Origin of the sequence: Streptomyces sp. NPDC021019, from assembly GCF_044333295.1 — a bacterium.
Taxonomy (GTDB): domain Bacteria; phylum Actinomycetota; class Actinomycetes; order Streptomycetales; family Streptomycetaceae; genus Streptomyces.
The window spans coordinates 1,750,236-1,964,611 of record NZ_JBIRQR010000001.1; the positions used below are offsets into that span (position 1 = coordinate 1,750,236).

General features: G+C 71.8%; 193 protein-coding genes, 3 tRNA genes, 1 pseudogene and 1 riboswitch (1 of these 198 only partly in view). Of the genes and pseudogenes, 108 read left to right on the top strand and 89 right to left on the bottom strand.

The window, feature by feature from the left end:
- Together ACH4RG_RS08145 and ACH4RG_RS08150 are read right to left on the bottom strand one after the other, a co-directional pair.
- Nucleotides 1-720, bottom strand: partial view of an ABC1 kinase family protein gene (locus tag ACH4RG_RS08145; protein ID WP_397921546.1) — the 5' end (the start) only. Its footprint begins 786 nt before the window's first position; the window shows 720 of its 1,506 coding nt (coding positions 1-720); it begins with the start codon at nt 718-720; its stop codon lies off the left edge, out of view.
- 64 nt (nt 721-784) lie between these two features.
- Nucleotides 785-1,945 (bottom strand): ThiF family adenylyltransferase, encoded by a 1,161-nt coding sequence (locus ACH4RG_RS08150; RefSeq protein WP_397921544.1) that lies wholly within the window; start codon nt 1,943-1,945, stop codon nt 785-787.
- Nucleotides 1,946-2,207: 262 nt separating this feature from the next.
- On the opposite strand from ACH4RG_RS08150, the gene ACH4RG_RS08155 reads away from it, so the two are divergent.
- The 4 genes from ACH4RG_RS08155 (at nt 2,208) to ACH4RG_RS08170 (ending at nt 6,071) form a co-directional block, all read left to right on the top strand.
- A complete protein-coding gene (locus ACH4RG_RS08155) occupies nt 2,208-2,831 on the top strand; it encodes a M48 family metallopeptidase (RefSeq protein WP_397921541.1) in 624 nt (207 codons plus the stop codon).
- A gap of 120 nt (nt 2,832-2,951) precedes the next feature.
- Nucleotides 2,952-4,604, top strand: coding sequence for a TerD family protein (locus ACH4RG_RS08160; protein WP_397929179.1), 1,653 nt, complete (start codon nt 2,952-2,954; stop codon nt 4,602-4,604).
- 11 nt (nt 4,605-4,615) lie between these two features.
- Complete coding sequence (locus ACH4RG_RS08165) at nt 4,616-5,296, top strand: AIM24 family protein (RefSeq protein WP_397921537.1); 681 nt, start codon at nt 4,616-4,618, stop codon at nt 5,294-5,296.
- A gap of 19 nt (nt 5,297-5,315) precedes the next feature.
- A complete protein-coding gene (locus tag ACH4RG_RS08170) occupies nt 5,316-6,071 on the top strand; it encodes an AIM24 family protein (RefSeq protein WP_397929182.1) in 756 nt (251 codons plus the stop codon).
- Between the two features lie 72 nt (nt 6,072-6,143).
- Here the strand turns inward: ACH4RG_RS08170 and ACH4RG_RS08175 are convergent, their stop codons facing one another.
- Nucleotides 6,144-6,683, bottom strand: a complete 540-nt coding sequence (locus ACH4RG_RS08175) for an NUDIX hydrolase (RefSeq protein ID WP_398539268.1) — start codon at nt 6,681-6,683, stop codon at nt 6,144-6,146.
- Nucleotides 6,680-8,152, bottom strand: a complete 1,473-nt coding sequence (locus ACH4RG_RS08180; RefSeq protein ID WP_397921531.1) for a zinc-dependent metalloprotease — start codon at nt 8,150-8,152, stop codon at nt 6,680-6,682. The genes ACH4RG_RS08175 and ACH4RG_RS08180 overlap by 4 nt, the downstream gene beginning before the upstream one ends.
- 190 nt (nt 8,153-8,342) lie before the next feature.
- Between ACH4RG_RS08180 and ACH4RG_RS08185 the strand changes: the two genes are divergently transcribed.
- The 3 genes from ACH4RG_RS08185 (at nt 8,343) to ACH4RG_RS08195 (ending at nt 11,577) form a co-directional block, all read left to right on the top strand.
- Nucleotides 8,343-9,494 carry an SDR family oxidoreductase gene (locus tag ACH4RG_RS08185; protein WP_398539269.1) on the top strand — a complete coding sequence of 384 codons (1,152 nt, stop codon included), beginning with the start codon at nt 8,343-8,345 and terminating at the stop codon, nt 9,492-9,494.
- A 105-nt stretch (nt 9,495-9,599) separates the two neighbouring features.
- A complete protein-coding gene (locus ACH4RG_RS08190) occupies nt 9,600-10,061 on the top strand; it encodes a molybdenum cofactor biosynthesis protein MoaE (RefSeq protein WP_215104556.1) in 462 nt (153 codons plus the stop codon).
- Between the two features lie 400 nt (nt 10,062-10,461).
- Complete coding sequence (locus ACH4RG_RS08195) at nt 10,462-11,577, top strand: PDZ domain-containing protein (RefSeq protein ID WP_397929190.1); 1,116 nt, start codon at nt 10,462-10,464, stop codon at nt 11,575-11,577.
- Nucleotides 11,578-11,625: 48 nt separating this feature from the next.
- On the opposite strand, the gene ACH4RG_RS08200 is transcribed toward ACH4RG_RS08195, so the two are convergent.
- Nucleotides 11,626-12,186 (bottom strand): PPA1309 family protein, encoded by a 561-nt coding sequence (locus tag ACH4RG_RS08200; protein ID WP_398539270.1) that lies wholly within the window; start codon nt 12,184-12,186, stop codon nt 11,626-11,628.
- 135 nt (nt 12,187-12,321) lie between these two features.
- Here ACH4RG_RS08200 and ACH4RG_RS08205 point away from each other — a divergent pair, with 135 nt between their 5' ends.
- The 4 genes from ACH4RG_RS08205 to ACH4RG_RS08220 all read left to right on the top strand — a co-directional run bounded on the left by ACH4RG_RS08205 (nt 12,322) and on the right by ACH4RG_RS08220 (nt 17,925).
- Nucleotides 12,322-15,357 (top strand): UPF0182 family protein, encoded by a 3,036-nt coding sequence (locus ACH4RG_RS08205; protein ID WP_397921789.1) that lies wholly within the window; start codon nt 12,322-12,324, stop codon nt 15,355-15,357.
- A gap of 42 nt (nt 15,358-15,399) precedes the next feature.
- Nucleotides 15,400-15,473 (top strand) — tRNA-Met (locus ACH4RG_RS08210).
- 226 nt (nt 15,474-15,699) lie between these two features.
- Nucleotides 15,700-17,772, top strand: coding sequence for a tetratricopeptide repeat protein (locus tag ACH4RG_RS08215; RefSeq protein ID WP_397921525.1), 2,073 nt, complete (start codon nt 15,700-15,702; stop codon nt 17,770-17,772).
- 79 nt (nt 17,773-17,851) lie between these two features.
- Nucleotides 17,852-17,925: transfer RNA gene (locus tag ACH4RG_RS08220), tRNA-Met, on the top strand.
- A gap of 104 nt (nt 17,926-18,029) precedes the next feature.
- Here the strand turns inward: ACH4RG_RS08220 and ACH4RG_RS08225 are convergent.
- Nucleotides 18,030-18,449, bottom strand: a complete 420-nt coding sequence (locus ACH4RG_RS08225; protein ID WP_361325496.1) for a Fur family transcriptional regulator — start codon at nt 18,447-18,449, stop codon at nt 18,030-18,032.
- A gap of 170 nt (nt 18,450-18,619) precedes the next feature.
- Between ACH4RG_RS08225 and ACH4RG_RS08230 the strand changes: the two genes are divergently transcribed.
- Nucleotides 18,620-20,089, top strand: a complete 1,470-nt coding sequence (locus ACH4RG_RS08230; RefSeq protein ID WP_397929192.1) for a catalase — start codon at nt 18,620-18,622, stop codon at nt 20,087-20,089.
- Nucleotides 20,090-20,179: 90 nt separating this feature from the next.
- Here ACH4RG_RS08230 and ACH4RG_RS08235 read toward each other — a convergent pair whose 3' ends face one another.
- Both ACH4RG_RS08235 and hisN read right to left on the bottom strand, forming a co-directional pair.
- Entirely contained in the window at nt 20,180-20,578 is a 399-nt protein-coding gene (locus tag ACH4RG_RS08235) for a CBS domain-containing protein (RefSeq protein ID WP_018959157.1), read from the bottom strand.
- Nucleotides 20,579-20,782: 204 nt separating this feature from the next.
- Nucleotides 20,783-21,583 carry a histidinol-phosphatase gene (gene hisN / locus ACH4RG_RS08240; RefSeq protein WP_018959156.1) on the bottom strand — a complete coding sequence of 267 codons (801 nt, stop codon included), beginning with the start codon at nt 21,581-21,583 and terminating at the stop codon, nt 20,783-20,785.
- A 123-nt stretch (nt 21,584-21,706) separates the two neighbouring features.
- On the opposite strand from hisN, the gene ACH4RG_RS08245 reads away from it, so the two are divergent.
- The gene (locus ACH4RG_RS08245) at nt 21,707-22,327 is read left to right on the top strand and encodes a TetR/AcrR family transcriptional regulator (protein ID WP_398539271.1); all 621 of its coding nucleotides are present in this window, start codon (nt 21,707-21,709) and stop codon (nt 22,325-22,327) included.
- Here the strand turns inward: ACH4RG_RS08245 and ACH4RG_RS08250 are convergent.
- The 4 genes from ACH4RG_RS08250 to ACH4RG_RS08265 form a co-directional block, all read right to left on the bottom strand.
- Nucleotides 22,284-22,607: a multidrug efflux SMR transporter gene (locus ACH4RG_RS08250; protein ID WP_010061553.1), complete on the bottom strand. Its 324-nt coding sequence runs from the start codon at nt 22,605-22,607 to the stop codon at nt 22,284-22,286. The two genes, ACH4RG_RS08245 and ACH4RG_RS08250, sit on opposite strands and share 44 nt — an antisense overlap.
- Nucleotides 22,608-22,765: 158 nt before the next feature.
- Entirely contained in the window at nt 22,766-23,782 is a 1,017-nt protein-coding gene (gene rsgA, locus ACH4RG_RS08255; RefSeq protein WP_398161212.1) for a ribosome small subunit-dependent GTPase A, read from the bottom strand.
- Nucleotides 23,783-23,785: 3 nt separating this feature from the next.
- Nucleotides 23,786-25,138 (bottom strand): 3-phosphoshikimate 1-carboxyvinyltransferase, encoded by a 1,353-nt coding sequence (aroA, locus tag ACH4RG_RS08260; protein ID WP_397921516.1) that lies wholly within the window; start codon nt 25,136-25,138, stop codon nt 23,786-23,788.
- 104 nt (nt 25,139-25,242) lie between these two features.
- On the bottom strand, nt 25,243-25,956 hold the full coding sequence (locus ACH4RG_RS08265; RefSeq protein ID WP_361879088.1) for a M50 family metallopeptidase: 714 nt from the start codon (nt 25,954-25,956) through the stop codon (nt 25,243-25,245).
- 53 nt (nt 25,957-26,009) lie between these two features.
- Between ACH4RG_RS08265 and ACH4RG_RS08270 the strand changes: the two genes are divergently transcribed.
- From ACH4RG_RS08270 to ACH4RG_RS08300, 7 genes are all read left to right on the top strand, one after another.
- A complete protein-coding gene (locus tag ACH4RG_RS08270; RefSeq protein ID WP_397921514.1) occupies nt 26,010-26,825 on the top strand; it encodes an SOS response-associated peptidase in 816 nt (271 codons plus the stop codon).
- A gap of 66 nt (nt 26,826-26,891) precedes the next feature.
- Nucleotides 26,892-27,533 (top strand): alpha/beta family hydrolase, encoded by a 642-nt coding sequence (locus ACH4RG_RS08275; protein WP_397921513.1) that lies wholly within the window; start codon nt 26,892-26,894, stop codon nt 27,531-27,533.
- 313 nt (nt 27,534-27,846) lie between these two features.
- Complete coding sequence (locus tag ACH4RG_RS08280) at nt 27,847-28,503, top strand: sigma-70 family RNA polymerase sigma factor (protein WP_007458152.1); 657 nt, start codon at nt 27,847-27,849, stop codon at nt 28,501-28,503.
- On the top strand, nt 28,500-28,820 hold the full coding sequence (gene rsrA / locus ACH4RG_RS08285; RefSeq protein WP_018959150.1) for a mycothiol system anti-sigma-R factor: 321 nt from the start codon (nt 28,500-28,502) through the stop codon (nt 28,818-28,820). The genes ACH4RG_RS08280 and rsrA overlap by 4 nt, the downstream gene beginning before the upstream one ends.
- Nucleotides 28,821-29,118: 298 nt before the next feature.
- On the top strand, nt 29,119-30,114 hold the full coding sequence (locus tag ACH4RG_RS08290; RefSeq protein WP_397929206.1) for a tetratricopeptide repeat protein: 996 nt from the start codon (nt 29,119-29,121) through the stop codon (nt 30,112-30,114).
- A 115-nt stretch (nt 30,115-30,229) separates the two neighbouring features.
- Nucleotides 30,230-30,868, top strand: coding sequence for a peptide deformylase (gene def / locus ACH4RG_RS08295; RefSeq protein WP_018959148.1), 639 nt, complete (start codon nt 30,230-30,232; stop codon nt 30,866-30,868).
- Between the two features lie 168 nt (nt 30,869-31,036).
- A complete protein-coding gene (locus ACH4RG_RS08300) occupies nt 31,037-31,774 on the top strand; it encodes a D-Ala-D-Ala carboxypeptidase family metallohydrolase (protein ID WP_397929208.1) in 738 nt (245 codons plus the stop codon).
- A gap of 44 nt (nt 31,775-31,818) precedes the next feature.
- Here ACH4RG_RS08300 and ACH4RG_RS08305 read toward each other — a convergent pair whose 3' ends face one another.
- Nucleotides 31,819-32,799, bottom strand: coding sequence for a GlxA family transcriptional regulator (locus ACH4RG_RS08305; protein ID WP_397921511.1), 981 nt, complete (start codon nt 32,797-32,799; stop codon nt 31,819-31,821).
- A gap of 81 nt (nt 32,800-32,880) precedes the next feature.
- Here ACH4RG_RS08305 and ACH4RG_RS08310 point away from each other — a divergent pair, with 81 nt between their 5' ends.
- Nucleotides 32,881-33,096, top strand: a complete 216-nt coding sequence (locus ACH4RG_RS08310) for a hypothetical protein (RefSeq protein ID WP_397921510.1) — start codon at nt 32,881-32,883, stop codon at nt 33,094-33,096.
- Between the two features lie 60 nt (nt 33,097-33,156).
- Here the strand turns inward: ACH4RG_RS08310 and ACH4RG_RS08315 are convergent, their stop codons facing one another.
- From ACH4RG_RS08315 to ACH4RG_RS08350, 8 genes are all read right to left on the bottom strand, one after another.
- The gene (locus tag ACH4RG_RS08315) at nt 33,157-33,810 is read right to left on the bottom strand and encodes a hypothetical protein (protein ID WP_397921508.1); all 654 of its coding nucleotides are present in this window, start codon (nt 33,808-33,810) and stop codon (nt 33,157-33,159) included.
- Between the two features lie 158 nt (nt 33,811-33,968).
- Nucleotides 33,969-34,985 (bottom strand): ribonucleotide-diphosphate reductase subunit beta, encoded by a 1,017-nt coding sequence (locus tag ACH4RG_RS08320; protein WP_397921507.1) that lies wholly within the window; start codon nt 34,983-34,985, stop codon nt 33,969-33,971.
- Nucleotides 34,985-37,399 (bottom strand): ribonucleoside-diphosphate reductase subunit alpha, encoded by a 2,415-nt coding sequence (locus ACH4RG_RS08325; RefSeq protein ID WP_398539272.1) that lies wholly within the window; start codon nt 37,397-37,399, stop codon nt 34,985-34,987. The genes ACH4RG_RS08320 and ACH4RG_RS08325 overlap by 1 nt, the downstream gene beginning before the upstream one ends.
- 135 nt (nt 37,400-37,534) lie before the next feature.
- Nucleotides 37,535-37,671, bottom strand: a riboswitch (cobalamin riboswitch).
- A 52-nt stretch (nt 37,672-37,723) separates the two neighbouring features.
- Complete coding sequence (locus tag ACH4RG_RS08330; protein WP_397921505.1) at nt 37,724-38,236, bottom strand: GNAT family N-acetyltransferase; 513 nt, start codon at nt 38,234-38,236, stop codon at nt 37,724-37,726.
- A gap of 87 nt (nt 38,237-38,323) precedes the next feature.
- Complete coding sequence (locus ACH4RG_RS08335) at nt 38,324-39,010, bottom strand: hypothetical protein (protein ID WP_397929215.1); 687 nt, start codon at nt 39,008-39,010, stop codon at nt 38,324-38,326.
- A gap of 131 nt (nt 39,011-39,141) precedes the next feature.
- Nucleotides 39,142-39,345 (bottom strand): YbdD/YjiX family protein, encoded by a 204-nt coding sequence (locus ACH4RG_RS08340; protein WP_361879017.1) that lies wholly within the window; start codon nt 39,343-39,345, stop codon nt 39,142-39,144.
- The gene (locus ACH4RG_RS08345; protein WP_397921503.1) at nt 39,342-41,567 is read right to left on the bottom strand and encodes a carbon starvation CstA family protein; all 2,226 of its coding nucleotides are present in this window, start codon (nt 41,565-41,567) and stop codon (nt 39,342-39,344) included. The genes ACH4RG_RS08340 and ACH4RG_RS08345 overlap by 4 nt, the downstream gene beginning before the upstream one ends.
- 175 nt (nt 41,568-41,742) lie before the next feature.
- Nucleotides 41,743-42,735 (bottom strand): LuxR C-terminal-related transcriptional regulator, encoded by a 993-nt coding sequence (locus ACH4RG_RS08350; RefSeq protein WP_397921502.1) that lies wholly within the window; start codon nt 42,733-42,735, stop codon nt 41,743-41,745.
- A gap of 507 nt (nt 42,736-43,242) precedes the next feature.
- Here ACH4RG_RS08350 and ACH4RG_RS08355 point away from each other — a divergent pair.
- Genes ACH4RG_RS08355 through ACH4RG_RS08405 form a run of 11 tightly spaced genes read left to right on the top strand, consistent with a single transcriptional unit; the run spans nt 43,243 to nt 54,804 of the window.
- The gene (locus ACH4RG_RS08355) at nt 43,243-43,626 is read left to right on the top strand and encodes a hypothetical protein (RefSeq protein WP_397921500.1); all 384 of its coding nucleotides are present in this window, start codon (nt 43,243-43,245) and stop codon (nt 43,624-43,626) included.
- Nucleotides 43,623-44,624 carry a glycosyltransferase gene (locus ACH4RG_RS08360; protein ID WP_398539404.1) on the top strand — a complete coding sequence of 334 codons (1,002 nt, stop codon included), beginning with the start codon at nt 43,623-43,625 and terminating at the stop codon, nt 44,622-44,624. The genes ACH4RG_RS08355 and ACH4RG_RS08360 overlap by 4 nt, the downstream gene beginning before the upstream one ends.
- Nucleotides 44,621-45,733 carry a lysylphosphatidylglycerol synthase domain-containing protein gene (locus ACH4RG_RS08365; RefSeq protein ID WP_397921498.1) on the top strand — a complete coding sequence of 371 codons (1,113 nt, stop codon included), beginning with the start codon at nt 44,621-44,623 and terminating at the stop codon, nt 45,731-45,733. The genes ACH4RG_RS08360 and ACH4RG_RS08365 overlap by 4 nt, the downstream gene beginning before the upstream one ends.
- Nucleotides 45,730-47,178 carry an aspartate aminotransferase family protein gene (locus ACH4RG_RS08370; protein WP_397921496.1) on the top strand — a complete coding sequence of 483 codons (1,449 nt, stop codon included), beginning with the start codon at nt 45,730-45,732 and terminating at the stop codon, nt 47,176-47,178. Before ACH4RG_RS08365 ends, ACH4RG_RS08370 begins: the two co-directional genes overlap by 4 nt.
- On the top strand, nt 47,166-48,212 hold the full coding sequence (locus ACH4RG_RS08375; protein WP_397921494.1) for an NAD-dependent epimerase/dehydratase family protein: 1,047 nt from the start codon (nt 47,166-47,168) through the stop codon (nt 48,210-48,212). Before ACH4RG_RS08370 ends, ACH4RG_RS08375 begins: the two co-directional genes overlap by 13 nt.
- A gap of 17 nt (nt 48,213-48,229) precedes the next feature.
- On the top strand, nt 48,230-49,330 hold the full coding sequence (locus ACH4RG_RS08380) for a UbiA prenyltransferase family protein (protein ID WP_397921493.1): 1,101 nt from the start codon (nt 48,230-48,232) through the stop codon (nt 49,328-49,330).
- A 28-nt stretch (nt 49,331-49,358) separates the two neighbouring features.
- On the top strand, nt 49,359-50,390 hold the full coding sequence (locus tag ACH4RG_RS08385) for a glycosyltransferase family 2 protein (protein ID WP_398539273.1): 1,032 nt from the start codon (nt 49,359-49,361) through the stop codon (nt 50,388-50,390).
- On the top strand, nt 50,387-51,535 hold the full coding sequence (locus ACH4RG_RS08390) for an endonuclease/exonuclease/phosphatase family protein (protein ID WP_398161204.1): 1,149 nt from the start codon (nt 50,387-50,389) through the stop codon (nt 51,533-51,535). Before ACH4RG_RS08385 ends, ACH4RG_RS08390 begins: the two co-directional genes overlap by 4 nt.
- Nucleotides 51,532-52,689 (top strand): glycosyltransferase family 4 protein, encoded by a 1,158-nt coding sequence (locus tag ACH4RG_RS08395; RefSeq protein ID WP_397929227.1) that lies wholly within the window; start codon nt 51,532-51,534, stop codon nt 52,687-52,689. The genes ACH4RG_RS08390 and ACH4RG_RS08395 overlap by 4 nt, the downstream gene beginning before the upstream one ends.
- Nucleotides 52,686-53,837 (top strand): endonuclease/exonuclease/phosphatase family protein, encoded by a 1,152-nt coding sequence (locus ACH4RG_RS08400; protein ID WP_397929229.1) that lies wholly within the window; start codon nt 52,686-52,688, stop codon nt 53,835-53,837. Before ACH4RG_RS08395 ends, ACH4RG_RS08400 begins: the two co-directional genes overlap by 4 nt.
- Nucleotides 53,794-54,804 (top strand): aldo/keto reductase, encoded by a 1,011-nt coding sequence (locus ACH4RG_RS08405; protein ID WP_398539274.1) that lies wholly within the window; start codon nt 53,794-53,796, stop codon nt 54,802-54,804. Before ACH4RG_RS08400 ends, ACH4RG_RS08405 begins: the two co-directional genes overlap by 44 nt.
- 89 nt (nt 54,805-54,893) lie before the next feature.
- Here ACH4RG_RS08405 and ACH4RG_RS08410 read toward each other — a convergent pair whose 3' ends face one another.
- Nucleotides 54,894-55,658 carry a GntR family transcriptional regulator gene (locus tag ACH4RG_RS08410; protein WP_018959126.1) on the bottom strand — a complete coding sequence of 255 codons (765 nt, stop codon included), beginning with the start codon at nt 55,656-55,658 and terminating at the stop codon, nt 54,894-54,896.
- A gap of 279 nt (nt 55,659-55,937) precedes the next feature.
- On the opposite strand from ACH4RG_RS08410, the gene ACH4RG_RS08415 reads away from it, so the two are divergent.
- From ACH4RG_RS08415 to ACH4RG_RS08430, 4 genes are all read left to right on the top strand, one after another.
- On the top strand, nt 55,938-57,236 hold the full coding sequence (locus ACH4RG_RS08415; RefSeq protein WP_397921485.1) for an extracellular solute-binding protein: 1,299 nt from the start codon (nt 55,938-55,940) through the stop codon (nt 57,234-57,236).
- A 116-nt stretch (nt 57,237-57,352) separates the two neighbouring features.
- Nucleotides 57,353-58,360: a carbohydrate ABC transporter permease gene (locus ACH4RG_RS08420; protein WP_397921482.1), complete on the top strand. Its 1,008-nt coding sequence runs from the start codon at nt 57,353-57,355 to the stop codon at nt 58,358-58,360.
- Nucleotides 58,357-59,220 (top strand): carbohydrate ABC transporter permease, encoded by an 864-nt coding sequence (locus ACH4RG_RS08425; RefSeq protein WP_361878969.1) that lies wholly within the window; start codon nt 58,357-58,359, stop codon nt 59,218-59,220. Before ACH4RG_RS08420 ends, ACH4RG_RS08425 begins: the two co-directional genes overlap by 4 nt.
- Before the next feature lie 9 nt (nt 59,221-59,229).
- The gene (locus tag ACH4RG_RS08430; RefSeq protein ID WP_397921480.1) at nt 59,230-60,759 is read left to right on the top strand and encodes a glycoside hydrolase family 3 protein; all 1,530 of its coding nucleotides are present in this window, start codon (nt 59,230-59,232) and stop codon (nt 60,757-60,759) included.
- A 260-nt stretch (nt 60,760-61,019) separates the two neighbouring features.
- Here the strand turns inward: ACH4RG_RS08430 and nagB are convergent, their stop codons facing one another.
- Complete coding sequence (gene nagB, locus ACH4RG_RS08435) at nt 61,020-61,805, bottom strand: glucosamine-6-phosphate deaminase (RefSeq protein ID WP_397921478.1); 786 nt, start codon at nt 61,803-61,805, stop codon at nt 61,020-61,022.
- 247 nt (nt 61,806-62,052) lie between these two features.
- Here nagB and ACH4RG_RS08440 point away from each other — a divergent pair, with 247 nt between their 5' ends.
- Both ACH4RG_RS08440 and ACH4RG_RS08445 read left to right on the top strand, forming a co-directional pair.
- Nucleotides 62,053-63,135, top strand: a complete 1,083-nt coding sequence (locus ACH4RG_RS08440; protein ID WP_398539275.1) for an SIS domain-containing protein — start codon at nt 62,053-62,055, stop codon at nt 63,133-63,135.
- Nucleotides 63,136-63,495: 360 nt separating this feature from the next.
- Nucleotides 63,496-64,962 carry a sensor histidine kinase gene (locus ACH4RG_RS08445; RefSeq protein ID WP_397921784.1) on the top strand — a complete coding sequence of 489 codons (1,467 nt, stop codon included), beginning with the start codon at nt 63,496-63,498 and terminating at the stop codon, nt 64,960-64,962.
- Nucleotides 64,963-65,180: 218 nt separating this feature from the next.
- Here the strand turns inward: ACH4RG_RS08445 and ACH4RG_RS08450 are convergent, their stop codons facing one another.
- Nucleotides 65,181-65,438, bottom strand: coding sequence for a WhiB family transcriptional regulator (locus ACH4RG_RS08450; RefSeq protein ID WP_003953983.1), 258 nt, complete (start codon nt 65,436-65,438; stop codon nt 65,181-65,183).
- A 320-nt stretch (nt 65,439-65,758) separates the two neighbouring features.
- Nucleotides 65,759-66,727: a diacylglycerol kinase family protein gene (locus ACH4RG_RS08455; RefSeq protein ID WP_215105188.1), complete on the bottom strand. Its 969-nt coding sequence runs from the start codon at nt 66,725-66,727 to the stop codon at nt 65,759-65,761.
- Nucleotides 66,728-67,071: 344 nt separating this feature from the next.
- On the opposite strand from ACH4RG_RS08455, the gene ACH4RG_RS08460 reads away from it, so the two are divergent.
- Entirely contained in the window at nt 67,072-67,521 is a 450-nt protein-coding gene (locus ACH4RG_RS08460; protein ID WP_397929233.1) for a hypothetical protein, read from the top strand.
- Between the two features lie 22 nt (nt 67,522-67,543).
- Here ACH4RG_RS08460 and ACH4RG_RS08465 read toward each other — a convergent pair whose 3' ends face one another.
- From ACH4RG_RS08465 to ACH4RG_RS08490, 6 genes and pseudogenes are all read right to left on the bottom strand, one after another.
- A complete protein-coding gene (locus ACH4RG_RS08465) occupies nt 67,544-68,500 on the bottom strand; it encodes an RNA polymerase sigma factor SigF (RefSeq protein ID WP_373429550.1) in 957 nt (318 codons plus the stop codon).
- Nucleotides 68,497-68,910, bottom strand: a complete 414-nt coding sequence (locus ACH4RG_RS08470) for an anti-sigma regulatory factor (RefSeq protein WP_003966375.1) — start codon at nt 68,908-68,910, stop codon at nt 68,497-68,499. Before ACH4RG_RS08470 ends, ACH4RG_RS08465 begins: the two co-directional genes overlap by 4 nt.
- Nucleotides 68,911-69,142: 232 nt before the next feature.
- Nucleotides 69,143-69,358 (bottom strand): annotated as a pseudogene (locus ACH4RG_RS08475) (hypothetical protein).
- Between the two features lie 76 nt (nt 69,359-69,434).
- Nucleotides 69,435-70,364, bottom strand: a complete 930-nt coding sequence (locus tag ACH4RG_RS08480; RefSeq protein WP_397929235.1) for a 1-aminocyclopropane-1-carboxylate deaminase/D-cysteine desulfhydrase — start codon at nt 70,362-70,364, stop codon at nt 69,435-69,437.
- 526 nt (nt 70,365-70,890) lie between these two features.
- Nucleotides 70,891-72,087 carry a globin domain-containing protein gene (locus tag ACH4RG_RS08485; RefSeq protein ID WP_397929237.1) on the bottom strand — a complete coding sequence of 399 codons (1,197 nt, stop codon included), beginning with the start codon at nt 72,085-72,087 and terminating at the stop codon, nt 70,891-70,893.
- Nucleotides 72,088-72,172: 85 nt separating this feature from the next.
- Nucleotides 72,173-72,634 (bottom strand): RrF2 family transcriptional regulator, encoded by a 462-nt coding sequence (locus tag ACH4RG_RS08490; protein ID WP_397921466.1) that lies wholly within the window; start codon nt 72,632-72,634, stop codon nt 72,173-72,175.
- A gap of 176 nt (nt 72,635-72,810) precedes the next feature.
- Between ACH4RG_RS08490 and ACH4RG_RS08495 the strand changes: the two genes are divergently transcribed.
- The 6 genes from ACH4RG_RS08495 (at nt 72,811) to ACH4RG_RS08520 (ending at nt 78,328) form a co-directional block, all read left to right on the top strand.
- Nucleotides 72,811-74,217: a family 2B encapsulin nanocompartment shell protein gene (locus ACH4RG_RS08495; protein ID WP_397921464.1), complete on the top strand. Its 1,407-nt coding sequence runs from the start codon at nt 72,811-72,813 to the stop codon at nt 74,215-74,217.
- A 92-nt stretch (nt 74,218-74,309) separates the two neighbouring features.
- Nucleotides 74,310-75,353, top strand: a complete 1,044-nt coding sequence (locus tag ACH4RG_RS08500) for a family 2 encapsulin nanocompartment cargo protein polyprenyl transferase (protein WP_398539276.1) — start codon at nt 74,310-74,312, stop codon at nt 75,351-75,353.
- A gap of 88 nt (nt 75,354-75,441) precedes the next feature.
- A complete protein-coding gene (locus ACH4RG_RS08505; RefSeq protein ID WP_397921460.1) occupies nt 75,442-76,038 on the top strand; it encodes a GNAT family N-acetyltransferase in 597 nt (198 codons plus the stop codon).
- Nucleotides 76,039-76,093: 55 nt separating this feature from the next.
- Complete coding sequence (locus ACH4RG_RS08510) at nt 76,094-76,762, top strand: DUF6304 family protein (RefSeq protein ID WP_397921458.1); 669 nt, start codon at nt 76,094-76,096, stop codon at nt 76,760-76,762.
- Nucleotides 76,763-76,997: 235 nt separating this feature from the next.
- Nucleotides 76,998-77,969, top strand: coding sequence for a DUF1648 domain-containing protein (locus ACH4RG_RS08515; protein WP_397921456.1), 972 nt, complete (start codon nt 76,998-77,000; stop codon nt 77,967-77,969).
- A gap of 2 nt (nt 77,970-77,971) precedes the next feature.
- Nucleotides 77,972-78,328: a GntR family transcriptional regulator gene (locus tag ACH4RG_RS08520; RefSeq protein ID WP_397921454.1), complete on the top strand. Its 357-nt coding sequence runs from the start codon at nt 77,972-77,974 to the stop codon at nt 78,326-78,328.
- A gap of 166 nt (nt 78,329-78,494) precedes the next feature.
- On the opposite strand, the gene snpA is transcribed toward ACH4RG_RS08520, so the two are convergent.
- Entirely contained in the window at nt 78,495-79,148 is a 654-nt protein-coding gene (gene snpA / locus ACH4RG_RS08525) for a snapalysin (protein WP_397921452.1), read from the bottom strand.
- 314 nt (nt 79,149-79,462) lie between these two features.
- Between snpA and ACH4RG_RS08530 the strand changes: the two genes are divergently transcribed.
- From ACH4RG_RS08530 to ACH4RG_RS08550, 5 genes are all read left to right on the top strand, one after another.
- On the top strand, nt 79,463-80,416 hold the full coding sequence (locus ACH4RG_RS08530) for a LysR substrate-binding domain-containing protein (RefSeq protein WP_397921451.1): 954 nt from the start codon (nt 79,463-79,465) through the stop codon (nt 80,414-80,416).
- Between the two features lie 139 nt (nt 80,417-80,555).
- Nucleotides 80,556-81,554 carry an NAD-dependent epimerase/dehydratase family protein gene (locus ACH4RG_RS08535; RefSeq protein WP_398539277.1) on the top strand — a complete coding sequence of 333 codons (999 nt, stop codon included), beginning with the start codon at nt 80,556-80,558 and terminating at the stop codon, nt 81,552-81,554.
- A gap of 116 nt (nt 81,555-81,670) precedes the next feature.
- On the top strand, nt 81,671-83,368 hold the full coding sequence (locus ACH4RG_RS08540; RefSeq protein ID WP_397921447.1) for a choice-of-anchor A family protein: 1,698 nt from the start codon (nt 81,671-81,673) through the stop codon (nt 83,366-83,368).
- 33 nt (nt 83,369-83,401) lie between these two features.
- Nucleotides 83,402-83,752 carry a DUF952 domain-containing protein gene (locus ACH4RG_RS08545; protein WP_397921445.1) on the top strand — a complete coding sequence of 117 codons (351 nt, stop codon included), beginning with the start codon at nt 83,402-83,404 and terminating at the stop codon, nt 83,750-83,752.
- Nucleotides 83,749-84,630: an SDR family oxidoreductase gene (locus tag ACH4RG_RS08550; protein ID WP_397921444.1), complete on the top strand. Its 882-nt coding sequence runs from the start codon at nt 83,749-83,751 to the stop codon at nt 84,628-84,630. Before ACH4RG_RS08545 ends, ACH4RG_RS08550 begins: the two co-directional genes overlap by 4 nt.
- A 15-nt stretch (nt 84,631-84,645) precedes the next feature.
- On the opposite strand, the gene ACH4RG_RS08555 is transcribed toward ACH4RG_RS08550, so the two are convergent.
- The 12 genes from ACH4RG_RS08555 to sodN form a co-directional block, all read right to left on the bottom strand.
- Nucleotides 84,646-85,827, bottom strand: coding sequence for a DUF1266 domain-containing protein (locus tag ACH4RG_RS08555; protein ID WP_397921443.1), 1,182 nt, complete (start codon nt 85,825-85,827; stop codon nt 84,646-84,648).
- Nucleotides 85,824-87,002, bottom strand: a complete 1,179-nt coding sequence (locus tag ACH4RG_RS08560; RefSeq protein ID WP_397921442.1) for a DUF1266 domain-containing protein — start codon at nt 87,000-87,002, stop codon at nt 85,824-85,826. Before ACH4RG_RS08560 ends, ACH4RG_RS08555 begins: the two co-directional genes overlap by 4 nt.
- Before the next feature lie 43 nt (nt 87,003-87,045).
- Nucleotides 87,046-87,720 (bottom strand): response regulator, encoded by a 675-nt coding sequence (locus ACH4RG_RS08565; RefSeq protein WP_397921441.1) that lies wholly within the window; start codon nt 87,718-87,720, stop codon nt 87,046-87,048.
- The gene (locus tag ACH4RG_RS08570; RefSeq protein WP_398539405.1) at nt 87,717-89,051 is read right to left on the bottom strand and encodes a sensor histidine kinase; all 1,335 of its coding nucleotides are present in this window, start codon (nt 89,049-89,051) and stop codon (nt 87,717-87,719) included. Before ACH4RG_RS08570 ends, ACH4RG_RS08565 begins: the two co-directional genes overlap by 4 nt.
- Before the next feature lie 28 nt (nt 89,052-89,079).
- Complete coding sequence (locus ACH4RG_RS08575; RefSeq protein WP_398539278.1) at nt 89,080-90,264, bottom strand: acyltransferase; 1,185 nt, start codon at nt 90,262-90,264, stop codon at nt 89,080-89,082.
- Nucleotides 90,261-91,226: an alpha/beta hydrolase gene (locus ACH4RG_RS08580; RefSeq protein WP_398161186.1), complete on the bottom strand. Its 966-nt coding sequence runs from the start codon at nt 91,224-91,226 to the stop codon at nt 90,261-90,263. The genes ACH4RG_RS08575 and ACH4RG_RS08580 overlap by 4 nt, the downstream gene beginning before the upstream one ends.
- Before the next feature lie 253 nt (nt 91,227-91,479).
- Nucleotides 91,480-92,352, bottom strand: coding sequence for an alpha/beta fold hydrolase (locus tag ACH4RG_RS08585; protein WP_398539279.1), 873 nt, complete (start codon nt 92,350-92,352; stop codon nt 91,480-91,482).
- A 203-nt stretch (nt 92,353-92,555) separates the two neighbouring features.
- Nucleotides 92,556-92,759 carry a DUF397 domain-containing protein gene (locus ACH4RG_RS08590; protein WP_398161182.1) on the bottom strand — a complete coding sequence of 68 codons (204 nt, stop codon included), beginning with the start codon at nt 92,757-92,759 and terminating at the stop codon, nt 92,556-92,558.
- Between the two features lie 23 nt (nt 92,760-92,782).
- On the bottom strand, nt 92,783-95,395 hold the full coding sequence (locus ACH4RG_RS08595) for an ATP-binding protein (RefSeq protein WP_398539280.1): 2,613 nt from the start codon (nt 95,393-95,395) through the stop codon (nt 92,783-92,785).
- Nucleotides 95,392-95,808, bottom strand: a complete 417-nt coding sequence (locus ACH4RG_RS08600; protein WP_398161178.1) for a hypothetical protein — start codon at nt 95,806-95,808, stop codon at nt 95,392-95,394. The genes ACH4RG_RS08595 and ACH4RG_RS08600 overlap by 4 nt, the downstream gene beginning before the upstream one ends.
- 212 nt (nt 95,809-96,020) lie before the next feature.
- Entirely contained in the window at nt 96,021-96,218 is a 198-nt protein-coding gene (locus tag ACH4RG_RS08605; RefSeq protein ID WP_398161176.1) for a hypothetical protein, read from the bottom strand.
- A gap of 653 nt (nt 96,219-96,871) precedes the next feature.
- Nucleotides 96,872-97,267: a superoxide dismutase, Ni gene (sodN, locus tag ACH4RG_RS08610; protein WP_030715437.1), complete on the bottom strand. Its 396-nt coding sequence runs from the start codon at nt 97,265-97,267 to the stop codon at nt 96,872-96,874.
- A gap of 188 nt (nt 97,268-97,455) precedes the next feature.
- On the opposite strand from sodN, the gene sodX reads away from it, so the two are divergent.
- Entirely contained in the window at nt 97,456-97,884 is a 429-nt protein-coding gene (gene sodX, locus ACH4RG_RS08615) for a nickel-type superoxide dismutase maturation protease (RefSeq protein ID WP_397929264.1), read from the top strand.
- Here sodX and ACH4RG_RS08620 read toward each other — a convergent pair.
- Nucleotides 97,797-98,417 (bottom strand): ABATE domain-containing protein, encoded by a 621-nt coding sequence (locus ACH4RG_RS08620; RefSeq protein WP_018959073.1) that lies wholly within the window; start codon nt 98,415-98,417, stop codon nt 97,797-97,799. The genes sodX and ACH4RG_RS08620 overlap by 88 nt on opposite strands.
- An 88-nt stretch (nt 98,418-98,505) precedes the next feature.
- On the opposite strand from ACH4RG_RS08620, the gene ACH4RG_RS08625 reads away from it, so the two are divergent.
- The 3 genes from ACH4RG_RS08625 (at nt 98,506) to ACH4RG_RS08635 (ending at nt 100,768) form a co-directional block, all read left to right on the top strand.
- On the top strand, nt 98,506-99,267 hold the full coding sequence (locus ACH4RG_RS08625) for a class I SAM-dependent methyltransferase (protein ID WP_397921417.1): 762 nt from the start codon (nt 98,506-98,508) through the stop codon (nt 99,265-99,267).
- Between the two features lie 215 nt (nt 99,268-99,482).
- Complete coding sequence (locus ACH4RG_RS08630; protein WP_397921415.1) at nt 99,483-99,971, top strand: SigE family RNA polymerase sigma factor; 489 nt, start codon at nt 99,483-99,485, stop codon at nt 99,969-99,971.
- Complete coding sequence (locus ACH4RG_RS08635) at nt 99,968-100,768, top strand: hypothetical protein (RefSeq protein WP_397921413.1); 801 nt, start codon at nt 99,968-99,970, stop codon at nt 100,766-100,768. The genes ACH4RG_RS08630 and ACH4RG_RS08635 overlap by 4 nt, the downstream gene beginning before the upstream one ends.
- A gap of 99 nt (nt 100,769-100,867) precedes the next feature.
- Here ACH4RG_RS08635 and ACH4RG_RS08640 read toward each other — a convergent pair whose 3' ends face one another.
- The 3 genes from ACH4RG_RS08640 to ACH4RG_RS08650 are packed head-to-tail and all read right to left on the bottom strand — an operon-like array spanning nt 100,868 to nt 103,588.
- A complete protein-coding gene (locus tag ACH4RG_RS08640) occupies nt 100,868-101,632 on the bottom strand; it encodes an amino acid ABC transporter ATP-binding protein (RefSeq protein ID WP_397921411.1) in 765 nt (254 codons plus the stop codon).
- Nucleotides 101,629-102,597 carry an amino acid ABC transporter permease gene (locus ACH4RG_RS08645; RefSeq protein ID WP_397929269.1) on the bottom strand — a complete coding sequence of 323 codons (969 nt, stop codon included), beginning with the start codon at nt 102,595-102,597 and terminating at the stop codon, nt 101,629-101,631. Before ACH4RG_RS08645 ends, ACH4RG_RS08640 begins: the two co-directional genes overlap by 4 nt.
- Nucleotides 102,598-102,625: 28 nt before the next feature.
- Nucleotides 102,626-103,588, bottom strand: coding sequence for an ABC transporter substrate-binding protein (locus tag ACH4RG_RS08650; protein WP_397921407.1), 963 nt, complete (start codon nt 103,586-103,588; stop codon nt 102,626-102,628).
- Between the two features lie 527 nt (nt 103,589-104,115).
- Between ACH4RG_RS08650 and ACH4RG_RS08655 the strand changes: the two genes are divergently transcribed.
- The 6 genes from ACH4RG_RS08655 (at nt 104,116) to ACH4RG_RS08680 (ending at nt 109,381) form a co-directional block, all read left to right on the top strand.
- The gene (locus tag ACH4RG_RS08655; protein ID WP_397921405.1) at nt 104,116-105,369 is read left to right on the top strand and encodes an NADP-dependent malic enzyme; all 1,254 of its coding nucleotides are present in this window, start codon (nt 104,116-104,118) and stop codon (nt 105,367-105,369) included.
- A gap of 179 nt (nt 105,370-105,548) precedes the next feature.
- Complete coding sequence (locus ACH4RG_RS08660; protein WP_398539281.1) at nt 105,549-106,517, top strand: zinc-binding dehydrogenase; 969 nt, start codon at nt 105,549-105,551, stop codon at nt 106,515-106,517.
- Between the two features lie 88 nt (nt 106,518-106,605).
- On the top strand, nt 106,606-108,039 hold the full coding sequence (locus ACH4RG_RS08665; protein ID WP_398539282.1) for a cellulase family glycosylhydrolase: 1,434 nt from the start codon (nt 106,606-106,608) through the stop codon (nt 108,037-108,039).
- Entirely contained in the window at nt 108,017-108,556 is a 540-nt protein-coding gene (locus tag ACH4RG_RS08670; protein WP_397921399.1) for a GNAT family N-acetyltransferase, read from the top strand. The genes ACH4RG_RS08665 and ACH4RG_RS08670 overlap by 23 nt, the downstream gene beginning before the upstream one ends.
- Before the next feature lie 31 nt (nt 108,557-108,587).
- Nucleotides 108,588-108,797, top strand: coding sequence for a sigma factor-like helix-turn-helix DNA-binding protein (locus tag ACH4RG_RS08675; protein ID WP_007447814.1), 210 nt, complete (start codon nt 108,588-108,590; stop codon nt 108,795-108,797).
- Entirely contained in the window at nt 108,797-109,381 is a 585-nt protein-coding gene (locus ACH4RG_RS08680) for a Clp protease N-terminal domain-containing protein (RefSeq protein ID WP_398539283.1), read from the top strand. The genes ACH4RG_RS08675 and ACH4RG_RS08680 overlap by 1 nt, the downstream gene beginning before the upstream one ends.
- A 178-nt stretch (nt 109,382-109,559) precedes the next feature.
- On the opposite strand, the gene ACH4RG_RS08685 is transcribed toward ACH4RG_RS08680, so the two are convergent.
- Nucleotides 109,560-110,624 carry a helix-turn-helix transcriptional regulator gene (locus ACH4RG_RS08685; RefSeq protein WP_397929271.1) on the bottom strand — a complete coding sequence of 355 codons (1,065 nt, stop codon included), beginning with the start codon at nt 110,622-110,624 and terminating at the stop codon, nt 109,560-109,562.
- Between the two features lies 1 nt (nt 110,625).
- Nucleotides 110,626-111,483 carry a DUF4097 family beta strand repeat-containing protein gene (locus ACH4RG_RS08690; RefSeq protein WP_397921393.1) on the bottom strand — a complete coding sequence of 286 codons (858 nt, stop codon included), beginning with the start codon at nt 111,481-111,483 and terminating at the stop codon, nt 110,626-110,628.
- Between the two features lie 183 nt (nt 111,484-111,666).
- On the opposite strand from ACH4RG_RS08690, the gene ACH4RG_RS08695 reads away from it, so the two are divergent.
- Nucleotides 111,667-112,485, top strand: coding sequence for a hypothetical protein (locus ACH4RG_RS08695; protein ID WP_397921391.1), 819 nt, complete (start codon nt 111,667-111,669; stop codon nt 112,483-112,485).
- Between the two features lie 37 nt (nt 112,486-112,522).
- Here ACH4RG_RS08695 and ACH4RG_RS08700 read toward each other — a convergent pair whose 3' ends face one another.
- From ACH4RG_RS08700 to ACH4RG_RS08720, 5 genes are all read right to left on the bottom strand, one after another.
- Nucleotides 112,523-112,708: a DUF6104 family protein gene (locus tag ACH4RG_RS08700; protein ID WP_003966321.1), complete on the bottom strand. Its 186-nt coding sequence runs from the start codon at nt 112,706-112,708 to the stop codon at nt 112,523-112,525.
- Between the two features lie 133 nt (nt 112,709-112,841).
- On the bottom strand, nt 112,842-116,651 hold the full coding sequence (locus tag ACH4RG_RS08705) for a multifunctional oxoglutarate decarboxylase/oxoglutarate dehydrogenase thiamine pyrophosphate-binding subunit/dihydrolipoyllysine-residue succinyltransferase subunit (RefSeq protein WP_397929273.1): 3,810 nt from the start codon (nt 116,649-116,651) through the stop codon (nt 112,842-112,844).
- Between the two features lie 281 nt (nt 116,652-116,932).
- Nucleotides 116,933-118,009, bottom strand: a complete 1,077-nt coding sequence (locus ACH4RG_RS08710; protein WP_397921387.1) for an ATP-binding protein — start codon at nt 118,007-118,009, stop codon at nt 116,933-116,935.
- Nucleotides 118,006-118,743 (bottom strand): response regulator transcription factor, encoded by a 738-nt coding sequence (locus tag ACH4RG_RS08715; RefSeq protein WP_003966317.1) that lies wholly within the window; start codon nt 118,741-118,743, stop codon nt 118,006-118,008. Before ACH4RG_RS08715 ends, ACH4RG_RS08710 begins: the two co-directional genes overlap by 4 nt.
- 234 nt (nt 118,744-118,977) lie before the next feature.
- The gene (locus tag ACH4RG_RS08720; protein WP_397921385.1) at nt 118,978-119,697 is read right to left on the bottom strand and encodes a spermidine synthase; all 720 of its coding nucleotides are present in this window, start codon (nt 119,695-119,697) and stop codon (nt 118,978-118,980) included.
- Between the two features lie 361 nt (nt 119,698-120,058).
- Between ACH4RG_RS08720 and lon the strand changes: the two genes are divergently transcribed.
- Nucleotides 120,059-122,479 carry an endopeptidase La gene (lon, locus tag ACH4RG_RS08725; RefSeq protein WP_398539284.1) on the top strand — a complete coding sequence of 807 codons (2,421 nt, stop codon included), beginning with the start codon at nt 120,059-120,061 and terminating at the stop codon, nt 122,477-122,479.
- 101 nt (nt 122,480-122,580) lie between these two features.
- On the opposite strand, the gene ACH4RG_RS08730 is transcribed toward lon, so the two are convergent.
- The gene (locus tag ACH4RG_RS08730) at nt 122,581-123,333 is read right to left on the bottom strand and encodes a polysaccharide deacetylase family protein (protein WP_397921778.1); all 753 of its coding nucleotides are present in this window, start codon (nt 123,331-123,333) and stop codon (nt 122,581-122,583) included.
- 408 nt (nt 123,334-123,741) lie between these two features.
- Here ACH4RG_RS08730 and ACH4RG_RS08735 point away from each other — a divergent pair, with 408 nt between their 5' ends.
- Nucleotides 123,742-124,239 (top strand): MarR family winged helix-turn-helix transcriptional regulator, encoded by a 498-nt coding sequence (locus tag ACH4RG_RS08735; RefSeq protein WP_398539285.1) that lies wholly within the window; start codon nt 123,742-123,744, stop codon nt 124,237-124,239.
- Between the two features lie 35 nt (nt 124,240-124,274).
- On the opposite strand, the gene ACH4RG_RS08740 is transcribed toward ACH4RG_RS08735, so the two are convergent.
- Entirely contained in the window at nt 124,275-125,069 is a 795-nt protein-coding gene (locus tag ACH4RG_RS08740; protein ID WP_397921380.1) for a hypothetical protein, read from the bottom strand.
- A 363-nt stretch (nt 125,070-125,432) separates the two neighbouring features.
- Here ACH4RG_RS08740 and ACH4RG_RS08745 point away from each other — a divergent pair, with 363 nt between their 5' ends.
- Genes ACH4RG_RS08745 through ACH4RG_RS08765 form a run of 5 tightly spaced genes read left to right on the top strand, consistent with a single transcriptional unit; the run spans nt 125,433 to nt 131,459 of the window.
- Nucleotides 125,433-128,633, top strand: a complete 3,201-nt coding sequence (locus tag ACH4RG_RS08745) for a nitrate- and nitrite sensing domain-containing protein (RefSeq protein WP_398539406.1) — start codon at nt 125,433-125,435, stop codon at nt 128,631-128,633.
- On the top strand, nt 128,630-129,121 hold the full coding sequence (locus tag ACH4RG_RS08750) for a roadblock/LC7 domain-containing protein (RefSeq protein ID WP_397921378.1): 492 nt from the start codon (nt 128,630-128,632) through the stop codon (nt 129,119-129,121). The genes ACH4RG_RS08745 and ACH4RG_RS08750 overlap by 4 nt, the downstream gene beginning before the upstream one ends.
- The gene (locus ACH4RG_RS08755; RefSeq protein ID WP_003966308.1) at nt 129,118-129,534 is read left to right on the top strand and encodes a DUF742 domain-containing protein; all 417 of its coding nucleotides are present in this window, start codon (nt 129,118-129,120) and stop codon (nt 129,532-129,534) included. The genes ACH4RG_RS08750 and ACH4RG_RS08755 overlap by 4 nt, the downstream gene beginning before the upstream one ends.
- Nucleotides 129,515-130,165 (top strand): ATP/GTP-binding protein, encoded by a 651-nt coding sequence (locus tag ACH4RG_RS08760; protein WP_265599362.1) that lies wholly within the window; start codon nt 129,515-129,517, stop codon nt 130,163-130,165. The genes ACH4RG_RS08755 and ACH4RG_RS08760 overlap by 20 nt, the downstream gene beginning before the upstream one ends.
- A gap of 58 nt (nt 130,166-130,223) precedes the next feature.
- Nucleotides 130,224-131,459 (top strand): styrene monooxygenase/indole monooxygenase family protein, encoded by a 1,236-nt coding sequence (locus ACH4RG_RS08765; RefSeq protein WP_397921376.1) that lies wholly within the window; start codon nt 130,224-130,226, stop codon nt 131,457-131,459.
- A gap of 71 nt (nt 131,460-131,530) precedes the next feature.
- Here ACH4RG_RS08765 and ACH4RG_RS08770 read toward each other — a convergent pair whose 3' ends face one another.
- The 5 genes from ACH4RG_RS08770 to ACH4RG_RS08790 form a co-directional block, all read right to left on the bottom strand.
- A complete protein-coding gene (locus ACH4RG_RS08770) occupies nt 131,531-132,859 on the bottom strand; it encodes an NlpC/P60 family protein (protein WP_398539286.1) in 1,329 nt (442 codons plus the stop codon).
- Between the two features lie 171 nt (nt 132,860-133,030).
- On the bottom strand, nt 133,031-135,850 hold the full coding sequence (locus ACH4RG_RS08775) for a PQQ-binding-like beta-propeller repeat protein (RefSeq protein WP_398539287.1): 2,820 nt from the start codon (nt 135,848-135,850) through the stop codon (nt 133,031-133,033).
- A 103-nt stretch (nt 135,851-135,953) separates the two neighbouring features.
- On the bottom strand, nt 135,954-136,241 hold the full coding sequence (locus ACH4RG_RS08780) for a hypothetical protein (RefSeq protein ID WP_397921369.1): 288 nt from the start codon (nt 136,239-136,241) through the stop codon (nt 135,954-135,956).
- A gap of 4 nt (nt 136,242-136,245) precedes the next feature.
- On the bottom strand, nt 136,246-137,022 hold the full coding sequence (locus tag ACH4RG_RS08785; protein WP_398539288.1) for a TetR/AcrR family transcriptional regulator: 777 nt from the start codon (nt 137,020-137,022) through the stop codon (nt 136,246-136,248).
- Nucleotides 137,023-137,117: 95 nt separating this feature from the next.
- On the bottom strand, nt 137,118-138,053 hold the full coding sequence (locus ACH4RG_RS08790) for a diiron oxygenase (RefSeq protein ID WP_397921365.1): 936 nt from the start codon (nt 138,051-138,053) through the stop codon (nt 137,118-137,120).
- Between the two features lie 265 nt (nt 138,054-138,318).
- On the opposite strand from ACH4RG_RS08790, the gene ACH4RG_RS08795 reads away from it, so the two are divergent.
- The 3 genes from ACH4RG_RS08795 to ACH4RG_RS08805 all read left to right on the top strand — a co-directional run bounded on the left by ACH4RG_RS08795 (nt 138,319) and on the right by ACH4RG_RS08805 (nt 141,519).
- Nucleotides 138,319-139,431: a ferritin-like domain-containing protein gene (locus tag ACH4RG_RS08795; RefSeq protein WP_397929291.1), complete on the top strand. Its 1,113-nt coding sequence runs from the start codon at nt 138,319-138,321 to the stop codon at nt 139,429-139,431.
- Between the two features lie 130 nt (nt 139,432-139,561).
- On the top strand, nt 139,562-140,461 hold the full coding sequence (locus ACH4RG_RS08800) for an ADP-ribosylglycohydrolase family protein (protein ID WP_398539289.1): 900 nt from the start codon (nt 139,562-139,564) through the stop codon (nt 140,459-140,461).
- 191 nt (nt 140,462-140,652) lie between these two features.
- Nucleotides 140,653-141,519, top strand: a complete 867-nt coding sequence (locus tag ACH4RG_RS08805) for a hypothetical protein (protein ID WP_398539290.1) — start codon at nt 140,653-140,655, stop codon at nt 141,517-141,519.
- A 31-nt stretch (nt 141,520-141,550) separates the two neighbouring features.
- Here ACH4RG_RS08805 and ACH4RG_RS08810 read toward each other — a convergent pair whose 3' ends face one another.
- The 9 genes from ACH4RG_RS08810 to ligD form a co-directional block, all read right to left on the bottom strand.
- A complete protein-coding gene (locus ACH4RG_RS08810; protein WP_398539291.1) occupies nt 141,551-142,666 on the bottom strand; it encodes an amidase family protein in 1,116 nt (371 codons plus the stop codon).
- Between the two features lie 38 nt (nt 142,667-142,704).
- Nucleotides 142,705-144,162: a penicillin-binding transpeptidase domain-containing protein gene (locus ACH4RG_RS08815; RefSeq protein WP_397921355.1), complete on the bottom strand. Its 1,458-nt coding sequence runs from the start codon at nt 144,160-144,162 to the stop codon at nt 142,705-142,707.
- On the bottom strand, nt 144,159-145,538 hold the full coding sequence (locus tag ACH4RG_RS08820; protein ID WP_397921353.1) for an FtsW/RodA/SpoVE family cell cycle protein: 1,380 nt from the start codon (nt 145,536-145,538) through the stop codon (nt 144,159-144,161). The genes ACH4RG_RS08815 and ACH4RG_RS08820 overlap by 4 nt, the downstream gene beginning before the upstream one ends.
- Before the next feature lie 214 nt (nt 145,539-145,752).
- Nucleotides 145,753-146,253 (bottom strand): SH3 domain-containing protein, encoded by a 501-nt coding sequence (locus tag ACH4RG_RS08825; RefSeq protein ID WP_397921351.1) that lies wholly within the window; start codon nt 146,251-146,253, stop codon nt 145,753-145,755.
- A 92-nt stretch (nt 146,254-146,345) separates the two neighbouring features.
- On the bottom strand, nt 146,346-147,716 hold the full coding sequence (locus tag ACH4RG_RS08830) for an ATP-binding protein (RefSeq protein ID WP_397921349.1): 1,371 nt from the start codon (nt 147,714-147,716) through the stop codon (nt 146,346-146,348).
- Complete coding sequence (locus tag ACH4RG_RS08835) at nt 147,713-148,438, bottom strand: hypothetical protein (protein WP_397921347.1); 726 nt, start codon at nt 148,436-148,438, stop codon at nt 147,713-147,715. The genes ACH4RG_RS08830 and ACH4RG_RS08835 overlap by 4 nt, the downstream gene beginning before the upstream one ends.
- Nucleotides 148,439-148,630: 192 nt before the next feature.
- Nucleotides 148,631-148,948: a zinc-ribbon domain-containing protein gene (locus ACH4RG_RS08840; RefSeq protein ID WP_018959034.1), complete on the bottom strand. Its 318-nt coding sequence runs from the start codon at nt 148,946-148,948 to the stop codon at nt 148,631-148,633.
- Nucleotides 148,945-151,146: a HEAT repeat domain-containing protein gene (locus ACH4RG_RS08845; RefSeq protein ID WP_397921345.1), complete on the bottom strand. Its 2,202-nt coding sequence runs from the start codon at nt 151,144-151,146 to the stop codon at nt 148,945-148,947. Before ACH4RG_RS08845 ends, ACH4RG_RS08840 begins: the two co-directional genes overlap by 4 nt.
- 222 nt (nt 151,147-151,368) lie before the next feature.
- The gene (gene ligD / locus ACH4RG_RS08850) at nt 151,369-152,259 is read right to left on the bottom strand and encodes a non-homologous end-joining DNA ligase (RefSeq protein ID WP_397921343.1); all 891 of its coding nucleotides are present in this window, start codon (nt 152,257-152,259) and stop codon (nt 151,369-151,371) included.
- 78 nt (nt 152,260-152,337) lie between these two features.
- Between ligD and ACH4RG_RS08855 the strand changes: the two genes are divergently transcribed.
- Together ACH4RG_RS08855 and ACH4RG_RS08860 are read left to right on the top strand one after the other, a co-directional pair.
- On the top strand, nt 152,338-153,528 hold the full coding sequence (locus ACH4RG_RS08855) for a Ku protein (RefSeq protein WP_398161152.1): 1,191 nt from the start codon (nt 152,338-152,340) through the stop codon (nt 153,526-153,528).
- A gap of 132 nt (nt 153,529-153,660) precedes the next feature.
- Nucleotides 153,661-155,607 (top strand): serine/threonine-protein kinase, encoded by a 1,947-nt coding sequence (locus ACH4RG_RS08860; protein ID WP_398539292.1) that lies wholly within the window; start codon nt 153,661-153,663, stop codon nt 155,605-155,607.
- On the opposite strand, the gene ACH4RG_RS08865 is transcribed toward ACH4RG_RS08860, so the two are convergent.
- Both ACH4RG_RS08865 and ACH4RG_RS08870 read right to left on the bottom strand, forming a co-directional pair.
- Nucleotides 155,576-157,234, bottom strand: coding sequence for a hypothetical protein (locus ACH4RG_RS08865; protein ID WP_398539293.1), 1,659 nt, complete (start codon nt 157,232-157,234; stop codon nt 155,576-155,578). The genes ACH4RG_RS08860 and ACH4RG_RS08865 overlap by 32 nt on opposite strands.
- Nucleotides 157,235-157,360: 126 nt before the next feature.
- The gene (locus ACH4RG_RS08870; protein ID WP_398539294.1) at nt 157,361-158,230 is read right to left on the bottom strand and encodes a hypothetical protein; all 870 of its coding nucleotides are present in this window, start codon (nt 158,228-158,230) and stop codon (nt 157,361-157,363) included.
- 86 nt (nt 158,231-158,316) lie between these two features.
- Here ACH4RG_RS08870 and ACH4RG_RS08875 point away from each other — a divergent pair, with 86 nt between their 5' ends.
- Nucleotides 158,317-158,637 (top strand): hypothetical protein, encoded by a 321-nt coding sequence (locus ACH4RG_RS08875; protein WP_397921333.1) that lies wholly within the window; start codon nt 158,317-158,319, stop codon nt 158,635-158,637.
- A gap of 215 nt (nt 158,638-158,852) precedes the next feature.
- Nucleotides 158,853-159,437: a hypothetical protein gene (locus ACH4RG_RS08880; protein ID WP_398539295.1), complete on the top strand. Its 585-nt coding sequence runs from the start codon at nt 158,853-158,855 to the stop codon at nt 159,435-159,437.
- Between the two features lie 63 nt (nt 159,438-159,500).
- Here ACH4RG_RS08880 and ACH4RG_RS08885 read toward each other — a convergent pair whose 3' ends face one another.
- Entirely contained in the window at nt 159,501-161,150 is a 1,650-nt protein-coding gene (locus ACH4RG_RS08885; RefSeq protein ID WP_397921330.1) for a SpoIIE family protein phosphatase, read from the bottom strand.
- Nucleotides 161,151-161,711: 561 nt separating this feature from the next.
- Nucleotides 161,712-161,786: transfer RNA gene (locus ACH4RG_RS08890), tRNA-Arg, on the bottom strand.
- Nucleotides 161,787-161,996: 210 nt separating this feature from the next.
- On the opposite strand from ACH4RG_RS08890, the gene ACH4RG_RS08895 reads away from it, so the two are divergent.
- The 25 genes from ACH4RG_RS08895 to ACH4RG_RS09015 all read left to right on the top strand — a co-directional run bounded on the left by ACH4RG_RS08895 (nt 161,997) and on the right by ACH4RG_RS09015 (nt 188,226).
- Complete coding sequence (locus tag ACH4RG_RS08895) at nt 161,997-162,410, top strand: response regulator (protein ID WP_398161141.1); 414 nt, start codon at nt 161,997-161,999, stop codon at nt 162,408-162,410.
- A 139-nt stretch (nt 162,411-162,549) separates the two neighbouring features.
- Complete coding sequence (nrtL, locus tag ACH4RG_RS08900; RefSeq protein WP_398539296.1) at nt 162,550-163,695, top strand: ArgS-related anticodon-binding protein NrtL; 1,146 nt, start codon at nt 162,550-162,552, stop codon at nt 163,693-163,695.
- Nucleotides 163,696-163,727: 32 nt separating this feature from the next.
- Nucleotides 163,728-165,119: a diaminopimelate decarboxylase gene (gene lysA / locus ACH4RG_RS08905; protein ID WP_397921324.1), complete on the top strand. Its 1,392-nt coding sequence runs from the start codon at nt 163,728-163,730 to the stop codon at nt 165,117-165,119.
- Between the two features lie 98 nt (nt 165,120-165,217).
- Complete coding sequence (locus tag ACH4RG_RS08910; RefSeq protein WP_397921772.1) at nt 165,218-166,516, top strand: homoserine dehydrogenase; 1,299 nt, start codon at nt 165,218-165,220, stop codon at nt 166,514-166,516.
- A gap of 7 nt (nt 166,517-166,523) precedes the next feature.
- Nucleotides 166,524-167,594 carry a threonine synthase gene (thrC, locus tag ACH4RG_RS08915; RefSeq protein WP_397921322.1) on the top strand — a complete coding sequence of 357 codons (1,071 nt, stop codon included), beginning with the start codon at nt 166,524-166,526 and terminating at the stop codon, nt 167,592-167,594.
- A gap of 388 nt (nt 167,595-167,982) precedes the next feature.
- Complete coding sequence (thrB, locus tag ACH4RG_RS08920) at nt 167,983-168,900, top strand: homoserine kinase (RefSeq protein ID WP_003966267.1); 918 nt, start codon at nt 167,983-167,985, stop codon at nt 168,898-168,900.
- A 391-nt stretch (nt 168,901-169,291) separates the two neighbouring features.
- Nucleotides 169,292-171,337 carry a transcription termination factor Rho gene (gene rho / locus ACH4RG_RS08925; RefSeq protein ID WP_397928956.1) on the top strand — a complete coding sequence of 682 codons (2,046 nt, stop codon included), beginning with the start codon at nt 169,292-169,294 and terminating at the stop codon, nt 171,335-171,337.
- 386 nt (nt 171,338-171,723) lie between these two features.
- Nucleotides 171,724-172,827 (top strand): LCP family protein, encoded by a 1,104-nt coding sequence (locus tag ACH4RG_RS08930; RefSeq protein WP_398539297.1) that lies wholly within the window; start codon nt 171,724-171,726, stop codon nt 172,825-172,827.
- A gap of 160 nt (nt 172,828-172,987) precedes the next feature.
- Nucleotides 172,988-173,212, top strand: a complete 225-nt coding sequence (gene rpmE / locus ACH4RG_RS08935; RefSeq protein WP_018958997.1) for a 50S ribosomal protein L31 — start codon at nt 172,988-172,990, stop codon at nt 173,210-173,212.
- Between the two features lie 155 nt (nt 173,213-173,367).
- A complete protein-coding gene (prfA, locus tag ACH4RG_RS08940; RefSeq protein ID WP_073739916.1) occupies nt 173,368-174,444 on the top strand; it encodes a peptide chain release factor 1 in 1,077 nt (358 codons plus the stop codon).
- 46 nt (nt 174,445-174,490) lie between these two features.
- Nucleotides 174,491-175,336, top strand: coding sequence for a peptide chain release factor N(5)-glutamine methyltransferase (gene prmC / locus ACH4RG_RS08945; RefSeq protein WP_073878327.1), 846 nt, complete (start codon nt 174,491-174,493; stop codon nt 175,334-175,336).
- A 58-nt stretch (nt 175,337-175,394) separates the two neighbouring features.
- Nucleotides 175,395-176,042 (top strand): L-threonylcarbamoyladenylate synthase, encoded by a 648-nt coding sequence (locus tag ACH4RG_RS08950; RefSeq protein ID WP_007447713.1) that lies wholly within the window; start codon nt 175,395-175,397, stop codon nt 176,040-176,042.
- Nucleotides 176,039-176,680 (top strand): protein-tyrosine-phosphatase, encoded by a 642-nt coding sequence (locus tag ACH4RG_RS08955; protein ID WP_397921316.1) that lies wholly within the window; start codon nt 176,039-176,041, stop codon nt 176,678-176,680. Before ACH4RG_RS08950 ends, ACH4RG_RS08955 begins: the two co-directional genes overlap by 4 nt.
- Nucleotides 176,681-176,831: 151 nt before the next feature.
- Complete coding sequence (gene glyA, locus ACH4RG_RS08960) at nt 176,832-178,118, top strand: serine hydroxymethyltransferase (RefSeq protein WP_398161135.1); 1,287 nt, start codon at nt 176,832-176,834, stop codon at nt 178,116-178,118.
- Nucleotides 178,119-178,250: 132 nt separating this feature from the next.
- Nucleotides 178,251-179,639 (top strand): MraY family glycosyltransferase, encoded by a 1,389-nt coding sequence (locus ACH4RG_RS08965; RefSeq protein ID WP_397928951.1) that lies wholly within the window; start codon nt 178,251-178,253, stop codon nt 179,637-179,639.
- Between the two features lie 267 nt (nt 179,640-179,906).
- On the top strand, nt 179,907-180,347 hold the full coding sequence (locus ACH4RG_RS08970) for a hypothetical protein (RefSeq protein ID WP_397921310.1): 441 nt from the start codon (nt 179,907-179,909) through the stop codon (nt 180,345-180,347).
- 200 nt (nt 180,348-180,547) lie between these two features.
- A complete protein-coding gene (gene atpB, locus ACH4RG_RS08975) occupies nt 180,548-181,375 on the top strand; it encodes a F0F1 ATP synthase subunit A (protein WP_003966255.1) in 828 nt (275 codons plus the stop codon).
- A 94-nt stretch (nt 181,376-181,469) separates the two neighbouring features.
- Nucleotides 181,470-181,706, top strand: a complete 237-nt coding sequence (gene atpE, locus ACH4RG_RS08980; RefSeq protein WP_003966254.1) for an ATP synthase F0 subunit C — start codon at nt 181,470-181,472, stop codon at nt 181,704-181,706.
- Nucleotides 181,707-181,743: 37 nt separating this feature from the next.
- Nucleotides 181,744-182,280 (top strand): F0F1 ATP synthase subunit B, encoded by a 537-nt coding sequence (locus tag ACH4RG_RS08985; RefSeq protein WP_397928949.1) that lies wholly within the window; start codon nt 181,744-181,746, stop codon nt 182,278-182,280.
- Nucleotides 182,277-183,092 (top strand): F0F1 ATP synthase subunit delta, encoded by an 816-nt coding sequence (locus ACH4RG_RS08990; protein WP_397921308.1) that lies wholly within the window; start codon nt 182,277-182,279, stop codon nt 183,090-183,092. Before ACH4RG_RS08985 ends, ACH4RG_RS08990 begins: the two co-directional genes overlap by 4 nt.
- Before the next feature lie 135 nt (nt 183,093-183,227).
- Nucleotides 183,228-184,799, top strand: coding sequence for a F0F1 ATP synthase subunit alpha (gene atpA, locus ACH4RG_RS08995; protein WP_397921306.1), 1,572 nt, complete (start codon nt 183,228-183,230; stop codon nt 184,797-184,799).
- A gap of 3 nt (nt 184,800-184,802) precedes the next feature.
- Entirely contained in the window at nt 184,803-185,720 is a 918-nt protein-coding gene (locus ACH4RG_RS09000; RefSeq protein ID WP_397921304.1) for a F0F1 ATP synthase subunit gamma, read from the top strand.
- Nucleotides 185,720-187,162 carry a F0F1 ATP synthase subunit beta gene (gene atpD, locus ACH4RG_RS09005; RefSeq protein WP_397921302.1) on the top strand — a complete coding sequence of 481 codons (1,443 nt, stop codon included), beginning with the start codon at nt 185,720-185,722 and terminating at the stop codon, nt 187,160-187,162. Before ACH4RG_RS09000 ends, atpD begins: the two co-directional genes overlap by 1 nt.
- A gap of 109 nt (nt 187,163-187,271) precedes the next feature.
- The gene (locus ACH4RG_RS09010; RefSeq protein WP_003966248.1) at nt 187,272-187,646 is read left to right on the top strand and encodes a F0F1 ATP synthase subunit epsilon; all 375 of its coding nucleotides are present in this window, start codon (nt 187,272-187,274) and stop codon (nt 187,644-187,646) included.
- Nucleotides 187,647-187,779: 133 nt separating this feature from the next.
- Nucleotides 187,780-188,226, top strand: a complete 447-nt coding sequence (locus ACH4RG_RS09015; protein ID WP_056702475.1) for a DUF2550 domain-containing protein — start codon at nt 187,780-187,782, stop codon at nt 188,224-188,226.
- 309 nt (nt 188,227-188,535) lie between these two features.
- On the opposite strand, the gene ACH4RG_RS09020 is transcribed toward ACH4RG_RS09015, so the two are convergent.
- The 3 genes from ACH4RG_RS09020 to ACH4RG_RS09030 all read right to left on the bottom strand — a co-directional run bounded on the left by ACH4RG_RS09020 (nt 188,536) and on the right by ACH4RG_RS09030 (nt 192,431).
- Entirely contained in the window at nt 188,536-190,407 is a 1,872-nt protein-coding gene (locus tag ACH4RG_RS09020; RefSeq protein ID WP_397921300.1) for a glycosyl hydrolase family 18 protein, read from the bottom strand.
- 153 nt (nt 190,408-190,560) lie between these two features.
- A complete protein-coding gene (locus tag ACH4RG_RS09025; protein WP_397921298.1) occupies nt 190,561-191,223 on the bottom strand; it encodes a response regulator in 663 nt (220 codons plus the stop codon).
- Nucleotides 191,220-192,431, bottom strand: coding sequence for a sensor histidine kinase (locus ACH4RG_RS09030; RefSeq protein WP_397921296.1), 1,212 nt, complete (start codon nt 192,429-192,431; stop codon nt 191,220-191,222). The genes ACH4RG_RS09025 and ACH4RG_RS09030 overlap by 4 nt, the downstream gene beginning before the upstream one ends.
- Nucleotides 192,432-192,581: 150 nt before the next feature.
- Between ACH4RG_RS09030 and ACH4RG_RS09035 the strand changes: the two genes are divergently transcribed.
- A complete protein-coding gene (locus ACH4RG_RS09035) occupies nt 192,582-193,154 on the top strand; it encodes a hypothetical protein (RefSeq protein ID WP_398539298.1) in 573 nt (190 codons plus the stop codon).
- A 2-nt stretch (nt 193,155-193,156) separates the two neighbouring features.
- On the opposite strand, the gene ACH4RG_RS09040 is transcribed toward ACH4RG_RS09035, so the two are convergent.
- Together ACH4RG_RS09040 and ACH4RG_RS09045 are read right to left on the bottom strand one after the other, a co-directional pair.
- Nucleotides 193,157-193,729, bottom strand: a complete 573-nt coding sequence (locus ACH4RG_RS09040; protein WP_397921292.1) for a cob(I)yrinic acid a,c-diamide adenosyltransferase — start codon at nt 193,727-193,729, stop codon at nt 193,157-193,159.
- Between the two features lie 13 nt (nt 193,730-193,742).
- On the bottom strand, nt 193,743-193,946 hold the full coding sequence (locus tag ACH4RG_RS09045) for a hypothetical protein (protein ID WP_398539299.1): 204 nt from the start codon (nt 193,944-193,946) through the stop codon (nt 193,743-193,745).
- A 276-nt stretch (nt 193,947-194,222) separates the two neighbouring features.
- On the opposite strand from ACH4RG_RS09045, the gene ACH4RG_RS09050 reads away from it, so the two are divergent.
- From ACH4RG_RS09050 to ACH4RG_RS09060, 3 genes are all read left to right on the top strand, one after another.
- Complete coding sequence (locus ACH4RG_RS09050) at nt 194,223-195,071, top strand: 3-hydroxyacyl-CoA dehydrogenase family protein (protein WP_397921290.1); 849 nt, start codon at nt 194,223-194,225, stop codon at nt 195,069-195,071.
- A 292-nt stretch (nt 195,072-195,363) separates the two neighbouring features.
- The gene (locus ACH4RG_RS09055) at nt 195,364-195,687 is read left to right on the top strand and encodes an STAS domain-containing protein (RefSeq protein ID WP_397921288.1); all 324 of its coding nucleotides are present in this window, start codon (nt 195,364-195,366) and stop codon (nt 195,685-195,687) included.
- Between the two features lie 299 nt (nt 195,688-195,986).
- On the top strand, nt 195,987-198,491 hold the full coding sequence (locus ACH4RG_RS09060) for an ATP-binding protein (RefSeq protein WP_397921287.1): 2,505 nt from the start codon (nt 195,987-195,989) through the stop codon (nt 198,489-198,491).
- Nucleotides 198,492-198,572: 81 nt separating this feature from the next.
- Here the strand turns inward: ACH4RG_RS09060 and nucS are convergent, their stop codons facing one another.
- On the bottom strand, nt 198,573-199,244 hold the full coding sequence (nucS, locus tag ACH4RG_RS09065) for an endonuclease NucS (RefSeq protein WP_097870781.1): 672 nt from the start codon (nt 199,242-199,244) through the stop codon (nt 198,573-198,575).
- 275 nt (nt 199,245-199,519) lie between these two features.
- Here nucS and ACH4RG_RS09070 point away from each other — a divergent pair, with 275 nt between their 5' ends.
- A complete protein-coding gene (locus ACH4RG_RS09070; RefSeq protein WP_003966234.1) occupies nt 199,520-199,912 on the top strand; it encodes an SCO5389 family protein in 393 nt (130 codons plus the stop codon).
- A 130-nt stretch (nt 199,913-200,042) separates the two neighbouring features.
- Here the strand turns inward: ACH4RG_RS09070 and ACH4RG_RS09075 are convergent, their stop codons facing one another.
- Nucleotides 200,043-201,092 (bottom strand): LLM class flavin-dependent oxidoreductase, encoded by a 1,050-nt coding sequence (locus ACH4RG_RS09075; protein WP_397921285.1) that lies wholly within the window; start codon nt 201,090-201,092, stop codon nt 200,043-200,045.
- 212 nt (nt 201,093-201,304) lie between these two features.
- Here ACH4RG_RS09075 and ACH4RG_RS09080 point away from each other — a divergent pair, with 212 nt between their 5' ends.
- Entirely contained in the window at nt 201,305-201,634 is a 330-nt protein-coding gene (locus ACH4RG_RS09080) for an ATP/GTP-binding protein (protein WP_397921769.1), read from the top strand.
- Between the two features lie 76 nt (nt 201,635-201,710).
- Here ACH4RG_RS09080 and ACH4RG_RS09085 read toward each other — a convergent pair whose 3' ends face one another.
- The 7 genes from ACH4RG_RS09085 to mce form a co-directional block, all read right to left on the bottom strand.
- A complete protein-coding gene (locus tag ACH4RG_RS09085; protein ID WP_397928933.1) occupies nt 201,711-202,565 on the bottom strand; it encodes an ABC transporter permease subunit in 855 nt (284 codons plus the stop codon).
- Entirely contained in the window at nt 202,562-203,698 is a 1,137-nt protein-coding gene (locus ACH4RG_RS09090) for an ABC transporter ATP-binding protein (protein WP_398539300.1), read from the bottom strand. Before ACH4RG_RS09090 ends, ACH4RG_RS09085 begins: the two co-directional genes overlap by 4 nt.
- A gap of 130 nt (nt 203,699-203,828) precedes the next feature.
- Nucleotides 203,829-204,608, bottom strand: coding sequence for an ABC transporter permease subunit (locus ACH4RG_RS09095; protein WP_398539301.1), 780 nt, complete (start codon nt 204,606-204,608; stop codon nt 203,829-203,831).
- A gap of 5 nt (nt 204,609-204,613) precedes the next feature.
- The gene (locus tag ACH4RG_RS09100; protein WP_398539302.1) at nt 204,614-205,618 is read right to left on the bottom strand and encodes an ABC transporter ATP-binding protein; all 1,005 of its coding nucleotides are present in this window, start codon (nt 205,616-205,618) and stop codon (nt 204,614-204,616) included.
- Between the two features lie 84 nt (nt 205,619-205,702).
- On the bottom strand, nt 205,703-206,641 hold the full coding sequence (locus ACH4RG_RS09105; RefSeq protein ID WP_397921275.1) for a cellulose-binding protein: 939 nt from the start codon (nt 206,639-206,641) through the stop codon (nt 205,703-205,705).
- 184 nt (nt 206,642-206,825) lie between these two features.
- Nucleotides 206,826-210,719, bottom strand: coding sequence for a polarized growth protein Scy (gene scy, locus ACH4RG_RS09110; protein WP_398539303.1), 3,894 nt, complete (start codon nt 210,717-210,719; stop codon nt 206,826-206,828).
- Between the two features lie 201 nt (nt 210,720-210,920).
- Nucleotides 210,921-211,349: a methylmalonyl-CoA epimerase gene (mce, locus tag ACH4RG_RS09115; protein ID WP_103511468.1), complete on the bottom strand. Its 429-nt coding sequence runs from the start codon at nt 211,347-211,349 to the stop codon at nt 210,921-210,923.
- A gap of 175 nt (nt 211,350-211,524) precedes the next feature.
- Between mce and ACH4RG_RS09120 the strand changes: the two genes are divergently transcribed.
- On the top strand, nt 211,525-212,700 hold the full coding sequence (locus ACH4RG_RS09120) for an acetyl-CoA C-acetyltransferase (RefSeq protein WP_397928976.1): 1,176 nt from the start codon (nt 211,525-211,527) through the stop codon (nt 212,698-212,700).
- A gap of 58 nt (nt 212,701-212,758) precedes the next feature.
- Entirely contained in the window at nt 212,759-213,727 is a 969-nt protein-coding gene (meaB, locus tag ACH4RG_RS09125; RefSeq protein ID WP_397921271.1) for a methylmalonyl Co-A mutase-associated GTPase MeaB, read from the top strand.
- Nucleotides 213,728-214,376 lie beyond the last annotated feature (649 nt).

The window sequence follows — 214,376 nt, forward strand, 5'->3', positions numbered from 1 at the left end:
GATCCACTCCGTCACCAGCACCTGGTCGGACTGGTGCACCACCTGAGGGATCACCACATCCAGGTCGCCCTCGAACTCCGCCGCGTGCTCCTGCTGCGCCCGGGCCTCCAGCTCGTAGTCCAGTTCCTCCGATACCCGGTCCCGCAACTCCTTGATCAGCGGCTTGATGTCCATCCCCGGGACCAGCGGGCCGAGCAGCCTGGCGAAGCGGCTGAGCTGGGACAGGTCGGAGAGCAAGGCCTCGCCCGCGCCGGGATACTGCACCTTCACCGCGACCTCGCGGCCGTCGTGCCACACCGCCCGGTGCACCTGCCCGATCGAGGCGGCAGCCGCCGGCGTGTCCTCGAACTCCAGGAAATACTCCCGCCAGTCCTCCCCGATCCGTGTCGCGAGAACCCCGTGGACCGTGCGCGCGGGCAGTGGCGGCGCGGCCTCCTGGAGCTTGGTCAGTGCGGCCCGGTACGGGCCGGCGACCTCCTCGGGCAGGGCCGACTCGAAGACGGAGAGGGCCTGGCCCAGCTTCATGGCCCCGCCCTTCAGCTCGCCCAGGGTCTTGAACAGCTGGTCCGCCGTGCGCTGCTGCACCTCACGGGCGACCAGCTCGGCCGACTTTCCGCCGATCCGCTTGCCCAGACCCCATGTGGCACGGCCTGCGAAGCCGAGCGGAAGCGCGGCCAGCTTGGCCGTACGCGTAACCGCCTTCCGGGGAAGATCAGACATGTGCCCCTCCAGTTCCCAGACCGCCGTGCCGCTCGTGCCTCCGGGATCTCTCCGGCGACGGCGGTCACCCCGCCATTGTGTCCTGCGCCGGAAGAGCACCGGAGGGCCGTTCCCGCATAGCACCCCCGGCCGCCCCGCAGGAGCAGTCCGCATGCGGGCCGATCGCCTCGGAGCGCCAGTCCAGCAAGGGCAGAGCGGCCTCCCAGCGAGCTCCGGTACAGGCAGGGAGGTCCCCGTCGAGAAAGGCCAGGGCATGTGCCGCGGCGAGACCGGCGACCGCCGTCGCGAGCCCCAGATCGCAGGCGGGCACGGCTCCCCGCCGCCCGGAACGCCACTGCGCCAGCATCCGGGGCCACTGTGGATCCCGGTCCGCGCGGTGCAGCTCCAGACAGCCCGCGCACCCGGTGCCCCCGGGCAGGACGAGAGGCCCGACCACTCCGGTGGCCTCGATCACACCCGCATAGAGATGAGGAGTGCCCGACGCGATCCAGGGACCGGCCGTGTCCGGGACAGGCGCGTACACCGCGAGGCCGTCCCGGGGAGCGACCACGATCAGGGACAGACCGGGCTGCCCGGCGCTCCCCGGCAGGTCGGCCGCCACTTCGTCCGTCCTCGCCCGCCGGGGAGTGGGCCCGGGCGCGCACCGGCGGACGAGCCGACGGGCCGCCACGTCGCGCCGTTCCCCCACGGAGGCCGGGGGGAGCCCCCCGGGCGCAACGTCCCAGTGCTCGGCCCGGCCCCCGTCGAGCACTTCCACGTGCCCCACTCCGGCGCCCGACAGCACCGAGGCGATGGACGCCCCGACCCGGCCCGCTCCTCGAACCTGTACCCGCATCGCCCGTCGGGCCGCCATCCGGCGCGCACCGCCGCCCGGCTCGGGACGGACGACCGACAGGGAGGCCACATCGGGGCGCTGGCGGTCCGTCACCTCGGCGCGACGGCAGAGGGCATCGGCCCCCGGACCGGCCGACCTCGGGTCGTCCAGAAGCCCGGCCTCCGCCAATCGTGCGAGCAGGGTGTCCACATGACGGCCCGACAGGTCCAGGGCGCGGGCCTCCTCGTGCAGCAGCGGCAGTCCTCGCGTGCCGTCGAGCAGTTCCAGAAAGCTCCCCGTGGCGAGGTCCACCGGTCCGAGCGTCACGGCGTGTGCGGGTGTCACGCCGAATTGCACGGTGTTCCGTCCGCGCCAGGCACGGCGCAGTGCGGGCTTCAGCATCGGATACATGATTTCTCCCCCTGAGCGGTGTCGCGGGCACAGCTGTGCCCGCAGACCGGTTGATCCACGAGTCTTTCCGTAGGACCTCCGCCAGAATGCGGGCCCGCGCCGAACCTTGCCCGGAGTTGTCCACAGGCGCAGGTCATTAGTCATTCAAGCTCTTGGTCGTTCAGGCATGTGGTCGTTCGCATGGTGCGTGACGCGGTACGGATCGCCGCCGACCGATCCCGGGGGCGGGACTTCCCCCACGGACAGCGGGTAACGTCGTGGCGTGCCCGCCGACCCGTCGTCCGGCTTCGCCGGGGAGACCCCCGCGCCCAGCGCCGGAAGCCATCAGCGCAGCGCGGCAGCCCATCCGGCCCGCGCTGCGGCGACGAGCGCGGTCGAGGTCCGCAGGAGCACCCGGCGCAGGAGAACGGTCTCCGCGTACCGCGAGGGCGACCGCACGATCGTGCTCATCCCCGCCCGGATGTCGGAGGCGGAGGAACGGCGCTGGGTGGGCGTGATGCTGGACAAGCTCGCCGCCCAGGAGAGCAAGCGTGTCCTGGGTGACACCGAACTCGTCGAGCGTGCCGGGCGGCTGTCCGCCCAGTATTTCGACGGTCGCGCCAGGCCCGTCTCGGTGCGCTGGGTGACCAACCAGAACACCCGCTGGGGTTCGTGCACCCCTGCCGAGGGCAGCATCAGGCTCTCGCACCGGCTGCAGGGCATGCCGGAGTACGTGGTCGACTACGTACTCCTCCACGAGCTGGCACATCTGCTGGTTCCCGGACACGGTCCCGGGTTCTGGCGGCTGCTGGAGGCCTATCCGCGCACCGAGCGCGCCCGGGGGTACCTGGAGGGCGTCGTGGCGGCCGGGCGGCTGCCCCACCTGCCCGCCGCCCGCGAGGAGTGACCGGGGCCGGTCGCGTTCGCCGATTCTGTACCGGGTGTGTACCGGCTTGGTCCGATGCCGTTGTTTGCGGTTAGCCTGACGCGACGCATTTACCTTCTGGATGGGGGACGGTCGTTACGCATGGCCAGGGAATTCCAACGCGGCCACAAGGCCAAGATCAGTGATCTCACGCCGGGGACGGATCTGTACGTAGGCGTGCAGATCGCGGCCCCGGGGCTGACTTTCGACATCAGCTGCTTCGGCCTCGACGCCCATGAGCAGCTCTCCGACGACCGGTACTTCATCTTCTTCAATCAGCCGAAATCGCCCGAGGAGTCCATTCAGCTCCTCGGCGCGCAGTCCGGTGACACCGAGTCCTTCCGCGTCACGCTCGACCGTATTCCCGCAGCCATCCAGAAGCTCTCCTTCACCGCGACGCTCGACGGTTCCGGGCAGATGTCACAGATCGGTCCGGGATACATCCGGATCGTCGCCGGTGGCGAGGAAGTGGTGAGGTACGCCTTCACCGGGTCGGAGTTCACCACCGAGCGCGCCGTGATGCTCGGTGACTTCTATCTGAAGGACGTCTGGCGCTTCGCCGCCGTCGGCCAGGGCTTCGACGGCGGTCTCGACGCGCTCCTGAAGAACTTCGGGGGCGAGGTCGCCGAGGAGGAGGCGCCGCCCGCCGCCGTCCCGGCCGCCGCTCCGGGCTTCGCCCCGCCGGCCCAGGCCGCAGCGCCCCCCGCCTTCGGCGCGCCGCCTCCGGCCCCGGCCCCGCAGCCCGCACCGGCCTTCGGCGCCCCGTCCGCGCCCTCGCCGCCGCCCGCACCGCAGCAGCCGATGCACGCGGCGCCGACGATCGCGGCCCCGATGGCTCCCCAGACGCCGCAGGCGCCCCAGGCCCCGTCCCCGTACGGCCAGCCCCAGCCGCCGCAGCAGCCTCAGTTCGGCCAGGTGGTCCCCGGCCAGGGCCCGCCGCCCGCCGCCCCCTTCGGCCAGCAGGTCCCCGCTCCCGCCGCTCCCTTCGGCCAGCCGGCCCCCGCTCCCTTCGGTCAGCCCATGTCGGCCCCGTACGGCCAGCAGCCCCCTGTCGGGATGCCGCAGGGCGTGCCCCAGGGAGCGCCGGCCACCGGCGCGGGTCTCCAGGCGGCTCTGCAGCCGTACAAGGAGACCGCGACCGGGCAGCGCTGGACCCCGCAGAACCAGCAGCTCATGCGGGTCGACCTGACCATGGGCGGATCCGGGGTCCTGGCGCGCCAGGGCAGCATGGTGATGTACCAGGGCAAGGTGGACTTCGGCTACAAGAGCGCCGGGTTCGTCGGCCGCGCCGTGGGCAATGCCACCGGCCAGGAAATGCAGCTCATGCGCTGCACCGGCCGCGGCCAGGTCTTCCTCGCCGAGGAGGGCTCCCACCTGCACCCGATCGAACTGCAGGGCGATGCCATCTGCGTCTCCGCCGAGAGCGTCCTCGCCTTCGACGAATCCCTCCAGTACGAGGTTCGCAGGGTCGAAGGGCACGGCATCCCCGGCGGCGCCCTGTTCACCATGCAGTTCCAGGGCACCGGCACCGTGATCGTGAAGACCCACGGCACCCCGGTCGTCCTGCCGGTCACGCCCACCACGTTCGCCGACTGCAACGCGGTGGTCGCCTGGTCGGCCGCCTCCCAGGTGATCGTCTCCAGCCAGGTCCGGCTGCGCCGCAACGCGTACCCCGGACACAGCGGGGAGACCGTGAACCTCCAGTTCCGGGGAGCCCCCGGCAACTTCATCGTCGTCCAGCCCTACGAGGTCTGAGGGAGCCCGTCATGAACCAGCAACTCGCGGGCTTCGCCCCGACCCCTGTCACGGCCCGTATGGAGAACCACGGCAAGACCATGCTCAAGGTCGCCATGGCCTCCGGGCAGGACCTCTTCGCGCGCACCGGCTCGATGGTGGCGTACGAGGGCTTCATCCAGTACGAGCCCAACCCGCCCGCCGCCCGGCAGATCGCCTCCCAGTGGATCACCGGCGAGGGCGCGCCCGTCATGAAGTGCTCCGGCGACGGACTGCTCTACCTCGCCGACTACGGCGCCGACGTGGTCGTCATCAACCTCGACAACGACTCCATCTCGGTCAACGGCACCAACCTCCTCGCCTTCGACGCCCACCTCACCTGGGGCGTCGAGAAGGTCAAGGGGCTCGCCAAGTTCGCCGGACAGGGCCTGTGGAACGTCGTCGTCCAGGGCACCGGATGGGTCGCCGTCACCTCGCGCGGCACCCCGATCGTCGTCGACTGCGGACGCGGCGAGGACGAGACGTACGTCGACCCGGACGCGCTCGTCGCCTGGTCCCCGAACCTCAAGGTGAAGGGCAAGCGGAGCTTCAAGGCCGGCTCGCTGATCGGCCGCGGCAGCGGCGAGGCGTACCAGATGGCCTTCTCCGGCCAGGGCATCGTCGTCGTCCAGCCGAGCGAGGACAGTACGGACCGGCTGCGGATCCGGAACTGACGGGGAGGGAGAACACATCATGCAGAGTCCGCTTTTCAGTCACACCGAGCAGCAGACCCAGGACCGCTACGCGATCCAGAACCCACAGCTCCTGCGGGTCTCGCTGACCGGCCACGACGACGTGCTCGCCCGCAAGGGCGCCATGGTCGCCTACCAGGGCCTGATGGACTTCGACGGGGAATACCAGTCCCAGGGTCAGCGCCGCGCCCGCGCGAACACCGGCGAGGGCCTCGACCTGATGCGCGTGTCCGGCCAGGGCACCGTCTACCTCGCCAACCTCGCACAGTACATCCACGTCGTGGACGTCGACCGCGAGGGGATGACCGTGGACAGCTCCTACGTCCTCGCGCTCGACTCCTCGCTGCACACCGAGGTCATCGCGGTGGACAGCCAGTACGGGATCTCGGGCAGCGGCAAGTACCAGCTCAACATCTCCGGCTCGGGCAAGGTCGCCCTCATGACCTCGGGCCAGCCCCTGATGATGCAGGTCACACCCGAGAAGTACGTCAACGTCGACGCGGACGCGATCGTGGCCTGGTCCAGCTCCCTGCGGGTGCAGATGCAGGCCCAGACGCACTCCTCGGGTGTCTTCAGGCGTCGCGGCAACACCGGAGAGGGCTGGGAGCTGAGCTTCCTCGGCCAGGGCTTCGCCCTGGTCCAGCCGAGCGAGGTCATGCCGCCGCAGAACGCCCAGATCGGCCAGGGCGCCCGCGCCCAGTTCGGCGCGGGCCAGCAGGGCTCCCACGGCCAGAACCAGAACAACGCCTGGAACTGACCCGCAAGCCACAGCGGTAAGGGGCGGCCTCTCGGAGGCCGCCCCTTACGCATCTGGGCCCGCGGCCTGTCGCTACAACCGGGACCGCGTCGCCTCCAGCAGGCGCACCACGGACGCGTCCGCCACCCCCGGCACGTCCGCGTAGCCGAACCAGCTCAGCTCCAGGGACTCCTCGCTGATGCGCTCCGCCGCTCCGGCCGGGGCCAGCGCGGCGTACTGCACATCGAGGTGCCAGTTGCAGGGAGCCGGAATCGGGTGCCGGTCCAGCCGGACCGGTCCGCCGGGCAGCAGGGTGAGCCCCGTGATGCCGGACTCCTCCGTCGCCTCACGGAGCGCCGCCGCCTCCAGGGTGACGTCCCGCTCCTCGCAGTGGCCGCCCATCTGGAGCCACATCCGCAGCTTCCGGTGCAGGGTCAGCAGAACCCTCTCCCGCTCCGGATCGATCACGAGGACGCTGGCCGTGACATGCCCGGCCCCGCACGCCTTCCACATGCCGTCCTCGTGCTGTGCCAGGTGTTCCAGGTAGGCCTGACGCAGCTCCGCCTGGTCACCGGCCTCGTCCTCCTGGGCATAACCCTTCAACACGAGAACGGCGTCGTCGCGCAGGGTCACTGGTCGCGGCCGTCCTTGCCCTCGCTCGTGCCCTCGTCGTCGTCGCCCTCGTCCGTGCCCTCCACGGGCCTCGGCTTCGGCTCGTCCGCCGCCGCGGGCTTCCGCGAGCCCTTCGCCGCCTCGCCGAGCATCTTGTCCAGCTCGGAGAAGTCGGCCTGCTCGTGATGGACGAAGCCGTCGGGGTCGTCCAGGTCGTGGGCCGTCGGCAGCATATCCGGGTGGGCCCAGAGCGCGTCCCGGCCCTCCAGACCCCGGGCGTCCGTGAGCGAGGCCCACAGACGCGACGCGTCCCGGAGTCGGCGCGGGCGCAGCTGGAGACCGATGAGCGTGGCGAACGTCTGCTCGGCCGGTCCACCGGAGGCCCGGCGCCGGCGCATCGTCTCGCGCAGCGCGTCGGACGAGGTCAGCCGGGACTTCGCGGCCTCGTGGACCACCGCGTCCACCCAGCCCTCCACCAGCGCGAGAGCCGTCTCCAGACGGGCCAGGGACGCCTTCTGCTCGGGCGTGTCCTCCGGCTGGAACATGCCCTGTTGAAGGGCGTCCTGCAACTGCTCCGGCTGGGACGGGTCGAACTGGCCGACGACGTCCTCCAGCTTGCTGGTGTCTACCTTGATGCCGCGGGCGTACGCCTCGACGGCGCCGAACAGATGCGACCGCAGCCACGGCACATGGGCGAAAAGCCGCTGGTGAGCGGCCTCGCGAAGGGCCAGATACAGCCGCACCTCGTCCTGCGGGACGCTGAGGTCCTTGCCGAACCGCTCCACGTTCAGCGGGAGCAGCGCGGCCTTGCCCGCCGGCCCCAGCGGCAGCCCGATGTCGGTGGAACCGACCACCTCACCGGCCAGCACGCCCACGGCCTGCCCGATCTGCTGGCCGAACATGGCGCCGCCCATCGACCGCATCATGCCGATCAGCGGGCCCGCCATGGCCTGCATCTCCTCGGGCAGCACATCGCCCATCGCCAGGCCCACCCGCTCGGCCACCGGGTCGACCAGCTGCTGCCAGGCGGGCAGCGAGGCCTCGACCCACTCCGCGCGGCTCCACGCCACGGTGGAGACCGAACCGGACGGCATCGACGTCACACCGTCCAGCCAGAGGTCCGCCAGCCGCAGCGCCTCGTCGACCGCCGTGCGCTCCGACGGGCCGACGCTGGCGTCCTTGGATCCGTCCGGGGCGCCCTGCGAGACCGTCTGGCGGGCGATCTGCTTGGCCATGTCCCAGTTCACGGGACCGCCCTCGTAGCTCAGCATCTGACCGAGCTGCTGGAAGGCGGCGCCGAGATCGTTCGGATTCATCGAGCCGAACATTGCGGCGAACGGGTTGTCCCCGCCCGCCCCAGGCCCGAATCCGAACGGGCCCCCGGGCCCGCCCGCGCTCTGCCCACCTTCGGTGGGGTCCTTCTTCTTGCCCTCGTCGCCGTTCTCCGGCTCCTCCGGCGGAAGGCCGAATCCGAATGGGGTGTCACTCACGGGTTTCCTCGGCTCGTAGGGCCGCCGGCTCGAACCGACGGCGACTGCCCGACATCACCATCCAGCGTAGACACCACGCCCGCTTCGGGCCTCAGTGCTCCGCCGACTCCCGGCCTGCGGCAGGATGGACGCCACCTGGTACGTACGCGTCATTCGGGTACGTACTGAAGACAACCGCTGGAGACGCCCGGTGAGTTCCCCAGATCCGCAGGTTCGCGCAGCGCGAAACCTGACCGACCCCTCGCCCGAGAGCACACCCGAGACGAAACGCCCCAGGACCTCCAGAAACCGGGGCCCCGTCGTCGCGGTCACCGGCGCCGCCACCGGTATCGGCGAACTGCTGACCGCCCACCTTGCCGCATCCGACGCGATCAAGCAGGTCATCGCGATCGACGAGCGTCGGGGAGAGGTCTCCGAGGCGACCTGGCACATCCTGGACGTACGGGATCCGGCGATCGCCGAGAAGCTGCGCGGCGCGGACGTCGTCGTGCACCTGGCCCTCGATCTCGACCTGGAGACCGACCCCGCCGCACGTACCGCGTACAACGTACGTGGTACCCAGACCGTGCTCACCGCCGCGGCCGCCGTAGGGGTCCACCGCGTGGTGCTCTGCACCTCCGCAATGGTCTACGGGGCGCTAACCGACAACGATGTGCCGCTCTCCGAGGACGCCGAACTGCGCGCCACCGCCGAGGCCACCGGCGTCGGCGACCTCCTGGAGATCGAGCGGCTGGGCCGCCGGGCCCCGCGCGCCCACCCCGGACTCAACGTCACCGTCGTGCGCCCCACCGTCCTGGTCGGCGGCACCGACACCGCCCTGACCCGCTACTTCGAGTCCCCACGCCTCCTGGTCGTTGCCGGATCACGCCCCACCTGGCAGTTCTGCCACGTCGAGGACCTGGTGACGGCGCTGGAGTACGCCGCCCTGGAGAAGATCGACGGCGAGTTCGCGGTCGGCTGCGACGGCTGGCTGGAGCAGGAGGAGGTCGAGGAGCTCAGCGGCGTGCGCCGGATGGAGCTGCCCTCCGCCGTCGCGCTCGGGGCCGCCGCCCGGCTGCACCGGATCGGCCTCACCCCGTCCCCGGCGGGCGACCTGGCGTACACGATGCACCCCTGGGTGGTCAGCGTCAGTCGGCTGCACGATGTGGGATGGCGGCCGAAGTGGACGAACGAGGAGGTGCTCGGAGCCCTCCTCGAAGAGGTCGAGGGCCGCCACACGCTCGCCGGACGTCGCCTCGGCCGCAAGGACGCCACCGCCGCCGGAGCCGCCGGAGCGACGGTCGCCCTGCTCGGCGCGGCCGCCGTGGTGCGCCGCGCCCGCAAGGCCCGCCGCCGCATCTGACGCTCAACGGCCCCCGAGGCCCTGTAGGAGGCTCCAAACCGGCAGGCCGACCGCCGGAAGAACAGGCAATTCCGGGATGTCGGAGCCGTACGGCACGATGGGAGCATGGCACCCACCCACGACCATCCCGGCGAGCACGCGGCGGCCGACCCCATCCGGCTGCTGGCGATCCGGGACACCCCGCTCTCCGTCGACGAGGTCTTCCGCGCCGTCGGCGACGACGCGGCGGGCGGCATCGCGCTCTTCGTCGGCACCGTGCGCAACCACGACGCGGGACAGGACGTCGGCGCGCTCGGCTATTCCTGTCACCCCTCGGCCGAGGACGAGCTGCGCCGAGTGGCGGAGAAGGTCGTCGCCGACCACCCGGTCCGCGCACTGGCGGCCGTCCACCGAGTGGGTGAACTGGAGGTGGGCGACCTGGCCGTGGTCGTCGCCGTCGCCTGCCCGCACCGCGCCGAGGCCTTCGACGCCTGCCGCAAGCTCATCGACGACCTCAAGCACGAGGTTCCGATCTGGAAACACCAGCGCTTCTCGGACGGCACGGAGGAGTGGGTCGGAGCCTGCTGAGCGCAAACCGGACCGGAGCGCATCAGCCCCGATTTGCGTAACGGCACCCCCGCCACGAGCGTTGGTCTTCCGGATCGTTAATCTTCTGATCGGGCATCCGGTCGCTCATGGGGTAGGGAGGTCGTGATGGCGGCACTCGCTTGGCTGTTGATTCCACTTTTCGCTGCTGTCGGTGGTGCGATATGGGCGAGTTGGGCTGCCCGCAATCGCACGACCGGCGACGTCACCGAACTCGCCGGCTACGCCAGGTTCCGTGACGCGATGGAGAAATCGCACTCCGGTTCCGGGGCTCTCTGAGAGATCGACGCGCACCGCGTGACCACCTTCCGCCGTGTTCCGGTCTCCCCGTACGGACCGGCCCCGGCGGTGCACTGACAGGCCCTTCCCGTACTGTCGTTCCATGCCACGCAGCACCGCGACGATGCTCGCCTCCGCCCTCGTCCTCATCGCGCTGCTCTGCGCAGGCGTGCTGATCAAAGTGCCGTATGCGGAGATGTCCCCCGGACCGACGGTGAACACCCTGGGCGACGCGCGTGGCGAGCCCGTCCTCCAGATCACCGGTCGCAAGACGTACCCGGCATCCGGGCACCTCAACATGACGACGGTCCGCGTCACCGGGGCGGACTACCGGATGAACATCTTCGCGGCCGTCTACGGCTGGCTGGCCCACGACAGCGTCGTGGTGCCGCACGACACGCTCTATCCGGACGGCAAGACCGAGGAGCAGTCCACCCAGGAGAACGCCGAGGAGTTCAGTCAGTCCCAGGAGAGCGCCAAGGTGGCCGCCCTGAAGGAGCTGGACATCCCGGTCGCCACCCAGGTCGTGGTCTCCACGGTGGTCAAGGGCAGCCCCTCCGAGGACAAGCTGCACGCCGGCGACGTGATCAAGGCCGTCGACGGCACCGTGGTCAAGGAGCCCGGCGACGTCGCGAAGCTCGTCACCAAGCACCAGCCCGGCGAAGACGTCACCTTCACCATCATCCCGGCGAAGACCGCCGCCGCGGCCGAGAAGGCCGGGCGCGCCCCCGAGGGCGGCGAGGAGATCACCATCAGGACCGCGAAGGCCCCCGCCGCCGAGGGCGACGGGGAGGAGGGCGGGAAGGACCGGGCGATCGTCGGGATCAGGGCCGGGACGGACCACACGTTCCCGTTCGAGATCGACATCAAGCTCGCGGACGTCGGCGGGCCGAGCGCCGGACTGATGTTCTCCCTCGGCATCATCGACAAGCTCACCCCGGGTGATCTGACCGGCGGCAAGTTCGTCGCGGGTACCGGCACCATCGACGACGCGGGCGCGGTCGGCCCGATCGGCGGCATCAACATGAAGCTGGTCGGCGCCCGGAACGCCGGCGCGCGCTACTTCCTCACGCCCGACGACAACTGCGCGTCGGCCGCCGCAGACACGCCGGCCGGGCTCACCCTGGTGCGGGTCAAGACCATCGAGGACGCCACGAAGTCGATGGAGCAGATCCGTACGGGGAAGACCGCCGGCCTGCCGAGCTGCTCGGCCGGCTGACGGCCGCGCCGCCCGGGAACCGTACGACGGCCCCGGGCAGCGGCCCGATCAGGACTCGAACGTCGCCGCCAGCGCCTCGGCGAGGCCGGGCACCAGACCGGCTCCGGTCAGCACCTCGGTGGGGGAGTCCTTCTCGCGCAGCCGTACGGCGGACTCGCGGGCCCCGTCCCGCAGGACGGCCACGGTCATCCGCACCTCCTGCCGGTCGGCGTGCTTGGCGACCCACTGGGCCAGCTGCTTGTCGTTCAGACCGTCCGGCACGGAGGCCTCGGCGGACGGCGGCAGCATCAGCCGCTCCACCGTCATGGCGCAACCGACCACGGCGTCGGGCCAGGCGATCGTGCCGAGGAAGTCGTCGAGCGCGGTGCCCGGGGGCAGTTCGTCCTGCTCGATCGGGGTGAGCGCGGCGACGGAGGAGCTGGGGTCCTCAAGGCCCAGCTGAGCGGCGAGACCGGGCTCCTGGACCCGCAGCTGTGCGGTGTCGACCAGGGCGAACAGCCGGGCGGGCTGGTCCCAGCCGAGGTTGGAGGCATAGGCGTCGATTTCGAGGACGGCGACGGTGAGCGGACTCGCGGCCATCGGGGGTCCTGAGGGGGAAACGTTGGGCATGGGCAATATCCTGCCTCCTTCCACCCCGGGAACGGGAACTAGGTAAAGCCTCAGTAAGTTGCATAGGTGGGCTCTAGGATCGCTGGGCCTGTTCACACGACCGCGAACTACGAGGTGCGCACGTTGGCTTTCCAGATGCCGGACCGCGGCGGAGGCCCGACCGGGCCACGGATCAGAGTCGGCCGCCCGTCCCGGCGCGCCCGTACCCTGCTCATGACTTTGGGGGTCCTGGCGGTTCTCGCCATGGCCTTCGTCATGTTCGCCGGGTTCTGGACGGACTGGCTCTGGTACAGGTCGGTCGCGTATTCATCCGTCTTCACCACCACCCTGTGGACCAAGATCGGGCTGTTCCTCGTCTTCGGACTGCTGATGGCGATCGCCATCGGTGTGAACATCTGGCTCGCGCACCGGCTCAGGCCGCCGCTGAGCGCGATGTCGCTGGAGCAGCAGAGCCTGGACCGCTACCGGATGAGCATCGCCCCCTACAAGAAGTGGGTGCTGCTCGCCGTCACGGCGCTCGTCGCGCTGATCGGCGGAGCTTCCGCCTCCGGCCAGTGGCGCACGTGGCTGCTGTACGTCAATGGCGTGCCGTTCGACCAGAAGGACCCCCAGTTCGGGTTGGACGTCGCCTTCTTCGCCTTCGACCTGCCGTTCTACCGCTTCCTGCTGGGCTTCGGCTTCGCGGCGACGGTGCTCTCGCTGATCGCCGCCGCGCTGACCCACTATCTGTACGGCGGGCTGCGTATCACCAGCCCCGGCGCCCGCGCCACCGGAGCGGCCACCGGCCACCTCTCGGTGCTGCTGGGCATCTTCGTCTCCCTGAAGGCCGTGGCGTACTGGCTCGACCGGTACGGGCTGGCGGTGAAGTCCAGTGACTTCAAGGCCGCGGACAACTGGACGGGCCTGCGGTACGTCGACGCCAACGCCTACCTCCCGGCGAAGACCATCCTGTTCTGCATCGCGGCCATCTGCGCCGTGCTGTTCTTCGCGACGCTGTGGCGCCGCACCTGGCAGCTCCCCGTCATCGGCTTCGGCCTGATGGTGCTCTCGGCGATCCTGATCGGCGGGCTCTACCCGGCGATCGTGCAGAAGTTCCAGGTCCAGCCGAACGAGCAGGCCAAGGAAGCCGAGTTCATCCAGAAGAACATCAATGCCACACGCGACGCGTATGACATCGATGACGCCAAGGTGGACGACTACGACGGTCAGGCGACCACCAAGGACGACACCAAGTTGCGGGCGGCGGCCAGCACGGCCGCCAGCTACCGGGTGATGGACCCCAACGTCGTCTCCCCGGCCTTCCAGCAGCTGCAGCAGCGGAGGAACTACTACCAGTTCCCCAAGACACTGGACGTCGACCGCTACAAGGACAAGGACGGCAAGGAGCAGGACACCGTCATCGGTCTGCGTGAGCTGAACATCCAGGGCCTGCCCAAGCGGAACTGGATCAACGACCACTTCACGTACACCCACGGCTACGGCGCCATCGCGGCCCGGGGCACGACCACCGGGACGAATCCGACGGGGTCTCCGGACTTCAGCGAGTCGGGGCTGCCCACCACCGGTGAGCTCGGCAAGTACGAGCAGCGGATCTACTACGGCGAGAACACCCAGCAGTACTCCATCGTCGGCGGGCCCCAGAAGGAGCTCGACTACGAGGAGGACGGCGAGAAGACCACCAGCTACAAGGGCGACAGCGGGGTCAGTCTCTCCAACACCTTCAACCGCGCCGCGTACGCGGTCTCCTTCAGCGAGCCGCAGATCATGTACTCGGGAGCCATCGGTGAGGGCTCGCGGATCCTGTACAACCGCACGCCCAAGGAGCGCGTCGAGGCGGTCGCCCCGTGGCTGACCATCGACGGCGACGCCTACCCGGCGGTCGTCGACGGCCGGATCCAGTGGATCGTCGACGCGTACACCACGAGCAACGGCTATCCGTACGCGTCCCGGACCACGCTCGGCGACACCACGGCCGACTCGCTGACCACCAACCAGCGCGCGGTCGTCGCCCAGCAGAACCAGGTCAACTACATCCGCAACTCGGTGAAGGCCACCGTCGACGCCTATGACGGCAAGGTGAAGCTCTACGAGTGGGACACCAAGGACCCGGTCCTGAAGACCTGGCGCAAGGCGTTCCCGGGGACGGTCGAGTCCCGCGGGGAGATTCCGCAGGAGCTCATGGACCACCTGCGGTATCCGCAGGACCTCTTCAAGGTGCAGCGCGAGCTGCTCACCCGCTACCACGTCGAGGACCCCGCGCAGTTCTACAGCGGCAGTGACGCGTGGCAGGTGCCGGACGACCCGACCAACAAGGAGCCCGGCTCCGTCCCGCCGTACTACCTGAGCATGAAGATGCCGGGCCAGGACGAGCAGCAGTTCTCGCTGACCACCACGTTCACTCCCCGAGGGCGCCCCAACCTGGGTGCCTTCATGGCGGTGAACGCGGACGCGGCCAGCAAGAACTACGGCGAGATGCGGCTGCTACGGGTCACCTCCACCGTGAAGGGCCCGGGCCAGGTACAGAGTGAGCTCAACGGCAACGACGACGTCGCCGAGTTCGTGAGGAACCTCAAGGGCACCGACTCGGACATCGAGTACGGCAACCTGCTGACGGTTCCGCTGGAGGGCGGGTTCCTCTACATCGAGCCGGTCTACACGCGCGGTGGCAACCAGAACTACCCGCTGCTGCGCAAGGTGGCCGCCTCGTACGGTTCGAAGATCGTCTTCGAGAACAGCCTCGGGGAGGCGCTCAACGCCGTCTTCGGGGTCGAGGACGACGGGACCACGACACCGCCCGACACCGATGAGCCGCCGGGCGAGACCGACGAGCCCCCGGCCACCGGCAGCGCAGCGCTCAAGAAGGCCATCGCGGACGCCCAGAAGGCGTACTCCGACGGTGAGAAGGCGCTGCAGGAGCAGGACTGGCCGGCCTACGGCAAGGCCCAGGAGGCTCTTCAGGACGCCCTGGAGCGAGCCGCCGCCGCGCAGCCCAAGGCGGGCGGCGAGGGGGACAAGGCCGACGGCGCCGAGAAGCCGGCGGGCGATGCCAAGCCGGACAGCTCGGCCGAGCCCGCGAGCGCCGGTCCGCCGGCGGACGCGGACAAGGCGGATCCGGCGAGGGAGCCGGATGCGGCCGCAGGGGCCGAGAAGGGCTCCGACCAGGGCAGCTGAGCAGAGTCCATCCCGCGTCGTGGTACGGTTTGAACACAACGACGCGGGGTGGAGCAGCTCGGTAGCTCGCTGGGCTCATAACCCAGAGGTCGCAGGTTCAAATCCTGTCCCCGCTACGGAAAAGACGAAGGCCCGGATCCCAAGGGATCCGGGCCTTCGTCGTGCCTGTTGTGCGTGCAGGCCGTGTCGGTCCCAAGCTGTGGGCGTGAAGTGCGGTTCGCTGGGCAGCAGTTGCTTCCGAACGTGTTTGACTTGTCTCCCTGTGGGCATGTCGACAAAACGCTGTAGTGACCTCACTGACCGCGATATACCAGGTGTACGCGGGTTACAGGTGGTGCGACGATGGTATTTATGGGGGACAGGGCAACTCTGTTGGAGACAGGGCGGTTTGTGCAGCGGCGCGGCCAAGATGGGGAAAGCGCGGTAGACGCGGCTTTCGCTGCCGCCATCGCCGGGGCGGGCGCACCGGTCCAGCGGACCGGCGCCACCGACGCGAGCGCCACCGCGACCGCGTCCGACGAGGACACCACGGACGCGGTCGACGCCGCGGACAGCGCCGAGAGCGAGGCGCGCCACCGGCGCGCCGCCGACGCGGGTGACACCGCGTCCATGAGCGTCCTGGGCGCGCTGCTGCTGCGCCGCGGCGAGCTGGACGGCGCCGAGCGGTACCTGCGCGCCGCCACCGCCGACGGGGACCGCGCCGCCGCGAACAACCTGGGCGTCCTGCTGCACCAGCGCGGCTACCCGGACGAGGCCGCCGGCTGGTGGCGCATCGCCGCCGTGGCCGGATCCGCCGCCGCCGCGCACGCGCTCGGCCGGCACTTCCGCGAGCGCGGCGACGAGCCCGGCGCGGAGTACTGGCTGCGCCAGTCCGCCGAGCAGGGCCACGCGCTGGGCGCGTACGCGCTGGCCGACCTGCTGGAGCACCGCGGCGACGTCGGCGCCGAGCGCTGGCTGCGCGCCGCCGCCGAGCAGGGGCACCGTGAGGCCGCCTACCGGCTGGCCCGCGCCCTGGAGCGGAAGGCCGTCGAGGACCCGCACGAGGCCTTCGGCCTGGGCCGGGGCCCCGCTTCCGGGCGAACCGGAACGAGCCTCGGCCTCCCCGGCGGCGCGCCCGCACCCGCCCATGACGCACGGGTGAGGGGTTCTGCGGGCGTCAGGAGCGCGGCCGACGGCGACAGCCCCGTGGCGGGACCCGCCGTCGGCCGGGTCGGCGAGGCCGAGCAGTGGTACCGCCAGGCCGCCGCCCGGGGCCACCGGCGCGCCGCCCTGCACCTCGGCGCGATCCTGGAGCAGCGCGGCGAGCTCAGGGAGGCCGGACGCTGGTACCTCACCTCCGCCAAGGACGGCGAGCCGCGCGCCGCCTGCGCGCTGGGCTTCCTGCTGCGCGACGCGGGCGACGAGGAGAGCGCCGCCGTGTGGTGGCTGCGCGCCGCCCAGGACGGCGACGGCAACGCCGCCAACGCGCTCGGCGCGCTGCACGCCGCGCGCGGTGAGCAGCAGACCGCCGAGCGTTGGTACCGGGCCGCCATGGACGCGGGTGACGTCAACGGGGCGTACAACCTCGGCCTGCTCTGCGCTGCTCAGGACCGCACCCCGCAGGCCGAGCAGTGGTACCGCCGCGCCGCGTACGCCGGACACCGCGAGGCCGCCAACGCTCTCGCGGTGCTGCTCCTCCAGGCCGGCGACCACACCGGGGCCGAGCCCTGGTTCTCCAAGGCGGCCGAGGCGGGCAGCGTCGACGCGGCCTTCAACCTCGGCATCCTGCACGCCGGACGCGACGAGGACCGTACGGCACTGGGCTGGTACGAGCGCGCCGCGGCGGCCGGGCACACCGACGCCGCGCTCCAGGTCGGCATGGCCCTGCTGCGCGACGGCGAGGACCGGGAGGCCGAGCGGCACCTGCGTTGCGCCGCGGGCGGCGGCAGTGCCGAGGCCGCGTTCCGGCTGGCCGGGGTGCTGGACGCGCGCCAGCCGCCACCGGGACCGCCCGCGCTGGGCGAGCCGATGCCGGAGAAGACCGAGTGCGAGGAGTGGTACGAGCGGGCCGCCCAGCAGGGGCACCGCCGTGCCCAGGTCCGGGTCGGCATGCTCGCCGCGGCCCGCGGGGACGTGGAGAGCGCCACCCACTGGTACCGGGAGGCCGCCGAGGCGGGCAGCCGCAACGGGGCCTTCAACCTCGGGCTGCTGCTGGCCCGCGAGGGCAGCGAGCGCGAGGCCGCCCTGTGGTGGAGCCGTGCGGCCGCCGCAGGGCACGGCCGTGCCGCGCTGCGCCTGGCGCTCCTCGCCGCGCGCCGGGGCGAGCTGACCGAGGGGCAGCGCTGGTGCGCGCGAGCGGTGGAGCTGGGCCCGGCCGAGGTGGCCGAGCGGGCCGCGCGGCTGCGCGAGGCGCTGCACCAGGAGCTGACCGCGTAACCCTGTCGGGCCCGGCCCACGGGTCGGCGTGAATGAATTTGCGCCGTCCGACCTGCTGACGTAATGTTGCATTCACCGACGCGGGGTGGAGCAGCTCGGTAGCTCGCTGGGCTCATAACCCAGAGGTCGCAGGTTCAAATCCTGTCCCCGCTACTGAAAGACGAAGGCCCGGATCTCATCGAGATCCGGGCCTTCGTCATGTCCGGCGACCTGAGAAGCCGGGCCCGCCCGGAGGTGGGCCCGGAGAAGGGGTCGGGTCAGGCGGTGGCGGCGCAGCTCGGGCAGATGCCGCGGTACGTCACCTCGACGCCGGAGACCATGAAACCGTAACGCTCGTCCGTCGGCAGGTCCGCCAGCGGGTTGCCAGCGGGGTGCACGTCCCTGATGGCGCCGCACCGGGCGCACACCAGGTGATGGTGCGGGTGGTGCGCGTTCGGGTCGTAGCGCTTGGCCCGGCGGTCGGTGGAGACCTCCAGCACCTCACCGAGGGACACCATCTCGCCGAGGGTGTTGTAGACGGTGGCGCGCGAGATCTCGGGCAGTCGGGAAACGGCCCTCGCGTGGACCTCGTCCGCCGTCAGGTGTACGTGGTCCCCGTCGAGGACCTCGGCCACGACGCGCCGCTGTGCCGTCATACGCCAGCCGCGTCCACGAAGTCGTTCCAGCAGGTCGCTCATGCAGCCCAGCCTAACAGTGGGGGAACCGAGTCCCGATCGGGTGTGACTTTGGATGCTCGCTTGACTTGGACAATGTCCATTGTAGGATCGAGACCGGCATACGCCAAGGGACAGGCTGTGCGGAACATCGGACCGACGACCGAGGTCGGCCGATCACTGATGTGCAGGACATGACGCAGGAGGCGCACGTGACGCAGGGACCGCTCACCACGGAGGCCGGCGCGCCGGTAGCCGACAACCAGAACAGCGAGACCGCTGGCGCCGGCGGTCCGGTTCTCGTCCAGGACCAGGCGCTGCTGGAGAAGCTCGCCCACTTCAACCGCGAGCGCATCCCGGAGCGGATCGTGCACGCCCGCGGCGCCGGCGCGTACGGCACCTTCACGCTGACCCGCGACGTCTCGCAGTGGACCCGGGCGAAGTTCCTCTCCGAGGTCGGCAAGCAGACCGAGACCTTCCTGCGTTTCTCCACCGTCGCGGGCAACCTCGGCTCCGCCGACGCCGTGCGCGACCCCCGCGGCTTCGCGCTGAAGTTCTACACCGAGGAGGGCAACTACGACCTCGTCGGCAACAACACCCCGGTGTTCTTCATCAAGGACGCCATCAAGTTCCCCGACTTCATCCACACCCAGAAGCGCGACCCGTACACCGGCTCGCAGGAGGCGGACAACGTCTGGGACTTCTGGGGGCTGTCGCCCGAGTCGACGCACCAGGTGACCTGGCTCTTCGGCGACCGCGGCATCCCGGCCACGCTGCGCCACATGAACGGGTACGGCTCGCACACCTACCAGTGGAACAACGAGGCCGGCGAGGTCTTCTGGGTCAAGTACCACTTCAAGACCGACCAGGGCATCAAGAACCTCACCCAGGACGAGGCCAACAAGCTCGCCGGCGAGGACCCCGACAGCCACCAGCGCGATCTGCGCGAGTCGATCGAGCGCGGTGACTTCCCGTCCTGGACGGTGCAGGTCCAGGTCATGCCCGCGGCGGACGCGGCCGGCTACCGCTTCAACCCGTTCGACCTCACCAAGGTGTGGCCGCACGCGGACTACCCGCCGATCGAGATCGGCAAGCTGGAGCTCAACCGCAACCCGCAGAACGTCTTCGCCGAGGTCGAACAGTCGATCTTCAGCCCCGCGCACTTCGTGCCGGGCATCGGCCCGTCCCCGGACAAGATGCTCCAGGGTCGGCTCTTCGCGTACGGCGACGCCCACCGCTACCGCGTCGGCATCAACGCCGACCACCTGCCGGTGAACCGCCCGCACGCCACCGAGGCGCGGACCAACAGCCGGGACGGTTTCCTCTACGACGGCCGTCACCAGGGCGCCAAGAACTACGAGCCGAACAGCTTCGGCGGCCCGTTCCAGACCGATCGCCCGCTGTGGCAGCCGCTCCCGGTCACCGGCACCACCGGTAACACCGCGGCCCCCGTCCATGCCGAGGACAACGACTTCGTGCAGGCGGGCAACCTCTACCGGCTCTACTCGGAGGACGAGAAGACCCGGCTGATCGAGAACCTCGCCGGGTTCATCGCCAAGGTCTCGCGCGACGACATCGCCGAGCGCGCGATCAACAACTTCCGCCAGGCGGACGGCGACTTCGGCAAGCGGCTGGAAGCCGCGGTCCAGGCCCTCCGCGGCTGACCAGAGCCTGCCGTCGACCGTGGGCCGGATCCCCTCGCGGGGGCCCGGCCCACCGGTCGTTCCGGCGTCGGACAGACGCCGGGAGGGCCCTCAGCCGGCGGCCGCGACCGTACGCCGGACGGGCGCCCAGCAGCGGATGATGTCCCGCACCGACACGATGCCCACCGGCCCGTCGCCGTCCAGCACGATCAGATGCCTGAATCCGCCGTGCGTCATGGCCTCCGCTGCCTCCTCCAGGGTCCAGGCCGGGGCGGCGAACACCACGTCGGTGGTGGTGTGGGCGGACGCGGTCTCCCGGTCGGGGTCCAGCCCCGATCCGAGCGCGTCGAGGATGTCGCGCTCGGTGATGATGCCGAGCCCGCAGGTGTCCGGATCGTGGACGACGGCTGCTCCGATACGGCGGGCCGACATCAGCCGGGCCGCCTGGCGGAGCGTATGGGTGGGGCCGATGGTGAGGACCACCGTGCTCATGGCGTCACGGACGAGCATGTAACGAGCCACCTCCTCGGTGAGCCGACTCCGTGAGTCGATTCACAAGTTCACAAGTGGGGGGGACTCTCAGAGTCGCACCCTCGGGGCGGGTCGACAAGGGGTGGGTGAAGCGCGGAAAGGGCGCGCGAAAAAGCACATAACGCGCCCCCTCCGGCACGTTTCACGGACCGTAGGATTTCCAGCGGACTCGGAGCGACGCGGTCAGTACCGCTGGTTCAGATAACCCAGCAGCTCGTCGTGGAGCGGCCCGTTGGAGGCCGCCGCGTTCCCGCCGCCGGGACCGTCCACCCCGTCCAGCGAGGTGAACCGGCCCCCCGCCTCCTGCACGATGATCGCGGTCGCCGCCATGTCCCACAGGGAGAGCTCCGGCTCCGCGCAGATGTCCACGGAACCCTCGGCGACCATCATGTACGGCCAGAAGTCCCCGTATCCCCGCGTACGCCAGCAGGCCCGGGTGAGGTCCAGGAGGCCGTCGAGTCGGCCCTGCGCCTCCCAGCCGGCCAGCGAGGAGAACGCGAACGAGGCGTCGGCGATCCGCTCCACCTTCGACACGTGCATCCGGGTCGCGGAGGTGAGGCTGCGGCCGGTGAACGCGCCCGCGCCCTTCGCCGCCCACCAGCGCCGGTTCAACGCGGGCGCGGAGACCACGCCCATCACCGGCTGGAAGCCTTCCTCGCCCGCCTCCATCAGCGAGATCAGCGTCGCCCACACCGGTACGCCGCGCACGTAGTTCTTGGTGCCGTCGATCGGGTCGATCACCCAGCGCCGCGGTCCGCTGCCCTCGATCCCGTACTCCTCGCCCAGGATCGCGTCCCTCGGTCGGGCCCGCTGCAGGTGGCCCCGGATCAGCTCCTCGGCGGCCTTGTCGGCCTCGCTCACCGGCGTCATGTCCGGCTTGGTCTCCACCTTCAGGTCGAGAGCCTTGAACCGGTCCATCGTCACCGCGTCGGCGGCGTCCGCCAGTACGTGGGCCAGGCGCAGATCATCGTGGTAGTCGGGCATGCCGTCACAGTATCCAGCGCCGCCGGGCGCGGGCTACAGCGCCCCCGCGCCGCCCGGCCCCTTGACAGCCCCCGGGAGCGCGTCAACTCTGAACCGCAGGGTCCCGGGGCGGGGGAGGCGACGATGCCGACAGCGCGGCAGGCACTGTTGGACGCCGCGCACAGGGCGCTGGACGAGGGCCCCTGGCGCACGGTGCGCATGGTTGATGTAGCGGCCGTGGCCGGCGTCTCGCGGCAGACCCTGTACAACGAGTTCGGCACCAAGGGCGGACTGGCCGGGGCCCTGCTGCGGCGTGCCGCCGACGGCTATCTCGCCGGGGTGGACCGTGCCCTGACCGCCCCCGCCCCCGACCGTCCGGCCGCCGTCGCGCTCTGGACCGTCCGCGCCGCCCGCCAGGACGCGCTGGTCAAGGCGCTGCTCACGGGGTGCTGGGCGGAGGGGCTGCCCCGCCCGGAACACCGACCGGGCCCCCGGGGACGTACGGCCGGAAGACCGCCGCCGACCCCGGAGGAGCTGGTCGCGCTCGTACGGGACCGGATGGTGGCGGTGTCGCCCGGGGCCGCCGCCGGGCGCTGCGAGATCGCGTTGCGCCTCGCGCTGTCCTGTGTGATCGTTCCGGTGCCGGGCGACGACGCCGCGGACAGCCGTGCGCTCGGGCTCGTCAGGGAAGGGGCGCGGGTCGCGGTTCCGACGGCGGGTCTCAGTGGGCCGAGCCGGACAGCTGGAGGCCGATCACCCCGATGATCACCAGCGAGATCGACACCAGCTTCAGCGTGGAGACCACGTCGCCGAGGAAGATCATGCCGTAGATCGCCGTTCCGGCCGCCCCGATCCCGGTCCACACCGCGTACGCCGGACCGACGTCGAGCTTCTTCAGCGCCAGGGTCAACAGACCGAAACTGCCCAGCGCGAACGCGGCGAACGCAATGGTCGGCCAGAGCCGGGTGAATCCGTGGGAGAGCTTCAGACACACGGCGAAGCCGGTCTCCAGCAGTCCTGCGACCACGACCAGCAGCCAGGGCATCGTCGGTTGCCTCCCGCATAGGTGACCGGCATCGGTTCGGGAACGTACCCGGTGGACGGCGCGATGCACCGCCCGCTCGGTGCGATTATGCCTTTACCAGTCGTTGAAGCCCGCAAACATGCCCGCGCCGCCCCGGCCGATTCCGGCCGGAAGGGACGTCAGTCGCCCTCGCGCCGTTCCCGGGTCGCGAGCAGTCGGCGCAGGGAGTCCAGGCGTGCCGGGTCGGCGTGCCCCTCCCTGACCCAGGTGTCCAGCGCGCATTCCGGCTGGTTCTCGTCGTGGGTGCAGCCGCGCGGGCAGTTCTCGGTGCCCGGTTGCAGGTCCGGGAAGGCGTTGATGACCCGGGACGGGTCCACGTGGTGCAGCCCGAAGGAGCGCACGCCCGGAGTGTCGACCACCCAGCCCCGGTCACCGGGCAGCGGCAGCGCGAGGGCCGAGGTGGTGGTGTGCCGCCCCCGGCCGGTGACCGCGTTGACGATGCCGGTGGTCCGTCGCCGGTCCTTCGGCACCAGGGCGTTGACCAGCGTCGTCTTGCCGACCCCGGAGTGCCCGACGAAGGCGGTGACGCGGTCGTTGAGGAACTCACGCACCCGGTCCGCCGCGTCCCCGCTCTCCAGCTCCTCGCGGCTGGTCACGATGTACGGGACGCCCAGCGGGGTGTACGCCTCCAGCAGCTCGTCCGGAGACGCCAGGTCGGACTTGGTCAGCACGAGGAGCGGGGTGAGGCCGCCGTCGTACGCCGCCACCAGACAGCGGTCGATCATGCGCGGGCGGGGTTCCGGGTCGGCCAGCGCGGTGACGATCGCCAGCTGGTCCGCGTTGGCGACGACCACGCGCTCGTACGGATCGTCGTCGTCCGCCGTGCGGCGCAGCACCGTACGGCGCGGGGAGATCCGCACGATCCGGGCCAGGGTGTCCTTCTCACCGGAGAGATCGCCGACGATGGAGACGGTGTCGCCCACCACGGCGGCCTTGCGGCCCAGCTCGCGGGCCTTCATCGCCACCACGGTCCGGCCCTCGACGAGGCAGGTGAGCCGGCCCCGGTCGACGGTGAGGACCATGCCGTCCTCGGCGTCCTCGTGCTTGGGCCGGATGTGCGTCCGCGGCCGGTTGCCCTTGCGGTTGGGGCGGACGCGGATGTCGTCCTCGTCGGGGTTCTTCCCGTAACGGCGCATCCTCTAGGCCCCGAGCATTCCGGTCCACATGTCCGGGAAGTCCGGCAGGGTCTTGGCGGTCGTGCCCACGTTCTCGATCTCCACGCCCTTCACCGCCAGGCCGATGATCGCCCCGGCGGTGGCCATGCGGTGGTCGTCGTACGTGTGGAAGACGCCGCCGTGCAGCGGGCGCGGGCGGATGCGCAGCCCGTCGGCCGTCTCGGTGACATCGCCGCCGAGCTCGTTGATCTCCTTGGTCAGCGCGGCCAGCCGGTCCGTCTCGTGCAGCCGCAGGTGGGCGACGCCACTCAGCGTGGAGGGGGAGTCGGCCAGCGCCGCGACCGCCGCGATGCCCGGCGTCAGCTCGCCGACCTCGCCGAGGTCCACGTCGATGCCGTGGATACGGCCCGTGCCGGTGAAGGTCAGCCCGCGCTCGGTCAGCTCGCAGCTGCCGCCCATCGCGGTGAAGATCTCGCGCAGCGCGTCGCCCGGCTGGGTGGTGCGCTCGGGCCAGTCGGGGATCGTGACCCGGCCGCCGGTCACCAGGGCCGCGGCCAGGAACGGCTGGGCGTTGGACAGGTCCGGCTCGATCGTCAGGTCCCGGCCGAGCAGCGCGGAGGGCGAGACCCGCCACACGTCTCGCTCGCCACCGGTCTCCGGCTCGTCCACCTGCGCGCCGACGGCCCGCAGCATGTCGACGGTCATCCGGATGTGCGGCATAGAGGGGAGCGTGGAACCGGTGTGCCGGACCTCCACGCCCTGGTTGAAGCGCGGCCCCGACAGCAGCAGCGCCGAGACGAACTGCGAGGAGGACGAGGCGTCGATCGCCACCGGGCCGCCCTCCAGCGCCCCACCGCCGTGCACGGTCAGCGGCAGCGCCCCGCGCCCGTCGTCGTCGATCCGCGCGCCGAGCGCCCGCAGCCCCTCGATCACGCCGGTCAGCGGGCGCTCGTAGGACCGGGGGTCGCCGTCGAAGCGGACCGGACCGTCGGCGAGCGTGGCGACGGGCGGCAGGAAGCGCATGACCGTGCCGGCGTTGCCGACGTCGACCGCCGCCGGACCGTGCAGCCCCGCCGGGATGACCCGCCAGGCCTCGCCCGAACTGTCCGGGGAGGCCGCGGCGGACGGGCTGGAGGCGGACGAGGAGGAGACGGTCTCCTCGATCCCGACGCCCATGGCACGCAGCGCGTCGGCCATGAGCAGGGTGTCGCGGGAGCGCAGCGGGCGGCGCAGCCAGCCCGGCTCGGCGGCCAGCGAGGCCAGCACGAGTGCGCGGTTGGTGACCGATTTGGATCCGGGCACGGTGACGGTCGCATCGACGGCCCCGCTCGCGTGGGGGGCGGGCCAGAGGGCGGGGTGCACGGAACTCTCGGTCATGGCCATCACTTTAGTGGCTCCGCGCCGACCTGGATCCTGACCGAAAGGGCGGAAACCGGCCCGTAACGAGAGAGTGGGACGGACCGCCGCGACCCAACCCGCCCTCACCGCCCCAGCAGCCACCGCCCGCCGCCGATCAGCGAGCACAGCGACACCGCATGGAAGAGGAACAGCCACAGCACCGCCGGGGCGTGGGTCAGCCGGGCCAGCTGGTCCGCGTCGGAATCCGGCGCGCCGCCGTGACGCCGCTTGGACTGGAGCTCGAACGGCGGCCGCACCCCGCCCAGCAGCAGGAACCACACCACCGCGTAAGCGAACGCCGACTGGACGTCCGAGGAGGCCAGCCAGGACACCAGCAGGAACGCGGTGCCGGTCAGGATGACGGTGAGGGCCCCGTACACATTGCGGATCATCACCAGCATCACCGCGAGCAGGGCCGTCGCCACCCACAACAGGAGGGTGATCCTGCCGTTCGTCAGCAGCCAGGCACCGCCCAGGCCCAGCAGTGAGGGGGCCGTATAGCCCGCCGCCGCCGTGAGGATCATGCCGATCCCCGTCGGCTTGCCGCGGCTCACGGTCAGGCCGCTGGTGTCCGAGTGCAGCCGGATGCCGGAGAGCTGCCGCCCGGTGAGCAGCGCCACCAGACCGTGGCCGCCCTCGTGCGCGATGGTGATGGTGTTGCGCGCGAGCCGCCATATCGGGTTGGGCACGACGGCGATGAGGGCGAGCGTGGCCGTCACCACCACCAGCCACTGCTCGGGAGCGGACTGGGTTCCGGTGACGCGATCCCACAGATCGCCCAATTCGGTGCTGTTCATCGGCCGGGCGGCTCCTTGCGGTCGGGGTGGGCGGTCGTGGCAGTCTGGCACTTATGTGCGGACGGTATGCGGCGAGCCGGAACCCCGAGGACCTGACCGGGCTCTTCGGCGTCGAGAAGTGGGAACCCACCGAGACCCTGGAGCCGGACTGGAACGTGGCGCCGACCAAAGAGGTCCACGCGGTTCTGGAGCGTCCTGTTAAGGACGCCGACGACCAGCGTCCGGTTCGCCAGCTGCGTGCCCTGAGATGGGGGCTCGTGCCGTCCTGGTCGAAGACCCCCGAGGGCGCCGCCCGGATGATCAACGCCCGCGCGGAGACCGTGCACGAGAAGCCCTCCTTCCGCCGCGCCTTCGCCCAGCGCCGCTGCATCCTGCCCGCCGACGGCTACTACGAGTGGGTCACCGGCTCGGAGGAACGGCGGCTGGAGGAGACGAAGGGCAAGAAGCGGGCCCGCAAGCAGCCGTACTTCGTGACCCCCGCCGACGGGTCGGTCTTCGCCATGGCCGGACTGTACGAGTTCTGGCGCGACGCGACCCTGCCCGGCGACCACGAGAACGCCTGGTGGGTGACGTGCTCGGTGATCACCACCGAGGCGGAGACCACCCCGCTGGCCGTCGCCCCCGCCGAGGGGCCCGGCGCGCTCGCCGACATCCACCCCCGGATGCCGCTGATGCTCACCCCCGACCGCTGGGACGCCTGGCTGGACCCCACGCACACGGGCCTCGACGAGCTGCGCGCGCTGCTGGAGCCGCCGCCCGGCGGGCTGATGCGCGCCTATCCGGTCGCCACCACGGTCAGCAACGTGCGCAACAACGGGCCCGAGCTGCTGGAGGAGCTGGCCGCGCCGGAGGAGTCCACGCTGTTCTGAGCCCCGGGCGGGAGCCGCGCGGCCGCGCGGCGGGACCCGGGAGGCCGCGCGGGAGAGGATGGCGGCGTGAGCCGTCAACCACGTACGCAGAACGTCACCACCGACGCCGGTGAGGCCCGGATCACCTGGGTCCGAGCGCCCGCGCCCCGCCTCGTGCTGGCCGTGAGCCACGGGGCGGGCGGCGGCATCGAGGCCCGCGACCTGAAGGCCCTGGCCGCGACCCTGCCCGGGCACGGCGTCACCGTCGCCCTGGTGGAGCAGCCCTGGCGGGTGGCCGGAAAGAAGGTCGCGCCCGCCCCGAAGACCCTGGACACCGGCTGGCGCGGGCTCTGGCCCGCCCTGGCCGCTCCCGGGCTTCCCGTCGTCTCCGGGGGCCGCAGCGCCGGGGCCCGGGTCGCCTGCCGTACGGCGACGGAGCTGGGCGCGGCCGCCGTCCTCGCGCTCAGCTTCCCGCTGCACCCCCCGGGCAGGCCCGAGAAGTCCCGCGCCGACGAACTGCTCGGCGCCGGAGTGCCCACCCTGGTGGTCCAGGGCGGCAACGATCCGTTCGGCCGGCCCGACGAGTTCCCGCCCGGCCCGTACGAGCTGGCCGAAGTGGACCACGGCGACCACGGGTTCGCGGTGCCGAAGAGGTCCGGGGCGACCGAGGAGCAGACGATGCGCGTCCTCACCGACGCGGTGGCCGGGTGGATCGCGTCACTCGGCTGACCGGATCAGCCCCGGGCCTCACGCACGTGGCACAGGCTCCGGGAATGCTCCGCCCGAAGGCGCTGTTGTTCGGGACGTCGGTACAGATACGTGGTACCTCGAACAACGTGGAGAGGGAGTCCGTCGCATGGGTTCGACCATCTGCCCCAGCCGCTCGAACGCCGCTGACCTGGAGTGGACCGTGCTGCCCGCGGCGAGGACCAGCCACGAGCGGCCGCCGGGCGGTGCTGATCGACAGCCCGTCTCGCGGCGAGGTCGACTATTCTCCGATGCGAGCGGGTCCGGTTTCGGCTCCGCCACATCGTTGGAGGAGGTGGGTCCGGTCACTGGGACCGACACAGGGACCGACGACGGCCGTGCACCGGAGACGTCCGCCGAGCGCAACGCGCGCTTCGAGCGGGACGCCCTCGGTTTTCTCGACCAGATGTACTCGGCCGCGCTGCGCATGACGCGTAACCCGGCCGATGCCGAGGACCTGGTCCAGGAGACCTACGCCAAGGCGTACGGCTCCTTCCACCAGTTCCGTGAGGGTACGAACCTCAAGGCGTGGATGTACCGCATTCTGACCAACACCTTCATCAACTCGTACCGCAAGAAGCAGCGGGAGCCCCAGCGCAGCGCCGCCGAGGAGATCGAGGACTGGCAGCTGGCACGGGCCGAGTCGCACATGTCGACCGGTCTGCGTTCGGCGGAGTCCCAGGCGCTCGACCATCTCCCGGACTCCGACGTGAAGTCGGCGCTCCAGGCGATTCCCGAGGAGTTCCGCATCGCCGTGTATCTCGCCGATGTCGAGGGCTTTGCCTACAAGGAGATCGCGGACATCATGGGGACTCCCATCGGTACGGTGATGTCCCGGCTGCACCGCGGCCGCCGCCAGCTGCGCGGCATGCTGGAGGACTACGCCCGCGAGCGCGGGCTCGTCGCGGCCGGCGCCGGTGACTCGGACGATCGGAAGGGCTCGGCCTCATGAGTTGCGGAGAGCCGCACGAGACGGATTGCTCGGAGGTCCTCGACCATCTCTACGAGTTTCTCGACCGGGAGATGCCCGAGGGCGACTGCACCAAGTTCGAGGTGCACTTCGAGGAGTGCTCCCCGTGCCTGGAGAAGTACGGCCTCGAACAGGCCGTGAAGAAGCTGGTCAAGCGCTGCTGCGGACAGGACGACGTCCCCACCGACCTGCGCTCCAAGGTGATGGGCCGGATCGACCTGATCCGGGCCGGCGAGGCCGTGCCCGAGCAGGATCTGACCGTGCAGGACACCGACCGGTCGGCGTCCGCCGCCGAGTAGTCCACCCGCAGACGCACCGGCGGATCCCCGAGGTCCGGTGGGACGGCCGCTGTGCCCCGATCGCCCGGGCACAGCGGCCCACGCATGTCCGGGGCAGCGCTGGTGCGGCTCGGCCCCGGCACCGGGCGGGTCCACCGGCGACCGGCGGCCCAGGCGCTGGGACGCGCCCTCGCGCGGGCGGTCTGACCCCGGCCGGAGCTGGGTAACCCATGGGTAATGAGCGGGCGTCCGGCCGGGCATGGTTGGATGCGAAAGCAGAGCGGATGACGAGGGTGTCCAGTCGGGACAGGCGGGAATCGTGAGGATCTTCGGGAAGGTACGGCATCGGCCGTCCGCCTCTTGGCGGCAGGCCACGGACCGCGCGTTCACGCTGATCGGCGACGGCCGGTACGAGGACGCGGGGGCGCTGCTGACGCGCGCGGCGGATCTGGAGCCCTGGCTCTCGGAGTCCTGGTTCAATCTGGCGCTGCTGCACAAGTTCCGGCACGACTGGGAGCAGGCGAGGGCGGCGGGCCTGCGGGCCGTCGCCCTGCTCGACCGGGAGTCGGGCGCCCCGGACTGGTGGAACGTCGGGATCGCGGCCACCGCGCTCCAGGACTGGCCGCTGGCGCGGCGGGCCTGGCAGGCGTACGGCCTGAAGGTCCCCGGCGGCGGTCAGTACAGCGCGGCCACCACCGAGCCGACCGGTATGGAGCTGGGCAGCGCCGCTGTGCGGCTCTCGCCGGAGGGCGAGGCCGAGGTGGTCTGGGGCCGTCGGCTCGACCCGGCCCGGATCGAGGTGCTCTCGATCCCGCTGCCGTCCTCCGGGCGGCGCTGGGGCGAGGTCGTCCTGCACGACGGGGTGCCCAACGGCGAGCGGGTCACCGCGGCCGGACCCTCGTATCCGGTGTTCGACGAGATCGAGCTGTGGGCCCCCTCACCCGTGCCGACCTGGGTGGTGCTGCTGGAGGCGGCGACCGAGGACGACCGGGACGCGCTGGAGAAGCTGGCATCGGACGCCGGGTTCGCCGCCGAGGACTGGTCCTCGTCCGTACGGCTGCTGTGCCGGGCGTGCTCGGAGAGCCGGATGGAGAGCGACGAGGGCGACGGGGAGCACCTGGACCCGCACGACCACAGTGAGCCGGGCCACCCCGGGCCGTTGGGCCACCGCACCGCGGGCGCCGGAGACCTGTGGGTCCCGGAGCGCGAGTGCGGTCTCGCGGCCCCCGCCGGGCTGGTGCGCGGGCTGCTGGACGGCTGGGTCGCCGACAGCCCGGACAGCCGCGAGTGGCGGGATCTCGAAGAAGTCTGCTGACCTCTGCCCGTAGGCTGTACGCGCACCGATCGCGGTGCTGTTCCTCCGAGCGCCCCGAGTACCCGGGCGCTCGGGTCACCGAGTCTGAGGTTTTGCAGGAAGGCGTACGGCGGACATGTCGCAGCAGGAGACGGACGGGCGGATCGGAGTGGACGACGAGGGGTTCCTCGTCGACACGGAGGACTGCGAGGAGCGCGAGGCGGCCTACCGCGAGCGCGGCACCTCCCGTCCGATCACGGTCGTGGGCAACCCGGTGCTGCACAAGGAGTGCAAGGACGTCACCGCGTTCGACGACGAGCTGGCGCGGCTGATCGACGACATGTTCGCCAGCCAGAAGACGGCCGAGGGCGTCGGCCTGGCCGCCAACCAGATCGGCGTCGACCTGAAGGTCTTCGTCTACGACTGCCCCGACGACGACGGGGTGCGCCACACCGGCGTCATCTGCAACCCGGTCCTGGAGGAGCTGGCCCCCGAGGCGCGGGTGCTGGACGACTCCAACGAGGGCTGTCTCTCGGTCCCGACCGCGTACGCCTCGCTCGCCCGCCCCGACTACGCGGTGGTGCGCGGGCAGGACGCGCAGGGCAATCCGGTCAAGGTGCGGGGCAGCGGCTACTTCGCGCGGTGCCTCCAGCACGAGACGGACCACCTGTACGGCTACCTGTACATCGACCGGCTCTCCAAGCGGGAGCGCAAGGACGCGTTGCGGCAGATGGACGAGGGCACTCCGCGTTACGAGGTCGTCCCGAACGCCTGAGGACGCCCCCTGCGGGGACCCGGTACCGGTTCGCCGGTGCCGGGTCCCTGTTCGTTTCCGTTCCACCCCTGGCAGATAACTGCAGTTTCCCCAGGGGTAGTTGACGCGCGTAGCTGTCTGGGCCAGGCTCGCCTGCACATCGACCGTGACGTTCAGAGGGAGACCCCTGTGCTGAGACGCACCGCACGCGTTCTGCTCGGACTTGTCATGACCATTACTTTCGCTCTGGGGGGTGCGGTGCTGACCGCCGGCACCGCCCAGGCCGACGGCTGCTACACCTGGACCCGCACCCTGAAGGCCGGGGCCACCGGCAACGACGTCACCCAGCTCCAGATCCGGGTGGCCGGCTACCCGGGCTACAACGCGGTGCTCGCCATCGACGGCTCGTACGGCCCCGCCACCACCGCCGCCGTCAAGCGGTTCCAGGCGGCCTACGGCCTGGCCGCCGACGGGATCGCCGGGCCGGCCACCCAGTCCAAGCTCTACGCGCTCCAGGACAACGACTGCACGCCGATCCACTTCACGTACCCCGAGCTGAACAAGTGCAACAGCACCTGGGCCGGCGGGAAGGTCGCGGCGGGCACGGCCAAGGCCAACGCGCTGAGCAGCATGTGGAAGCTGGAGGCGCTGCGCCACGCGCTGGGTGACCAGTCCATCCGGGTCACCAGCGGCTTCCGCTCCGTCTCCTGCAACGCGGCCGTGGGCGGGGCCTCCAACAGCCGCCACATGTACGGCGACGCGGTCGACCTCGGCGCCTCCCCGCACTCGCTGTGCACGCTGGCCAAGCAGGCCCGCTACCACGGCTTCCGGGGAATCCTCGGCCCGGGCTACAGCGGCCACAACGACCACGTGCACGTCAACCAGGGCCCCAGCCGCTTCTGGTCGGCGCCCAGCTGCGGTATCTGACCCGCCGCGGACGACGGGCAGCCGGTGACCGTGCCCGGCGGCGCTCAGGCGACGTCGGGCACGGAGGTGGTCGCCGGACCCCGGAAGGTGCGGCGGTAGGCGTTCGGTGTGGTGCCCAGCGCCCGTACGAACTGGTGTCGCAGGGTCGCCGCCGTACCGAAGCCCGTCCGCCCCGCGATCGTGTCGATCGTCAGCTCGGACGTCTCCAGCAGGTGCTGGGCCAGCAGCACCCGCTGCCGCAGCAGCCACCGGTAGGGCGTGGTTCCGGTCTCCTGCTGGAACCGCCGGGCGAAGGTACGCGGCGACATGTGCGCCAGCGTCGCCAGCTGCTCCACGCTCATCTCCTGGTCGAGGTGCTGTTCCATCCAGGCCAGTGTCGATCCGACCGTGTCGCACGAGCTCCGGGGCAGCGGGCGGCTGATGTACTGCGCCTGCCCGCCGTCCCGGTGCGGCGGCACCACCATGCGCCGGGCGAGGGTGTTGGCCGCCTCCTGGCCGTACTCCTGCCGGATCAGATGCAGACACGCGTCGATCCCGGCGGCGGTGCCCGCCGAACTGATCACCGCGCCCTCGTCCACGTACAGCACGTCCGGCTCGACGACCGCCTTCGGGAAGCGCCGCGACAGCTCCGCCGCGTGCCGCCAGTGCGTGGTGCAGCGGCGGCCGTCCAGCAGCCCGGCCGCGCCCAGGACGTACGCCCCCGAGCAGACGCTCAGCACCCGTGAGCCGCGCGCGACGGCCCGGCGCAGGGCGTCGAGCACCTCCTCGGGATACTCGCGCCGCACGAAGTGGCTGCCCGCCGGCACGGCGATGAGGTCGGCCTCCTCCAGCCGCTCCAGGCCGTGCGGCGTGGAGATGGTGAAGCCCGCGTGGGTGTTCAGGACGGGCCCCTCGGCGGAGACCACCGCGAAATCGTGCACCGGCAGGCCCTCGTCGCTGCGGTCGAGGCCGAACACCTCGCACAGGACGCCGAGTTCGAAGGGGTGGACCTCATCGAGGAGGAGGGCGGCGACATTGGTCAGCATGGACCGAGTGTGGCAGCTATTTGATGTCCCATGGCAGTCCTGCCACTGATGTTTCTCGTACCGGCGGTCCAGAGTAGAGGCATGAACACCTTCCTGAACTACCTGGTCGTAGCCGCACTTTTCGCCCTCGTCCTCGCGCCCGTGGCCCTCGGCGTCGCCCGCGATCGCCGCATCGACCGCCAGCTGCGGGAGGCGGAACGCGGTCGGCGGGCGGCCGGGCCCCCGCAAACGCGGAGCGCCGCGCGACCCTACAAGGTCACGCGGCGCTCCTACCCGAAGGGTTGGGCGAAGGCCTGAGGGAGCGCCTTGCCGGTCGGGCCACGCCCCGGCATGGCCGTCTCCGGAGGCGACGCCGGCTCAGCCGACGACGGAGAAGAAGACGGAGGTGTCCTCCGCCCACCAGAACGAGCCCTCACCGTCGGCCCATTCGGAGTACCAGCCGTCAAGGGCCTCGGTGAGCTCCGTCAGTGCGTACCGGAGCTCGGGATCGATCCGGCCCGACGCCTCGCGGTAGGCCTGGATGGCGGGCCCGGCCTTCTGCATCGGCCAGCACCCGATCTCCGGTGACCCCTCCAGGGGCCGGGGAACGTGGAAGGCGATCTCGGACGGCGGTCCGCTGTAGATGTACTGACTGGGCAGCAGGTCGGCCGCGACGCCCGCCGTGCTCAGCTCGTCGTCCAGAGTCGTGAAGACGGTGATGGGGCTGCGGTAGCTCGCCAGCGTGGATATGTCACTGGCGTTGTGGTCGATGACGATCTGGAGAGCCGCGTAGTAGGCGCTTCCGGCCCATTCGGCAGGGGAGTCGGCACGCCCGGAGACGAGTTGATCCAGGGCGTCCTGCACCGGCAGCCCCCAGTCCACGCCCTGGTGGTCCAGACCGTCCTGCCGGGCTCGGGCCGCCTCCCGCATCTTGTCCAGCAATTGCAGGTCGTCGGCGGTCAGGTCCTTCGCGGGAAGGAATCGCGCGATCTCTCCGCGGTTCGCCATGCTGTAGTTCACGATCTTGCTCATGGGCGCATTCTCCCAAGGCCGTCCGCCTCCGTCCGCGACGTTCGACGCCGTCCGACCGGCGGCACAGCCCCGCCTCACCGCGCCGGGCCCGGAGGGCGGCGGCGGCAACAGGCAAGGTCCCGGACACCGACCGGTGCCCGGGACCGCCTCGTCAGGGTCTAGAAGTCGTCGTCGAACCCGACCGAGCCCTCCACGGCCACCTGGTAGGCGGACGGGCGGCGCTCGAAGAAGTTCGTCAGCTCCTGGACGCCCTGGAGCTCCATGAAGGAGAACGGGTTCTCCGAGCCGTACACCGTCGGGAAGCCGAGGCGGGCGAGCCGCTGGTCGGCGACGCACTCCAGGTACTGGCGCATCGACTCGGTGTTCATGCCCGGCAGGCCCTCACCGCACAGGTCGCGGCCGAACTGCAGCTCCGCCTCGACCGCCTCCCTCAGCATGTCGGTGACCTGCTGCTCCAGCGCGTCGTCGAAGAGCTCCGGCTCCTCCTTGCGGACGGTGTCCACGACCTCGAACGCGAAGTTCATGTGCATCGTCTCGTCACGGAACACCCAGTTGGTGCCCGTGGCGAGACCGTGCAGCAGACCGCGCGAGCGGAACCAGTACACGTACGCGAACGCGCCGTAGAAGAACAGCCCCTCGATGCAGGCCGCGAAGCAGATCAGGTTCAGCAGGAAACGGCGGCGGTCGGCCTTCGTCTCCAGCCGGTCGATCTTCTCGACCGAGTCCATCCACTTGAAGCAGAACTGGGCCTTCTCGCGGATCGAGGGGATCTCCTCGACCGCGTCGAACGCCGCCGCCCGGTCGTCCGGGTCGGGCAGATAGGTGTCCAGAAGCGTCAGATAGAACTGGACGTGCACGGCCTCCTCGAAGAGCTGCCGCGACAGGTACAGCCGCGCCTCGGGGGAGTTGATGTGCTTGTACAGCGTCAGCACGAGGTTGTTGGAGACGATCGAGTCACCGGTCGCGAAGAACGCCACCAGTCGGCCGATCATGTGCTGCTCGCCCGGCGACAGCTTGGCGAGGTCGGAGACGTCGGAGTGGAGGTCGACCTCCTCCACGGTCCAGGTGTTCTTGATCGCGTCCCGGTAGCGCTCGTAGAAGTCCGGGTAGCGCATGGGGCGCAGGGTCAGCTCGAAGCCCGGGTCGAGCAGGTTCTTGTGGTCGTCGGTGCTCATTACTGGCAGGCCTCGCAGGACTCGGGGTTTTCGAGGGAGCAGGCGATGGCGTCCGCGTCGGGAGCCGACGCCTGCTGTACGGGAATGGGGGCGGCGGCCGCCGCCTGGCCGGACGCGGCACGGGCGATCCGGGTCGCCGGGCGCGAACGCAGGTAGTACGTCGTCTTCAGCCCCTGCTTCCAGGCGTACGCGTACATCGAGGAGAGCTTGCCGATCGTCGGCGTCTCCAGGAACAGGTTGAGCGACTGGCTCTGGTCGAGGAACGGCGTACGGGCCGCCGCCATGTCGATCAGGCCGCGCTGCGGGATCTCCCACGCCGTGCGGTACAGCGCCCGCACGTCGTCGGGGATCCAGGCGAAGCCCTGCACGGAGCCGCTCGCCTCGCGCAGCGCCTCACGGGTGCGGGCGTCCCACACGCCGAGCTTCTTCAACTCGTCCACCAGGTAGGCGTTGACCTGGAGGAACTCACCGCTGAGCGTCTCGCGCTTGAACAGGTTGGAGACCTGCGGCTCGATGCACTCGTACACCCCGGCGATCGAGGCGATCGTGGCGGTCGGGGCGATGGCCAGCAGCAGCGAGTTGCGCATGCCGGTCTTCGCGATCCGGGCGCGCAGGGCGTTCCAGCGCTCCGGCCAGTTCAGCTCGGTGTCGTAGTGGTCGGGGTGCAGCACCCCGCGCGCCGCCCGGGTCTCGGACCAGGCGGGCAGCGGACCCGACCGCTCCGCGAGGTCGCAGGACGCCTCGTAGGCGGCCAGCATGATCCGCTCGGAGATCTTCGTGGAGAGCGCGCGGGCCTGCGGCGAGTCGAACGGCAGGCGCAGCTGGAAGAAGACGTCCTGGAGCCCCATCGCCCCCAGGCCGACCGGCCGCCAGCGGGAGTTGGAGCGCCCGGCCTGCTCGGTCGGGTAGAAGTTGATGTCGACGACCCGGTCCAGGAAGGTCACGGCGGTCCGCACGGTGGCGTCCAGCCGGTCCCAGTCGATCGAGCCGTCCGCCACGAACGCGCCGAGGTTGACCGACCCCAGGTTGCAGACGGCCGTCTCACCGTCGTCGGTGACTTCGAGGATCTCGGTGCACAGGTTCGAGGAGTGGACGACGCGGCCCGGCTCGGCGGTCTGGTTCGCGGTCCGGTTCGAGGCGTCCTTGAACGTCATCCAGCCCTGGCCGGTCTGCGCGAGGGTCCGCATCATCCGGCCGTACAGCTCACGCGCCGGAATCGTCCTGCGCGCCAGCCCCTTGGCCTCGGCCGCCCGGTAGGCCGCGTCGAACGCGTCGCCCCACAGGTCGACCAGCTCGGGCACATCGGCGGGGGAGAACAGCGACCACTCGGTGTCCGCGTCGACCCGGCGCATGAACTCGTCCGGGATCCAGTGCGCCAGGTTCAGGTTGTGCGTACGCCGCTGGTCCTCGCCCGTGTTGTCGCGGAGCTCCAGGAACTCCTCGATGTCCGCGTGCCAGGTCTCCAGGTAGACCGCCGCCGCGCCCTTGCGTCGGCCGCCCTGGTTCACCGCCGCGACGGAGGCGTCCAGCGTCTTCAGGAACGGCACGATGCCGTTGGAGTGCCCGTTGGTGCCCCGGATCAGCGAACCCCGGGCGCGGATGCGGGAGTACGACAGACCGATGCCGCCCGCGTGCTTGGAGAGCCGCGCCACCTGGTGGTAGCGGTCGTAGATCGAGTCCAGCTCGTCCTTCGGCGAGTCCAGCAGATAGCAGGAGGACATCTGCGGGTGCCGGGTGCCGGAGTTGAAGAGCGTGGGGGAGGAGGGGAGGTAGTCCAGCCGGCTCATCAGCCCGTACAGCGCGGCGACCTCGTCCAGCGCCCGCACCGACTCGTCCTCGGCGAGGCCCGCGGCCACGCGCAGCATGAAGTGCTGCGGGGTCTCGATGACCTGCCGGGTGATCGGGTGGCGCAGCAGGTAGCGGCTGTGCAGCGTCCGCAGACCGAAGTAGCCGAAGCGGTCGTCGGCGCCGTCCGCCAGGGCCTGGTCGACGAGCTGGTCGAGGGCGGCCGAGTGGAGCGCGACGAACGCGGCGGTGCGGTCGGCGATCAGGCCCTCGCGGTGGCCCACGGCGACCGAGGCGGAGAAGGACGTCGCGCCCTGGCCCGCGGCCTCGTCCGCGATCGTGCGGGTCAGCAGCCGGGCGGCCAGCCGGGAGTACGCCGGGTCCTCGGAGATGAGCCCCGCGGCCGCCTCGGTGGCCAGCGAGCGCAGCTCGGCCTCGTCGGAGCGGGCGTTGCGTCCGCGCAGCGCGGCGGCGGCGACCCGTCCGGGGTCGGTGTCGGGAAGATCGACGGTGAGGTCGGTCAGGGTCCGCAGCAGGGCGGTCCCGGGTCCGTCGTTCGTGCCTGCTCCGGACGTGGTGGAGGCAGCGGATTCGGTGGCTGAAACCGGATCGGCGGGCGCGATGGTCACTGGGCTTTCCCTCGCTCGGCAGGGGCCGGCGGCAGGCGGGGAAGCCGGGCAGCGCGAAACCCGGGGCAGGGCGGCACAGCTGACGGCGTCCACCGGCCTATCCGCGAGACCCGGACGTATGGCGTCCGGTTCGGTCGAGCCGGACGCGCTGTCGACAGGTCTTCGGACTTGCGGGTGTGCACATGCACACCGATCACACCGTTGCGGGACAGTTCCGGATTCGCACCGGATTCCCCTGCGGCGACAGCGAGGTCGAGCATACATGTGGGGGCCGCCGGATGAAGCGGCCCCCACATGTTGTGTCGCGACGATTCAACGCGCCCCTCAGGAGGGTGCCTCCAGCTCCAGCCGGAAGGTCATGAGACGTAGCCCCGGCACCGGTTCCCAGTCCCGTCCGGGGGTCCGTGCGAAGCCGAGCCGACGGTAGATCCTATGGGCTCCGAGCATGGCCGACTGTGTCGACAGCACCAGCGCCCGCACACCGTCGGCGGACCGGGCGCGCTCGACGCACGCCCGCACGAGAGCCTCCCCCACGCCCCGCCCGCGCCCCTCGCGGGCCACGGCCAGCATCCGGAACTCGGCCTCGTCCGGACCGGCGATGTCGCGCCACGGGGTGCCGGGTGCCGCATACGTCACGCCGCCGAGCACCGCCCCGTCCGCGTCGAGCGCGACGAGGACCTCGGCCTCGGCCGCGCGTTGCTCCACCGCCCGCAACTTCAGCAGATACGGGTCCTGCGGGCCGCCGTCCAGCAGCCCGTCGCCGAGATACGCCTCGGCGGTGATCCCGCCGAGGACGGCGTACTCGGCGGGCTCCGCCGCCCTGATCGTCAGGTCCATCACCCACTCGCTCCCACGTCAGCTCCTCCGTCGGCCACTCGCCTCTACGTCGGCCACTCACTCCCGCGTCAGTCGCTCGCTCCCCTGTCAGCCGCTCGCTCCCACGTCGTTGTTGGGCGCGCCGTCGCCCACCGGCGGCAGGTCGCCGCGTTCGACCGGCTGCCGCCGCGCGGTCTCGTCGGCAGGCGGCAGCACCCGGTCCAGCTCGTGGTCGTCGGCGCGGTGGGCGGCCCGCGCCGCCGACCGCAGCGTCGCCCGGTCCACCTCCTCGGGCGCCCCGCTCAGGGTGACCACGAGTCCGCCCTGCTCCCGCGCGTAGGCGTGGCCCGACTCCGTGGCCCGGTACCACTGTTCGCCGTCCCGCTCGCACGTCTTCAGGGGCTCCTGACCGCCGGCGGGCGCGGGGTCCTTCGTGCAGTCGGCCCCGGCGTGTGCCCGGCGCTCCACCCGCAGCTGGATCTGCCCGCCGTCGGGCGTGGTGTAGACGCTGCCGAACCCGTCGTCGCCGATCACCCCGACCGACTGGCGGGCCAGGGTGTACCCCGGGACTTCGGTCACCCACACGTGCTCCGTGACGGTCTGCGCGGCCAGCGCCCGCGCCTCCAGCTCCGCCCGGTCGGGCGCGGGGTCGGCCGATCCGCTCCGCGCCGCCTCCGCGTCGGGCGCCACCTCGGTGCCGCAGCCCGTCGCCGCCGCCAGGCTCAGCGCCAGCGCCAAGGTCGCGAGTACGGGGCGGTGCCGGGGCGGCCGGGGCGGCCGGGGATGCGGTGTCATGGGCACATCCTTTCGTACGGTGAGGGCTCCGCGCACCGGGAATTCGGCGGCGCCCGGGCCGGTGCGAGGGCGCGAAAAGGGGCCGCCGCGCCCGGGAAGGGGTGCGGCGGCCCGAGCTTCGGCCGGTGCGCTCAGCAGCAGCGGAAGCCCTCGCGGGGATCCGCCTCGCGGGCGTCCATGCGGCTGCGTTCGAAGGCGCGACGGCTCATCACCGGCGTGTCCGGATCATGGGTCCTCGCGTGCGCGACATAGCGGTCGTACGTCGACTCGCCGGTCAGCTCACGGACGTACCAGCGGATCCGTCCGGCCACCCGTCGTACATCCGCGACCGTCATGTCCGGCTCCCCGTCTCCGCCGCCTCCTTGCGGATGCCGCCCTCGGGGCCGACCCCGGCGGCGGCCAGTTCGGCCTTCTCCTCCTTGGTCGCGAAGAGCGAGGCCGGGGCGACGAGCTTGGACTCGACGTAGGGCGTCTCGTGGAGCCTGACGCTCTCCGGGTCGCGGATGGCCTTGTAGCACACCCGCCCGGCGTCCACGAGCACCACGATGATGAGGAGCGCGAAGAGCGCGCTCAGCACCCCGTCGACGGTGGAGTTGGTGACGACGGTCCGCATGTCGTCCATGCTCTTCGCGGGGGCCAGCACCTCGCCCGCGTCGATGCCCGCCTGGTACTTGTCGCGCTGGGCGAAGAAGCCGATCTTGACGTCGTCGGAGAAGATCTTCTGCCAGCTCGCGGTGAGGGTGACCGCCACGTCCCAGGCGAGCGGGACCGCGGTGACCCACGCCCACTTCAGGCGACCGGACTTGACGAGCAGGGTGGTGCAGACGGCCAGCGCGACGGCCGCCAGCAGCTGGTTGGCGATGCCGAAGAGCGGGAACAGCTGGTTGATGCCGCCCAGCGGGTCGTGCACGCCGACCCAGAGGAAGTAGCCCCAGCCGCCGACCACGACGGCGCTGGCGAACCAGACGCCCGGCTTCCAGCTGACCTCGCGGAACGGCTTGTAGACGTTGCCCAGCATGTCCTGGAGCATGAAGCGCCCGACCCGGGTGCCCGCGTCCACGGTGGTGAGGATGAAGAGCGCCTCGAACATGATGGCGAAGTGGTACCAGAACGCCTTCATCGCGGTCCCGCCGACCACCGCGGAGAAGATCTCCGCCATGCCGAGCGCGAAGGTGGGCGCGCCACCGGTCCGGGAGAGCAGGCTCGCCTCCTCGACGTCCTTGGCGGCCTGGGCCAGGGCGTCCGGGGTGATGGTGAAGCCGAAGCCGGCCACGGCCTGGGAGGCGGACTGGACACTGTCGCCGATCACGCCGGCGGGTGCGTTGATGGCGAAGTAGAGGCCGGGGTCGATGATGCAGGCGGCGATCATCGCCATGATCGCGACGAACGACTCGACCAGCATGGCGCCGTAGCCGATCATCCGGATCTGCGTCTCCTTCTGGACCATCTTCGGCGTGGTGCCGGAGGCGACCAGGGAGTGGAAGCCGGAGAGCGCGCCGCAGGCGATGGTGATGAAGACGAAGGGGAACATCGAGCCGGCGAAGACCGGGCCCGAGCCACTGGAGGCGAAGTCGGTGACCGCGGGCATCTTCAGGGTCGGCAGGGCGACGACCACGCCCAGGGCCAGCAGCCCGATCGTGCCGACCTTCATGAAGGTGGAGAGGTAGTCCCGCGGGGCCAGCAGCAGCCACACGGGGAGCACGGAGGCGAAGAACCCGTACACGATCATCCAGATCACCAGCGTGCCCGGCTCGAGCGTGAAGAAGTCCGCCCACGACGACTCGGCGACCCAGCCGCCCGAGACGATCGCGAGGAGGAGCAGCGCGACGCCGATGAAGGAGACCTCGCTGACCTTGCCGGGCCGCAGGGTGCGCAGATAGACGCCCATGAAGAGGGCGATCGGGATCGTCATGCCGATGGAGAAGACGCCCCACGGCGAGTGCGCGAGCGCGTTCACGATGACCAGCGCGAGGACCGCGAGCAGGATGATCATGATGATGAAGACCGCGACCAGGGCGGCGATCCCGCCGACCGGGCCGATCTCGTCGCGCGCCATCTGGCCGAGCGAACGGCCATTGCGGCGCGTCGAGAAGAAGAGCGTCACCATGTCCTGGACGGCGCCGGCGAAGATGACGCCGACGACGAGCCAGATCGTGCCGGGCAGATAGCCCATCTGCGCGGCGAGCACCGGGCCGACCAGGGGCCCCGCCCCGGCGATGGCGGCGAAGTGGTGGCCGAACAGGACCCGGCGGTCGGTGGGGTGGAAGTCGACGCCGTTGTCCAGCCGTTCGGCGGGGGTCGCGCGGTTCCTGTCGGCCTTCAGGACGCGGTTGGCGATGAAACGGGAGTAGAAGCGGTACGCGATGGCGTACGAGCCGAGGGCCGCTGCCAGCATCCAGGCGGCGGAGACCTCCTCACCCCGCGAGAGCGCGAGGGTGGCCCAGCCGATGGCGCCGACCAGGGCGACCAGGCTCCAGACCACGACGGACCTGGGGGAGATGCCCCGTTTCCCCGGCGCCTGCGGTGCCGATGGTGCTGGTGCGGGCGTGTTCGCCATGTGGTGACTCCGTCCCCTCGCTGATCACCGGTGCAATGGGCAGGAAATCTAGGGGACGCGTCCGCCCAGCGTCACCCCCCGTCCGCATTGCGGTCCGGCAACGGTGATGTATCGCACGGGGACACGGGTGCCGCCGCGTTTTGGTTCACCCGGGACACGTCGGCCTTCGGGCCGGTCAGATCCAGCCCCGGCGCGCCGCCTCCGCGCCCGCCTGGAACCTGCTGCGGGCCTGCATCCTGGCCGTCAGCTCCGCGTTCATCCGGCGCACCGTGCGCAGGGACACCCCCAGCCTGCGGGCGGCCGTCGCGTCCGTGTGCCCCTTCGCCAGCAGGGACAGCAACTCGTCCTCCTGCGGGGTCAGCCCGTTGCCGTCGCGGCGGGGAGCGGAGCCGAGCGGGGTGGCGGTGGCCCACAGCTGCTCGAACAGGAGCCGGGCCACCGCGACGGCCCCCTTGCTCCGCAACTCCAGCGCGCCCGCCCGGCCGTCGTCGGGGTCCAGCGGCACCAGGGCCACCTCCCCGTCGACCACGACCATGACCAGCGGCAGGGTGGGCAGCGTACGGCTCTCCGCGCCGAGCAGGCCCAGCCGGTTCACATAGCGCAGGGTCGAGGGGTCGTTGCGGAAGCTGTCCTGATAGATGCTGCGGAGCCGCACGCCGCGCTCCAGCGCCCGCCGGTCCAGCGGCCCGCTGGCCTCCAGCGTGTCCGGGGACTGCGCGCCACCGGGCAGCAGCGAGAGGCACTCCGTCCGGGCCAGCTCGGCCAGTTCGGTCAGCCGCTCGCGCACCGCGTCGAGCCCCTCCAGCCGTTTGACGACGTCGAAGCCTCCGCCCGCCCGCCGCCCCCGGTCCGTCGTGAGGGCCGACATCGCGTCCCGCGCGATCTCAAGCCCCCGTTGCTGCCGGGCCAGTTCGGCCTCCCGGCGGGAGAGGAGGAACGGCAGGCTGGCGGCCGGGTCCAGCGCGCGGAAGACCGGCGGGCCCTGCTCCGTACCGCGAGGGCCGTCATCCAGCAGGCACAGCTCGGCCAGTTGGTCGAGAGCCCGGCGCACATCGTCCTCGCTCCGCCCGAGCCGCGCCACGATCTCGTCCAGCCGCAGTTCCGGCTCCTCCAGAACGAGCCGGTACACCAGCTCCGTCCGTGCTTCCAGCCCCAGTACCTCTAACATCTCTGGCTCCCCCGCAGATGTCACGCCGTCCCCGCACTCCCGTACGGGACGCCACTTCAGCACCGGGCGCGAGTGTAGGGCCGACCTGTTGTGAAGGTATAGACCAGGTCCACGGGATGGATGGACCCCGAGCGGCCGCACGTGGCCGGAAAGGCCGAGGCCGCCGCGCGGCCGGGACGGGCGCCGACGGGGGCATGAATGGCCGCAAGGTGCCTGGCAGTTGCCTGCCACCACCGCATCGTCCCAGGCGGCGGGCCCCGTACGGCCGCCCGCGGAGCTGGCACCCTGCTGCCCCGCAACTCCCGGCCACCCGGAGACCGTGGCCTCCGGGGAGGCGATGGCGACAGGATCAGGCCGTCACAAGCCATTCACACACCGCTACATCTTCGAGGAGCTCCCGATGCGTGCGTTCCGTTATCCGACCCGCCGCCCCTCGCCGGCCGTACTCGCCGCCACGGGCCGGGAGGGCTTCTCCTGGGGGTGACCCCGGGAGGACGGGACGCCTCCGTGTTCCTGGTGACCGCGCTCCTGGTGCGTACCGAACCCCCGCACCCCGACCGGTGGACGGCACGGGACCTGGCCGGGCGGCTGCGCGCCCACCGCGCCGGCGCCCGCGTCCAGAGCACCGGACCGCACCCCGGGGGCCCGGTCCACGTGTACGTCTCCGAGAGCCCGGACGGCTCGGTCCGCGCCGCGCTCTACATGGAGAGCCCCGACTTCGTGCACGCCGAACTGGCCGCGCTGGACTTCCTCCTGACCCTCCTGAGCGCCGCGCGCCCCGCCTCCCTCGGCTGGCGGCCCGCGGCCCTCGGAGGCCCGGACCCGCACCGACCCCCCGAACCGAGAGGACCGGACCCGCCATGCCACGGGAGCGCCCCACCGTGTCAGTGATCATCCCCAACCACAACTACGAGAAGACCCTGCGGGCCTGCCTCGAATCCGTCTACGCCCAGACCCTGCGCCCTCGGGACGTGGTCGTCGTGGACGACGCCAGCACCGACCGCTCGCGCGACATCGCCCGCGAGTTCCCCTGTGTGCTCGTCGCCCGCCCGGACAACGCGGGGGTCTCCGCCGCCCGCAACCTCGGCGTCGCCGCCTCCGCCGGCCAGGTGCTGTTCTTCCTCGACTCCGACATCGCGCTGGCTCCCGACGCGATCGAGAACGCCGTCGACCTGCTCATGGACGACCCGGAGACCGGCTGCGTCCACGGCGTCCTGGACCCCGAACCGCTCTTCGACGACGGCCCGGTGGAGGTCTACCACTGCCTGCACGCCCATTTCTGGCGACACCGCAGCGCCGGAGTCGTCGGCACCGCCTTCTTCGCGCTGGCCGCGATCGAGCGCCGCGTCTTCGAGGCGACCGGGCCCTTCGACGAGAACCTCCGCGACTCCGAGGACGTCGAGTACAGCGACCGCCTCGCCGCCACCCACCGCATCCGCCTCAGCGAGCGGGTGACCGGCCGCCACGACGACGTGGACCGGCTGCTGCCGATGCTCGCCGAGCAGTACCGCCGCTCCCAACTGCTCGTCCCCGTCGCCGCCCTCGAGCGCCGGCGCGGCGGTGGGCTGCGCGCCAACCGCACCGGCGGCGTCCTGGCCGCCGGTCTGGTCCCGCTCACCCTCCCGCTCGCCCTGCTCACCCCCTGGCTGCTCGCCGTACCGCTGGCCTGCGCCGTGGCCTTCGCACTGGCGGACCCGGGGCTGTCGCGTTTCGTGGCCCGCCGTGAGGGGTGGCCCTTTCTGCTCCGCTTCACCGCGCTGCACTTCGCGGTGCACCTGGCGCTCGTCCTCGGCGCGGTGGTCGGTGGGCTGCGCTGGCTGGTCGACCCCCGTTTCGGTCCATCCGCCCGGGGCCGCCGCGACCGGTCCGCCCCGGTGGCCGCCCCGTGAGCGCCGGAGTCGACCAGGAGCGCGGGGCCGCCGGGGCGGGGAGGCCCGGGGCGCCCGAGGCCGGTCCCGGCACGCCCGGGGCACCCGAAGCCGGGCCCGGGAAGCCCGGGGCCGGAGCGGGGATGCCCGGGCCCGCGGCACCCGAAGCCGCCGCCCGTCCCTCCCGCCGCGCCCGGCTGCTGCGCACGGCCGCCGCCCTCGTGCTCGTCGCGGCGACCGCCTTCGCCGTGGGCGGTTCGCTGCGCGGCGCCGGTACGGAGATGGCCGAGGCAGCCGCACGGCCCGGGGGAGTGCTCCTGCTCGTCGCCGCCCTGCTCGCCAACGCGGCCGGGCTCGTCCTGTCGATGCTGTCCTGGCGGGTCCTCGTCGTGGACGGCGGCTCCACGGTCCGCACCAGTGACACCGCCCGGATCTTCTTCATCGGCGTCATCAGCAAATTCGTGCCCGGCCGCATCTGGGGCGTCCTCGCCCACATCCAGCTCGGCAAGGCCGTCGGCATCGCCCCCGAGCGGATGATCGCCGCCTTCGGCCTCGGCCTCGTCATCGGGATGACCACCGGGGCCGCCGCCGGTCTCCTCGTCGCACCGGCCGTGTTCGGCACGGGCGCCTGGGTCTTCGCCCCGCTCGTCCTGCTCGCCGCCGCCGCCGTGGCCCGGCCCGGCTGGGTGGGCCGCCTCGTCGCGTGGACGATGCGGCTGGCCCGCCGCCCGGACGGAGCCGCCGATGGCTCGCCCCGGGCCCTGCGGCTCTCCATCGGCTGGGCCTGCGCCTCCTGGGCCGTCTCCGGACTCCACCTGTGGGCGATCGCCGTCCTCCTCGGCGCCCCGCCGCTGCTCTCCCTGCCGGTCTGCGTCGGCGGCTTCGCCCTGGCCACCGTCGCCGGAAGCCTCGCCTTCGTCCTGCCCGACGGCTGGGGCGCCCGCGAACTCGTCCTCCTCGCGCCCCTCGGCGCGGTCATGCCGCTGTCCGCCGCCACCGCGGCCGTCATCGCCAGCCGGCTGGTCTGCGTGCTCAGCGAGGTGACCGCCACCGGCGCCGCACTCGTCTGGGCCCGCGCCGCCGGACCCCTGCCCACCCCCCGACCCGCGCTCCAGGAAGGAGCCGCATGACCTCCGACGCCACCCCCCTGCTCACCGTGGACGACTGCGAACAACTGTCGACGAGCCAGGTGCACGAGCTGTACCGGTCCCACGTCAACAAGAGCCAGGTCTCCCTGATGACCTCCTTCGGCTTCGGCCGCGAACTCGTCGACCACGCCGAGGGGTCCTGGATCCACACCCGCGACGGCCGCCGGATCCTCGACTTCACCGGCGGCGTCGGCGTCCTCAACCACGGGCACAACCACCCGCGGATCCTCGCCGCCCGCCGCCGCTTCCAGGAACAGCGCCGGATGGAGGTCCACAAGACCTACTTCTCGCCCTACATCGCCGCCCTCGGCCACAACCTCGCCCAGCTCCTCCCCGGCGACCTGAACCTCTCGTTCTTCCCCAACTCGGGGGCCGAGGCCGTCGAGGGCGCGGTGAAACTCGCGTACAAGTACCACGGCGGCCGCCGGCGGCAGATCCTGCACGCCGACATCAGCTTCCACGGCAAGCTGCTGGGCTCCGGCAGCCTCACCGGCAGCGCCCAGAACGCCTTCGCCTTCCCCGGCATCCCCGGCGTCTCCGCCTTCCGCTACGGCGACCTCGGCTCGGTACGGGATGCGGTCGCCCAGGCCCGGGACGCCAAGGGCCGCTGCGACGTCTACGCGATCCTCATCGAGCCCTTCTCCGCCTCCACGATGACGGAGTGCTCCGAGGAGTTCCTGCGCGGACTGCGGGAGCTGTGCACCGAGGAGAGGATCGTGCTGATCTTCGACGAGATCTACACCGGCTGGGGCAAGACCGGCAGCCTCTTCCACTTCATGCGCTACCCCGGGCTCGTCCCGGACGTGGTGACCACCTCGAAGTCCTTCGGCGGCGGCAAGTCCTCCGTCTCCGCCTTCGTCGCCCGCGAACCCGTCTTCCGCAAGGCCTACGACAGCCTGGGCGACGCCATGCTCCAGTCCACCAGCACCACCTACTACGGCTTCGGCGAGGAGACCGCCACCGCGCTGGAGGCCGTCAACATCGCGGTCGAGGACGACTATCCGGCCCGCGCCCGCGCCATCGAACGCGTCCTCGCCCCGGGCCTGGAGCGGCTGCGCAAGCAGTACCCCGACATCATCGCGGACGTCCGGGGCGCCGGAGCGCTGTACGGGATCTTCCTCGACGGCGGCCCCCGCCTCCTGGACCTCGCCGCGAAGATCGCCCCCGGCGGCCTGGCCCGCGACCCGCTGCTGCGCACCAAGGTCATCACCTGCGCGGTCGTCAACGCGATGTACCACGACCACGACGTGTACATGTACTACACGCTCAACGGCCGCAGCCCGCTGGTGGCCGCGCCCTGTCTGGTCGCCGGAGCCGACGAGGTGGAGATCTTCCTCGACGCCTTCGACAAGACCCTGGCCAAGGGCATGAACCGGCTCCTCACCGCCTTCCTCAAGGACAAGGCGGTGTCCCGATGGGCGGCCTGACCATCGCCGTGACGGGAGCCGCCGGCATGCTCGGCTCCCACCTGGTGGCCCGGCTCGCCGCCGACGGCCACGACGTCGTCGGCGTCGACCTGCGCGACGACCCCCGCCCGCCCGCCGGGGCACGGCACGTCGTCGCCGACATCCGCGACGCGGCGGCGCTCGCCCGCGCCTTCGACGGGGCCCACGCACTGGTCCACTGCGCGGCGGCGCTGCCCAGCTACCCCGTCGACCAGATCCGCTCCATCACCGTCGACGGCACGCGCACCGTCCTGACCGCCGCGCACCGGGCCCGGGTCGACCGCGTCGTGCACATCTCCTCCACCGCCGTCTACGGGCTCCCCAAGCGGGTCCCCACCCCGGAGGAGCACCCCCGCGAGCCCGTCGACCCGTACAGCAGGGCGAAGGCCGAGGCCGAGGAGGTCTGCGAGGAGTTCCGGGCGCGCGGGATGTGCCTGCCGGTGCTGCGCCCCAAGACCTTCCTCGGGCCCGGCCGCATGGGCCTCTTCTCGATGCTCTTCGAATGGGCCGAGGAGCGCCGCAACTTCCCGGTCCTGGGCCGGGGCGACGTCCGCATCCAGATGTTCGGCATGGCCGACCTCGTCGACGCCGTGGTGCTCGCCCTGAACGCCCCGCCCGAGATCGCGAACGACGTCTACAACCTGGGGGCCGCCGAATTCGGCACCCTGCGCGAGGACTTCCAGGCCGTGCTGGACGCGGCCGGGCACGGCAGACGCGTCGTCCCGCTGCCGGCAGCACCGGCACTCGCGGTCCTGCGCCTGCTGGAGCGCACCAAGCTCTCCCCGGTCTACGGGCGGCTGCTCTTCAAGCTCCTCGACGACAGTTACGTGGACATCGGCCGGGCCACCGAACGGCTCGGCTTCCGTCCCGCGCTCTCCAACCAGGACGCCATCCTCGGCACGTACGCGTGGTGGCGCACCCAGCGGGGGGCCGGCACACCCGCTCCCGGAGCCGGCCGGACCAGCCGGGACCCGTGGCGCCAAGGGGCGCTCGGCCTGGCCAAGGTCTTCTTCTGATCCCCTGGAGCCCTGCCGTGGACATCACCCGGTCCTCACCCGCGCCCGTGCGCGTGGTGGCAGTCCCGCCCGAGCCCGAACCCGCCGACCTCACCGTGCTGCCCGAACCCATCGCCGTAGAACCGCTTCAGCCGCTTGAGCCACTACCGACCGTGACCGCGAGCGCGATCACCGCGACCACGAGCGCGACGACGACCACGAGCGCGACCGCGACCGACGTGCGGGGCCGTCGCCGCCGCAACCGCCCCCGCGACCTCCTCGCACTCCTGCGCCCCGGCCAGTGGGTGAAGAACCTGGCCGTCGTCCCGCTCGCCCTGCTCGACACCCACCCCTGGGGGACGACCGCCTTCCTGCGCACCGGCTGGGCCGTCCTCGGCTTCACCCTCGCCTCCGCGCTCGTCTACGTCGTCAACGACCTCGCCGACCGGGAGCGGGACCGGCTGCACCCGGCCAAACGCCACCGTCCGATCGCCTCCGGCCGGGTGTCCGCCGCCGCCGCCGGAGCGCTGACCGGCGTCCTCGCCCTGTCGCTGACCGGCTGGGCGGTGGCCGGCCCCGCCTGGCAGTGGTGGCCCACCGCCCTCTACCTGGCGCTGAGCCTCGCCTACTCCCAGGGGCTCAAACACGTACCGCTGGTGGACGCGTTCATCGTGGCGACCGGCTTCGTGCTGCGGCTCGTCCAGGGGTCGCTGCTCGTCGGCGCCCGGCTGTCCGAGTGGCTGGCGCTGTGCGTCTTCTCGCTCTGCCTGATGCTGGCGCTCGGCAAACGCCGGCACGAGATGACGGCGGCGGGCCGGGCCCACCGTCCCGCCCTGCGCGGCTACACGCTCGCCTTCCTCGACCACCTCGTCGTCCTGGTCGCCGTGCTGACGGCCGTCAGTTACGTGCTCTACCTGCGCGACGACGCGGCCCTCGCCGCCGGGGCCTCCCTCGTCACCCTGCTCTCCGCCCCCTGTGCCGTCTTCGGCCTCGCCCGCTACCTCCAGCTCCTCCTCGTCGAGGAGGGCGGCGGCAACCCCGTGCACGTCCTCTTCCGCGACCGCGCCACGCTCGTCAACGCGGCGCTGTGGGCGGTGCTCGTCGCCCTCGCCCTCCTCCTCCCGCAAGCGTCCGCATGACCCACCGACCGCCCGAAGGCGCCGCCCCATGAACCGGAAGCAACCGCTCGTCTCCGTCGTCATCCCCAACTACAACTACGGCCGCGCCCTTGAGCTCTGCCTGCGGGCCGCCCTCGCCCAGACCTACGAACCGCTGGAGGTGCTGCTGATCGACGACTGCTCCACCGACGACTCGGTCGCCGTCGCCGAGGCCTGCGGCGTCCGGGTGATCAGCACCGGCGTCAACAGCGGAGTGGCCACCACCCGCAACACCGGGGCGGCCCACGCCCGGGGCGAGATCATCGTGTTCGTCGACTCCGACGTGGCGATGGAACCGGACGCCGTCGCGAACGCCGTCGCCCTGCTCGACTCCGACCCCCGCATCGGCGCGGTCTGCGGCACCTACGACGCCGAACCCCTCATCCGGGACAGCCTGATCGAGGAGTACCGCTGCCTCCACCAGTTCTACTGGCTCGCCGAGACCGAGGGCCGCATCGGCACCCTGCACACCGCGATCTGCGCCATGCCCGCCCGGGTCTTCGCCGAGATCGGCCCCTTCAACCCCCGGCTGCGGCACACCGAGGACGGCGACTACGCCGCCCGGATCTGCCGGAGTTACGAGGTCCACAGCTCCACCACCGTGCGCGGCCGGCACGACCACGACGACACCTGGCGGGTCGTCCTGCGCAAGGTCTTCCACCGCACCCGGCTGCACATCCCGCTGTACGTCCGCCGCGGCGACCTCCCCGGCGGCATCGCCACCGGGCCGCGCGCCGGAGCCAGCGTCGCGGCCCTGCTCGCCCTGCTGACCCTGCCGCTCGGTCTGATCGCCCCGCCCTGGCTGCTCGCCCCCGCCGCCCTGCTGGCGTTCACCCTGCTCGCGGACACCGCCCTCCACCGCTTCGTCCTGCGCCGCCGGGGCCCCCTGTTCGCCGCCTACTTCGCCCTCACGCACACCGTGGTCAACGCAATCATCGCGGCGGGCGCGGGCGTCGGCGTCCTCCAGTGGCTGACCTCCCGCCGCTTCCGACGGCTGTACGAGCCGGGGGAGCACCTCGCGCCGGTGCGGGCCGCCACATGACCGGGACCCTCACGCCGGGCCCGGTGGCGGATCCGGCCGCGCCGCCCGAGCCCGCAGGGCCGGCCCGCCGGTGGCCCGGCCGGCTGCTGTTCGCCGTCGCCGTCCTGTGGGCCCTGTTCGTCGCCGCCCGCGCCCTCCTCAGCGGCCGGTGGTGGGCGTGGAACGGCCTCGGCCTCGCCCCGCCCGTCCTCCATCTGCTGTTCCCGCTCGCCCTGCTGATCCCGGCCGCCCTGATCCGGCACGGCAGACGGGCGGCGGTGGGCGTCGTCCTGCTCTCGCTGCTGCTCGGCTCCTGGCAGACCGGGCTGCACCCCGGGGCGCTCCTGCGCGGGCGGCCCGCCGTCCCCCCGGACGCCTTGCGGGTGGTCAGCTGGAACACCTTCTTCTGGGACCAGGACAGCGACACCGACGCCTTCTACGCCTATCTCAGGTCCCGCTCCGCCGACGTCTACCTCCTCCAGGAGTACCAGAACGCCCGGGGCGACGAACCCGCGCCGATCGACGACCTGGCAAGGCTCCGCAAGGAGTTCCCCGGCTTCCACATCGCCACCGAGGGCGAGTTCCTCACCCTGTCCCGCTTCCCGATCACCTCGACGCGGGCGCTGCGCCCCGACGGGCTCGCCCCGCCCGACACCTCCTGGGCCGACTACTGGAACGTCCGCGTCCTGCGCACCGACATCGACGTCGACGGCGAGACCCTGTCCCTCTACAACACCCACCTGCCCGATCTGCTGAACGTCGACCGCAACCCGCTGACCCCCGCCTACCACCGCTCCGTACGGCAGCTCTCCGAGCGCCGCGAGAGGCACTTCGAGGCGCTGCGCGACGACCTCGACGCCAACGGCCACCCGGTGGTCCTCGCCGGGGACCTCAACGTGCTGCCGGGCACCGGGGACCTGCGGTGGTTCGACGGGCTGCGGGACGCCGCCGACGCGGGGGACTCGGTGTACCCCGCGACCTTCCCGGTGAACGGGCCGGCGCTCTGGCGGCTCGACTGGGCGTTCGTCTCGCCCCGGATCGACCTGCACCGGCAATCCGTCCAGGACCCGCCCGCCGCCCTCTCCACCCACCGGCTGATCGATCTCCGCCTCTCCCTGCCCGCCCCCGGGGCGTCCGCCCCGGCCACCGAGAAGGACCGGTCATGACCCGGCGCTCCGCGCGCTCGCCCCGCTTCGACGTGACGATCGTGCTCACCTACTACCTCCCGTACACCAGCGGGCTCACCGAAGTGGCCCGTACGGTCGCCGAGGGGCTGGCCGCACGGGGCCGCCGGGTCGCCGTCGTCGCCTGCCGGCACGATCCGGACCGCCCCGCGCGGGAGACCGTGAACGGCGTCGAGGTGTTCCGCGCCCCGGTCGCCGCCCGGCTCGGCCGCGGGGTGATCAGCCCCGGGTTCGCCCCGCTCGCCGGGCGGATCGCCCGCGCCTCCCGGGTCGTCAACATCCATCTGCCGATGCTGGAGGCGGGGCTCGTCGCCCGCCTCGCCGGGGACACCCCGGTGGTCGCCACCCACCACGACGACGTCTGGCTCGCCGGGGGCGCTCTCGCCCCGCTCCAGGTGAAGGTGGTCGACGCCTCGGTGGCCGGGGCGCTGCGCCGCTCGGCCGCCGTGGTCGTCAACAACGTGGACCACGCGGAGCATTCGCGCCACTGGCCCCTGATGCGCGGGCGCCGGCTGCTGGCCATCGCCCCGCCCTGCCGCGAACGCGAGCCCGCCCCCGCCGCCTTCCGTGAGACGGCGGGCCCGCACTTCGGCTTCCTCGGCCGGATCGCCCCGGAGAAGGGGCTGCACCACCTGGTCGACGCGTTCCGGACGATCCCGGACCCCGAGGCCCGGCTGCTGATCGCCGGCGACTACTCCAAGGTCGCGGGCGGCAGCGTCGTCGGGGCCCTGCGCACACGGGCCGGCGACGACCCCCGTATCCGGTTCACCGGCTTCCTCGCCGACGACCGGGTGGCGGGCTTCTACGCCTCGCTGGACGCCTTCGCGCTGCCGTCCGTCGCCGAGGAGTCCTTCGGCATCTCTCAGGCCGAGGCGATGATGCTCGGCGTCCCCTCGGTCGCGAGCGACGCGCCGGGCATGCGCGTGCCGGTGTCGGAGACCGGTTTCGGCCGCCTCTTCCCGCCCGGCGACACCCGCGCGCTGGCCGAAGCCCTCCTGGAGGTGGCCGCCTACGCCCCGGAGCGCCGCGCCGAGGGAGGCCGGGACGCCCGCGCCCGGTACGGGACGGACAGTTGCCCGGACGCCTACGACGCGCTGTTCCAGGAGGCCGGGGCCGTACAGGGAGCCCCCGCGTGAGAACGGTCGGCGTCCTGGTGGCGGGCGACGGGGCGAACGCCGCCTGGCCGGGCGGCGGATGGGTGCTGTGGGCGGCCGGGGCGTGGGCGGTCTTCCTGGCCGCGCACCTCGTCCTCAACGGCCGCTGGTGGTTCTGGCTGCTGCCCTCGCTGCTGCCGCCGCCCGTGTTCGTCGCCCTGCCCGCCCTGCTCCTGGCACTCTCCTGGGCGACGGGGGACCTCACGGCCGCCGTCGTGGCGGGCGCGGCCCTGCTGTCCGGGGCCCGGCAGTCCGGTCTCGTGCCCGGCGCGCTCGTACGGCGGAAGCGCCGCCCGCCACCGCCGCCGGACGGGGCGGTGCGCGTCGTGTCCTGGAACACCCAGCACTGGTGCCAGTCCACCGACCCGGAGCCCTTCTACGCCTTTCTGCGCGGGCTCGACGCCGACGTCTACCTCCTCCAGGAGTACCACCACGACGAGTTCGACGGCACGTACCGCCTGATCGACGACGAGCGGCGGCTGCGCGAGACCTTCCCCGGCCACCGGGCCGTCATCGCCCGCGGTCTGATCACCCTGTCCCGGCTGCCGGTCGCCGCGACCGTCGGGACGACCGCCCGCCGGACCCTGCGGGTGGACCTGGAGATGCCGGGCGACGGTCGGATTCTCGCCACCTTCAACGTCCACATCCCGGTACAGCTGCGACTCGTCAGCCCGTTGCGCGCAGACTTCTACCGCGCGGTCCGCACCCGGGCCGCCGACCGGGCACGGGAGTACCGGGGGCTCCTCGAAGACGTCGCCGACTGCCCCCATCCGGCCCTGATCGCCGGGGACTTCAACACCACCGCCGCGATCGGGGACGCCCGCCGCATCGCCCGGCTGGGCTCCGACGCGGTCGCCCTGTCCGGACGCTTCTGCCCCACCTCGTGGCAGGCCCGTCCGGGCCTGCGCTGGTGGCGGCTGGACTGGGTGCTCACCACACCGGGCGCCCGGGTCCACCGCTACCGCTTCCGCGATCCGCGCGGCCTGTCCGACCACAGCGTCCAGGAGGTGTCCGTCTCGCTCGCCGAACCGGACCACCGGACGCTCGCCGACCACCGATCCCGCCACCACGACGAAGGAACTCACCATGCGTTACCGCTACCTGGGAAAGACCGGCCTGCGGGTCAGTGAACTCTGCCTCGGCGCCATGACGTTCGGCCGGGAGGCCGACGAGACCACCAGCCACGCCCTGCTGAACCGCTTCACCGAGGCGGGCGGCACCTTCGTGGACACCGCCGACATCTACTCCGCCGGAGCCTCCGAGGAGATCCTCGGCCGTTGGCTGAAGAGACAGCGCCGCGACGACGTGGTGGTCGCCACCAAGGTGCGGTACGGCACGGGGGAGGGCCCCAACGACCGCGGCCTGGGCCGCAACCACCTGATCGCCGGGGTCGAGTCGAGCCTGCGCCGGCTGGGCACCGACCACATCGACCTCTACCAGGTGCACGCCTGGGACCCGGGCACCCCGCTGGAGGAGACCCTCGCCACCCTGGACGCCCTCGTCGCCTCCGGGAAGGTGCGCTACATCGGGGCCAGCAACTTCTCCGGCTGGCAGCTCCAGAAGGCGATCGACCTGAGCCGGGGACATGGCTGGGAGCCCTTCACCGCCCTCCAGCCGCTCTACAACCTGCTGGACCGGTCAGCCGAGTGGGAGCTGATGGAGGTCAGCCGCAACGAGGGCCTGGGCGTCATCCCGTGGAGCCCGCTGCGCGGCGGCTGGCTGAGCGGGGCGATCCGGCGCGGTGCGGAGCGGCCGCCCAAGGGCACCCGGGTGGAGACCGCCGAGCGGCTCGGCTGGGGCGAGTCGTGGAGCGCGTACGAGGGGGACGAGCGCACCTGGCGGGTGCTGGACGCCCTGCACGAGGTCGCCGGACGCACGGGCCTCGCGGTGCCGGTGCTGGCCCTCGCCTGGCTGCTCGGCCGGCCCGGGGTCACCGCCCCCATCGTGGGCGCCCGCACCCTTGAGCAGCTGGAGACCAACCTGGGCGCGGCGGACCTGGACCTGGACCCGGCCGACGCCGCCCTGCTGACCGCGGCGAGCGACCAGACGCTCCCGTACCCGTACAGCGTCATCGAGACCGACCCCGAACTGCGCTGACGCACCCCGCGTGACCGAAAACGGGCGGTGGCCCGGGGAGTCCGTCCCCGGGCCACCGCCCTGTGCGTACCGCGCCTGAACTCCGGCGGTCAGTCCGTCGGGCGCTTGAGGCGGGCCACGAACTTGTAGCGGTCGCCCCGGTACACCGAGCGCACCCACTCCACCGGTTCGCCCTGGCCGTCCACCGAATGGCGGGACAGCATGAGCATCGGCAGCCCCACGTCGGTGCCCAGCAGCCCCGCCTCGCGCGGGGTGGCGAGCGAGGTCTCGATGGTCTCCTCCGCCTCGGCGAGGCGCACGTCGTACACCTCGGCGAGCGCGGTGTAGAGCGAGGTGTACTTCACCAGCGAACGGCGCAGCGCCGGGAAGCGTTTGGCCGAAAGATGCGTGGTCTCGATCGCCATCGGCTCCCCGCTGGCGAGCCGCAGCCGCTCGATGCGCAGCACCCGGCCGCCCGTCGAGATGTCCAGCAGACCGGCGAGTGTGTCGTCCGCCGTCACATAGCCGATGTCCAGCAGTTGGGACGTCGGCTCCAGTCCCTGGGCCCGCATGTCCTCGGTGTACGAGGTGAGCTGGAGGGCCTGGGAGACCTTCGGTTTGGCTACGAAGGTGCCCTTGCCCTGGATGCGTTCCAGCCGACCCTCGACGACCAGTTCCTGGAGCGCCTGGCGCACGGTGGTGCGCGAGGTGTCGAACTCGGCCGCCAGGGTGCGCTCGGGCGGAACCGGGGTGCCGGGCGGCAGGGTGTCCGTCATGTCGAGGAGATGCCGCTTGAGCCGGTAGTACTTCGGTACGCGCGCTGTGCGCGTACCGGTACCGGTCTCGCTCCCCGTACTGCCCCCGTCGGCGCCCATGGCCCGCCTTCCCGACTGCTGCGTTGCTGCCGTCACCGGCTCCTCCGTCTGTCGCGGCTCACATGGTGGCACGGTCCGGTCACGGGTCGTCGCCCTCCCTTAGGTGTCGGTCCTATAACGGACGCGAGTGCACTTCTTATACACCCTTGACACCCCTAAAGGTCTAGGCCAAGCTCCCGGTACTGGTCTAAACCATTAAAGACCAGGTCCAGCCCCAGCAGAACTCGTCGAATGTCTTCGCGGTGGGTGGGGTTGCAGCATCCCTGAGGAGGGTTTGACGTGAAGCGCAAGCTCATCGCGGCTATCGGTGTCGCGGGCATGTTGGTTTCGGTCGCGGCGTGTGGTTCCGACGACAAGAAGTCGTCCGCGGACCCGAAGGACCGCAAGGAGAACCTGACCGTCTGGCTCATGGGCGAGGCCCAGTCGACCTGGCCGGAGCTGGTCAAGGACGTCAACGCCGAGTTCAACAAGAAGTACCCGGGCGTCAAGGTCAAGGTTCAGTACCAGCAGTGGGCCGACAAGGTCAAGAAGCTGGACACCGCCCTCGGTGGCGACAAATTCCCTGACGTCGTGGAACTCGGCAATACCGAGACCATGCAGTACATCCTCAATGGTGCGCTCGGAGAAATCGACCCCAAGAAGTACGAGAACTCGGACACCTGGATCAAGGGTCTGAAGGACACGTGTTCCTTCGAGGGCAAGACCTACTGCGTTCCTTACTATGCCAGCGCCCGTCTGGCCGTGTACAACAAGGACATGCTGAAGGCCGGCACCGGCACCGACGCTCTCCCGCAGACCGAGACCGAGTTCCTCGCCGCGATGGACAAGGTCTCCGCCGAGCTGGGCAAGAAGGACAAGCGCGCCTCCTCCCTCTACTTCCCGGGCCGTTACTGGTACGCCGCGATGTCCTACGTCGCCGCCTACGGTGGCGAGATAGCGTCGTACGACGAGGGCAGCAAGGAGTGGAAGGCCGCTCTGTCCACCCCGGAGGCCCAGAAGGGCATCCAGCACTTCGTCGACCTGGTCAAGAAGTACAACAAGGCCGACGTGACGAAGGACGAGCAGGACCACGCCAACGTCATGGCCAACGAGAAGGCCGCGGTCATCTACGGCCAGGCCTGGGAGGCCGGCAGCGTCACCACCGGCGAGAACGGCAACCCGAAGCTCGAGGGCAAGATCGCCACGGCCGGTATGCCCGGCCCCGAGGGCAAGGCCCTCCCGTCCTTCATCGGCGGCTCGGACCTCGCCACGATCTCCAAGTCCAAGATCCAGGACCTCGGCGAGGAGTGGATCTCCCTCTTCACCAACGCGAAGTCCATGGAGGTCCTCGCGTCGAAGAACATCCTCCCCAACAACGAGAAGCAGCTTGAGCCGCTGAAGGCGAAGCCGGAGACCGCCGCCATCGCCAACGCGGTGCCGGACGCCTGGTTCACGCCGATCGCGCCGGGCTGGGCCTCCGTGGAGAAGGAGGAGATCCTCCAGAACATGCTCCTGGAGATCGTCAAGGGCGCCTCCGTCGCCGACGCCACCAAGAAGGCCGACGAGAAGATCGACGCGCTGATCAACAAGGAATCCTGACCTTCCGATCGCCAGGCGGGGGCCCGGCGCCAGCGCCGGGCCCCCGCTCCTTTCCCCGCAAGTGAACGCCGTGAATTCCGGGGCCCGCCCCGGACCCGCGATGGAAGGTCAGCCACGTGTCTGCCGCTGATACCAAGGCCGCCGGGCCGCCGGTCCCCGTACCACCCGACCCGCAGGCGACCGGGAAGTCGTCCTCCCCCGACGATGCGCCCCGGGTGCAGAAGAGGAAGCGGAAGAAGGGTGAACTCCTCCCCTATCTCCTGATCCTCCCGGCGATCGTGGCGATCGCCGCCGTCTACCTCTACCCGCTCGGCAAGACGGTCATCATGTCCTTCCAGGACATGGGCCGCCGTGAGCTGTGGTCCGGAGAACCGGCCCCCTGGGTCGGCTTCGAGCAGTTCACCAACATCCTCGGCGACTCCGAGTTCTGGTGGGTCACCTTCCGCACCGTCGTCTTCATGGTCATCTGCGTGACGCTGACCATGGGACTCGGGCTGCTGGTCGCCCTCCTGATGCGCAAGCTCTCCACCTGGGTCCGGCTGGTGCTCACCGCCTGCCTCATCGCCGCCTGGTCGATGCCGCTGATGGTCGCCGCCTCGATCTTCCGGTTCATGGCGGACTCCGACTACGGTCTGATCAACACCCTGATCGCCAAGGTCGTCGGCGAGGACTGGCTCGGACACAACTGGTACCTCGACCCGATCCAGGGCTTCGGCATCATCACCCTGCTGGTCGTCTGGGGCGCCATCCCGTTCGTCGTCGTCACCCTGTACGCCGCTCTCACCCAGGTCCCCCAGGAGCTGGAGGAGGCCGCAGCCCTCGACGGCGCCAGCGCCTACGGCATCTACAAGTTCGTCACCTGGCCGGTCATCAAGCCGGTCTTCACCATGGTCGCCACTCTCTCGGTGATCTGGGACTTCAACGTCTTCGGCCAGATCTGGCTGCTGCGCGGCAACAAGCCCGAGCCGGAGTACGAGACCCTCGGCCTCTACTCCTACTCCAAGGCGTTCGAGTCCACCTCCTTCAGCCAGGGCACCGCGATCGCCCTGATCACGGTGCTGCTGCTGTCCGGCGTGGCCGTGTACTACCTGCGCCAGCTCATGAAGACGGGAGAGGTCGAATGAGCAGCTCGACCCAGACGACACAGGCGCTGCGGCCCGACCGCAAGAAGAGCCGGCTGCACTTCGACCTCATCGGCCTCGGCATCGCCCTGGTCATGGTCTTCCCGGTCTACTGGCTGGTCATCAGCGCCCTGCGGCCCAACCGGGAGATCCGCAGCTACGACCAGACCCTGTGGCCCACGTCGATCACCTTCGACAACTTCGTCCGGGCCACGGAGCAGCCGAACTTCGCGACCGCCATCCAGTCCAGCCTGATCGTCGCGGTCACCGCGGTGGTCGGCGGCATGATCATCGCGACCCTGGCGGCCCTGGCGATCGGCCGGTTCCGGTTCTTCGGCCGCAAGGCCCTGGTCCTGATCATGATCCTGGTCCAGATGCTGCCGCCGACGGCGATGCTCATCCCGATCTACGCCCAGCTCAACGCGATGGGCGGGATCGACGAGTACTGGGGCCTGATCGTCGTCTACCTCGTCTCGACGCTGCCCTTCGCCACCATCATGATCCGCGGCTTCGTCGTGAACATCCCGGTGGAGCTGGAGGAGTCCGCCATGGTGGACGGGTGCACCCGCTTCCAGGCCTTCCGCCGGGTGATCTTCCCGCTGCTCGCCCCCGGGCTGGCCGCCGCGTCGATCTTCGCCCTGGTGAACGCGTGGAACGAGTACCTCTTCGCGTACATCCTGATCAACGACAACTCCAAGTACACGCTCAACGTATGGCTCATGACGTTCACGACCGAGCGCGGAACGGACTACGGCGCCCTCATGGCCGCGTCGACCATGATCGCCATTCCCGTCGTCGTGTTCTTCATGATCATCCAGAAGAAGATGGCCGCAGGCCTCACTTCCGGCGCTGTGAAGGGATAGTGCGGGCCCATGACCACCCTCGTTTCCACCACGGACACCGTGACGCGCGACGCGCTCGCCGTGCTCCAGCCCGGGTTCACCGGCACCACCGCCCCGGACTGGCTGCTGCGCCGCGTCGGTGAAGGCCTCGCCTCCGTCGGCCTGTTCGGCCGCAACATCACCTCGCCCGAACAGCTCACCGCCCTCACCGAGCGGCTGCGCTCCGAGCGGGAGGACGTCCTCGTCGCCATCGACGAGGAGGGCGGCGACGTGACCCGCCTGGAGGTCACGCACGGCTCCTCCTTCCCCGGCAACTTCGCCCTCGGCTCGGTGGACGACGTCCACCTCACCCGGGCCGTCGCCCAGGAGCTCGGCCGCCGGCTCGCCGAGTGCGGCGTCAACCTCAACTGGGCGCCGTCCGCCGACGTCAACTCCAACCCGGGCAACCCGGTCATCGGTGTGCGCTCCTTCGGCGCCGACACCCGCCTGGCCGCCCGGCACACCGCCGCGTACATCGAGGGGCTCCAGGCCGCCGGCGTCGCCGCCTGCACCAAGCACTTCCCCGGACACGGCGACACCGCGGTCGACTCGCACCTGGCGCTGCCGCGCATCGATGTGGACCTCGACACCCTGCACGCCCGTGAACTGGTGCCTTTCCGGGCGGCCATCGCCGCGGGTTCCAAATCGGTGATGAGCGCGCATATCCTGCTTCCCGCACTCGACCCGGACCGCCCGGCGACCCTGAGCCCGCAGATCCTCACCGGTCTGCTGCGCCAGGAGCTGGGCTACGACGGCCTGATCGTCACCGACGCCGTGGAGATGGACGCCATCGCCGGTACGTACGGCATCGAGCGCGGGTCCGTCCTCGCCCTCGCGGCGGGCGCCGACGCCATCTGTGTGGGCGGCGGCCTGGCCGACGAGGAGACGGTGCTGCGGCTGCGCGACGCCCTCGTCGCGGCCGTGCGCGGCGGGGACCTGACCGAGGAGCGGCTCGCCGACGCGGCCGCCCGTGTACGAGCCCTGGCGTCCTGGACGCAGAGGGTTCGGGGGGACATCCGGGAGTCGGGCGCGGCAGTGCAGGAGGGGACCGCGCCCGGCACCGGAGTCAGCTCCGACATCGGTCTGACCGCCGCCCGCCGCGCGGTCCGGGTGACCGGCTCCGGCGACCGGCTGACCGGGGCGGCGTACGTGGCGTCGTTCAGCGCCGTGACGAACATCGCGGTCGGTGACGAGACCCCGTGGGGCATCGCCGCCGAGCTGGACAGGATCCTGCCCGGCACCGGCACGGACACGTACACCGACCAGACCGCCGCCCCGGCGGACGCGATCCTGGCGGCGGCGGGGGAGCGGCGCATCGTCGCCGTGGTCCGCGACGAGCACCGGCACGCCTGGATGGGCGCCGCGCTCGACGCACTGCTGGCGGCCCGCCCGGACACGGTCGTGGTCGAGATGGGGCTGCCCCAGTCGGACCCGCGCGGCTCGCTGCACATAGCGACCCACGGAGCGGCCCGGGTCTGCGGCCTGGCGGCGGCGGAAGCGATCACCGGCACGAGGGTCTGACCCACTTCCGGGCCCGTCCGGCGATCTTCCGGGCCCGTCCGGCGATTGAGGACAAGGCCTCACACCGGACGGGCCCGCAGGCCGACCACGCCTGTCCCGTCCGGGCCCGCGGACAAGGCCTCGGACCGGCCACATCAAGCCCGTCCGGCGATGGGGGACACCACCTCACGCTGGACGAGCGGCACCGGGCACGGCACACCACGGCTAAGGGCCGGGACACCGACAGGTGTCCCGGCCCTTAGCCGCGCGAGGGGCGGGCCCTACAGCCCCTGCCACCCCGGCTTCGCCGCATACGTGGCGCGGAAGTAGTCCGCGAGCTTCAGCTTCGACGCAGCCGCCTCGTCCACCACCACCGTCGCATGCGGATGCAGCTGGAGCGCCGAGGCCGGCACGATCGAGGCGACGGGCCCCTCCACCGTCTGGGCGACGGCCTCCGCCTTGCCCTCACCGGTGGCCAGCAGGATCGGGTGGCGGGAATCCAGGATCGTCCCGATGCCCTGCGTGATCACGTGGTGCGGCACCTGCTCGATGTCGTCGTCGAAGAAGCGCGCGTTGTCGACCCGGGTTTGCTGCGTCAGCGTCTTGATCCGGGTACGGGAGGCGAGCGAGGAGCACGGCTCGTTGAAGCCGATGTGCCCGTCCGTGCCGATGCCCAGGAGCTGGAGGTCGACGCCGCCGGCCTCGGCCAGCGCCCGGTCGTAGGCCTCGCAGGCCGCCTGGACGTCCTCGGCCGACCCGTCGGGGCCCATGAAGGAGGCCGCGGGGAGCCCGAGCGGCTCGATGACCTCGCGCAGCACCACGGAGCGGTACGACTCCGGGTGGCCCGCGGGCAGCCCGACGTACTCGTCCAGCTGGCAGATCCGGGCGCGCGACGCGTCGACCGCACCGGAGGCGACCTTCGCCGCGAGCGCGCGGTAGATGGGCAGCGGGGTCGAGCCGGTGGCAACGCCGAGCAGGGCGTCGGGCTTGCGGGCGATCAGCGCGGCGATGGCCTCCGCGATCAGTTCGCCGCCTGCCGTGGCGTCCGGGACGATGACAACTTCCACGCTGTGCCTGCCGATCTGACTAGGGGAGGAGGTGGTATAGACCAATCAATCTCCCAATTTAGCAGAATCGGGCAGCCGTACGGTGAACAGTCCGCCCATCGGCACGCACGCACGTACACACGCCCGCCCCGGTCCGCTGGCGGCGCACGGCCTTGCCTGGTCGACTGGGGAGGCACGACCGGAACGGCGCGGATCGCGCACCCGCGCACGCGCCGTCCCGTACGCCGACAGCGCAGGAGGCCCCCACATGTCCGCCACTCCTCCGGCCGATCCGGGCGGCCAGGGCGACGAGCCCGGCCGCATCATGTCCGGCGAGATGGCCGAGCAGCCCGCGATGCTCCGCCGCATCCTCGAACAGGGCGCGCCCCGCATCCGCGAGGTCGCCGCCGAGATCGCGGCCCGGAAGCCCCGGTTCGTGCTGCTCACCGCCCGGGGGACGTCGGACAACGCGGCGCTGTACGCCAAGTACCTGCTGGAGATCCGCCTCGGGCTGCCCTGCGGACTGGCCTCGATGTCCACCACGACGGCCTACGGCGCCCGGCCGGACCTGCGGGACGTCCTGGTGGTCACCGTCAGCCAGTCGGGCGGCTCGCCGGACCTGGTGGCCTCCACGAGGGCCGCCCGGGAGGCCGGGGCCGTCACCCTCGCCGTGACCAACAACCCGGACTCCGCGCTGGCGGCGGTCTCCGAGTACCACATCGACATCCTGGCGGGCCCGGAGAAGGCGCTCCCGGCCACCAAGACGTACACCGCCTCCCTGCTCTCCCTCTACCTCTTCGTGGAGGGCCTGGGGGGCCGCGACGGCACCGAGGCCGCCCAGGCCCTGCCCGACCTCGCGGGCACGATCCTGGGCCGCCGGGCCGAGGTCAAGGCGCTGGCCTCCCGCTACCGTTTCGCCGAGCGCATGGTGATCACCTCGCGCGGCTACGGGTACCCGACGGCCAAGGAAGCGGCCCTGAAGCTGATGGAGACCAGCTACATCCCCGCTCTGTCCTACTCCGGCGCGGATCTGCTGCACGGGCCGCTGGCGATGGTCGACAACATCTCCCCGGTGATCGCCGTGGTCACCGACGGCCGGGGCGGCGAGGCCCTCCAGCCGGTGCTGGACCGGCTGCGCGGACGCGGCGCGGACCTCTTCGTGGTCGGCCCCAAGGCCCAGGTGGAGGCGGCCTCGGCCGGCTTCTCCCTGCCCACGGCGGGCGTCCCGGAGGAGTTGCAGCCGATCCTGGAGATCCTGCCGCTGCAACTGCTGGCGTACGAGGTGACGATCGCCCGGGGCCAGGATCCGGACGCGCCCCGCGCCCTGGCCAAGGTCACGGAGACCCGCTGATATCCCCGAGGCGGAACGGCCCCGGAAACACCCGCGGGCCGCGGCGCCAGAGCGGGACCCTCAGCCCACCCGGCACCGCAGCCCGGAGCTTCCGGCCGACGGTGTGCGGTGCCGTCGGCCACTGGAGGCGCCGGCGCAGTCAGGGCAGAGAGTGCCGGAGCCTCGGTCCGCTCTCCTGTGCGGGGAGAGCGGAGGTCGTGATGAACATTGTGGACTAGACCAATTGCCTGTGTCTATCCATGTGCACGACATTCTCGGGTGGGGTCCGCGCCCGCCCGCCGTCCTGCCCGTGGCACGGCCCGGCGGGCCGATCGGTTCGAGGCCTCCGGTAACCCCGGGTACGCTCCACACGTGCCCTCCATGAACGACCTCGTCCACCAGCACACCGCTCTGAGCGACACCGACCTCGAGTGGCTCCATCTGCTGGTCTCGGAGTGGCAGCTGCTCTCCGACCTGTCCTTCGCCGACCTCGTGCTGTGGGTCCCCACCCGCGACGGCACGCGGTACGTCTCCGTCGCCCAGATGCGTCCCAACACCGGGCCCACCTCCTACCAGGACGACATGGTCGGCCATCTGGTGCCGCGGGGCCGCCGCCCGCTGCTGGACGCGGCCCTGGACGAGGGCCGGATCGTGCGCGAGGGCGACCCGGAGTGGCGCGAGGAGGTGCCCGTACGGGTCGAGTCCATCCCCGTACGCCGCGAGGGGCGGGTGCTCGGCGTGATCGCCCGCAACACCAACCTGCTCACCGTGCGCACCCCCTCCCGGCTGGAGCTCACCTACCTCCAGTCCGCCTCCGACCTGGCCCAGATGATCGCCGCCGGGTCGTTCCCCTTCCCCGGCCAGCAGGTCGACATGGACGCCTCCCCGCGCGTGGGCGACGGCCTGATCCGGCTCGACGCCGACGGGATCGTCCAGTACGCCAGCCCCAACGGCCTCTCCGCCTACCACCGCCTCGGCCTCGCCTCCGACCTGGTCGGCCACCACCTCGGCACCACCACCGCCGAGCTGGCCCCGTCCCGGGGGCCGGTGGACGAGGCCCTGGTCAAGGTGGCCAGCGGTTACGCGCCCCGCGAGTTCGAGGTCGAGTGCGCGGGCGGGGTGATCCAGCTGCGGGCCATCCCGCTCAAACCCAAGGGTGTCCGTATCGGCTCCCTGGTCCTGCTCCGTGACGTCACCGAACTGCGCCGCCGCGAACGCGAGTTGATCACCAAGGACGCGACCATCCGGGAGATCCACCACCGGGTGAAGAACAACCTCCAGACGGTGGCGGCCCTGTTGCGCCTCCAGGCCCGCCGGATGGATTCCGAGCAGGGCCGCGAGGCGCTCAACGAGGCGGTCCGGCGCGTCGGTTCGATCGCCATCGTCCATGAGACGCTGTCCCAGAATCTGGACGAGCGGGTCGAGTTCGACGAGATCGCCGACCGGGTCATCGCGATGGTCTCGGAGATCTCCCCGGGCAAGGTCACCTGCCGGCGCACCGGACGCTTCGGCATCCTCGACGCCGAGGTCGCCACCCCCCTCTCCATGGTGCTGACGGAGGTTCTGCAGAACGCCCTGGAGCACGCCTTCGCCGTGGCCGACCACGGGACGGTGGAGGTCTCCGCCGTGCGCGGCGGATCGCCCACCGACGGGCGGCTGCTGATCACCGTCACCGACGACGGGCGCGGGCTGCCCGAGGGCTTCGACCCGAAGCGGGCCGGCAACCTCGGGCTCCAGATCGTACGGACACTGGTGGAGGGGGAGTTGGGCGGCACGTTCGGCATGGTCCCGGCGCCCGAACGCGGCACCCAGGTGGTGCTGGACCTCCCGGTCCGCGCAGACAAGTAAGAGATCCCGCACCGGCAAGCAAGAGGTCCCGCGCCGACCGGCACGGAACACGGAACACGCACACAGCAGAGCGGGCCCGGACCGTGGTGACGGTCCGGGCCCGCTCCGTGATGCTCACGTTGCGATGCGCTCCGGGGTACTGCGCGCTGCGACTCGAAGGCGGGGCTGTGCGTACGCTCTGTACGCGCCGCCGGGCTGAGGCTTGGTGCGGTTCTCGCTCAGGCGCTTGCGTTGCGCGCCCGGTTGCGAGCGGCGCGGCGCTTCATCGCGCGGCGCTCGTCCTCGCTGAGGCCACCCCAGACGCCGGAGTCCTGGCCGGACTCGAGCGCCCACTGCAGGCACTGCTCCATGACGGGGCAGCGGCGGCAGACAGCCTTGGCTTCCTCGATCTGCAGCAGCGCAGGACCGGTGTTGCCGATGGGGAAGAAAAGCTCAGGGTCTTCCTCACGACAAACGGCGTTGTGACGCCAGTCCATGGCTGCTACCTCTCCTTGGTATTACACGTCTGTTGCTTGTGAATGTGAACGCTTTCACGAATCCCCCCGTAGATGACGGGCCGACCCCCAGAAGGACTGGGTGTGGTCTGTGATGGTGAGGAGGGGTTCTGGCTCTCAGTGGAGGCCGGTGTTGCGGGCCGTCTCGATCGCCATGTAGAGATTCGCAAACCTCGGCGGCGGATACAACCCCTTCTGGAAAGTTTTTTTTGATTCCTCGGTGTCGACTAGGTCACAGGCGCACTTCTTAGGGGTGGGACCCAGTCCAAACGTTCGAGTTAAAGGACTTTAGGCCCTTCCACTCACACAATCACACGCAGTGCACGGCGTACGCCTGTGAACGTCACGCTCGTACGCAGTCCCAGGTGGTCGCCGTCCATCTGGAAGGGCAGTGGGACCTTTGAATGCAAGGTGAAGTCCGTGAGGTCATGCCGTGAAACGGCATGCTTGCCGCGCGGCCCCTTCTCGGGGCTCGAAGTGAGCAGCTGGGTGCCGTACCGGGCCACCGCCGGGGTGGACAGACGCTTCAGTCCGAGGACGTCCAGCGCGGTGTCGAAGGAGGCCTTCGGTGAGGCGTACATCGGGCGATTGCCCAGGTAGGTCCAGGGGGCGGTGTTGCAGATTATGGAGAGCGCGAGGTCGGTCACCGGGTCTTGGCCGGGCACGTCGAGCGTGATCTGCCCGTGTCTGCGGTGGGCCTCGTTCAGGAACTGCCGCACCACCTGGCGCACATACAGGGCGTGGGTCGAACGCTTCCCGTGCTCGCGTTTCTGTTCGACCCGGCCGATGACCCCCGCGTCGAATCCGAGGCCGGCGCAGAAAGTGAACCAGCGTTCGGGGACGGACTCGTCCTCGGTCCCCGGGGTGCCGGCCGCCAGTCCGAGCCCGACCGTGCGTTCGGTCCGGTTCTCCAAGGCGTCCAGGATCGCGCCGGTCGCCTCCACCGCGTCGTTCGGCAGCCCCAGGGCGCGCGCGAAGACGTTGGTGGACCCGCCAGGAACGACGGCGAGCTTGGGGAGGCTGTCCACGTCCGGGCCCCGGTGCAGCAGCCCGTTCACGACCTCGTTCACCGTGCCGTCACCGCCGAGGGCGACCACCAGATCGATGTCGTCGCTGTCCGCGGCCCGGCGTCCCAGATCCCGTGCGTGCCCCCGGTACTCGGTGGTCACCGCCTCCAGCTTCATCTCGCTGGCCAGCGCGTGGATGAGCACGTCACGGGTGCGGGCACTGGTGGTGGTAGCAGCTGGGTTGACCACGAGAAGTGCGCGCATGACAGCCAGCCTACCTACCGGGCGGTCCGGTGCTGTAGGGCGTCCCGTTCGGATCATGTCGGGCTCGCGAGGTCCGGCACGCGCTCCCCCGAGCTCTCGGCTTCGCTCGCACAGGGAGGGAGCCCCTCCGGCGTTGCCTGCCTCAATCCTCCGCCTTGCGGCTGCACGCACCGGCTCCCGCTCCCTGATCCGACCTGATCCGAACGAGAGGCCCTGGTCCCGGTCCACTGCGCTCCAGTTCGGTGACGGAACGTGACCGGCCGCCCCGTCGTGCACTCGAACGGGGGAGGCTCCTCCCTACCCCGGCTTCACTTCCGGGTCCCCGGGATGCCAACCTGAAAGGCGTGAGTACTCAAGCGACCCCCTCCACGCCGTCACCCTCCGCGGCGGAGCGCCCGACCAGGATCACCGTTCTCGCCGGGGTCAACGCCCTCGAAGGCCTGGCGCTCGCCGTCGGCGGTGTCTACATGCTGGTCATGGGGGTGCTCGGGAAGCTGGAAAGTACACAGCAGGCGGAGACGGTCGGGATCACGCTGGTCGCGCTCGGCGCGATCCCGCTGGTCGCCGCCCGCGGGCTGCTGCTGCTGCGCAGCTGGAGCCGCGGGCCCGCGCTGATCACCCAGATCATGGCGCTGCCGGTGGCCTGGACGCTGCTGCGCTCGCAGGGCGCGCTGATTCCCGCCGGGATCGTCCTGGCGGCGGTCGCCGTCACCGGCCTCGTGCTCACCCTCAAGCCGGCGACCACCCAGGACCTGGGCATCCGCCGGGGCCCCGGGGCGACCCCCGGGGCCTGAACCGACGGACGCCCTTCTCGCCCTACTCCTCGACGAGCAGCCGCTCACGCAGCTGCGCCAGGGTCCGGGCCAGCAGCCGGGAGACGTGCATCTGCGAGATGCCGACCTCCTGGGCGATCTGCGACTGGGTCATGTTCCCGAAGAAGCGCAGCAGGAGGATGCGCTTCTCGCGCGGCGGCAGGTCCTCCAGGAGCGGTTTGAGCGACTCCCGGTACTCCACGCCCTCCAGCGCCTCGTCCTCCGAGCCCAGCGTGTCCGCGACCGCCGGCGACTCGTCGTCCGTGTCCGGCACGTCCAGCGACAGCGTGCTGTACGCGTTGGCCGACTCCAGGCCCTCCAGCACCTCCTCCTCGGAGATGCCCAGCCGCTCGGCCAGCTCGTGCACCGTCGGCGAGCGGCCGTGCTGCTGGGAGAGCTCCGCGGTGGCCGTGGTCAGCGACAGCCGCAGCTCCTGGAGACGGCGCGGCACCCGCACCGCCCAGCCCTTGTCCCGGAAGTGGCGCTTGATCTCGCCGACCACGGTGGGCGTGGCGTACGTCGAGAACTCCACGCCCCGGTCCGGGTCGAACCGGTCCACGGACTTGATCAGCCCGATCGTGGCCACCTGGGTCAGGTCGTCCAGCGGCTCCCCGCGGTTGCGGAAGCGCCGGGCCAGGTGCTCCACCAGCGGCAGGTGCATCCGCACCAGCCTGTTGCGCAGCTCGGCCTTCTCGGCCGAACCGTCGGGCAGCTCCCGCAGCTCGAAGAAGAGGGCCCGGGCCCCGCTGCGGTCGTGTGGATCGTGGTGCCCGTGCTCGCTCATCTGGCCCGCCCGCCCTGCCTGCGACTGCTGCTCCACCGCGACGTCGATGCTCTCGGGCCCGTCCGCTCCGTCCACCGGATGCGGCCGGGCCTGTTGCTCCGGGATGCCTGCTGGGCGCACCACCCCGGATCGGATCGTCTCGTCCCGCACAGGACCGTCCCCGTTCCCGTCGCTCACGCCGGCCCGGGGCCCGCGCCGCGCTGTTTGTAGAGGCTGATGCTGACCGTACGGTCGTCGGCGACCGTGGAGTCGACCTTGCCGGCCAGTGCGGAGAGCACCGTCCAGGCGAAGGTGTCGCGTTCTGGCGCCCGGCCGTCCGTGGTGGGCGCCGACACCGTCACTTCGAGGGAGTCGTCGACGAGTCGGAAGACGCAGCTGAGGACGGAGCCCGGCACGGCCTGCTGGAGCAGGATGGCGCAGGCCTCGTCGACCGCGATACGAAGATCCTCGATCTCGTCGAGAGTGAAGTCCAAACGCGCTGCTAGACCGGCCGTGGCCGTTCGCAGCACCGACAGGTAGGCACCCGCAGCGGGCAGCCGGACTTCTACGAAGTCCTGATTCCCGGGCTCGCCTGCGATCTGGGACACCCTCACCTCCAAGGTGGCACAAACTCTTTCGAGGTTCCGGGAAGGGTGGCCCGGAGCCATGCGGTCCGTCGACGGTTCTTCGGCTCGGCGACGTTATCGGATCCATGATGCCGTGTCGTACGGGCCCCACACCCCGACCGTCACTCATGGTAAGACCATGCGTACGTACAGTGGCTAGGGGGCTGCGGCGTCCAATTGCGAAGAACCGGCGCCGCATTGACGTACCCAGGCGTCAGACGATCGAACCGTCCTCGAAGCGCCGGCGCCGGCTCTCGCCCGTCTCGAAGCTCCGCATCACCGGGTGACCGGTCGCCCGGACGTGTCCGGTGGCGTGCCGCGGAGGCTACGGACCGCGGCAGCCGACGTCCCCACGGACCAGGCGGAGCCGCAGTCGCACGGGGTGACTGCCCGCCTCCACGGGTTCGGGGCGCGGCCCGCCGAGTGGCACGGGCCCGGGCGTGGCGGACCGACGTCGAGATGATGCGCACGCCGCCGCGCCGGCTGGACCGGGAGGAGGCGGCTGCCTACCGGGAGACGGGCGGTTCCTCGACGGGCCGTGCGTCGGGGGTGCCGGTGATCACGGCGCTCACCCGCGTGCCCGGCGCGAATGCCCCCTCCTCGGTCATCGTGGTCAGCGCGAACAGCAGCTTGGCGACGTAGACGCGTTCCACGGGCAGCCCGTGCCGGCCTTCGAAGTCCGCGGCGAAGGCCTCCAGCTCCGGGGTGGAGCGGGCGTAGCCGCCGAAGGCGAAGCGCTCGTCCAGCGACCAGTTCCCGGACGGGCCGCCGAACGCCTCGCGCTGGAGCCGCTCCACCTCCCGCCCGAGGAAGCCGCCGCGCAGCACCGGGACGCCCAGGGCCCGTTGCCCGGGGCCCAGGCCGGCGGCGAGTCCGGCCAGGGTGCCGCCGGTCCCGCAGGCCACGGCCGCCACCTCGCACTCTCCGGCCAGCTCGCGCCCCAGCTCCGTACAGCCCTGTGCGGCCAGCGCGTTGCTGCCGCCCTCCGGGATGACCTCCACGTCCCCGAACAGGCTCAGCAGCCCCTCCAGGACCTCGGAGGAGGCCTTCGCCCGGTACGTCGTACGGTCCACGAAGTGCAGGCGCATGCCGTCGGCCGCGCACCGGGCGAGCGACGGGTTGAGCGGCCGGCGCGCCAGCTCGTCGCCGCGGACGACGCCGACGGTGGGAAAACCCAGCAGCCGCCCGGCCGCCGCGGTGGCCCGGAGGTGGTTGGAGTAAGCGCCGCCGAAGGTCAGCACGGCGCGCCCGGCGGCGGCCTCCAGGTTGAGGACGAGTTTGCGCCACTTGTTGCCCGGCAGGTCGGGGTGGATCAGATCGTCCCGCTTCAGGAGCAGTCGAACGCCTCGGCGCGCGAACCGGTCGTCCTGCACCTCCTGCAAGGGGGAGGAAGGCCGGGGCCGAAGTGCACGGGCGAGGTCTACGGGCGGGCTCACCCTCCCATTGTCGCTGTGCCCTCTCGCCGGGCGGTCACGGAGTCTGCGGTACGCCCCGGTCCCACCGCTCCTCGGCGTGCTCCGCGAACCGGTCGACCATCCCGCTGTCCCCTCGGCGGCGCAGGTGCACGTGGAATCCTCGATCGAGGTTGGTTCGTAGGAGTCGAACTCCCCCTCGGTGATCCGGATCAGGGCGCGGTGGAGGCCGGGGGCGCGGGCCGCCCAGCACGCGACCAGGAAGGCCCGCGACGCCCGCACCACCTTGAAGGCCGACCTCCGAGGAGGACGGTGCGGGCGGTCCATCACAGCCCGTGAGGACCCGGGCGGCAAGCGCGGGATCTCAGGCCCGGGCAGTTGACGACCTGACTCGCCCCGTGGCGCGCGAAGTGTCCGTCGCGGACCTCCCGCAGCGGGGAGGGCACCCGGGGCAGCAGGGGAGGGCGTCGAGGCGGGGCGGGCCGTTCACCCGCCCATGGTCGCCTCTCGCCGTTTCTCCGCCGTTTCTCCGCCGCTTCAGGAGGAGGCTTCAGGCAGAGGCCAGCCAGAGGTCCGGGCCGAACACCTCGTAGTGGACGTCGGCGGGACGGACGCCCGCCTCCAGCAGCTGGGCCCTGACGGCCCGCATGAAGGGGAGCGGGCCGCACAGATAGGCGTGCGTCCCCGGTCGTACGGTGATGCCGGCCAGGTCGACGAGGCCGGTGCGGTTCGCGGGCTGCCCGGCCTCCGGGGCCTCGTACCAGAAGTGCGCCTCGGCGTCCGGGAGCTTCTCCGTCAGCCGGACGTGGTCGGTGCGCAGGGCGTGGTCGGCCGGTGAGCGGTCACCGTGCACGACGGTGACCGGGCCGCCGTGGCCCTCCTGGGCGAGATGTTCCAGCATCGACAGCATGGGGGTGCAGCCGATGCCCGCCGATGCCAGCAGCAGGGGCGCGTCCAGGTGGTCGAGCACCAGGTCCCCGTAGGGGGCGGAGACGCGCAGCAGGTCACCCGCGCGAGTGTGCTCGTGCAGGTGCCGGGAGACCTCGCCGTCGGGGGAGCCCTGGCCGCGCACGCGCTTCACGGTGATCGACCGCAGCCGGGAGCCGGGGGCGCTGGAGAGGCTGTACTGGCGTATCTGACGTGCGCCGTCCGGGAGTTCGACCTGTACGGAAACGTACTGGCCGGGCCGGAAGGCGGGCGGGGGCGTGTCCTCGGCGGGGTGCAGCAGGAAGGTGGCGACGTCCTCCGTCTCCTCGACCCGGGCGGTCACCTCCCAGGTGTCCCACACATCGCCCGCCAGGACGCCCCGCTGCGCGTAGAGGCGCTCCTCGACGGCGATCAGGGATCCCGCCATCAGCCAGTAGACCTCGTCCCAGGCGGCGGCGACCTCCGGGGTGACCGCGTCGCCCAGGACGTCGGCGATCGCCGCGAACAGATGGGTGTGCACCACCTCGTACTGCTCCGGGGTCACCCCGAGCGAGGCGTGCTTGTGGGCGATCCGGTCCAGCATCACGTCGGGCCGGGTGCCGGGGTGCTCGACCAGCGCGGTCGCGAACGCGGCGATGGACCCGGCCAGGGCCTTGCGCTGGTCGCCGGAGGCCTGGTTGCCCCGGTTGAACAGGTCCCGCAACAGCTCGGGGTGGGCGGCGAAGAGCTTCTCGTAGAAGAGGTCGGCGATGTCCCCGATGGCCGCGCCGACGGCGGGAAGGGTGGCACGGACAGTGGCTGCGGACCGGTCGGAGAGCATGACGGAACTCCTTAATGGAATGTGAGATGCGTATTCAAGGGCAGAGGTCGTGCCGCGTCGGTGCGTGGGCTCGACCGCGCGAGGTTCAGTCGCGCGGGGTCCAGTCGGGCGGTGGGCCGCTGCCGATGCCCAGCAGCAGGGGGCCGGTGGGGGAGGCGACGAGGTCGGTGACGGTGATCGGGTCCAGCGCGGCGTAGAAGGCCTCCTGGGCCCCGCGCAGCGCTCCACGCAGTCGGCAGGCGGAGCGGAGCGGGCAGGGGGTGTCGCCCTCGCACTCGACTACTTCCTCCGGCCCCTCCAGCTCCCGCACCAGCGAGCCGATGGACGCGGAGCGGCCGGCCGAGGTCAGGGTGAGTCCGCCGCCCCGGCCGCGACGGGCGTCGAGGAGGCCGAGGTGCTGGAGCCTGGCGACGACCTTCGCGGTGTGGGTGTAGGGGACCCGCATGGTGGCCGCCACCTCACGGGTGGTCGGCGGCTCCCGGCCCTCGGCGACCGCCAGCCGCATGAGGACGCGGAGCGCCACGTCGGTGAATCTCGTCAACCGCATGGCCCCACCCTAGATAAGTTGCATGAGAGATGCAAATTAAGCGGTCCGCCGGGCGACAGGGAGCAACGTGCCCCGACCGAAGGCGGATTAGTCGCACTCTTTTGTGTAATGGCGACCCGGTCCTCCTGCTGAAAGGCTTTTGCACGCAGGTCAGCCCAAGATCGAAAGGACGTCAGATGTCCGTTGGTGAAGAGGTTCGCGACACGCAGGCGCCGCCGCAGCAGAGTCTGGGGACGGCGGCTGCGCGGAACCTCGCGACGACCACCAAATCCGCGCCGCAGATGCAGGAGATCACCTCGCGGTGGCTGCTGAGGATGCTGCCGTGGGTGCAGGTACAGGGCGGTACGTACCGGGTGAACCGTCGGCTCAGCTATTCGGTCGGCGATGGCCGGGTGACCTTCGTCCAGACCGGGGGCCGGGTGTCCGTCATCCCCGCGGAGCTGGGGGAGCTGCCCGCCCTGCGGGAGTTCGGGGACGAGGAGGTGCTCGCCGAGCTCGCCCGCAGGTGCGAGCAGCGGGACGTGGCCGCGGGGGAGGTGCTCGCCGCCTCGGGGGACGCGGCGGACCGGGTCTTCCTGCTGGCGCACGGCAAGGTGGCGAAGGTCGGATCGGGCCCCTACGGGGACGAGACGGAGCTCGGGGTCCTCGCCGACGGCGCGTACTTCGGCGACCAGAGCCTGATCGACGGCGACGCCGTCTGGGAGTACACCGCCCGGGCGCTCACCCCGTGCACGCTCCTCACCCTGAGCCGTGCCGACGTGTACAACCTCGCGGAGCGCGCGGCGCCACTGCAGGACCATCTCGCCGGTCTGCTCTCCATTCCGCAGCAGCGGACCAACCACTACGGGGAGGCGGCGATCGACCTCTCCGCCGGCCACGTGGGGGAGGCGGTCGTCCCGCACACCTTCGTCGACTACGACGCGGCGCCGCGTGAGTACGAACTGAGCGTCGCCCAGACGGTGCTGAAGGTGCACAGCAGGGTCGCCGATCTCTACAACCAGCCGATGAACCAGACCGAGCAGCAGTTGCGGCTCACGGTCGAGGCGCTGCGTGAGCGCCAGGAGCACGAGCTGATCAACAACAAGGAGTTCGGACTGCTCAACAACTGCGACTACGGGCAGCGGCTCCAGCCGCACGACGGGGCGCCCAGCCCGGACGACATGGACGAGCTGCTCTCACGCCGCCGCGGATCCAAGCTCTTCCTCGCCCACCCGAAGGCCATCGCCGCCTTCGGCCGCGAGTGCAACCGGCGCGGACTCGTCCCGGAGAGCGTCGACATCGGCGGCCACCACGTGCCCGCCTGGCGGGGGGTGCCGATCTTCCCGTCCAACAAGATCCCCGTCTCCGACGCCCGCACCACCTCCATCATCTGCATGAGGACCGGCGAGGCCGAGCAGGGCGTCATCGGCCTCCAGCAGACCGGTATCCCCGACGAGATCGAGCCGAGTCTCTCGGTCCGCTTCATGGGGATCGACGAGCAGGCGATCATCTCCTACCTCGTGACGGCGTACTACTCCGCCGCCATCCTGGTACCGGACGCCCTCGGAGTGCTGGAGAACGTCGAGGTCAGCCGCTGGCACTGACCCCGTTCGCCCCCCGGGGGCCCGGGCGGCAGCCGCCGCCCGGGCCCCCGGGCCCGCACCCCATCGCCTCGCCCCAGGGAGTGACCGTGACCATGACCAGTACGGACGCAGCGACGGAAGGGCACGAGGCCGCGGCGCTCCTGGAGCGCACCCGTGCCGTCGTCGACCCGCATCTGCGATCGGCCGTGGAGTCGCTGCCCGGCGGCATACGCCGCATCGCGATGTACCACTTCGGCTGGGAGAACGCCGACGGAACCCCGGCCGCCGGCCAGGCGGGCAAGGCCATCAGGCCGGCCCTGGTGCTGGCCGCCGCCCGCGCGCTGGGCGGCGATCCGGAACGCGCCGTCCGGGCCGCCGTCGCCGTCGAACTCGCCCACAACTTCACCCTGCTCCACGACGACGTCATCGACGAGGACACCACCCGCAGGCACCGGCCCACCGCCTGGGCGGTCTTCGGCGTGCCGGACGCCATCATCACCGGCGACGCCATGCTCGCCCTGGCCCAGCGGCTGCTGGCCGAGGATCCGCACCCGGCCGCCGCCCGCGCCGCCGCCCGCCTCTCCTCCTGCGTCATCGAGCTGTGCGCGGGCCAGCAGGCGGACTGCGCCTTCGAGGAGCGCGGCCCCGACGAGGTCACGCTCGACGAATGCCTCGCCATGGCCACCGCCAAGACCGGCGCGCTGCTCGGCTGCGCCTGCGCGCTCGGAGCCCTCTACGCCGGGGCGGAGGACCGGGCGGTCCGCGCGATGGACGGGTTCGGGCGGGAGGCGGGCCTCTCGTTCCAGCTCATCGACGACCTGATCGGCATCTGGGGCGACCCGGACCGCACCGGCAAGCCCGTCGGGGCCGACCTCTCCGCCCACAAGAAGTCCCTGCCCGTGGTCGCCGCCCTCACCTCGGGCACCCCGGCCGCCGCCGAGCTCGCCACGCTCTACCGGGGACCCATGACCACCGCCGCCGAGGTGAGCCGGGCGGCCGACGCGGTGGACCGGGCCGGCGGCCGGGACTGGGCCCAGGTCTGCGCCGCCGACCGGATGGCCCGCGCGGTCCACCACCTCTCCCGGGCGGTCCCCGACCCGAGCGCCGCCGGCGACCTGCTGGCCCTGGCCGAATTCGTCACCCGCAGGACCAGCTGACCCCCTCGTGCGACCGGCGCCGCCCCATCAACTCTAGTATTCCGGAGGTGGTTTGGGCGAAAGCGGCACGGAGGGGCGGCAGCCGGTCATGGGCATACGGATTCAGCGGGCGGAGCAGCGCGACCGGGAGTCGGTCGTCTCGGTCATGGAGGAGGCGTTCCACCACGACCCGGTCAGCAGTTGGGTGTTCCCCGACGAGGCGCACCGGCGCGCGGTCCACGGCAGGTTCCTCGGCGTCTTCGTCGACGTCGCCCTCGCCGAGGGCCGTATCGACATCGCCGAGGACGGCGCCGCGGTGGCGCTCTGGCTGGCGGTGCCCGCCGGCGCCCCCGAGGAGGAGGACCCCACGCCCGCCCTGATGCGGCGGACCGCCGACCCCGACAACGAGCGGTGCGAACTGGTGGGCAGACTCACCGGAGCCGTGCACCCGCACGACCGCGCCCACGCCTATCTGCTGATGATCGGCGTCTCCCCCGATCGCCAGGGAGAGGGCATCGGCGCGGAGCTGATCGGCGTGGAGCTGGAGCGCTGCGACCGGGAAGGGGTGCCGGCCTATCTGGAGGCGAGCAGTGCCCGGAGCCGGGCGCTGTACGAGCGGCTCGGATTCCGCTTCCTCGGCCGTGCCGTCGACCTGCCGGACGGCCCGCCGATGTACCCCATGTGGCGTGAACCCCAGGCGGGTTGAACCCGCAGGGGGGGTACGGAAGTGCCGCCCGGGGCAGGGGCTACAGTCCCTGCTCATGACAGATGAGTCGTGGGCCGGCTGGTACCGGGACCACAAGGGTTCCGACGCCGTCGTTCTCACCACGGACGGGCGGCAACTCCGGATCCGGATCAGAGGGGTCGATTTCGAGGGCGAGAGCTTCGACGACCTGGGGCCGGTCGCCGGCATGCCGCCGGAGAGCGGGATGTTCGCCCTCGCGGACGGCGCGCTCACCGACTGCGTACTGGAGTGGGATCTGCCGCTGCCCGTCCTCGTCGCGGGCACGCTCCGACACGCCACGCTCGGCTGCCTGCTCTCCCTGCGCCGGGTCGACCCGGACCTCCACCTCGCCCTCCACCTGGACGGCGCGGTGTACGAATCGGCCCGTGCCGAGCGCGACTTCAACGCCGCCCTGACCGCCGTCCAGCGCACCCTCCCGGACGGCGTCCGGATCCAGACCTGTATCGCCTGCGCCTTCTCCGACTACTTCCCCGCCCCCGGGCGCGGGCTCTCCGGCGGGCTCGCCTGTTTCCGGGGGGCCAAGGACGCCTATCGGGACTCGGTGGGCGAGGGCGACGTGCTGGAGCTGTGGGACCAGCGGTCCGGGTTCGTCCAGGAGGTCTGGAGCTGCCACGAGTTCGAGGTGCGCCCGGCCGACGGCGCCGGCACCGGCCACCGGGGAGCCTTCCCGCTGGAACTCGCCTGACGGGCGGCCCGCGCCCGCCCGCCGGGACCCGGGGCGGACCGGCCTGACGGACCTGCCCGGCCGGTCTGCCCCGGCCCGACGGCCTGCCCGACCCGGGACGGCCCTGCGCCCGAATCGCCCGCGTCCGCCCCCGTACCGCGCCCGCCCCGTACCCATCCCGGTACGGGGCGGACGCGCTTCACCCCGTTGCTCTCGCCTCATTGTTCTACTAGCATGCGAACAACGGAGGTTTTCCATGACAAGCAAGAACCTTGGCCGCGCAACGCTCGCGGCCCTGCCCTTTGTGCTCGCTCTCCTCACCGACCTCGTCGTCCACCTCACCGTCAAGGACCGGCTGCCCGCCCGGCTGGCCGTCCACTTCGACGTCGGCGGCTCCGCCGACGGCTACATGGGTGTCACCGCCCATCTCCTCTACACCGCCACATCGCTGCTCGTGCTCGGCGCGCTGTGGGCCTTCATCGCGGTCAACGGCAAGCTCCACGGCCGCGCCCACCTGTGGTTCATCGGCGGCGGCTTCGCCGTCGCCGGGTTCCTCGGATACCTGTTGACCGCCGTCCTGTTCGTCAACGTGGACGCCTCCGAGGGCGGACCGGCGGACGGCTTCCCGCTCCGGCATATCGTCGTGGCCGTCGGGGTGGCCGTCCTCGCCGGGTCCCTCGGCCTACTGGCGTCCCGGCTCGTCCCCGCGCCCGACGACCCCCGCGGCGACCGGGATCCGGCGAGCCGGGAGCGGATCGCGCTCGCCGACGGCGAGGTGGCCGGCTGGGCGCGCGGGATCGGCGCGTGGTGGGTGCCCGTCGCCGTGCTGGTGTTCCTGGCGGCCGGTGTCACCGTCGGCCTGGAGCAGAGCTGGTTCGTCGGGGGTCCGCTCCTTCTCCTCGCCCTGGTGACGGTCACCTTCTGCCGTCCCCACGTCACCGTGGACCGGCGGGGCCTCACCGTCTCGGGCCTGCTGCCCCGGCCCCGGGTGCGGGTGCCGCTGGAGCGGATGGCGGGAGCGGACAGTCGTCGCGTCAACGCGGTTGCGGAGTACGGAGGTTGGGGCTATCGGATACGTCCCGAGCGCAGCGGTGTCATCACTCGATCGGGCGAGGCCATCGTCGTCAGCCTGACGAGTGGCCGCGAGTTCGCCGTGACCGTCGACGACTCGGCCACCGGCGCGGCCCTGCTCAACACCCTGCTCGACCGGCAGCGGACGGGGCGCTGACCATGCTCTTCCGGGTCGATCCGACCTCCACTGTCCCGCTCGGCGACCAGATCGCCGCCTCGGTCCGGCGGGCGGTCGCCGAGGGCGCGGTGGCCCCGGGCGAGCGGCTGCCCGCCGCCCGGGTGCTCGCCGACTCCCTCGGCGTGAACGTCCACACGGTGCTGCGCGGCTACCAACGGCTGCGCGAGGAAGGCCTCATCGAGCTCCGCCGCGGCCGGGGCGCGGCGATCACCGCGGGCGCCTCGCCCCAGCGGGCCCGGCTGCTGGAGCGCGTCCGCGAAGCCGTCGCGGACGCCCGGGACCTCGGGATGACCGAGGACGAACTGCTGACCCTCGTCCGCGGCGAGTTCGACGCCTGACCGGCACGGGGGCGCGCACGCCCGGCGCCGGCCCGACCGGCACGGGCGCGGACCGCGCAGAGGACCGTTCCGCGCACGGAACGGTCCTCTGTCGTGTGGGGGGTGCCGGCCGGTCCCGGGACACGGGCCCGGCCGTCCGCCGCCGGACCGCCGGTGCGTCCCGGTGTCAGGAGGCGGAGCGGGCGAGCGCGGCCAGGCCGTTCTGCCACAGCTGGTTCACCCGGGCCCGCTCGTCGGCGTCCGGCTGGGCGTTGGTGCAGGACGGGCCGGGGCCGCCGCCGGACATCAACTCGCTGCACGGGCCGGAGTAGTTGTCCGGCAGGCCGAGCACGTGCCCGGTCTCGTGCGTGGTGACCCGGGTCGAGTCGTACTGCTGGTTCTGGGCGTAGTCCAGGAAGATGTACCCGCGACCGTGCCCGTCGGTGCTCGCGTAGGAGCCCCGGGGGTCGTTGCCCTCGCGGTAGGTGAAGTCGGCGTTGGAGCCTTCCTGGAGCTGGACGTTGGAGACCGAGCTGTTCCAGATCCGCGTGCTGTTGGCTATCTCGCCGCGGAAGGACGGCGCGCTCGACGCGTTGTAGGTGACCGTGACGGCCTTGATGCCCGGGTCGGCGGCGCGCTTCTCGGCGACGGACTTCATGACCGCGTCGAGGAAGGCGCGGTTCGCGGCGGCGTTCTCGCCCGAGCCGTTGTACGCGGCGATGGTGGTGGTGGAGGGTGCGGCAGGGGCCGGAGCGGCGGCGACCACGGGTGCGGTGCCCAGCGCGGCGACGAGGCCGAGCCCGGCGGCGGCGGTGGCGACAGCGGTCCTGAGGTGTCTCATGGGGGGATTTCTCCTACCTGTCCGATCGAACCCGCGCCGTGGGGGTGTCCGCTGGGCGGACAAGACGTGGGGCGGTACGGGGAAGAGTGTGGTGCAGCGCACAGTCGGGGGGATGATGTCGAACGGTGATAGCTCCGCCCTATCGCCGCCCGGATCCTCTCCCGCCGCACGTCAGTCGCCCGTGGGCATCCCATGCTCACGTCACGGGCACGGCATCGTCACATGTGTCAGGACCCAACACTCCCTGAATTGACGCTGTTTGGTGGGGTTGCGACGTCTGGTGCGCGGCGTACGGCGGTCGTAGTCTCCGCTGCATGGAGCTGGAGGTGAGGCACCTCAGGGCGCTCTGCGCCATCGCCGACGCGGGCAGCCTGCATCAGGCGGCCCGACGCCTCGGTGTGAGCCAGCCCTCCCTGACCACCCAGCTCCGGCGGATCGAGAACGTGCTCGGCGCCGAGCTGTTCCGCCGCGAGCGGACCGGCTGTCGTCCGACCTCCGTGGGGCGGGCCGTCCTGAGCCGGGCCCGGCCCCTCGTGGATGGCATGAACGACCTGGTCGCCGAGGCGCTGGCGGAGGCCGAGGCCGCCCGGCCGCGCGGATCCCTGCTGCGCATCGGCTGCACCGCGAGCCGGGTCATCGGCGGCTGGCTGCGCCGGCTGCGGGCCGCCCTGCCCGGCACCGACATCTCGCTGCGGGTCGACGTCTCCGCCCACGCACTTCTGTGCTCGGTCGAGGCGGGCCGCCTGGACGTCGCTTTCGTACACGAGGTGGAGGGTTCCCCGCTCGCCGTGCCGGAGGGCCTGGAGCAGCGCGTACTCGTCGAGCGGGAGCCGCAGTTCATCTCGCTCTCCCGGGACCACCCCGCCGCCCGCCGCCACGTGGTGGAGCTCGGGGACCTGGCGGGCGACCCGTGGATGGTCGATCCGACGGTGGACGGCGAGTGGGACGGGGTGCGCCGGGTGCTCGGCGCCGCCGGGCTCAACCCGCCGGTCCTGCACGGCGACTACCTCACCGCCGCCTCCCTCGTCGTGCTCGGCGAGGCCGTCGCGCCCTGCCAGCCGACGTCGGGCCCGCGCGACGACATGGCGATCCGCCCGCTGCTGGGGGACCCGCTCGCGGTGCGGCTGCTCCTGGTCTCCCGGCCCGGGGCGGACATCGCGGTGGTGTACGCGCAGTTGGAGGACGCCTACCGCGACGCGGCGCGGCGGGCCGGCGGCTACCACGAGTGGCTGCTGCGCCACCGCTCCCCGCTGGCGCGCACGCCCTGATCCGCTCGCTCCGCCGTCGCTCCGCTAGCGCCGGTGGCGTCCCGCCGGCCCGCGCCCCGGCCCCGCGTCGGCGAGTTCCCCGTTCTGCTGGCAGCGTGCTCGTGTTCCCCCGCCGCCTTCCGGCGGGCAGAGTCGTCCCATGAGGCTTCTGATGCTGGGCGGTACGGAGTTCGTCGGACGGGCCGTCACCGACGCCGCGCTGGAGCGGGGCTGGGACGTCACGGTGTTCCACCGGGGCCGCCACGCGCCCCCGCCGGGCGTGCGCGCGCTGATCGGGGACCGGACCGCGGGTGAGCGCGGACTCGCGGCGCTGGCGGCGGGCGGGCGGGACTGGGACCTGGTCGTCGACACCTGGAGCGGCGCGCCCGCCGCAGTCCGCGACGCCGCCCGTCTGCTGTCCGGCCGGTCCGGGCACTTCAGTTACGTCTCCAGCCGCTCGGTGTACGCGCACCCGGCCGCCCCGGGGCTCGACGAGGACGGCCCGCTGGTGGCCGGCGCCTCGCCCGACGACGGCGCGGACGTGCCGTACGACCGGGCCAAGCGGGGCGGTGAGCTGGCCGCCCTCGACGCCTTCGGGGACCGGGCCCTCCTGGCGAGGGCCGGGCTGATCATCGGCCCCGGGGAGAACATCGGCCGGCTGCCCTGGTGGCTGGCGCGGATCGCCCGGGGCGGACCCGTGATCGCCCCCGGCCGGCCCGGGACCGAGCTCCAGTACATCGACGCACGGGACCTGGCGGACTGGATCCTGGACGCGGCGGCGGGCGGGCTGCACGGCGCGTACAACACCGTCAGCCGCCCCGGCCACACGACCACGGGCGAGCTGCTGGAAGCCTGCGTCCGCGTCACCGGGTCCGACGCCGAGCTGCGCTGGACCGATCCGGAGGTCCTGCTGGCCGCCGGGGTCGAGCCCTGGAGCGACCTGCCGATCTGGCTTCCCCCGGGCGAGCTGTACGACACGCTCCACCGGGGCGACCCCACCAAGGCGTACGCCGCGGGACTGCGCTGCCGCCCGGCCGAGGAGACCGTCGCGGACACCTGGACCTGGCTGCGCGCCCTCGGCGGCGTCGCGCCCCAGCGCGCCGACCGCCCGGCCGTCGGCCTCGACCCCGTGCTGGAGGGGAAGCTGCTGGCTCTCTGACGTACCGCTTCCGGCCTGCGTGTCGCGGCGAAGAAACCTCCTATAGGCCTACACAAAGAGACAAGGGCGGCGTGTCATACAAAATGACTAAGCGTTAACCATGCATATTGCGCGGCATGGAACAGAAGGCGCGCAGGCGCGGCAACGCAATCCGGGCAGCAGTGACAGTGGCCACGGCCGCGGCGATGGTGGGCGTGCTGGCCCCGGCGGCGGGTGCCGATCCGCTGCCGGGCGGACTGGGACCCTGCCTCGGCAGCTCCTGCCCGCCCAGCTGGAACGACCCCAACAACGGCCCGGTCACCAACTTCGACAGCAACATCAACGTCTACGTCGGCGGGGACTTCCTCGTCCGGGAGGCGGCGGCCGAGGCGGAGGGGAAGGTCGTCACCCTCGGCAGCTTCGACATGGACAAGCGGGACGGGGTCTCGCAGATCTACAACGTCGGCATCGCGGGCGTCGGTTCGCGGGTGCCGCCGCCGGACGGCTCCGACTACCTGACGGCGGGCGGCGACGTGACCATCGCCGCCGGCGAGCGCCTGCTCGCCGAGGAGGGCACGCACTCCGGCCGCGTCGCATACGCGGGTGAGCTCACGGGCACCGTGAACCCCACCACCGCCCCGCGCTTCGACGAGGACGCGGCCGCCCCGTACACCGGGCTGCGCCCCCAGCTCACCGAGGCCAGCCAGTGCTACGCGTACGACGGCGACGAGCACCGGGAGGCGACGGGCACGTGGGTGAAGACCGGCGACGTCATGACGTTCACCGGCGACGGCTCGTCCGCGATCCAGATCTTCGACGTGGACGCGGACCTGGAGTCGGAGGCGGGCGGTAACACGGGGTTCGTGTTCAACGGCATCCCCGAGGGCGCGACCGTCCTCGTCAACGTCTACGGCTCCACCCGCAGCGTCGCCACGTTCATGGGCTCGTTCCCCAACGAGGGCCTCCGCGAGAACCTGCTGTGGAACTTCCCTGACGCCACCGACCTCTCCTTGACCGGCCCGGCCCAGTTCGAGGGCAGCGTGCTGGTGGGCCAGCCGACGAGCACCACCGTGCTCAGCATGAGCGGCACCAACGGCCGCTTCTACACGGCGGGTTCGCTCACCCACACCTCGGCGGGCGCGTCGGGCGGCCAGGAGATCCACGCGTACCCCTTCGACGGCGACCTGCCGACCTGCTCGCCCGACCCGACGCCGACGCCGACGGATCCGACGCCGACGCCGACGGACCCCACGCCGACGCCGACGGATCCGACGCCGACGCCGACGGATCCGACGCCCACGCCGACGGACCCCACGCCGACGCCGACGGATCCGACGCCGACGCCGACGGACCCCACGCCGACGCCGACCGACCCGACGCCCACGCCGACCGACCCGACGCCCACGCCGACGGACCCCACGCCGACGCCGACGGATCCGACGCCCACTCCGACGGACCCGACGCCCACGCCGACGGACCCGACGCCCACGCCGACGGACCCCACGCCGACGCCCACGGATCCGACGCCGACGCCGACGGACCCCACGCCGACGCCCACGGATCCGACGCCCACCCCCACGGATCCGACGCCCACCCCCACGGACCCCACGCCCACCCCCACGGACCCCACGCCCACCCCCACGGACCCCACGCCCACCCCCACCCGCACCGGCCACCCGCCGCACCCCACGCACTCGCCGAGCCACCCGGGTGAGCTGCCCGACACCGGCTCCCGGGGCGGCGAATGGATCATCGGGTCCATCGCGGCCGCGCTGGTCGCCGCCGGCGGCACGGTCCTCGTGGCCACGCGCAGGGCCCGTCGCCGCACCTTCTAGCAGGCGCCGAGCACCGCCCGCTAGCGTGGTTCGATGACCGAACCGCTGCTGCACCTGGCCGAAGCACCTCTCTGGGAGGCGGCCGGCGGGACAGGGACGTACGAGATGTCCACCCGCGGCCGCACCCTCCAGGAGGAGGGCTTCATCCATCTCTCGCTGCCCCACCAACTCCCCGGTGTGGCCCGGATGCTGTACGGGGACGACGACCGGGACCTCGTGGTCCTGGTCGTCGACCCCGCCCGCCTCGCCGACCCCGTCCGGTACGAGGCGATGAAGCCCGGCGGCGAAAAGTTCCCGCACCTGTACGGACCGCTCCCGGTGGGCGCGGTCGTGGAGGTGCGGCCCTGGGACGGAGGACGACGAGAGGAAGACGAACCCCAGTGATCGGCCCCCTCATCGCGGTGACCGGAGCGACCGGAGCGGTCGGCGGCCGGGTCGCCCGACGGCTGGCCCGGACCGGTGTACCCGTACGGCTCCTCGGCCGCGACCCCGCCCGGCTCCCCGACCTGCCCGGCGCCGACCACGCGCCCGCCGCCCGCTACGGCGACGCGGAGGCCATGCGCCGGGCCCTCGACGGGGCCCACACGCTGTTCCTGGTCTCCGCCCACGAAAGCCCCGACCGGGTCCGCGAGCACACCACGGCGATCGACGCCGCCGTGGCGGTGGGAGTGGAGCGGATCGTGTACGTGTCCTTCCAGGGGGCCGCTCCCGACGCCACGTTCACCTTCGCCCGCGACCACTGGGACACCGAGGCCCACATCCGTACGGCCGAGCTCCGCCACACCTTCCTGCGGGACAACTGGTATCTGGCGGGGCTGCCCGCGATGACCGGGACCGACGGGGTGCTGCGCGGGCCGGGCGGCGACGGACGGGTGGCGGCCGTCGCCCACGAGGACATCGCCGACGCGGCGGCGGCCGTGCTGCTGGACGAGGGCACTGACCACGACGACCGGGTCTACGACCTCACCGGGCCCGAGGCGTTCACCCTCGCCGAAGCGGCCGACGAACTGACCCGGGTCACCGGGCGCCCCGTCGTCTACGTCCCCGAGACCCGCGAGGAGGCCTACGCCTCCCGGGCCGGCCACGGGGCCGAGGACTGGGAGGTGGCCGGCTGGGTCACCTCGTACGAGGCCATCGCCAACGGAGAGCTGGCCGCCGTCTCCGACGCGGTGCCCACGCTCACCGGGCACCCGGCCAAGAGCTTCGCGCAGTTCCTGGTCGAGAACCCGGACAGCTACCGGCACCTGCTGGCGGGCGGCTGACCTGGCGGCCCCGCCTCACCGCCACGGGATGTGACGCCACGGACTGCCCTCGCTCTCCGCCAGCAGACGGTGGGCGAGGACGTTCTGTTCGTAGAACGTCCCGTACTCCTCCTCGTCGAACCGCAGCACCCGCCCCAGCGCGTACCCAGCCGAGAAGTCCTCCCAGGAACGGTGGGCCGACTTGCTCAGCGCCCCCGCGTAGACGATCGCCTGCTCCGCGTCGGCGGGGGCGCAGTAGCGCGCCGACAGCCCCCAGCGCGCCAGGTTCACCGCCCGCCCGTAGTCGTACGCGACCGTCGTGCGCACCCGGCCGTCCGGCGGCAGCAGCCCGTCCGCGCGGAACCGGGCCTCGTAGCGCATGATCCGGCGCACGAGGTCCTCGATGCCCCTCACCGTGCCCGCGTCGGCCCCGAGGTCCTGGGCGTGACCGGCGGCGGTCTCGCGCCACAGGTCGGCCGAGGGCAGCTCGCCGAGCCCGGCCGCCAACTGCTCACGGGCCCGCAGCACGAAGTCCGGCTCCGGCGGGCTGTTGCGGGCTTCCAGCAGCACGTCCAGCTGCTTGCGCCACTCGGTGTGACCGGTGATGCCCCAGGAGTCGCGCAGCTGATCGCGCTCGGTGGTGTAGTCGCGGCAGACCGTTCCGATCTCGTTCCACGGCACCGCGTTGCCGATCGCCAGGTGCGCCCCGCAGGCCAGCCCGTACGCCAGCGGCCCGCGCAGCGCGCCGTGGCGCAGCGCGAGCAGCCGGTTCTCCGGGAGACGGTCGTTCTCGGCGTACGCGCGCTGCCACAGTGCCAGCTCCGTCGGGCCCGTCGGCAGCAGCAGTTGGCCGGGCGTCCCCACGTTCACCCCGAGGAAGACGTGCGGGTCGGGCCAGCCGAACTCGGCGGCCCAGCGCAGCGAGACCCCGTGGAAGACCCAGTCCGGATGCCAGGACGGCAGCATGCCCCGGGTGAGCACCGGCCGGCAGACGAAGCCGGCCGGGTCGTGGTGCGCGCGCCAGGTGATGGTGTCCGGCTTCGCGTCCACCTCGGCGCGCGGGGCCGGGATGTACAGCTGCGCCCCCGCCAGCGCCGCCAGTTGGGCCCGCGCGTCACCACGCAGCGCCGCCTCGTGGAGGAGCTGTTCGGTCTCGGCCGGCGGGACCCAGGGGGCCGGGGGAGCCGCGAGGGGGTTCGGATGGATCGAGAAGTTCATGACCACGCGATGTTCCGGTAGGGGCTGGTGGGGTCCTGGACGAGGATGCGGTGTTCGGTGAGCGACTGCCGGTACGTGGGCTCGGCCGCCTCCGGTCCGTCGTCCTCGGCCCGGTGGACCACCCGGGCCATGAGGTAGCCGAGGGAGAAGTCCGCCCACGAGGAGTAGGCGGCCCGGGCGAGTCCGCCGATCCGCAGCATGTCCTGCTCGGCCTCGTGCGGTTCGCCGTACCGGGCGCCGAGCGCGAGACGTACGACGTTGACCGCCCGGCCGAGGTCGAAGGCGGCCAGGGTGTCGACGCGGCCCTCCGGGGCGAGTGCGCCGTCGGCCCGGAACTTCTCCTCGTACAGGGTGATGTACCGCAGCGTCCGGTCCGCCACCGCCCGGTCGTCGGCGTCGCGCGCGGCGAAGGCACGGGCCACCGCTTCGGACCACTCCTCGTGCGCCGGTGTCCGTCCCAGCCGGTGCGCCAGGGTCTGCCGGGTCCGCAGGACGCCTTCCTGGACGCGGCCGACCAGCTGGTTCTTCATCAGGGAGGCGAGGCGGTCGCGGTACTCGGCACGGTGCGGGATGCCCCACGGGCTGCGCAGCCTGGCCCGGTCGGTCGCGTAGTCCTCGTAGGCGGCGCCGAGTCGGTTCCAGATCAGACCGTTGGTGACGGCCAGATGGGCGCCGAGAGCCAGCCCGTGGGCGAGCGGCCCGTGCAGCGGCCCACCGTCGTCGGTGAGCAGGACGCCCCGCTGCGCCCCGCCGGAGTGCTCGTCCGCCCTCGCCCAGGCCTTCAGCCGCCTGGGCCGGGCGTCGACCATCGCCGCGTACGGGGTGCCGTGGTTCACCGCGAGCCGGCGCACGTCGTACGGCCAGATCCGGGCCAGCTCGCCGAGACTCACCTCGCGGAAGACCCACTCCGGGTGCCAGGGCGGCAGCATGCCCTGGGTCAGAACCGGGACACAGGGCCGCCCCGAGGCCTCGTCGCGGATCGCGGGCAAGGGGGCCGTCCAGCCGGGGATGTCCGCGTGCAGCCGGGCGACGAGCACGTACAGCCGGGTCCGCGCGAGCAGTTCCACGACCGCGTCGGCGCTGCCGCCCGCGACGGCCGCGGACAGCGCGCGCTCGATCCCGGTGGGCGCCACCACGGTGCCGCCCGCTGTTCCTGCCCCGTTCCCCGTCGTCACGGAGCCGATCCTACGAAACGGGCCCCACGCCGGGTGCGGGAGGTCAGGGCCCGGCCGGGCGCACCAGCCCCGACTCGTACGCGAACACCGCCGCCTGGGTCCGGTCGCGGACGCCCAACTTGACCAGGATCCGCCCCACATGGGTCTTCACCGTCTGTTCCGCCACGATGAGCTGCCGGGAGATCTCCGCGTTCGACAGGCCGCCCGCGATCAGCGTCAGCACTTCCGTCTCGCGCTCCGTCAGCTCCCCGACGCGCGCCCTGAGCGGTGGGCGCGGGGCCCCGGCCGTCCGGGAGAACTCCACGATGAGCCGCTTGGTGATGTTCGGCGAGAGCAACGCGTCGCCCGCCGCCACCACCCTCACCGCGTGGGCCAGTTCGTCGGCCGAGGCGTCCTTCAGCAGGAAGCCCGAAGCGCCCGCGCGCAGCGCCTCGTAGACGTACTCGTCGAGATCGAAGGTGGTCAGCACCAGCACCTTCACCGTGGAGCCCTCGGGGGAGGTGATCCGCCGGGTCGCCTCGATACCGCCCAGCTCCGGCATCCGGATGTCCATCAGAACGACGTCCGGGACGAGTTCGGCGACCTTGGCGATCGCGTCGAGCCCGTTGACGGCCTGACCGACGACCTCGATGTCCGGCTCCGCGTTCAGCAGGACCGTGAAGCCCTGGCGGACCATCATCTGGTCGTCGGCGATCACGGCGCGGATGGGCGGTGTCATGGGGCGTCCTCGGTCGTCTTGGTTGTTCCGGTGGGCAGGAGCGCGGTGACTTCCCAGCCGCCGTCGGGTGTGGGGCCGGTGGCCAGCTCGCCGCCGAGCATCGCCACGCGTTCGCGCATCCCGAGCAGGCCGTGGCGTACGCCCGGGGAGGGCGGGGCCGGGCGGTCGGGCGGCGAGTTGACGACCCGGACGGTCAGACCGGCGGGCCGGTGGCCGATCACCACCTCGGCGCTCGCGCTGGGCGCGTGGCGCATCACGTTGCTCAGGGCCTCCTGCACGATGCGGTACGCGGACAGCTCGACGCCCGGCGGGAGGGGGCGGGGATCGCCGGTCGTGGAGCGGGTGACGGCGAGACCGGCCGAGCGCACCGTGGCGAGCAGGCCGTCGAGGCCGTCGAGGCCCGGCTGCGGGGCGTGCCGCGCACTCTGCGACGGGGCGTCCTCCGAGCGCAGGACGCCCAGCACCCTGCGCAGCTCGGTGAGGGCTTCCAGGGCGTTCTCACGGATGCCGGTCAGATTCTCCCGCAGCTCCTCGGTGGGGTGCTCCACCAGATGCGGGGCGACCTGCGCCTGGATGGAGATCACCGACATGTGGTGGGCGACCACGTCGTGCAGCTCGCGGGCGATCCGGTTGCGCTCCTCCAGCAGGGTGCGCCGGGCCCGCTCCTCGGCGGTCAGTTCGGCCTGGACGACGAGGTCCTTACGGGCCAGGCGCAGGCTGCGGAGTGCGGTGCCCAGGACGAGGGAGGTGGTGAACACGAGCACGGCCACGGCCGGGGTCACGTGCGGCAGCGGCGGCGTGCGCAGGGCGACGGTCAGCGCCGCCGCCAGCGAGATCGCCAGCGCGGCCACCGCGCGGCGCGGCCGGACACGCAGCGCCAGCAGGAACAGGGCGCCGCCCTGGAGCGCCGCTCCCGCGAAGGGGGTGGGAAACAGGAACTCGAGGCCCGGGGACGTAGGGCGGCCCGGGGGGACGGCGGCCACGGTGGCCAGCACCGACACGATTCCCAGCGCGGTCGCCGCCCACCAGGCTCCCACCGGACGGATCGTTCCGGCCACCAGCGCCGCGGACTGCGCGACGGCCACCAGAACCGCCAGGCCGCTGACCGCCGCGCCGTACGGGGTGAGCTCGACGGTACGGATCACCGTGACACCGACCGCGATGAGCACCAGCAGCACCAGGAACACCGGGCGCCACACCGGCGCGTTCGGCTCTCCCATGCGCGGCACCCGGTCGGCGGGCGCCGCCCACAACTCCTCGTGCAGGGTGCGCGGCACACGACCCGCCGCCGCCCGCAGCCGTACCGCCCTCGATGACGTCACCGCCCCCACAGCCCCCTCGGCTCCCTTGCTGCTCAGACTAGGCACGACGTGCGTGTCCCTTCCGCTCGGGGGAGGAGTCTCCCAGAGACTCCCGTACGACGAGGGAGCTCCCGCCGGGGCGCCGCCCGCCCTGCTCGTAACCCCGGAACGCGGCCCAGCACACCAGCAGGGCCAGCGCGAACACCGGCAGCCAAAGCAAACGGGCGAGCACCCAGCCGGCGCCGTCGGGCACGGTGTGCAGCCCCGGCAGCGGCCCGTCCGCGAGCAGCGCCGCACTCGTCGTGACGGTGATCATCGCGGTCTGGTGCCACAGGAAGACGGTCATCGCCGACAGGTTCACCACCGCCACCACCGCCCAGACCGCCGGCCTCCGCAGCGCCCGGCGCAACGGCCCGAGCAGTAGGAGGGCCGCTCCGCACTGCGCCAGGCCGAACGCCGCGGCGGCCAGGCTCGGCGGATCCAGATTGGACATCCGGCCGCCCGGAACGCCGACCATGGCGGCCGGATACCCGGCCCACAGGACGAGCGCGACCGCCGCCCCGGCCCCACCGAGCAGCAGCGCCCAGCGGTCCGTCCGGCCCCGCGCCCCGCCCCGGGCCACCAGCGCCCCCAGGCAGTAGGGCACCAGCCAGCCCGCGACCACGCTGATCCACCCCAGCTCGCGAGGACCGCCGAGTCCGAGGCGCACGAGGTCGACATGGAGCACCACCACGAGCGGCCACACCGGGTGCAGCCGCGCCACCAGCGGAGTCAGCGCCGTCAGCGCGGCGAAGACCAGCAGGAACCACAGCGGGGACCAGACCAGCTTGACCAGCGCCCGGACCGTCGCCTCGCCCACCCCGGCCACCAGCATCGCGACCGCCGCGAGCGCCCACACCACGAGCACCGCCACCACCGGCCGGAACAGACGCCCCAGCCGGCCGCGCACCCACCGCCCGTACGGCACGCGGCGCTGCCGGGCCGATGCCCAACTCCCCGCCGCGACCTGCCCGCCCACCAGGAAGAACACCGCGAGGGTCTGGAACACCCAGGAGACCGGCGTGAGTTCGGGCAGGTACGTCAACGGGCTCGCCCCGCGCACCGTGCCGCTGTCGGTGACCAGCGCGGTCACCAGCCAGTGCCCGCCCACCACGCCGAGGATCGCCAGGGCCCGCAGGGCGTCGACAGCCCGGTCCCGGCCCGGCGGCGTGGCGGCCTCGATCCGTGCGACGAGACCGGTCATCGGGAGGCCTCCAGCGGTTCGGCGCCCACGGTGATCCGGGCCAGGTTGGTCAAGGAGCGCGAACCGGGCAGCAGATAGTCGCTGTGGCCGCCGTCGCCCGCGTCGAACACCTCGGCCCCGAACCGGTCAGCCACCGGATCGGTCCCGAAGCCGACCGTCGCGACGAACGGCACGCGCACCCGGACATGGGGCACCCGGGCGATCCAGTCCCCGCCGCTCCGGCCCGCCCACACCCGGGCCCCGGTGCGCAGCGAGGCGGCGTCCCGGGCTCCGACCCCGGGGCTCCCGTAGAGGACCATGGCGTCGGCCGCCGTCCCCGGCGCGGACCGGGCGCAGATCACCGAACCGTAGGAGTGGCAGAGCAGGCTGATCCGGGCGCCGGGGAGCAGCACGCGCAGCCCGTCCACCAGCGAACGCAGCCCCGGCGCGGCCTCGTCGGCGCGACCGGTGGTCAGCACGGCCGGGCTGACGGTGCCGGGCGTGTGGTAGCCGAGCCAGGCGACGACGGCCGCGCCCTCCCCCAACTCCCGGTGCAGCGCCCGGGCGTCACGCCGCAACCGCCAGTACGCGTCAAGCCCGGCCCCGGCACCGGGCACCAGCACCGCGATCCGCCGGGCCGCGGGCAGGTCCCCGACGACCTCGGTGCTCCGACCACCGTCCCGCCCGTCGAACGCGAGGAACTGCCGCCCAGGCGCGGCCATCGCGCGCAGCGAGGCCGCCCGCCGGAGGTCGCCGTGCTCCGCTGCCGTCCGTTCGGCCGCCCGGATGTCCTGCCGGCTCACCGCGTACCGCCGGGCGAGCGCCGCCGGCCCCGCGTCCCGCAGCGTCCCGTGAGCGGTCGGCGCGGGGGCGGGCACGGCGGCGGGCCGGGCCGCTCCGGACACCGGCACGGCCACCGCGAAGGTGACGAGCGCGGCGAGCAGGGCGCGGAGCCGGCGGGGTCTGCGCGGGCGGTCGGGCATGGGGTGAGGTCCTTCCGTACCAGGGGCATCGCGTGCTTCCGGTACAGAAGTTATGGACGGGGAGCGGTAGTCGGCGTCCCGCTGGAGAGGGCACCTGCGGGGTGGCTCTCAGGTATGACGCGGGGGACGCGGGCGGGGGCGGGCCGGCCGGATCCCGTCGGTGGGGCGCGGTGCGAGCGGTGCGTGCCGTGCGGCGTCGGCCACCAGGGGCCAGAGGGCGGCATGATGTCAGCCCGGCCTGTGCGGCGCGGCGTCAGTCCCGGCCGGTGTGCTCCAGGATCGCGGCGGCGAGCGGGGCGTGCACCTCGCGGGGGAGTGCGTGGCCCATGCCCGGGATCTCGACGAGCCGCGCGCCGCGGATCGCCTGGGCGAGGTGTTCGGAGTGCGGGGGCGGGAAGACGGGCTCGGCGAGGGCCGAGACGACCAGGGCGGGCACGAGGGTCCTGGCGAGCTGCTCGGTGCGGTCCATCCCGGAGTAGTCGGCGCGGGCGTGCGCGGAACCGGCGCGGTGATGCCCGGTGTGCTCGATGATCCGGCGCTCCAGGGCCCGGGCGCGGTCGACGTCGAAGGGGATCACGCCGCCGCCGAGCGCCCGCCAGTGCTCCACGCGCCGCTCCAACTCGGCCTCGGGCCCATGGTCCTCCACGGGCCGGGCCCACAGCTCCAGCAGGGCGGGCGCGACGCCGGGAAGCTGCTCGGGCGGGACGCCAGCGCCGTCCGGGGCGGTGTAGGGGACGGAGCTGAGCGCTCGCGTCCCGAACAGGGTGGCGCTGAGCAGCCGCTCGGGGTGGTCGGCGATCAGCAACTGGGCGAGCATGCCGCCCAGCGACATCCCCACGACGTGCGCGCGCTCCACACCGAACGCGTCGAGCACGGCCACGGCGTCCTCGGCCAGCGCGGTGAGCGGGTAGGGCCGCTCGTCGAAGGCCCAGGTGGACCGGCCGGTGTCCCGGTGGTCGTAACGGATCACGCGATGTCGGGCGGCGAGCAACTCCACCAACTCGTCGGGCCAGCCGAGCCCGGAAGCCTGCGCGCCCATGACCAGCAGCAGGGCGGGGGCGTCGAAAGCGCCGTGCTCCTGGGCCCACAGGCGTATGCCGGGGGCGACTTCGACGAAGCGTTCCATGGTGGACCTCGCTGTCCTGATGAACCGAAGGAGAGACGCAACGTTGCGTCTCGTTAAAAGAGTAGTGCATCGTCAAGTGCGAGGCCAGTGGTGGCAGAAAGAAGGCCCGGCCGCCAGCCGCAGGCGGGCCGGCCGGGCTGCCGCGGTCGTGCCGCCTGCCGACGGGCCTGATAGGGCTCGGTGAACCGCCGGGCCGTCTCGGATTAAGGAGTGTCGCTCCTTGTCAAGGAAGTGAAGGCACTCCACGCCGTTTCGGAAAACCGCAGTACGGATCCGCCTGGTTCCTTCGAATCACGTATCGCTATTCCTTCTCCTTCGAGCGCGGCGGCCTCCACGCATCCCTGAGACCCTCCCGGCCCAGGAGGCTCACTCCTCGAACTCTTGAACCAATTGAGCTCCGTGTTCATGTCCGTCACCTTCTCTTCCGCTCCTAGGGTGCCTCTGGTTCGGAGAATTCTGCTTCGAGCTCCGCGCGGAAGGCGTCGGCTGACTCCGCTTCCGCGACGCCGATCGTGCGATAAATCTTCAACGCCTGCCGAATGGTAATGAGGGCGGACCGGCGGTCGCCGAGGTGCGCCTGGCATCGGGCGGTGCCCTCGATCGCCTCTGCCTCGGTAAAAGGGTTGCCGACCTGCCGGGCGAGGCGTCGAGCACGGCGGAAAGTGCCCAGCGCCTCGGTTGGATCCGTCTCGGCCCGGAGCGTCCCCATGCTGTACACGACTTGGGCTTCGCCATCAGGATCCCCTGATGCGCGGAAGAGTTCCCACGCCCGTCGGTACAGGTCGGCGGCGCCAGGCTTGCCGGCCGCCTGTTCCAGGCGGCCGACGGCGTGGAGTGTATTCGCCTGTCCGAGCCGGTCACCGACCGATTCGTAAAGGGTCAGGGCTCGCTGGAGGAATGCGGAGGCCGCGACACGATTGCCTGTCGTCTCCGCCAGGCGACCCAGGTCGTGGGACGTGTTCGCCTGCCCCAGACGGTTGCCGACCGCTTCGTAGAGAACCAGTGCCTGCCGGTGTGACGCGAGGGCTGCGGCATCGTCCCCGACCACCTGTTCCGCACGTCCGATGTCGTGCAGTGCGTGCGCCTGGCCCAGGCGATTCCCAATACTCGTGTAAAGCAGCAGGGCCTCCTGGTGAAGATCGACCGAGAGGCTGTACCCACCTGTTGCGTAGCGAGCCTGCCCAAGCATATTCAGAGCGTTCGCCTGTCCGATGAGGTTTCCCGTTTGCCGGTACAGGCTCAACGCGCGCAGGTGCAATTCCGCCGCCCCCGAATAGTCTCCCGTGGCCTGCTTTATCCGCCCCAGGCCGAAGAGGCTGATCGCCTGTCCCAGACGATTTTCGAGCTGTTCGTGAAGCGCCAGCGCCTTCTGTTGCAGTTCTACGGCTTCGGACCCGCGCCCCGTGATCTGCTGTGCATTGCCCAGCATATTCAGGGCATTGGCCTGCCCCAGTGGGTTTTCGAGTGTCCGATACAGGTCAAGCGCCAAGCGAAGGGTTTCCTCGGCGGTCGCGTAGTCACCCATAGCGGATTCAATCCGCCCGAGGTCGAACAGGGCGTTCGCTTGTTCGAGAGGGGTGCCGAAGTCCCGCGCCGATTCGGCAGCCGCTCGATGAAGCGCCGCGGCTTCCGGCCAAGGGCCCTCTTGCCGCAGATGAGACGCCAGCGCGGCCGTAAGCCCGATGGTGTGCCGGCTAGCGTTCTGGGGTTCCGTTTCTATGCAGGCCAGCAGGTTGACGCGTTCGGTGCGCATCCACTCCAGGGCCTGTTCATGGCTGCGCACGTCCGGGACGGCGAAGGTGGAGGGGCAGGAAGGCCCGGGTCGTTCGACGTCAGTGAGATACCGGTCCGCCGATTCCGCCGCCTGCTGATAGTAGGACTTCATGCGTGCGATCGTTCGGTCCTGCTCAAGTGGGGGATCTCCGGACGAAAGCGTCTGGGCGAACGCGCGGATGAGGTCATGGAACCTGTAGCGGTAGGTGGATATTTCCTCGACGAGGTGTTCCGAGTGCAGGAAGTCCAGCATGCGCCGTGCCTGAGCCACTGAAATGTTGCCCAATGCCGCCGCGGCGAAGGGGTCGATATGCACCCCGGCGTGCATGCCCAGCCTGCGGAAGAAGCGCTGCCTGTCGGCGGGAAGCGCACGGTAGGACAGGTCGAACGCGGCGGCCACCGCACGGTTGCCGGCCTGGAGCTCGTCCAGGCGGTCCAGCGCTGTGGTGAACTCGTCGACGAAGGCCGTGAGCTCACGGTCCGGGTGATGTGCCAGACGGGATGCGAGCAGGCTGATCGCGAGGGGCAGGTGACCGCACGCGGCGACCGCGCCGCTGATGGCGTCGCTGTTCGCGTCCGTCCGCTCGCGCCGTGTGAGGCGAACGAAGAGGTCGCTCGCCTGGTCGGGGGGCAGCGTTCCCAGAGATGTCAATGTCGCCCCGTCCAGGCCCAGGAGGCGTCGGCGGCTGGTGATCAGGACCAGGTTGGCACGGTGGGACGGCAGCAGCGGTTCGACCTGGGCCACGTCGGCGGCGTTGTCCAGGACGAGCAGCATGCGGCGGCCGGTGAGCCGGTCGCGCCACAGCGATGTGCAGGCCTCCAGGTTGCCCGGTACGTCCTTGGGCGCAATACCGAGACCGACGAGAAGGGTGGTCAGAACCCCGTGTGGGTCCGCCGGCTGACGCCCAGGAGTGTGTGCGTGCAGGTCGACGAAGAGCTGCCCGTCCGGATACCGGTCGGCAAGGATATGGGCGGTACGGGTGACCAGGGCCGTTTTGCCGACTCCTGGCATGCCGTCGATGGCGTGAATGGTCAACGCCCCGGAGGACACGGTGTCCGCGCGCATGATGCGCAGGAGTTCACTGTCGCGGCCGGTGAAGGCCGCGATGTCACGAGGGAGTGTGCGCAGTGCGACGACGGCGTCGGGAGGCGGTGGGGCAGCGAATGTCGCGTGCATGTCGTTGCCCGCGACAAAGATCTGAGCGTGTCCCTCGCCGTGGACCTCCTGTCGAACCCCGGATGAGGGGGTATCGCCGCTCAGTTCGCTCATGAGCCAGTGATGTGCTGGTCCCGTCCGGCCATGAAAATCCGCGCGTTGTCCCGTGCGTCCGCCTTCATGACAGCCGCTGGAGTGCCCCGGTCGTTGGCGTAGGAGGCTGCCGGAGTGAGCGTCCGGTCAATCAACTCTCGTATTTCGGACTCCATGTGAGGGGCTGAGTCGAGTAGCCGCTGAAAACGTTCTCCCCATGCCACGGTCAAGGCGTCCTCACCCGACTGATTTCCCTCCTGGTCTATGGTCAGGACCTGGGTGCGAAGGCGATCAAGGTCGGCATTCAGGTCGTCTGTTCGATTCGCGTGATGCTGCCTCCACCAGTCGGCCACGGCGTCACGGCAGTGCTGCCAGCTATCAGTAGCCATTGCCGCGACAAGTGCGCTGCCTGCCGCCAGCGTAAGGGGATCCATACCCTTCACCTCCCCTGTGAGTGTGGAGCCGTGATCGGTGTTAGCGCGCTACCTACCCAACCAGGCCCAAGAGTAAGCCTGATCAAGGTCGATCGACACCGTCGGTGGCGCGCAGAAATGGCGGGTTTCCACCTCGAAGAAGAGAGGGGGCTCGTCTTCGAGGTACAGGAGCTCCCCTTCGCTCCCCGGCTACTGCTGATCAAAGGGAAAGATCAATTTCTCCTCTTGAACTGGTAGGGCAAGATCTTTCGGGTGAGGTAGTTGACCATGAGTTCGTAGTGGTCTCGTCGGCCGTTGAAATCTTCTTTGGTCCGCCACGAGATGACGTCCTTCGCTCTGGCCCGCTTGTAGTCACCGAAGGTGAGCGAGTCGCCGGAGCGGGAGGCCGGGACCGAACCGGCTGGGAACACAGCGTGAGGGTGCGCGCAGCGTGCAGGGGCATCGCATACGGAGCACGGCAGCCACCGCGGCGACCGGTCTGACCGGAGTGCCCGCCCTCCAGGGAGCCGCGGGCGGGCGTAGGCGGGGCGGGCACCGGAGCGGACGGAAAGCTCGGGACCGGAGCGGGCCGGTCCCGAGCGTGCGCGACGTCCTCGTGCGCGTCCTGACCTCGTAGGTGAGTTGCTCGACCGCGAAGGTGTCGGATGTCGACTTCAAGGCGGGCGCCATCCGCGTCGCATGTCACCGACGCCCTGTCGGCGCGCCTCGCCGCACGGCGCTCGGGAAAGTGGCTGTGCGACGGAGGAAGGTAAGCCTCTCGACATACCGCCACTGGAAGAGTGAACTGAGTGTAACTACGCCCGGAGAACGGAGCGGCGGAGAACGAGGTGGCCGAGCGTGAGGGCCGCGAACCCGTCGAGCTGCCGCACATGGTGACTCATGGCCTGCCTTACTTCTTAGCCTCCGCGCTCGTCTCCGGCGGGGTGAGCGTCAAGCCGCTGCCCGGGCGAAGAAGACCGCACCCGGCCCGCCATGGACGCCATGCTCGGCGGCCTGCGGACCGGGTGCGGACCGGTAGGCGACATGACCAGCGAAACCGCAGGTCAGACGGCCTAACCGTAGATCAAGCCTTCTTGGTCTCCCAGAAGATCCGGTCGACCTCGGCGATGAGGTCCAGAGCCTTCTGACCCGTCTTCGGGTCGTTCGAGCCCTTGGCCGCGGAGAGCGCCTTCAGGGTGTCGTTGACCAGCTGGTGCAGCTCCGGGTACTTCTCGAAGTGCGGGGGCTTGAAGTAGTCGCTCCAGAGCACCGAGACGTGGTGCTTCGCGAGCTCGGCGCGCTGTTCCTTGATCAGGACGGCGCGGGTGCGGAAGTCCGCGTCCTCGTTGGCCTGGTACTTCTCCTGGACGGCCTTGACCGACTCGGCCTCGATGCGGGCCTGGGCCGGGTCGTACACGCCGCAGGGCAGGTCGCAGTGGGCGCTGACCTTCACCTTGGGGGCAAACAGGCGGGAAAGCATGGAGCTGTCCTCCTCGTGATCGTCTTCTCAGGTGGGACATTACTCCGTGGAGCGCCGCTTTCCGTGGCTGCCCCAGGGGCTTAGGTCAAAAGTCCGGTGTGAGAATCGGGCCGTCGGCCGAATGTACGGAGTGGCACTCGGGTGATGTGCTGACGATGTGATGGAGGAGGAACCGGAAGGTGCCGGAGATGCCGGGGCGGCGACAGGTGTCCGGAGGTGGGCGGGTGACGCGGCGTCCGTTGCGGGTGGTGGAGGTGACGGGCCCCTCGATGGTGCCCACGCTTTACCACGGCGACCTGCTGCTCGTGCAGTACGGGGCACCCGTGAGCCCCGGTGACGTGGTGATCCTGCGGCACCCGTTCCAGCAGGACCTGCTGGTGGTCAAACGGGCCACCGAGCGGCGGCCCGGCGGCTGGTGGGTGCGGGGCGACAACACGTTCGCCGGCGGGGACAGCACCGACTACGGGACCGTGCCGGAGGAGCTGGTGCTGGCCCGGGTGCGGGCCCGCTACCGGCCCCTGGCGAAGGGTCAGCGGTCGGTGACGGCGGTGCTGGGCTGGGCGGTCTCCGCGCTGCGGCCGGTGCGCTCGGCCTCCTCGCGCTTGCGGGCCCGGTAGGCGGCCACGTTCGCGCGGGTCGCGCAGCGGTCCGAACAGTAGCGCCTGGAGCGGTTCGTGGAGGTGTCCAGGTAGGCGTTGCGGCACGGCGCCGCCTCGCACAGGCCGAGGCGGTCCACACCGTGCTCGGTGAGGTGGAAGGCCAGGCCCATCGCCGCGATGGCCGCGTAGCCGGCGGTCGCGTTCGACGGGTGGTCGGCCAGATGCATGTGCCAGTCCGGCCTGCCGTCCTGGTCGCGTACGTCGTGCCCCGAGATCTGCGGGCTCACCGGGAACTCCAGCAGCAGCGAGTTCAGCAGGTCGACCGCGAGCGTCTCGTCGTCGCCGTCCGCCGCGTCGAAGACCGCGCGCAGCCGTGCCCGTACGGAACGGAACCGGGTCACGTCCGCGTCCGTCGTCCGCCGGGCCGCCTGCTGGTTGGCTCCGAAGAGCTCCCGGACCGCCTCGACGGAGGTGAGGGCGTCCTTGTTGCGGGCCGGCTCCTCGGTGTTGACCAGGCGCACGGCGTAGTCCGAGTAATAGGCCAGTTCCACTTGTAGTCCTTACGGTGTCGGTCTAGAGTCGGGGCGTCGGCCAGTGTAATGGTCGATTGACGTAAACGGGCATTACGTGGAGGTTGGCGTGACGGAGACGGCTACGGGCACCGACTGGCAGTCCTGGCAGGAGAGCTGGGACCGGCAGCAGGAGTGGTACATGCCCGACCGCGAGGAGCGGTTCCGGGTGATGCTGGACATGGTCGAGGCGGTCGTCGGACCCGAACCGCGGGTCCTCGACCTCGCGTGCGGTACGGGAAGTATCACGGACCGGCTTCTCAAGCGGTTCCCGAACGCCACGAGCACCGGAGTCGATCTCGACCCCGCGCTCCTGGCCATCGCCCGCGGCACCTTCGACGGAGACGACCGGGCGGCCTTCGTCACCGCCGATCTCAAGGACCCCGACTGGACGGCCCGGCTGCCCCACACCTCGTACGACGCCGTCCTCACCGCCACCGCCCTGCACTGGCTGCACAGGGACCCGCTCACCACGCTCTACAGGCAGCTCGGCGGCCTCGTCCGGGACGGTGGGGTGTTCATGAACGCCGACCGCACGATCGACCCGGCCACCCCCCGCATCAACGCCGCCGAACGCGCCCACCGGCATGCCGCGATGGACCGCGCCAAGGCCGCCGGGGCGCTGGACTGGGCCGAGTGGTGGGCCGTCGCCGCGAAGGACCCCGTCCTGGCCGCGCCCACCGCCGAGCGGTTCGCGATCTACGGCGAGCACGCGGACGGCGACATGCCCTCCGCCGACTGGCACGCCCGCACCCTGCTGGCCTCGGGCTTCGGTGAGGCCCGCGCGGTCTGGGCGTCCCCCTCGGACACCCTGGTCCTCGCCGTCAAGTAGCCGCCCGAAACTGCCGCTCGCGAACAGGGGCAGCAGCACGGCGGTGAGAGGGGCGGTACGGGCTTCGGGCCCGTACCGCCCCCTTCTTTCTTCGTCGATGCCCGCAACCTCCGCCGGGGCCCGGCGCACTGGAAGGGGGAGACGGTCCGCCTCCGCGGGCCGGGGAGCGGAGAGAGATGGGGGCAGGGAATTGTCAGTTCCGGGGAGGGGTCCGTATGCGGGCCGATGACGACGCGGCGCTGCACGAATTCGTCGAGGGCCGGCGCACCGCACTGTTCCGCAGCGCCTACCTGCTCTGCGGCGACCGGCACGAGGCCGAGGACCTCGTCCAGAGTGCCCTGGTCAAGGTCGTCCTTGGCGGCCGGAGGCACGGGCGGCTCGACAACATCGAGGCGTACGCCCGTAGGACGCTGGTCAACACGTTCATCGCGAGCCGGCGCAGGTTCTGGCGGCGGGAGCGGGCGTACGGCGAACTGCCCGACCGCCCGGGGAACACGGCCGACACGGACACCGGTCTGGTCGTCAGGGAGGCGCTCGCCCGGCTCACGGCCAGGCAGCGGGCGGTGCTGGTGCTCCGCTACTGGGAGGACCTGAGCGTGGAGGCCACGGCCGAGGCGCTCGGGATGCGGACGAACACGGTCAAGAGCCACACGGCTCGGGGCCTGGCGGCGCTGCGCGCCGGGATGGCGGAGGAACTGGTATGAACGACGTCCGTGAACTGCTCGACCGCGCCGCCGAGGGAGCGGGGAAGCCCGCGTTCTCCGCCGGGGCCGTGTACGCGAAGGCCGACCGGATCCGCAGGCGCCGCCGCGTCGCCGCCTCCACCGCCGTCCTCGCGGTGGTCGCCGCCGGGGCGTTCGCCCTGCCCCGGACGGGCGGCGACGAGGACCCCGCGCACACCTCGGTGGCGTCGGCCGGGCCGTCCGCCTCCCCGACGCCGTCGGCTTCGGTTCCCGCGTCGGACAAGGCCGGACGGCTGGCCTCGCTCCTGCCCGCGGATGTGGGGAGGATCGAAGAGGTCTCGCTCGCCGTGCTCATCAAGAAGGCGACGCCCGAACAGGCGCGGACCACTTACCTCGGTCCGCTGGACGGGCACTACGCGTTCCGCCGGGACGGCGGCGTCGGCTACCTGTTGCTCACCCTGGAGGACCGGGAGGCGGTGGAGAAGAAGATGGGCCGCCCGGCCGATCCGGACGAGGACCTCTGCGTCCGGGTGGGCCAGGAGCCGTCCCGTTCCGACTGTGAGCGGGAGGTGCTCCCCGACGGCCGGGTCCTGACGACGTGGCGCGACACGATGGACGTCGAGGGTGAGGACAGCGTCGACTGGGGGCCCGAGCTGGTCGGCCGGCTCATCCACCGGGACGGCTCGCAGTTCCTCGTACGCTCCAGCACCGGCTTCGAAGGAACCGGCACCCAGGGGCCGTTGCTGTCGGAGCCTCCGCTCTCCCGGCAGCAGCTGAAGCAACTGCTCACCGGCCCGGAGGTGCTGCCGAGGGACTGAGGGCGCGAGCGCCCACGCGCGGTGGGCGGCCGCACACGCGGGAGGCACGCGGGAGGGCGGTGCGGGACCACGGCCCGCACCGCCCTCCCGTACGCGGGCCTACAGCACCTTGGACAGGAACGACTTCGTCCGGTCGTGCTGCGGGTTGGTCAGCACGTCACGCGGGTGGCCCGACTCGACCACCACGCCGTCGTCCATGAAGACCAGCGCGTCTCCCACCTCGCGGGCGAAGCCCATCTCGTGGGTGACGACGATCATCGTCATACCGTCCTCGGCCAGGCCGCGCATGACGTCGAGGACATCACCGACCAGCTCCGGGTCGAGTGCGGACGTCGGCTCGTCGAAGAGCATCAGCTTCGGCTCCATCGCCAGCGCGCGGGCGATGGCCACGCGCTGCTGCTGCCCGCCGGACAGCTGGGTGGGGTAGTTACCCGCCTTGTCGGAGAGGCCCACCCGGTCCAGCAGCTTCTCGGCGCGGGCCCGGGCCACGGCCCTGGACTCGCCCTTGACCTGGACCGGCGCCTCCATGACGTTCTCGATGGCCGTCATGTGCGGGAACAGGTTGAAGCGCTGGAAGACCATGCCGATGTCGCGCCGCTGGAGGGCGACCTCGCTGTCCTTCAACTCGTAGAGCTTGTCGCCCTTCTGCCGGTAGCCGACCAGTTCGCCGTCGACCGAGAGCCGGCCGGCGTTGATCTTCTCCAGGTGGTTGATGCACCGCAGGAAGGTCGACTTGCCGGAGCCGGACGGGCCGATCAGGCAGAACACCTCACGCGGGGCGACCTCCAGGTCGATGCCCTTGAGGATGTGGGCGGCGCCGAAGGACTTGTGGACGCCCTCGGCCTTCACCATGGGGGTGGTCATGCGGAGACACCTCCGGAGGGCCGGTTGCTGAACGCGGCGAGGTTGACCTTGACGCGCTGCAGCGGCGTGAGCGGCAGCGAGCGCAGCGAGCCGCGGGCGAAGCGGCGCTCCAGGTAGTACTGGCCGACGCTGAACACGCTGGTCATCACGATGTACCAGATGGACGCGACGAACAGCATCTCCATCACCGCGTACGACGTGGAGCCGATCTGCGAGGTCGAGCGGAGCAGCTCGTTGTACGTGACGGCGTAGACGAGCGACGAGGTCTTCAGCATGTTGATGAACTCGTTGCCGGTCGGCGGGATGATCACGCGCAGCGCCTGCGGGAGGACCACACGGCGCATGGTCTTGCCCTGGGTCATGCCCAGCGCGTGCGAGGCCTCGGTCTGGCCCTCGTCGACCGACTGGATGCCGGCCCGGCAGATCTCCGCCATGTAGGCCGCCTCGTTCAGCGCGAGCCCCAGCAGGGCGCACATGAACGGGGTCATGACGTCCGTCATCTCGTCCTTGTAGATGAACGGGATGTTCAGGACCGGGAAGATGAGCGCCAGGTTGAACCAGAGCAGCAGCTGTACGTAGACCGGGGTGCCCCGGAAGAACCAGATGTACAGCCAGGCGACCCAGCTGGTGACCGGGTTCTTCGACAGGCGCATCACGGCCAGCACGACGCCGAGGATGACGCCGAGCACCATCGCGAGGACGCTGATCAGCAGGGTGCGGCCCGCACCGGCGACGACCGTGCTGTCGAACAGCTTGTCGCCCACGGCGTGCCACTGGATGTTGCCCTGCGAGAAGGCGTACCCGAGGGCGACGAGGAGGCCGATGACCACGACGCCGCTGATCCAGCGGCCGACATGGCGGACCGGAATGGCCTTGATGTTCTCCGGGGCCGGGGTGGCGCCCTTGGAGACGGACACCGGGCCGGCCGGTGAACCGGCGGGTGTCTTGTCGAACTTGTCAGTCATGGTGACTGCCCTTCAGTGAAGCGTCCGGTCACTTGCCGCCGTTGATGGCGGCCTTGTCGATCGCTCCCGTACCGGCGCCCCACTTGTCGAGCACCTTCTGGTACGAACCGTCGGCGATGATCGCGTCGACGGCCTCCTTCAGGGCGTCGCGCAGCCCGGTGTTGTCCTTCTTGACGGCGATGCCGAACGGGCCGGCGTCGACCTGCTCGCCCACGACCTCGAACGCCTTGCCGCCGTCGGCCTTGCGGGCCAGGTCGACCGCGACCGGGTAGTCGTTGACGCCGGCGACCGCGCCGCCGGACTTGACGCGGGTCTGCGCCTCGGTGTCGTTCTCGAACGACTCGATCTTGACGGCCTCCTTGCCGCCGTCCGTACAGGCCTTCGACTGCGTCTTGAGGGCCTTCTCGTACGTGGTGCCGCGCTGCACGGCCGCGGCCTTCCCGCAGAGGTCCTCGATGGACTTGATGTTCTGCGGGTTGCCCTTCTTCGTGTACACGGCGGTGCCGGCGAGGAAGTAGTCGACGAAGTCGACGCCCTCGCCCAGCTTCTTGCCCGACTCGTCCAGGCCCTCCTGGCGCTGCTTGTTGTCCGTGATCGACGACATCGCGATGTCGTGACGCCCGCTGTTCAGGGCGGTGATCAGACCGTCGAAGGAACCCGAGGTGAACTCGAACTTCACGCCGAGCTGCTTGCCGAGAGCCTCGGCCAGATCGGGGTCGACGCCCACGATCTTTCCGTTCTCGACGGACTCCATCGGGGCGTATTCGGCATTCGTGCCGACCTTGATCACACCGGACTTCTGGTACTTCTCCGGCAGCTTCGAGAAGAGCGGTGCGCCGCTCTTGGTCTCCTTGCCGCTGCCTCCCTCCTGGGAGGAGCTGTCTGTCTGGTCGCCACAGGCGGTGAGCAGCAAGGAGCCGGCGACCGCGATGGCGCCGATCGCCGCAATCCGGGACTTCGCGGTCGTACGACGCGTGGTGCTTGCGGTCATGTCGGGATCCTCCGGCAGGTGAGGGTGAGGTGCTGGTGGGCGGCTTGGCACGCACCTTCGAGTGTCGCCACCTTGTGTGATGACGGCATCCTGCCATTCGGACTGGCTCATGCAGGGGTCCGGCCATGTCAAAATCGGATAACGGGCGACCCCCGAACATCAACGGCCGGTGCGCGAGAACCGGACCATCTGTGGGGATTCATTCCCCCTGCCGGAGAATCTTCGGCATGTCTTGACTGGTGGGCGGCATTTATGCCGGTTTGCCGACTTGTCCAGATATTCGACTATGAGTCACGTCACCGCGTCGATATGGACTCGTCCGTAACACCGTTCGTCCGGTAAGAAAGACGTTTACACCCCTCATCCGGGGCTCAGGGCGCGTGTGCGGCGCGCCCGCGCGTACGTACCACCTATCCCTGCCGGGGCGGGCCAACCGCCCGGTGCGGGGCGCGTACGCGGTGCCCGCCCACCCCTCCTCAACCAGGAGTGGCCACCCTCAAACGATGAAGACTTAAGGGGTCAACACCATGGCAGCGGAGATCGTCAATCCTCGCAGCGACAGCACCATCGACAGCACCGCCGACAGCGCCATCCAGCGCACGAGCGCAGTGGACACCGGGGCCGACGAGCCCTTCGATCCGGCCTTCGCCCTTCACCGGGGCGGGAAGATGGCCGTGCAGGCCACCGTCCCGATCCGGGACAAGGACGACCTTTCCCTGGCGTACACGCCGGGGGTGGCGAAGGTGTGCAGCGCCATCGCCGACAACCCCGAGCTCGTCCACGACTACACCTGGAAGTCCCAGGTCGTGGCCGTCGTGACGGACGGCACCGCCGTGCTCGGCCTCGGCGACATCGGGCCCGAGGCGTCCCTCCCCGTCATGGAGGGCAAGGCCATCCTCTTCAAGCAGTTCGGCGGCGTCGACGCGGTGCCGATCGCGCTCGCGACCACCGACGCCGACGAGATCGTCGAGACCGTCGTCCGGCTCGCCCCCTCCTTCGGCGGGGTGAACCTGGAGGACATCTCGGCGCCCCGGTGCTTCGAGATCGAGCGCAAGCTCCAGGAGCGGCTGGACATCCCGGTCTTCCACGACGACCAGCACGGCACGGCCGTCGTCACCCTCGCCGCCCTGCGCAACGCCGCGAAGCTCTCCGGGCGGACGCTCGGCGATCTGCGCGGTGTCATCTCCGGCGCGGGCGCGGCGGGCGTGGCCATCGCCAAGTTCCTCCTGGAGGCGGGGATCGGCGACGTCGCGGTGGCCGACCGCAAGGGCATCGTCAGCCGTGACCGCGACGACCTCACCGAGGTCAAGCGCGAGCTGGCCGAGCTGACCAACAGGGCCGGTCTCTCCGGTTCGCTGGAACAGGCGCTCGCCGGTGCGGACGTCTTCATCGGCGTCTCGGGCGGGACGGTCCCGGAGGCGGCGGTGGCCTCGATGGCCCCCGGCGCGTACGTCTTCGCGATGGCCAACCCGAATCCGGAGGTCCACCCGGACGTCGCGCACAAGTACGCGGCGGTCGTGGCGACCGGGCGGTCGGACTTCCCGAACCAGATCAACAACGTGCTGGCGTTCCCGGGCATCTTCGCGGGCGCGCTCCAGGTCCGGGCCTCCCGGATCACCGAGGGCATGAAGATCGCCGCGGCGAACGCGTTGGCCGACGTGGTCGGCGACGAGCTGGCGGCGGACTACGTGATCCCGTCGCCGTTCGACGAGCGGGTCGCCCCCGCGGTCACCGCGGCGGTGGCCGCGGCGGCCCGTGCGGAGGGTGTGGCTCGGCGCTGATGTCGCGTTGAGCGGTTGCGGGTGGGCGGGGCCTGTACCGGTACGGGCCCCGCCCGCTTTCTGCCTGCGGGCCCGGCTCGGCCGGCCGCAGGGGCTGGCTCGGGAAGGCCGCCCCGCTTGGTGCGCGTCACACGTGCGGGCGGTTCCGCGGGCCGCCCCGGCCCGCCTATCGTCGAGCCATGTTCGCCGCCTACGCAGCCCGCATCGATCCCGACCAGCCCGTCGACGGCCTGGAGCTGGGTGATCGCCCGGCCCCCGAGACGCGTCCCGGGTGGACCACCGTCACCGTCCGGGCCGCGTCCCTCAACCACCACGACCTCTGGTCCCTGCGGGGCGTGGGCCTCCCGCAGGAGCGGCTCCCGATGATCCTCGGCTGCGACGCCGCCGGCGTCGACCAGGACGGCAACGAGGTCGTCCTGCACTCCGTCATCGGGCAGTCGGGGCACGGCGTCGGGCCGAAGGAGCCGCGCTCCATCCTCACCGAGCGCTACCAGGGCACCTTCGCCGAGCAGGTCACCGTCCCCACCTGGAACGTCCTGCCCAAGCCGAAGGAGCTCAGCTTCGCGGAGGCCGCCTGTCTGCCGACCGCCTGGCTCACCGCATACCGGATGCTGTTCACCAACGCCGGGGTACGGCCCGGCGATTCCGTGCTGGTCCAGGGCGCCGGCGGCGGGGTCGCCACCGCCGCGATCGTGCTCGGCAAGGCCGCCGGGCTGCGGGTCTTCGCCACCAGCCGGGACAAGGCCAAGCGTGAGCGGGCGGTCGAGCTCGGTGCGCTGGAGGCGTACGAGCCCGGCGCCCGGCTGCCGCAGCGCGTGGACGCCGTCATCGAGACCGTGGGGGCCGCCACCTGGTCCCACTCCGTGAAGTCGCTGCGCCCGGGCGGCACCCTCGTCATCTCCGGGGCCACCAGCGGAGACCGGCCCGCCCACGCCGAGCTGACCCGGATCTTCTTCCTGGAACTGAGGGTCGTCGGCTCCACCATGGGGTCCAAGGACGAGCTGGAGGACCTGCTCGCGTTCTGCGCGACCACCGGGGTGCGCCCGGTCATCGACGAGGTGCTGCCGCTGGACCGCGCCGGGGAGGGGTTCCGGCGGCTGGAGTCGGGCGACCTCTTCGGAAAGATCGTGCTCACGCCGACCTCCTAGCTCCGCCAAGAACGCTTCGGTGACGTGTACTTGAACAAGCGTCAGCTTTGCTGATGGGATGCCGCCCATGCGAATGGGCAGAGCACTCATGGCAGCCGTCGTCGCGTCCGTGCTCGCGGCGGGGGCCCTCGCCCCCGCCGCCTCGGCGCGCCCCGTATCCGCACCCCTACCGGCGTCCGAGTCCCGTGAACGTGCCGTCCCGCCACTGACCGACGACCGGGGGCGCACCCTCACCCTGCGCGGCTGGAACGTCGAGGACAAGGCGAACAGCGGCGAGGCCGCCCTCACCGCGATCACCGAGCGGCACTTCCGCGACCTGCGCGCGAACGGCTTCAACTTCGCCCGGCTGCTGGTCTTCTGGGACGACCTGGAACCCACGCGCGGCCAGTACAGCGAGCGCTACCTCCGGCGCGTCGAACGCGTCCTGGACGGGGCGCGCAAGCACCGCGTCCAGGTCCTCATCGACGCCCACCAGGACGTCTTCGGGCCCGCGTTCGGGCACCGTGGCATCCCCGCCTGGGCCACCAGGACCGACGGACTGCCGTTCACCCCGAACCCCGACGACTGGTTCTCCGAGTACTTCGAACCGGCCGTCCAACGAGCCTTCACCCACCTCTACGAGGACCCCGACCTCCAGCGCGCCCAGGCCGCCATGTGGCAGGTCATTGCGGAACGCTTCCGCGACCACCCGGCCGTGATCGGCTACGACCTGATCAACGAGCCGATGGGGGAGCTCCGCGCGGGCGAGGACCTGCCGACCGCCGCCCGCCGGATCGAGGCCCAGCACCTCACCCCGATGTACAACCGGCTGGCCCGTGCCGTCCGGGCCAAGGACCGCGACACCTGGCTCTTCGTCGAGCCGACGCCCATCGTCGGCGAGGGCGTCCCCACCGGGCTCGGCCGGATCGAGGACCGCCGGACCGTCTACGCCCCGCACTTCTACAACACCGCCATGGAGGCGGGCGCTGACTACGACCCGTCGGCCGGCTGGATCGAGGCGTACGAGGCCGCGGTCACCGCCTATCCGGCCCGCCACCGGATGCCCGTGGTCGTCGGCGAGTGGGGGCCCCTGAACAACTCCCTCCCCCGCATGGGCCGCTTCTACCGCGAGGCCGTCGACTCCCTGAACCGCTACAGCTCCGGCTGGGCCGGGTACGTCTGGTGCTACGGCGGCGGCTACTGCGCGGTCGACGAGCGGGGCCGCTTCCGTACGAACAAGGAGCGGACGGCCACTCCGTACGCCCCGGCCGTCGCGGGGACCGTCCGCTCCGAGGCGTACGACGCGGACACCCGGTCCTACCGCCTCGCCTACCGTGCCGCCGCCCGCCCCGGGGTGACGGAGCTGTCCCTCCCGCCCTCGCCCCGGGGCTGGCGTGTCTCCGTCACCGGCCCGGGGCTGGTCGCCGGCGGCCCCGGCGCGACCTCGCGCGGGAGCTGGCCGGTCGTACGGGCGTGGCCCGGGAGCGACGTGGTGGTGACCGTGCGGGAAGGTGGCCCCTATGGACGAACTGACCACCCCTGAAGGGTTTCTGCTGCGCCCCTGGGAGCCCACCGACGCCTCGGCGGTGCTCCGCGCCTTCGCCGCGACCGAGATGGACCGCCAGACGGACCGGCCGGTGTTCGACCGGCCCGGGGCGCTGGCCTGGATCGCGGACCGCACGCGCGAACGGGGAGCGCGCACCGGCTACTCCTGGGCCGTCGTGGGGGAGGCGGGCGAGGCCGTCGGCTGTGTCGCCGTCGACGCCGTCAACCTGACCCACGACACCGGCTGGGTCTCCTACTGGACCACACGGGAGGCGCGCGGCCGTGGTGTCGCCCCGGCCGGTGTGCGGGCCTTGGCGCGCTGGGCCTTCGACGAGCTCGGGCTGTACCGGCTGGAGCTGGGCCATCGCACCGACAACCCGGCCTCCTGCCGGGTCGCGACCCGGTCCGGATTCGCGCCCGAGGGCATCGAGCGGGCCAAGCTGCGCTACGGCGACGTCCGGCACGACGTCGAGCGGCACGCCCGCCTGGCCGACGATGATGTCAACTTTGATTGACGGAGGGCATCTGTCAATGTAGGTTGACGTCATGACCGAAGCAACGGATCTGGCCGCACGCGCCGGTGACCGCGACCCGCGCGTCGGGCTGCGGTCGGTGGCCGCGCTGCGGCGGCTGCTGGAGCAGCTCGAAGCCGTACAAGTCAGAAGTGCCCGTGTCCAGGGCTGGTCGTGGCAGGAGATCGCCGCCGAGCTGGGCGTCAGCCGGCAGGCCGTGCACAAGAAGTACGGGAGGCGTTGATGTTCGAGCGATTCACCCGAGGGGCCCGCGCCACCGTGAAGGGCGCCGCGGCGCAGGCCGAGCGCGTCGGGGCCGACTCGGTCACCGAGGAACACCTGCTGCTCGCGCTGCTGGAACAGGAGGGCGGCCGGGCCTCGTTCGCCGTCACCGCACTCGGCCTCCACGACCGCCGCGCCTCCCTGGACGCCGCCTTCGCCGAGGCCCGCCGCCGCGGCGGCCTGACCAAGGCCGACACCGACGCGCTCGCCGGTATCGGGATCGACATCGGCGCGATCGTCTCCCGGGTCGAGGGCGCCCACGGCGAAGGGGCCCTGGCAACCGGCCGGGGCGGCCGCCGGTGGTGGTGGTCGGGGCACCGCCCCTTCACCCCGGGGGCGAAGACCGTCCTGGAGAACTCGCTGCGGGTCGCCCTGGGGTGCGGCGACCGCTTCATCGGCGAGGAACACCTGCTCCTGGCCCTCACGGCGAAGCCCGGAGTCGTCGCCGACGTCCTCGCCGAGCACGGGGCGACCCACGCGACCGTGCGGCGCGCGCTGTACGGTCCCGACGCCGACGGGGGTCAGGGGCACGTCGAGGCCGGGTGAGACGGGCGGGACGGGGGCGTACGGAACGGGGCGAGACGGGCGGTAGGAAACGGAAGCGGGCCCCAACAGCACAGAGGCGGCCCCGAACGGAACGGGGCTGCCCCGAACGGAAAGCAGGGGCGGGCGTCCGATGCCGGACGCCCGCCCCTGCTTTCCGTTCCACCTGAGCCGCGTCGGCTCAGGCCTTCCGCTCGTCCTCCGCCGTCAGCAGCGCCTCGATCCGCGCCGTCGCCGCCCCCAGGTGGCGGCGGGCCTCCGTGAGCTGGGCCTCCGTCACCCCGTGATCGCGGGCCGTGTCCCGGATGCCGTCGCGGAAACGGTCCAGCAGGCGGTCCAGGTCGCGCACCGGGTCGCCCGTGGCCGGCGCGTCCTCGGCCCAGTCGGAGCCGTCGTCGGCGACCGGGGCCGCCGGGGCGGAGTCCGCCCCGGGCTTGCCGAACGGGGGCCAGGCGCCGGAGCGCGCGAACCCGCCGAGCTGGCCGGTGATCTCCGCGAGACCCTCCCGCACCCCGGAGGGCCAGTCGCCCCGTGCGAAGTGCTCCTGGACCTGCCGGGCGGCGGTCTGCATCTGCTCGTGCGCCTTCTCCTGGGCCTCCCTGGCCTGGCGGCGGGCCTGCTGGGCGTCCTCGCGGGCGCGCCGGGACTCGTCCTTCGCCCGGCGGGCCTGCTCCTTCCACACCTGCTTGGCCCGGTTCAGCTCCTCCTTCGCCGTGCGCCACGTCTCGCTCTCGCCGAGGTCGCCGAGGTCGCCGAGGCGGCCGAAGTCGCCGAAGTCATCGAAGGGGGAGGCCGGTCCGTCCTTCGCCCGGCCCTTGCCGCTCCCGGCCCCGGTCCCCGCCCCGGCCTTCGTGCCCTGCCGGGACTCCGAAGCCGCCGCCCGCATGTCGCTGCGGAGCCGGCCCGCCGCCCCCCGTACGTCGTCGCGTATCTCGGCGGCCAGCTCCGAGACCGAGTCGCGGATCTCCAGCTCCAGGTCGGCCAGTTCGCCGCCCCGGCCCGCCAGCTCCTCGCGCCCCGCGTCGGTGATCGAGTAGACCTTGCGGCCCCCCTCGGTGGCGTGGGTGACCAGGCCCTCGGCCTCCAGCTTGGCCAGCCGCGGGTAGACCGTGCCGGCGGACGGGGCGTACAGGCCCTGGAAGCGCTCCTCCAGCAGGCGGATGACCTCGTAACCGTGGCGAGGCGCCTCGTCCAGGAGCTTGAGGAGGTACAGCCGCAGACGGCCGTGGGCGAATACGGGAGGCATGTCAGAGAACCTTTCCGGTCGGCTCGGCGGCGTACGCGTCGTCCTCGGCGGGTGGCCTGCGCAACAGGGCGATCGAACCGGACACGGTCGTCGCCCGCAGGGTCCCCGTCCCGGCGCCCAGCGTGCCGGTGATCTTCTTCGCCCCCCACTGCCCGCCGACCCGCAGGTCCTCGAAGGCGTTGGAGACGGTCCCGCTCGCGGTATTAGCCTCGACCCTGGCGTCGGCCGGGTGCGGCAACCGGATCGCGATCTCCCCCGTCACCGTGGCCAGCCGGATGTCCGTGGGCCGCCCGGACGGGTCGACGTCCAGCACCATGGCACCGCTGACCGACTCGGCCCGGACCGAGGTCCCCGCCCCGTCGACCACCGTCAGATCACCGGACACGGAGTGGAAGCGCAGGTCCCCCGTGACGCTCTGGGCCTCCAGGCTGCCCGACACGGACTCCCCGCGCACCGCGCCGGTCAGCCCGACGAGCGTGGAGTCACCGGTGATGCCGCGGACCTCCGTGCGGCCGCTGATGCCGGAGACGACGGCCCCGGCACCGATCACGCCGACCTCGACCGAGGAGGCGGCCGGCACGACGAGCGTGACCACGGCGCTGCGGCGGCGGTTCTTGGGGTCGAACCAGCGCAGGAGGTCCTGCCAGGGCAGGTCCTCGTAGGCCACGGTCAGTCGGCCGTCCTCCTGGGTCACGATCAGCGGCGGGCCCTCGATCGCGGAGATCTCCAGTCGGGCTTCGGGCTCGTCGGACCCGACCACGTTGACCGTGCCGTCCACGACGCGCACGTGGAGTGCCGTCACCGGATCCTCGAAGGCGAGCTTCCGCGGCTCGGCGATGGTCCATGTCGACACAGGCATGGATGTGACCTCCCGGGAAGCGTGGCAACGCAACATATCGCGTCTCGTGCGGAACACGATATATCGCGGATGGTGGAAGTCAAAGGGGGGCGGGAGGGGTCGGGAGGGATCGGGAGGGGTCGCTGGGGAGGAGAATGCGCATAAATAGTTCAAGTCAGGGCAAATTGCCCTAGCGTGTGAGCCATGAACGCGACATCCACCGGGGCCCTCCTGCTGTGCCGGGCCGACCCCGAGACCGTACGGCCGCTCGCCCACCTGCTGCGCGAGCAGATGCTGCTGGCCCGCGCGGGAGAGGAGTGGAGCGTGCTCGTCCCGGAGGGCAAACCCTGGAACGGCGGCACCGGGCAGGACCCCGAGCCGGTGGACCGGGTCCTCGGCGGCTGGGCCACCGCGCTCGCGGTCGGCTCCACCTGGCCGGTGCTCGCCCTGTGGTGGGACGCCGACCGGGCCGGATTCACGCTCGCCGCCGGGTTCCGCCGGCCCGTGGGCTACATCTGGCTGACCGACGGCACTCCGGTGGGCGAGGACGAGGCCATGCGCACCTTCGCGGTCAGGCTCGGCCTCGACCCGGTGCTGGACGTACAGGCGCTGGAGGAGCTGACCCGCCCCGATCCGGACGGCGACGCGGACGCCCGGCTGCGGGGAGTGCTCGCCGTTCTCACCCGCACCGGGCTGACTCTGCCCGCGGGGCTCTCACCGGGCGAGAGCGCGGACCGGCTGCGCAGCGTCGCGGCGGTGCAGCGCGGGGTGGAACGGATCGAGTGGGCCGGCTGGCGCGATGCCGTACGCGTCGAACTGGACGCGGTCGAGAGCAGCAGGATCGGCCCGTGGGTACGCGGCCCCCGGGCCCGTGCCGTCGCCGCCGTCCAGCTCGCGGCCGGACTCCCGCTCCTGCTGTGGGGCGCCCGTCGCCGCAGCGGCGGCTGGGCGGCGGCGGGGGCGGTGCTGCTGGCGCAGGGTGCGCTGGGACTGGCGTACGAGCGGGCCAGGGCGGGCGCGTAAGCCTCCTAGGTCCTCGCCCTCCCCGGAGCGGGCCGGGTCACGCGTCCTCGTCGTCCTCGTCGTCCAGCCGGGCCAGCCAGGTCGCGAGGCGCTCGACCGGCACCTCGAAGTCGGGGTTGAGATCGACGAACGTCCGCAGCTGCTCGGCGAGCCACTCGAAGGTGACCTCCTCCTCGCCGCGCCGCTTCTCCAGTTCCTCGATGCCACGGTCCGTGAAGTACATGCGCACAGGATATCGAGGCGCGGACGCCCAGCTGACGCCGGATACTCCGGATACGCCAGGGACCCGGCCCCGCGACGAGCGCGGAACCGGGTCCCTGTGGCGTACGTACGGCTCGTACGGCCGCTGCGTGGTCCTAGGCCTCGAAGACCTCGTTGACCAACTGCGTCTGCTCCGCCTGGTGACGCTTGGCCGAGCCGACCGCCGGGGACGAGCCGTGCGGCCGCGAGATGCGGCGCAGGCGCTCGCCGTGCGGCACGTCCGAGCCGACCGCGAGGTCCAGGTGGTCGATCAGGTTGAGCGCGATGAACGGCCACGCACCCTGGTTCGCCGGCTCCTCCTGGGCCCACAGGTACTTCTCGGCGTTCGGGTACTTGGCGATCTCGGCCTGGATCTCCGCACCCGGCAGCGGGTACAGACGCTCCAGTCGGATGATCGCCGTCTCCGTGTCGCCGCGCTTCTCCCGCTCGGCGTCCAGGTCGTAGTACAGCTTGCCCGCGCAGAAGACGACCTTGCGGACGTTCTCGGGCTTGACCGACGCGTCGCCGATCACCGGACGGAAGCCGCCGGTGGTGAACTCCTCGATGGACGAGGCCGCGGCCTTCAGCCGCAGCATCGACTTCGGGGTGAAGACGATCAGCGGCTTGTGGTGCGGGTTGTGCACCTGCCAGCGCAGCAGGTGGAAGTAGTTCGACGGGAGGGTCGGCATCGCGACCGTCATGTTGTCCTGCGCGCACATCTGGAGGAAGCGTTCCGGGCGGGCGGAGCTGTGGTCCGGGCCCTGGCCCTCGTAGCCGTGCGGCAGCAGCAGCGTGACGCCCGAGGTCTGGCCCCACTTCTGCTCGGCCGAGGAGATGAACTCGTCCACGACGGTCTGCGCGCCGTTGACGAAGTCACCGAACTGGGCCTCCCAGATGACCAGCGACTCCGGACGGGCCAGCGAGTAGCCGTACTCGAAGCCCATCGCCGCGTACTCCGAGAGCAGCGAGTCGTAGACGTTGTACCGGGCCTGGTCCTCGGCCAGGTACAGCAGCGGCGTGTAGTCCTCGCCGGTGACCTGGTCGACCAGGACCGCGTGGCGCTGGCCGAACGTGCCGCGGCGGGTGTCCTGGCCGGCGAGCCGGACGGGGGTGCCCTCCATCAGCAGCGAACCGATGGCCAGCGTCTCGCCCATGCCCCAGTCGATCGTGGCGTTGTCCACGGAGGCCGCGCGACGCTGCATCTGCGGCATCAGGCGGGGGTGGACGGTGATCGAGTCGGGGATGTTGACCTGCGACTCGGCGATCCGCTTGACGACCTCGGCGGAGACGGCCGTCTCCACGGTCACCGGGAACGCGGCCTGCGGCTCCGGGACGTGCGGGGCGGCGGGCTGCGAGGTGGCCTCGCGGACCTCGGCGAACACCTTCTCCAGCTGACCCTGGAAGTCCTGGAGCGCCTGCTCCGCCTCTTCCAGCGTGATGTCGCCGCGACCGATGAGGGACTCGGTGTACAGCTTGCGCACCGAGCGCTTCTTGTCGACCAGGGTGTACATCTGCGGGTTGGTGAACTCCGGGTTGTCGGTCTCGTTGTGACCGCGGCGCCGGTAGCAGATGAGGTCGATCACGACGTCCTTGTTGAACGCCTGCCGGAACTCGAAGGCGAGCCGCGCGACGCGGACCACGGCCTCCGGGTCGTCGCCGTTGACGTGGATGATCGGCGCCTCGATCATGCGCGCCACGTCGGTGGCGTACATCGAGGAGCGCGAGGACTCCGGGGCGGCGGTGAAGCCGACCTGGTTGTTGATCACCACGTGCACGGTGCCGCCGGTGCGGTAGCCGCGCAGCTGCGACATGTTGAGCGTCTCGGCGACGACGCCCTGGCCCGCGAAGGCCGCGTCGCCGTGGAGCGCGACCGGCAGGACCGTGAAGTCCGTGCCGCCCTTGTTGATGATGTCCTGCTTGGCGCGGGCGATGCCCTCCAGGACCGGGTCGACCGCCTCCAGGTGCGAGGGGTTGGCGGCCAGCGAGACCTTGATCTGCTCGCCGTCCAGACCGGTGAAGGTGCCCTCGGCGCCCAGGTGGTACTTGACGTCGCCGGAGCCGTGCATCGAGCGCGGGTCGAGGTTGCCCTCGAACTCGCGGAAGATCTGCGCGTACGACTTGCCGACGATGTTCGCCAGCACGTTCAGCCGGCCGCGGTGGGCCATGCCGATGACGACCTCGTCGAGGCGGGCCTCGGCGGCGGAGTCGATGACCGCGTCGAGCAGCGGGATGACGGACTCGCCGCCCTCCAGCGAGAACCGCTTCTGGCCGACGTACTTCGTCTGGAGGAACGTCTCGAACGCCTCGGCCGCGTTCAGCCGGCGCAGGATGCGCAGCTGCTCCTCGCGCTCGGGCTTCGGGCGCGCGCGCTCGACGCGGTCCTGGAGCCACTTGCGCTGACTCGGGTCCTGGATGTGCATGAACTCGATGCCGGTGGTGCGGCAGTACGACTCACGCAGCACGCCGAGGATGTCGCGGAGCTTCATCATCGTCTTGCCGGCGAACCCGCCGACCGCGAAGTCCCGCTCCAGGTCCCACAGGGTGAGGCCGTGCTCGGTGATGTCCAGGTCGGGGTGCTTGCGCTGGTGGTACTCCAGCGGGTCGGTGTCGGCCATGACGTGGCCGCGGACCCGGTAGGAGTGGATCAGCTCGAAGACCCGCGCGGCCTTGGTGACGTCGTCGTCGTGCGAGGCGTCGATGTCCTTGAGCCAGCGGACCGGCTCGTAGGGGATCCGCAGCGCCTTGAAGATCTCGTCGTAGAACTCGTTCTCGCCGAGCAGCAGCTGGGACAGGACCCGCAGGAACTCGCCGGAGGCAGCGCCCTGGATGACCCGGTGGTCGTAGGTCGACGTGAGCGTCATGACCTTCGAGATGCCGAGCTTGTTCAGGGTGTCCTGCGACGTGCCCTGGAACTCCGCCGGGTAGTCCATCGCGCCGACGCCCATGATGAGGCCCTGACCGGGCATCAGGCGGGGCACCGAGTGGACGGTGCCGATGCCGCCGGGGTTGGTCAGCGAGGCGGTGACGCCGGAGAAGTCGTCCATGCCGAGCTTGCCGATGCGGGCGCGCCGGACGATGTCCTCGTACGCCTGCCAGAACTCGAAGAAGTTGAGCGTCTCGGCCTTCTTGATGGCCGCGACGACCAGCTGGCGGTCGCCGTTCGGCTTCACCAGGTCGATGGCCAGACCGAGGTTGATGTGCTCCGGCTTGACCAGGGTCGGCTTGCCGTCCTTCGTGGCGAAGGAGTAGTTCATCGACGGCATGGCCTTGAGGGCCTGCACCATCGCGTACCCGATGAGGTGCGTGAAGGAGATCTTCCCGCCGCGGGCGCGCTTGAGGTGGTTGTTGATGACGATGCGGTTGTCGAAGAGCAGCTTCACCGGGACCGCGCGGACGGATGTGGCCGTCGGCAGCTCCAGCGAGGCGTTCATGTTCTTCGCGACCGCGGCCGAGGGGCCGCGCAGCGTCACGTACTCCGGGCCGGCCGGGGCCTCGGTGGAGTCGTCCGCCTTGGCCTTGGCGGGCGCGGCGGCGGGCTTCGCCGCCGCGGGCTTCGCCGGGGCCGGGGCGGCCTTGGCCGGGGCCGGCTGCGCGGGAGCCGCCGGAGCGGCTGCGGGCGCGGCCTTCGCCGGAGCCGGAGCGGCCGCCGGGGCGGGCGCGGCCGGAGCGGGCGCTGCCGGGGCGGCGGGCGCCTCGGTCACCGGTGCGACGCCGGGAACGGGCTTGTCCGCCGTGCCGGAGGCACCCGGCTTGTAGTCGGCGAAGAAGTCCCACCAGGCGCGATCGACCGAACTGGGATCCTGGAGGTACTGCTGGTAGATCTCGTCGACGAGCCATTCATTGGCGCCGAACGCGGCGGCCGGGTTCGTACCCGGTCCGGCTTGATCGGTCGAGATGCTCGAGTTACTGGGGGACTGAGACGACACGGCGGCAACCGCCCTCTTCCGCTTCACAAGGTGATGGACAGCGGAAATCAAGGCTACGCCCCCCGAACCGTTCCTTGCAGGCCGGGCCGGTGCTTCGTCGTGCACATCACATCGGAAGGCGGGTTTCGGCGCAGGAAATGGCGGGAAACAAGCGAGGTTCCACTGCACTTCGGGTACGCAGGACCGAGGATACGGCCATCCGGCCGCATCCGTTTGAGGCCCCTGCTGGCAGGACACGGGTGAACGTGCCCTTCCGGTTCGACCCTATGCCAACCGCGACGTCAACCGCGCGGCTCGGGGATTCCCGGGAGGGTGACCTGGATGCGGCAGCCCTTCGCGGATTCGGCCACCCCGATCCGACCGCCGTGCAGATCGACCGCCCAACGGGCGATGGCCAGCCCCAGCCCCGTACCGCCGTCGCTTCCCGGGCCGTGCGGGGAGGCTGCCTGGCCCCGGTTGAAGCGCTCGAACACCCGGTGGCGCTCCGCCTCCGGGATGCCGGGCCCCTCGTCGACGACCTCCAGCTCCAGCGACTCGGGACGTTCCCCGCGCCGCGCGAGCACCGTCACCCGGCCGTGCGGCGGACTGTGCTTGACCGCGTTGTCGATGAGGTTGGCGACCACCTGGTGCAGCCGCTCGGCGTCCGCGTGCGCGGTGAGCTCCGGCGGCGAGACGTCCAGATGCAGGTGGACGTCCGTACGGGAGTGATTGCCCGAACCCGACGACAGGCGTCGGTGGGAGGCGGCGAGATTGGCCTCTTTCAGTACGCCCGACAGATAGGGCCAGACCTCGAAACGGCGGGCCTTGAGCGCCACCACCCCGTTGTCCAGCCGCGACAGGTCCAGCAGCGTCTCGACCAGCCGGCCGAGCCGCTCCGTCTGCTGCAGCGCCGTGCGCATCGTCTCCGGATCGGCGGCGGACACCCCGTCCACCACGTTCTCCAGCACGGCTCTCAGCGCCGCGATGGGGGTGCGCAGCTCATGGCTGACATTGGCGACCAGCTCTTTTCGATGCCGGTCCTCCGCCTCCAGATCGTCCGCCATGCGGTTGATCGTCTGCGCCAGGTCCCCCAGCTCGTCCCGCCGCCCGGCGCCGCTCACCCGGCGGGTGTAGTCGCCGTGCGAGATGGACCGGGCCACCGCTCTCATCTCGTCCAGCGGCGCGGTCAGCCCGTGCGCCACGAACTGGGTGATCAGCAACGTGGCGATCACCGAGAACACCGTGATGAAGCGGAACTCCGTACGGGTCCGCAACGCGACGATCAGCAGCCCCGTGGTGATGAACACCGAGACCACGACGAGCGTGCCGAGTTTGGCCTTGATCGAGAAGGGCCGCAGTCCGGACCCTGGCCGCGTCATGGCGCGGGAGTCTCCAGGGCGTAGCCCACGCCGTGCACGGTACGGATGCGCTCCGCGCCGATCTTCCGGCGCAGCGCCTTGATGTGACTGTCGACCGTGCGGGTGCCCGAGGCGTCCGCCCAGTCCCACACCTCGGCCAGCAACTGCTCCCGGGAGAGCACCGCGCGCGGGGTGTTGGCGAGACAGACCAGCAGGTCGAACTCGGTCGGCGTGAGGTGGACGTCCTCGGCGCGCACCCGGACCCGGCGCTGGGCGTGGTCGATCTCCAGCTCACCCAGACGCAGTATGCCGCTCCTCGGCGTGACGGCGGCCAGCGCGGCCCGCTCCACCCGGCGCAGCAGCACGTGCACCCGGGCGGCCAGCTCCCGCATGGAGAACGGCTTGGTCATGTAGTCGTCGGCGCCGACCCCGAGCCCGACCAGCATGTCGGTCTCGTCGTCGCGCGCGGTGAGCATCATCACCGGTACCGGGCGCTGCGCCTGTACGCGGCGGCAGACCTCCAGGCCGTCGAAGCCGGGAAGCATGATGTCGAGCACCATCAGGTCGGGCTGCCAGGCCTCAGCCGCGTCCACGGCCGCAGGGCCGTCCAGCGCGGTCTGGACCAGGAAGCCCTCCGCCCGCAGCCGGGCGGAGATGGCGTCGACGATCGTGGGGTCGTCCTCGACCACCAGCACCCGGCGCTGAGCCCCCGGGGTGGCCGCGACGCCGTTGTGGGTGGTGTGTGTCTGTTCCATCGCCCCGCCCCTGCCCGTTCTCGCGGGAGCCATTCCCCCGGAGGCACGGTTCTCGCTCGTGGATTTCGGTGGGTGATCCCGTGTGCCGGTCAGCAGCGTAAAGGCAGCGGAGGGCTCCCGGCTACGCAGGGTGTTGCCCCGGACGTGGGGGTCCACGCCGACCGGGGAGCCGGATCGTCGGCCTTGTGCCGGTTGACCCGTGCCACCGCCGGTCCGCGCATACCGGGAGGGGGGTCACAACGCCCGAAGTGCGAGATGGACCACGTCGGGCACACCTCGGGCAACGGCCACCTCTTCCGTCCGAACCCTGGTGAACCCGGCATTCCGCAAGGCCTGTTCGAAGGCCGGCGACGGCTGCGCGGACCAGACGGCGAGCACTCCGCCCGGGGTCAGCCGGTCGTGGCAGTGCGCCAGGCCGGCGGGGGAGTAGAGGCTTCCGTTGTCCTCCGTGACGGTCCAGTCCGGCCCGTTGTCGATGTCGAGGCAGAGCGCGTCGTAACGCTCCGTGGTGGTACGGAGGTGGGCGACGAGATCCGTGTGGAGGATCCCGGTCCGGGGGTCGGCCAGCGCAGGCCCGGAGATCCGGCCCAGCGGCCCGGCCAGGTGCCAGTCCACGATCGCCTGCTCCCGCTCCACGACCACGATCCGGCCCCAGCGCTCCTCCTCGGCGGCCCGTACCAGCGAGAACCCGACGCCCAGGCCGCCGACGAGCACCGAGGGGCCGGTCCGCGCGGCGGGCAGGGCGGCCAGTGCGGCGTCGATCAGCAGCCGCTCGGAGCGCCCGTCGGAGGTGTCCATCAGGAAGCAGCCGTTGGCGATGATCTCGAAGTGCTCCCCGCGCTCCCGCAGCACGACTTCGCCGAAGGGTCCCTCGCGGCGGTCGAGGACCACGGGGGTGTCGGCGGAGCGTGTCGGCGTGGGGTCGGGGGCGGGCGTCGCGGGCATGGCGGGCATCGGGTGGCTCTCCGGTCTCCGGTCGTAGCGGTCGGCGTCCGTCAATCCTGTCCCGCCGCCCGGGGCGAGGGCCAGTCGGTTCCCGCCGCAGGGGGTGGGGAACAACGGGTCGCCGAGGTGGGGAACAACGGGTCGATCGGGGTGGGGAACGACCAGTCGCCGGGGTGGGGAACAACGTTCGGTCCCGCGGCGCTCCCGTACACGGAGGGACCGTCCCGGTACTGCTGGCCGGGAAAGCGTGGAGGACGGTCCGGGGCATCGGAACCATCTGATCGCTCAGAGCGAACAAGGCTTGGGGAACATTCGGCGGCTCAGGAGCATTGAGTCCACATAGCTCAACTTGCCTGCCGAAGGGGAGATCATGACTAACGAGTCCGAGGCGTTCACACCGATCGACCTGCCCGTGCTGCCGCTCGACGACGAGGTCGTCCTGCCCGGCATGGTGGTGCCGCTCGACCTGTCCGACACCGAGGTGCGCGCCGCCGTCGAGGCCGCGCAGGCCGCCGCCCGTCCCGGCGGGGGCAAGCCTCAGGTGCTGCTGGTCCCGCGGATCGACGGGACGTACACGGGGACCGGTGTCCTCGGCACCGTCGAGCAGGTCGGACGCCTGTCGGACGGCGACCCGGGCGCCCTCATCCGGGCCCGCGACCGGGTCCGCATCGGTGCCGGGACCAGTGGGCCCGGCCGGGCGCTCTGGGTCGAGGGGACCGTGCTCGAAACCGCCGCCCCCGACCCCCTGCCCGGGTCCGCCGCCGAGCTGGTCAAGGAGTACAAGGCGCTCGCCACCAGCTGGCTGAAGAAGCGCGGCGCGTGGCAGGTCGTGGACCGGGTCCAGCAGATCGACGACCTCTCCGCGCTCGCCGACAACTCCGGATACTCACCGTTCCTCACCACCGCCCAGAAGGTCCAGCTCCTGGAGACCGCGGACCCGATCGCCCGGCTGAAGCTCGCCATCCAGTGGCTGAGCGAGCACCTCGCCGAGCAGGACGTGGCCGAATCCATCGCCAAGGACGTCCAGGACGGCGTCGACAAGCAGCAGCGGGAGTTCCTGCTGCGCCGCCAGCTCGACGCCGTGCGCAAGGAACTCTCCCAGCTCAACGGCGACCCGGAGGACGAGTCCGACGACTACCGGGCCCGGGTCGAGGCCGCCGACCTCCCCGAACACGTCCGCGAGGCCGCGCTCAAGGAGGTCGAGAAGCTGGAGCGGTCCAGCGACCAGTCGCCCGAGGGCTCCTGGATCCGCACCTGGCTGGATACCGTCCTCGAACTGCCCTGGACCGAGCGGACCGAGGACGCCTACGACATCCGCGGCGCCCAGGAGATCCTGGACGCCGAGCACGCCGGCCTCGCCGACGTGAAGGAACGCATCACCGAGTACCTCGCGGTGCGCAAGCGCCGTGCCGACCGGGGGCTGGGCGTGGTGGGCGGCCGCCGCGGCGGCGCGGTGCTGGCCCTCGTCGGCCCGCCCGGCGTCGGCAAGACCTCGCTCGGCGAGTCCGTCGCGCACGCCATGGGCCGCAAGTTCGTCCGCGTCGCGCTCGGCGGTGTCCGGGACGAGGCGGAGATCCGCGGCCACCGGCGTACGTACGTGGGCGCGCTTCCCGGCCGCATCGTGCGGGCCATCAAGGAGGCCGGTTCGATGAATCCGGTCGTCCTGCTCGACGAGATCGACAAGGTCGGCTCCGACTTCCGGGGCGACCCGGCCGCCGCCCTCCTCGAAGTCCTCGACCCGGCCCAGAACCACACCTTCCGCGACCACTACCTGGAGGTCGAGCTCGACCTCAGCGACGTGGTCTTCCTCGCCACCGCCAACGTGCTCGACGCCATTCCGGAGGCCCTGCTCGACCGCATGGAGCTGGTCCGCCTCGACGGCTACACCGAGGACGAGAAGGTCGTCATCGCCCGGGACCACCTGCTCCCGCGCCAGCTGGAGCGGGCCGGCCTGGAGAAGGACGAGGTCACCCTGGAGGAGTCGGCGCTGCGCAAGCTGGCCGGCGAGTACACCCGCGAGGCGGGCGTACGGAATCTGGAGCGGGCGGTGGCCCAGCTGCTCCGCAAGGTCGCGGCCCAGCACGAACTGGGCGACCGCGAGCTGCCGTTCGCGGTGACCGACGCGGACCTGCGCGGCCTCATCGGCCGTCCGCACCACGTGCCCGAGTCCGCCCAGGACCCGGCCGGGCGCCGCACCGCCGTGCCGGGCGTGGCCACCGGGCTCGCGGTGACCGGGGCCGGCGGTGACGTCCTCTTCGTCGAGGCGTCGCTCGCCGACCCGGAGACCGGGGCCTCCGGACTGACCCTGACCGGTCAGCTCGGGGACGTCATGAAGGAGTCGGCCCAGATCGCGCTGAGCTTCCTGCGGTCGCACGGTGCGGAGCTGGAGCTTCCGGTCGCGGACCTCAAGGACCGGGGTGTGCACATCCACTTCCCGGCGGGCGGCATCCCCAAGGACGGCCCGAGCGCCGGCATCACCCTGACGACCGCCCTGGCCTCGCTGCTCTCCGGACGCCTCGTCCGTACGGATGTGGCGATGACCGGCGAGGTGTCGCTGACCGGGCGGGTCCTGCCGATCGGGGGCCTCAAGCAGAAGCTGCTGGCCGCCCACCGGGCGGGCATCACCACCGTGGTGATCCCCCAGCGCAACGAGGCCGACCTGGACGACGTCCCGGCCGAGGTGCTGGAGAAGCTGGACGTCCACCCGGTCACCGACGTCCGCCAGGTGCTGGAGATCGCCCTCGCCCCGGCCTCCGCCCGGGTGGAGGACAGGATCCCGGCCGCGGCCTGACCGCCACGCGGTGACGGGCGCGGTATCAGGCACGCGACCGGTACGGACGGCCCGCTTCCCGAGTCAACGGGGGCGGGCCGTTCCGCGTGCCGCGCGGGCGGTCAGGGGCGGTAGATCGTGCCCGGCTGCGGCTCGGCCGGGGCCATCAGCTCGGGGACGGTCACGAAGGTGTAGCCGTCCTTCTGGAGCGCGTCGATGATCCCGGGCACGGCGGGGACGGTGCCCTTGTAGATGTCGTGCAGCAGGATGATGCCGTCCTTGCTCGCCTGGTCCAGGATCCGCTTCTTGATCAGCGCGGAGTCGTTCGTGGAGTAGTCCTTGGCGGTGGCGCTCCACAGCACCTGGGAGAGCCCCAGGTCCTTGCTGATGTCCGAGACCGTGTCGTCGGTGCGGCCCTGCGGCGGGCGCATGAGCCGGGGCTTCTTGCCGGTGATCTTCTCGATGGCCAGCTGCGTCTTCTCCAGCTCGGCGCGTATCTCGTCCGGCTTCCGGTCGGTGAGGATCTTGTGCGTCCAGGTGTGGTTGGCGACCTCGTGACCCTCGTCCTCGATGCGCTGGACCACGTCGGGGTACTTGATGACGTGGTGCTTGCCCAGCAGGAAGAAGGTGGCGTGCACCTTCTTCTCCTTGAGGATGTCCAGCAGCTCAGGCGTGTCCTTGCCCGGACCCGCGTCGAAGGTCAGGGCGATGCACTTGGCCTCGCGGCAGTCCACCGGCCCGAACGAGCCCTTGGCGTCGGAGGCCGCCTCGCCGCGGGCGGAGCCCGGAGCCGTGGTGTCCATCGAGCAGCCGCTCAACGTCAGTGTGAGCGCCGTCACCAGCGCCGCGGTCAACCCCATTCCTGACAACGGCATCTTTCTGGGCACGACGCATCACTCCTCTGTGCGGGAAATTCCGCACAGGCGTGCGGTACGTCGAGGACTATACATAGTGCGTATACACGAGGTGTATAGAGGGGTCTGAGGGCCCCGGGAAGCCCCGATGACCTGGGGTGCGGTCGCCGGGGCCCCCGAGCGGCCGGCCGGTGCGGGACCAGCCGTTGGCGGGTGCCTGGTCGCGGTGGACGTCACCGCGTGCCGGCCGGTGCGCGCCCGGTAGGTGTTCGTGATGCCGTGGAGCCGGTCGGCCGTCGCCGGCCGGCTGGGGCCGTGACCGGGGTGCGGAAGAGGGCGGGCCGCCGCCGTTGGTCCACTCCTGCGAAATACTGGCCGAACTGCGACGTCGACCGGTCGCGGAAGAGACTTTCATCGGCAGGAAACCGTATGAGGGGTACTGACGTGCGCGGGAACGACAGCGAGCCGGAGCCGGGCGCGACGGACGGAAGGGGTGTGGACCAGGAATTTCTGGCCCTGGAGCGCGAGTTGGCCGTCTTCCTGCGCCGGGCGCGCGCCACCTCGGGCGATATGGCCCGGGAGGTCCACCCCGAACTGGAGCCCGCCGCCTACGGTCTGCTCGTCCGTCTGGAGGCGGCGGGCCGACAGCGGGCCACCGAACTGGCCGCCTACTTCGGCGTCGGCAAGGCCACGATGAGCCGCCAGCTGCACTCCCTGGAGGACCTCGGGCTGGTGGCCCGCGAACCCGATCCGGCCGACGGGCGGGCCTCGCTCGTCCATCTCACCGACGACGGCCTGGCCCGCTTCCGCAGCGTCCGGGACGCCCGCCGGGGGCGCTACGTGCGCAAACTGGCCGACTGGGACCGGGCCGAGGTCGCCGAGCTGGCCCGGCTCCTGCACCAGTTGAACGCCCGCGCCGAGAGTTGAGCAGCCTGCCGACCGCCGCTCGCCGTCCGCCGTTCTCAGACCAGCTCCACCAGGAGCGCGGTGGCGTCGTCGTGCGGCTTGCCGCGCCGCAGCCGTACGCGCCCGGCCGCCGCGTCGGCGTCCTCCAGCTCCCGCACCCGGTCGATCAGGCCCTGCGGCCCGGTCTTCCGCAGCAGCCCCAGCGCGTCCGCCCAGTCGCCCTCGCCGAACACCTCCGTCCACCGGGTCGCCCCGTCCGTGAGCGCGGCGAGGGCCCGGACGTCGGCCGCCGGGGTGCTGCCCGTCACCGCGCGCGCCGCCACCGCCGGATCGGCGGCCGCGGTGAAGAAGCCGCCCTCCTTGTTGCGCACCGTGGCATCGGCGATCTCGTTCGAGGCGAGCGAGCCCGGCGGCAGCCGGTCCAGCCGGTCGTCGAGGACGGCCCGGACCGCGCCGTCGGGGGACTCCAGCAGCAGGGCCGAGTCGGAGAGCACCAGGTGTTCGATCACGCGTTCGTCCCAACGGGCCAGCACCACGGTCGCCTGGGGTGTCCGTACGTGAGAAAGGTCACAGGTGGCTCGATGCGTGTCGGCTGTACGGGAGATGGCCTCGGCCAGGACCTCGGCCAGGGTCAGGTCGGGGCGGGAACCGGACAGTTCCACCAGCGCGCCGCCCAGCCGTGCGGTGAACCACGGCACCGAGTGCACACAGCCGTCGTCCCCCGGCGGCGGGGTGACACCGTCGAGCAGGACCAGCACACCGCCCTGGCCGGAGGCGGGGAGGGCCCCGGAGGCCCAGTCCTCGTTGGGGCGTTCGGGGCTTCCGGGCGCGGTGGCGAGTTCGATGCGCATGCCGCCAGTCTGCACGAGCCCTTCACCTTCTCCGCACGCAACCGGAAATGGCCTGTACCAGCAGGTCAACACGGGCGTGCGGAGCGGAAGGGGCGGCTCCGAACCGATGCGGGCGGGCATCCTGCCAAAGGCGGAGCGGAAGTTCCACCCCACGGGCCACGCATGGTCAGGGGCGCACCAGGGGAGACTTGTTCGCCAACTCAAGAGTGATGTTCACTCCTTCGAGTGGCGGAGCGGTTGATGCGCGCCCCCCTCTCAAAAGCGCTGGAATGGTCAGAAGCCGTACCAGGAGCGGGGCGACCTTCCATGTGACCGTGCGTCACCTCTGCTTCAAGGGTGGACGAGTCAAGATTGCGAGCACCGGTGCAGAAGAAGCGGCCGCGGAGCAAGGGCACGACGCGCGACGGTTCCGGGGCGACGCCTCCGGCCCCCGGCGTGGACAAGCGGACCGTGCGGGTGCGCAGCCGACTGGTCGCCGGAGTCGCGGTCGTCGGCGTCATCGTCATAGCGGCGGGCGCCCCCGCCGTGCTCGGGGCCTCCGCCGATCTGAACGAATCCCAGCGGCTGGTCACCCTCGCCGAGCTGAACCAGCAGGCGGTCACCCTCCGGCACTCCCTCGCCGACGAGCGCGACGCCATCACCGCGTACATCGCCGACGGCCGCGACGAGAAGGATGACGACGGCGCGAAGAACCGCACCGCCCGCACCACCCGCGTCGACCAGCAGATCGACGAGATCCACGAGGCGGCCTCCGCTGCCCTGCGCCGCGACCTCTCGACGGTTGCCTCGCTGCGCCGTGAAGCGCTCACCGGCAAGGGCTCGGCCCTGGAGGCGCACCAGGCGTACTCCGACGTCATCGCCAAGCTGCACGGCATCGCCGCCGAACTGGCGGAGAAGACCCCGCCGCGCGCCGCCGACGCCACCCGGGCCCCGGGGACCCTCGGCGGCGCGTCCGAACAGGCCTCCGCCACTCGCGGGCTCCTCCTTGCCGCGCTCGCCGTGCCGAGCCCCGAGCCGACCACGCAGACGGACTCCTTCACCGGCCTCCCCGTGGCGACCCAGGACGAGAGCGACACTCGGGCCGGCCGCGAACGCGACGAGCTGAGTGCCGCGGCCCAGCAGGCCCGCGTCCGGGAGCTGGCGGCGCTGGCCGACTTCGACCAGGCGGCGGACCCGGAGGCCCGCGACAAGCTCTCCGCCACCGTCACGGGATCCGAGGTCAACAACGCGGAGAAGTACCTCACCCGCCTCACCGACCGCCCCGAGCTGTCGGAGGCGGAGCGCAGGACCAGCCCCAAGAAGCTGGAGGCCGCGCTCTCCGCCCGCGTCGACCGGATGCGCAGCGTCGAGTCGGCCCTGACCACCGGCCAGGTCCAGCACCTGGAGGGCCTCCGCGACGACGACGTCACCGCCCTCGAACTGAGCATCGCCCTGCTCGGCGGCTGCTTCCTGCTCGCCGTCGGCGTCTCCACCGCCGTCGCCCGCACCCTCACCCAGCCGCTCGCCGTCCTGCGCATCGGCGCCGCACGCCTCGCCGAGGACCCCGAGGGCGCCGAACCGGTCCGCTACACCGGCCGCAACGACGAGTTCGCCCAGGTCGTCCGGTCGATGAACTCCCTGCACGGCAGGCTCACCACCCTCCACCAGGACCTCGGCGGACGCGTCGAGAGCCTCACCGGCGAACGGTCCAAGCTGATCGCGGGCCGCGAGACCCTCGTCACCCAGCGGGCCGAACTCCAGACGCGGGCCACCGAGCTGGCCACCCAGCTGGAGCAGCTGAGGAACACGGTCAACCACACCTTCGTCAACCTCTCGCTGCGCACCCTCGGACTGGTCGAGCGGCAGCTCGGCGTCATCGAGGGCCTGGAGGAGCGCGAGCAGGACCCGGAGCGCCTGGCCACCCTCTTCAAGCTGGACCACATGGCCACGGTCATGCGCCGCCACAGCGAGAACATGCTCGTCCTCGCCGGCGCCGAGCACGGCCACGGCCACGCCGGGCCGATCCCGCTGGTCGACGTGGCGCGCGCGGCCGTCAGCGAGATCGAACGGTACGAGCGGGTCACCATCCAGTCCCTGCCGCCGCACGCCCAGATCGCCGGGTTCGCCGCCGACGACCTCAGTCACCTCCTCGCCGAACTCCTGGAGAACGCGACCTCCTTCTCGCCGCCCGACTCCCAGGTCGAGCTGTCCGGCTGGCTGCTGGAGAGCGGCGAGGTGATGCTCTCCGTGTCGGACGCCGGCATCGGCATGTCGACGGTCCGGATGGGCGAACTCAATGCCAGGCTGGCCGACCCGGCCTCGTTCGAGCCGGGGGAGCGGCACATCGACATGACCGGGGCGGGACTCGGCCTCCAGGTCACGTCGTTGCTGGCCGCCCGGCACGGAGTACGGGTCCAGCTGCGCGAGCAGAAGGGGAGCGGTGTGACGGCCGTCATCGTTCTGCCGAGCGCGCTGCTGCCCAACTCCCTGCCCGCCTCCTCGCCGCCCGCCGTGCAGCTGCCCGGGGACGCGCCCATGCTCAACCTTCCGGGCTCGGTGGCGGAGGCGAACTCCAACTCCCTGCCCAGCCGTTCACCGCTGCCGTCCTCGGCATCCTCGGCATCCACACCCGGTACGCCCGCCGAAGCGGAGCAGGCGCCGGATCCGGAAGCGGAGAGCGCCCCCGAGGCGGTCGCCGAGCCCCTGCCCGCCGTCGACCCGCTGATCGTCGCCGCCGAGCGAACGATCCGCGAGAACGCGGCAGCTGAGGGCACGGGACCCGATGAGGACCCGGAAGCCACCGCCGTACCCCCGCAGGAGCAGGAGCAGGAGCAGGAGCAGGAGCACGACGCGCGGCAGCCGGTCGGGGAGGCCGGTACCGGTACCGAAGCCGGTACCGAAGCCGGAACCGGAACCGAAGCCGGGTCCGCAGCCGACTCGGACTCCGAGATCACTATGCAGGTCCGCCTCCCGAAGCCTCCCCCGGCCCCGACCGACCCGATGGCCCCCACGGCCCCCGACGCCCCGGCGGACGTGGACACCCCGGCCGTGCCGGGCGTCCCCGGCCCGTACGCGATCGGCCCCGACCGCCATGAGCGTCCGGCCGAGACCGGCCCGGGGGACCGGGACCCGGACGGGCCCGCGGGCCGCCCCGCCCCCCACGCGGAAGCGGCCCCGACCGACACCGTCCCGGGCCCCCGTCGCCCCGAGGCGGCACGAATCACCGACAAGGGGCTGCCGAAGCGCACGCCCAAGGTGGTCCGGCCCGACGCGACCCCCGCCCCCGGGCGGACCGGCAGCCTCGACCGGGACGCCCTGCGCCGCCGGCTGGGCAGCTTCCACCAGGCGGCGCAGGAGGGTCGGCGTGACGTCGAGGCGGAGATCGCCGAGACCGGCGGCATCACCGTCGCCGGCCCCGGGGGCGTACCCACCGGGCGTACGGGGCACGAGACCACCACCGCACACACCACAGGCGCCGCACAGGACGCACCTGGCGCAAGGACCGCACGGACCGCCGAGACCGGCGGCCGGGCGGACGGCCGGAACGAAGAGACGGGGGACACAGTCGAGGAGGCACGCAGTTGACTGCGCCCAGCACATTCGGGCTGAGTACCGAAGCCCGGAACCTTCACTGGTTGCTGAGCAATCTCGTGGAGGAGGTGCCAGGGGTCCACTCGGTCACCGTCGTCTCGTCCGACGGCCTGATGCTGCTCTCCTCCGACCCCGGCCATCTGACCGCGAAGGCGGCCGCGCCGACCGCCGGGAAGCCGGACGGGCCCAGGGGCTCCAGCGCCGACCTGGCCACGATCGTCTCCGGCATCGGCTCGCTGACCGTCGGAGCCGCGAAGCTGATGGACGGCGGCGGCGTCAAACAGACGATGGTCGCCATGGACGAGGGCAGCGTCTTCGTCATGTCGATCAGCGACGGCTCCCTCCTCGGCGTCCACGCCGCCCCGGACTGCGACATGAGCGTCGTCGCCTACCACATGGCCCTCTTCGTCGGCCGGGCCGGACACGTACTCACCCCCGAACTCCGCAGCGAGCTGCGCACATCGATGGAGAGCGCCCTGTGACCACCGCCGCCGCAGAACCCGCCCCCCGGCTCCCCGTCCGCGGTGCGGACAAACGCCCCGCCCGGGTCCGCCCGTACTCCCTCACCGGCGGTCGCACCCGGTTCGGGCACGTCCTGCTGGTCGAGACGTTCGTCGCGGCCCTCGAAGCACCCGACGAGCGCCGCGAGCTCACCAACGGCAACCTCGCCTCGCGCGTGATGCCGGAGCTCCGGGCCATCGTCGAACTCTGCCGCCGGATGCGTACGGTGGCGGAGATCTCGGCCCTGTTGAAGATGCCGCTCGGAGTCGTCCGGGTGCTGCTCAGCGACCTGGCCGACCAGGGAAAGATCCGCGTGTACGGAACCGGCCACGGCGCCGGTCAGCCCGACCGCGCACTGCTCGAAAGGGTGCTCAATGGACTCCGCCGTCTCTGAGGCGCCGCTCTTCGCCCCGCGCCAGCCGGGGCCCCGGGAACAGGCCGAGGAGTCCCTCCAGGCCTGGCAGCTCGACCACACCCGCGCGCCCACCGCCACCAAGATCGTGGTGGCGGGTGGATTCGGCGTCGGCAAGACGACCTTCGTCGGGTCGGTCTCCGAGATCACGCCGCTCCAGACCGAAGCGCTGATGACCCAGGCCAGCGAGGAGACCGACGACCTCTCCGCGACGCCCGAGAAGACCACCACCACCGTGGCCATGGACTTCGGCCGGCTCACGCTGGAGGACGACCTCGTCCTGTACGTCTTCGGCACCCCCGGCCAGCAGCGCTTCTGGTTCATGTGGGACGACCTGGTGCGCGGGGCGATCGGCGCGGTCGTCCTCGCCGACACCCGGCGGCTGGAGGACTGCTTCCCCGCGCTCGACTACTTCGAGAGCTGCGGGCTGCCGTACATCGTGGCCGTCAACCACTTCGAGGGGACGCCCGGTTACGAGGCGGAGGACGTCAGGGAGGCCCTGACCGTACCCCCGCAGGTCCCGATAGTGATCATGGACGCTCGTAACAGGATCACGGTCGTCGAGTCGCTGCTCGCCCTGGTGGGCCACGCTCTCGACGCCACCCCCGTCTGAGGGCGGTCCCCCGGACCTCCTCCAGACCTCCTCGAATCAGAGACAACGGAGAGCCGCGATGCGGAAGATACTCATAGTCGGAGCCGGCCAGTCCGGGCTCCAGCTGGCCCTGGGACTGCAGTCCAGAGGCTACGAAGTCACCCTGATGTCCAACCGCACCGCCGACGAGATCCGCACCGGCCGGGTCATGTCGACGCAGTGCATGTTCCACACCGCGCTCCAGCACGAGCGGGACTACCAGCTGAACTTCTGGGAGTCCCAGGCCCCGAAGATCGAGGGCCTCGGCGTCTCCGTCGCCGCCCCCGACTCCTCGCGCGCCATCGACTGGGTCGGCAAGCTGGACGGCTTCGCCCAGTCCGTCGACCAGCGCGTGAAGATGGCCGGCTGGATGGAGACCTTCGCCCAGCGCGGCGGTCAGCTCGTCATCCACGGGGCCGCCGTCTCCGACCTGGACTACTTCTCCCGCACCTACGACCTGGTGATGGTCTCGGCCGGCAAGGGCGAGCTGGTCTCCATGTTCGGCCGGGACGCGACACGTTCGCCGTTCGACGCCCCGCAGCGGGCGCTGGCCGTCGCCTACGTCCACGGCATGGGCCCGCGCCCCGAGCACCCGGAGTTCGACGCGGTCCGCTGCAATCTGGTCCCGGGCGTCGGCGAGCTCTTCGTCATGCCGACGCTCACCACCTCCGGCCGCGCCGACATCCTGTTCTGGGAGGGCGTCCCGGGCGGACCGCTCGACGTCTTCCAGGGCATCAAGGACCCCTCCGAGCACCTGGCGAAGACGCTGGAGCTCATGGAGAGGTTCACACCCTGGGAGTACGCCCGCGCCACCAAGGTCGAGCTGACCGACGCCAACGGCACCCTCGCCGGCCGCTACGCCCCCACGGTCCGCAAGCCGATCGGGCGGCTGCCCGGCGGCGGCCTGGTCCTCGGCGTCGCGGACGTCGTCGTGGCCAACGACCCGGTCACCGGCCAGGGCTCCAACTCGGCCTCCAAGTGCGCGAACGCGTACCTGGACTCGATCGTCGAGCACGGCGGGAAGGAGTTCGACGCGGCGTGGATGCAGTCCACGTTCGACCGTTACTGGGAGACGGCGCAGCACGTCACGAAGTGGACCAACGCGATGCTCGGCGTCCCGCCGGAGCACGTGCTGAACCTGATCGGCGCCGCCGGCGAGCTCCAGCCCGCCGCGGACCGCTTCGCCAACGGGTTCGACAACCCGGCGGACTTCGAGAACTTCTTCTACGAGCCGGAGAAGACCAACGCCTACCTGGCCTCGCTCACCGGAGCCTGAGCCGACCGCCCACCGCTTCGGCGGCCGGACCAGCACCGTCGGTCCGGCCGCCGGGTTCCGTCCGCACCGGTCTACGGGGTGGCGTCCGGCGCCGCGTCCGTGCCGTACCCGGTGTCCGCGCCGTCGCGTGCGCCCTCGGGCAGCTCCGGTGGCCTGTACGTGGACAGCGGGGCGCCGCCGGGGTCGGGCCGGACGGCGCCCAGCAGGGGGTTCGACGCGAGCGGCGAGACCTTGACCTTGGTGCCGGGGCGGGGTGCCTGCACCACCAGACCGTTGCCGATGTACAGCGCCACATGGGTCGCCTTGGGAAAGTAGATCACCAGGTCGCCCGGGCGGAGCGCGGAGACCGGCACCTTCGGGAGCCGCTTCCACTGTTCCTGCGAGGTGCGCGGGATCGTCCGCCCCGCCGCCGACCAGGCCTGGGACGTGAGCCCGGAGCAGTCGAAGGAATCGGGACCCTCGGCCCCCCACACGTACGGCTTGCCGATCTGCCGGACCGCGTACGCGACGGCGTCCCCGCCCTGCCGGGTGGGCCGCCGGGTGGAGCTGAGGGCCCCGGAGGCCACCAGGTCGCGCTGCGCCTCGTCCACGCCCCGCTGTTCGAGAGCGGTGAGCTGGGTCATCTGCTCCTCGGAGAGCGTGGCCAGCAGCCCTTCCACCTCCTTCAGCTTGCCGCGCACGGCGTCGCGCTGCTTCTTCTGCCGGTCGGCCAGCTTCCTCTGCTGGTCCAGCGCCTCGCGGGAGGCGGCGGCCAGTCTGTCGGCCCGCCGGGCGTCGTCGGTCAGCCGGTCCACCGTCGCCGCGCGGTTCGCGGCCAGCCGTCCCACGACATGGGTCTGGTCCAGGGCCCGCAGGGGGTTGCGGGACAGCAGCAGCCGGAGGTACGCGGAGAACTCGGTACGCCCCTGGTACTGCTCCCGGGCCAGCCGCCCGGCCTCCCCGCGGCTGCGTTCCAGCGCAGCCCGCGCCTTCGCCAGGTCCGCGGTCACCTTCCTCACCTGCGCGGTCCGCTGCTTCAGTTTCTCCGCGGTGGCGTTGTAGGTCTCCGTCGCCTCCTCCGCCGCCTGGTAGCGCGTCTGCAGCTCGCGCAGCAGGGCGGCGACGCTCCTGGGCGCCTCGGGCGCGCCGAGCGCGGTCTCGGAGTCGACCTCCGCCGCGTCGGTCCCGGCGTCGGGGTCCGCCGCGTCGGACCGGGCGTCGACCTCCGCCGGGCCGGACGCCTCGGATTCCCCCGCCGGCTCGGACGCGTCGGATTCCTCCGGGGCGTCCGACCCCGCCGTTCCGGAGGCCTCCTCGGACGGTACGGGGCCCGGCTCGGCCGGCGCGGCGGTGGCGGGGTAGACCGTGAGCGCCGCGGCCAGCGCGGTCGTGCAGACCACGCGCAGGAGTCTGCCTGACACGACAACACCTCCGTGACGGAGACGTAGCCCGGCTACGGGCTCGTCCATAAATGGGCGAATCCGATCATCCGGTCATGTGGTGTCAGGTGATGCAAGCACCGGGCAGCGCGCCGTCCGGGGGACCCCCCGGACGGCGGTGGTGGGAGTGAGAAAGGTCGGACGGTCCGGGCCTCAGGCCACCGGGAAGGCGTAGAAGGACCTGTCCCGCTGGACGACGACGGTCTCCCCGGCGGCGAGTACCCGGTACGACGCGCTCACCGTCGCCCCCTTCGGATCGGCCGACCCGATGTCCTGGAACTTCCACAGCCGCTCGCCGTCGGCCGCCGAGAACGCCGTGACCTGGACGGCGTCGGCGGCGAGCAGAGTCTTCTCGCTGCCGCTGAGCGTGAGCGACGGGGCGTTCCCGATGCCCGGCACCTCGGTGGAGCGCCGCCACACGAGCCGGCCGCTCTCCCGGTCCACCGCGCCGACCAGCCGGCTGCGCTCGGTGGTGTGGATCAGGGACCCGGCGACCAGCGGGGTGCCGAACACCGAGCCGTCGCTGCCCTCGACGCGCCACAGCGGCTTTGACGTGTCCGTCTCGAAGGCCTGGAGATCCCTGCCGACCGCCGTGTACAGCGACCCCTCCTCGTCGCCCGCCGTGGCCGCCTCGGGAGAGGCCGCGCCGTACTGCTTGGTCCACAGCAGCTTGCCGGTCTTCCGGTCGAACGAGCGGACGGAGCCCTTCCTCCTGGCCGCCTTGACCTCGGCCGCCGTCAGGCTGACCGCGTCCTGCCGTACGAGGACGTCGGCGGAGCGTTCCACGACCACCCGGTAGGCGGGGGTGCCCGGGGCGCGGCCCGCGGGCACGGGAGTCCGCCACAGCTCCTTGCGCCGCACGATGTCGTACGCGAAGAAGTAGGCCTGGACGACCTCCTTGTCCTTGCCCTTCTTCTTGCCCTTCTTCGGCTTCGGGGCCTCCACGGTGACCGTGTGCGAACCGGTGAACCAGATGACCGGCCCGGAACTCCCGGCCAGCCGCCCCACGACGAGGCCCGGCAGGTCGCCGAAGGCATCCGTGTAGCGCTCACGGTGCGCGACCTTGCCGTTCTTCGGGGACAGCCACAGGAACTCCGTCGGGCTCGCCACGAAGACCAGATCGGCGCCCGCCGCCAGCGCGGCCTGCCCCTTCGCCGCGTCCGCGCGCTGCCACAGCCGCTTGCCGGTGCGCAGGTCCACGGCGCTCGCCCGGCTCTCGCTGGTCATCACGAGGAGCTTGTCCCGCCAGACGGCGGTGGTGAGCGGCGGCGCCTCGGAGGCCGGGTGCGCGTAGATCCAGCGCGGCTCGGGGGGCTGCCCGGGGAGCGTGCGGCGGGGCTTCGGCGAGGGCTTGTCGTCCGTGGCCACCGCGGTGTCCCCGGACCCGAGAGCGGCGACCGAACCGCCGCCGACGATCAGCCCGCCGACGGCCGCCGCCGCGATGGTCAGCAGGGTCCGGCGGCTCGCGGCGGGGTCGGGTGCCGGGGCCGGTGCGGGAGGCAGCGGCAACGACACCATCGGGCCCCCGCCCGCGCCACCGGGGCCGGCGGGCCCGGCCGGGAGCGCCGCCGCGGGATACGGGGCGGGAGCGCCGTACGTATGGCCCGGCTGCTGCGGGGCGGCGGGCAGGGCGGATCCGGCGGGCAGGGCGGGCGGCGACGGGTGGGGCGTCGGGGCGGGAGCGGCCCCCGGGGGCGCGGTGAGCTCGTGGGGGAGCGCGAGCCGGGTCGTCGGACGGTCGTTCCGCGGCGGCCGCGGCCCGGTGTTGAGGAACCGGGTGGTGCCCCGGTCCTCCTCGATGTCCCCGCCACCCGCGGAGACCGGCGCGGCGGGCGCCTGCGGCGCGGGCGCGTCCACCGCCGGCGCGGGCAGCGGCCGGGCGTCGTCCGGTTCGGGGGCGGTAGGGGCGTCCTTCGGCTCAGGGGCCGCGGGGGCGTCCTGCGGTTCCGGGGCGGTAGGGGCGTCCTCGGGTTCCAGGGCCCCTTCCGGCTGAGCGCCCTCCTCCGGCCCGGCAGCCCCGGCGGCCCCCTCCGGCCCGTGCTCCGGGCCCTCCTCCGGCACCTCCAGGGCCAGAACCCGCGCCTCCTGGTCCGCGACCGCCGCCGCGAGCCGTTCGGGGAGCCAGCCGCCCCGGGCGAGGGCCGCCGCGCCCTCCAGGGCCAGTTCGGCGGCGACCGTGCCGGCGGTGGGCCGCTCGGCCGGGTCCTTCGCCAGGCAGTTGGTGATCAGCTCGCGCAACGCCTCCGGTACGGCGTCGAGTTCGGGCTCGTCCCCGGCGATCCGGCGGGCGGCCTCCTCGGCCGGGCCCTCCGTGAACGGGGTCGCCCCCGTAGCCGCGTACGCCAGCAGCAGTCCCAGCACGAACAGGTCGGAGGCGGCGGAGACCTCCTTGCCCTCGATCTGCTCGGGCGTCAGATAGCCGAGCCGCACCGAGAGCTGGCCGCCAGGCCCGGCCTGGGCGGAGGCCGCCGCGCCCAGCGGGCCGAAGGCGGTGAGGCGGGGGCCGTCGGCGGCCAGCAGCACCGTGCCGGGGGCCAGACCCTGGAGCACGGCCCCGGCGGCATGCACCCGGGAGAGGATCTCCGCGATGCCCGCGCCCAGTATCCGCAGGGCCCGCTCGTCCAGCGGACCGGCGATCCCGATCGCCTCGGCCAACGGCAGCGCGGGGACGTAACCCGCCGCCGTCCACAGGGGTTCCGGCCCCTCGACCGGGGCCTTTGGCTCCTCGCCGGTGTCAAGGGGCGCGGCCACCCAGCCGCCCGCGAGGCGTTCGGCGGTGCGCGCCTCGGCCTGGAAGCGGCGGCGGTACGCCGGTACGCCGGCCAGCTCCGGGCGCGCGGCGGTGATGAGGACCACCTCGCCGGACGCGGTGTCCCGCGCCACGTACCGCACCGCGCTCGCGCCTTCGTGGAAGCGGGCCAGCGCGGTGAAACGGCCGAAGCGGCGTGGATCGTCCTGACGCAGCGCCTCCATGGCGCACCCCCCTTGTGACCGTCCTACGGCGACCGGGTGACTCGTCCTCCGGCGCCTGACCGTCGATCTTAGGGCCTGGGCCCCACGGGCGGCCGCCCGCCGCTCAGTCGCGGCCCGGGGTGCTCGGGGGAGTCCTGGACCAGGGCCACTTGAGGGTGCGGTGCTCGCGGCCCCCGGGGGCGTACTCGTACACCCAGCCGCGCTGGAGCCCGAGCCGCTTGGTGTAGCCGGCCGGGACCCGCTGGTAGGCGTACACCGTGGCGGGGCCGCCGTCGGGCGAGGGCACCGGGACCTCGTACCACTTCGGCGGATGGCCGGTCGGGCCGAGCAGGACCGGCAGGACCCGGCCGTCCAGGGGGCCGCCTCGGAAAGGGGTGTTCTCGCTCTTCACCCGGTCAGTCTGACGCAGTGGCGGCGGGCAGCAGATGCGCCGCCTCCGCGACGACCGGAATCACCCGTTCCGCGAGCTGTCCGGCCGGGCCGTCGGCCCTCTCCAGGGCCAGCAACTCGCTCACCACCGTCGCGGTCTCCGGGTCGGTGGCGGCGGTCGCGGCGAGCAGGGCGATCAGGTGGTCGACCAGCCAGCCGCGCAGTTCGGCCGCGGCCGGCCGCTTCCCGTCGTCCAGCCAGATCAGCGAGGCCGCCTCGACGGCGGCGATCCAACTGCGCACCATCATCCGCAGCCGCGGCCCGGCGGGCTGCTCCCCGGCCCCGCCCATCCGCCCCAGGTGGCGCAGGATCTCGTCGGCCGCCGCCCGTCGCACCCCGTCCACGATCGTCGTCGTGCGGGAGGTCTCCACGACGCTGCCGCCGCGCAGCAGGGCGCTGAACCCGGTGTCGTGCTCGTCGACGAAACGCAGATAGCGGTCGAGCACCCGGGCGACCCGCTCGATGGGCGGGCCCGTCGGCGGTTCGGTGAAGCACAGCGTCAGCTCGTCGGCCGCCGAGCCGAGCGCTGCCTCGTACAACTGCTGCCGCCCGCCCGGGAAGTAGCGGTAGACGAGCGGCCGGGACACCCCGGCCGCCACCGCCACCTCGTCGAGCGAGACCTCGTCGGGCGCCCGATGGGCGAAGAGGCCGAGCGCGGCGAGCAGCAGCTGGGCGCGGCGCTCCTCGACGCTGAGCCTGCGGTACGTCGCCCGGGGCGGCGGGACTGCGGCGGTGGAGGTCATGCCACCGACCCTAAGGCCTCTCGTTCGGATGACGCCGGGCCCACGGGCCCCGGCGCTCCCGGCGCGCACGGCTTTCGTTTCCGTCCGCACGGCTTTCAGGCCAGCAGCCCGGAGCCGCGCCACAGCCGGCGTCCGACGCCGTTCAGCAGCCCGATGTCGTCGAAGAAGTCGGTGAGCCGCTTCGCGCCGGACTGCATCACCTCCGCACGGTGGCCGCTGGCCCGTACCTGGGCGACGGCCTCACGGCGGTCCAGGCCGACGTTCTCGTACACCTGCGGGTTGACGAAGCAGACGGCGAAGACCCGGGCCGCCTCGCCGCAGCTGACCTTGGTGAGTTCCCGCTCCCAGCGCGGGGCGGTCACCATCTGGCGGCGCAGCTCCTCACGGGCGTACCGGACGTGCCGGGCCTCCTCGATCACATGGATCCGGGTCACACCCCGCACCAGGGCCTGCACACGGTCGTCCGGGAAGGTCAGGCGCTGCATCCAGTCGAGGATCTCCTCGCCGAGCAGGGTCGCGGCGAACGAACCGGGGGTGGTGGAGACGGTCTTCAGGACCCGCGCGAGGTTGTGGTAGACGCGCGGCACCGGATACGTCGGGGCGCCGCCCCAGTCGATCATGCGGCCGAACATCATCGAGTGCCGGCACTCGTCGGCTATCTCCGTGAGCGCGTAGCGGACGTGGTTGCTGGTCACCGGCTTGTCGTAGACGTGCCGGACCAGCAGCTGCATCAGGATGATCTCGAACCAGATGCCGAGCGAGGCGAGCGCGGCTGCCTCGTGGCGGGACAGGTCCAGGCGCTGCTCCTCGGACATCCGGTCCCACAGCGGGGTCCCGTACAGCGAGAGCAACTCCGGCGGCCAGAACCACTTGCCCTCCTCGACGGCCGCGTCCCAGTCGAGTTCGGTGTCGGGGTCGAAGGAGTGCTTGGCCGAGGATTCGAGCAGCCGCAGGGCGACCTGCTCGCGGTCGCGGAGCGGGCCGAGTGCGTCGCGGAGCACGGTGGCATCGCGAGCGGTGACGGGTGTCATGGCGGAAGCACCTCACACGGGGGTTGCCGGGAACGGATGTTACCGGCGGTCACCTCTTATGAGACTGTCTGTCAGCAAGGCCGTCAATCCCTTGGACGCGACTCCGTACGACTTGTTGACTCGCTGTCTACCACCATGTGAACCTGCCGGAGAGGCGGCCGGTGCACCAGCTCGCGCGCACTCAACTGCCCTCGGTGCCATGGAACTTGTTCATCAGGTCGAGCCAGTCGAGCCAGTCGAGCCAGTCGAGGCGAAGGAGCCGTCCGTGTCCACCCATGACCTCTACACCACTCCGCCCGCCGAACCGGTCTGGCGGGTCCCGGCCACCGGAGCCGCCCGGTTCAGCTGGGACTACGACGACGGACGCGAACGCCTCCTCGCCCTCTACCAGAAGGGCAAGGACAAGCAGTGGGACGGCAACAAGCGCATCGACTGGTCGCTGGAGGTCGATCCCGCCGACCCGCTCGGCACCCCCGACGAGGCGCTCACCCTGTACGGCACCCCGCACTGGGCGAAGCTGACGGAGAAGGACCGGGGCGAGCTGCGCAAGCACTACACCTCCTGGCAGTTCAGCCAGTTCCTGCACGGCGAGCAGGGCGCGATGGTGTGCGCGGCGCGCATCGTGGAGTCCGTCCCCGACCTGGACGCCAAGTTCTACTCCGCCACGCAGACCATGGACGAGGCCCGGCACGCCGAGATATACGGCCGCTTCCTGCACGAGAAGATCGGCATGCTCTACCCGGTCAACGACAACCTCCAGGGGCTGCTGGGCGACACCCTGCGCGACTCCCGCTGGGACATGCCCTACCTCGGGATGCAGGTCCTGATAGAAGGCCTGGCGCTGGCCGCCTTCGGGATGATCCGCGACACCACGACCAAGCCGCTGCCCAAGCAGATCCTGGCGTACGTGATGCAGGACGAGGCCCGGCACGTCGCCTTCGGGCGGATGGCGCTGCGCGACTACTACAAGCAGCTGAGCGACGCCGAACTCCGCGAGCGCGAGGAGTTCGTCATCGAGGGCTGCTACCTGATGCGCGACCGGCTCAGCGGCGTCGAGGTCCTGGAGAACTTCGGCATCGGGAGGCAGGAGGCGAAGGACCTGTCGGAACACTCCGAGTTCCTCCAGCTCTTCCGCAAGCTCCTGTTCAGCCGGATCGTCCCGTGCGTCAAGGACATCGGCCTGTGGGGCCCGCGGCTCCAGAAGGCCTACGTCGACATGGGCGTCCTCGAACTCGGCGACTCCGACCTCGACCTGCTGATGTCGAGGGACGAGGAGATAGCCGAGGAGCTGGACCGCGAACGCTTCGCCGCCGAGGAGGGGGCCCGGGTGGCGGAGGTCGCGGAGGCGATCGAGGAGGGCGCGGCCGACGCCGCCTGAGGGGGCGCGGGACGGTGCGGGGGCCGTGAGTGTGCGCCGGCCCCTGCGCGACCCGCCCTGCTCGGCGTGCGGGCGCCCCGAGGCCGATAATGGATGTACGCCATCGGCTCCCGGCCGTCACGATGCGGGTATGACGACGAACCCGCCCGCAGCCACCGCCGCCGGTCGCGCCGCCGCCCGACGCAGCCTCGAGTCCCTCGCGCTCGGCGACGCGTTCGGGGAGCGCTGGTTCCCGCTCTTCCGCGAGCCCCGGCGGGCCGTGAACGAGATCCGGGCCCGCCGCACCCCGCCGGAGCCCCGCTGGCACTGGACCGACGACACGGCCCTTGCGCTCGCGCTGTCCCGCTCCCTCGACGAGCACGGCCACGTCAACCAGGACCACCTGGCCCTCTGCTACGCCCTGGCCTTCGACGCCGACCAGGCCCGCGGCTACGGCCACGGCATGCACCTCCTGCTGCCCCAACTGCTTCAGGCCCCGGCCGACTGGCGGACCCTGGCCCCCGGACTCTTCGACGGCGGCAGCCTCGGCAACGGCGCGGCCATGCGGGTCGCGCCGCTCGGGGCCCGGTTCCACGAGGACCTGGACCATGCCGCGGCACAGGCCGCGCTGTCGGCGGAGGTCACCCACGCCCACCCGGACGGCATCGCGGGCGCGGTGGCCGTCGCGGTGGCGGCGGCGCTCTCGGCGCGCGGCGAACTGACGCTGGACGCGGTGGCGGACCGGACGCCCGAAGGGCCGGTACGCGACGGAGTGCGGCGCGCCGCGCGGACGCCGTTCACCACGGATCCGTCGGTGGCCGCGGACCTCCTCGGCAACGGACAGCGCATCCGGGCCGACGACACCGTGCCCTTCGCGCTGTGGACCGCCACCCGTCACGGGGACGACCTGGAGGCGGCGCTCTGGGCGACCGCGGAGGGCCTCGGCGACGTCGACACCACGTGCGCCATCACCGGGGGCGTGGTCGGGGCGGCGACGGGGACGGCCGGGGCGCCGGAGGACTGGCTGCGCAGGCGCGAGCCGTTGGGCTGAGTCGGTGGGCCGGGAGGGGGCAGGCCGAGGAAGTGGGCCGGGAGGGGGCAGGCCGAGGAACTGGGCTGAGGAGGTGTGAGGTGGCTGGTGAGGCGATGGGCGGCCGGCTGCTCGGGGCGGGATGTTCTCGACCTGATACCGATACCGGTCGCATCGAAATTCCGTTCGCAAACGTGTCGTACGGTGAGCGCATGACCACCCCGCCGCACCCGCCGCAGGGCCCGTACGGGCCGCCGTCCCCCCAGAACCCCTACGGCCAGAGCCCTTACGGCGCGCCGCCGGCCGCGCCCGGGCCCGGGCCGCAGCAACCGCCCCACGGCTACCCGCAGCAGCCCCCGGCCCCGCCTCAGCAGGGCGGCTGGGGCCGGCCCGGCATACCCGGCGGCCCCGGCGCCGCCGGCGGCTGGCCGCCCCAGGGCCCGCCGCCGCGCGGGAAGCGGACCGGGCTCATCGTCGGGATCGCGGTCGGCGCGATGGTGGTGGCCGGGGCGATCGTCTACGGCGTCACCCAGCTCGCCGACAAGGGGACCGACCTGGCGTACCCGAAGGCGGAGTACCGGATCGTCGTGCAGCAGAAGCTCCTGGGCGGCGAGTTCAGCCTGGGCCAGGACCTGTCGGAGACCGAGGGCAAGGAGATCGAGGACACTCCCGACCCCAGCATCCGGGACGGCGAGGCGGTCGTCGCGCACTACACGTCGGCCAAGGGCGGCGCCCTGGTGCTGTCGGGGATGTACGGGCGGCTGGCCAGCCCCGGCTTCATGCGCGGAAAGATCATGGAGGGGGCGGCGGAGGCCGACGGCGCGAAGCTCGTCGTGCCCGCCGAGAAGTTCACGCCCGAGGGGTACGGCATCACGATCGAGTGCCAGGTCGTGCAGTCGAACGAGGCCGGCGGCGTCGCGAACATCCCCATGTGTGCCTGGGGCGACGACAATACCGCCGCGATGATCGCGGTGATCCGCCCGGAGAGCGTGCTCAAGGACGCCAGGTCCATCGACCTCGCTGCCGTCGCGGCCGAGACGGCCAAGGTCCGCGAGGAGGCCCGCAAGCCGATCGGCTGACCGGAGCCCGGAACCGGAGACCCCCTGCCGGTCAGCGCCCCGCCGCCGCCCGCCCGGCGGCGGGCGGCACCGGCGCGGCGGGCAGGGCGTCCTCCACCGCGCGGGCCGCGGCGAGCAGCCGGACGTCCGTGCCCCGCGCCGCCGCCAGTTGGAGCCCCACCGGGCAGCCGTCCCCGGTGAACCCGGCGGGCAGGCTCGCCGCAGGATGCCCGCTCAGGTTGAACGCCCAGGTCAGCGCCGTGGAGTAGAGGTCCCCCGGGCCCTCGTGGCCGTGCGGTCGGTTCGGGGTGACCGGGGTCAGCAGCAGGGCCCCGCCGGCGAGCAGCCCCGCCAGCCGCTCGTCGTTCGTCCGCCGCACCCGTGCCGCCTCCGGGTCGTCGGGCGAGCCGCCCCGTATCGCCGTCCAGGCGCCCGCCGGGTCGAGCAGTGCGGCCTCGCGCCCCAGCAGGCGTACGGTCCCCGTCGCGACGAGCCGGTCCACCGCCGCCCGGACGACGGCCGCCACCTCCGGGTCCACCTCCGCGTAGCCGAGGTCCTCGCTGTACACGGCGGGCAGCGGCAGGGCGGGGGCGGCGACCGGTTCGTACCCGTCCAGCACCTGGCGCAGGTACGGCTCCGCCGCGGCCGCCGACCGGGCCAGCACCCCGGCAGAGGCCAGCCCCGAACGGTCGGGGGAGGGGAGCAGCCCGTTCGTCGTCTTCAGCCCGAACACCCCGCACCAGGCAGCCGGGATGCGGACCGACCCGGCCCCGTCGCTGCCCGTCGCCAGCTGCGCCATCCCCGCCGCCACCGCGACCGCCGACCCGGCCGAGGAGCCGCCCGGAGTACGGTCCGCCCGCCACGGGTTGACCGTGCGGCCGTGCGCGCCCAGGCCCCAGGTCTGCCAGTGGGTGCCGGGCCCGGGCACCGAGGTCGCACCGACCGGGGAGCCGCCCGCCGCGATCAGCCGACGGGCCGCGAAGGACCGGATCCCGGAGGGCCCCTTCACCGCGAACGGCAGTCCGCCCAGGGGGAGCCGGCGCGCCACGGCCTCCCGCTCCCGGGTGAGCGCCCCGTCCGGCCAGACCTCGACGAACGCGTGCAGCGCCGGGTCCAGCCGACCGATCCGCTCCAGGGCCCGCGCCACCGCCGAGGTCGTCCGTGTCATGGGCCCAGTCTGCCGGTGCGCCGCCGCGCGCGCCCCGGCTACTCCTCCAACGCCGCCTCCATCACGGCCCGGGCGATCGGGGCCGCGCTGCCGCCCCCGCTGATGTCGTCCCGGTCGGCGGCGGCGTCCTCCACGACCACCGCCACCGCGACGGCCGGGCGGCCGGAGTCGGGGGCCTGGGCCCAGGAGATGAACCAGGCGTACGGCAGCCCGGAGTTGTCGACGCCGTGCTGGGCGGTACCGGTCTTGCCGCCGACCTTCACCCCGTCGATCGCCGCGTTCGCCCCGGTGCCGTTCTCCACCACGTCGACCATCATCCGCTGGAGCTGCACGGCCGTCGACGGGCTCATCGGCCGCTCGTACGGGTCGGCCCCCTCCTGCCGGACGGTGTCCCCGTCGTCGGTCGTCACCCGGTCCACCAGATGGGGGCGGCGGAGATCCCCGCCGTTGGCCACCGCCGACGCGACCATCGCCATCTGGAGCGGGGTCGCCGTCGTGTTGAACTGACCGATCGAGGAGAGCGCGAGCTGGTCGTCGCTCATGTCCGTGTCGAAGTTGCTCCTCGCCACCCCGGACGGGATGCGCAGCCCGGTGTCGTTGAAGCCGAACTTCTCCGCCGTCTCCACCATCCCGTCCAGCCCGACCTCCACCCCGAGGTGGGCCATCACGGTGTTGCAGGAGACCCGGATCGCGTCCGCCAGGGACGCCTGGTCGCAACCCCTCGCCTCGTTCGGCAGGGTCGTGCTCGTACCGGGCAGGACGTACGGCGACGGGGTGTCCGTGCGCGCGTCGGCGTCCGTCACCGCCCGGGCGTCCAGGGCCGCCGCCGCCGTCACGATCTTGAAGGTGGAGCCCGGCGGATAGGTCTGCCGGATGGCCCGGTTGAGCATCGGCAGGCTCTTGGCGGCGTTCAGCCGGGCCCACGCGTCGGTCACCGCGGAACCGGTCCCCGACAGCCGCTCGGGGTCGTACGAGGGGGTCGAGACCAGCGCCAGGATCGCGCCCGTCGACGGATCCAGCGCCGCGACCGCCCCCCGCCGCCCGCGCAGCCCGTCGTACGCGGCCTGCTGCGTCGACGCCCTGATCGTGGTGACGACATCGCCGCCCGGCTGCCGGCCCCGCGTGAACTCGTTCCAGAAGGGCAGCGGCGCCAGCAGGGAGTCGGTACCGGACAGGACGGCGTCCTCGGCGTTCTCGATGAGCGTCGTGCCGTACGTCTGCGAGGCGTATCCGGTCACCGGGGCGTACAGCGGGCCGTGCAGGTAGGTGCGCTCGAAGCTGAGCTGCTCGCCGGTCTCCTTGCTGCCGGTCACGGGCCGGCCGCCGACCAGGATGTTGCCGCGCGGCTGGTCGTAACGGGCGATGGTGTTACGGCGGTTGGCCGGATTGTCGTCCAGCTCGTCGGCCTCGAAGACCTGGATCCGGGCCGCGTTGACGAGCAGCGCCACCAGCAGCAGCAGACAGAAGGCGGCGGCCCGCCGGATGTACCGGATCACCGGTCCTCCTCCACGGCCGCGGCGATGACCCCGGTCTCGGCCTGGTCGGGGTGGGGTCTGCGCGAGACGTCGCTGACCCGGATCAGCAGCGCCACGATGATCCAGTTGGTGACGACGGATGAGCCGCCCTGCGCGAGGAACGGCATCGCCATCCCGGTCAGCGGGATCAGCCCCATCACCCCGCCCGCGATCACGAACACCTGGAGCGCCAGGATCGACGCCAGGCCGATGGAGAGCAGCCGCCCGAACGGGTCGCGCAGCGCGAGCCCGGCCCGGTAACCGCGCGCCACGAGCAGCGCGTAGAGCAGGAAGACCGCGGTCAGCCCGCTCAGGCCCAGCTCCTCGCCCGCGGTCGCCAGGATGAAGTCGGACTTGGCGGCGAAGCCGATCAGGATGGAGTGGCCCGCGCCCAGCCCGGTCCCGAGCATCCCGCCCGCCGCGAAGGCGAACAGCGACTGGGCGAGCTGGCCCGGCCCCTGCCCCGCGTCGATCGAGGCGAACGGGTCCAGCCAGTCCTGCACCCGGCTGTGGACGTGCGGTTCGAAGGAGCCGACGACGAAGGCGCCGACGCCGGCCAGGAGCAGCCCGACCGCGATCCACCCGGTCCGGCCGGTCGCCACGTACAGCATGATGACGAAGAGCCCGAAGAACAGCAGCGAGGTACCCAGATCGCGCTCCAGCACCAGCACCCCGACGCTCAGCAGCCAGATCGCCACGATCGGCCCGAGCACCCGTCCGGAGGGCAGTTGCAGCTTCCAGAACGTGCGGCCGGTGTACGCGAGCGCGTTGCGGTTGGCGGCCAGATAGGCGGCGAAGAACACCGCGAGCAGGATCTTGGCGAACTCGCCGGGCTGGAAGGAGAGTCCGCCGATCCGGATCCAGATCTTCGCCCCGTTCACCGCCGGGAAGAAGATCGGCACGGTCATGAGGACGAGCGCCGAGGCCACCGAGAGATACGCGTACCGCTGGAGCACGCGGTGGTCTCGCAGCAGCACCACCACGGCCGCGAACAGGGCGACGCCGAGCGTGGACCAGACGAGCTGGGTGGGCGCGGCCTGGTCCCTGGGGGTCTCCAGGTCGAGCCGGTAGATCAGCACCAGGCCGAGGCCGTTGAGCAGGACGGCGATCGGCAGCAGCAGCGGATCGGCGTACGGGGCCCGGAAGCGGACCGCGACATGGGCGAGCAGCGCCAGCGTGCCGAGCCCGGCGCCGTACCCGGCGACGTCGGGAGGCACGGTGCCGTCGTGGGCCAGGCCGACCGCCGCGTAGCCGAGGACGGAGATCAGGACGCCTCCGACGAGGAGGGTGAGCTCCACCCCGCGCCGCTTGGGCAGGCGTAGCTCGGGCGGGGGAGCGTCCGCCGTCGTTGCGGTCATGCCCCGCAACGTAGCAAGAGGTGCGCGATATTTCCCTTATGTCACACCTTTCGCCACCCTGCCGTGCACGTCGTGCCCGCCGCGCCTGTGGCTTGTCCACCGCGCCCGCCGTGCCTCGGTCCGGGCCGGCGCCCGTCGGGCATGCGCCCGCCCGGGGAGCCGACGGCGACACGGCCGGGCTCCACGGGCGGGCGGATGTGCGGGTGACGCGAGGTCAGCACCACTTCGGCGCGGCGCCGATGTTCTCGATGTAGCGGGCCGAACCCCAGGCCCAGGTGCCGTTGGTCAGCAGGTACCAGCGGTTGTTGCCGTCGACGTTGTCGCCCTCGGTCTTGCAGAAGATGTTGACGATCTCGCCGTACTCGGCCGAGCCGACGATGCGGCTGCTGCGGGTCGGCTTGTCCCGGAGCAGCAGGTACGGCTTGGCGATGACGCGTCCCTTGTAGGTCCGCTTCGGCGCCTGGGGCTTCGTCTGCCCCTGCTTCTGCGCCTCCTCGCGGGCCTGCTTCTGCTGCGCCTCGTGCTCGCGCTGCAGCGCCGAGGCGGAGAGCTCGTCGGACGTCGGGTCCGGGGCGGCGGCCTCCGCGCGCTGTCCGACGGGCTGGGGGTCGGCCGCCAGTGCGGCGGGAGCGGCGGCGGTGAGCGCCGCGAGCGTGCCGGTGGCGACGCAGAGGCCGAGCCGGCGGAGCCGCGAGGGGCGGGACAGGGGGGACATGCTGCCTCCATGCGATGAGGAAGGGGCCGTGGGGGACACGAGCTGGGCTCGTGCTCGTCACGCTAAATTCGCCACACACGGTCCGCAACGCGTCACGTTGCGTGAGGGCCCTCACGCGTTGAGCCGTCCGGGTCGTCCAGGGGGCCCCCGCCCCCGTCACCACCGGGATTCCCGTCGGCGTCACCGTCGTCGAGGCGCTCGTACTCCGGCAGGGTCATCCGGACGAGCGCCCCGCCGTCCGGCGGATTGCCGAAGTCCAGCCGGGCGCCGATGACCCGGGCCTGGCCGAGGGCGATGGTCAGCCCGAGACCGTGCCCCTTGCCCGCACCGTCCGTGCGGAACCGCTGCGGCCCGCTGTCCAGCAGATACGCCGGGAACCCCGGGCCGTGGTCGCGTACGGAGACCACCGCGCCGTCCACGCTGAGCACCACCGGAGGCCGCCCGTGCCGATGGGCGTTGGCCACCAGATTGCCGATCACCCGCTCCAGGCGCCGCCGGTCCGTCTCCACCCGGGCCGCGCCCGTCACCCGCACCTCGGTGTCGGTGCCCGACGCCCGGACGACCCGCTCCGCCACCGGTGCGAGTTCGTGCACGGCCAGGTCGACCTCCTCGGTACGGGCGTCGAGCCGGGAGATCTCCAACAGGTCCTCCGTCAGCGCCCGCATCGCCCGCACCCGGTCGCGCACCAGCTCAGCCGGGCGGCCCGGCGGCAGCAGTTCCGCGGCGGCCGACAGACCGGTCAGCGGGGTGCGCAGCTCGTGCGCCACGTCGGCGGTGAACCGCTGCTCGGTCTGGAGCTTGCGCTGGAGGGTCGAGGCCATGGTGTCGAGCGCGCCCGCCACGATCGCGACCTCGTCCTGGGCGCGGACCGGGCGCGCGGTCCGGGGGTCGTGCACCCGGGCGTCGAGATCGCCCGCGCTGATCCGGCGGGCCACCCGGGCGCTCTGGTGCAGCCTGCGGGTCACCCGGCCGACGGCGAACAGGCCGACGAGCAGGGTCGCGGCGATGGCCAGCAGCGAGGAGCCGACGATCGCCCGGTCCAGGCCGCCGATGGTGCGGGCGCTGTGGCTGTAGTCCGTCCAGGTGGCCAGCGCCCGCCCGTCCGCCGGACCCGCCGCCCACATGGCGGGTCCGCTCCGCGCGTCCGGCCGCCGCGGTCCGTCCGCGACCACGGTGCCCCGCTCGCCGCCCGTGGCCAGGGCGCGCAGCGAGGAGGGCAGGCCCGGCGGGTCGATGCCCGACCCCGGGGGCAGCGGCTCCCCGGCCTCGTACGCGTCGGTGACCACCTCCAGCCGGCTCAGCGTCTTCTCCCGGGCCTGTTCGACCGTCTGCCGGGTGAACGCCGTGTGCACCAGGAAGCCGAGGAGGGCGGCCAGGGTGCAGCACATGACGGTCAGGAACACCGCGGACTTCCAGGTGAGGCTCGCGGTCCAGGGGGGCGAGCGGAACCGGCGCCGCCTCATCGCGTCCCCGTGGCGGGCGAGGAGGATTCCGGGGTGGGCTTCGGGGCCTTCCGGTGCTCGGGCGTCCGCAGGATCTCGTCCCGGGTGGGCAGCATCGCGCGCTGCCGGTCGTCCCAGGACCACGCGGTGCGGTACTCGTACCCCGGGATCACCGAGGGGGCCCGCATGATCAGGTCCCGGCCCGCCAGCTCCACGCTGATGACGGCGTCGTAGGTGGACATGATCCGGGTCAGCCGCCCCTCGTCCGGCATGTAGACGCGCACGGCGAGCTGCCGGTCGGGCATCCGGATGCCGAGCACCAGTTCGTCCCTGCCGTCACCGGTCAGGTCGCGGTAGTACGGGGGGAGGACCGGGCAGTCGTCCGGGGCGGTCCGGCACGCTTCGATGTGCCGGACCGTCCCGTCCGGCAGCTCGTCCAGACCGCTGCCCCGGTCCGTCTGCGCCCGCAGCCCGGCCTGTGCCACGGCCACCGGGTCCAGCCGCCGCACATCGCCGCCGGTCACCCGGATCCCCGGGATGCGCGCGGTCTCGCCCTCGCCGTAGTCGTACGGGGCGGCGGAGGCGGGCGGCAGGTCCGGCCAGAGGCTCTTGGGCTCCACGGCCGACGGCGCGTCCCCCGCGCTCTTCAGCCCGCCGGCCGCGCCGCAGCCGGACAGCAGGGTGAGCGCGACGAGGGCGGACGCGGCGGTACGGGGCGCCGCCGGGACGCGGTGCGGGCGCAAGGCTCGCCTCCTCTACGACGGCGGACGACACAGCGGTCTCACACCCTAATCGGACGACCGTGCGCAATGTCGACTTCGTACCCCTGTGCAACGTACGCGGCCCCGCGGGCACGGGGCCGGAGCGGTCAGGAGGGCCGCGGCTTCAGTGCCGACAGGGAATCAGGGCCGGTACGGCCCAGCGCCGGTACGCGGTCAGCGCTGGTACGGGTTCTGTCCGGGAGGCGTGAAACCGGGCTGCTGCGGGGCCTGGCCGTGGGCGTTGCCGTCCTGCCCGGCCGCGGCCTGGGCGAGCAGCTGGTCCGCCTCCTCCTTGGGTATCTGCCGCTCCCCGCCGCAGAACGTGCACTGCGTGGCGTACTTCGTCGAGAACGGGAACAGCGGCACGAAGAACAGCGTGAACTTCGTGACCCGCTTGCGCAGCGTGTGCGCCGCCGGATTGCCGCACCAGCCGCACACCATCGTCAGGATGGCCAGCTGGTGGAGGTAGCCCTTGGTGCCGAAAATGATCATGCCGTGGTTCCTTTCCCCGTCCCCCGGAGTGCCTGTCGGCACAGCGCCAGGAGTTTCTCGTCCTCGTGGATGTCATGACTGCCGTACCCGCCGTCCATCGCGTTGTGACGGCGTACGGAGGCGAGTTCGCTCCGCAGGACGCGTGCTGCGGCCGACCCCTCCGGGACCGGCCCCATCCGTGCCACGCATTCTGCCACCCGGACCCGCACATGGCGGCTCCGCTCCCAGCCGGCGAGCAACGCCTCGACCGTCTCCTGCGACCGGCCCGACACCTCCCACAGGGCGATCGCCGCGTCGACCCGCAGCCACAGCTCCTCGTGCGCCAGCAGCCCGCGCAGCCGGGGCGCGACCACCGCGGCGCGCGGCCCGAGGGACCCCAGCGCCACCGCCGCCGCCCGCCGCTCGTGCACCTGGTGCGACTGGAGGCCCTCGATCAGCGCCGGCAGCACCGCATCGGCGTCCCCGGAGATCGCCCACAACGCTTCGGCCGCCTCCGTCGCGGAGGCCGTCCCCGGCCGGCTGACCAGCGCCCGCAGCTCCGGGACGGCCTCCCGCGCCGCCGGCCCGAACGAACCCAGCGCCCGCAGCGCCGCCGTACGCAGCCACTCGCCCCGGTACTGCGGCGCACCGCGCAGCACCCGCAGCACCTCGGGCGTCGCCTCGCCCGCCCGCAGCCCGGTCAGCCCGGCCAGCAGCGGGCTCGCCCGGTCGTAGGCCCCCTCGTCCAGCTCCACCTCCGCGAGCCTCCTCCGCAGCGCCCCGGCGAGCGGCTGGGCAGCCGCCCCCAGATGACCCACCGCGAACCCCACGTCGTGCGCCACCTGCGGCAGCTCCAACGCCGCCGCGAGCGCGGGCACCACCCGGGCGTCGCCGAGGCGCGCCAGGGCCTTCACGGTGGAGCCGAGGCCGGGCGGACCGCTGGCCCAGGACTTCACCCAGTCCCCGGGACGGTCGGCCAGCCGGGCGGCCAAGGCGTCCGCGGCGGGCGCGGCGAGTCCGAACAACTCCTCCAGCACATGGGACGCGGCCTCCGCCAGCCGGGGCTCGGGGTCGGACAGCTGATCGCCGACGAGCGCCACCAGCTCCTCGTAGGGGCCGCGCCAGGCCCGTATCAGCCCGCCGCTCATCCGGACGGCGTCGATGCGCTGCCGGCGGTCGGGGCTGCGCAACTGGTCGGCGAGCAGCGCCGTGCGGTCGCCCACCCGGTCGTCGAGGCCGACGTGCAGGGTGCGCAGCAGATCCGCGGCCCAGGGGGTGCCGCGCCCGGCGCTCTCCTGCGCGGACAGCGACCGCAACTGCCCCACGAGCGTCGGCGTCGCGACCTGCTCGCCGCGACAGGCCTCTGCGGCGGCCACCGGTTCCGCGTCCACCGGCTCCGCGTCCGGATCCACCGGCTCCGCGTCCGGGTCCCGGTCGGGATCCGTCCCGTCCCCGTCCGTTCCGTCCCCCTCCGCCGCGTCCCCCTCCGGCGGGGAACGCATCTCGCGCAGCAACCCCGAGACCACCGGCACCACATCGCCGGGCAGCCCGTCCGGCGAACAGCGCGCCAGCTGGGCCAGGGCCGCGAGCCGCAGCCCGGGGGAGTGCGACCGCGACGCCAGCCGGCCCAGCCACTCCGCGACCCGCCCCGCCAGCGGCCGATGCCGCAGCGCGACCCGCCCGGCCGCCTCCACGAGAGCCAGCCGCACCTCCTCGTCGGGCTCGACCGGCAGCCGCTCCCGCAGCAGCGTGAGCACCCGCACGGGGTGGCGGTGCAGCGTGGCGAGCGCCAGCGGGGCCGCGAGCCGCACGCCGGGGTCCTCGTCGGCGATCAGCTCGAAGAAGACCCCCGCGCCCGCGGTGACCGCCGCCGCCGCCATCGCGTAGTTGGCGGCGCCCTCGATCTCGTCCTCGTCGATCTCCGCCTCGTCGTCCTCGTCGAGGTCGAAGCCGCCGATGCTGGTGAGCAGTTCGACCACGCTGCCGCGGTCCTGCACCTCCGGGTCCACGGCCAGCTCGAACAGGAACGGGATGCAGGCGAGCGTGCACGCGTACACATCGCCCTGGTGGTGCACCGCGCCGTACATACCGTCCAGCGCCGCCTCGCGCTCCGCCGGATCCTCGGACGCGAGCCCCCGCAGGAGCCCCGGCACATCGTCGGCAGGCCCGTAGGCATGCTCCATCGAGGCCCAGTCGACCTCGTCGATCCCCGAGAACACGCCATCCCCTCCCCACGATCACGACAGCGCCCGGACCGGCGCGCCCCGTGGCACGCCCTGTCCGCCACACCCCTCCCGGCGCGCCCTGGAGAAAGCGCCTGCGCAGAGTGTGCACCACGGGTCCGACAATCCACCCGCCACTTGTGGCCTTTCCTGGCGCCGTAACCAGGTCATGACCCGGTCAAGACGATACGGCTGTGGATCCCCGTGAACCGGGGTGTGTCATGCGGGCAGTGGACGCGCTTGTCGCGGGTCGTCCAGGGGCGCGAGCAGATCGCCGTGCCGGTCCAGCCGGGCGGCCATGTCTCCGGCCCGGAACACCAGGGCACCCGCCTCCCGGCACTCCGCGATCTCGTCCCAGGTCACCGGCGCCGACACGGTGGGTTCGGGCCGGGCGCGCAGGGTGTAGGGCGTGGCCGTCGTCTTGGCCGCCGCGTTCTGGCTGAAGTCGACGAAGACCTTGCCCGGCCGCAGGGCGCGCTTCATCCGGTGCAGGGCCAGCCCCGGCAGCGCTGCCTCCGCCTCCACGGCGAGCCGCTTCGCGTACGCGGACACCTCGCCGGACGGGGTCGGCTCCAGCGGGACCAGCAGATGCATCCCCTTGGACCCGGACGTCTTCCCGTACGCGGTCAGCCCGTCGGCCGCGAGGCGCTCCCGCAGCCAGAGCGCCACCGTGCAGCAGTCCACGACGGTCGCGGGGGGACCGGGGTCCAGGTCGAAGACCATCCGGTCGGCGATCGCCGGCGCGTCCGCACGCCACTGCGGGGTGTGGAACTCCACCACCAGATTGGCCGCCCACATCAGGGAGGCCAGATCCCGCACGACCACCTGCCGGGCCCCCGGGTCCTCGCTCCGCGGAACGGCGGTGGTCCCCACCCAGGCGGGCGTACCGGGCGGCGGATTCTTGGTGAAGAAGACCTGGCCGTCCGGTCCGTCCGGGTAGCGGAGGAAGGACACGGGGCGATCGCGCAGATGGGGCAGGATCACGCCGCCCGCGGTGGCCGCGTAGTAGTGCAGTACCTCTCCCTTGGTCGTCCCGGTGGCCGGATACAGGACCTTGTCGAGATTGCTGAGCGAGACCCGTCGCCCCTCCACCTCGGTGATCGGCGTCATACGATAAGAATCACACGAAAACATGACAAAGCGTCTTCAGCGCCTCCAGGGTGCTCAACGGTCGGCAAGGGGTGAACGGTGAGGTCCATATGGAACGGCGCGATCTCCTTCGGGCTGGTCAGTATCCCGATCAAACTGATCAACGCCACCGAGAACCACTCGATCAGCTTCCGGCAGATCCACCTCGCCGACGGTGGCCGGATCCGGTACCGCAAGGTCTGTGAACTGGATGAGGAGGAGCTCTCCGGCGGCGAGATGGGCAAGGCGTACGAGGACGCCGACGGCACGATGATCCCGGTCACCGACGAGGATCTCGCCCAGCTCCCGCTGCCGACGGCGAAGACGATCGAGATCGTCGCCTTCGTGCCCGCCGACCGGATCGACCCCCTCCAGATGGACGCGGCGTACTACCTCTCCGCCAACGGAGTGCCTGCTGCCAAGCCGTACACCCTGCTCCGCGAGGCCCTCAAGCGCAGTAACAGGGTGGCCGTCGCCAAGTACGCCCTGCGCGGCCGCGAACGGCTCGGCATGCTCCGTGTCGTGGACGACGTGATCGCCATGCACGGCCTCCTGTGGCCCGATGAGATCCGCCCTCCGCAGGACGCGGCCCCGGACGGCGACGTCACGGTCCGCGACGCCGAACTCGACCTGGCGGACACCCTGATGGACACCCTCGGTGAAGTCGACATGGACAGCTTCCACGACGACTACCGGGAGGCGGTGGAGGAGCTCGTCGCCGCGAAGGCCTCCGGCGAGAGCGTGCTCCCGGCCGAACCCGAGGACACCGGCGGCGGCAAGGTCATCGACCTGATGGCGGCCCTGGAGAACAGCGTGCGGGCGGCCAGGAAAGCGCAGAACGACGAGGGAGCGGGCGAGGCCGGCGGCGACATGGCCGACGTCCACCCCATCAAGAAGACATCGTCGAAGGCGTCCGGGAGAACCGCGCAGACCACCAGGACCGCGCAGACCACCAGAGCCGCGCAGAAGTCCACCCACCGCACTCCGACCGGCAAGACGGTCACCCGCTCCGGAAGCTCCGCGCCGGAGAAGTCCACCCCCAAGTCCACCGGCGCGAAGAAGTCCACAGCGAAGGAGTCCAAGCCGACGAAGTCCACGGCGAAGAAGACCACGCCGACGAAGTCCACGGCGAAGGAGTCCAAGCCGACGAAGTCCACGGCGAAGAAGACCACGGCGAAGAAGCGGACGTCGTCGGGCGGCGGCACGGCGGCGAAGAAGACCGCGTCCTCCCGCAAACGCGCCTCGGCCTGACGGGGACGCCGCCCGAGGACGACGCGGCCCGGCGTCGCCCCTGCGGACGGATCACGGTCGATGGCCTCTTGCCGCCCGGCCGTCCGTACCGCCCCGCTGTCCCGCTCCCGCACGCCCCCGTACGCTACGGCCATGAGCGCAGAGGCCCCCTCGGGACGGGTGATCGACGGCCGCTTCACGCTGGTGGAGCGGCTCGGCAGCGGAGGCATGGGCATGGTCTGGCGGGCCCGCGACGAGGCGCTCCACCGCGATGTCGCCCTCAAGGAGGTACGGCCCCCGGACCCGGCGCTCGCGGAGTACGACCCCGAGGGCGCCCGCACCCTGCGCGCCCGGGTGCTGCGCGAGGCCCGTGCCCTGGCCCGGGTCGACCATCCGAACGTGGTCACCGTCCACCACATCGTCGACCCCGGCGAGGACGGCTACCCGTGGATCGTGATGGAGCTGGTGGCCGGCTCCTCCCTGCACGACCGGCTCGCCCAGGGGCCCATGGAACCCGCCGCCACCGCCGAGTTGGGACGCGGCATCCTCTCCGCCCTCCGCGCCGCCCACGCCGCCGGCATCCAGCACCGCGACGTCAAGCCCGCCAACGTGCTGCTGCGCCCCGACGGCCGCCCGGTCCTCACGGACTTCGGCATCGCCGCCATCCGCGAGTCGACCAGCCTCACCATGACGGGCGCCCTCATCGGCTCGCCCGACTACATAGCCCCCGAGCGGATCCGGGGCACCGAGGGCGACCCGTCCTCCGACCTCTGGTCCCTCGGCATGATGCTGTACGTCGCCGTCGAGGGCCGGCACCCGCTGCGCCGGGCCACCACCCTGGCCACGCTGGCAGCCGTGCTCGACGAGGAGATCCCGCCGCCGGTACGGGCCGGATCCCTCACCCCGGTGCTCGACGCACTCCTCACCAGGGACATCCCGGCCCGCCCGGACGCCGAGGCCCTCGACCGCCTGCTGGCCGAGGCCGCGCGCACGGGCGGGAGCCCCACCCCGACGCCCACGGAGCCCGTACGGGAGCGGCCCGCGTCCGCGCACCCCGCGTCCGCGCACCCCGCGTCCGCGCACCCCGCGTCCGCGCACCCCGCGTCCGCGCACCCCGGGTCCGTGCACAGCACGCCCACGCAGCCGGCCGCCACGCCGCCGCCCCGGCCGGGACCCGCGTCCGGGTCCGTGCCGCCCCCGTCACCCGTGTCCGACCCAGAGCATCCGGAGTCCGCCCGGCCCGGCGGGTCCTTCGCCCCGCCCTCCTCGCCCGAGGGCCCGGAGGACCGCGTCCCGAAGGGCCACGGCTTCCCGCCCGCCGCTGCCACGCCCACGCCCCCACCCGGCGGCGACCCGAACCAGCGGCCCGCCACCGGTCCCTACGACGCCCCGCACGAGCGCGGCCGCCGCGTCGAGCGCCGGGTCTGGCGGATCAGCGCCGCGTCGTCCGTCGTCTCGGCCGTGGTGATCGCGGGCGCCATCCTCTGGACGGCCGACCCGTTCTCGTCCCGGGGCTCCGACAACGACGACCGCCCGCGCGACCGGGCGAGCGCCCCTCGGGTCTCCACTCAGGCGCCGGACCCGGTGGCCGACGACGCCGGCGGGTCCGGTGACACCGGCGACACCGGGGAGGAGGCACCGGAGACCGTGGACCTGCTGACCCCGGACGGCGCACGGGCGGCGATCGAGGCGATGAAGCCCCTCATGGGCGGGACGAAGGTCACCGACTTCACCCTCTACGGCGAGCACGCCTCCGCCGACGCGCCGCTGAAGTCCAACGCCGCGCTGTACGACCGCTTCAGCTACCGCGACGGCCGGGCGAGGAACAACGACATGGGCGGCACCCTGCCGTCCGGGTCCACGACGATCGACCTGGACTCCGTCGACTGGGACGCGCTGCCCGCCCTGTTGAAGACGGCGGAGAAGACGCTCAACGTCGACGAACCGGAGAGCCGTTACGTGATCGTGGACCCCTCCTCGCCCTTTCACGAAGACCGCCCGGTGCTGCGCGTCTACGTCTCCGACTCGCACGGCGGCGCCTATCTCACCGCCGAACTGGACGGCCGGGTCATCGAGAAGAGCCCGCGCCCCAAGGGCTGAGCACCGGCTGGACCGGATCCGGAAGCTGCGGCAGATCCAGGTCGAACGGGCTCCGCTCGATGACGTACGTGCAGCTGGTGTAGGAGTAGCCCGGCTGGACCTTCGTCCCGGAGGAGTAGCTGTCCACCCGCGCGGTCGCGCCCGTGCCGTGCTTGTAGAGGAAGTGGTACTCACCGGCGGGAAGCCGGAGCCGGGCCTTCGGGTAGTTCCTGCCACTCGCCCCGCAAGCCCGCCGCGCGCCTTCGGAGGCGCTGTACCGCTCACAGCCGGCGCAGGCCTTCAGCGTGACGGTGCCGGTGACCGGCCCGGTGTAGAGCACCTCGACCGTGTTCGGCGCGTCGTTGCTGATGACCAGCTCCATGCGTGAGCCGCCGGGCCGCTTCGACGGCGGCAGCCGCTTGCCCGCCGCCGGCCGGTCGGCGGCGATCTCCGCGGCTATGGCGATGTTCCTCGCCTGCCGCACCCGCCCGTCACTCTTGTACGTCCGCGCGAAATCGGTCAGCGTCGTGCGCGCGTCGCCGAACTTCTCGTCCTTGAACTGGTCGACCCCACAGGCGTACACCCCGTCCACGACACCCTTGTCGGCATCGCCGCGCAGCGCCTTCACCCCCTCGTCGGGGAGGCCGGACGCGGTGGCGCCGAGGCCCCGCAGCACCTCGGTGGCCGCACACGGCTCGGCCCCCTTCACCGCCGCGACCTGCTCCTTGATCCGCTTCCCGATCGCCGGCCCCACCTGCCGCGCGGAGGCGGAACCGGGGAACGTGCGCAACAGCTCTCCCAGCTCCGTGCCGCCGCCGCCCGGCCCGCCCAGACGCGACACACCGCACCCGTACAACGAAACGGCGAGCGGTTCGTCGGGCCACGCGGCGAGCGCGCCCAGCAGCTTCTCGTCCACGGAGTCCGGCAGCGTCCGCAGATGGGTCAACGGTGCGACGGCCTCACAGAGTCGCTTCTCCGCGTACGGGGCGGAGACGGCGTCGTAGTACGCCTTCAGGCGGTCCGGGACGAGCTTCGCGGCCCGGGAGCCCGGATGGTCCTCGTCGAGCGCGCGATAGGCGTCGAGCGCCCGCTCGTACTCGTCCTTCGCCGAGCCGAACGGCTGCCGCGAAGCCGCCGCGACCCGCTCGTCCCCCGCCGCCAGCCGGTCCAGCAGCATCTGCTCCCGCGCCTCGTCCCGCGCGGAGCCGTACACCACGGCTCCGCCCGTCGGCACGGCGAGCAGCACCACGCCGAGCCCGACTGCCAGTACGGGCCGCCACGCCCCGCCCAGCGCCGAACGCCGGGCGATCCGCGCCCCGTCGGCGGCGGCGAGCAGCAGCACGAGCAGATACCCGACGAGAACGCCCCCGGGCACCCCGTCCGGATCGGCCGGCAACGCCGCCCACAGCAGCACCGCCGTGGCCGCCCAGCACACCGCGGCCCGCACCCAGCGCCCCAACAGGGCGTAACCCAGACCGAGTCCGGTCAGATTGAGCAGCGCGGCACCGGTCGCACGCAGGGGCGCTCCGGGCGGCGGCGGCCCGACGGCCGGCGCGTGGGAGGGCGGAGGTGGCACAGGCCCGCCGAACCCGGACCCGCCGGCTCCCTGCCCCTGGCCCGCGGCCCCGTACCCATCGTCGGACTCCATAACGGTCCCCCCACCGTCGAGCCGTAAAAGTCACTCTGACTCTGCCCGGTTCTGTTCGGCTCCACGCACGAGGGCCGGCGGTGGTTTCCGTGAGGTCGCCTCGAAGGCCGGCCCGGCTCGGCAGGCTTACTGAGCCTTGTTCACGGGAGGCGTCACGGGTGGCTCGACGGTCGACCGGACATAGATCCGCGTGGTGCCCGCGCCGAGCTCGTGGGCGAAGAGGTCGACGCAGCGCTGGAGGTGCGTGCCCTCCGGGGTCATGAGGTCATCGGGGCAGAGGCTGGTTCGCCGCAGCCCCTGTACGAGCGTCTCCGGCTCGGGAAGACCGAGATGGCCGAAGGCGGCCGCGGGGCGGTATCCCTTCTCCGCGGGGTGGGTGTTCTCGATCATCACCGTGTCCTTCTCGATGAGCCGGCCGGTGTACGTCTCCGCTTCCTCGCTCGGAAGGACGAAGGACAGCAGCCCGGTGTCGTAACGCTGCCCGGTCCTGTAGCCCGCCCGCCGGTCCGATGCTCCCTCCGGAACACGGATGCCCAGCTGGTCGCTCATCCAGGCGGGCGATGCTCCGTCCTCCCAGCAGCAGGTCATCTCCTGGTCCGTCAGGTCCGACGACACCTCGTCGGCGCTCCGGGCGAACACGCCGATCGTGGCGGCGACGCAGGTGAGGAGCGCGAGAGCGACGGCGCGTGCGACCGGCACCCGACGGCGACGCACGGGCCGCACGGGCCGCACGGGCCGCACGGGCCGCACGGGCCGCACGGCGGCAGTCTTCTCACGAGAGGTGTCCATCGGAGAATCATCGCGCTTCCCGCTGCTCACGACCTCGATCCGTCCGGTCGCCATCGCTCCTGCGTTGCAGCGGGGCACGTCCGACATCTTCTCGTCGACGGGCAGGCTCATATCCCTCCCGCTGTTCCCGAGGCAGTGCGTCCTGTGCCGCACGGAGCCGTTGTCGCCCTTCCCGTCGGCGGCCTCGGCGATCGGACGCGTCTTCACCCGTTTACCGCCCCCCACCTCGCCCGCTGTGGCACCGTGGATCAACTGACGACCCGAATGTCCGGGCGTCCGCGTAGGGGGTCTTCATGCGCTTTCGCACCGTCGCGGTCTCGGCCGCACTCGTCCTGTGCGCAACGGCGGGTGCAGCCGCCTGCTCGTCCCCGTCGGACACCGCCGACGCCACCCGTCCCGCCACCTCCGCGACGCCTGTTCCCGTGGAGGGCATGGCGGGCTCCATCGAGACGGGCGAGCGTCGCGCCGGTCCGCCCGAGACGGACGGCCGGGTCGGGGTGGGCCTCCCTGTGTGCGAGACCTCCGCCGCCGTGATCCCGGCGGAGTGCGCCCTCGATCTCTCGTTCCACACCATCGCCGAGGGGGAGGCGGCCGCGCGGCCTCCCGTGCGGTGACACCGGTTACCCAGGAGGGGCGGGCGCACGCAGGTGCGCCCGCCCCTCTTCCTGTGCCTGCGGCGTGCCTGCCGGGTGTGCGTCGTTCGCACCACGGGGCCCGTGCGTCACGGAAGCCCCTTCCATCCGTCACGACGATCTCTTAGTCTCACACTCTGTTCACATATTGGTATTTGACGACTCGCAACAGGGGTCAGGCGCGGGGGTAGTGAAGCATGCGTGAAAAGTGGCGCTCCAAGGTGAGCGTTCTCGCCGGCGCGTCAGCACTCGCGGTCTCGGTGGTCACCGTGACGCCGACGCTGGCCGACCACGTGCCGGTGGGCCCCCAGGAAGTCCGGATGCCGGCGGACGTACGGATCGCCGAAGGCGGGGCCACGCCGCCCGGGGAGACCGGTCCTTTCCCGGTGGAACCGGTGGAACCCATGGGGCCGGTGGAAGGCGCGGCATCCGGTGGCCAGGCGGAAGCCGTGGTCGCGGCCGCTCCGTCGTCGAGCGCGTGCCTGGGTTCGACCGTCGCCTACGGCGCCAGTGGGTGCTTCCAGCACAACGGCGACATCATCTGGGCGGGCGACACGAAGAAGGACGGCATGTCCGCGGCCGTCGGTGTCTACACCGACTACGGCCGCGCCGAGGAGGTCTGCGTCAACAAGCTGGGAGTGGACACCTGGGCGACCTGCAACAAGGACTACCGCGAGGACGGCAACGTACGTCTTCGGGTCCTGCGCTACGACGGCGACACGGGCAAGTTCTACCAGCCCGAGACCTGGTCCGGCTGGCTCCCGGTCAACGGGAAGTTCTGACCGCCCACCTCGCGGGGGCGAGCCGGACCGCGCTCCGCCGGCGCGGCCTGACCGCCGATCCCGTCAGTCGGGGTCGGAAGCGGAGGCGGTGACGTCCTGTTCGGCCCAGACCAGTTTGCCGGTGGGCGTCCGGCAGGATCCCCAGCGTCGGCAGAGCATGTTGATGAGCTGGAGGCCCCGGCCGCCTTCATCGCTGAGAGTCGGCGGCTGAATATGCGGGAGGTCCGCTCCCGTATCGGTGACTTCGACGGTCACCCGGTCGTGTCGCAGCAGCCGTAGCTGACCGGGGCCCCCTCCGTAGCGCAGGGCGTTGCCGACCAGCTCGCTGACGACGAGCTCGGTGGTGTCGGCCAGCCCGGCCAGGTTCCACCGGCCGAGCTGCTCCCTGACCAGCCGACGGGCGGCGGAAGCGGCGGTGGCGTCGGGCGGCAGCTCCCAGACGACGACGTCGCCCCCGCCCGGGACGGGGCGGCTGGTGGACATCAGCATGACGGCCTCGTCGAAGCGGGTGCCGGGCCCCGCCCCGGACGTCACCAGAGTGCCCAGGAGAGCGGGGTCCATCCGCGACACGGTGTCGCGCAGCCTCTCCAACTGGGTGTCCACATCATCCGTGCGGGTCTTGAACAACCCGTCGGTGTAGAGCACGAGCCGGCTTCCCGCGGGCGCCGGCAGACTGACAGAGGTGTACGGGATGACGCCGGCGCCGAGCGGTGCGCCCAGCGGCACGTCGACGTGCGTGGCGTACCCCGCGTCGTCGACCAGCAGCGGTGGCGGATGCCCCGCACTCGCCACGGTGTAGTCCCCGGTCGCAGGGTCGTAGACCGCGCACAGGCAGGTGGCGACCTGGTCGTCGTCCAGGTCGCGGGCGGCCAGGTCCATGCGGGCGAGGGTGTGTTCGGGGGCGATGTCCAGGGCCATGAGCGTGCGCGCCACCGTACGCAGCCGCCCCATGGTCGCCGCGGCCGACAGGCCATGGTTCATGACGTCACCGACGATCAGGGCGCTCCGGCCGCCCGGCAGAGCCACCACGTCGTACCAGTCCCCGCCGACGCCGCTCATGTCCGTCGGCGGGGCGTAGAAGGCGTCGACGTCCAGGCCCGGTGTGCTCGGCATGGCACGAGGGAGCAGGCTGCGCTGGAGGGCTACCAGGCGCTCCCGCTCCTGCCCGTACAGACGCGCGTTGTCCAGGAAGACAGCGGCCCGCGAGGCGAGTTGCATCGCGAGCGCGAGATCGGTGTCGGAGAAGGGCGGCCTGTTGCCCGCGCGAATGAAATCGGCCACCCCCAGCAGTACGCCCCGAGAGACCAGCGGCACAGCCATGTAGCTGTGCACCCCTCCGTCGCGCAACAGCGCCGCTGCTGCGGGTGTAGGAGCCACCCACCCGTAGTCGTCGGCGCTCAACCGGGCGAGCAGCACAGGCTTCCGCTCGGTCAGGCAGCGGTCCACCGCTCTCTCCTGGTAGACGGAGATCTCCCCGACCGCGTCCGGCTCCAGGTGCGCCAGCGCGTCGATGACGGCCACGGCGATGGCCCGGGTGCCGGTCGGCTGCGCGTCGGCCCGCACACCCTCCTCGCCACGCAGCACCGACTCGAGCAGATCGATGGCCCCGCCGTCCGCCAGCCGGGGCACGACGAACTCGACCAACTCCTGCGCCGTGCGCTCCAGATCGAGTGTGGTCCCGATGCTCGCACTCGCCTCGTTGAGCCACTCCAAGTGGCCGCGGATCACGGTACGGCCGGCCGATGCAGCCCTTCGGCGGTGCCGCGAGAGCGCTGCGGCGGCCCCGCTCCGTGTGCGCAGCGGGCCCCGCCTGCGGTCGCCTTCTCGCACGAACCGAGCCTCCCGTCTCGCGCCTGTCTGGCCGGATTGAACCATACTCCCGCGCCTGCGACGCGGCCCGGTCGGAACGGAGGCGGATCGTCCTGTCAGACCCCCGCGAGCACGATGGGCACATCAGCGTGACCGGCCCGCCATGGAAAGCGACGACGCCCGGCCGTCCGGCCCGGGTTCAGCCGGGCGCAGACAGCGCGGCCCGGACCCGAACCGTTCCCGACACCCGGTGACACGGGCCGCGCCAACACCACGACGGAGGCGGGGGGCACCGAAGCGGGAGGGGGGACGCCACACGGGTGCCGTCGCCGGCGGCCGTACCCGGTTCGGTAGTCCCACCGCGGCCGTCCCGGGGCTGCGCCACTGGCATCTGCCCACCTATGGAAACAGACCCCCTGATCTGGCTGAATGCCTGATCAGAGGGCCTGCATGGCACCTGAACTATGGTGCCCCCGGCAGGATTCGAACCTGCGCACCCGGCTCCGGAGGCCGATGCTCTATCCCCTGAGCTACGGGGGCGTATCGCGGTGCTGCTCTGCGACGGGTGAAACACTACCAGCTCCCACGGGGTGTCCGTGAACAGGTATTCCGCCGTGCCTCCGCGCCTCTTCCTCCCGGTCGGACGGTCCTGGAAGCCGTGGCCACCCCGCGGGGCCGGAAGTGGACAAAACCCGGACGCCGCACCTCCGGCCGACCTACCCTCGAAGGGTGCCAGGGGCTTACGGCCGCGTGCTTGTTGTCGACGACAACAAGGTCATCCGGCAGCTGATCAGGGTCAATCTCGAGCTGGAGGGCTTCGAGGTCGTGACCGCGGCCGATGGTGTCGAGTGCCTGGACCTGGTCGAGCGGGTCCGCCCCGACGCGATCACCCTCGATGTCGTGATGCCCCGGCTGGACGGTCTGGAGACCGCCACCCGCCTGCGCTCCGATCCCCGGACCCGTCACCTTCCCATCGCCGTCATCAGCGCCTGCACGCCCTACGAGGTCGACGCGGGCGTGGCGGCCGGGGTCGACGCGTTTCTGGCGAAGCCGTTCGAGCCGAGCGAGCTGGTGCGGATCATGCGTCGGCTGGTCACGGGGGAGGAAGAGCCCTCGGTGGACGGCCGGCGTGGTGCCGGGCGGGCGGGGAGCTCCACCGGCTGATCGGGTCGGCGAACCGGTCCCCGGCCGACCGGGGCGGTCCCGCCGGGTCCGGCCGACCCGGGCGTCGGGCCGGGGTCCGGCCGACCGGATGGCGAAACCGGGTCGCGGAGTGCCCCCCTCTCTCACCTACGCTTGACCCGTGACCCCCGCCGACCTCTCCCGGACCGTGCTGCACGCCGTGCGCCGCGCGGTCGACGAGGATGCCTTGCGCGCACCCGTGCCCGCGCGCGTGCGGGTGGAGAGGACCCGGCCCGGCGGCAGCGGGGACTACGCCTGCGCCGTCGCGCTCCAGCTCGCCGGGCCCGCCGCGCTGCCCGCCCTGGAGGTCGCCCGCATCCTGCGGGAGCGCGTCGCCGCCGAACCCGGCGTCGGACGGGTCGAGATCACCGGACCGGGGTTCCTGAGCTTCACCCTCGACGCACCGGCCGCGGGCGACCGGGCCGTGCTCGACGCCGTCCGGGAACAGGGCCTCGCGTACGGACACGGGGACGCGCTCCGGGACGAGATCCTCCAGTTCCACCACGCGCGGGAGGTCCGCGCCGCCGTCACCGCCCACGCCGTCCGCCGGCTCGTCGTCGCCCAGGGCGCGCGGGTCCGGGTCAGCTGCGAGGAGGCGTCCGACCCGGACTGGGTCCGCCTCGGCGTCACCGTGGACGCGCACGGGACGCCCCCCGTACCGCTCACCGGGATCCGGCCCGTCCCCGCCGGGGCCACCGCGGCGGAGCTGCTGGAGCGGCTCGGGTCCGACGCCGCCCGCTGGGGGCTCCTGCGGCCCGCCGGGCACGACCGTGCCGCCCTCGGCCCCGGACTGCTCGTCCAGGGCGAGGCCAACCCGCTCTTCCGGGTCCGGTACGCCCACGCCAGGGCCCGTGCGCTCAGCCGCGGGGCCGCCGGCCTCGGCTTCACCGCCGAGCCCCCCCCGTGCCCCGAGCCCGCCCCGTACCCCGGGCCCGCCGCGTACGGCCGGCATGCCGGGCACGCCCCGGGCGCCGAACGCCCCGTCCCTCACGACGGTGCGGCCCGCCCCCTTCTCGACCTCATCGCCGACCATCCCGGCGTCCTGCTCGCAGCAGCCCGTCACCGCGCGCCCGACCGGGTCGCCCGGCAGCTGGAAGCCGTCGCCCAGGCGTTCTTCGACTTCCACGACGCCTGCCCGTCCCTGCCCGCCGGTGACGAGAAACCCTCGGCCGCCCACCGCGCCCGGCTGGCTCTCGCCGAAGCCGCCGGGACGGTGCTGGCAGGCGGCCTGTCCCTGCTCGGCATCCGCGCGCCCGATCACCTCTGACGCGATCAGAAGAGACCCGAGAGAGCATCACGATGAGCCGCTCCGCACACCCCGCAGGCCCCCGTCACGCCGACGTCCTCACCGAGGGGCACTACTCCGCGCCCGCCGCCGACCTCAACGTCCTCGACGAGAAGGTCTGGTCACGCACCGTCACCCGTGACGCCGACGGTGCCCTCACCGTCGGCGGGATGACCGTCGCCCGGCTCGCGGAGGAGTTCGGTACCCCCGCCTACTTCCTCGACGAGAGCGACTTCCGGGCCCGCTGCCGCGCCTGGTCCGACGCCTTCGGACCGGACGCCGACGTCTTCTACGCCGGGAAGGCCTTCCTCTCCCGCGCCGTTGTGCGCTGGTTGAAGGAGGAGGGGTTGAACCTCGACGTGTGCTCCGGCGGGGAGCTGACCACCGCGCTCGACGCCGGTATGCCCGCCGAGCGCATCGCGTTCCACGGCAACAACAAGACCGTCGCCGAGATCGAGCGTGCCGTCGAGGCCGGCGTCGGGCGGATCGTGCTCGACTCCTTCCAGGAGATCGCCCGCGTCGCCCACATCGCCCGGCGCCACGGCGTCCGCCAGCGGGTGCAGATCCGCGTCACCGTCGGCGTCGAGGCCCACACCCACGAGTTCATCGCCACCGCGCACGAGGACCAGAAGTTCGGCATCGCCCTCGCCGACGGGCAGGCCGCCGAGGCCGTGCGCCGCGCCCTCGCCCTCGACGGCCTCGACCTCATCGGCGTCCACTCGCACATCGGCTCGCAGATCTTCGACATGGCCGGCTTCGAGGTCTCCGCCCGCCGCGTGGTGCAGCTGCTCGCCGAGATCCGCGACGAGCACGGCGTCGAACTGCCCGAGATCGACCTCGGCGGCGGCCTCGGCATCGCGTACACCTCCGAGGACGATCCGCGCGAACCGCACGAGATCGCCAAGGCGCTCAGCGACATCGTCACCCGCGAGTGCGAGGCCGCGAAGCTGCGCACCCCCCGGATCTCCGTCGAGCCGGGGCGCGCCATCGTCGGCCCCACCGCTTTCACGCTGTACGAGGTCGGCACGATCAAGCCCCTGGAGGGGCTGCGGACGTACGTCAGCGTCGACGGCGGCATGTCGGACAACATCCGCACCGCGCTGTACGACGCCGAGTACAGCGTCGCGCTCGTCTCCCGCGCCTCGGACGCCGAACCGATGCTGGTCCGGGTCGTCGGCAAGCACTGCGAGAGCGGCGACATCGTGGTCAAGGACGCGTTCCTCCCCGCCGACCTGGCCCCCGGCGACCTGATCGCCGTCCCCGCCACCGGCGCGTACTGCCGTTCCATGGCCAGCAACTACAACCACGCACTGCGCCCGCCGGTCGTCGCGGTCCGCGACGGAGAGGCACGCGTCATCGTCCGGCGCGAGACGGAGGAAGATCTCCTGCGTCTCGATGTCGGCTGATGAAATAGTCATCTCAGGATCCGGACGTGGGTCAGGAACTCCCGTCCGGTGAGTGAGACTGGTCCCCAATGAGCATGTATGAGAAACGAGGTCGGATGATGCGTACGCGTCCGCTGAAGGTGGCGCTGCTGGGCTGTGGTGTGGTCGGCTCAGAGGTGGCGCGCATCATGACGACGCACGCCGACGACCTCGCGGCGCGCATCGGCGCGCCCGTCGAGCTCGCCGGCGTGGCCGTCCGCCGGCCCTCGAAGGTCCGTGAGGGCATCGACCCCGCACTGATCACCACCGACGCCACCGGGCTCGTGCGGCGCGGCGACATCGACGTCGTCATCGAGGTCATCGGGGGCATCGAGCCGGCCCGGGCGCTCATCACCGCCGCCTTCGAGAACGGCGCGAGCGTCGTCTCCGCCAACAAGGCGCTGCTCGCCGAGGACGGCGCGGCCCTGCACGCCGCCGCCGAGAAGTACGGCCGCGATCTGTACTACGAGGCCGCCGTCGCCGGGGCCATCCCGCTGGTGCGGCCGCTGCGCGAGTCGCTCGCCGGTGACAAGGTCAACCGAGTGCTCGGCATCGTGAACGGCACGACCAACTTCATCCTCGACAAGATGGACACCAGTGGCGCCGGTTACTCCGAGGCGCTCGACGAGGCCACCGCCCTCGGGTACGCCGAGGCCGACCCGACCGCCGACGTCGAGGGTTTCGACGCCGCCGCGAAGGCCGCGATCCTCGCCGGGATCGCCTTCCACACCCGCGTGAAGATCGGCGACGTGCACCGCGAGGGCATCACCGAGGTCACCGCCGCCGACATCGCCTCGGCCCGCCGGATGGGCTGCACGGTCAAGCTGCTCGCCATCTGCGAGCGCGCCGCCGACGGGGCCTCCGTCACCGCCCGCGTCCACCCCGCGATGATCCCGCTCAGCCACCCGCTGGCCTCGGTCCGCGAGGCGTACAACGCGGTCTTCATCGAGGCCGACGCGGCCGGGCAGCTCATGTTCTACGGGCCCGGCGCCGGCGGCTCGCCGACCGCCTCCGCGGTCCTCGGCGACCTCGTCGCGGTCTGCCGCAACAAACTGGGCGAGGCCACCGGCCCCGGTGAGTCCGCCTACACCCGCCTGCCGGTCAGCCCCATGGGCGAGGTCGTCACGCGGTACCACATCAGCCTCGACGTGGCCGACAAGCCTGGCGTGCTCGCCCAGGTCGCGACGGTCTTCGCCGAGCAGGGCGTATCGATCGACACCGTCCGCCAGCAAGGACGTCCAGACGGAGGCGGCGAGGCGTCCCTCGTCGTCGTCACCCACCGCGCGCCCGACGCCGCCCTCTCCGGGACCGTCGAAGCGCTGCGCAAGCTCGACACCGTGCGCGGTGTCGCCAGCATCATGCGTGTTGAAGGGGAGTAAAGGACCCATGACCAGCAAGGGCACCCACCAGTGGCGCGGCATCATCGAGGAGTACCGGGACCGGCTTCCGGTCACGAGCACGACTCCGGTCGTCACGCTTCGTGAGGGCGGTACGCCGCTCGTTCCGGCGCAGGTCCTCTCCGAGCGCACGGGCTGCGAGGTGCACCTCAAGGTCGAGGGCGCCAACCCCACCGGTTCGTTCAAGGACCGCGGCATGACCATGGCCATCACCCGGGCCAAGGAGGAGGGGGCGAAGGCCGTCATCTGCGCCTCCACCGGCAACACCTCGGCCTCCGCCGCGGCATACGCCGTGCGCGCGGGGATGGTCTGCGCCGTCCTCGTACCGCAGGGCAAGATCGCGCTCGGCAAGATGGGCCAGGCGCTCGTGCACGGCGCCAAGATCCTCCAGGTCGAGGGCAACTTCGACGACTGCCTGACCCTGGCCCGCTCGCTCTCGGACAACTACCCGGTGGCGCTGGTCAATTCGGTCAACCCGGTCCGTATCGAGGGTCAGAAGACCGCCGCGTTCGAGATCGTCGACGCGCTCGGCGACGCCCCCGACATCCACGTACTGCCGGTCGGCAACGCGGGCAACATCACCGCGTACTGGAAGGGGTACACCGAGTACGCCGGTGACGCCGTCTCGACCCGCTCCCCGCGCATGTGGGGCTTCCAGGCCTCCGGCTCCGCGCCCATCGTGCGCGGCGAGGTCGTCAAGGACCCGTCGACCATCGCCACCGCGATCCGCATCGGCAACCCGGCCTCCTGGGACTACGCCCTCGCCGCGCGCGACGAGTCGGGCGGCTTCATCGACGAGGTGACGGACCGGCAGATCCTGTCCGCGTACCGGCTGTTGGCCTCCCAGGAGGGCGTCTTCGTGGAGCCCGCCTCGGCCGCCTCCGTCGCCGGCCTGCTCAAGGCCGCCGAGGAGGGCAAGGTCGACCCCGGCCAGCGCATCGTCTGCACGGTCACCGGCAACGGCCTCAAGGACCCCGACTGGGCCGTCGCGGGCGCACCGCAGCCGGTCACCGTCCCGGTCGACGCGGCCACCGCCGCCGAGAAGCTCGGCCTCGTCTGATCCGGTCCCGGGCCGGGCGTCGGCACACGCCGCGGCCGGTCCGGGAAACCGCGACAACCCACTCAACCAGCCCCTTTCCGGGGCGAGAGCGCATGCGAGGCGGGCGACACGCATCGTGCGCCTCCTGTGCGCCCTATGTCGCCACAGAACCTTCCTTCGATAAGCTGTACCCCATCCGCCCGCCGGACCGCCGCGCCCGCGGTCCCCGTCATGGCCGCCGGGCCGGTCGCCGGATTCCCGCACCGATTCGGAGCCCTCCGCACAGCCGCGACCCGCAACGCCCTGACCCCCGCCGATCGCCCCCACCCCTCAGCACCGCCCTCACGCCCCGCCGCCGCAGAGCCACCCGCACTGCATCCCCGCCGCCTTACAAGGAGTGGTCCGACCGATGGCCGGTCCCGCGTTCCGAGCCGCCGCCGTCAGGGTGCGCGTCCCCGCAACCAGTGCCAACCTGGGGCCGGGTTTCGACGCCCTGGGCCTCTCGCTGGGGCTGTACGACGACGTCGTCGTCCGGGTCGCCGACTCCGGGCTGCACATCGACATCGCAGGTGAGGGCAGTGACACACTGCCCCGCGACGAGAGCCACCTGCTCGTGCGTTCCCTGCGCACCGCGTTCGACCTGCTCGGCGGCCAGCCCCGCGGGCTGGAGATCGTCTGCGCCAACCGCATCCCGCACGGCCGCGGTCTCGGCTCCTCGTCCGCCGCCATCTGCGCCGGAATCGTCGCCGCCCGCGCCGTGACGACGGGCGGCGACGCCCGCCTCGACGACGCGGCCCTGCTGGAGCTGGCGACCGAGATCGAGGGGCACCCGGACAACGTCGCGGCCTGTCTGCTCGGCGGCTTCACGCTCGCCTGGATGGACGGCGGCGCGGCCCGGGCGATCCGGATGGACCCCGCCGAATCCGTCGTCCCGGTGGTCTTCGTACCGGGGCGCCCGGTGCTCACCGAGACGGCGCGCGGCCTGCTCCCGCGCACCGTCCCGCACGTCGACGCGGCCCTCAACGCCGGCCGGGCGGCCCTGCTCGTCGAGGCCCTGACCCGCCGCCCGGAGCTGCTGCTCGCCGCCACCGAGGACCGGATCCACCAGGAATACCGTGGCCCCGCCATGCCGGAGAGCGTGGAACTGGTCAACCGGCTCCGCGCCGACGGCGTGCCCGCGGTCATCTCCGGTGCGGGACCCACGGTCCTCGCGCTGACGGAGGAAGGCTCGGCCGACAAGGTCGCCCGACTGGCGGGCGAGGGCTGGGCCGCGAACCGGCTGGCCCTCGACGCGACGGGCGCCAGTGTGCTGCCGCTGGCCGCGTAACCGCATGTGATTACCGGTGAGCGAGAGGGGGAATGTTTGTTGGAGCCGGTAGTGTTAACCTCAAGTCTGCAACCGACGTCTTTGAGGCGCGTTGCTTCGTGTCCCCCTCCGGGACCACCATTCTTCCGGGAGCCTCCCCAACTGCCTGAGCAGCCTGCCTGAGCAGTTTCGAGCACGCTCCGGAACCGGCACGACACCCCTCGCTCGTCCAGGAGTGGGCCGAGCAGGGGGATCTCGCGCCGGACCCCGCACGTTCATCTCTCCGCCGTACACCCGGCGGACCACCGCCCCGGCAAGGTCCGCGATCCAGCAAGATCAACAGACCGCAGTCGGACAGCACAACCGGTCGCCGAGCCAGAAGGCCGACGTCCGCTCCAGGGAAGGACCCTTCGTGAGCGACACCACCGATCTGATGGGCGTGACTGCCGACAAGAGCGTCGACAGCGCCGCGCCCGCCGAAGGTGCTGCCACTGGCACCACCGCACGGCGCCGCCGCTCCGGCACCGGCCTCGAGGGCATGGTCCTGGCCGAGCTGCAGCAGGTCGCGTCCGGCCTCGGCATCAGGGGCACTGCGCGGATGCGCAAGAGCCAGCTGATCGAGGTCATCAAGGAGGCGCAGGCGGGTGGCGGATCCGCTGCCCCCAAGGCCTCCTCCAAGGCCGCAGAGGCCCCCGCCGAGGCGGAGAGCAAGCCGAAGCGCCGTGCGACCTCGAAGGCGCGCACCGGGGACGAGGCCGCCGCTGCCGCCGCCGAGAAGGACGCGGCCCAGCAGCAGATCGACATCCCCGGTCAGCCGGCCAGCGACGACCAGCCCGCGGGTGAGCGTCGTCGCCGTCGTGCGACCGCGCAGGCGGGCAGCCCCGACACCAAGACCGAGGCGAAGACCGAGGTCAAGGCCAAGGCGGAGCCGCAGGCCGAGCAGAAGACCGAGGAGCGGGGCGAGCCGAAGGGCGACGCCAAGGCCGAGGCCGCGGCCGACACGGCCGAGGGCCGTCGCGGCGACCGTCGCGACCGTGGTGAGCGGGGCGACCGCGGCGAGCGCCGTGAGCGTCAGCGCGACCGCCGCGGCAAGGGCGACGACCAGGGCCAGCAGGGCGGCGGCGGGCAGCGCCCGCAGCGCCAGGGCCAGGGCGGCGGCGGTCAGGGGCAGGGCCAGCAGAACCGTGACAACGGTCCGCAGGACGACTTCGACGACGAGGCGGGCGGCCGTCGCGGCCGTCGCGGCCGCTACCGCGACCGCCGTGGCCGTCGCGGGCGCGACGACTTCGCCAGCGATGTGCAGGTGGCCGACGACGACGTCCTGATCCCCGTCGCGGGCATTCTGGACATCCTCGACAACTACGCGTTCATCCGGACCTCCGGCTACCTGCCGGGCCCGAACGACGTGTACGTCTCGCTCGCCCAGGTCCGCAAGAACGGCCTGCGCAAGGGCGACCACGTCACCGGCGCGGTGCGCCAGCCCAAGGACGGCGAGCGGCGCGAGAAGTTCAACGCGCTGGTCCGCCTCGACTCGGTCAACGGCATGGCCCCGGAGTCGGGCCGCGGTCGCCCCGAGTTCCAGAAGCTGACCCCGCTCTACCCGCAGGACCGGCTCCGCCTGGAGACCGACTCCAACATCCTGACGACGCGGATCATCGACCTGGTGGCCCCGATCGGCAAGGGTCAGCGCGGGCTCATCGTGGCCCCGCCGAAGACCGGCAAGACCATGATCCTGCAGGCCATCGCCAACGCGATCACGGTCAACAGCCCCGAGTGCCACCTGATGGTCGTCCTGGTCGACGAGCGTCCGGAAGAGGTCACCGACATGCAGCGGTCGGTGAAGGGCGAGGTCATCTCCTCGACCTTCGACCGTCCCGCCGAGGACCACACCACCGTCGCTGAGCTGGCCATCGAGCGCGCCAAGCGTCTCGTCGAGCTGGGGCACGACGTGGTCGTCCTGCTCGACTCGATCACCCGTCTGGGCCGCGCGTACAACCTCGCGGCGCCGGCCTCCGGCCGCATCCTGTCCGGTGGTGTCGACTCGACCGCGCTCTACCCGCCGAAGCGCTTCTTCGGCGCCGCGCGCAACATCGAGGACGGCGGCTCGCTGACCATCCTCGCCACCGCGCTCGTCGAGACCGGCTCGCGCATGGACGAGGTGATCTTCGAGGAGTTCAAGGGCACCGGCAACATGGAGCTCAAGCTCGACCGCAAGCTCTCGGACAAGCGCATCTTCCCGGCGGTGGACGTCGACGCGTCCTCCACCCGTAAGGAAGAGATCCTGCTCGGCACCGACGAGCTGGCGGTCGTCTGGAAGCTGCGCCGGGTGCTGCACGCGCTCGACCAGCAGCAGGCGATCGAGCTCCTCCTGGACCGGATGAAGAAGACCCAGTCCAACGCGGAGTTCCTGCTCCAGATCCAGAAGACGACGCCGGGCAGCGGAAACGGCAACGACTGACGTCTCCCGCTGTTCCGCGAAAGCGCCCCGTCACCCCGGTGACGAGGGCGTTTTCGCGTTGTGCGGTGACCTCGCCGGGCTGAACCGGGGTGCGGCGGCCCTCTCGAACGTGACGCGCCGGCCTGTCTCGGCCGGCCGAGACCTTGGCCACAGCGGCCCCGGTCCCCGGACCGTCCGCCACATCGCTGTACCGAGCACGAAACCCCAGGTGAACGCCGCCTCACGGCCGTTCGCCCGAGCGTCCGGCGGCCCCCGTCCTCCGACGGGCGCCACAGGCGCGTATGCAACCCTTCTTGCTGCTTCGGCCGTCCCACCGGGAGAGGCCGACCGCGCGTGGAACACCACGGCAGGGGGGCAGACGGGCAACAGGAGTGACGAGGAGACGCGTGAGCGAGCAGAGCAGGAGCACCGGCCGCATACGCGGCACCGGCAGCCGACGGAGGAAACCGTCCCGCCGGCACCGTGCCAAGGTCGTCGCGGCCTGGACGGTGGCGGGTGTCGTGGTCGTCGGCGGGGCCGGACTCGGATACGCGTACCTGGCGCTCGACGGCAACCTCTCCAGCATCGACATCGACGCCAAGCTCGGCACCGACCGTCCCGACGACGTGGACGACGGCTCGCAGGACATCCTGGTACTGGGCTCCGACTCGCGCTCCGGCGACAACGGGAAGTACGGCGAGGACGAGGGCGCGGCCCGTTCCGACACGGCGATGGTCATGCACATCGACAAGGGCCACAAGTCCGCGAGCGTCGTCTCGATACCCCGCGACACCCTGATAGAGCGCCCCGCCTGCGAGAGCGACACCACCGGCGACGAGGTCCCCGCCGAGCACCGGGCGATGTTCAACACCGCCTACGAGGTCGGCGGCCCCGCCTGCGCGGTCAAGACCGTCGAGTCGATGTCCGGCATCCGCATGGACCATTATCTGGAAGTCGACTTCACCGGCTTCAAGGAGCTCATCGACGAACTGGGCGGCGTGGAGATCACCACGAAGACCGCGATCGACGACTCCAAGAGCCACCTTGACCTGGAGCCGGGCACCCATACGCTGAACGGCGAGGAGTCCCTCGGCCTCGTCCGTACGCGCAAGAGCGTCGGCGACGGCAGCGACCTCGGGCGCATCCAGCTCCAGCAGGCCTTCATCAAGGCGCTGATGGAGCAGGCGAAGAGCGTCGGGGTGCTCACCAGCCCCACCAAGCTCTACGGCCTCGCGGACGCCGCCACCAAGGCCGTCACCACCGACTCCGGACTCGGCTCCGTCAAGAAGCTCACCGGTTTCGCGGGCGGCCTCAAGGGGCTCGACGCCAGGAATGTCCACATGGTGACCCTGCCCGTGGAGTACGACCCGGCGGACCCGAACCGGGTCCTGCCGCAGGAGGAGGCCGGCCGGCAGGTCTGGGCCGCCCTCCAGCACGACCGGCCGATCCCCGCCTCCGCCATCGACGAGTCGGCAGGCGACAAGGGCGAGGCCGCGGAGATCGTCGAGTAGCCCCCCTCACGCTCCGTGCGCGCGCTGTGGGGGAATACCTGCGCCCCGCCCCCGGTTTTGGGAGATACGGCCGGTCCTGGCAGACTGGTACGTCGGCCCCGGTTCACGGCCGCGCAATCCGCGCGGACGACCCGGCGCCCTCCCGAAACTAGGAGACACCTTGAAGCGCGACATCCACCCCGAGTACGTCGAGACGCAGGTCAGCTGCACCTGCGGTGCGTCGTTCACCACCCGGAGCACCATCGACAGCGGCAACATCCGCGCCGACGTCTGCTCCGAGTGCCACCCGTTCTACACGGGCAAGCAGAAGATCCTCGACACCGGCGGCCGCGTGGCCCGCTTCGAGGCCCGCTTCGGCAAGGCTGCCGGCTCCGCCAGCAAGTAGCGAGCCACTGCGCCGGTTCTCGGCGCCCTCTCCCGGGGGCGTCGGAACCGGCGTTTTTTCCGGTCGGGCGCGCGGGGGAACCCCCGCCGGACGCCCCACCCGGCAGTACGCCCTCCAGCAGGCCCGCAGACGCACAACCAACCAGGAGCCCCCGAATGTTCGAGGCGGTCGAGGAACTGATCGGTGAACACACCGGTCTCGAGAAGAAGCTCGCCGACCCGTCGGTCCACGCCGACCAGGCCAACGCGCGCAAGCTGAACAAGCGCTACGCGGAGCTGACCCCGATCGTCTCCACGTACCGGAACTGGAAGCAGACCGGCGAGGACATCGAGACCGCGCGCGAGTACGCCGCGGACGACCCCGACTTCGCCGCCGAGGTCAAGGACCTGGAGAAGCAGCGCGAGGAGCTCACCGAGAAGCTCCGCCTCCTCCTCGTCCCGCGTGACCCCAGCGACGACAAGGACGTGCTCCTGGAGATCAAGGCGGGCGCCGGCGGCGACGAGTCCGCCCTGTTCGCGGGCGACCTGCTGCGCATGTACCTGCGCTACGCCGAGCGCGTCGGCTGGAAGACCGAGATCATCGACTCCACCGAGTCCGAGCTCGGCGGCTACAAGGACGTCCAGGTCGCCGTGAAGACCAAGGGCGGCAACGGCGCCACCGAGCCCGGCCAGGGCGTCTGGGCCCGGATGAAGTACGAGGGCGGTGTGCACCGTGTGCAGCGCGTGCCCTCCACCGAGTCCCAGGGCCGCATCCACACCTCCGCCGCGGGCGTGCTCGTCACCCCCGAGGCCGAGGAGGTCGACGTCGAGATCCACGCCAACGACCTGCGCATCGACGTCTACCGCTCCTCGGGCCCCGGCGGCCAGTCCGTCAACACGACCGACTCCGCCGTCCGCATCACGCACCTGCCCACCGGCGTCGTCGCCTCCTGCCAGAACGAGAAGAGCCAGCTCCAGAACAAGGAGCAGGCCATGCGCATCCTGCGTTCCCGGCTGCTGGCCGCCGCCCAGGAGGCCGCCGAGCAGGAGGCCTCCGACGTACGCCGCAGCCAGGTCCGCACCGTCGACCGCTCCGAGAAGATCCGGACGTACAACTTCCCGGAAAACCGCATCTCGGACCACCGCGTCGGCTTCAAGGCGTACAACTTGGACCAGGTGCTCGACGGAGAGCTGGACGCCGTCATCCAGGCATGCGTCGACGCCGACTCCGCCGCCAAGCTCGCCAACGCGTAAGCGACCCGCCCGCCCCGCACACCCGTAACCCGTACGGAGAACCGCGATGAACCTGCTGCTCGCCGAGGTGGCCCAGGCCACCCAGCGGCTGGCCGACGCCGGTGTCCCCTCACCGCGATTCGACGCCGAGGAACTCGCGGCCTTCGTCCACGGGGTGAAGCGGGGCGCGCTGCACACGGTGCCCGACACGGACTTCGACGCCCGGTACTGGGAGACGATCGCGCGCCGCGAGGCCCGCGAACCCCTCCAGCACATCACCGGCCGCGCCTTCTTCCGCTACCTGGAACTGCAAGTAGGGCCCGGTGTCTTCGTACCCCGCCCGGAGACCGAGTCGGTCGTCGGCTGGGCCATAGACGCGGTGCGCGCGATGGACGTCGTCGAGCCCGTCGTCGTCGACCTGTGCACCGGATCGGGCGCCATCGCGCTCGCCATGGCCCAGGAGGTCCCCCGCTCCCGGGTGCACGCCGTGGAGCTGTCCGAGGACGCCCTCAGGTGGACGCGGAAGAACGCCGAGGGGTCCAGGGTCACCGTGCACAAGGGAGACGCCCTGAGCGCCCTTCCCGAGCTCGACGGCCAGGTCGACCTGGTCATCTCCAACCCGCCGTACATCCCGCTCACCGAGTGGGAGTACGTCGCCCCCGAGGCCCGCGACCACGACCCGGAGATGGCCCTGTTCTCCGGCGAGGACGGCCTCGACACCATCCGCGGCATCGAACGCACCGCCCACCGCCTGCTGCGCCCCGGCGGCCTCGTCGTCATCGAGCACGCCGACACCCAGGGCGGCCAGGTGCCGTGGATCTTCACCGAGGAGCGGGGCTGGGCGGACGCCGCCGACCACCCCGACCTGAACAAGCGGCCCCGGTTCGCCACCGCCCGCAAGGCCATGCCGTGACCGGCCCCCGGCACCACCACTCGTACCCGTACCCGTACCCGCTCCAGGAGGCCGGCTGATGGCTCGGCGATACGACTGCAACGACGCCACCGACCGGACCACGGGCCTGCGCGAGGCCGCATCGGCCGTCCGCCGGGGCGAACTGGTCGTGCTGCCCACCGACACCGTGTACGGGATCGGTGCGGACGCCTTCACCTCGGAGGCCGTCGCGGACCTGCTGGACGCCAAGGGCCGGGGCCGCAACATGCCCACCCCCGTCCTCATCGGCTCGCCGAACACGCTGCACGGCCTGGTCACCGACTTCTCCGAGGAGGCCTGGGAGCTCGTCGACGCCTTCTGGCCCGGCGCCCTCACCCTCGTCGCCAAGCACCAGCCCTCCCTCCAGTGGGACCTCGGCGACACCCGCGGCACCGTGGCCATCCGGATGCCCCTGCACCCGGTCGCCATCGAGCTGCTGACCGAGGTCGGCCCGATGGCGGTCTCCAGCGCCAACCTCACCGGGCACCCCTCGCCCGAGGACTGCGACGCCGCCCAGGGGATGCTCGGGGACTCCGTCTCCGTCTACCTCGACGGCGGCCCGACGCCCGGCATCGTGCCGTCCTCGATCGTCGACGTCACCGGTGCCACCCCGGTCCTGCTGCGTGCCGGCGCCCTCTCCGCGGAGGAGCTGCGCAAGGTGGTCCCCGACCTCGAGGTGGCCAATTGACCGCCCCCGAGGGGCGTGGCATAGCGGGGCGGACCGACACCTTCCGCATCCTCCACGTCAGCACCGGCAACGTCTGCCGCTCACCGATCACCGAGCGGCTGACCCGCCATGCCCTGGTGGACCGCCTCGGCGACCCGCTCAGCGGCGGCCTCGTCGTGGAGAGCGCCGGCACCTGGGGCCACGAGGGCGCACCCATGGAGGCCAACGCCGAGGTCGTCCTCGCCGATTTCGGCGCGGACGCCACCGGCTTCGTCGGCCGCGAGCTGCTGGACGAGCACGTGATCCGCGCCGACCTGGTCCTCACCGCCACCCGCGACCACCGCGCCCAGGTCATCTCCATGGGCCACTCCGCGGGCCTGCGCACCTTCACGCTCAAGGAGTTCACCCGGCTGGTGCGGGCCATAGACCCGGCCACCCTGCCCGACCCGCTCGACGAGGGCGTCGTCGAGCGCGCCCGCGCCCTGGTGCGCGCCGCCGCCGCGCTGCGCGGCTGGCTGCTGGCCCCGACCGCCGAGGCCGACGAGGTCTACGACCCCTACGGCGCTCCCATCACCTTCTTCCGCTCCATCGGCGACGAGATCAACCAGGCACTCGACCCCGTCGTCACCGCCCTCACCGGCGTGCGCGCCCCGCACTGAAGGGGAGCCGCCCCCGCCGTACCGGGGGCGGGTGCGCCGACCGGCGTACGGCACCCCGCGACAGCGGGCACGGCGCCCGGCCCCGGCCTACATTGGAACGGACACCGGCACCCCTCGCCGGCGCACCCACCTCCAGGCCCGGAGCCGTCCCATGCCGGTCACCTCTCCCGCCGCACCCGCAGCCGCAGCCGTGTCGCCCGCGCCCGACGCCCTGCCCCAGGACTTCGACGCCCTGCTCCGCCAGGACCCGGAGCTCGCCGGAGTGCTGCTCGCCGAGAGCGGCCGGCAGGCGACCACCCTCCAGCTGATCGCCGCCGAGAACTTCGCCTCGCCCGCGGTCCTCGCCGCCCTCGGCTCCCCGCTCGCCAACAAGTACGCCGAGGGGTACCCGGGCGCCCGCCACCACGGCGGCTGCGAGCACGCGGACGCCGCCGAACGCGTCGCGGTCCGCCGGGCCACCGCCCTCTTCGGCGCCGAACACGCCAACGTCCAGCCGCACTCCGGCTCCTCGGCCGTCCTCGCCGCCTACGCCGCGCTGCTGCGCCCCGGCGACACGGTGCTCGCGATGGGGCTCCCGTACGGGGGACACCTCACCCACGGGGCGCCGGGCAACTTCTCCGGCCGCTGGTTCGACTTCGTCGGCTACGGGGTCGACCCGGAGACCGGGCTGATCGACTACGCCCGGCTCCGCGCCCTGGCCCGCGCCCGCCGCCCCGAGGCGATCGTCTGCGGCTCGATCTCCTACCCCCGCCACCCCGACTACGCGCTGTTCCGGGAGATCGCCGACGAGGCGGGCGCGTACCTGATCGTGGACGCCGCCCACCCGATGGGGCTGATCGCCGGGGGCGCGGCGCCGAGCCCGGTCCCGTACGCCGACGTGGTCTGCGCCACCACGCACAAGGTGCTGCGCGGCCCGCGCGGCGGCATGCTCCTGTGCGGCGCGGAGCTGGCCGAGCGGATCGACCGGGCGGTGTTCCCGTTCACCCAGGGCGGCGCGCAGATGCACACGGTGGCGGCGAAGGCCGTCGCGTTCGGGGAGGCGGCGACCCCCGCCTACACCCGCTACGCCCACCAGGTCGTCGCCCACGCCCGGGTGCTCGCCGCCGGCCTGGAGGCGGAGGGCTTCGAGGTCACCACGGGCGGCACGGACACCCACATCGTCGTCGCGGACCCGGCCCCGCTCGGCGTCGACGGCCGCACCGCCCGGGAGCGGCTGGCGGCGGCCGGAGTGGTCCTGGACACCTGCGCACTGCCGTACGGGGACGCCCGGGGCATCCGGCTGGGGACGGCCGCCGTCACCACCCAGGGGATGGACGACGGGGACATGGCCCGGATCGCGGCCCTGTTCGGAGCGGCCGTACGGGAGCCGGGCGACGTGAGCCCGATCGCGGCGGAGGTCCACGAGCTGGCCGCGCGCCATCCGCCGTATCCGGGGTAGGGGAGTCCGAGGTGCGCGGAGCGGATCGCTCCGCCGTATTCGGGGCACCCGAAGCCTGTGCAACCATCATCCGTAGCCCGGAGTCTCTGTTCCAGAGACTAGGGTGTGGTTTTTGGATGACCGGCGAGTTCTGTGGGGCAGCCCGTGCGTGATTACCTGCTGACGCTCTGTGTCACGGCAGCGGTGACCTATCTGCTGACCGGACCGGTGCGTAAGTTCGCCATCGCGGTCGGGGCGATGCCCGCGATCCGCGCGCGCGACGTCCACCGCGAGCCGACACCCCGGCTCGGTGGGATCGCCATGTTCGGCGGACTGTGCGCGGGGCTGATCGTCGCGGACCACCTCTTCAATCTGCGGGGCGTCTTCGAACTCTCCAACGAGCCGAGGGCGTTGCTCTCCGGCGCCGCCCTGATCTGGCTGATCGGCGTCCTCGACGACAAGTTCGAGATCGACGCCCTGATCAAGCTCGGCGGCCAGATGATCGCCGCCGCCGTCATGGTCATCCAGGGGCTCACGATCCTGTGGCTGCCGATCCCCGGCGTCGGCACGGTGGCCCTCACCCAGTGGCAGGGCACGCTGCTCACGGTGGCACTGGTCGTCATCACGATCAACGCGGTCAACTTCGTCGACGGCCTGGACGGGCTCGCGGCGGGCATGGTGTGCATCGCGTCGGCGGCGTTCTTCCTGTACGCGTACCGCCTCTGGATGGGGTACGGCATCGAGGCTGCGGCCCCCGCGACCCTGTTCGCGGCGATCCTGATGGGGATGTGCCTCGGCTTCCTGCCGCACAACATGCATCCGGCGCGGATCTTCATGGGCGACTCGGGCTCGATGCTGATCGGGCTGGTGCTGGCGGCCGGTGCGATCTCGATCACCGGCCAGGTCGACCCGGACCTCATGAAGATCTTCGAGGGCAGTGAGCGCGAGGCCACCCACGCGCTGCTCCCGGTCTTCATCCCGCTGGTGCTGCCGCTGACGATCATCGCGATCCCGGCCGCCGACCTGGTCCTCGCCATCGTCCGCCGCACCTGGAACGGCCAGTCGCCGTTCGCCGCCGACCGGGGCCACCTGCACCACCGGCTGCTGGAGATCGGTCACTCGCACAGCCGGGCCGTGCTGATCATGTACTTTTGGTCGGCCCTCATCGCCTTCGGCGCCGTCGGATACTCGGTGCACTCGGCGTCCTCGTGGATCGTGTTCGTCATCGTCGCGGCGAGCGCGGTGGGCCTCGTCCTGCTGCTGATGCCGCGCTTCACCCCGCGCGCCCCGCACTGGGCCAACCGCATCGTGCCGCCGCGCTACCGCCACCGGGGGGCGGAGGAGGAGCCGGCCGTCCCGTACGAGGAGAAGCCGGTGCCCGTGGCCTCCGGAGCCCAACAGGGCTCGGCAGACGCGGGGATGGGCGAGGAGGCCGTCGAACGGGCTCCCGTGGCGGTCGGAGTGTCCGGCGTCAACGGCGCTACCGCGATCGGCGCTCGTTCGCGGTTCCCGGATCGCCGCTCCATCGACTCCTCGCGCTGACGATTCGGAACTCACGGTGCATTATCAGACATTGCGCCGTCTTGTCGTGCACACACGCGCGGATTAGCTCTCATGTGTGACAGTTGGCACACCTTTGAGGTAAAGACCTCATCAAATAGTTTGTGATACCGTTCACGAGACCCGGTGACGGAGCCGAAGGACCCTTGCAGGACGGTCCATTGGCCCGAAAATCCGCCTCGCGGACCGGGCCTACGCTCGTCCATGACGACGCCCCATTCCTCCCCTCAGACCAGTGGAGCTGCCGCCATGCAGTCCGACATGCGCGAACTACTGCGCATCGCCACCCCCACCGCCGCGGTGGGAGCCGTCGCCACGCTTGTCGGCGGTCTGCTCGCCGGCGGCGAGGGGGCGATCGGTGCCGCGGTGGGCTGCGTGGTCGTGATCGTCTTCATGGCGCTCGGACTGCTGGCGCTCAACTGGGTCGGCAAGACCATGCCTCACTTGTTCCAGGGCATGGGGCTGATGATTTACTCGGCTCAGCTCGTGCTCCTGCTCATCTTCATCCTGAGTATCCGGAACACCTCGCTCTTCGATCTTCAGGTCTTCGCCCTCTCGCTGGTCGCGGCCGTCATCACATGGATCACCACGCAGGCCGTGCTGCACTCCCGGAGCAAGATCCTCTACGTCGACCCCGACGCGGACGCCCGGAACCGTCCGGGCGGCCCTGGGGGAGATCGTGATGAGTAGGGGCGGAATAAAGCCATGTTCGACGTGCTGCTATCGTCCGGTCTCGGTTGCGGTAGTGCGAGCGCGGGCAACAAGGCGGTCGCTTGATTCATCGCGAGGCTTCGGGCCCGGCCGCCGCCTCCTCACCGTAAGAACCAGTCCGGTGCCGACCTGCGGCCACCCGCCGCTCCGACACAACGAGGTAGCCGCATCCATGCGCCATGCAGAAGGAGCTCTTGGTGACTGACGCCCAGACGCTCGCCTTCGAGACGAACTGCCACCTGTTCAAGGACTGCGGGTTCCAAGCTCCCAGTGTGTGGTCGTTCATCTTCGACCCGCTCTTCACTGTCGGGTCTGTCGAGTTCAACAAGCCCATGTTGCTCGCGATCATCGGAACCTTCGCGATCCTGGCCTTCTTCTGGGCCGGCTTCTCGAAGCCGAAGGTCGTCCCGGGCAAGCTGCAGATGGTCGCCGAGGCGCTGTACGACTTCGTCCACCGAGGTATCGCCAAGGAGGTCATCGGCAAGAAGGGCGAGCCCTTCGTCCCGCTGCTGGTCTCCCTGTTCTTCTTCGTCTGGATCCTGAACCTCTGGGCCCTCATCCCGCTCGCCCAGTTCCCGGTCAGCTCCGTCATCGCCTACCCCGTCGGCCTCGCGCTGGTGGTCTGGGTCACGTACATGACGGTGACGTTCCGGTCGAACGGATTCGTCGGGGGTATCCGCAACCTCTGCGTCCCGAGCGGTCTGCCCAAGCCGATCTACGTGCTGCTGACGCCGCTGGAGTTCATCTCCAACGTCATCGTCCGCCCGTTCACGCTGGCTGTCCGACTCTTCGCGAACATGTTCGCGGGCCACATCCTGATCCTGATCTTCACGATCGCCACCTGGTACATGCTGGGCACGGTCCTGGGCACGGTCTACGCCGGCGCGTCGTTCATCATGACGCTGGTCATCACCGTGTTCGAGATGTTCATCCAGGCCCTTCAGGCCTACGTGTTCACCGTGCTGACGGCCACGTACCTCTCCCAGGCGCTCGAAGAAGCCCACTGAGGACCTGCCGGCCCCCGGCTCCCGCCCTCAGATCCCCAGTCGCCCGGTGCGAAGACCATTTCCACCGGACCCACCAAGAGAAGGAACCACAGACATGTCTGCTGCTTTCGAGACCCTCGCGGCCGTGAACGGCAACGTCGGCACCATCGGCTACGGCCTCGCCGCGATCGGCCCCGGCATCGGCATCGGCATCATCTTCGGTAACGGTGTGCAGGCCATCGCCCGCCAGCCCGAGGCTGCCGGCCTCATCCGCCAGAACATGCTGCTCGGCTTCGCCGTCGTCGAGGCCCTGGCCCTGATCGGCTTCGTCGTTCCGTTCATCGTCAAGTGACGTTGTGGCTGTAGCCCCATTCGACGAAAGGTCCACCATGATGTACCTGGCAGCCGAGGAACCGCAGATGCCTCTGCTCCCGGTCTGGCCTGAAGTCGTCATCGGCTTGATCTGCTTCGGCATCGTCTTCTTCGTCTTCTCGAAGAAGTTGCTTCCGGTGATCAACAAGACCCTGGAAGAGCGCCGCGAGGCGATCGAGGGTGGCATCGAGAAGGCCGAATCGGCTCAGATCGAGGCCCAGAGCGTTCTTGAGCAGTACAAGGCTCAGCTCGCCGAAGCCCGCCACGAGGCCGCCCGTCTGCGCCAGGAGGCGCAGGAGCAGGGTGCCGTCATCATCCAGGAGATGAAGGCGGAAGGTCAGCGGCAGCGCGAAGAGATCATCGCCGCCGGCCACACCCAGATCGAGGCCGACCGCAAGGCCGCTGCCTCGGCGCTGCGTCAGGACGTGGGCAGGCTCGCCACCGACCTGGCCGGCAAGCTCGTCGGCGAGTCCCTCCAGGACCACGCCCGGCAGAGCGGCACCGTCGACCGTTTCCTCGACGAGCTCGAGGCGAAGGCCGAGGCAGCCCGATGAACAGCGCGAGCCGCGAAGCACTGGCTGCCGCACGCGAGCGTCTCGACGCGCTGACCGACAACACGTCGGTCGACGCGGCGAAGCTCGCCGAGGAGCTGGCATCGGTCACCGCGCTGCTCCACCGCGAAGTATCCCTGCGCCGGGTCCTCACCGACCCGGCCCAGAGCGGCGAGAGCAAGGCCGAGCTGGCCACGCGTCTGCTCGGCGGACAGGTGGGCGGCGAGACCGTCGACCTGGTCTCCGGACTGGTCCGGTCCCGCTGGTCGCAGTCGCGTGACCTGGTGGACTCGGTCGAGGAGCTGGCGAACACCGCAGACCTCACCGCGGCCCAGCGCGGCGGCCGCCTCGACGACGTCGAGGACGAGCTGTTCCGGTTCGGCCGGATCGTCGGCTCCGACAAGGAGCTGCGCTCCGCGCTCACCAGCCGTACGGCCACGGCCTCCGCCAAGGGCGAGCTGCTCCGCAGCCTGCTCGGCGGCAAGGCGCAGCCGGTCACCGAGCGGATCATCGTCCGCCTGGTCACCCAGCCCCGTGGACGTAGCCTGGAAGCAGGGCTGGACTCACTGTCCAAGCTCGCCGCGGAGCGCCGGGACCGCATGGTCGCCGTCGTCACCTCGGCGGTGCCGCTCAGCGACCGGCAGAAGCAGCGCCTCGGCGCCGCTCTGGCGAAGCTGTACGGCCGCGAGATGCACCTGAACCTGGACGTGGACCCCGCGGTCCTCGGCGGGATCTCGGTGCGCGTCGGTGACGAGATCATCAACGGCACCGTCGCGGAGCGCCTCGAAGAGGCGACCCGCCGCATGGCCGGCTGACACCGCTCAGCGCAGAAGAACAAGCAAGACCAGCGGCCCGGTTGGGCCGTGCAGAAATTGCAGAAGATTCCTGGGGGTCGGCCCCCAGACCCCCTTAAGAAACTTCGGGCCCAACAAGGAGAGCAGGGAACCCAGATGGCGGAGCTCACGATCCGGCCGGAGGAGATCCGGGACGCACTGGATAACTTTGTCCAGTCGTACCAGCCGGACGCGGCCTCGCGCGAGGAGGTCGGTACGGTCAGCGTTGCCGGCGACGGCATCGCGAAGGTGGAGGGTCTTCCCTCCGCCATGGCGAACGAGCTGCTGAAGTTCGAGGACGGCACCCTCGGTCTCGCCCTCAACCTCGAGGAGCGCGAGATCGGTGCGATCGTCCTCGGCGAGTTCAGCGGCATCGAGGAGGGCCAGCCGGTGCAGCGCACCGGTGAGGTGCTCTCCGTAGGCGTCGGCGAGGGTTACCTCGGCCGCGTCGTCGACCCGCTCGGCAACCCGATCGACGGTCTCGGCGAGATCGCGACCGACAGCCGCCGCGCCCTCGAGCTGCAGGCCCCTGGCGTCATGGTCCGCAAGTCGGTGCACGAGCCGATGCAGACCGGCTACAAGGCCGTCGACGCCATGGTGCCGATCGGCCGAGGCCAGCGTCAGCTGATCATCGGCGACCGTCAGACCGGCAAGACCGCTCTGGCCGTCGACACGATCATCAACCAGCGCGACAACTGGCGCTCGGGCGACGTGAACAAGCAGGTCCGCTGCATCTACGTCGCCATCGGTCAGAAGGGTTCCACCATCGCCTCCGTGCGTGGTGCGCTCGAAGAGGCCGGTGCGCTGGAGTACACGACCATCGTCGCCGCCCCGGCGTCCGACCCGGCCGGCTTCAAGTACCTGGCGCCGTACACCGGTTCGGCCATCGGCCAGCACTGGATGTACGACGGCAAGCACGTCCTGATCATCTTCGACGACCTCTCGAAGCAGGCCGACGCCTACCGCGCCGTGTCCCTGCTGCTGCGCCGCCCGCCGGGCCGCGAGGCTTACCCGGGTGACGTCTTCTACCTGCACTCGCGTCTGCTGGAGCGCTGCGCCAAGCTCTCCGACGAGATGGGCGCCGGTTCGATGACGGGCCTCCCGATCGTCGAGACCAAGGCGAACGACGTGTCGGCGTTCATTCCGACCAACGTCATCTCCATCACCGACGGCCAGTGCTTCCTGGAGTCCGACCTGTTCAACGCGGGTCAGCGTCCGGCGCTCAACGTCGGTATCTCGGTCTCCCGAGTCGGTGGCTCCGCCCAGCACAAGGCCATGAAGCAGGTCTCCGGCCGGCTTCGCGTGGACCTCGCCCAGTACCGCGAGCTGGAGGCGTTCGCCGCCTTCGGTTCCGACCTGGACGCGGCCTCGAAGGCCTCGCTGGAGCGCGGTAAGCGCATGGTCGAGCTGCTGAAGCAGCCGCAGTACGCCCCGTTCCCGATGGAGGAGCAGGTCGTCTCGGTCTGGGCCGGCACCACGGGCAAGATGGACGACGTCCCGGTCGAGGACATCCGTCGCTTCGAGAGCGAGCTGCTGGAGTTCCTGCGCCGTGAGCGCAAGGACCTCCTGACCAGCATCGCCGAGGGCGGCAAGATGTCCGACGACACGCTGCAGTCGATCGCCGACGCGATCGCCGCCTTCAAGCAGCAGTTCGAGACCTCGGACGGCAAGCTCCTGGGCGAGGGCTGATCGATGGGCGCTCAGCTTCGCGTTTACAAGCGCCGCATCCAAGCCGTCACCGCGACCAAGAAGATCACCAAGGCGATGGAGATGATCGCCGCCTCGCGCATCGTCAAGGCGCAGCGCAAGGTGGCGGCGTCCCAGCCGTACGCGACCGAGCTCACCCGTGCGGTGACCGCGGTGGCGACCGGCTCCAACGCCAAGCACCCGCTCACCACCGAGGTCGAGGCCCCGACCCGGGCCGCGGTCCTGCTCGTCACGAGCGACCGCGGCCTGGCCGGCGGCTACTCCTCCAACGCCATCAAGGCCGCGGAGCGACTGCGGGAGCGCCTTGCCTCCGAGGGCAAGGAGGTCGACACGTACATCGTCGGCCGCAAGGGTGTCGCGTACTACGGCTTCCGCGAGCGCAAGGTCGAGGACTCCTGGACCGGCTTCACCGACAACCCGGCGTACTCCGATGCCAAGAGCATCGCCGCCCCGTTGATCGAGGCCATCCAGAAGGACACGGCCGAGGGCGGCGTCGACGAGCTGCACATCGTCTTCACGGAATTCGTGTCGATGATGACGCAGAACGCGGTCGACGACCGGATGCTGCCGCTTTCGCTCGACGAGGTGGCGAAGGAGAGCACCCGCAAGGGTGAGATCCTTCCGCTGTTCGACTTCGAGCCGTCGGCCGAGGACGTCCTCGACGCCCTTCTGCCGCGCTACGTCGAGAGCCGCATCTACAACGCACTGCTGCAGGCAGCCGCTTCCGAGCACGCTGCCCGCCGCCGCGCGATGAAGTCGGCCACCGACAACGCCGGGGACCTCATCAAGAGCCTGTCCCGGCTTGCCAACGCGGCCCGACAGGCCGAAATCACCCAGGAAATCAGCGAGATCGTCGGCGGTGCCAGTGCTCTGGCCGACGCGACCGCGGGGAGTGACAAGTAATGACGACGACAGTTGAGACGGCCGCTGCCACGGGCCGCGTCGCCCGGGTCATCGGCCCGGTCGTCGACGTGGAGTTCCCCGTCGACGCGATGCCGGAGATCTACAACGCCCTCCACGTCGAGGTCGCGGACCCCGCCGAGGACGGCGCCCGCAAGACGCTGACCCTGGAAGTCGCCCAGCACCTGGGTGACGGCGTGGTCCGCGCGATCTCGATGCAGCCCACCGACGGCCTGGTCCGCCAGGCCGCGGTGACCGACACGGGCAAGGGCATCACCGTGCCCGTCGGTGACATCACCAAGGGCAAGGTGTTCAACACCCTCGGCCAGATCCTGAACGAGCCGGAGGCCGAGGCGCAGATCACCGAGCGCTGGCCGATCCACCGCAAGGCCCCGGCCTTCGACCAGCTCGAGTCGAAGACCGAGATGTTCGAGACCGGCCTGAAGGTCGTCGACCTGCTGACCCCGTACGTCAAGGGCGGCAAGATCGGTCTGTTCGGTGGTGCGGGCGTCGGCAAGACGGTCCTCATCCAGGAAATGATCATGCGTGTGGCGAAGCTGCACGACGGTGTGTCGGTGTTCGCCGGTGTCGGTGAGCGCACCCGTGAGGGCAACGACCTCATCGACGAGATGACCGAGTCGGGCGTTCTGGAGAAGACCGCGCTCGTCTTCGGCCAGATGGACGAGCCGCCGGGGACGCGTCTGCGCGTGGCCCTGTCCGCCCTGACCATGGCGGAGTACTTCCGCGATGTGCAGAAGCAGGACGTGCTGCTCTTCATCGACAACATCTTCCGCTTCACGCAGGCCGGCTCCGAGGTCTCCACGCTGCTCGGCCGCATGCCGTCCGCGGTGGGTTACCAGCCGACCCTGGCCGACGAGATGGGTGTGCTCCAGGAGCGCATCACCTCGACGCGTGGTCACTCGATCACCTCGATGCAGGCGATCTACGTCCCCGCGGACGACCTGACCGACCCGGCCCCGGCCACCACGTTCGCCCACCTCGACGCGACGACGGTTCTCTCCCGTCCGATCTCCGAGAAGGGCATCTACCCGGCCGTGGACCCGCTGGACTCCACGTCCCGCATCCTGGACCCGCGCTACATCTCGCAGGACCACTACGCCGCGGCCAGCCGCGTCAAGGGGATCCTCCAGAAGTACAAGGACCTCCAGGACATCATCGCGATCCTCGGTATCGACGAGCTGGGCGAGGAGGACAAGCTCGTTGTCCACCGTGCCCGTCGCGTCGAGCGCTTCCTGTCGCAGAACACCCACGCCGCCAAGCAGTTCACCGGCCTGGACGGTTCGGACGTGCCGCTCGACGAGTCGATCTCCGCGTTCAACGCGATCTGCGACGGAGACTACGACCACTTCCCCGAGCAGGCGTTCTTCATGTGCGGTGGCCTGGACGACCTCAAGGCCAAGGCCAAGGAGCTCGGCGTCTCCTGAGCCTCCGGCTCACCGAGGGGGGTGGGTGTGTCCCGCCCCCCTCACCACGCCCCGTAGAATTGAACCGACACCCGGCCGGGCGGCCGGGTGGTGACCCGAGGAGCCACCCTTGGCTGCTGAGCTGCATGTCGAGCTGGTCGCCGCCGACCGAAGCGTCTGGTCCGGCGAGGCCACCCTGGTCGTCGCGCGCACCACGTCCGGCGACATCGGCGTCATGCCCGGTCACCAGCCGCTTCTCGGTGTGCTGGAATCGGGCCCGGTGACGATCCGCACGAGTGAGGGCGGCACCGTCATCGCCGCTGTGCACGGTGGATTCATCTCGTTCGCGGACGACAAGCTGTCGCTGCTGGCCGAGATCGCCGAGCTGGCCGACGAGATCGATGTCGAGCGCGCCGAGCGGGCGCTGGAACTCGCGAAGTCGGACGCGGACGCCGCTGCCCAGCGGCGCGCCGACGTGCGACTGCGCGCGGTGGCGGTGCGCTAGCACCCCCACTGACAGATGTCTTTACTCAGCCGCGGCTCGAGCTGGAGCGATCCAGCCGTGTCGCGGCTGAGGCGATGCAGGTGCAATACGGTTTCGGTGTTCGTTACTCGACGATGCGAGGAGGTCGGTGGAGATGGTCCTCGCGTTGTGGGTGGGAGCGTCCGTCATCGTCACGGTTCTGTTGGGACTGTTCGTCTTCGGCCTGCGCCGGAGGCTGATCCAGCGGTCCGGAGGGACCTTCGACTGCAGCCTGCGCTGGGACGTGTCGGAGGAACCCGATGCGCTCGGCAAGGGCTGGGTCTACGGGGTCGCCCGCTACAGCGGTGACCGCGTCGACTGGTTCCGGGTCTTCTCCTACGCTCCTCGCCCCCGCCGGGGCCTGGAGCGTTCTGCGATCGAGGTGATCGCCCGCCGGCTTCCGGAGGGCGAGGAGGAGCTCGCGCTCCTGTCCGACTCCGTCGTGCTCGGCTGTCTCCACCGCGGGACGCGCCTGGAGCTGGCGATGAGCGAGGACGCCCTGACCGGCTTCCTCGCCTGGCTGGAGGCGGCACCGCCCGGCCAGCGGGTCAATGTGGCCTGACCGGCAGCCCCGCTGGGAGGGGGTCCCCCCGGACGGAGTCTGGGGGAGGGGCGATGTGGCCTGACCGGCAGCCCCGCTGGTTGGGGGTCCCTCCTCGGACGGAGCCCGGGGAGGGTCAACATGGCCTGATACGCGGCCCCGCCGCCGGCAGGGGGCCCTGGACGAGGTCCGGGGGAGCCCTGGTGGCCTGAGGACGTCGCGGAGCCGCGCGTACACAGCGAAAAACCGGGGAGACGGGGGGCGGACCCGTCTCCCCGGTGCTTTTCCGGGGTGGTGCTTGCCGTTATGGCGTGGGGAGCACCGGTGTCGTTACTTCAGGCCGCTGGTGACCGCGGTCACCAGTTCGCCGTTGCTGGTGTCACCGGAGAGCTCCCAGATGAACGCTCCGCCCATGCCCTGGTTCTTCGTCCAGTTCATCTTCGAGCCGATGGTGGCCGGGGTGTCGTAGCTCCACCAGTTGGTGCCGCAGTGGGCGTACGCGGTGCCGCCGACGGTGCCGGTGGACGGGCAGGTGTTCTTGAGGACCTTGTAGTCCTCGAAGCCCGCCTCGTACGTGCCCGGGGCCGCGCCGGTCGCCGTGCCGCCGGGGGCGGACTGGGTGACGCCGGTCCAGCCTCGACCGTAGAAGCCGATGCCGAGGAGCAGCTTCTTGGCGGGGACGCCCTTGGCCTTCAGCTTGGCGATGGCCTCGGAGGAGGTGAAGCCCTGCTGCGGGATGCCGGTGTACGGGGTCAGCGGCGAGTGCGGGGCCGTCGGGCCCTTGGCCGCCCAGGCGCCGAAGAAGTCGTACGTCATCACGTTGTACCAGTCGAAGGACTGGGAGGCGCCGGCGTAGTCGGCCGCGTCGATCTTGCCGCCGTCGGAGCCGTCCGCGGTGATGGCGGCGGTGACCAGGTACTTCGGGCCGAACTTCGCCCGCATGGCGTCGGCCATGGTCTTGATCGAGGCCGGGCCGCTGGTGTCACAGGTCAGACCACAGGCGTTGGGGTACTCCCAGTCGAGGTCGATGCCGTCGAAGACATCGGCCCAGCGGGGGTCCTCGACCAGGTCGTGGCAGGACTGGGCGAAGGCGGCGGGGTTCTGCACGGCCTGGCCGAAGCCGCCGGACCAGGTCCAGCCGCCGAACGACCAGAGGATCTTGATGTGCGGGTACTTGGCCTTCAGCTTGCGCAGCTGGTTGAAGTTGCCGCGCACCGGCTGGTCCCAGGTGTCGGCGACGCCGTCGACGGACTGGTCGGCGGTGTACGCCTTCTCGTAGTCGGCGTAGGCGTCGCCGATGGTGCACTTGCCGTTCTGCACGTTGCCGAAGGCGTAGTTGATGTGCGTGATCTTCGCGGCCGTACCGGACGTCACCAGGTTCTTGACGTGGTAGTTGCGCCCGTAGACGCCCCAGTTGGTGAAGTAACCCATGGTGATCTTGTCACCGCCGGGCTGCTCGCCACCGCCGCCGGTGGTGCGCACGGAGACGGCGCCGGAGGCCGGGCCGGTCTGGTCCGCGGTGTCCCGGGCCTGTACGGCGTAGGAGTAGTCGGTGCCCGCGGTCAGGCCGGTGTTGGTGTACGTCGTGCCGGTGACCGTGGCGATCTTCGCGCCGTCGCGCAGCACGTCGTAGTTCTTGATGCCCTTGTCGTCGGTCGCCGCGCTCCAGCTGAGCTTGACCGAGGTGTCGGTGACGTCGCTGGTGGTGGGGGTGCCGGGCGCCGAGGGGGCGTTGTCGCCGGGGACGCTGCCGCCGTCACAGGAGGCGCCGTTCAGCTTGCAGCCCGTGGGGGAGCCGGAGCCGGTGCCGTTGAAGCCGAAGCTGATGCTGGCGCCGGGCGCCACGGACCCGTTCCAGGAGAGGTTCTTGGCGGTGTAGTGGTTACCGCTCTTGGTGAGGCTGGCGTCCCAGGCGGAGCCCGCCGTGGTGCCCGAGGGGAAGTCCCACTCGATGGTCCAGGAGGAGAGCGCGGTGGTGCCGGTGTTCTTCACCGTCCACTGGCCCTCGAAGCCGCTGCCCCAGTCCGACTTCTTGGTGTACGTGGCGGTGGCCGACGTGGCCGCCGTGGCGGGGGAGGCGAGCCCCACCATCGCGGCCAGCGGCACGACCAGTGCGGTCAGGCCCGCGATGACCTTGGACCGGCCGCTGCGGGCGGGGACCCATCGAAATCTGGATCGGCGTTGGGGGGATTCTGTGCTCAACGGAGCTCCTCGGGTGAGGTCCAACAAACGGGGGTGATTCGTGGACTGCAAACCCTGCGCCGCCCTGAGTACGGGTGCTCTCGTACTCACCGCAGTGTGTGACGGTGACAGTAGGAAGGTCTGGACCAATCGTCAAGAGGTCTGGACCAAAGATCAGGAAGTGGCCCGGACCCCCAACTCCTGTGCTAGAACCGCCGCCTGAACACGGCTGCGCAGCTCCAGCTTGCCCAGCACCCTGCTCACGTGGGTCTTGACCGTGGCCTCGGCCATCGAGAGGCGCAGCGCGATCTCCGCGTTCGACAGGCCCTCGCCCAGGCACCCCAGCACCTCGCGCTCGCGCCGGGTGAGCGTGTCCAGCACCGCGGGATCGGCCGCCACCCGGCCGCGTACGGGGGATGCGCCGGCAAACTCCGCGATCAGCCGCCGGGTCACGGCCGGGGCGATCAGCCCCTCGCCGCGCGCCACCGTCCGTACCGCCTCCAGCAGATCGCGGGCTTCGGTGTTCTTCAGCAGAAAGCCGGAGGCCCCCGCGCGCAGCGCCCCGAAGACGTACTCGTCCAGATCGAACGTGGTCAGCACCAGGACGTCCGCGAGCTCCTCCTCGACCACCTGCCGCGTCGCCGTCACCCCGTCGAGGCGCGGCATCTGGACATCCATCAGCACCAGGTCCGGGCGGAGTTCACGCGCCAGGCGCACCGCCGCCTCGCCGTCCCCCGCCTCTCCGACGACCTCGATGTCCGGCGCGCTGGAGAGGATCAGCACCAGCCCCGCGCGCACCGCCGACTGGTCCTCCGCGACCAGTACCCGGATGGTCATTCCCCCACCGCCCCTTCCGTCACGGGCAGTTGAGCCCGCACCCGCCAGACCTTGGTCCCGTTTCCGTTGCCGTCGTCGACCGGCTCGGCCCCGGCGTCGAACGTCCCGCCGAGCAGCGTCACCCGCTCCCGCATGCCCACCAGGCCCGCCCCCGAACCGGGCGCCGTCGGTCCGGGGCGGCTGCCGAACACACTGGTCACCTCGATCGTCAGCATCCCGTCGCCCTGGGCGAGTCGCGCCACGACCGGCCCCGGCGCCGCGTGTTTGAGGGCGTTGGTCAGGGACTCCTGGACGATCCTGTACGCGGCCAGCTCGACCGGGGTCGGCAGCGCCCCGGCCGTCGCCTCCCGCGTGTCCTCCAGGACGCAGACCAGCCCGCCCGACACCCCGTTGACGTTCGTCTGCTCGACGAGCACGTCCAGGGAGGCGAGCGTCGGGGCCGCCGCCGGGGCGTCGTCCTCGCCGCTCTCCCGCAGCAGGCCGATCAGCCGGCGCATCTCCGCGAGCCCCTCGACGCTGTTCTCGCGGATCACCTTCAGGGCGCTGCGTGAGGTCTCCGGGTCGTCGATGGACAGGGCCGCGGTGGAGTGGATCGCCACGGCGGACAAGTGGTTGGCCACCATGTCGTGCAGCTCCCTGGCCATCCGGGCCCGCTCGGCGATCACCGCCTGCGTCCGGTCCATCTCGGCCAGCCGCGCGGTCTGTGCCGCGGCCAGCCGGGCCGCCTCGGCGGCGGCGCGGTGGGTGCGCACACTGACGCCGGTGATGGCGGGGATGAAGGAGACCAGCCCGATGACCAGGCCGATCAACAGCGCCTCGGGCTCACGGAACCAGGCCAGGAAGCCGATCGTGGACGCCACGGTGATCAGGAGCGTGGCCACCGGGAGCCGACGGGCGGCGGCCGGGGTCCCGTACAGCACGGCCGCGTACATGACGTCCGTGAACATCAGGACGGTGGCGAGGTTGCCCGGGGTGAACTGGTTCGCCACCAGTGCGAGCGTGCCGATCGTCAGCGCCGTGCGCGGTGCGGTGCGGCGCAGCAGCTCGGCCGCGGCCATGACGGTCAGCGGTACGAGGGTGACCCAGGGTGCGGAGAGGGAGTGGCCGCCCTGGGTGTGGAGGCCCAGCAGCCACAGGAGCAGCCCGCCGAGCAGCCCGGAGACGCCCAGGGTCACGTCGTCGCGGTCGGGGCGGATCTGGGTGAGCACCTCTCCATCCAACACGCACCGCCGCCCCCGGACCTCCCTTCGGCGGCTGATCCGCGAGTACATCGAAGGATGCAGTCCGTTTTCGTCACTGCCGACGACGTGTCCGCGCCCGTCGGCCGGGAGGCTGGGAGGGAACGGGAGGAGAGAGTCGTGATCGCCCTACTGATCGTGGCCTGTGAGGTCGCATTCTGGGTCCTGCTGGCCGCCGGACTCGCCCTGCGGTACGTAGCGAGGAAACCGAAGCTCGGCGCGGCCGTGCTGCTGTGCGAGCCGCTGCTGGAGGTCGTGCTGCTGGTGGTGACGGCCATCGACCTGAAGAACGGGGCCGAGCCCGACTGGAAGCACGGGCTGGCCGCCGTCTACATCGGCTTCACGGTGGGTCTGGGCCACTCCACCATCACGTGGGTGGACGCCCGCGTCGCCCACCGCTGGTTCGGCGGCCCGCCGCCCGTGAAGCCGCCGAAGTACGGCATGGCGCGCGCCGTCCACGAGTGGCACATCGCCGCCCGCTGGATCCTCGCCGCGGTGGTCGCGCTGGGCCTGCTCCAGGCAGCCGTCTGGTACGTCGGCTCCGGCGGGGAGATCAGCTCGCTGCGGGGCTGGCAGCAGAAAATGGGCCTGGTGATCGGCGTCAACCTGATCATCGCCGGGGGCTACACGCTGTTCCCGAAGCGGGCTCCGAAGGGCGCGGTGACGGAACGGGAGCCGGCCGACGGGTGGTAGGCCTACCGCTCGCCGCCCGGCACCCACAGCACGTCCCCGACCTCCTTGTTCGCGCTCCGCGCCAGGATGAACAGGAGGTCGGAGAGGCGGTTGAGGTAGGTGGCGGTCAGGGTGTTCATCGACTCCCCGTGCACCTCCAGCGCCGCCCAGGTGGACCGCTCGGCGCGCCGGACCACGGTGCACGCCTGGTGCAGCAGGGCCGCGCCGGGCGTACCGCCGGGGAGGATGAAGCTGCGCAGCTTCTCCAGCTCCTCCAGGAAGGTGTCGCAGTCCGTCTCCAGCTTGTCGATGTAGGACTGCTCGACCCGCAGCGGGGGGTACTTCGGGTCCTCGATCACCGGAGTGCAGAGGTCCGCGCCCACGTCGAAGAGGTCGTTCTGGACGCGTACGAGGACCTTCACCAGCTCCTCGGGCAGCTGCCCGAGCGCGATGGCCGCGCCGATCGCCGCGTTGGCCTCGTTGGCGTCCGCGTACGCCGAGATCCGCAGATCGGTCTTGGCGGTGCGGCTCATGTCGCCGAGGGCGGTGGTGCCCTGGTCGCCGGTCCGGGTGTAGATGCGCGTCAGATTGACCATGCGCCCAGCGTAGTTACGCTCCGGCCCGCCGGAAGACCGGTGTGCCCACTGTCACGGCCGCGGCGGCGAGCACCACGGCGACGAGGACCCCGTGGAGCACGCGCGTCGTGGCGTACGAGCCGGTGCAGGCGTCCCGTAACGCGTCCACCAGACGGCGGAACCGGGTGAAGCGGGGGAGGGCGTCCAGTCGGCCGGGGCCGAGCGCGGCGGGCGGCATCGGGCCGGGGATGACGAAGGGCCGCAAGGCCGTCGAGGTCTCCCACGGCGCCCTCGGCGTCCTCGACGACACCGAGGGGCTGCTCGGCGACCGGGCCCTCAACTACGCGCGACGCGGAGCCGAATGACGCGTCCCGGTGTGATGTCCGTCATCTGAGACGTGACGCGCATCTCTTCACCGCCCCAGCGCGCCCGACGGGTACTAACCTCCGCCGGAGAGCATGTGAACCGCCGTGAACAATCGGGCACGGGCGAACAGAGACCAAGGGGTGCGAACGTGGCCAGGAAGCTCGCCGTCATCGGGGCCGGACTCATGGGATCCGGGATCGCGCAGGTCTCCGCCCAAGCGGGCTGGGACGTCGTGCTGCGGGACGTCACCGACGCCGCGCTGACCCGGGGCCGCGACGGCATCGAGGCCTCGTACGACAGGTTCGTCTCCAAGGGCAAGCTGGAAGCGGCCGACGCCGAGGCCGCGCTCGCCCGCATCACCACGACCACCGACCTCGACGCCGTCGCCGACGCGGACGTCGTCGTGGAAGCCGTCTTCGAGAAGCTGGAAGTCAAGCACGAGATCTTCCGGGCCCTGGACAAGGTCGTCGGCGAGAACACCGTTCTCGCGTCCAACACCTCCGCCATCCCGATCACCAAGATCGCGGCCGTGACGGAGCGTCCGGAACGCGTCGTCGGCGTGCACTTCTTCTCGCCGGTCCCGATGATGCAGCTCTGCGAGCTGGTGCGCGGCTACAAGACCAGTGACGAAACCCTCGCCACCGCCCGGGAGTTCGCGGAGTCGGTCGGCAAGACCTGCATCGTCGTCAACCGCGACGTGGCGGGCTTCGTCACCACCCGGCTGATCTCGGCGCTCGTCGTCGAGGCCGCCAAGCTGTACGAGTCGGGCGTCGCCTCGGCCGAGGACATCGACATCGCCTGCAAGCTGGGCTTCGGCCACGCCATGGGCCCGCTCGCCACCGCGGACCTGACCGGCGTCGACATCCTCCTGCACGCCACCGGCAATATCTACACCGAGTCGCAGGACGAGAAGTTCGCCGCCCCGGAGCTGATGCGCCGGATGGTCGACGCAGGTGACATCGGGCGCAAGAGCGGGCAGGGCTTCTACACGTACTGACCGGACCCGGCTCCTCGGCCCGGCCCGGCCCGCCACCGTCCGGGCCGGGGGAGCCGCGGACTTTACCCGGCGGGGACCGGTCCCCGACGAACCGGAGTCACTCCACCGAGTGAATTCGATATCAGTTCGCTTACAGACGGCAACTTCCCTGTCCTCGGGACAGTCAGTGGTGGCAGAGACAGGGCGCCACGCATGGCGGAGGCAGGGCCCACGACAGAGCCGACGGCGGAACAGACGGCCGACGGCAGAACAGACCGACGGACCTTCTACGGAGCATGACCGGGGAGCGCATATGCACATCAGGGGCGACCACGCCGAGCTGGTCGTCGGGGGCCGCCTCGACGTCCGAAGCGCGGCGGACGCCCGTACGGTCCTGCACACGGCCGTGGACGACGGAGTCGGCGACCTCGTGCTGGACCTGACCGAGCTGGACTCCTGGGACGCCACGGGACTCGGCGTCATCATGGGAGCACACCGCAGGGCGGGACGGGCCGGACGCCGCCTCGTGCTGCGCGGCGTGCCGCCACAGATGCAGCGCCTCCTGGTGGCCACCCGGCTGCACCGCATCCTGGCCATCGAGGGCGGCATCGCCGCCGAGTCGCTGCCGCGCGTCTGAGGGCGTGCCCGCGGCCGCTCACCCCGCCGGGAGCCGGACGGCCGCGCGCACGTCCTCGGGGAGCCGGACGGCCGGACGGACCGTACCCGGCGGAAGAAGTCACGCAATCCTCACCGGAACGTGACGTCCTGGACGGCGTGGCACCCCGGCGGTTCGTGAATACTGTGCCAAGGCCTAGGGTTCGGCCGTCCGCCGAATGACAACGAACCCATGGGCGGACACCGGACCGGAAGCGACAGTGGGGCGCGTGTGAGGCCGGGAGGGGCAACCGCGCACGACGCGTCTGGGGGACTTTTGCGATGGACCCGACACACCGGGCACCCGAGGAGTACGGGCAGGGCCACGACCGCTCCGGCGGCGATCCCGGCCACCGCCGGCCGTCCCGCGAATCGGGCGGCGCCGACTTCGGCCCGGGGACACCGCAACAGGTCCGCGTCGTCCAGCTGACCGTCGGCGACCTGCTGCTCACGGTCAACCCCGTCGACGGCAGCGAGGTCGAGTCCTGCCCGCCCGGCTCGGGCCCCGACGCCCCGGTCCGCCGCACCCGGGCCGAACGCGCCGACCACGAACGCGCCGGAGCGCCCCCGGTGCCCGCGGGACCGCCCGCCCCGCAGCTGCCGCTCCTGGAACGCGAGGAGGAGCGCGAACGCCTGGTCCGCCTGCTGGCGCGCGGTCGCAGCGTCCGCCTCACCGGTCAGGCCGGGTCCGGCCGCACCGCGCTGCTGGACGCCGTCGCCGCCGACTGCGCGGACCTGGCCCCCGACGGAGTCGTCCGGCTCAACGGCCGGGGCCGCACCGGCGCCGATCTGCTGCACGCCCTCTTCGACACCGTCCACAAGGCCCCGAACCACCGCCCCGACCGCGACGAACTGCTCGCGCTCGTCCGGTCCATCGGCGCCGTCGTCACCATCGACGACCTGGAGATCGGCGGAGCGGCCCTCGACGAACTGCTCGCCGCCACCCCCGAGTGCGCCTTCCTGCTCGCCGCCACCCCCGAGACCACCACTCCCGGCGTCGACGCCCACCTGGAGGAGGTGCTCCTCGCCGGCCTCGGCCGCGGCGCCTCGCTGGCCCTGCTGGAGAAGGTCGTCGAGCGCCCCCTCACGGAGGAGGAGCGGAACTGGGCGGGCGACCTCTGGTTCGAGTCCGAGGGCCTGCCGCTCCGCTTCGTCCAGGCCGGATCGCTCCTCGTGCAGCGCGACCGGCTGCGCGCGGACCCCGAAGCCTTCGACGAGTACGACTACTTCGAGCCACGCGCGGACGACGCGCCGCCGGCCCCCGCGGCACCGGCCGCCGAAGCCCTCGACGTCCCGCTGCCGAGCCTCGGCGAGGGCGCCGCGCCCGCCGTGCTGCTCGCCTCCCGGCTCAGCGAGACGGCCCGGGCCACCCTGCGCTTCGCCGTCGCCCTCGGCGGCGAGGTGCCCCACCAGGCCCATCTGCCGGCCCTCGTGGGCGACACCCACGCGGACGCCGCGCTCGGCGAGCTCGCGGGCTGCGGCCTGCTCTCCCCGGCCGGCCCCCGCTACCGCCTCGCCGCCGGAGTCCTCGCCCAGCTCGCGGCGGCCGGCTACGAGGACGACGCCGCCGCCCACGCCCGTACCGCCGCCCAGCACTACGCCTGGTGGGCCTCGCACCCCTCGGTCACCCCGGAACGGGCCGTCGCCGAGGCGGACGCGATCGTCGCCTCCCTGGGCCGGCTGGTCCCGGGCGACGAGGCGGGGGCGGCCAGCGCGGCCGTCCTGCTGGCCCGCAGCGCCTCCCCGGCCTTCGCGGCGGGCCTGGGCTGGGGAGCCTGGGAGCGGGCCCTCAGGATCGGCCAGGAGGCCGCCAGGATCGCCGGCGAGGTCGCCGAGGAGGCCTACTTCCACCACGAGTTGGGCGTCCTCGCGCTCTGCACCGGCAATCCGGACCGGGCCAGGACCGAGTTGGAGACCTCGATCGGGATGCGCGGCGCCCTCGCCGACAAGTCCGGGGCCGTGGCAGGACGCCGCGCGCTCGCCCTCGTCGCGGACCGCTCCGGCGACTTCGCCCCCCTCGGCCGCACGGCATCGGGCGACGAGGTGCCCACGGTGCGCCAGGACGGCCCGGGCACACCGCCCGGCGGGTTCCCGGGCGCACCGGTGTTCCCGCGGCAGCCGGCCGAGGAGCAGCCCACGGTCGTCTCCGCGGTGCCGCCCGGCCCCGCCGCGCGCAAGGGGACCGGCCGGGCCGTCCTGGGCGGCGCCCGGCGCAACCTGGCCGCCGCGGGCGCGGGCGCCGCGCTGATCGCGGTGCTCGGCACCGTCGTCACGCTCGGCGTCACCGCGGGCGACGGCGACGAGCCGGGCAGCCGCAACGTCACCACCGAGCAGACGGCCACCGAGGACCCGACCGACGACGGCCTGCCCCCCAAGGAGTCGGAGGACGACTCCGTCCCGGCCGGGGAGACCACCGGCGGCGAGGCGCCCGCGACCCCGAGCGCCTCGGATTCGGCGAGTCCGAGCACCTCCGGCTCCCCGTCCCCGAGCGCCTCCGCGTCGGACGGTACGCCGCCGGGGACGGACGACCCGACCGACGACGGGAGCAGCTCCCCGAGCGAGCCGACGCCGAGCGGCGGGCCGACCAAGCCCACCAAGCCGCCGACGACCCCGCCCTCCAGCCCGCCGACGACTCCGCCCACCGAGACGCCGACGACCCCGCCGACCGAGACACCCACCGACGACCCGACGGATCCGGAGGAGGGTTCTTCTTCCTCCTCCGCGGCCGGCCCCGCCGAGTCGGCGAGTGCCCCGGAGTCCGAAGCGGCCCTCGACCCGGCGGTCTGAGCACGCCGGCCGGCCGAACGTACGGGGGCCGGGTGGCTCACACTTCCGCGTGAGTCACCCGGCCCCCGTTGACGCCGCCGCTCAGAACAGCCGCAGCTTGTCGTCCTCGATGCCCCGCATCGCGTCGTAGTCCAGGACCAGGCAGCCGATGCCGCGGTCCGTCGCCAGCACCCGGGCCTGCGGCTTGATCTCCTGCGCGGCGAAGACCCCCCGGACCGGCGCGAGGTGCGGGTCGCGGTTCAGCAGCTCCAGATAGCGCGTCAGCTGCTCCACGCCGTCGATGTCGCCACGCCGCTTCAACTCCACGGCCACCGTCTGCCCGTTCGCGTCCCGGCAGAGGATGTCCACCGGTCCGATGGCGGTGGGGTATTCGCGGCGGATCAGGGTGTGACCCTCGCCGAGGATCTCCATCCGGTCCGCGAGCAGCTCCTGGAGGTGCGCTTCCACGCCGTCCTTGATGAGCCCCGGGTCGACGCCCAGCTCGTACGACGAGTCATGGAGGACTTCCTCCATCGTGATGATCAGTTTTTCGCCCGCCTTGTTCACCACGGTCCAGACGCCTTCCTCACCGTCGGCGCCCTCCTTCAGGGTGCACGGCGGGGACATCCAGTTGAGCGGTTTGTACGCCCGGTCGTCGGCGTGGATGGAGACGCTTCCGTCCGCCTTCACCAGGATCAGTCGGGGGGCGGAGGGCAGGTGGGCTGTGAGCCGGCCCGCGTAGTCCACGGAGCAACGGGCGATGACGAGACGCATGGTCGGCAACGCTACTCGACGACGGGGGCTCGACGCGATTTCCCCATCCGTCGCCCCCTGTCACTCGGTGCACACCGCGGCGGGGCGATGCGGGCTTGCCCCTCTTTGCTCCCCTTCGTTATTGGCCGGTTGTGTTCCCAATCTCCTGGTGCGGCCCCGACCGCGCCCTTACCGTGGAAGCAGGAGGTCGCCGTCCGTGCACGCTGCGTCGTCGCCGCCCCCCTTCCCTGCCCGTAAGGCCCCGGCCATCGCCCGGGGTCGCGAGAGGAGAACCCATGTCGCTCGACGTCTCACCGGCGCTGTTGGAACAGGCCGAGCGAGGCGAGGTCGACGAAGCCGACTTCGTCGACTGCGTCCGGACCTCCCTGCCCTTCGCATGGGAGATGATCAGCTCGCTGGTGGCTCAGCTGAAGGTCGACGGCGGACAGTTCGCCGACAACCAGACGCCGCCGCCGGACGAGCAGGCTCGTGGTCAGCTGCTGCGCGCGCTCGCGAGTGATGCGATACGCGGCGCGCTCCAGCGGCACTTCGGAGTGCGCATCGCATTCCAGAACTGCCACCGCGTCGCGGTGTTCCCGCTGGACGCCTCGGTCGACGACCGACTGGCCAAGTTCACTTCGGTGAGGGGCCAGTTGCTCAACCAGTCGCCCGAACTTCGGGACTGCTGAACGCTTCTGCTGCCGTCCCGGGCCGCGGGAGGTGCAACTGGCCCCGGGGCGGCAGCTCCCGCACCACCGCGTCACTCGTCCCACAGCTCTCAGCCGGCAGACGGATCCTGGGAACACCGGCATGCGCAGGTCAGGTGAGCAGCGGCAGCACGTCGGCACCCAGCCGTCGGACGTTCTCCTCGGTCGCCGCGAGATCGCCCGACCCCTCCACCAGGAGGGCGAAGCGCGTGATCCCGGTCCGTTCGGCGGTGGCCGCCAGCCGGTCGGCCGCCAGCCGCGGCGGGCCCACCGGGTGCAGCCCGCACAGCAGTTCCGTGTACGCGACCGGGTCCCGCATCACGCGGTGCCTGTCGTCGACCGTGACATGGGCGTCGAGCCCCTGGCGCAGCCAGCCGGGCATCGACTTCACCAGCAGCTCCATGGCCTCTCCGGCGCCGTCCTCGATCTGGGCCACCCCGGCGGACACATGCGCGGCCTCCTCCACCACCTCGGGCCGATGGCCGGCCTCCCGGGCGGCCGTACGCCACAGGGCGACCATCTCCGCTTTCTCCTCGTCCCCGCAGTGCATGCCCAGCAGCATCGGCAGCGCCTGCCGGGCCGCGAGCCGCACGCTCTTCGGCGACGTGCACGCCACGACGACCTCGGGCCCCGCTCCACCCGGTCCCGCGTCCACCGGGCCCTCCAGCAGCTCGTCCGCGCGGGGCACCACCGCCACCTCGCGGAAGCCGAACCGCTCGCCGCGCCCCGCGACGCGCGGCTCCCGCAGCCAGTCGAGCACCAGGCCGAGCGCCTCGGGGAAGCCGTTCTCGTACGCGTCGAGACCGCCGCCGAACACTTCCAGGTCCACCCATGGACCACCCCGCCCCACCCCGAGCGAGAAGCGTCCGCCGCTGGTCAGATGCAGCAGCGCGGCCTGCTCGGCGAGCGCGACCGGGTGGTGGTTGGGCAGCACGCTGACCGCCGTGCCGACCCGGATCCTGCGGGTGCGGCCCAGCAGCAGCGCCGCCAGCGTGGTCGCGGACGGGCAGACCCCGTACGGCACGAAGTGGTGCTCGGCCAGCCAGACCGAGTCGAGACCGCTCTCCTCCGCGACCTCGGTGGACCGGACGGCCCGGTGCAGGGCCTCGCCCGGCCCCTGTCCCGGGAACTGGGCTGCCAGAACGAACGTTCCGATGCGCATCGCCTATTGCCTCCTTGCGGCCGACGCGTTTCTCCCCCACCGGCAACAACGTCCGACACGTGCCAAAGGCACGGTCCCGGAGGATGTTGTTGCGATTTTCCGCTAACTCACCCCGCTGCCGGAGAGGGCCGCCGGACAGCCCGACCGCCGCCTCCGACGCCAGGCTCTACGCTTGGACGCAATCGTGTCCGATCCGCCCCGTGAGGTGTCCTGTGTCCCCGCGCCGCAACCGCCCCCGTGGCGGCGACAGTCCCGACGAACACCCCGGCTCGGCGCTCGGCAGGTACGGCGGGGGAGGTGCCACCGAGAGCTGGCAGGGCGAGGAGTGGTCGGTGCGCCCGGTCAGCGGCGCGAGCGCCCAGGGCAAGCGGTACCGCTGCCCCGGCTGCGACCAGGAGATTCCCTCCGGGGTCCCGCACCTCGTGAGCTGGCCCGAGTTCGGCGGCATCGACGACCGCAGGCACTGGCACAAGGCGTGCTGGAACGCGAAGGACCGCCGCACCACCAGGGTGCAGCGGTCCCGGAACGCTCCGCGCTACTGAGGACGACCGGCCCCGTCGACCTCAGGTCTCGCGCGGCCCCCGGACGTCGCGCGACCCGTCGGACGTCTCGGCCCCCTCAGACGTCGCGCCGGTTCAGTATCGCGACGGCCCCGACCAGAACCGCGGCGGCCAGGCCCAGCATCAGCAGCGGCGGCTCCCAGCCGGTCGGACCGGTACTGGTCATCGTCGTGCCGTAGATCCCGCCGATCTGGTTGGGGATCGAGTAGTCGATCAGGAAGTGCCGAAGGCCCCGCAGGCTGTCGTCGAACATGAACGCCGCGAGGACCAGGGGCGCCAGCACCACGCCGATCATGATGGTGATCGCACCCGCCGAGTGCCGCACGATCGCGCCGACCCCGAGCGACAACAGGCCGAGGGCCGCGAGATAGAGCCCGACACCGGCCGTGGCGAGCGCCCAGTCGCCGCCCGAAGCGGCGGGGCCGTCCAGGATCAGCGTCTGGAGCCCCGCCACGACCGCGGTGGTGACCGTCGTGACGGCGAAGGACAGCGCGGCGAAGACGATCGCCTTCGCCGCGAGCACCCGGCCCCGGCTCGGACAGGCCGTCAGCGTGGTGCGGATCATGCCGGTGCTGTACTCGGACCCGATGGTCAGCACACCGAGCGTGATCACACAGATCGAGCCCAGCAGCACCCCGAAGAAGCCGAGGGCCAGGGCCGGCTCGTCCGGCATACCGCCGCCGCTGCTGTCCGCCGCCAGCAGCAGCGCGGTGCCCGGCCCGACCGTCAGCATCAGCGCGATCATCACGCCGAGCGTCCAGATCGTGGCGCGTACGGAACGGATCTTGGTCCACTCCGAGGCGACCGCGTCGCCGAGGGTGGCGGGCCGGATCGGGATCGGCGACTCGTAGGAGGCCGGCGGGCCGGCGTCCGACGCCTGCTCGTGGGCCCGCGGGGTGGCCGGCGTCGTCATCGGAGGTCCTTGCTCGTCTGCTCTCCGGCCGCGGCGGCGGAAGAGGGCTCGGCTTCGGGGGAGGGCGCCGCGGGTGCGTGGCCCCGGCCCGGAACGGGCGGCGGCGGGGCATACCAGCCCTCCTGAGGCACCTCCACCGGCTCGGGGTAAACAAAGCTGTCGGCGCTCCCGTACGCGTCCTGGGGGAGCGGCTCCACGAGCCCCGCCTTGGCGTCGTCCGTCGAGCGGTAGTCCACCAGGCCCTGCGTGAGGCGCATGTACGCCTCCTCCAGGGAGGCCTGGTGCGGCGACAGCTCCCAGAGGCGTACGTCGCAGCCGTGAGCCAGGTCGCTGATCCGCGGCAGCGGCAGCCCGGTGACCCGCAGCGCGCCGCCCGGCTCCGTCATGACCCGGCCGCCCGCCTCGACGAGCGAGGCCGTCAGCTTCTGCCGCTCCTCGGGGGCGTCGTCCGGCACCCGGACCCGGGCGAAGTCGGCGGAGTTGGCGGAGATGAAGTCCGTGACGCTCATGTCGGAGAGCAGCCGGCCGCGCCCGATCACGATCAGATGGTCGGCGGTGAGGGCCATCTCGCTCATCAGGTGGGACGAGACGAAGACCGTGCGTCCTTCGGCGGCGAGCGCCTTCATCAGATTGCGGACCCAGTGGATGCCCTCCGGGTCGAGACCGTTGACCGGCTCGTCGAACAGCAGCACCTGCGGATCGCCGAGCAGCGCCGCCGCGATCCCGAGCCGCTGGCCCATCCCGAGCGAGAAGCCCCTGGAGCGGTGCTTGGCGACGTCCTGGAGGCCGACGACGCCGAGCACCTCGTCGACCCGGGCCGCCGGGATGCCGGCCAGCTGGGCCAGGGACAGCAGGTGGTTGCGGGCGGTGCGTCCGCCGTGCACGCCCTTGGCGTCCAGCAGGGCGCCCACCTGGCGCGGGGCGTTCGGCAGGTCGCGGTAGGGGTGGCCGCCGATCGTGACATGACCTGAGGTGGGGCGGTCCAGGCCGAGGATCATGCGCATGGTCGTGGACTTGCCCGACCCGTTGGGACCGAGGAACCCGGTGACGGCGCCGGGCCGCACCTGGAAGGAAAGGTCGTCCACGGCCGTCTTCGCGCCGTAGCGCTTGGTCAGGCCGACTGCCTCGATCATTCTCCAGCCCCATCGACTCACTCTGTCGTTCGAGGCTCGGGCCACCCGGCCGCACACCCCCGTTGGAGTTAGGAGGATAACCAGGCGGTGACGGTTCCGGCCAAGTTGCGCACTGCGTGCGAGCGGACCGTTACGCGTCCCGCTTCTTCAGGACGAGGAAGCCGCCGAGCACCGCCGCCAGTACCCAGAGCACCATGATCCCGAGGCCCGCCCACGGTCCGTACGGGGCCGGGTCGGTGTTCAACGCGTCCGGGACGACCTGCATGATCTTCGAACCGGCCTGGTCGGGGAAGTACCGGGCGACGCTCTTGGCGCCCGGCACCGCCGCGAGGATCTGCGAGACCAGGAAGAAGAACGGCATCAGGATGCCGAGCGACAGCATGGAACTGCGCAGCATCGCCGCCACTCCCATGGAGAAGATCGCGATCAGTCCCATGTAGAGCCCGCCGCCGACGACCGCGCGCAGCACGTTCTCCGCGCCGATGTCGGTGCCTCGGTCGCCGAGCATGGCCTGGCTCAGGAAGAACGAGACGAAGCTGGTGAGCAGCCCCACGGCGAGGGCCAGCACACCGGCCACCGTGATCTTGCTGAGGAGGAAGGTCGCGCGCTGGGGCACCGCCGCCAGCGAGGTGCGGATCATGCCGGAGCTGTACTCGGTGCCGACCACGAGCACACCGAACACCACCATCGCGAGCTGGCCGAGAACCGTCCCGGAGAAGCTGACGAAGGTCGGGTCGAACGTGGCCTGCTCAGCCTCGGAGAGGTCGTCGAACGTGGCGTTCAACAGGGCGCTCAGCGCCGCTCCCATCACGACCGTGACGGCGAACGCGGAGATCAGCGTCCAGGTGGTCGAGGAGACCGACCGGATCTTGGTCCATTCCGAGGTGAGAACCGCGGGTACCGATGCCATGGTCGTCACGCCCCCTTGCCGTCGGTGTCGTCGGTGCCCCCGGGCCTGTTCCAGCCCTCGCCCCAGCCGGCTCCCACCGCGGGGGGTTCGGCCGCCGGGTCCCGTTCCGAATGGGCGTGGTACTCCACCGAACCGGCGGTCATCTGCATGAACGCCTCCTCCAGCGAGGCCCGCTGGGAACTCAGCTCGTGCAGCACCAGCTGGTGCCGGGCGGCGAGCTCACCCAACTCCTCGGTGGTGGCGCCGTCGACCTCCAGGACGCCGCCCGTCGTCTCGACGGCGGTGAAGCCCTCCTGGTGCAGCACGTCGCGCAGCCGCTCCTGCTGCGGGGAGCGCAGCCGCGCGTAACTGCGGGAGTTCTCGTGGATGAAGTCCGCCATCGAGGTGTCGGCGAGCAGCTTGCCCTGGCCGATCACGATCAAATGGTCGGCGGTCAGAGCCATTTCGCTCATCAGGTGGGACGAGACGAAGATCGTCCGGCCCTCCGACGCGAGCGCCTTCATCAGATTGCGGATCCAGTGGATGCCCTCGGGGTCCAGTCCGTTGACCGGCTCGTCGAACATCAGGATCTCGGGATCGCCGAGCAGCGCGGACGCGATGCCGAGCCGCTGGCCCATGCCGAGGGAGAACCCCTTGGACTTCTTCTTCGCCACCGCGCTCAGACCGACCATGTCGAGGACCTCGTCGACCCGGCTGCGCGGGATGCGGTTGCTCTGCGCCAGGCAGAGCAGGTTGTTGTACGCGCTGCGGCCGCCGTGCATCGCCTTGGCGTCGAGGAGCGCCCCGATGTACTTCAGCGGTTCCTGGAGTTCGCGGTAGTGCTTGCCGTCGATGCGCACCGTACCGCTGGTCGGGTTGTCGAGATCGAGCATCATCCGCATCGTGGTGGACTTGCCCGCCCCGTTCGGGCCGAGGAAGCCGGTCACGATGCCCGGTCTGACCTGACACGACAAATGATCGACGGCGACCTTGCTGCCGAATCGTTTGGTGAGTCCCTCGAGCTCGATCATGCGTTCACGCTAGAACGCCCGAGCGCCCGGCGCCACCACAAAGGCGGAACCGGGCGCACACGGGGGTACTACGCGCGCCGGGGGTCAGCGGGTCTGCTGGGCCGGGACGCCGCGGGTGGCGGGCTCGTCCTCCACCGGGGAGCCGGCGGCGGCGACGGCGGCGCCGGTCAGCGTCGCCAGCATCTCGCGGACGTTGGTCAGCTGCGCGTTGATCGAGTCGCGGCGGTTGGTGAGCGCCGCCAGCTCGCGCTCCGACTCGCTGCGGATCCGGTCGGCCTTGGCGTTGGCGTCGGCGACGATGTCCTCGGCCTGGCGCTGGGCGGTCTCCACCGTCTGGCGGGCCCGGCGCTCGGCGTCCGTCCGGAGCTTCTCGGCCTCCAGGCGGAGCTGCTCGGCACGGTGCTCGATCTCGGCGAGACGCTTCTCGGCCTTGGCCTGGCGGGACGCGAGGTCGCGCTCCGACTGCTCGCGGCGCTTGGCGAGGTTCGTCTCGAAGTCGGCCGCGGCCTGGGCGGCCTTGGCGCGGGTCTCCTCGAAGAGGGCGTCGGCCTCCTCGCGCTTCTGCTGGGCGTCCTTCTGGGCGTCGGTGCGGAGCGTGTTCGCCTCGCCCTGGGCCTTCTCGACGATGCGGACGCCCTCGTCCTCGGCCTTCGCCTTGCGCTCGGCGGCGAACGACTCGGCGTCGTTGCGCACCTGCTGGGCCGCCGACTCGGCGAGCTCCCGGTGCTGCTCGGCCGCGCGGCGGGCCTCCTCGCGCAGGTCCTTGGCCTCCTCCTCGGCGAGGCGGAGAATCTTCTCGACACGGGCGCCGAGACCGGCGTACGACGGCTCGGCGTCGTTTACCTGGGCCTGGGCGTTCTGCGTCTCGAGGTGGAGCTCCTCGATGCGCTTTTCCAGAGAGGTGATTCGGGCCAGTGCACTGTCACGGTCGGCGACGAGCTTGGAGATGCGGTCGTCCACCTGACCGCGGTCGTAGCCTCGTCGCACGAGCTCGAAGCCGAAGGGGGAGGAAGGGTCACTCATGAGGTTCCTGTCGAATGAGACCGGTGAGGTGATAGGGGGAATCCTAGGGGCCATGGCGGCGTGTCAGCGTGAAGATGCCGGTTTGATCTGGAGAATGACACCCCTTTTGAGTGGCTGACCCCCGGAGTGCTTGCCACTCGAAGGTTTGAATGTCCATGACGAAGCACGGCACACCGCGGATCGGTCACCGCTCGGACGACTTGCCCCCCGACCGAGTGCCCGCCGCCGCCGGAGCCTTGGTGCCTCCCGCGGAACCGCCACCCGGTTTCCCGCCCCCGGTCGGAGCCTCGAAAGACTCCAACGCCTCCAGCACGTCCTGGACACGGGAGATCTCCGCATTGATGTCCTCCCGCCTGCGCACCAGGACGTCCAGCTCGCGCTTGCCCTCGTCGACCGTCTGCTTGGCCTCGGCCTCGGCGTCGGCGCGCAGCTTCTCCGCCTCGCGGATCAGCCCCGCCTTCTTCGCCTCGGCCTCCTTCAGCAACGACTCGGCCCGTTTCACCGCGGCGATACGGACCTTGCTCGCCTCCGAATTGGCCTCCGCCATCAGCTCCTTGGCCTTCGCCTCGGCCTCGTCGCGCTGCTCGGTCGCCGCCTTCATCAGGTTGTCGACACGCTCGCCGGCGGTCTTCATCTGCTCGGACGTCTCCCGACGGGCCCGCTCGTGCAGCTCCTCGATCTCGCTCTCCAGCCGGGCCCGCAGCTCCTCGGCCCGCTCCCGGATCGCCGTCGCGTCGCGCCGTGCGCCGACCAGCAGTTCGTCGGCGTCGGTGCGGGCGCGCTCGACCAGGGTGTTCCCCTCGACGGTCGCCTTCGAGGTGATGCGCACGGCTTCCTTGCGGGCCGCGCCGACCATCGTGTCGGCCTGCCCCTCGGCCTCGGTGGCCGTGCGCAGCGCCTCTTCCCGCGCCTTGTTGATGAGCTGGTCCGCCTGCTCGGCCGCGTCCGCCCGGCGCTTGGCCGCCGCCTCGCGGGCCTCGTCCAGCAGCCGGTCCGCCTCCTGGCGGGCCTCCGAGCGCATCTTCTCAGCCGCCGACTCCGCCTCCGCGCGCAGCCGTGCCGCCTCCTCGCGGGTGCGGGCCGCGTGCTCCTGCGCGGAGCCGAGCCGTTCCGCCGCCTCCGCGCGCAGCCGCTCGGCCTCGCCGGTCGCCTCGGCCAGCATCCGGTCCGCCTGCTCCGTGGACTCGGCCCGGCGGCGGTTGGCCTCCGTGGTGGCCTCGACGACGAGCTGCTCGGAGGCCTGGGCCGCCTCGTTGCGGACGCGTTCGCTCTCGTTGGCCGCCTCGGCCATCAGCCGGTCCGACTGGGCCGCCGCCTCCGAACGGATCCGGTTGGCGTCCTGCCGGGCCTCGGCACGGGCCTTCGACGCGTCCTGCTCCGCCGACGCCAGCGCGTCGGACGCCTCGGTGCGCATCCGCTGGCTGTACTCGGAGGTGTCCGCGCGCAGCCGCTCCGACTCGCCGATCGCGTCGGAGACCGTCCGCTCGGCCAGCGCCTTCGCGGCGTCGGTCTCCTCCTCGGCCTCCCGCCGGAGACGGGCCGCCTCCTCGTTCGCCTCGCGGCGCAGCCGGACCGCGTCCTCGGCGGCCCGCTCCCGCTCCGCGTGCGCGTCGGAGCGGACCCGGTCCGCCTCCTCCTGCGCCTCGCTCCGGGTGCGTTCCGCGACGTGCTCCGCCGTCGAGCGCAGCCCGGCGATCTCCTCCTCGGCCTGCTCCTGCAGACCGGCGACGGAGTCCCGTACCTGCTGGGCCGTCTGCTCGGCCGCCGTGACCAGCTCGGTCGCCCGGGTGTCCGCCTCCTCGACCAGCCGATGCGCCTCGGCCTGGGCCTCCTCGACCCGCTTGCGGGCGGAGGCGAGCAGTTCCTCGCTCTGCTCGCGGGCCCGCTCGCGCTCCTGCTCCGCCTCGGTCCTGGCCGCGCCGAGGATCTCCTCGGCCTCCCGGCGGCGGCGCGTGGCCTCCTCCTGGGCGGCGTTCAGCGCCTCGGCGGCCTCGGCCGCGACCCGCTCGGCGGCGGACGCGGCCTCCGCGCGCACCCGGTCGGCGCTCTCCTGCGCCTCGGACTTGAGCCGCTCCGCCTCGGCGGCCGCCTCACCGCGCAGCCGTACGGCGATGTTCTCGCCCTCGGCACGGGACTGGGCGGCGTCGGCCGCCGCCTCGTCGCGCAGCCGCTCGGCCTCCGCCCCGGCCTGCTCGGTCAGCGCCCGTACGCGCTCGGCGGCCTCGGCGCGCTGCCGCTCCGCCTCCTCGCTCGTCTCGCGGCGGATCCGCTCGGCCTCGGTCCGGGCCTCGCCGAGCGCCTCCTCGGCGGCGGCGAGCCGGGTCTCGGCCTCGGTGTGCAGCCGGGCCAGCTCCTCGGCGGCCTCGGCCTGCCGGGCGGCGACACCGCGCTCGGTCTCCTCGCGCAGCTCGGTCGCGGCCCGCTCGGCCGCCTCCGTGACGGCCGCCGCCTGTTCCTCGGCGTCGGCCCGCAGCTTGTCGGCCTCGGTCCGGGTACGCTCCAGCGTCTCCTCGGCCTGCCTGCGCAGGGTCGCGGCCCGCTCGGCGGCCTCGGTGCGGATGCGCTCGCTCTCACCGTTCGCCTTGGCGCGCAGCTCGTCCGCGTCGGAGCGGGCCTCGGTCAGCAGCTCCTCGGCGGTGCGGGCGCCCTCCTCCAGCTGCTGGACCGCCTCGCGGCGGGCCTCGCCCCGGATCCGCTCGCCCTCGGCGACCGCCTCGGAGCGCAGCGTCTCGGCCTCGCCGCGCAGCCGGCGGGCCTCCTCCTGGAGCTCGACCGTCTTGGCCCGGTACTCCTTGGTGTCGTCCTTCGCCGCGCCCTTGAGCTCGTCGGCCTGCTCGGCCGCCTCGCCGCGCAGCCGGTCCGCCTCGGCCTCGGCCTCGCGGCGGATCCGCTCGGCCTCCTCGCTCGCGGCCCTCGTCGTCGACTTCGCGTCCTCGGATGCCTTGGTCAGCACTTCCTCGGCGCTGCGGGCCGCCTTCGCCAACTGGGCGGCGGCGTCCTCGGCGGCCACCGTACGGGCCTTCTCGCCCGCCTCGGCGACCAGCCGCTCCGCTTCGGCGCGGGCGTCGACGAGCGCCTGCTCGGCCTCTTCCTTCAGCGCCTCGGTGTTCTTGGTGGCCTCGCCGACCAGCCGGGCGATCTCCGACTTGGCCGTACGGGTGCGCTGTTCGTTCTGCGACTCGGCGGCGGCCAACTGCCTGGCGGCGGCGTCCCTCGCCTCGGAGAGGAGCTTCTCGGCCTCCAGGCGGGACTCGCGCAGCCGGGTGTCGGCCTCCGAGAGGCGCTGCTCGGCGGACCGGTTCAGCTCGGCGGTCTGCTGGCGGGTCTGCTGGGTCTCCGCGGTCGTGCTGGAGCGCAACTGCTCCGCGTGGCTGGTGGCCTCCTGCGCCTGGGCGGAGGCGGCCCCGATGAGCCGCTCGGCGTCCTTGCGGGCGCGCAGCAGGATCGCTTCGGCCTCGGCCCTGGCGGTCTCGGTCTCGGAGCCGGTGCGCCGACGGGTCTCCTCCGCCAGCCGGGCGGCCTCGTCGCGGGCGGCGGCCAGCGCCTGCTCTGCCTCGGCGCGGGACTCCTCCAGCAGCCGACGGGCCTGCGACTCGGTGCGGGCGCGCAGCTGTTCGGCCCAGGCGACGTTCTCGTTGACGTGCGACTCGACGGTCTGGCGACGCTCCGCCAGCTCCTGGTCGAGCCGCTGCCTGCGCTGGACGGCCTCGGCGTGCAACTCGGCCTGCAGGCGCGCCTGGTGCTCGGCGTGCTCCTGGAGGATCCGCTGCGTCTGGGCACGTGCCTCGCGCAGCTCGCGCTCGGCGTCGCTGCGCATCTGCTCGGCCTGGGCCTGCGCGTTCCGCAGCATCTGCTCGGTCTGGTAGCCGATGTCCGCGCTGTCGTAGGCGGGACGGGTCGCGAGATTGCGCCGGGCCTCGTGCAGCTTGGCACGCAAGACCTCGACCTGGTAGCCGAGGTCCTCGGCGTGCTGGACGGCCTTCTCACGGTCGGTCTTCAGCCGGGCCATCTCGGCTTCGAACCGCGAGAGATGGTCGTCTTCAGCTCGGTGGCTCTCCTGGCGTTCGTAGCCCCGCACTGCGCGGTCCCATCCTTCCCGAGCTCTCAACTGTGTTCGAGCAGGGGAGACCCCAACCCTGGTCGGAACTCGCCACACGAAAACTGCTCGCCGGCGAGTTGTTCCCGGGGAATGGTGACAGACAAATGACGAGGACGCGGTACGGCCCCGACCCGGCCCCGGCCCGGAACCGCCCACTCTACCGGGCCGGGTATGCGGTGGTCAGTGCTCCGCCCGGCTCGTGACCAGTTCGGTCAGGACACCGTGGCAGTCCTTGGGGTGCAGGAACGTGATCCGGGACCCCATCGACCCGGTCCTGGGCTCGTCGTACAACACCCGGACGCCCTTCTCACGGATGTCCGCGGCGTCCCCGTCCACGTCCTCCGTACCGAAGGCGATGTGGTGCACGCCCTCGCCGTTCTTCGCCAGCCACTTGCCGACGGCCGAATCCTCCCGGGTGGGCTCCAGCAGCTGGAGGTACGAAGCGCCGCCGTCCGAGGTCTCGTTGATCTTGAGCATGGCCTCCCGGACCCCCTGCTCCTCGTTGATCTCGCTGTGGAACACCTCGAATCCGTACGTGGCACGGTAGAACTCCACCGTCTTGTCCAGGTCGAAACAGGCGATCCCGATGTGGTCGATACGCGTCAGCATGGATTCAGCATGGCCGCGCTCCGACGCTCCCGCCATGGTTACGCAACGTGCGCGCCGTCACACCGGTTGCCGGATGACGGGCGCGGCGCCTCTCAGTACATTCAGGTAAACCCTCGTTCACATCCGATCCCAAGGGGCCGTGCCCATGCCAGCAACGACCGGTACCACCACCTCAGTGATCGTCGCGGGCGCCCGGACGCCCATGGGCCGCCTCCTCGGCTCCCTCAAGAGCTTCTCCGGCGCCGACCTCGGCGGCTTCGCCATCAAGGCCGCCCTGGACCGGGCCGGTATCGGCGGCGACCAGGTCCAGTACGTGATCATGGGTCAGGTGCTCACGGCGGGCGCGGGCCAGATGCCCGCCCGGCAGGCCGCGGTCAAGGCCGGCATCCCGATGAACGTCCCCGCGCTCACCGTCAACAAGGTGTGTCTGTCCGGGCTCGACGCCATCGCGCTGGCCGACCAGCTCATCCGCGCCGGGGAGTTCGACGTGGTGGTCGCGGGCGGTCAGGAGTCCATGACCAACGCCCCGCACCTGCTCCCCAAGTCCCGTGAGGGCCACAAGTACGGCGCGATCGGGATGCTGGACTCGATGGCGCACGACGGTCTCACCGACGCGTACGAGAACATCCCGATGGGAGAGTCCACCGAGAAGCACAACAACCGCCTCGGTCTCGACCGCGCCGCCCAGGACGAGGTCGGCGCGCAGTCCCACCAGCGGGCCGCCGCCGCCCGGAAGAACGGTCTCTTCGAGGCCGAGATCACCCCGGTCGAGATCCCGCAGCGCAAGGGCGACCCGGTCCTCTTCGCCCAGGACGAGGGCATCCGCGCCGAGACGACGGTGGAGACCCTCGGCAAGCTGCGCCCGGCCTTCGCCAAGGACGGGACGATCACCGCCGGCACCTCGTCGCAGATCTCCGACGGCGCCGCCGCGGTCGTCGTGATGAGCAAGGCGAAGGCGGAGGAGCTGGGCCTCGACTGGATCGCCGAGATCGGCGCCCACGGAAACGTCGCGGGCCCCGACAACTCCCTCCAGTCCCAGCCCTCGAACGCCATCCGGCACGCCCTGAAGAAGGACGGCCTCGGCGTCGAGGACCTCGACCTGATCGAGATCAACGAGGCGTTCGCGGCCGTCGCCGTCCAGTCCATGAAGGACCTGGGCGTCACCTCGGACAAGGTCAACGTCAACGGCGGCGCCATCGCGCTCGGCCACCCCATCGGGATGTCCGGCGCCCGGATCGTCCTGCACCTGGCCCTGGAGCTGAAGCGGCGCGGCGGCGGCACCGGCGCGGCGGCGCTGTGCGGCGGCGGGGGTCAGGGCGACGCGCTGATCATCCGCGTCCCGGGGAAGTAGTACCCGTACGGATCCCGGGCCCGCACGGGCGCCGGGGCAGAGCGAGAGATACGGAGCGGTGAACGTGGACGTGGATGTCCCCACGCTGGTCGAGCAGGCGCGAGCAGGCAGGCCGCGTGCGGTGGCCCGGCTGATCTCGCTGGTGGAGGGGGCGTCCCCGCAGCTGCGGGAGGTGATGGCCGCGCTGGCGCCGCTGGCGGGCCACGCCTACGTCGTCGGGCTCACGGGCTCGCCGGGCGTCGGCAAGTCCACCTCCACCTCGGCCCTGGTCTCCGCCTACCGCCGGGCGGGCAAGCGGGTCGGCGTCCTTGCCGTCGACCCGTCCTCGCCGTTCTCCGGCGGGGCGCTGCTGGGCGACCGGATCCGGATGGCGGACCACGTCTCCGACCCGGGCGTCTACATCCGTTCGATGGCGACCCGGGGCCACCTGGGCGGCCTCGCCTGGTCCGCACCGCAGGCCATCCGGGTGCTGGACGCGGCGGGCTGTGACGTGGTCCTCGTCGAGACGGTCGGTGTCGGCCAGTCCGAGGTGGAGATCGCCTCCCAGGCCGACACCTCCGTCGTGCTGCTCGCCCCGGGGATGGGCGACGGCATCCAGGCGGCCAAGGCCGGGATCCTGGAGATCGGCGACGTCTACGTGGTCAACAAGGCGGACCGGGACGGCGCGGACGCCACCGCCCGCGAGCTGAACCACATGCTGGGCCTGGGGGAGGCCCGGGGCCCCGGCGACTGGCGCCCCCCGATCGTGAAGACGGTCGCCGCCCGGGGTCAGGGCACGGACGAGGTCGTCGAGGCCCTGGAGAAGCACCGGGCCTGGATGGAGGAGCACGGCGTCCTGGCCGAGCGCCGCACCGCCCGCGCCGCGCACGAGGTCGAGACGATCGCCGTCACGGCGCTCCGCGAGAGGATCGCCGACCTGCGCGGCGACCGCCGGCTGCACGCCCTGGCCGAGCGCATCGTGGCGGGGACCCTGGACCCGTACGCGGCGGCCGATGAGCTGGTGGCGGGGCTGACGGGGAGCTCCTGAGCACGGGCTGAAGGCCCCCGGGGACGGCGTGGGCCCCGCCCCGGGGGGCGTTCTCGCGTACGGGCCCGGCGCGCCCTCCGCCCCAGTCCTGGGGCGGAGGTGGCGCCCGGGGCCGCGCCCGGTCGTCGTGAGGCGACCGGGCGCCGTCCGAGGGTGCTGCTCGACCAGACTCAGCGGTCCGGGCGCATCGAGCCGAGCCATACCCGGGTGTCCCCGTTCGGCCCGCCTGAGACGGAGACCCGGTCCGTGTCGCGGAACTCGCACCTGTGATCCGCAGGTGCCACTGGGCATGTCGGTGTCCCCGGTGCCGCGGACGTACCGACCGTGGCCGACGACGACGGCCTGCCCGTCGGGGCGTCCGCCGGGAGCCGTTCCGCGGCGGGGCCCAACCCTTGCCGTGTGTGCGTATGCCGGGCCCGCGCGGCTCGGGAGCCACGGCGGTCCGCCGCCACCCCGTGAGCCCCCCGAATGCGGTCACGGCGATCTGCCGGGTCGGTTCCTCCGCGGTCTCCCCGTACAGGCGTGGGGGCGGGGGGGGGGGGGGGCCCCCCCCCCCCCCCGGGGGCCCCCGCCCCCCCCCCCCCCGGCGGGGGGGGGGGGGCCCCCCCCGCGCGGCCCCGCGCGACGACCGGGGGCAGAGAGGAGGAGC

What these genes read in the sequence shown, in the direction of transcription:
- ACH4RG_RS08150 (WP_397921544.1), bottom strand. Translation starts at nt 1,945, where the DNA reads ATGTATCCGATGCTGAAGCCCGCACTGCGCCGTGCCTGGCGCGGACGG.
- ACH4RG_RS08160 (WP_397929179.1), top strand. Translation starts at nt 2,952, where the DNA reads ATGGCCAGGGAATTCCAACGCGGCCACAAGGCCAAGATCAGTGATCTC.
- ACH4RG_RS08165 (WP_397921537.1), top strand. Translation starts at nt 4,616, where the DNA reads ATGAACCAGCAACTCGCGGGCTTCGCCCCGACCCCTGTCACGGCCCGT.
- ACH4RG_RS08170 (WP_397929182.1), top strand. Translation starts at nt 5,316, where the DNA reads ATGCAGAGTCCGCTTTTCAGTCACACCGAGCAGCAGACCCAGGACCGC.
- ACH4RG_RS08190 (WP_215104556.1), top strand. Translation starts at nt 9,600, where the DNA reads ATGGCACCCACCCACGACCATCCCGGCGAGCACGCGGCGGCCGACCCC.
- ACH4RG_RS08195 (WP_397929190.1), top strand. Translation starts at nt 10,462, where the DNA reads ATGCCACGCAGCACCGCGACGATGCTCGCCTCCGCCCTCGTCCTCATC.
- ACH4RG_RS08200 (WP_398539270.1), bottom strand. Translation starts at nt 12,186, where the DNA reads ATGCCCAACGTTTCCCCCTCAGGACCCCCGATGGCCGCGAGTCCGCTC.
- ACH4RG_RS08205 (WP_397921789.1), top strand. Translation starts at nt 12,322, where the DNA reads ATGCCGGACCGCGGCGGAGGCCCGACCGGGCCACGGATCAGAGTCGGC.
- ACH4RG_RS08215 (WP_397921525.1), top strand. Translation starts at nt 15,700, where the DNA reads ATGGTATTTATGGGGGACAGGGCAACTCTGTTGGAGACAGGGCGGTTT.
- ACH4RG_RS08225 (WP_361325496.1), bottom strand. Translation starts at nt 18,449, where the DNA reads ATGAGCGACCTGCTGGAACGACTTCGTGGACGCGGCTGGCGTATGACG.
- ACH4RG_RS08230 (WP_397929192.1), top strand. Translation starts at nt 18,620, where the DNA reads ATGACGCAGGAGGCGCACGTGACGCAGGGACCGCTCACCACGGAGGCC.
- ACH4RG_RS08235 (WP_018959157.1), bottom strand. Translation starts at nt 20,578, where the DNA reads ATGCTCGTCCGTGACGCCATGAGCACGGTGGTCCTCACCATCGGCCCC.
- hisN (WP_018959156.1), bottom strand. Translation starts at nt 21,583, where the DNA reads ATGCCCGACTACCACGATGATCTGCGCCTGGCCCACGTACTGGCGGAC.
- ACH4RG_RS08245 (WP_398539271.1), top strand. Translation starts at nt 21,707, where the DNA reads ATGCCGACAGCGCGGCAGGCACTGTTGGACGCCGCGCACAGGGCGCTG.
- ACH4RG_RS08250 (WP_010061553.1), bottom strand. Translation starts at nt 22,607, where the DNA reads ATGCCCTGGCTGCTGGTCGTGGTCGCAGGACTGCTGGAGACCGGCTTC.
- rsgA (WP_398161212.1), bottom strand. Translation starts at nt 23,782, where the DNA reads ATGCGCCGTTACGGGAAGAACCCCGACGAGGACGACATCCGCGTCCGC.
- aroA (WP_397921516.1), bottom strand. Translation starts at nt 25,138, where the DNA reads ATGACCGAGAGTTCCGTGCACCCCGCCCTCTGGCCCGCCCCCCACGCG.
- ACH4RG_RS08265 (WP_361879088.1), bottom strand. Translation starts at nt 25,956, where the DNA reads ATGAACAGCACCGAATTGGGCGATCTGTGGGATCGCGTCACCGGAACC.
- ACH4RG_RS08270 (WP_397921514.1), top strand. Translation starts at nt 26,010, where the DNA reads ATGTGCGGACGGTATGCGGCGAGCCGGAACCCCGAGGACCTGACCGGG.
- rsrA (WP_018959150.1), top strand. Translation starts at nt 28,500, where the DNA reads ATGAGTTGCGGAGAGCCGCACGAGACGGATTGCTCGGAGGTCCTCGAC.
- def (WP_018959148.1), top strand. Translation starts at nt 30,230, where the DNA reads ATGTCGCAGCAGGAGACGGACGGGCGGATCGGAGTGGACGACGAGGGG.
- ACH4RG_RS08305 (WP_397921511.1), bottom strand. Translation starts at nt 32,799, where the DNA reads ATGCTGACCAATGTCGCCGCCCTCCTCCTCGATGAGGTCCACCCCTTC.
- ACH4RG_RS08310 (WP_397921510.1), top strand. Translation starts at nt 32,881, where the DNA reads ATGAACACCTTCCTGAACTACCTGGTCGTAGCCGCACTTTTCGCCCTC.
- ACH4RG_RS08315 (WP_397921508.1), bottom strand. Translation starts at nt 33,810, where the DNA reads ATGAGCAAGATCGTGAACTACAGCATGGCGAACCGCGGAGAGATCGCG.
- ACH4RG_RS08320 (WP_397921507.1), bottom strand. Translation starts at nt 34,985, where the DNA reads ATGAGCACCGACGACCACAAGAACCTGCTCGACCCGGGCTTCGAGCTG.
- ACH4RG_RS08330 (WP_397921505.1), bottom strand. Translation starts at nt 38,236, where the DNA reads ATGGACCTGACGATCAGGGCGGCGGAGCCCGCCGAGTACGCCGTCCTC.
- ACH4RG_RS08335 (WP_397929215.1), bottom strand. Translation starts at nt 39,010, where the DNA reads ATGACACCGCATCCCCGGCCGCCCCGGCCGCCCCGGCACCGCCCCGTA.
- ACH4RG_RS08340 (WP_361879017.1), bottom strand. Translation starts at nt 39,345, where the DNA reads ATGACGGTCGCGGATGTACGACGGGTGGCCGGACGGATCCGCTGGTAC.
- ACH4RG_RS08345 (WP_397921503.1), bottom strand. Translation starts at nt 41,567, where the DNA reads ATGGCGAACACGCCCGCACCAGCACCATCGGCACCGCAGGCGCCGGGG.
- ACH4RG_RS08350 (WP_397921502.1), bottom strand. Translation starts at nt 42,735, where the DNA reads ATGTTAGAGGTACTGGGGCTGGAAGCACGGACGGAGCTGGTGTACCGG.
- ACH4RG_RS08370 (WP_397921496.1), top strand. Translation starts at nt 45,730, where the DNA reads ATGACCTCCGACGCCACCCCCCTGCTCACCGTGGACGACTGCGAACAA.
- ACH4RG_RS08375 (WP_397921494.1), top strand. Translation starts at nt 47,166, where the DNA reads ATGGGCGGCCTGACCATCGCCGTGACGGGAGCCGCCGGCATGCTCGGC.
- ACH4RG_RS08385 (WP_398539273.1), top strand. Translation starts at nt 49,359, where the DNA reads ATGAACCGGAAGCAACCGCTCGTCTCCGTCGTCATCCCCAACTACAAC.
- ACH4RG_RS08390 (WP_398161204.1), top strand. Translation starts at nt 50,387, where the DNA reads ATGACCGGGACCCTCACGCCGGGCCCGGTGGCGGATCCGGCCGCGCCG.
- ACH4RG_RS08395 (WP_397929227.1), top strand. Translation starts at nt 51,532, where the DNA reads ATGACCCGGCGCTCCGCGCGCTCGCCCCGCTTCGACGTGACGATCGTG.
- ACH4RG_RS08405 (WP_398539274.1), top strand. Translation starts at nt 53,794, where the DNA reads ATGCGTTACCGCTACCTGGGAAAGACCGGCCTGCGGGTCAGTGAACTC.
- ACH4RG_RS08410 (WP_018959126.1), bottom strand. Translation starts at nt 55,658, where the DNA reads ATGGGCGCCGACGGGGGCAGTACGGGGAGCGAGACCGGTACCGGTACG.
- ACH4RG_RS08425 (WP_361878969.1), top strand. Translation starts at nt 58,357, where the DNA reads ATGAGCAGCTCGACCCAGACGACACAGGCGCTGCGGCCCGACCGCAAG.
- ACH4RG_RS08430 (WP_397921480.1), top strand. Translation starts at nt 59,230, where the DNA reads ATGACCACCCTCGTTTCCACCACGGACACCGTGACGCGCGACGCGCTC.
- ACH4RG_RS08440 (WP_398539275.1), top strand. Translation starts at nt 62,053, where the DNA reads ATGTCCGCCACTCCTCCGGCCGATCCGGGCGGCCAGGGCGACGAGCCC.
- ACH4RG_RS08445 (WP_397921784.1), top strand. Translation starts at nt 63,496, where the DNA reads ATGAACGACCTCGTCCACCAGCACACCGCTCTGAGCGACACCGACCTC.
- ACH4RG_RS08450 (WP_003953983.1), bottom strand. Translation starts at nt 65,438, where the DNA reads ATGGACTGGCGTCACAACGCCGTTTGTCGTGAGGAAGACCCTGAGCTT.
- ACH4RG_RS08455 (WP_215105188.1), bottom strand. Translation starts at nt 66,727, where the DNA reads ATGCGCGCACTTCTCGTGGTCAACCCAGCTGCTACCACCACCAGTGCC.
- ACH4RG_RS08485 (WP_397929237.1), bottom strand. Translation starts at nt 72,087, where the DNA reads ATGCTCTCCGACCGGTCCGCAGCCACTGTCCGTGCCACCCTTCCCGCC.
- ACH4RG_RS08490 (WP_397921466.1), bottom strand. Translation starts at nt 72,634, where the DNA reads ATGCGGTTGACGAGATTCACCGACGTGGCGCTCCGCGTCCTCATGCGG.
- ACH4RG_RS08495 (WP_397921464.1), top strand. Translation starts at nt 72,811, where the DNA reads ATGTCCGTTGGTGAAGAGGTTCGCGACACGCAGGCGCCGCCGCAGCAG.
- ACH4RG_RS08500 (WP_398539276.1), top strand. Translation starts at nt 74,310, where the DNA reads ATGACCAGTACGGACGCAGCGACGGAAGGGCACGAGGCCGCGGCGCTC.
- ACH4RG_RS08505 (WP_397921460.1), top strand. Translation starts at nt 75,442, where the DNA reads ATGGGCATACGGATTCAGCGGGCGGAGCAGCGCGACCGGGAGTCGGTC.
- ACH4RG_RS08510 (WP_397921458.1), top strand. Translation starts at nt 76,094, where the DNA reads ATGACAGATGAGTCGTGGGCCGGCTGGTACCGGGACCACAAGGGTTCC.
- ACH4RG_RS08515 (WP_397921456.1), top strand. Translation starts at nt 76,998, where the DNA reads ATGACAAGCAAGAACCTTGGCCGCGCAACGCTCGCGGCCCTGCCCTTT.
- ACH4RG_RS08520 (WP_397921454.1), top strand. Translation starts at nt 77,972, where the DNA reads ATGCTCTTCCGGGTCGATCCGACCTCCACTGTCCCGCTCGGCGACCAG.
- snpA (WP_397921452.1), bottom strand. Translation starts at nt 79,148, where the DNA reads ATGAGACACCTCAGGACCGCTGTCGCCACCGCCGCCGCCGGGCTCGGC.
- ACH4RG_RS08530 (WP_397921451.1), top strand. Translation starts at nt 79,463, where the DNA reads ATGGAGCTGGAGGTGAGGCACCTCAGGGCGCTCTGCGCCATCGCCGAC.
- ACH4RG_RS08535 (WP_398539277.1), top strand. Translation starts at nt 80,556, where the DNA reads ATGAGGCTTCTGATGCTGGGCGGTACGGAGTTCGTCGGACGGGCCGTC.
- ACH4RG_RS08540 (WP_397921447.1), top strand. Translation starts at nt 81,671, where the DNA reads ATGGAACAGAAGGCGCGCAGGCGCGGCAACGCAATCCGGGCAGCAGTG.
- ACH4RG_RS08545 (WP_397921445.1), top strand. Translation starts at nt 83,402, where the DNA reads ATGACCGAACCGCTGCTGCACCTGGCCGAAGCACCTCTCTGGGAGGCG.
- ACH4RG_RS08555 (WP_397921443.1), bottom strand. Translation starts at nt 85,827, where the DNA reads ATGAACTTCTCGATCCATCCGAACCCCCTCGCGGCTCCCCCGGCCCCC.
- ACH4RG_RS08565 (WP_397921441.1), bottom strand. Translation starts at nt 87,720, where the DNA reads ATGACACCGCCCATCCGCGCCGTGATCGCCGACGACCAGATGATGGTC.
- ACH4RG_RS08575 (WP_398539278.1), bottom strand. Translation starts at nt 90,264, where the DNA reads ATGACCGGTCTCGTCGCACGGATCGAGGCCGCCACGCCGCCGGGCCGG.
- ACH4RG_RS08580 (WP_398161186.1), bottom strand. Translation starts at nt 91,226, where the DNA reads ATGCCCGACCGCCCGCGCAGACCCCGCCGGCTCCGCGCCCTGCTCGCC.
- ACH4RG_RS08585 (WP_398539279.1), bottom strand. Translation starts at nt 92,352, where the DNA reads ATGGAACGCTTCGTCGAAGTCGCCCCCGGCATACGCCTGTGGGCCCAG.
- ACH4RG_RS08590 (WP_398161182.1), bottom strand. Translation starts at nt 92,759, where the DNA reads ATGAACACGGAGCTCAATTGGTTCAAGAGTTCGAGGAGTGAGCCTCCT.
- ACH4RG_RS08595 (WP_398539280.1), bottom strand. Translation starts at nt 95,395, where the DNA reads ATGAGCGAACTGAGCGGCGATACCCCCTCATCCGGGGTTCGACAGGAG.
- ACH4RG_RS08600 (WP_398161178.1), bottom strand. Translation starts at nt 95,808, where the DNA reads ATGGATCCCCTTACGCTGGCGGCAGGCAGCGCACTTGTCGCGGCAATG.
- sodN (WP_030715437.1), bottom strand. Translation starts at nt 97,267, where the DNA reads ATGCTTTCCCGCCTGTTTGCCCCCAAGGTGAAGGTCAGCGCCCACTGC.
- sodX (WP_397929264.1), top strand. Translation starts at nt 97,456, where the DNA reads ATGCCGGGGCGGCGACAGGTGTCCGGAGGTGGGCGGGTGACGCGGCGT.
- ACH4RG_RS08630 (WP_397921415.1), top strand. Translation starts at nt 99,483, where the DNA reads ATGCGGGCCGATGACGACGCGGCGCTGCACGAATTCGTCGAGGGCCGG.
- ACH4RG_RS08635 (WP_397921413.1), top strand. Translation starts at nt 99,968, where the DNA reads ATGAACGACGTCCGTGAACTGCTCGACCGCGCCGCCGAGGGAGCGGGG.
- ACH4RG_RS08640 (WP_397921411.1), bottom strand. Translation starts at nt 101,632, where the DNA reads ATGACCACCCCCATGGTGAAGGCCGAGGGCGTCCACAAGTCCTTCGGC.
- ACH4RG_RS08645 (WP_397929269.1), bottom strand. Translation starts at nt 102,597, where the DNA reads ATGACTGACAAGTTCGACAAGACACCCGCCGGTTCACCGGCCGGCCCG.
- ACH4RG_RS08650 (WP_397921407.1), bottom strand. Translation starts at nt 103,588, where the DNA reads ATGACCGCAAGCACCACGCGTCGTACGACCGCGAAGTCCCGGATTGCG.
- ACH4RG_RS08655 (WP_397921405.1), top strand. Translation starts at nt 104,116, where the DNA reads ATGGCAGCGGAGATCGTCAATCCTCGCAGCGACAGCACCATCGACAGC.
- ACH4RG_RS08660 (WP_398539281.1), top strand. Translation starts at nt 105,549, where the DNA reads ATGTTCGCCGCCTACGCAGCCCGCATCGATCCCGACCAGCCCGTCGAC.
- ACH4RG_RS08665 (WP_398539282.1), top strand. Translation starts at nt 106,606, where the DNA reads ATGGCAGCCGTCGTCGCGTCCGTGCTCGCGGCGGGGGCCCTCGCCCCC.
- ACH4RG_RS08670 (WP_397921399.1), top strand. Translation starts at nt 108,017, where the DNA reads ATGGACGAACTGACCACCCCTGAAGGGTTTCTGCTGCGCCCCTGGGAG.
- ACH4RG_RS08675 (WP_007447814.1), top strand. Translation starts at nt 108,588, where the DNA reads ATGACCGAAGCAACGGATCTGGCCGCACGCGCCGGTGACCGCGACCCG.
- ACH4RG_RS08680 (WP_398539283.1), top strand. Translation starts at nt 108,797, where the DNA reads ATGTTCGAGCGATTCACCCGAGGGGCCCGCGCCACCGTGAAGGGCGCC.
- ACH4RG_RS08685 (WP_397929271.1), bottom strand. Translation starts at nt 110,624, where the DNA reads ATGCCTCCCGTATTCGCCCACGGCCGTCTGCGGCTGTACCTCCTCAAG.
- ACH4RG_RS08690 (WP_397921393.1), bottom strand. Translation starts at nt 111,483, where the DNA reads ATGCCTGTGTCGACATGGACCATCGCCGAGCCGCGGAAGCTCGCCTTC.
- ACH4RG_RS08695 (WP_397921391.1), top strand. Translation starts at nt 111,667, where the DNA reads ATGAACGCGACATCCACCGGGGCCCTCCTGCTGTGCCGGGCCGACCCC.
- ACH4RG_RS08700 (WP_003966321.1), bottom strand. Translation starts at nt 112,708, where the DNA reads ATGTACTTCACGGACCGTGGCATCGAGGAACTGGAGAAGCGGCGCGGC.
- ACH4RG_RS08710 (WP_397921387.1), bottom strand. Translation starts at nt 118,009, where the DNA reads ATGACGCGGCCAGGGTCCGGACTGCGGCCCTTCTCGATCAAGGCCAAA.
- ACH4RG_RS08715 (WP_003966317.1), bottom strand. Translation starts at nt 118,743, where the DNA reads ATGGAACAGACACACACCACCCACAACGGCGTCGCGGCCACCCCGGGG.
- ACH4RG_RS08720 (WP_397921385.1), bottom strand. Translation starts at nt 119,697, where the DNA reads ATGCCCGCCATGCCCGCGACGCCCGCCCCCGACCCCACGCCGACACGC.
- lon (WP_398539284.1), top strand. Translation starts at nt 120,059, where the DNA reads ATGACTAACGAGTCCGAGGCGTTCACACCGATCGACCTGCCCGTGCTG.
- ACH4RG_RS08730 (WP_397921778.1), bottom strand. Translation starts at nt 123,333, where the DNA reads ATGCCGTTGTCAGGAATGGGGTTGACCGCGGCGCTGGTGACGGCGCTC.
- ACH4RG_RS08735 (WP_398539285.1), top strand. Translation starts at nt 123,742, where the DNA reads ATGAGGGGTACTGACGTGCGCGGGAACGACAGCGAGCCGGAGCCGGGC.
- ACH4RG_RS08740 (WP_397921380.1), bottom strand. Translation starts at nt 125,069, where the DNA reads ATGCGCATCGAACTCGCCACCGCGCCCGGAAGCCCCGAACGCCCCAAC.
- ACH4RG_RS08760 (WP_265599362.1), top strand. Translation starts at nt 129,515, where the DNA reads ATGGACTCCGCCGTCTCTGAGGCGCCGCTCTTCGCCCCGCGCCAGCCG.
- ACH4RG_RS08765 (WP_397921376.1), top strand. Translation starts at nt 130,224, where the DNA reads ATGCGGAAGATACTCATAGTCGGAGCCGGCCAGTCCGGGCTCCAGCTG.
- ACH4RG_RS08775 (WP_398539287.1), bottom strand. Translation starts at nt 135,850, where the DNA reads ATGGAGGCGCTGCGTCAGGACGATCCACGCCGCTTCGGCCGTTTCACC.
- ACH4RG_RS08785 (WP_398539288.1), bottom strand. Translation starts at nt 137,022, where the DNA reads ATGACCTCCACCGCCGCAGTCCCGCCGCCCCGGGCGACGTACCGCAGG.
- ACH4RG_RS08790 (WP_397921365.1), bottom strand. Translation starts at nt 138,053, where the DNA reads ATGACACCCGTCACCGCTCGCGATGCCACCGTGCTCCGCGACGCACTC.
- ACH4RG_RS08800 (WP_398539289.1), top strand. Translation starts at nt 139,562, where the DNA reads ATGACGACGAACCCGCCCGCAGCCACCGCCGCCGGTCGCGCCGCCGCC.
- ACH4RG_RS08805 (WP_398539290.1), top strand. Translation starts at nt 140,653, where the DNA reads ATGACCACCCCGCCGCACCCGCCGCAGGGCCCGTACGGGCCGCCGTCC.
- ACH4RG_RS08810 (WP_398539291.1), bottom strand. Translation starts at nt 142,666, where the DNA reads ATGACACGGACGACCTCGGCGGTGGCGCGGGCCCTGGAGCGGATCGGT.
- ACH4RG_RS08820 (WP_397921353.1), bottom strand. Translation starts at nt 145,538, where the DNA reads ATGACCGCAACGACGGCGGACGCTCCCCCGCCCGAGCTACGCCTGCCC.
- ACH4RG_RS08825 (WP_397921351.1), bottom strand. Translation starts at nt 146,253, where the DNA reads ATGTCCCCCCTGTCCCGCCCCTCGCGGCTCCGCCGGCTCGGCCTCTGC.
- ACH4RG_RS08830 (WP_397921349.1), bottom strand. Translation starts at nt 147,716, where the DNA reads ATGAGGCGGCGCCGGTTCCGCTCGCCCCCCTGGACCGCGAGCCTCACC.
- ACH4RG_RS08840 (WP_018959034.1), bottom strand. Translation starts at nt 148,948, where the DNA reads ATGATCATTTTCGGCACCAAGGGCTACCTCCACCAGCTGGCCATCCTG.
- ligD (WP_397921343.1), bottom strand. Translation starts at nt 152,259, where the DNA reads ATGACGCCGATCACCGAGGTGGAGGGGCGACGGGTCTCGCTCAGCAAT.
- ACH4RG_RS08860 (WP_398539292.1), top strand. Translation starts at nt 153,661, where the DNA reads ATGAGCGCAGAGGCCCCCTCGGGACGGGTGATCGACGGCCGCTTCACG.
- ACH4RG_RS08865 (WP_398539293.1), bottom strand. Translation starts at nt 157,234, where the DNA reads ATGGAGTCCGACGATGGGTACGGGGCCGCGGGCCAGGGGCAGGGAGCC.
- ACH4RG_RS08875 (WP_397921333.1), top strand. Translation starts at nt 158,317, where the DNA reads ATGCGCTTTCGCACCGTCGCGGTCTCGGCCGCACTCGTCCTGTGCGCA.
- ACH4RG_RS08880 (WP_398539295.1), top strand. Translation starts at nt 158,853, where the DNA reads ATGCGTGAAAAGTGGCGCTCCAAGGTGAGCGTTCTCGCCGGCGCGTCA.
- lysA (WP_397921324.1), top strand. Translation starts at nt 163,728, where the DNA reads ATGAGCCGCTCCGCACACCCCGCAGGCCCCCGTCACGCCGACGTCCTC.
- ACH4RG_RS08910 (WP_397921772.1), top strand. Translation starts at nt 165,218, where the DNA reads ATGCGTACGCGTCCGCTGAAGGTGGCGCTGCTGGGCTGTGGTGTGGTC.
- thrC (WP_397921322.1), top strand. Translation starts at nt 166,524, where the DNA reads ATGACCAGCAAGGGCACCCACCAGTGGCGCGGCATCATCGAGGAGTAC.
- thrB (WP_003966267.1), top strand. Translation starts at nt 167,983, where the DNA reads ATGGCCGGTCCCGCGTTCCGAGCCGCCGCCGTCAGGGTGCGCGTCCCC.
- prfA (WP_073739916.1), top strand. Translation starts at nt 173,368, where the DNA reads ATGTTCGAGGCGGTCGAGGAACTGATCGGTGAACACACCGGTCTCGAG.
- prmC (WP_073878327.1), top strand. Translation starts at nt 174,491, where the DNA reads ATGAACCTGCTGCTCGCCGAGGTGGCCCAGGCCACCCAGCGGCTGGCC.
- ACH4RG_RS08950 (WP_007447713.1), top strand. Translation starts at nt 175,395, where the DNA reads ATGGCTCGGCGATACGACTGCAACGACGCCACCGACCGGACCACGGGC.
- glyA (WP_398161135.1), top strand. Translation starts at nt 176,832, where the DNA reads ATGCCGGTCACCTCTCCCGCCGCACCCGCAGCCGCAGCCGTGTCGCCC.
- ACH4RG_RS08970 (WP_397921310.1), top strand. Translation starts at nt 179,907, where the DNA reads ATGCAGTCCGACATGCGCGAACTACTGCGCATCGCCACCCCCACCGCC.
- atpB (WP_003966255.1), top strand. Translation starts at nt 180,548, where the DNA reads ATGCAGAAGGAGCTCTTGGTGACTGACGCCCAGACGCTCGCCTTCGAG.
- atpE (WP_003966254.1), top strand. Translation starts at nt 181,470, where the DNA reads ATGTCTGCTGCTTTCGAGACCCTCGCGGCCGTGAACGGCAACGTCGGC.
- ACH4RG_RS08985 (WP_397928949.1), top strand. Translation starts at nt 181,744, where the DNA reads ATGATGTACCTGGCAGCCGAGGAACCGCAGATGCCTCTGCTCCCGGTC.
- ACH4RG_RS08990 (WP_397921308.1), top strand. Translation starts at nt 182,277, where the DNA reads ATGAACAGCGCGAGCCGCGAAGCACTGGCTGCCGCACGCGAGCGTCTC.
- atpA (WP_397921306.1), top strand. Translation starts at nt 183,228, where the DNA reads ATGGCGGAGCTCACGATCCGGCCGGAGGAGATCCGGGACGCACTGGAT.
- ACH4RG_RS09000 (WP_397921304.1), top strand. Translation starts at nt 184,803, where the DNA reads ATGGGCGCTCAGCTTCGCGTTTACAAGCGCCGCATCCAAGCCGTCACC.
- atpD (WP_397921302.1), top strand. Translation starts at nt 185,720, where the DNA reads ATGACGACGACAGTTGAGACGGCCGCTGCCACGGGCCGCGTCGCCCGG.
- ACH4RG_RS09015 (WP_056702475.1), top strand. Translation starts at nt 187,780, where the DNA reads ATGGTCCTCGCGTTGTGGGTGGGAGCGTCCGTCATCGTCACGGTTCTG.
- ACH4RG_RS09025 (WP_397921298.1), bottom strand. Translation starts at nt 191,223, where the DNA reads ATGACCATCCGGGTACTGGTCGCGGAGGACCAGTCGGCGGTGCGCGCG.
- ACH4RG_RS09040 (WP_397921292.1), bottom strand. Translation starts at nt 193,729, where the DNA reads ATGGTCAATCTGACGCGCATCTACACCCGGACCGGCGACCAGGGCACC.
- ACH4RG_RS09045 (WP_398539299.1), bottom strand. Translation starts at nt 193,946, where the DNA reads ATGCCGCCCGCCGCGCTCGGCCCCGGCCGACTGGACGCCCTCCCCCGC.
- ACH4RG_RS09055 (WP_397921288.1), top strand. Translation starts at nt 195,364, where the DNA reads ATGCACATCAGGGGCGACCACGCCGAGCTGGTCGTCGGGGGCCGCCTC.
- ACH4RG_RS09060 (WP_397921287.1), top strand. Translation starts at nt 195,987, where the DNA reads ATGGACCCGACACACCGGGCACCCGAGGAGTACGGGCAGGGCCACGAC.
- nucS (WP_097870781.1), bottom strand. Translation starts at nt 199,244, where the DNA reads ATGCGTCTCGTCATCGCCCGTTGCTCCGTGGACTACGCGGGCCGGCTC.
- ACH4RG_RS09070 (WP_003966234.1), top strand. Translation starts at nt 199,520, where the DNA reads ATGTCGCTCGACGTCTCACCGGCGCTGTTGGAACAGGCCGAGCGAGGC.
- ACH4RG_RS09075 (WP_397921285.1), bottom strand. Translation starts at nt 201,092, where the DNA reads ATGCGCATCGGAACGTTCGTTCTGGCAGCCCAGTTCCCGGGACAGGGG.
- ACH4RG_RS09085 (WP_397928933.1), bottom strand. Translation starts at nt 202,565, where the DNA reads ATGACGACGCCGGCCACCCCGCGGGCCCACGAGCAGGCGTCGGACGCC.
- ACH4RG_RS09090 (WP_398539300.1), bottom strand. Translation starts at nt 203,698, where the DNA reads ATGATCGAGGCAGTCGGCCTGACCAAGCGCTACGGCGCGAAGACGGCC.
- ACH4RG_RS09095 (WP_398539301.1), bottom strand. Translation starts at nt 204,608, where the DNA reads ATGGCATCGGTACCCGCGGTTCTCACCTCGGAATGGACCAAGATCCGG.
- ACH4RG_RS09100 (WP_398539302.1), bottom strand. Translation starts at nt 205,618, where the DNA reads ATGATCGAGCTCGAGGGACTCACCAAACGATTCGGCAGCAAGGTCGCC.
- ACH4RG_RS09105 (WP_397921275.1), bottom strand. Translation starts at nt 206,641, where the DNA reads ATGAGTGACCCTTCCTCCCCCTTCGGCTTCGAGCTCGTGCGACGAGGC.
- mce (WP_103511468.1), bottom strand. Translation starts at nt 211,349, where the DNA reads ATGCTGACGCGTATCGACCACATCGGGATCGCCTGTTTCGACCTGGAC.